A 228,670-nucleotide genomic window follows, 5' to 3' on the forward strand; every position below is an offset into this window, starting at 1 on the left:
AACTCAATCACGCACTGACCCAGCGTAATTTCTAACGCTGCCGTACTGCCTGCGTTGCCTACCAGCAGGTTGGCAATCTCCAGCGAAGGTCGATCAAGCGCGCCGCAATAGCTCACGCCCGACTGACGCAGCCCAAAACGCCCGGCATCCTGCACCGAGGTGTAAAGCCCTGCGCGAATAAGCGTTAACATATCCCCTCCTTCTGCGGGATAAAGCGCAGGGTATCCCCCGGACGCAGGAGTATTGGCGCATCCTGGCCTGGTTCAAATAACGGCGTGGACGTGTGGCCGATCAGCTGCCAGCCTCCCGGTGAGGCGAGCGGATAAATTCCCGTTTGCTCGCCACCAATCGCCACGCTGCCCGCCGGTACGCTCAGGCGCGGCTCAGCCCGACGCGGCGTATGCAGCTGGGGCGATAACCCGCCCAGATAGGGGAAACCCGGCTGAAATCCCAAAAACCAGACAACATAGTCGACAGAGCTATGCAGCTCCACAACCTGCTTCTCCGTTAATCCACAGTGTTCGGCCACCACGCCAAGGTCGGGGCCTCCCGTACCGCCATAGACAACCGGGATCTCAATCGCCCGCGATTCCGGCTCCAGCGCCTCGCTCTCCTCCCACCAGCGTTGCAGACGCTCAATGGCATCCAGCGCCCCGGTGTGCGGATCGCGCAGCACCACGGTGATATTATTCATACCCGGAATAGCTTCAACCACGCCGGGTAGCTCGGGCAGTCGCTGAGCCAGGCGCCAGATACGCTTTTGCGTGGCAAGCGTCACCGGTGGCTCAAGCTCCAGAACCACTGCGGTTTCGCCCAGAAGATAACAACGCGCTCGCTGCACTTAACTACCTCTCATCAGGCCGGATTAGGGATATCAATAAACGTCACATCCAGATCGGTATTTTCCGTCAGCCACTCGCTGAGGGCGCGGATGCCGCCACGCTCGGTGGCATGATGGCCTGCCGCGTAAAAATGCAGACCTTGTTCACGCGCGGAATGAATGGTCTGCTCGGAGACTTCGCCGGTAATGAACGCATCGACACCGAAGCGTGCCGCACTGTCAATAAAGCCCTGGCCGCCGCCGGTGCACCATGCCACGCGCTTCACGGTATCCGGCCCGGTGTCGCCGCACCAAAGCGGGCGACGCCCCAGCCGCGCTTCGATCCACGAAGCCAGCTCCAGGCCCGGAACCGGCATCGACAGCTCGCCCCACGGCACCAGAGGTTCAATTTCCCCCATCACGGTAATTCCCAACAGCTGCGCAAGCTGGACGTTGTTCCCCAGTTCAGGATGCGCGTCGAGCGGCAGGTGATACCCGTACAGGTTGATGTCATTCGCCAGCAGCGTTTTGAGCCGGTTGCGCTTCATGCCGCGAATAATCGGTGATTCGTTTTTCCAGAAATAACCGTGGTGGACAATCACCGCATCGGCTTCCTGACGCACCGCCTCATCCAGCAGTGCCTGGCTTGCCGTCACGCCGGTGATGATTTTTTGCACCGTGTCGCGTCCCTCCACCTGCAAGCCATTCGGGCCGTAGTCGCTAAACGAAGCCGTGTTGAGTTTTTCGTTAATCAGGCGTTCCAGTTCACTGTTTTTCATCATCATTCTCTCAAACTTTTCGGGCGGCTTCGTACGCCGCCAGCGTGGCGACGCGCGCCTGTTTATGGTCGACAATGGGACGGGGATAGTTCAGGGTAACACGCTGTTTATCCGCCCATACCCAGGGTTCATGAATGGCTTTGGCGGGGACATCCTTAAGCTCAGGCAGCCAGCGACGGATAAATTCGCCGTCGGCGTCAAATCGTTGTCCCTGCGTGGTCGGATTGAAGATCCGAAAATAGGGAGCCGCATCCGTTCCGGTTGAGGCCGCCCACTGCCAGCCGCCGTTATTCGCCGCCAGATCGCCATCGATCAGCTGAGACATAAAATAACGCTCTCCGGTTCGCCAGTCGATAAGCAGATCCTTCACCAGGAAGCTGGCGGTAATCATACGCAGACGGTTATGCATCCACCCGGTTTCATTGAGCTGCCGCATAGCCGCATCAACAATCGGGAAGCCGGTGAGCCCACGCTGCCATGCCTTAAACAGCGTCTCATTCGACTGCCACTGTACGTGTTCGGTCCAACGAATAAAGGGCCGATGTTTACACAAATCAGGATGATACGTCATCAGATGGCGATAGAACTCACGCCAGATCAGTTCGTTCAACCACACTGCGCCTGCCCCCCCGTCTAACGCCTGAGTCTGTTCCGCCAGCAGGCGATGTAAACACTGGCGCGGAGAGAGCGCGCCCAGCGCCAGACAGCCCGACAGGCGGCTGGTGCCTTCAATCGCCGGGAAATCCCGACGCGCCTCGTACTCCGTCGCCCCCTGCGCGCAGAACTGACGCAACCGGGCGATAGCCGCTTTCTCGCTGGCGGGGAATACGGTTTCATCGAACGACTGCTGGGGGTAATTCAGTGTAATTTCAGGCAGATCCGTTGTCGTTTCCCCTCTCACGGCCGGGGCGGTAACACACTCGGGTAGCCCCTCTTTCAGGCGCTTGATAAACGCATTTTTAAACGGCGTGAAAACTTTATACATTTCGTGACTGCCGGTCATCACGCTGCCCGGTGCGAGCATCACGCTGTCATCAAAGCCTTCACAGACCACGCCCGCAAGGGTTTTCTCCAGCTGACGATCACGCTGCTGCTCGTTGAATTCATACTGATAGTTGTAATAAAGATGCGTGACCGCGTGCTGCTGGCAGATTTCCTGCACCATCTCAAGCTGTGCCGCAAAATCCTTCACCTCTTTATAGATAAGCGGGATGCCTTTTTCGGCCAGTGAATGTTGCAGGTCATTCAGATACGCGCTGAGCAATGCCGCTTGCCGGGGCGCCATGTCGTGCTGCCGCCACTGTTCAGGCGTGGCGATAAACAGGGCCAGCACATTCGCGTCTTTAGCGCGGCAGGCCGCCGCGAGAGCGAAGTTGTCGTGAATGCGTAAATCCGCGCGAAACCAAACCAGATGGGTGGGCATAAAACTCCTGGCAATTGTCCATTATGTCCGTAAGGGCATGCCGTAAAAGGAAAAAGGCACGCATTGAACTACTTTGCCATGAAGTGTAGACGGGATGAAATAAAAAAGGCCGCCCGAGGCGGCCTTAACGCTACTTGTCCTGCGCTATCGGGGTAAAGGCAATAAACACAGCCGGTTTATCACTCTTTACAACCAGTACGCTGGCGATAATGAACGCAATGCATAAATAGCGTTTCACTATGCGGTCCCTGCTGCTAACCGCTCCATCTGTTACCACCGGTGATAAATCGGTGGACATAGGCCAGGGTAGGGGCTGCAAGATTACCCGACGGACTGCGAATCCCGAGGGACAAAAAAACCGCCACATTGCTGTAGGCGGTTTTTTTATGGCTACGATGTCATACCGTATCAGTAGAAATCGCAGGTCGCTTTCTCGGCCTGATCCATCCACACCGGCTTCTCGCTGGTTTTCGCCCAGACGCGGTGCAGGTAGCTGTAAAAACGCGCGCGATCTTTCCAGAACAGCATCACCGGCAGGGCCAGCACGCCAGCCACTACGGCGAAAGTGCGACGCATGAAAATGATATGAGCCGGAAACTCTTTATAAAGATCCATATTTTTCTCCCCTGTAGTTGGCCGGAAACCGTCTCCGGAAAATGTGAAATCTGTGACCTGGTTAAAATAATACCGCTTTGTTTGTAATTTTACTACTCATCCGACCACTTATTTACATCCATTTCGTGAATATTTACATTCACGCCTGTAATTAAGTTACAAAAAAGTTAACAGTTTACTTAACATTAGTTAAATTGTGGTCTTTCCCTTTTTTATACTTTTTTTACACCTGCCCTTCTGATTTTTGCGAAATCTTTGCGCGATAAATCCTACCGTTTGTACAACAACAAAAGTCACCCGGAGGTGAAGTGTGAGTGCAGGTCTGATTGCCGGCATTGTGCTGGTGTTCCTGTTATTGGGTTATCTGATTTATGCCCTGATTAATGCGGAGGCATTCTGATGGCTGCTCAGGCGTTTTTGCTCATTGCCAGCTTTTTACTGGTGCTGTTTGTGCTCGCCAGGCCGCTGGGAACAGCGCTGGCGCGGCTGATTAACAACGTGCCATTGCCGGGCACGAGAAACATTGAAAACGTGCTCTGGCGCATTTCAGGCATAAGCGACCGGGAAATGAACTGGCGCCAATACCTGATGGCGATACTGCTTCTGAATATCGTGGGGCTTATTGCCCTCTTTACGCTGCTCATTCTCCAGGGCAGTCTGCCGTTGAACCCGCAGCAGTTACCGGGGTTATCCTGGCATCTGGCGCTGAACACGGCGGTCAGCTTTGTCACCAACACCAACTGGCAGTCTTACGCCGGTGAAACCACGCTCAGCTACTTCAGCCAGATGGCCGGGTTAACTGTGCAAAACTTTCTTTCTGCGGCCAGCGGTATCGCGGTGATCTTCGCCCTGACGCGCGCGTTTGCCCGTCAGAATGTCAGCACCCTCGGCAACGCCTGGGTTGATGTCACGCGCATCACCCTTTGGATCCTGGTGCCTGTTGCGCTGATGATTGCCCTGTTCTTTATACAGCAAGGCACCCTGCAAAACCTGCTGCCTTATACTCCTTACACCTCGCTTGAAGGGGCCAGGGAACTGCTGCCAATGGGGCCGGTGGCGTCGCAGGAAGCGATTAAGATGCTGGGTACCAACGGCGGCGGCTTCTTCAACGCCAACTCATCGCATCCGTTTGAAAACCCTACGGCATTAACCAATTTTGTACAGATGCTGGCGATCTTCCTGATCCCCGCAGCGCTCTGCTTCGCCTTTGGCAATGTTGTTAACGATCGCCGCCAGGGACGTACGCTGCTGTGGGCAATGTCTCTGATCTTCGTGGTCTGCGTAGCACTGGTGATGTGGGCCGAATGGAGCGGCAACAGTCACTTCATGCAGCTGGGGGCTAACAGCAATATCAACCTGGAAGGCAAAGAGAGCCGCTTCGGCATTCTTGCCAGCAGCCTCTATGCGGTGGTCACCACGGCGGCCTCCTGCGGGGCGGTGAACGCCATGCACGACTCTTTCACCGCGCTCGGCGGCATGATCCCGATGTGGCTGATGCAGATTGGCGAGGTGGTCTTCGGTGGGGTCGGGTCGGGGCTGTACGGCATGCTGTTGTTCGTTCTGCTCGCCGTGTTTATCGCCGGGCTAATGATTGGCCGCACGCCGGAGTATCTCGGCAAAAAAATCGACGTCCGCGAAATGAAATTAACCGCGCTGGCAATTCTGGTCACTCCCACCCTTGTGCTGCTCGGTACCGCGCTGGCGCTGATGACCGATGCCGGGCGCAGCGGCCTCTTTAACCCGGGCATACACGGCTTTAGCGAAGTGCTTTACGCCGTTTCGTCTGCCGCCAACAACAACGGCAGCGCCTTTGCAGGATTAAGCGCTAATTCGCCGTTCTGGAACTGTCTGCTGGCGTTCTGCATGTTCATCGGGCGTTTCGGCGTGATTATTCCCGTCATGGCGATCGCTGGAACACTGGTGAATAAGAAGATCCAGCCGACCACCACCGGTACGCTACCGACTCACGGCGCGCTGTTCGTCGGCCTGCTGATTGGCACCGTTCTGCTGGTAGGTGCCCTGACCTTTATCCCCGCCCTCGCGTTAGGCCCGGTTGCGGAATATCTCTCTTTACGCTGATTTTGCGGAGAATTTGTCATGAGTCGTAAACAACGGGCCCTGCTCGAACCGGCCTTAGTTCGTCAGGCCCTCATGGATGCGGTAAAAAAACTGAGCCCGCGCGTGCAGTGGCACAACCCGGTGATGTTTATTGTCTGGACTGGAAGTTTACTCACCACCGCACTGGCGATTGCCATGGGAACGGGACACCTTGCGGGGAATGCAACCTTTACCGGCGCCATCAGCCTGTGGCTGTGGTTTACCGTGCTGTTCGCCAACTTTGCCGAAGCGCTGGCGGAAGGCCGGAGTAAGGCGCAGGCCAACAGCCTGAAAGGGGTCAAAAAGACCGCCTTTGCGCGCAAATTACGCGAACCTAAATACGGCGCGCAAATGGATCACGTTCCGGCGGATGAACTGCGTAAAGGCGACGTAGTGCTGGTGGAAGCTGGGGACATCATCCCCTGCGACGGGGAAGTCATTGAAGGCGGCGCATCGGTAGACGAAAGCGCCATTACCGGGGAGTCTGCCCCGGTTATCCGTGAGTCCGGCGGGGATTTCGCATCTGTTACCGGCGGGACGCGCATTCTTTCCGACTGGCTGGTGATCCAGTGCAGCGTCAACCCGGGCGAAACCTTCCTCGACCGGATGATTGCCATGGTGGAAGGCGCTCAGCGTCGTAAAACACCGAACGAGATCGCCCTGACCATTCTGCTGGTGGCACTCACCATTGTCTTTCTGCTGGCAACGGCGACCCTGTGGCCGTTCTCCGCCTACGGCGGTACAGCGGTCAGCATCACCGTATTGATCGCCCTGCTGGTCTGTCTGATCCCCACCACTATCGGCGGCCTGCTCTCCGCGATTGGCGTGGCGGGGATGAGCCGTATGCTGGGTGCGAACGTCATCGCCACCAGCGGACGCGCCGTTGAAGCGGCGGGTGACGTAGACGTGCTGCTGCTGGATAAAACCGGGACCATCACCCTGGGCAATCGTCAGGCCTCTGACTTTTTACCTGCTCCTGGCGTGGATGAAAAAACGCTGGCTGACGCGGCGCAGCTTTCCTCGCTGGCTGATGAAACGCCGGAAGGCCGCAGCATCGTGATCCTCGCCAAGCAGCGCTTTAACCTGCGCCAGCGCGACGTTCAGGGCCTGCACGCCACGTTCGTGCCCTTTACGGCGCAAACCCGCATGAGCGGAATTAACATTCAGGACCGGATGATCCGTAAAGGGTCCGTTGATGCCATTCGCCGTCATATTGAAGCCAATAATGGACACTTCCCCCCGGAAGTCGACCACCTGGTGGAAAGCGTGGCGCGTCAGGGGGCAACCCCGCTGGTGGTGGCGGAAGGTGCAAGCGTTCTGGGGGTGATCGCCCTGAAGGATATCGTTAAAGGCGGTATAAAAGAGCGTTTCGCCCAGATGCGTAAGATGGGCATTAAAACGGTGATGATCACCGGAGATAACCGCCTCACCGCGGCCGCCATCGCCGCCGAAGCGGGCGTGGATGATTTCCTTTCCGAAGCGACGCCGGAAGCGAAGCTGGCTTTGATCCGTCAGTATCAGTCGGAAGGCCGTCTGGTGGCGATGACCGGTGACGGCACCAACGACGCCCCGGCGCTGGCGCAGGCCGACGTGGCGGTGGCGATGAACTCCGGTACGCAGGCGGCAAAAGAGGCGGGGAACATGGTGGATCTCGACTCGAACCCGACCAAGCTAATTGAGGTTGTGCACATCGGGAAGCAGATGCTGATGACGCGCGGCTCGCTGACCACGTTCAGTATCGCCAACGACGTGGCGAAGTATTTCGCCATCATCCCGGCGGCTTTTGCCGCGACCTACCCGCAGCTGAATGCCCTGAACGTGATGCACCTGTACTCTCCGGCCTCGGCCATTCTGAGCGCGGTGATCTTCAACGCGCTGATTATTGTCTTTCTTATTCCGCTGGCGCTGAAAGGGGTGAGCTATAAGCCGCTGACGGCCGCCGCCATGCTGCGCCGCAACCTGTGGATTTACGGCCTGGGCGGGCTGGTGGTGCCCTTTATCGGGATCAAGGTTATCGACGTGCTGTTAACGCTGTTCGGGCTGGTTTAAAGGTGAATCGAATGATGATGTTACGTCCCGCTATACTGTTGTTTATTCTGCTGTCTCTGATTACCGGCGGGCTTTACCCGCTGATGACTACCGCGCTGGGCCAGTGGTGGTTTAAGGACCAGGCCAACGGCTCGCTGATTATCCGGAACGGTGAAAACCGCGGCTCGCGCCTGATTGGGCAGAACTTCACGGACGCAGGCTACTTCCAGGGACGCCCTTCCGCCACTGCGGAAAGCCCGTATAATCCAATGGCCTCCGGCGGCAGCAATCTGGCAGGCAGCAATCCCGCGCTGGATAAAGCCATCGCTGAACGCGTTACCGCCCTGCGCGCCGCGAATCCACAGGCCAGCCGTGAGGTGCCGGTTGAGCTGGTCACCGCTTCCGCGAGCGGGCTGGATTACAGCCTGACGCCGGATGCGGTGGCGTGGCAGATCCCACGCGTGGCCGCCGCCCGTCAGCTGACCGTCGATCAGGTGAACCAGCTGGTCGCAGAACATACGCAAAAGCCGCTGGCCAGCTTTATCGGCATGCCGATAGTGAACATTGTTGAGCTGAATCTGGCGCTGGACGCGCTAAGGAAGAACTAAATGACCGACGAGCCCATGCGCCCGGATCCGGACAGGCTGCTTGAACAGACGGCGGAAGCCCACCGTGGCAAGCTGAAAATTTTCTTCGGCGCCTGCGCGGGCGTCGGGAAAACCTTCGCCATGCTGACGGAAGCCCAGCGGCTGCGGGCGCAGGGGCTTGATATTCTCATCGGCGTGGTGGAAACCCACGGTCGCAAAGAGACGGCGGTGCTGCTGACGGGGCTGGCGACGCAGCCGCCCCAGCGTATCAGCCATCGCGGGCGGCTGGTCACGGAGTTTGATCTTGATGCCGCCCTTGCCCGCCGCCCTGCCCTGATCCTGATGGACGAACTGGCGCACAGCAATGCGCCAGGCTCCCGCCATCCGAAGCGCTGGCAGGATGTTGAGGAGCTGCTTGAGGCAGGCATTGACGTCTTCACCACGGTGAACGTTCAGCATCTGGAAAGCCTGAACGACGTGGTGAGCGGCGTAACCGGTATCCAGGTGCGGGAAACCGTCCCCGATCCGTTTTTTGATTCTGCCGATGAAGTGGTACTGGTTGACCTGCCGCCGGACGATCTGCGCCAGCGCCTGCACGAAGGCAAAGTGTATATTGCCGGCCAGGCCGAACGCGCCATCGAACATTTTTTCCGCAAAGGCAACCTGATTGCCCTGCGCGAGCTGGCCCTGCGCCGCACCGCCGATCGCGTTGATGACCAGATGCGAGCCTGGCGGGACCTTCAGGGGCAAGAGCGCGTCTGGCACACGCGGGACGCCATTCTGTTATGCATTGGCCACGGCAGCGGCAACGAAAAGCTGGTCCGCACCGCCGCCCGGCTTGCGGCGAAGTTTGGCAGCGTCTGGCACGCGGTCTACGTCGAAACGCCGCAGCTGCACGCCCTGCCGGAGAATCAGCGCCGCGCCATACTAAGCGCGCTGCGGCTGGCGCAGGAGCTGGGTGCCGAAACAGCAACCCTTTCCGATCCGCAGGAAGATAAAGCCATTCTGCGCTACGCGCGCGAGCACAACCTGGGCAAGATTGTGATTGGACGTCGCCAGCATCGCCGCTGGTTTAGCCGCGAATCTTTTGCCGACAGGCTGGCCCGCCGCGCGCCGGATCTTGATTTAGTCATCGTCGCGCTGGATGACAGGCCCGCCCCTCTGCCCAACCGTACGCCGGACGCTCGCACCTTTGGCGATAAATGGCGGATTCAGATCCGCGGCTGCCTGGTGGCCGTTGTCCTTTGCGCCCTGATTACGGTGATTGCCAGTCAGTGGCTAATCGCTTTCGACGCCGCCAATCTGGTCATGATTTATCTGCTGGGCGTCGTTGTGGTCGCGCTCTTTTACGGCCGCTGGCCGTCGGTGCTGGCAACGGTGATCAACGTCATCAGCTTCGACCTTTTTTTTATCGCTCCGCGCGGAACGCTTGCTGTCTCGGACGTACAGTACATTCTGACCTTTGCCGTGATGCTTACCGTCGGGCTGGTGATCGGGAATCTGACGGCAGGCGTGCGCTACCAGGCACGCATTGCCCGCTATCGCGAGCAGCGCACGCGCCATCTGTATGAAATGTCAAAATCGCTGGCGGTCGGCCGCACGCAGCGGGATATCGTGCAAACCAGCGAGCAGTTTATCCGCTCGACCTTTCAGGCCAGTAATCTGATTTTGCTCCCCGACGAGCAGGGGCGCCTTCGCCCGCTGACCTCCCCTTCGGGGATGACGCCCTGGGATGAAGCGATTGCCCGCTGGAGTTTCGATAAGGGTTTACCTGCCGGCGCCGGCACCGACACTCTGCCCGGCGTGCCTTACCAGATCCTGCCGCTGCGCAGCGCAGATAAAAATCACGGGCTGGTCATCGTCGAGCCGTCTAATCTGCGTCAGCTGATGATCCCAGAGCAGCAGCGCCTGCTGGAAACCTTCACCCTGCTGGTCGCCAGCGCCCTTGAACGGCTGGCGCTCACCGCCAGCGAAGAGCAGGCGCGGCTGGCAAGCGAGCGCGAAAGCATCCGAAACTCGCTGCTGGCAGCGCTGTCTCACGATCTGCGCACCCCGCTTACCGTGCTGTTTGGTCAGTCCGAAATTCTGACGCTGGATCTGGCGGCGGAAGGATCAAAACATGCGATGCAGGCCAGCGAAATTCGCCAGCACGTGCTGAATACCACGCGCCTGGTGAATAACCTGCTGGACATGGCGCGCATTCAGTCCGGCGGGTTTAACCTCAAAAAAGAGTGGCTCACCCTGGAGGAGGTTGTCGGTAGCGCGCTGAAGATGCTGGAGCCGGGTCTCGGCGGGCGCCATATTGAGCTGGACATGCCGGAACCCCTGACGCTCATTCACGTTGATGGCCCGCTGTTTGAGCGCGTGCTGATTAATCTGCTGGAAAATGCCGCTAAATACGCCGGGGCAAAGGCCCGGCTGGGAATTACTGCCAGGGTGGATAATCGTTCGCTGCGGCTCGACGTATGGGATACCGGGCCGGGTATTCCGGCGGGCCAGGAGCGCGCCATTTTCGAAAAATTTGCGCGCGGTAATAAGGAGTCCGCCATTCCGGGCGTTGGGCTGGGGCTGGCGATCTGCCAGGCGATTGTCGACGTGCATGGCGGCACCCTTTCCGCAGAGAACCGCCCGGAAGGTGGGGCACGCTTTTGTGTTACACTTCCTCTTGAAAGCCCACCAGAACTTGATGAATTACCAGAGGATTTGTGATTAACGTTCTGATTGTTGAAGATGAGATCGCTATCAGCCGATTTCTGCGTACCGCGCTGGAAGGCGACGGTTTGCGCGTTCATGAAGCCGGAACGCTTCAACGAGGGTTGATTGAAGCCGCGACCCGCAAGCCAGATCTGGTGATCCTGGATCTGGGACTTCCGGATGGCGACGGCATCGATTTTATTCGAGAGGTGCGTCAGTGGAGCCAGATGCCTGTTCTGGTGCTCTCTGCCCGCACCGAAGAGACGGATAAAATCGCCGCGCTGGATGCCGGAGCAGATGATTATCTGATCAAACCGTTTGGCATTGGCGAGCTACAGGCCCGGCTTCGCGTGGCGCTGCGTCGACACAGTGCCACCACCCCTTCTGATCCGGTGTACGCCTTTGGCGATATCCGCGTCGATCTTGCTGCCCGCCGCATCGTGCGAGGTGAAGAAGAGATCCACCTTACGCCTATTGAGTTTCGTCTGCTGGCCGTGCTGCTCAATAACCATGGCAAAGTGTTAACGCAGCGACAGCTGTTAAGCCAGGTCTGGGGGCCGAATGCTGTCGAGCATAGTCACTATTTACGCATTTATATGGGACACCTTCGCCAGAAACTTGAAGCCGATCCCGCGCGTCCTCGTCATTTATTAACAGAAACCGGTATCGGATATCGGTTTATGATTTGAATAAGTATTCACCTTCATTTTAAATAAAGAACACACCAGCCTCACTATAGCCATGAAATAACGATGAGATTATTTTCATGGCTATATTTACCCTCTCCCGAACACAATTAAAACATCAATTTAACACCAAGCCAACAAAACAGCATTATGATCTGCATTATTCACTCAAAACGACTAATTATTTCTGAAATGATCGGTTATTGGTGATCTGTTTCACAGTTAATCCCTTTTTCATGGATAAAATGACCGTGCTTTCAATTACTGAAAGGAAACTGAACATGGAAAACAACAATCGTTTAATGCCCCATATAAGGCGGACAACACATATCATGATGTTTGCCCACCGAAACTGTTTTGACTTTCATCTCTTTAACGCCCGGTAGTCCTTCGACTTCTGGCGCACCTGTTTACAGGTTATCCTGAAAAACGCTATTTTACAGGCTGTTGCCTGTGAACACCTGCGCTCATTCCTTATGATTCAGATTCTCCGCAACCGGGCGGACTGAATTCTACTCAGCAAAAAAGCAATTAACTGATTTCGCATCAGCGGACACGCTTTGCTTTTTTTTCCGGAAATAATCGATTTCTTTACCGCAAGAAGTCGAGGGCCCCATATTGCCTGAAATAAAGAGATAAAGATGAAAACGTTAAAAATTGCCGTCAGCCGTGCCTGTCCTGAATGTTTTACCACTTCGCGCGACATTGTGGATATCACCGCATCGGATTATATTGATGTGGCAGCCGTGGTTCTGGCCGTCAGCGATATTTTCAATGGCGCCATAGAAGAAATAGAAGCCACGGGATTCGGTATTCCGGTGTTTATTGCCACGCATAAAGAAGAAAGAGTTCCGGCTGAATTTCTGTCGCGTATTCACGGCATTTTTGAGTACTCCGACACCAGCAACGCGTACTACGGACGCCAGCTTGAAGCGGCTGCGCAGAAGTACGAAACCCGGCTCCGTCCGCCGTTCTTCCGCGCGCTGGTCGATTACGTCCAGCAGGGGAACAGCGCGTTTGACTGCCCCGGACATCAGGGAGGCCAGTTCTTCCGCCGCCATCCGGCCGGAAACCAGTTTGTCGATTTCTTTGGCGAAACGCTTTTCCGCGCCGATCTGTGCAATGCCGACGTGGCAATGGGCGATCTGCTGATCCACGAAGGCGCGCCATGCATCGCCCAACAGCATGCGGCAAAAGTCTTTAATGCGGATAAAACCTACTTCGTGCTGAACGGCACCTCCTCCTCCAACAAGGTGGTGCTCAATGCCCTGCTTACGCCAGGCGATCTGGTGCTGTTCGATCGCAATAACCATAAATCTAATCACCACGGGGCGCTGTTACAGGCGGGCGCGACGCCGGTATATCTGGAAACGGCGCGCAACCCGTACGGGTTTATCGGCGGTATTGATGCACACTGTTTCGACGAGAGCTATCTGCGGGAGCTGGTGTCAGAGGTCGCGCCTGGCCGCGCGCGGGATGAACGTCCGTTCCGTCTGGCGGTGATCCAGCTGGGCACCTACGACGGTACCATTTATAACGCCCGTCAGGTGGTGGATAAGATTGGTCACCTGTGCGATTACATTCTGTTTGATTCCGCATGGGTGGGTTACGAGCAGTTTATCCCGATGATGGCCGACTGCTCGCCGCTGCTGCTGGAGCTGAACGAAAACGACCCGGGCATTCTGGTTACCCAGTCGGTGCATAAGCAGCAGGCGGGCTTCTCGCAAACCTCGCAAATCCATAAGAAGGACAGCCATATAAAAGGCCAGCCGCGCTATGTCCCGCATAAGCGCCTCAACAACGCCTTTATGATGCACGCCTCCACCAGCCCGTTCTACCCGCTGTTTGCCGCCCTGGATATCAACGCCCGCATGCACGAGGGGCAAAGTGGGCGCAACATGTGGATGGACTGCGTGGTGACCGGTATCGAAGCGCGGAAACTGATCCTTCAGAACTGTCGGTTTATTCGCCCATTCGTGCCGGAGACGGTGGATGGTCGTCCGTGGGAAAGCTGGGATACGTCGGACATTGCCACCGATCTGCGCTTCTTCCATTTCGTGCCGGGCGAACGCTGGCACGCCTTTGAGGGATATGCCGAGCACCAGTATTTTATCGATCCCTGCAAACTGCTGCTGACCACGCCGGGCATCAATGCCGGTACAGGTGAGTATGAAGAGTTCGGCGTGCCCGCCACCATCCTCGCCAACTTCCTGCGTGAAAACGGCATCGTGCCGGAAAAATGTGACCTCAACTCCATTCTCTTCCTGCTCACCCCGGCGGAGGACATGGGCAAATTGCAGCAGCTCGTCGCCCAGCTGGTGCGCTTCGAAAAAATGCTCCAGAGCGATGTGCCGCTGAAAGAGGTTCTGCCCTCTCTTTATAAGCAACATCCGGAACGATATGCGGAGTATACCCTGCGTCAGATCTGCCAGGAGATGCACGATCTGTATGCCCGCCACAACGTGAAACAGCTGCAAAAAGAGATGTTCCGCAAATCTCACTTCCCGCGCGTCATGATGAACCCGCAGGAGGCGAACTATGCGTATCTGCGCGGTGAGGTCGAACTGGTGTCCCTGCGCGACGCGGAAGGCCGTATCGCCGCGGAAGGCGCGCTGCCTTACCCACCGGGGGTGTTGTGCGTGGTTCCGGGAGAAGTCTGGGGCGGTTCCGTGCTGCGCTATTTTGCCGCGCTGGAAGAGGGGATCAATCTGCTGCCGGGCTTTGCCCCTGAGTTGCAGGGGGTTTACGTCGAGGAGTGTGATGGTCGCAAAGAAGTGCGCTGCTATGTGATCAAACACCCTGCCGCTCAGCCATCGCTGATCAAAGGAGAAAACTTATGAGTAAGGCCAACAAGATGGGCGTGGTGCAACTCACTATTCTCACCATGGTGAATATGATGGGGTCCGGGATCATTATGCTGCCCACCAAACTCGCTGAAGTGGGTACGATTTCGATTATCTCCTGGCTTGTTACCGCGGTGGGTTCGATGGCGCTGGCGTGGGCGTTTGCCAAGTGCGGAATGTTCAGCCGCAAGTCAGGCGGGATGGGTGGCTATGCCGAATATGCGTTTGGTAAGTCCGGTAACTTTATGGCCAACTACACCTACGGCGTGTCACTGCTGATCGCCAACGTGGCGATTGCTATTTCCGCTGTCGGTTACGGCACAGAGCTGTTTGGCGCGACGCTGACCCCGGTGCAGATTGGGCTGGCGACCATCGGCGTGCTGTGGATCTGCACCGTCGCCAACTTTGGCGGCGCGCGCATCACCGGACAGCTCAGCAGCATCACCGTCTGGGGCGTCATCATCCCGGTGGTCGGCCTGTGCATTATCGGCTGGTTCTGGTTTAGCCCGACGCTGTACGCCAACTCCTGGAATCCTCACCACGTACCGTTCTTCACCGCCGTGGGATCGTCCATCGCCATGACGCTGTGGGCTTTCCTCGGTCTGGAGTCGGCCTGCGCGAATGCTGAAGTGGTGGAAAATCCGGAGAAGAACGTGCCGATCGCGGTACTCGGCGGGACGCTGGGAGCCGCGGTGATCTATATCGTCTCGACCAACGTGATTGCGGGGATTGTACCCAATATGGATCTGGCTAACTCCACGGCGCCGTTCGGGCTGGCGTTTGCGCAGATGTTTACGCCGGAGATGGGGAAAGTGATCATGGGACTGATGGTGATGTCCTGCTGCGGCTCGCTGCTGGGCTGGCAGTTCACCATCGCTCAGGTGTTTAAATCTTCCGCTGACGAAGGTTATTTCCCGAAAATCTTCTCCCGCGTCACCAAAGCGGATGCGCCGGTGCAGGGTATGCTGGCGATTGTAATTTTCCAGAGCGGTTTGTCGCTGATGACCATCAGCCCGTCACTGAACAGCCAGTTTAACGTGCTGGTCAACCTGGCGGTGGTGACGAACATCATTCCGTACATTCTGTCGATGGCGGCGCTGGTGATTATACAGAAGGTGGCGAAGGTGGATCCGCGCAAAGCCCGGGCGGCCAATATCGTGGCGCTGATTGGGGCGATTTACAGCTTCTATGCGCTCTACTCGTCCGGTCAGGAGGCGATGCTGTACGGGGCGATGGTGACATTCATGGGCTGGACGCTGTACGGTCTGGTCTCACCACGGTTTGAACTGAAGAATAAACACAGCTAAAAAAGACGCCCGGTGGCGCTGGCGTTTACCGGGCCTGCGAGGTCAATGCAAAACGGCAACCCTGAGGTTGCCGTTTTTTATGTTTTCTCCCTCTCCCACCGGGAGAGGGCCGGGGTGAGGGCATCAGCCCGCACCAGAACACGACTTACGCGTTTTTCAGCACTTCACTGACAATTTCTACCGCTTCTTTCTCAATCTGCTGACGATGCTCAGCGCCGAGGAAGCTTTCGCAATAGATTTTGTACGCATCTTCCGTACCGGATGGACGCGCGGCGAACCAGCCGTTTTCGGTCATCACTTTCAGGCCGCCGATCGATGCGCCGTTACCCGGTGCCGCCGTCAGACGCGCGGTGATCGGGTCACCTGCCAGGGTGCTGGCGCTGACCATCTCCGGAGAGAGTTTTGACAGCGCTGCTTTTTGCGCAGACGTGGCGCCAGCCTGGATACGGTTATAGCTTGGCGCACCAAAACGTTCCGCCAGCTCGTTGTAATGTTCCTGCGGGTTCTTACCGGTGACTGCGGTGATTTCCGCCGCCAGCAGGCACATGATGATGCCGTCTTTATCGGTTGACCATGGTGTGCCGTCGAAGCGCAGGAAGGATGCCCCCGCGCTCTCTTCACCGCCAAAGCCGAAGCTGCCGTCGTGCAGACCATCAACAAACCACTTGAAGCCCACCGGCACTTCCACCAGCTTGCGACCCAGCGCGTCGACCACACGGTCAATCATAGCGGAAGAGACCAGCGTTTTACCCACCGCGACCTCTTTGCCCCACTGCGGACGGTGCTGGAAAAGATAGTTGATTGCAACAGCCAGGTAGTGGTTCGGGTTCATCAGCCCTGCCGGGGTAACGATACCGTGGCGGTCGTAGTCCGGATCGTTGGCAAACGCCAGATCGAACTTGTCGCGCAGCGCCAGCAGGCCTGCCATTGCGCATTCGGAGGAGCAGTCCATACGGATCGCGCCGTCTTTGTCCAGGTGCATAAAGCGGAAGGTCTGATCGACGTGATCGTTCACGATGGTCAGATCCAGCCTGTAATGCTCGGCAATGCGTTTCCAGTATTCAATACCGGAGCCGCCCAGCGGATCCACGCCCAGTTTCAGACCTGCTTTCTGGATAGCGGCCATATCGACGATATCCGCCAGCCCTTCCACGAACGGCTGCACCAGATCCTGCTCTTTCACGTGGCCGGAGGCCATGGCTTCATCCAGCGAGATACGCTTCACGCCGTTCAGACCGTTAGCCAGTAATGCGTTGGCGCGATCTTCTACCACTTTCGTGACGTTGGTATCCGCCGGGCCACCGTTAGGCGGGTTGTATTTGATGCCGCCATCTTCCGGGGGGTTGTGGGACGGGGTGATCACAATACCGTCAGCCTGCGCGCCACCTTTTTTGTTGTGTACCAGAATAGCGTTAGAAACCGCAGGCGTTGGCGTGAAACCGTTGTTCTCCTGAACAATCACGTCTACGCCGTTCGCCGCCAGCACTTCCAGCACGGAGATAAAAGCAGGCTCAGACAGGGCATGGGTATCTTTCCCAACATAGCACGGACCGGTAACGCCATTTTTGGCGCGCTCTTCCGCGATCGCCTGAGCAATGGCCAGAATGTGCGGTTCGTTAAAGCTGTGGCGCGCCGCGCTGCCGCGGTGGCCAGATGTACCAAACTTCACTGCGTGTTCTGCGTTGCCTACCACCGGTTTCAGCACGTAGTACTGCGCGGTCAGTTGAGCGACGTTAATCAAATCGCGTTGTTGTGCAGGTTGGCCTGCACGGCTGTGATTTGCCATTGCCTGGTCCTTCTGATGCAAGGGTTAAATAGTACCGCAAACCTTTTCGATCAATTCCGCCGGGAACTGCATGGACTGCATGATATGTTCGATCATGCTGCACTTGCGGCCCGTATTGGTATTCGTGATCACCCAGTATGGTGTACCGGGAACGTGTTTGGGTTTGGTTTGGTTGCCATTTTGCAGCAAGGTCTGCTCGTCGCCCGCGAAGTAAACGCGCGTACGACCGTGCAGCGACTCTGTCGCTTCTGCAAATGCGTTGTTATCCAGTGAGTAAAGTGTAGACAGCACCAGCATAAAGCGGTTAACCGCCTTTTTCTGCTCTGCATATTCATCGGAAAGCAGCAGCTCGCGCATCGCGCGCACTTTGTCTTTTGCCGGCATGACGGCAGGTTTTGCTTGTGCAACAACGCTCGGCTGAGACACGACATCTTTGGTGACAGGAGTGGGCTGTGAAGCGGCGGAAATTTTAAGCATGCGCCGTAAAATGTCGGACGCGCTCTCCCCAATATGCCGCGTCTGGCTGGCAATATACTGATAGAGTTCGTCATCAACTTCGATTGTTTTCATCTTAATCCAGTGCGATATCTTATCTGAATACAAGTCGTTGAGATTATAAGGTCAAATCTCAACAGCGGATAGCGTCAAACCAGGTTGGCGGCAAAAGTCAGATTAAACTGGATCCTTGCCCCCGGGCGGCAGAATGGTCAACATGATACCCTAACCTGACAAACCTAAAAAAAGAACTTTGCCATGAAACTGAATACCCGAGCGCAAACTGCACAATCGCCGAACAATAATTCTCCCATCGTACTGGTTCACGGCCTGTTTGGTAGTCTTGATAATCTGGGCGTGCTGGCGCGCGATTTAGTGGCCGATCATGAAATCCTCCAGGTTGATATGCGAAATCATGGTCTATCAGGGCGATCCGAGGAGATGACCTACGCAGCCATGGCGCAGGATCTGCGGGACACCCTGGATGCGAATAATATCCAGAAAGCGACGTTGATTGGGCATTCAATGGGCGGCAAAGCGGTGATGGCGCTCACTGCGCTGGCGCCTGAGCGGATCTCCGGGCTGGTGGTCATTGACGTAGCGCCCGTCAACTACGACGTTCGCCGTCACGATGAGATTTTCGCTGCGATCGACGCCGTGACGGAGTCTGGCGTCTCCACACGTCAGCAGGCGGCTGCCGTTATGCGCGAGCATCTTGATGAGGAAGGCGTGGTGCAGTTCCTGCTGAAATCGTTTGTTGACGGGCAATGGCGCTTTAACGTTCCGGTGCTGTGGGATCAGTATTCGCATATTGTGGGTTGGGAAACCGTGCCTGCCTGGCCACACCCTACCCTCTTTATTCGCGGCGGCAACTCCCCTTACGTTACTGACGCGTACCGTGACACGCTGCTGGCGCAATTCCCGCAGGCTCGCGCTCACGTCATTGCTGGTGCCGGGCACTGGGTACATGCGGAAAAACCAGATGCCGTCCTGCGCGCCATTCGCCGCTATCTTACTGACACAGCGAATTGATTAAAAAGCCAGCGACCAGAAGCCGGCGGGCTTCCAGTCGTTGGCGTGTGGATTTGGGTAATGTATGATGGCGCGCTTATCGCCCGGGCATTAGCAGGGCGGCGTGTTTCCCCCGAAGTCTCATAATCATGGCCAAAGAACAAACGGACCGTACGACACTAGATCTGTTCGCGAATGAGCGTCGACCGGGACGACCGAAAACGAATCCGCTTTCACGCGATGAACAGCTGCGTATTAATAAACGCAACCAGCTTAAACGCGATAAAAATCGTGGACTTAAGCGTGTCGAACTGAAGCTGAATGCCGATGCCGTCGATGCGCTTAACGAGTTAGCTGACGCACGCAACATCAGCCGCAGCGAACTGATCGAAGAGATGTTGATCGCCCAGCTTGAGACGTTACGCGGCAAGGCGTGAGTCAGAAAATCCCCAATATTACCTTTTTCATGTAGCACAGAGTGCAGTCCTGCGTGATAGCTGTTTCCGCAGGGTTGCCTGTTCTGCTATTATTGCCCTTATCCGTGGACAATTTGCGCCACCATACCATTAAGTTTCAAGAGGTTATTTTACTCATGGCAATCATCGGCATTTTCTTTGGCAGTGATACCGGCAATACTGAAAATATCGCAAAAAACATTCAAAAACAGCTCGGTAAAGACGTTGCTGATGTGCACGACATCGCCAAGAGCAGTAAAGAAGATCTCGAGGGCTATGACATCCTGCTGCTGGGCATTCCGACCTGGTACTACGGTGAAGCACAGTGTGACTGGGACGATTTCTTCCCGACGCTGGAGGAAGTAGACTTCAACGGTAAGCTGGTTGCCCTGTTTGGCTGTGGCGATCAGGAAGACTACGCTGAGTATTTCTGTGATGCGCTGGGCACTATTCGCGACATCATTGAGCCACGCGGTGCGGCGATCGTCGGTCACTGGCCAACGGCGGGTTACCACTTCGAAGCTTCCAAAGGTTTGGCAGATGACGATCACTTCGTTGGCCTGGCCATTGATGAAGACCGTCAGCCAGAGCTGACCGCTGAGCGTGTTGAAAAATGGGTTAAGCAGATTCGTGAAGAGCTGAACCTGGACGATATCCTTAACGCCTGATATCCCTGCGGCGCAACTCCGGTTGCGCCCGTTTCCAGGTAAAACCGATTAAATTAATTGCTACAAACTTTTAACTTTTTCGTCCAGACCTGTACAATATCCCCCTGGTAAAAAGTGGATGCCATCGAACAAGTTTGTTGGTGATACCCCATTTTTATAAGCATACTTTGCTTGAGACTTGCAGTTTTCATTTAGCCATGGCAGTTCTATAATGAGACGCATTATCCCAAGTGCATTTTCTGTCACTTCTTCTTTTGAAGTGAATCGTTTAGCAACAGGACAGATTCCGCATGACTGACAACAATACCGCATTAAAGAAAGCTGGCCTGAAAGTAACGCTTCCTCGGTTAAAAATCCTTGAAGTGCTTCAGGGGCCAGACAATCACCATGTCAGTGCGGAAGACCTTTATAAGCGTCTTATCGATATGGGTGAAGAGATTGGGCTGGCAACCGTCTATCGTGTGCTGAACCAGTTTGATGACGCGGGCATTGTTACTCGTCATAATTTCGAAGGCGGTAAATCCGTATTCGAACTGACTCAGCAGCACCACCACGATCACCTGATTTGCCTCGACTGTGGCAAGGTCATTGAATTCAGCGATGATTCCATTGAATCACGCCAGCGTGAAATCGCCGCCCGTCATGGCATCCGCCTGACTAACCACAGCCTGTACCTGTACGGTCACTGTGCTGAAGGGGATTGTCGTGAAAATGAACATGCTCACGACGCAAAATAAGCGAGTGTTCATACTCTGAGCCAGCCGTAAGGTTGGCTTTTTTTTGCCTGAAAAAAGCCCGGTAAACGCAACGCTTACCGGGCGTAAAGCAACTTATTTATTGTTATTGCGAATCTCGTCCCAGATCTTATCGCAACGCTTCGTCACTTCCTGATCGTTACCGGTTTTCCGCGCCTGGATACAGGCCTGGTAATCCATCACGCGAACGCTTTCCTGCGTTGCAAACTGCTCATGGACTTTCTCTTTTTTCAGCACATTCAGTACGCTCTGGCAGGCTTCAATCTTCTCTGGCGATCCTTGTGCTGTATTGATGCAGACGCTATACGCCTCCTTCAGACGGGAATCTTCTTTCTGCGCTTGATCCTGCGCACACGCCACCAGCCCCGACGCCAGCAGCGCAACGATTACCATTTTTTTCATCATGTGAAGTCTCCATGCTGGCGGGACTTAGCCGCCAGCGTGTTCATCAGAAGATAGTGAATGGCGCAATGACCATGAACTTCACGTCACGCTCATCCTGGAAGATGTTGCCGTAACCGCCCGCGTAGCTCGGGATATCGGAATGGTTGTCATATTGGGTGAAGTGCAGTTTGAACATCGTGCCTTTCGCACGGCCTTCCTGAAGGGTGTAAATCGCATCCAGGCTGTATGAAGACTCTTTCAGACGGTAGTTCGGATCGTAGTAGGCATCTGGCGTAGCCATATCCGCGGGCTTCGCATCCCAGGCGTACGCGTAGGATGCCCCCACTGCCCAGCCCGGCAGGTTCCAGTTCTTCAGGTCATACATTGCGCCGAAGAAGACGGCCTTTTCGCCGTCGGCGTTGAAGTCAGAGCGGTTATCCCACCAGATATCCAGACGACCGTTAGATGACGCGTAGGTTGGCGTCATACGTTGCAGGAAGTAGCCCTGCTGCCCTTCTGCCTTGACCCATGTTCCCTCCAGACGCAAATCAACCTGACCGACTTTGTAGCCGAAGGTCAGCGCCTGTAACCACGCGGTGCCGTCATAGATATCATTTACGCTGCCATCGCTGACCTTATCGCGCGTACCGTAGAACTGATAGCTGGTGCTCAGCGGGCTACCCGCGATATCAAATTTGTAACTGGCTTTAGCAAAGTACTGATCGATATAACCTTCAGCCTGACCAAAAGCCGCTTCCAGCACCAGATCGTTTTTAAAATCGTACTTCGCCCCCAGCGAGTGGAGATAATCAACTTTGGTTTTTTTATCGTTTTGATAGAACTTGTCCATCTCAATGTGCCACGGCGCTTTGTACTCGTTGGTCCACATATAGGAGAAGCTCAACGCCCCCGCATCGCCGTAGTCAAAATTAGCACCGGCTTCCGCACCCTGATAAGTGCCTGGCATAAAGCTCCAGTGCGGCGCTAACAGCGTCTGGCCGGTTGGCTGGATATAACCACCTCGCGCCCAGACCGGACCATATTTGAATTTTGCAGCCGCTTTATACAGGCTGATACCGCTTTTATCACCGGACCAGTCTTCGTCGTAGGCTTTATTGCTGGAGGAGAACGCAATTTCGTTCGGGTGGCCGCTGTCGCCATTTTCGGCCATTTCAATTGCGGTGAACGCTGCAATATCGATCCCGAACATATCGGCAGCATATCCCGACTGGAAATCCAGGTTGGCGTTCCACGTGGAGTGAGAAAGGTTGGTTTTGTATTTATCTTCCGTAACGTCTTTACGGTCACGCTCACGCTGCCAGTAATAAATACCGCCCGTGAGGGTTGAATCTTCAATGAAACCTGCTGCTTTTGCCTCTGGCGCAACCACCAGGCCCGACATTGCTGTTACGCCGGCGATAGCCAGCGCCAGCGCACTACGTTTGCCACTGAACGTACGCATATGTTTATCCTCTTTGACGTATAAATTGCTGTTACCAAAGGTAAACAGCGAAAAAAAATAAAATGAAAAAGTAGCGTTGAGAAAACCTCGTTGACTACAATGATTAGACTATTTTTCGCGACGCGAATTATCAATCTCTTTCTGTAACGGGAATGTAAGAACATGAGCAACCGCACATATTTCATCGTTTTCTGTTACATTTCATTCATAGATCCAAAAATGCGGGCGTTTGACAAAAAAACCTTTAATTCCATAAATATGGAATCGATTTCATCCCTTAAATATTTGAGATGTTTATTTTTTAATTGAAATCATTTAGGAAAATAATAAATTTTGAATTGTTATTAATTCGCTGCGCAAAGCGGGTTCTCCCTTCCTTTGCAAGTTCCCTTTATGGATTGTGAGCTTGCTCGCTGTTTTAAAATTAACCGTCTGTTTTTACTGGCTCCCTTCTTGACGCTGACGAAAAGCCACATTAATTATGTGGTCAGGTTATACGTATAAGTTGGCGCACATATGTCAAAAAGAATTACGCAACGCGATGTCGCTACACTGGCGGGAGTCTCTCAGGCCGTGGTCTCGGTGGTGTTAGGTATGGGAAAACACGCCTATTCCCAGGACACAGTCGCCAGGGTAGAAAATGCGGCGAAACAACTGGGCTATGTACCAAACCGCTTCGCCCAGGCATTGAAAACCAATAAAACCCTGTCCGTGGCCTGTATTGTTCCGGACATTGCCAACCCGTTTTACGCTTCGATGATACGCGGGGTGCAATCGGTGATGGACGCCCATCGTTACGATGTCATCGTTGCCAGTACCGATGCCGTGCGGGAAAGGGAACTGCATTTTCTGCACTGGTCGGCTCAGGGGCGCGTCGATGCCGTAGTCGGCACTTTTTTTCATGCCGGTGTTAATGATTTTAAACCCTATCTGCTGGCCGGTTTTCCCATCGTCCGGATTGAAGCAGAGTACAAAACCGCCGGGCATTTGCCGTTACACAATATTTATATCGATAACACCGCTGCCGCCCGCCGCGCTGTCGAATATCTGCTGGCTCAGGGGCACAAACACATCTGCATGATCGCGGGCGCTGGTGGCCCGGCTGGTGCCCGCGTGAAAGGCTATCAGCAGGCGATGGTGCAGGCTGGCCTTACGCCACAAATTCTTATGCAACCAGATTTCTCAGAACCAACCAGCTATCAGTGCGCGCTATCGCTTTTCCGTCATGGTCCTCGCCCGGACGCTATCTTTGCCGCCAACGATGTCATGGCTATCGGCGTGATGCGGGCGGCAAGAGAGACGGGAATAACCATTCCCGGGCAGCTTGCCGTGGTCGGTTTTGATGATATCCCCTCGGCCGGACTGGTCACTCCTTCCCTGACCACTGTCGCCCACTTTCCGGAACGCATCGGACAAAAAGCCGGTGAAATCCTGATGAATCACCTGTCCGGGGAACAGGCTGCGCCGGGAAGCACAACCGAAATGCCTTACCGTCTGGCAAAAAGGGACTCCGCCTGAATGGCGATTAATCACAGAGAAAAGGATGAAAGAAATGGAATTACCTTCAGATTATTACCAGCGCGTTTACGCTGGGGTATTAGGAAAGTTGATCGGCGTGTATCTGGGTCGCCCTTTTGAAGGCTGGACCTGGCAAAAAATCATGCAGGAACTCGGGCCAATACGGTATTACGTTAATGAAAAATTCAATCGCCCTCTGGTGATCACCGATGACGACGTAGCCGGAACATTCACATTTATTCGCGCGCTTGAGGATTACGCGTTAACGCCAGACCTGACAGCCGAACAGATGGGGCACTGTTGGCTGAATTACATCATTGATAAGCGCACTATCCTTTGGTGGGGGGGTAATGGTAATTCAACAGAACATACGGCGTGGCTGAATCTTAAAAAGGGTATCCCTGCCCCGCTGAGTGGCGCCATCGCCACTAACGGAAAGACCATCGCAGAGCAAATCGGCGCGCAAATTTTCATTGATAGCTGGGCGCTCGTGGCTCCCGGCCAACCGCAACTGGCGGCGTCTCTGGCAAAAACAGCCGCCAGCGTGAGTCACGATGGGGAATCCGTTTATGCCGCCATGCTTTGGGCGGCAATGGAGTCACAGGCTTTTATCTGCCAGGACATCGAAAAACTGATTGCCACAGGCTTATCCGTTATCCCCCCAGATTCGCAAATTGCCATTCTGGTCGCCGATATCTGCCGCTGGCGCCAGGAGGATAATGACTGGCAGACGACGCGCCAGAAAATCGAAGACCACTACGGCTACCATAAATATCCCAGCAACTGCCATGTGATCCCCAACCACGCGTTGATGATTATGGCGATGCTCTACGCGCCGGACGATTTCCAGCAGTCCCAGTGCATCGTTAATACCTCCGGATGGGATACCGACTGCAATGCGGGCAACGTTGGCTGCCTGTCTGGAATTATGCTCGGTTTACAGGGTATTGACGCCGGCCCGGACTGGCGCGGCCCGCTGGCGGACAGAATGCTAATCTCTTCCGCGGACGGCGGTTTTTCCATCAACAACGCAGTACGCATTACGGATTATCTGGTGGATTTAGGCCATCAGATTGCCGGGCTACCGCGCCCTGAACCGAAGAAAGGTGGGGCTCAATACCATTTCTCCCTGCCGGGAAGCGTACAGGGTTTTCGCTGGCTGAAAGAAGAGAATACCGCTCCGGTTGAGGTGAAAAACGAAGCCTGGCAGGGGCAGCAGATGCTGAGCATTCATTATCATCACCTCGCGCAGGGTCTTCAGGCCAGTGTGACCACGCAAACTTTTACCCCGCCGGAAATCGTGGAAATGCGCAGTTACGATCTCATGGCTACGCCACTGATCTACCCTGGACAACGCTTGCACGCTACGCTTATTGCCCCACCGGACAATATCTCGTCGCTTAACGTGCGGCTGTGCTATCGGGTCTATGACGATAAAAATTGTCTAATCCCTTGCTACGGTGACATGCACCACGTTTCCCCAGGCGAAGAGATAACGCTCTCGCTGGATATCCCTGACTGTAAAGGCCAACCAATAGGTGAAATTGGCGTGACATTGAGTACCGACGCTCGGGTTGCCCATGGTCGACTCCTTGTCGATAGCATGCGCTGGGATGGCGTCCCGAAACTGACCCTGCGCAAACCCGAAGGAGAGAACGACTTCTGGTGGCGCTCATGGGTCAACGGGGTGGATCTCTTTTCCCGTCATTATCCAGCCAGCTTTCGGATCTCAAAAGAATACGATGAGGGTTTAATCATTCACGGAACTCGCCAGTGGAATAACTATCGGGTGCAAAGTGACATCACGCTGCATTTGGGTGACTACGGTGGTCTGGCCTTCCGGGTACAGGGGATGAGACGTTACTACGCGGCGCGCGTCACTCGCGACGGAAAGGTACAGATAATACGCGTACGCGACGCGGTGACCCGCATTCTGGCAGAAACCGTCCTGTCTGACGTTTATGAGCGGCCCCTCGTTTTCGATATCGCTGTTATGGGAAACACCCTTACCGCCACCGTCGATGGAAAAACCCTTTCCGTGGAAGATACCGAACGTGAAGCGTTTGCCGATGGTGGAATCGGATTACTGATATGCGCCGGTGCGCTGTCAACCGACGCTATCCATATCAGCGCCAATGAAACGGTATCACAACAAGGGATGAAAAAATGAAAACAGCAAACAGTCTACGGGTTCTGGCCCTGGTCGTTGCGGCATTACTCTCAGGATGTAAAGAGGATAAACCGCAGCAGGTCACCATTGAATTTATGCACTCCTCCGTAGAGCAAGAGCGCCAGGCCATTATTCGCGGCCTGATCGACCGCTTTCAGAAAGAAAACCCTACTGTTACCGTGAAGCAGGTGCCGGTGGAAGAGGACGCTTTTAATACCAAAATGATTACGCTTGCCCGTTCAGGCGCGTTGCCGGAAGTGATCGAAGTTAGCCATGACTACGCCCGGGTAATGGACAAAGAGCAGCTAATCGATCACAAGGCGGTAAAAGCCCTGATTGAGAAACAAGGGGAAGCATCTTTCTATGACGGCGTGTTGCGTATTGTCCGTACCGAAGACGGGAATGCATACACTGGCGTACCCATCAGCGCCTGGTTACAGGGGATCTGGTACCGAAAATCCGTACTGGCTAAGGCAGGGATTAGTGAGCCCAAAAACTGGGCCCAATTGCTGGATGCGGCGCGCAAGCTGACCAAAATCGGTGATAAAAAATACGGTATCGCTCTGCCGACGGCAGAGAGTGTGATGACCGAGCAAACTTTTTCCCAGTTTGCGCTTTCAAATAATGCAAACGTATTTAATGCTGACGGCAAGGTCACCGTCAACTCACCGGAAATGCTCGCGTCGCTGTATTATTACCGCGATCTTTCCCGATACACGATGCCCGGCTCTAATAATGTTATGGAGATCAAAGACGCCTTTATGAACGAGACTGCACCGATGGCGGTCTATTCGACCTACATCCTGCCAGCTATCGCTCAGGAAGGTTCTTTGGCCGACCTCGGCTTTGTCGTTCCGACTGAAAAAACCTCTGCGGTGTATGGCGTAATCACTTCATTAACCATCACTAATGGGCAGAAAAAAGAAGAGACGGAAGCCGCTGAAAAATTCGTATCTTTTATGACGCAAGCGCAAAATACCGCAGAATGGGTATTAATGTCGCCAGGGGCGATGCTGCCTGTGACAAAAGCCGTTGCTGCACACACCGTTTACAAAGATAACCCGGCTATTAAAGCCTTTGGCGATCTGACGACTCAACTGATTGCTCAGTATCCGCATATGCAGGTCTTTGGTTCCGTCGGTGAGAAGAATTTCACAGGGATGGGGGATGTCACCGGCTCCGCTATTCTCAGTGAGATGGTCAATCAGGTGACAGTAGGAAAACAGGAGACGTCACCCGCGCTTGAACGCAGCCAGCAGCGAATAACTGAACTCTTGCAACGCCATTAACGCTCAAAAAAACGCCGCATTACGCGGCGTTTGTTTCTCATTGACCAGAGCAGCGTTATTATTCGCCGATCTTAGCCCAGGTATCACGCAGACCGACGGTACGGTTAAATACCGGTTTTTCTGCCGTGCTGTAACGGCTGTCCAGGCAGAAGTAGCCTTCACGTTCGAACTGGAACGCTTTGCCGGCTTCAGCGGCTTTCAGGGACGGCTCGGCATAACCCTGCTTGATAATCAGCGACTCAGGGTTGATAACCGCCAGGAAGTCCTCCGCCGCGCCTGGATTAGGCACGCTGAAAAGGCGATCGTAGAGACGGATTTCAACGGGTAGCGCATGCTGCGCGCTCACCCAGTGGATTACGCCTTTCACTTTACGACCATCCGCCGGATCTTTGCTCAGCGTCTCTGCATCGTACGTACAGAAGATGGTCGTGATGTTACCTTCCGCATCTTTCTCTACGCGCTCCGCTTTGATCACATAGGCGTTACGCAGACGCACTTCTTTACCCAGCACCAGACGCTTGTACTGCTTGTTGGCTTCTTCACGGAAGTCAGCGCGATCGATCCAGATTTCACCGCTGAACGGCACGTCGCGCGTACCCATTTCCGGTTTGTTCGGATGATTAGGCATCGAAACCAGTTCACTTCCGCCCTGCGGATAGTTTTCGATAACCAGCTTCACCGGATCGATCACTGCCATCGCACGCGGCGCGTTTTCGTTCAGGTCTTCACGAATGCAGGATTCCAGAGACGCCATTTCGATGGTGTTGTCCTGCTTGGTGACACCAATACGTTTGCAGAATTCACGAATGGACGCAGAGGTATAACCACGACGACGCAGGCCAGAGATGGTCGGCATACGCGGGTCGTCCCAGCCTTCAACGTGCTTGTCGGTGACCAGCAGGTTCAGCTTACGCTTGGACATCACGGTGTATTCCAGGTTCAGACGAGAGAACTCGTACTGACGCGGATGCACAGGAATGGTGATGTTATCCAGCACCCAGTCGTACAGACGACGGTTGTCCTGGAATTCCAGCGTGCACAGAGAGTGCGTAATGCCTTCCAGCGCATCGCTGATGCAGTGGGTGAAGTCGTACATCGGGTAGATGCACCACTTGTTACCGGTCTGGTGATGTTCAGCGAACTTAATGCGGTACAGCACCGGATCGCGCATTACGATGAACGGAGACGCCATATCGATTTTGGCGCGCAGGCACGCTTTGCCTTCTTCGAAGCCACCGGCACGCATTTTTTCAAACAGCGCCAGGTTCTCTTCCACGCTACGATCGCGGAACGGACTGTTTTTGCCTGGCTGAGTCAGCGTACCGCGATACTCACGGATTTCGTCAGCAGACAGTTCGTCGACGTATGCCAGACCTTTGTTGATCAGCTCAACCGCGTAAGCGTACAGCTGGTCAAAATAGTCAGAGGAGTAGCAGATATCGCCAGACCAGTTGAAGCCCAGCCATTGCACGTCGTTTTTAATCGACTCAACGTATTCGATGTCTTCTTTTACTGGGTTGGTGTCATCGAAACGCAGGTTGCACTGCCCCTGGTAATCTTGCGCAATACCAAAGTTCAGGCAGATCGATTTGGCGTGACCAATGTGCAGGTAGCCATTTGGCTCCGGCGGGAAACGCGTGTGGACTGTGGTGTGCTTACCACTGGCCAGATCTTCATCGATGATCTGACGAATAAAGTTACTCGGGCGGGCTTCTGCCTCACTCATCGTGGATTCCTCAAAGCGTAAACAACGTATAACGGCATATGATCTTATAAGCCGGACGTAGTGACAACCCTTAAAACGTCCTGAAAGAAAATAATGGGGCTATTGCTGCAAAAAAAAGCGGCGGAGGATATCCCCCGCCGCTAAAGGCATAACTCTACTCAGGAGCGATTACTTGCCTTTAATCTCATAGAGTGGCGTTTGACCTGCAACTACCGGCCCCTGCGCCTGGATCATCAGACCGCTGAAGTCGTCGATGTTGCTGCACACTACCGGGCTTATCATGGAGCGCGCGTTGGCATTCAGATAATCCAGATCCATTTCCAGAATCGGCTGACCTGCCACCACTTCTGCGCCCTCTTCCACCAGGCGAGTAAAGCCCTGACCGTTCAGCGCAACGGTATCGATACCCATATGGACAACGATCTCCGCGCCTTTTTCCGTTTCCAGGCAGAACGCGTGGTTGGTGTTGAAGATTTTCACGATAGTACCGGCAGCAGGAGAGACCACGGTTTTGTCCGTTGGTTTCACCGCCACGCCGTCTCCGACCGCTTTGCTGGCGAACGCTTCGTCAGGCACCTGCTCAAGCGCAACAACGTCACCCGTCACCGGGGAGACCAGCGCAGCGATTGTCACCGCGTTTGGCACCGCCTGCGGTTTTGCAACCGGCGCGTCAGCCACTGGCGCGTTATCCGTTGAGGCGGCAGCGACCGGCCCACGGGCGACCACTTTTTTCATTTCATCGCCGATAGATTCTGCTTTCGCACCCACGATAACCTGGATGGTTTGTTTGTTAAGTTTCACCACACCAGACGCGCCCAGGCGTTTGCACATTGCATCGCTCACGCGCGCAGAGTCGCCAACGGTCAGGCGCAGACGGGTAATACACGCATCAATCGCTTTCAGGTTGTCGGTGCCACCCACAGCGGCAATGTAGCTGGTTGCCAGCTGGGTTAAACCTTCTTCGGTATTGCTGTTGGCTTCACTGGTCACAACATCATCTTTCGTATCTTCGCGGCCCGGCGTCTTCAGGTTAAACATACGAATAACGGCGCTGAACAGAACGAAGTAGATAACGAAGAAGATCAGGCCCATCACCATCAGCATCCAGACGTTGCTGCTTGCCGCCGGCAGGTTGTACATCAACACATAGTCGATGGCGCCTGCGGAGAAGGAGAAGCCAGCATGGATACCCAGAAGGGTGGCGACGAACAGGCTGATACCGGTCAGGATCGCGTGCATCAGATACAGCAGCGGAGCCAGGAACATGAACAGGAATTCCAGCGGCTCAGTCACGCCGGTCAGGAAGGCGGTAATCGCAACGGACAGCAACATCCCGCCAACCATTGGGCGACGCGCTTTCGGCGCAGCCAGATACATTGCCAGCGCCGCGCCAGGCAGACCAAACATCATGATTGGGAAGAAGCCAGACATAAACATGCCCGCGGTGCCGTCGCCCGCGTAGAAGCGGTTGATATCACCGTGGAATACCGCGCCGGCCGCGTTAGTGAACTCACCAATCTGGAACCAGGCGATGGTGTTCAGTACCTGATGCAGACCGGTTGGGATCAGCAGACGGTTAATGAAACCGAAGATGCCCGCGCCCATTGCGCCCGCAGACACGATCCACTCGCCACCCGCATGGATAGCATGCTGCACCGGTGGCCAAACGTAGCCAAAGATGGCGGCGAGGATCAGACAGAAAAAGCCCGTCGCGATCGGCACAAAACGTTTACCGCCGAAGAAGCTCAGGAAGTCAGGAAGTTTGATACCTGCCCAACGGTTGTAGACTGCACCACCGACCAGACCGGTAATGATACCTGCCAGCACCCCCATATTGATTTCAGGGTTGATGGTTACCATCGCTTTCGTGAGGATGAAGTAACCGACAGCCCCTGCCAGTGCCGCGGCGCCCGCGCTGTCTTTAGACCAGCTTGACGCCACACCGATGGCGAAAATCAGCGCCAGGTTGTCAAAAATTGCGCCGCCTGCCTGGGCAATAAACGGCACGTTAAGAAGATCGGGTTGCCCGAATCGCAGCAGCAATGCTGCAACCGGTAGCACGGCGATAGGGAGCTGCAAAGCCCTACCGAGGCGCTGGAAAAAACCTAAAATATTCATCCTATTCCCCCTACGAGACCCTTTGTTAAGACTCGCGCATAAACTATGTTTTTATTGTGTCACGAACGATAGATACAGTTGATGATTCACTGGCAGTGTGAGTGTGTGAAAAATTAATTCGTATCGCAAATTAAACACCTATTTTTTGTGATTATTGTCACCAAATATCGTATTAAACCCTCCCTTTCACTGGCTAACGACGAAAACTTATTTTATCATTCAAAAAATCAAGACGGATTGATCCGGCCTGAAAGGTTCCAGGTTACGCTTAGTTCAGGTTGCACTAATCATCCGCCCACTTTTACTTAAACTTTAGAGGTGAATAATGAGACTGATTCCCCTGGCAACAGCTGAACAAGTCGGAAAATGGGCTGCTCGTCATATCGTTAACCGCATTAACGCATTCAAACCCACTGCCGACCGTCCTTTTGTTCTCGGTCTTCCAACCGGCGGCACGCCCCTGACCGCGTATAAAGCGCTGGTTGAAATGCACAAAGCGGGCCAGGTTAGCTTTAAGCATGTTGTGACCTTTAACATGGACGAATATGTCGGCCTGCCAAAGGAACATCCGGAAAGTTACCACAGCTTTATGCACCGTAATTTCTTCGACCACGTTGATATTCCGGCTGAAAACATTAACCTGCTGAATGGAAACGCGCCTGATATTGACGCAGAATGCCGTCAGTATGAAGAAAAAATCCGTTCCTACGGTAAAATCCACCTGTTTATGGGCGGCGTAGGCAACGATGGTCACATCGCGTTTAACGAACCGGCATCCTCACTGGCTTCCCGTACCCGTATCAAAACGCTGACCCATGACACGCGCGTGGCTAACTCCCGTTTCTTTGACGGCGACGTCAATCAGGTGCCTAAATACGCCCTGACCGTAGGCGTGGGCACGCTGCTGGATGCCGAAGAAGTGATGATTCTGGTGCTGGGCGCGGTGAAAGCGCAAGCGCTTCAGGCTGCCGTTGAAGGCAATGTGAACCATATGTGGACGATCAGCTGCTTACAGTTGCATCCAAAAGCGGTTGTCGTGTGTGACGAACCGTCCACCATGGAGCTGAAAGTGAAAACGCTGAAATACTTCAACGAGCTGGAAGCTGAGAACATCAAAGGTCTGTAATTGAATAACCGCCTCTTTTATTCGGGGCGGTCGCTTTTTTTAACCGGGGGTCGATATGTACGCTTTAACCCACGGTCGGATTTATACCGGCCATGAAATTCTGGATGACCATGCGATTGTAATCGCCAATGGCCTGATTGAACGTGTTTGCCCGCTGGCGGAACTGCCGCCGGAGATTGAACAGCGTTCCCTCGATGGAGCAGTTATCTCCCCCGGTTTCATCGACGTACAGCTCAACGGCTGCGGCGGTGTACAGTTTAACGATACCGCAGAGGCGGTATCGGTTGAAACGCTGGAAATCATGCAAAAAGCCAATGAGAAATCAGGCTGCACCAGCTATCTGCCAACGCTGATTACCAGCAGTGATGACCTGATGAAACAGGGTATCCGCGTGATGCGCGAATACCTGGCAAAACATCCGAATCAGGCGCTGGGCCTGCACCTGGAAGGGCCATGGCTGAACATGGTCAAGAAAGGCACCCATAACCCGAACTACGTGCGCAAGCCGGATGCCGAGCTGGTGGAGTACATGTGCGCCAATGCCGATGTGATCGCCAAAGTGACGCTGGCGCCAGAAATGACCGGTACGGATGTGATCGGCAAGCTGGCAGCCGCCGGGATCGTGGTGTCCGCGGGTCATTCTAACGCGACGCTGAAAGAGGCGAAAGCCGGCTTCCGCGCTGGTATTACCTTTGCCACGCACCTCTATAACGCAATGCCGTATATTACCGGCCGCGAACCGGGGCTGGTCGGCGCAATCCTGGATGAACCAGACGTCTACTGCGGCATTATCGCCGACGGCTTGCATGTGGATTACACCAACATCCGCAACGCCAAGCGCCTTAAGGGCGACAAGCTCTGCCTGGTCACGGATGCCACCGCTCCAGCAGGGGCGAATATTGACCAGTTCATTTTTGCTGGTAAAACAATATACTACCGGAATGGACTGTGTGTGGATGAGAACGGCACGCTGAGCGGTTCTTCTCTGACAATGATCGAAGGGGTACGTAACCTCGTTGAGCATTGCGGCATTGCGCTTGAAGAAGTGCTGCGAATGGCCACGCTTTATCCGGCGCGCGCCATTGGCGTCGATAAACAGCTCGGCGGTATTGCTCCAGGTATGGTTGCAAACCTGACGGCGTTCACACACGATTATAAAATTATTAAGACCATCGTTAATGGTAACGAGGTCGTCACTGAGTAAGTAAAAGTATGACACCAGGCGGACAAGCTCAAATCGGTAATGTCGATCTCGTTAAACAACTTAACAGCGCGGCAGTTTATCGCCTGATTGACCAGCACGGGCCAATCTCACGCATTCAGATAGCCGAACAAAGCCAGCTTGCTCCCGCCAGCGTGACAAAAATTACACGTCAGCTTATTGAGCGCGGCCTGATCAAAGAAGTCGATCAGCAGGCCTCCACCGGAGGCCGCCGCGCGATTTCCATTGTCACGGAAACCCGCAATTTTCAGGCGATTGGCGTCCGCTTAGGCCGTCATGACACCACGCTTACGCTCTACGATCTGAGCAGCAAGGCCATTGCCGAAGAGCACTACCCCCTTCCTGAGCGCACACAGGAGACGCTTGAACACGCGTTACTGACTACCATTGCGCATTTTATCGAAAGCTGTCAGCGTAAGATCCGTGAACTCATCGCCATCTCGGTGATTTTGCCCGGTCTGGTTGACCCGGAAAGCGGCGTTATTCGCTACATGCCGCACATTAAGGTAGAGAACTGGGGGCTGGTTGAAGCGCTGGAAAAGCGCTTTAAGCTGACCTGCTTTGTTGGTCACGATATCCGCTCGCTGGCGCTGGCGGAGCACTACTTTGGTGCGAGCCAGGATTGTGAAGACTCTATTCTGGTGCGCGTTCACCGTGGTACTGGTGCGGGTATCATCTCAAATGGCCGCATTTTTATTGGTCGCAACGGCAACGTAGGCGAGATTGGCCATATCCAGGTGGAACCGCTTGGCGAACGTTGTCACTGCGGTAACTTTGGCTGTCTTGAAACCGTTGCCGCCAATGCCGCAATAGAACATCGCGTTCGCCATCTGCTGGAGCAGGGTTACCAGAGCCGCGTCACGCTGGACGATTGTAAGATTGGCGCTATCTGCAAAGCGGCAAACAAAGGTGATGCGCTGGCCTGCGAAGTGATCGAACAGGTAGGACGACATCTGGGTAAAACCATCGCCATTGCTATCAACCTGTTTAATCCGCAAAAAGTAGTGATTGCTGGCGAGATCGTTGAAGCCGAAAAAGTGTTACTGCCCGCCATTGAAGGCTGTATCAATACTCAGGCGCTGAAAGCATTTCGCCAGAACTTGCCGGTGGTGCGCTCTACGCTCGATCACCGCTCGGCGATCGGCGCATTCGCCCTTGTAAAACGTGCCATGCTCAACGGGATCCTGCTGCAACATTTGCTGGAATCCTGATCGGACCTTATAGTAACGCCTTCTTTTTTTGATGTCGGATTGTCCATGACCATTAAGAATGTAATTTGTGATATCGACGGCGTGCTGATGCACGACAACGTTGCCGTGCCGGGCGCTGCGGAGTTTCTTTACCGCATCATCGACAAAGGAATGCCACTGGTTCTTCTCACGAACTACCCTTCACAGACTGGTCAGGATCTGGCAAACCGCTTTGCTACCGCGGGGGTTAACGTCCCGGACAGCGTGTTTTATACCTCTGCAATGGCGACCGCGGATTTCCTGAAGCGTCAGGAAGGCAAAAAAGCCTATGTGGTTGGTGAAGGTGCGCTGATCCACGAGTTATATAAAGCGGGCTTCACCATCACCGACGTGAACCCGGACTTTGTCATCGTGGGCGAAACGCGCTCCTTTAACTGGGAGATGATGCATAAGGCAGCCTACTTTGTCGCCAACGGTGCGCGTTTTATCGCCACCAACCCGGACACGCACGGTCGTGGTTTTTATCCCGCCTGCGGTGCGCTGTGCGCCGGTATCGAAAAAATCTCGGGTCGTAAGCCGTTTGTTGTCGGCAAACCGAGCCCGTGGATCATCCGCGCCGCGCTGAATACGATGCAGGCACACTCAGAAGAAACCGTCATAGTTGGCGACAACCTGCGTACCGATATACTGGCCGGCTTCCAGGCGGGGCTGGAAACCATCCTGGTGCTGTCTGGCGTTTCACAGCTTGATGACATTGATACGATGCCGTTCCGGCCAAGCTGGATTTACCCCTCTGTCGACGAAATCGACGTTATTTGATTCTGAACCACGCCTCAGGGCGTGGTTTTTCATTTCTGCTGTCTCAAACATCACTTCATCTAACGAAATAAGCACTTTATTGAGAAATCATCAATAGAATCGCTTAAGACATACTCTTTTTTTAAGATTCAGCAATTGCTATTGCACTTTTTACGTTTTCATCGGTAAAACGCTTGCGCCCCTTCCCCCTTTTGCGGCATTTTCATATGCAAGCAACATCACAACGCAACAGGGTTAACGGAGAAGGTTATGTGTTCTATTTTTGGCGTACTGGATATTAAAACTGACGCGGGCGAACTGCGTAAAAAAGCACTCGAACTGTCCCGCCTGATGCGCCATCGCGGTCCGGACTGGTCAGGCGTTTACGCCAGCGATAAAGCGATTCTGGCTCACGAACGTCTCTCCATTGTTGATGTCAACGCTGGCGCACAGCCGCTGTATAACGAGAAAAAAACGCACGCGCTGGCTGTTAACGGTGAAATTTACAACCATCAGGCGCTGCGCGCTGAGTACGGCGATCGCTACGCGTTTCAGACCGGCTCAGACTGCGAAGTGATCCTGGCGCTGTATCAGGAGAAAGGCCCGGAGTTCCTCGACGATCTGCAAGGTATGTTCGCCTTCGCGCTGTATGACAGCGAAAAAGATGCTTACCTGATCGGCCGCGACCATATTGGTATTATCCCGCTGTATATGGGTCACGATGAACATGGCAACTTTTACGTGGCCTCTGAGATGAAAGCCCTGGTACCGGTATGCCGCACCATCAAAGAGTTCCCGGCAGGCAGCTATCTGTGGAGTAAAGACGGCGAGATCCGTCCGTACTACCAGCGCGACTGGTTTGATTATGAAGCAGTGAAAGACAACGTGACGGACAAAGCCGAACTGCGTCAGGCGCTGGAAGAGTCTGTCAAAAGCCACCTGATGTCAGACGTCCCCTATGGCGTACTGCTCTCCGGCGGTCTGGACTCCTCTGTGATCTCCGCGATCACCAAGAAATTCGCTGCCCGTCGCGTTGAAGATCAGGAGCGCTCTGAAGCCTGGTGGCCACAGCTGCACTCCTTTGCCGTAGGCCTGGAAGGGGCTCCTGATCTGAAAGCCGCCCAGGAAGTGGCGAACCATCTCGGCACGGTGCATCATGAAATACACTTCACCGTGCAGGAAGGTCTGGATGCGATCCGCGATGTGATCTATCACATTGAAACCTATGATGTGACCACGATTCGCGCCTCCACGCCGATGTATTTGATGTCGCGGAAGATCAAAGCGATGGGCATCAAGATGGTGCTCTCCGGCGAGGGTTCTGACGAAGTGTTTGGCGGTTATCTCTATTTCCATAAAGCGCCGAACGCCAAAGAGCTGCATGAAGAGACGGTGCGTAAGCTACAGGCGCTGCACATGTTTGACTGCGCGCGCGCCAACAAAGCAATGTCTGCCTGGGGTGTGGAAGCCCGCGTGCCGTTCCTCGATAAAAAATTCCTCGATGTGGCGATGCGCATCAACCCGCAGGACAAAATGTGCGGCAACGGCAAAATGGAGAAACATATCCTGCGCGAATGTTTTGAATCCTACCTGCCGGCGAGCGTGGCGTGGCGTCAGAAAGAGCAGTTCTCCGATGGCGTGGGTTACAGCTGGATCGATACCCTGAAAGAGGTGGCGGCGAAACAGGTTTCCGATCAACAACTGGAAACGGCAAGCTTCCGTTTCCCGTACAACACGCCAGCCTCGAAAGAAGCGTATTTGTACCGTGAGATCTTTGAGGAGCTGTTCCCGGTTCCAAGCGCAGCAGAGTGCGTACCGGGTGGCCCATCGGTCGCCTGCTCTTCTGCTAAAGCCATTGAATGGGATGAATCTTTCAAAGCGATGAACGATCCGTCAGGACGCGCGGTGGGCGTTCACCAGTCTGCTTATAAATAATGTCCAGACTATAATCAGGCCCTCCGGGGCCTGATTTTTTTGCCTCTCTTTTCCCGGCATAAAATCGATTAATAACCAATAATTGTCGAATATTCGGCCTCGCTGTTCGCAACCTAACCAAACAGTCACATTCCGGCTATTTTCATTGAAAAAGGTGTTGACGCTGCAAGGGTCTATACGCATAATGCGCCCCGCAACGCCGATAAGGTAACGCGAAAAAAAGATGGCTACGTAGCTCAGTTGGTTAGAGCACATCACTCATAATGATGGGGTCACAGGTTCGAATCCCGTCGTAGCCACCATCTTTTTTGCGGGAGTGGCGAAATTGGTAGACGCACCAGATTTAGGTTCTGGCGCCGCAAGGTGTGCGAGTTCAAGTCTCGCCTCCCGCACCATTCCCAGGTAAGCGTTGCACGGATGGGGTATCGCCAAGCGGTAAGGCACCGGTTTTTGATACCGGCATTCCCTGGTTCGAATCCAGGTACCCCAGCCATATTTCTTCGATCATGCGGTTCTCCGCGGTATTGGGGTATCGCCAAGCGGTAAGGCACCGGTTTTTGATACCGGCATTCCCTGGTTCGAATCCAGGTACCCCAGCCATCGAAGATTGCAGTACTGGCTACGTAGCTCAGTTGGTTAGAGCACATCACTCATAATGATGGGGTCACAGGTTCGAATCCCGTCGTAGCCACCATATTTACGTTATCGAATACGATTCGGTAAACTGAACATTGTTGGGGTATCGCCAAGCGGTAAGGCACCGGATTCTGATTCCGGCATTCCGAGGTTCGAATCCTCGTACCCCAGCCACTTTAAAGTCGTTAAGCAGTTTGTTTAACGCAATTGGGGTGTCGCCAAGCGGTAAGGCTCTGGTTTCTGATACCAGCATTCCGGGGTTCGAATCCCTGCACCCCAGCCACTTAAAACAAACAAGCCCGCTCTGCGGGCTTTTTTGTTGTTCAGAATAGTGCGGCCTGATGCCCTCACCCTAACCCTCTCCCACGGGGAGAGGGAATAAAGATCAGAGTCCGAGGGCGTATTTCAGCGCCTGACGCTTCAGACCTCCGGCACGTTCCGCCGCCATCAGTCCAAGATTGCGCAATACACGCACCGGACCAACATCATTGCTGAACCCGGCATAGAACAGGTCCATTCCCGACTGCATGATAAAGTTATCCGCCATACGACGCGTCTGGTAGCGCTTCAGTACCAGATGGCTGGCCCAGGCTTCCGCGTGGGCGCGAGCGCTGGCAAGCACATCCAGTAACGCATCGACGTCACGGTATCCCAGATTCACCCCCTGCCCCGCAAGCGGATGAATGGTGTGTGCCGCGTCCCCCACCAGCGCCAGCCCTTCACGGGCATACTGCAACGCATGACGGCGCATCAGCGGGAATGCGCCGGCGGCAACCGGGGTCACGTTACCCAGACGGCCTGGGAAGTGCTGCCGGATTTCGCGCTGCAACTGCTCCATCGACAGACCCTGCAACTGTCGAATGCGCGCCGGTTTGTCATACCACACCAGAGAAGCCCAGTTATCAAACAACGGTAAGAATGCATGCGGGCCGTTCGGCGTAAAATGCTGCCACGTGCTTTCGCCCGGCGCGTTTTCTGACTGAACGGTGATCAGCATGCAGGACTGCTGGTACTGCCAGGCATGGATCCCAATGCCTGCCATCTGCCTGACCTGCGAGTTCGCGCCATCTGCCCCTACCACCAGCTTCACGGCCAGCTCATCGTCGTTATCCAGCGTCAGGAGATACCCGCCCTCATGACGATGCAGGGCTTTCAGCGAGTCCGGAACGCGCAGCGTCACCTTCGGGTGCGCCTCCAGCGCCTGCCAGAGCGCCAGCTGGAGCACGTTGTTTTCCACCATATAGCCCAGGCGCGGCAGTTTCAGCTCGGCGGCGTCAAACGACACGTGAGCATTTTCCCACTCCCAGGTTTCAAGACGGCTGTAAGGGTGCGCGCGCATTGCCAGCACTGCCTCCCAGACGCCCAGCCCGCGAAGCAGATCAACAGACGCCGCGCTGATGGCGGAAATACGCACGTCCGGTTGGCTGGCAGGATCGAATGCCGGCGGAGCCGCCTGTTCAATAACGGTTACGTCAAATCCCTGCTGCGCCAGCCCCAGCGCCAGTGCGCCGCCGACCATACCGCCGCCAACAACGGCAACTTCGGTGTTCAGGAGTGTCATGGTCACTATTCCTTATTGGAGAATACCTTAAGTTTACCGGATTTTTGCAGCCCTGAGGTTGACAACCTTCATACTGGTCACAACCGCACCAAGGCATTACAATACGCGGCTTGCAATCCTGAGCTGAGCAAGTCGATGACAAAAAAACTCCATATAAAAACCTGGGGCTGTCAGATGAACGAATACGATTCATCCAAGATGGCCGATCTGCTGGATACCACCCACGGATACCAGCTGACTGAAAATGCGAAAGAAGCCGATGTGCTGCTGCTGAACACCTGTTCAATTCGTGAAAAAGCACAGGAAAAAGTCTTTCATGTGTTAGGCCGCTGGAAGCTTCTCAAACGTAAAAATCCGGATCTGATCATTGGCGTGGGCGGCTGCGTCGCATCGCAGGAAGGTAAGCTGATCCGCCAGAGAGCCCCCTATGTGGATATCGTTTTTGGCCCTCAGACCCTGCACCGCCTGCCAGAGATGATTAATCAGGTTCGCGGCAGCCGTAGCCCGGTGGTTGACGTGAGCTTCCCGGAGATCGAGAAATTTGACCGTCTGCCAGAGCCGCGCGCGGATGGCCCGACCGCCTTCGTCTCCATCATGGAAGGCTGCAACAAATACTGTACTTACTGCGTGGTGCCTTATACCCGCGGTGAAGAAGTGAGCCGCCCGGCAGACGATATCCTGTTTGAAATTGCGCAGCTTGCCGCCCAGGGCGTTCGTGAAGTCAACCTGCTGGGTCAGAACGTTAACGCCTGGCGCGGGGAAAACTACGACGGCACCACCGGCAGTTTTGCCGAGCTGCTGCGTCTGGTGGCGGCGATTGACGGTATTGACCGCATTCGCTTTACCACCAGCCATCCGATGGAGTTTACCGACGACATCATTGACGTCTATCGTGATACGCCGGAACTGGTAAGCTTCCTGCACCTGCCGATCCAGTGCGGCTCTGACCGCGTGCTCAACCTGATGGGCCGTCCACATACGGTGCTGGAATACAAATCCACCATCCGCAAGCTGCGTGAAGCGCGTCCGGATATCCAGATTAGCTCCGACTTTATCGTCGGCTTCCCTGGTGAAACCGCTGATGACTTCGAGCGCACCATGAAGCTCATCGGCGAGGTGAATTTCGACGTCAGCTACAGCTTTATCTTCTCTGCTCGCCCGGGCACTCCTGCTGCCGATATGGTTGACGATGTACCGGAAGAAGAAAAAAAACAGCGTCTGTATATTTTGCAGGAGCGCATCAACCAGCAGGCCAACGCGTGGAGTCGTCGTATGCTCGGCACTGTCCAGCGAATTCTGGTGGAAGGCACCTCCCGTAAAAGCATCATGGAACTGTCTGGCAGAACCGAAAATAACCGCGTGGTGAACTTTGAAGGCACCCCGGACATGATCGGTAAATTTGTGGACGTCGAAATTGTAGAAGTGCTCACCAACTCGCTGCGCGGAAAGGTGGTACGCACTGAAGACGAAATGGGCCTGCGTATTGCACAGACGCCTGAATCCGTCATCTCTCGCACCCGCAAAGTCAATGATTCGGGCGTAGGTATTTACCAGCCTTAATCCTTCTGGCCTGCCTGTCCGGCAGGCCTTGTATTTCCTCTCATCACCCCCAATATCTACCGCAACGCTTGCGCCTTTATTCTATGGCGTGAATAATTTCGGTAATGACCGTTTTATTACGCCGTGTGGCCACAGGTCAGTTAACCAATTAAAGAGGAACAGTTTGAACATAGATACGCGTGAAATTAGCCTTGAGCCCGCAGACAACGCTCGCCTGCTGAGCCTGTGCGGGCCGTTTGATGACAACATCAAACAACTGGAGCGACGTCTGGGTATCGAAATCAATCGTCGCGATAACCATTTCAAACTCACCGGACGCCCAATCTGCGTCAACGCCGCGGCAGATATCCTCCGCAGCCTGTATGTTGATACCGCCCCGATGCGCGGAGAGATCCAGGATATTGAACCTGAACAGATCCACCTTGCCATCAAAGAGGCGCGCGTGCTTGAGCAGAGCGCGGAAAGCGTGCCGGACTATGGCAAAGCCATCAACATCAAAACCAAGCGCGGCGTGATTAAGCCTCGTACCCCGAACCAGGCACAATACATCGCCAACATACTCGACCATGACATCACCTTTGGCGTGGGTCCGGCGGGTACGGGTAAAACCTATCTGGCCGTTGCCGCTGCGGTCGATGCCCTGGAGCGTCAGGAGATCCGCCGTATTCTGCTGACCCGACCTGCTGTAGAAGCCGGGGAGAAGCTCGGCTTCCTGCCGGGTGATTTAAGTCAGAAAGTGGACCCTTATCTGCGCCCGTTGTACGACGCGCTGTTCGAAATGCTCGGCTTCGAGAAAGTTGAAAAACTCATTGAGCGTAACGTGATTGAAGTGGCCCCGCTGGCCTATATGCGTGGGCGTACGCTTAACGACGCGTTCATCATTCTGGATGAGAGCCAGAACACCACTATCGAACAGATGAAGATGTTCCTGACGCGTATTGGCTTTAACTCGAAAGCGGTTATCACCGGTGACGTCACCCAGATTGACCTGCCGCGTAACACCAAATCGGGTCTGCGTCACGCCATCGAAGTCCTGGCCGAGGTAGAGGAAATCAGCTTCAACTTCTTCCACAGTGAAGACGTGGTACGCCATCCGGTCGTCGCGCGTATCGTTAACGCTTATGAGGCCTGGGAAGAGGCAGATCAGAAGCGCAGGGCCGAACTGGCCGCAGAACGTAAGCGCGAAGCGCAGGAGCATGAACAGAAATGAGTCAGGTGATCCTCGATTTACAGCTGGCCTGTGAAGATAATTCCGGCATGCCAGAAGAGGCACAGTTTCAGAAATGGCTGGATGCCGTAATTCCCCAGTTTCAGGAAGAATCAGAGGTCACGATTCGCCTGGTGGATGAAGCAGAAAGCCATGAGCTCAACCTGACCTACCGCGGGAAAGATAAGCCGACCAACGTGCTCTCTTTCCCGTTCGAAGCCCCTCCGGGCATTGAGATGCCGCTGCTGGGCGATCTGATCATCTGCCGTCAGGTGGTTGAGCAGGAAGCCAAAGAGCAGCAAAAGCCGCTGGAAGCGCACTGGGCACACATGGTGGTGCACGGTAGCCTGCATCTTCTGGGTTACGACCATATTGAAGATGACGAAGCGGAAGAGATGGAATCCCTCGAGACAGAGATAATGCTTGCTCTGGGCTATGAGGATCCGTACATTGCCGAGAAAGAATAGTCAGTCACTGACTACCATGCCGCCGCGCAGGGACATAGCGCGGCGGTTAACGTTGAACTAACAAGAGAACCCTTAACAAACGCCATGAGCGACGACAATTCACACAGTAGCGACACGACAACCACTAAAAAGGGATTTTTCTCCCTCATTCTGAACCAGCTTTTCCACGGCGAACCGAAAAACCGTGATGAACTGCTGGAGCTGATTCGTGATTCCGGGCAAAACGACCTTATCGACGAAGATACGCGCGAAATGCTCGAAGGGGTGATGGACATCGCCGACCAGCGCGTCCGCGACATCATGATCCCCCGCTCGCAGATGATTACTCTGAAACGCAACCAGACGCTGGACGAGTGCCTCGATGTCATTATCGAATCGGCCCACTCACGTTTCCCGGTCATCAGCGAAGATAAAGATCACATCGAAGGGATCCTGATGGCGAAAGATCTGCTGCCGTTTATGCGCAGCGATGCCGAAGCCTTCAGTATGGAAAAAGTGTTACGCCCGGCTGTCGTTGTGCCGGAAAGTAAACGTGTGGATCGGATGCTGAAGGAGTTTCGCTCCCAGCGTTACCACATGGCGATTGTTATTGATGAATTTGGTGGCGTTTCCGGTCTGGTCACGATCGAAGACATCCTTGAGCTGATCGTCGGCGAAATCGAAGATGAGTATGACGAAGAAGAGGATATCGACTTCCGTCAGCTGAGCCGCCACACCTGGACCGTGCGCGCGCTGGCCTCTATTGAGGACTTCAACGACACCTTTGGCACCAGCTTTAGCGATGAAGAGGTGGACACCATTGGTGGTCTGGTGATGCAGGCCTTCGGCCATCTTCCGGCCCGCGGAGAAACCGTTGACATCGATGGTTACCAGTTTAAGGTCGCCATGGCCGACAGCCGACGTATTATTCAGGTTCACGTCAGAATGCCGGACGACTCACCGGTGCCAAAACTGGAAGATTAATGTAAATGGCATTTGCCCCACTCTTTGAACGCCAGCGCGTCCGTTTGCTGCTGGCGCTGTTACTCGGAGCCAGCGGTACGCTGGCTTTTTCTCCTTACGATATCTGGCCGGCCGCTATTCTCTCCCTGATGGGGCTACAGGGGCTGACCCTCAACCGTCGTCCGGTACAGTCCGCGGCTATTGGCTACTTCTGGGGGCTGGGGCTGTTCGGCTCCGGAATTAACTGGGTCTACGTCAGTATTGCGCAGTTTGGTGGGATGCCGGGGCCGGTTAACGTCTTCCTGGTTGTGCTGCTCGCCGCCTATCTCTCGCTCTACACCGGCCTGTTCGCGGGCATCCTGTCTCGCCTGTGGCCAAAAACAACCTGGCTGCGCGTAGCGATAGCGGCACCCGTTGTCTGGCAAATCACCGAATTTCTGCGCGGTTGGGTACTGACCGGCTTCCCGTGGCTACAGTTCGGCTATAGCCAGGTTGACGGCCCGCTGAAAGGCCTGGCGCCAGTTATGGGCGTGGAAGCCATCAACTTTCTGTTGATGATAATCAGCGGTCTGCTGGTGCTGGCGCTGGTGACACGTAACTGGAAGCCGCTGGTTGCCGCGTTAATCCTGTTTGCCCTGCCCTTCCCGCTGCGTTATATCCAGTGGTTCACGCTGGAGCCCTCGCGCGCCACGCAGGTTTCTCTGGTGCAGGGCGATATCCCGCAGTCACTGAAATGGGATGAGAATCAGCTGCTGAACACGCTGAAAATCTACGCTAACGCCACCGAAGAGGTGATGGGTAAATCACAGCTCATCATCTGGCCTGAGTCTGCGATCCCGGACCTGGAGATCAATCAGCAACCCTTCCTGAAGATGATGGACAATTTGCTGCGCGCACGCGGCAGTACGCTGATCACCGGAATTGTGGACGCGCGTCTCAATCAGCAGAACCGTTATGACACTTACAATTCGATCATCACGCTCGGTAAGGACAGCGAATACAGCTACACCTCCACCAATCGCTACAACAAAAATCACCTTGTCCCGTTTGGCGAGTTTGTTCCGCTGGAGTCGATTCTGCGTCCGCTGGCACCGTTCTTCGATCTGCCGATGTCCTCGTTCAGCCGCGGCTCTTACGTTCAACCGCAGCTACATGCCCACGGTTTTGCCCTGACGGCCGCTATTTGCTACGAGATTATCCTCGGTGAGCAGGTGCGCGATAATTTCCGTCCGGATACCGACTATCTGCTGACCATCTCAAACGATGCATGGTTCGGTAAATCGATTGGCCCGTGGCAGCACTTCCAGATGGCGCGGATGCGTTCTCTTGAGCTGGCGCGTCCGTTGCTGCGCAGCACCAATAACGGCATTACCGCCGTGATTGGTCCGCAGGGTGAAATCCAGGCCATGATCCCGCAGTTTACCCGTGAGGTGCTGACCACTAACGTCACGCCAGCCACCGGGCTCACCCCTTACGCGCGCACCGGGAACTGGCCGCTGTGGATCCTGACTACGCTGTTCGGTTTTGCCGCCGTACTGATGAGTCTGCGTCAGCGCCGTAGATAACCTGGCCTTCTGTTGCCGGGTGGCGGCTACGCCTTACCCGGCCCACTCTCCAGCGCCGCCGCCACCCGACAATTTCCTCCCAAACTCCAATTCTGGCACGCCTGTTGCTTTATTTATTCACGCAAACGCTGTCTGGCTTAACGTGCAACCTTGTCGCACCAGCATGGATCGTTGGTAGCACCGAAACGGTGCAACGAGGGATTATTGCCTCTGAATGGTGCGGCGCGCTTCGCAAAAATAAACAATAACGCAGCAAAATCTTTACATTAAGCCAGACTAAATGTTAACAAGCTTGCATAACACTGCACTCGCATTGCGCGAGATATAACAACATCACAATGGGTATCTATGCGTCACTGGCGCTGATAAGAAAGGAGTTGGGTATGCAATTACGTAAACTGGCCACAGCAATGCTGGTTATGGGAATGTCTGCGGGGGTTGTCCACGCTGAAGACGCTCCGGCAGCAGGAAGCACTCTCGACAAGATTGCCAAAAACGGCGTGATCGTGGTCGGCCACCGTGAATCTTCTGTCCCGTTCTCTTACTACGACAACACGCAAAAAGTCGTGGGTTATTCACAGGATTACTCCAACGCCATCGTTGAAGCCGTGAAGAAAAAGCTGAACAAACCTGACCTGCAAGTGAAGCTGATCCCCATCACTTCACAGAACCGAATTCCTCTGCTGCAAAACGGCACATTTGATTTTGAATGTGGCTCAACCACTAACAACCTTGAACGTCAGAAACAGGCCGCGTTCTCAGACACCATCTTCGTTGTGGGCACCCGCCTGCTGACGAAGAAAGGCGGCGATATCAAAGACTTTGCTGACCTGAAAGGCAAAGCGGTTGTCGTGACCTCTGGTACCACGTCCGAAGTGCTGCTGCACAAGCTGAACGACGAGAAGAAAATGGACATGCGCATCATCAGCGCGAAAGATCATGGCGACTCCTTCCGTACGCTGGAAAGCGGCCGTGCCGTCGCGTTTATGATGGATGACGCCTTGCTGGCAGGCGAGCGCGCGAAAGCGAAGAAACCAGACAACTGGGAAATCGTCGGTACCGCCCAGTCGAAAGAAGCCTACGGCTGTATGCTCCGTAAGGGTGACGAGGACTTCAAGAAACTGATCGATGACACCATCGCTCAGGCGCAAACCTCCGGCGAAGCGGCAAAATGGTTCGACAAATGGTTCAAGAACCCAATTCCACCAAAAAACCTGAACATGAACTTTGAACTGTCTGACGACATGAAAGCGCTGTTCAAATCACCAAACGACAAAGCTCTTAACTAATTAGAACGACAGGGGCGGGATCTCCTGCCCTCTCGATTGTCGGGAAGCATGGACAGACTATACGTTGAGGGGTCGTTCCCCACTCAGCGCAAAAATTGAGCTTCTCACCAATCTTCGAGGGTAGCGCTGCTACCCTTTTTTTTCTGGAGTTTACTATGTCAATTGACTGGAACTGGGGCATCTTTCTGCAACAAGCCCCGTTCGGCAACACCACCTATCTTGGCTGGCTGTGGAGCGGCTTTCAGGTTACCGTTGCGTTATCGATAACGGCGTGGATTATCGCGTTTCTTGTCGGTTCGCTGTTCGGTATTCTGCGTACCGTCCCTAACCGTTTTCTCTCTTCGATTGGCACGCTCTATGTGGAACTGTTCCGTAACGTTCCGCTGATCGTGCAGTTCTTTACCTGGTATCTGGTGATCCCGGAACTGCTGCCGGAAGATCTCGGCATGTGGTTCAAGGCCGAGCTGGATCCTAACGTACAATTTTTTGTCTCCTCCATGCTGTGCCTGGGGCTGTTCACCGCTGCGCGCGTTTGCGAGCAGGTACGTGCCGCCATACAGTCACTGCCGCGCGGGCAAAAGAATGCAGCACTGGCGATGGGCCTGACGCTTCCTCAGGCCTACCGTTACGTACTGCTGCCTAACGCTTACCGCGTGATTGTGCCGCCGATGACCTCCGAGATGATGAACCTGGTGAAAAACTCGGCCATCGCCTCAACCATCGGTCTGGTGGATATGGCAGCGCAGGCGGGCAAACTGCTGGATTACTCCGCTCACGCGTGGGAATCCTTCACGGCGATCACGCTCGCCTATGTTCTGATTAACGCATTCATCATGCTGGTGATGAACCTGGTTGAACGCAAAGTACGCCTGCCGGGCAATCTGGGAGGCAAATAATGTACGAATTTGACTGGAGTTCCATTGTTCCCTCCATGCCCTATCTGCTGGATGGACTGGCGATCACCTTAAAGATCACCGTTATCGCCATTATCGTTGGTATCGTCTGGGGTACCCTGCTGGCAGTAATGCGCCTCTCGAGCTTTAAGCCGCTCGCCTGGTTTGCCACGGCTTACGTTAACGTATTCCGCTCCATACCCCTGGTCATGGTGCTGCTGTGGTTTTATCTGATTGTTCCCGGCTTTTTACAGAACGTACTGGGACTGTCGCCGAAAACCGATATCCGCCTGATCTCTGCCATGGTAGCGTTTTCCATGTTTGAAGCCGCCTATTACTCAGAGATCATCCGCGCAGGTATTCAGAGTATCTCTCGCGGGCAGTCCAGCGCTGCGCTGGCGCTCGGTATGACGCACTGGCAGTCCATGAAGCTCATTATTCTGCCGCAGGCGTTTCGCGCCATGGTTCCGCTGCTGCTGACGCAGGGCATCGTCCTGTTCCAGGATACCTCCCTGGTCTACGTGCTGAGTCTGGCAGACTTCTTCCGTACCGCCTCCACCATTGGCGAACGTGACGGAACGCAGGTTGAGATGATCCTCTTCGCGGGCGGGGTCTATTTCGTGATTAGTTTAAGCGCATCGCTGTTGGTCAGCTGGCTGAAGAAAAGGACGGTATAATGATTTCCCTGAAAAATGTTTCTAAATGGTATGGGCACTTTCAGGTGCTGACCGACTGCTCAACAGAAGTGAAAAAAGGCGATGTGGTGGTGGTATGCGGCCCGTCCGGTTCCGGTAAGTCCACGCTTATCAAAACCGTTAATGGTCTGGAACCTGTCCAGCAGGGCGAGATTGTTGTGAACGGCACTAAAGTGAATGACCGCAAAACCAACCTTGCCCAGCTTCGTTCCCACGTTGGGATGGTGTTCCAGCATTTTGAGCTATTCCCGCACCTGTCCATCATTGAGAACCTGACGCTGGCGCAGGTCAAAGTGCTGAAACGCGACAAAAAAGCGGCGCGCGAAAAGGGACTAAAGTTACTGGAACGCGTCGGGCTGTCTGCGCATGCGGATAAGTTCCCGGCACAGCTTTCCGGCGGCCAGCAGCAGCGCGTGGCAATCGCGCGCGCGCTGTGCATGGATCCGGTGGCGATGCTGTTCGATGAACCTACTTCTGCACTGGATCCTGAAATGATCAACGAGGTGCTGGACGTCATGGTGGAGCTGGCGCACGAAGGGATGACCATGATGGTGGTAACGCACGAAATGGGCTTTGCCCGTAAAGTGGCCAACCGCGTAATCTTCATGGACGAAGGTAAGATCGTTGAAGACTCACCGAAGGAAGAGTTCTTCGCCAATCCAAAATCCGAACGCGCAAAAGACTTCCTCGCCAAAATCCTGCATTAACTTTTTTGTGCGCAATCTGCGGATTGCGCACTGCTTCACGCTTTAGATCTCTTCTTCTGTTCGGCGTCACATCGCAGCGTTAACCTTGTCACAAAATGATGCTAAGAATGGAGAACGCTATGGCACAGCCTATTATTCTCGACTGCGATCCGGGTCATGATGACGCGATCGCGCTCGTCCTCGCACTTGCCTCCCCTGAACTGGACGTTAAAGCCGTCACCTCCTCCGCCGGAAACCAGACGCCGGATAAAACCTTACGCAACGTGTTGCGCATGTTGACGCTGCTGAAACGCACCGATATTCCCGTCGCAGGCGGCGCCCTTAAGCCATTGATGCGCGAGCTGATCGTTGCGGATAACGTTCACGGTGAAAGTGGGCTGGATGGCCCGGCGCTGCCGGAGCCGGATTTCGCACCGCAAAACTGCACTGCCGTCGAGCTCATGGCAAAGGTGCTGCGTGAGAGCGAAGAGCCCGTGACGCTGGTGGCGACCGGCCCGCAGACCAACGTTGCGCTGCTGCTGAACAGCCATCCTGAACTGCACGGTAAAATCGCCCGTATCGTCATCATGGGTGGGGCAATGGGGCTTGGGAACTGGACGCCTTCGGCCGAATTTAACATCTTTGTTGACCCGGAAGCGGCGGAGATCGTCTTCCAGTCGGGCCTGCCAATTGTGATGGCTGGGCTGGACGTGACCCACCGCGCACAAATTATGGCGCAGGACATCGAACGATTCCGTTCTGTCGGCAACCCGGTTGCAACGACCGTGGCCGAGCTGCTCGACTTCTTTATGGAGTATCACAAAGCCGAGAAGTGGGGCTTCCACGGCGCGCCGCTGCACGATCCGTGCACCATTGCCTGGCTGTTAAAACCTGAGATGTTTACCACCATTGACCGCTGGGTTGGTGTTGAAACGCAGGGGAAATATACCCAGGGAATGACGGTGGTGGATTTCTACTCGCTGACGGGGAACAAGCCAAATACCACGGTGATGGTGGATATCGATCGGGAAGCGTTTGTGGAATTGCTGGCGGAGAGGCTGGCTTACTATAGTGCGGCCTGATGCCCTCACCCTAACCCTCTCCCACGGGGAGAGGGAGCAAACACTAAAAACGGCAACGGGGTTGCCGTTTTGCTTTTACCTAGGGCTCAAACGGTCGGCGCTGGAACTGGTCGTGCCCGCATTTCGGACACAGCGACAGCACCTCCGGCGTATAAACGGCGATATGGTGGTGGCACTTCTCACACACCAGATTCCCCAGCCCCACCACTTCACCGCTGTGGTACACACCGTGATGGTTTAAATCCTGGAACACCTCGCGCCACTCGAGCTGCGTTTTATCGGTGATATCCGCCAGTTCCTGCCACAGGCTCTCTTTGATCACCCGCATAAACACGCTGTCTGTAACCTCTTCCTGACTCTCCTCATAGCTTCGCGCAAACTCCTCCAGGTCACGACGTACCGCGCGCGTCACCTCTTCCACCTCGGTTCGCGTTAACTCACCCGTTTGCGTCACGCGGGCACGCGCTTGTTCGACCAGCGCGTCAATATCGCGCTCGCCATTACGCAGCCGTTCCGACAGTGTCGCCACCAGTTCGCGGTAAAATTGAGCAACCTTGTTCATCATTTTGCCTCCCGGGTAAGTAACTAACTCTAATAATAGACCTTATTTCACCGCCGCTTTGTCAGGTGAAGCACAGACCCGGTAAATTCCTGCAAAGGGCTTTTGTGCGAAAGGCTGTTTTGACGCAGGCGTTTGGGCTATGCTATGCGGATCTGAATTACCACATCCATTGGCTACATTTGTAGCTGTATTGAACACAGGACCACTGGCTGCCATGCAAGAGCAATACCGCCCGGAAGAGATAGAATCAAAAGTCCAGCAACACTGGGACGAGAAGCGCACCTTTGAAGTAACCGAAGACGAGAGCAAAGAGAAGTATTACTGCCTGTCGATGCTTCCCTATCCTTCTGGTCGACTACACATGGGCCACGTGCGTAACTACACCATCGGTGATGTGATTGCACGCTACCAGCGTATGCTGGGCAAAAACGTTCTTCAGCCTATCGGCTGGGATGCGTTCGGACTGCCTGCTGAAGGCGCGGCGGTGAAAAACAACACGGCACCGGCTCCGTGGACGTATGACAACATCGCGTACATGAAAAACCAGCTGAAAATGCTGGGCTTTGGCTATGACTGGAGCCGCGAGCTGGCAACCTGTACCCCGGAATACTACCGCTGGGAGCAGAAATTCTTCACCGAGCTGTATAAAAAAGGCCTGGTGTACAAGAAGACCTCTGCCGTTAACTGGTGCCCGAATGACCAGACCGTTCTTGCGAACGAGCAGGTTATCGACGGCTGCTGCTGGCGCTGCGACACCAAAGTAGAGCGTAAAGAGATCCCGCAATGGTTTATCAAAATCACCGCCTACGCTGACGAACTGCTGAACGATCTGGATAATCTGGACCACTGGCCAGATACCGTTAAGACTATGCAGCGCAACTGGATCGGCCGTTCCGAAGGTGTGGAAATTACCTTCAACGTTGAGAATTACGATCAGACCCTGACCGTCTATACCACCCGTCCGGACACCTTTATGGGCGCGACCTACCTGGCCGTGGCCGCAGGTCACCCGCTGGCGCAGAAAGCGGCGGAAAACAATCCGGAACTGGCGACCTTCATCGACGAATGCCGCAATACTAAAGTGGCCGAAGCCGACATGGCGACGATGGAGAAAAAAGGCGTGGATACCGGCTTTAAAGCGATCCACCCGCTGACGGGCGAAGCCATCCCTGTTTGGGCCGCCAACTTCGTACTGATGGAATACGGCACGGGCGCCGTGATGGCCGTGCCGGGTCACGACCAGCGCGACTACGAATTTGCCACCAAATACGGCCTGACCATCAAGCCTGTTATTCTTGCTGCTGACGGCTCTGAGCCCGATCTCTCTGAGCAAGCGCTGACTGAAAAAGGCACCCTGTTTAACTCCGGTGAGTTCAGCGGCCTGAGCTTCGAAGAAGGCTTCAACGCCATCGCCGACAAGCTGGCCTCCCTGGGCGTGGGCGAGCGTAAGGTGAACTACCGTCTGCGCGACTGGGGCGTTTCCCGTCAGCGTTACTGGGGTGCGCCAATCCCAATGGTGACTCTGGAAGATGGCACCGTGATGCCAACGCCGGAAGATCAGCTGCCGGTGATCCTGCCTGAAGACGTGGTCATGGACGGCATCACCAGCCCGATCAAAGCCGATCCTGAGTGGGCGAAAACCACCGTCAACGGTCAGCCCGCGCTGCGTGAAACCGACACCTTCGACACCTTTATGGAATCCTCCTGGTACTATGCGCGCTACACCTGCCCGCAGTACAAAGAAGGCATGCTGGATTCCGATGCAGCAAACTACTGGCTGCCGGTAGACATCTACATCGGTGGCATTGAACACGCCATCATGCACCTGCTCTACTTCCGCTTCTTCCACAAACTGATGCGTGACGCAGGCCTGGTCAACTCCGACGAGCCGGCAAAACAGCTGCTGTGTCAGGGTATGGTGCTGGCAGATGCGTTCTACTACGTTGGCGCGAATGGCGAGCGTAACTGGGTTTCTCCGGTTGATGCGATTGTCGAGCGCGACGAGAAAGGCCGTATCGTGAAGGCGAAAGACGCTGAAGGTCATGAACTGGTCTATACCGGCATGAGCAAGATGTCCAAGTCGAAAAATAACGGTATCGACCCGCAGGTAATGGTTGAGCGTTACGGCGCTGACACCGTGCGTCTGTTCATGATGTTCGCCTCCCCGGCAGATATGACGCTGGAATGGCAGGAGTCCGGTGTGGAAGGGGCAAACCGCTTCCTGAAACGCGTCTGGAAATTGGTGTACGAGCACACCTCTCAGGGTGATGCGCCAGCGCTGAACGCGGCTGCACTGAGCGAAGATCAGCAGGCGCTGCGTCGTGATGTTCATAAAACCATTGCGAAAGTTACCGATGATATTGGTCGTCGTCAGACCTTCAATACCGCAATTGCGGCTATTATGGAACTGATGAACAAGCTGGCGAAAGCCCCGCAGGATGGCGAGCAGGATCGCGCGTTAATGCGTGAAGCGCTGCTGGCGGTTGTTCGCATGCTGAACCCGTTCACGCCGCACGTTAGCTTCACCCTGTGGCAGGAGCTGAAAGGCGAAGGTGATATCGACAACGCGCCGTGGCCAGTGGCGGATGAATCCGCTATGGTGGAAAACACCACGCTGGTTGTGGTGCAGGTTAACGGTAAAGTGCGCGGTAAAATTACCGTCGCGGTCGACGCAACCGAAGAACAGGTTCGCGAGCGCGCAGGCCAGGAGCATCTGGTCGCGAAATACCTTGAGGGCGTTACCGTACGTAAAGTGATCTACGTACCGGGTAAACTGCTGAATCTGGTCGTTGGCTAAGCGCGGGAGGAAACGTGCGACAACTGGCAACAATACTCTTATCTCTGGCGGTGCTGGTCACCGCTGGCTGCGGCTGGCACCTGCGCAACACCACGGCAGTGCCTGCTCAGATGAAAACGATGATCTTCGACTCATCCGATCCGAACGGACCGCTGAGCCGGGCCATTCGTAACCAGCTGCGTTTGAATGATGTTGAGCTGATCGAGAAGGGAACCCTGCGTCAGGATGTTCCTTCGCTTCGCGTCCTGAAATCAACGCTGTCGCAAGATACGGCCTCGATCTTCCAGGATGGGCGGACAGCGGAATATCAAATGGTGCTTACCGTTGATGCGGCCGTCTTGATGCCGGGTAAAGATATTTACCCTATCAATACCAAAGTCTACCGCTCGTTCTTCGATAACCCGCAGACGGCGCTGGCAAAAGATGCCGAACAGCAGATTATCATCAAGGAAATGTACGATAAGGCCGCGGAGCAGCTGATCCGCAGATTGCCTGCCATTGCCGCGTCGACGAAAAAAGGCGCTGACGTCATCGAAACACCGGATGCCAGCACGCCGGATATGCCAACGTCTCTGGGTAACTGATGATCAGGTTGTATCCTGAACAACTCCGCGCGCAGCTCAACGAAGGGCTGCGCGCGGCTTATCTGCTACTCGGCAACGACCCCCTGTTACTTCAGGAAAGCCTTGATGCGGTTCGCCATGCGGCAGCCGCGCAGGGTTTCGATGAGCATCATACATTCCAGATCGATAACAGTACCGACTGGAACGCTATCTTCTCGCTTTGTCAGGCCATGAGCCTGTTTGCCTCGCGCCAGACAATCCAGATCCTGCTGCCGGAGAATGGTCCTAACGCTGCCATCAATGAACAGCTGGACATGCTGGTGAGTTTGTTACACGGCGATCTGCTGCTTATCGTACGCGGCAACAAACTGACAAAAGCGCAGGAAAACGCGGCCTGGTTTACCCGGCTTGCCCCCAGTGCGGTGCTGATCACCTGCCAGACGCCCGAGCAGGCCCATCTGCCAAAATGGGTTGCCACGCGAGCAAAGCAACACAATTTGCAGCTGGATGAGGCCGCCAGTCAGCTCCTGTGCTACTGCTACGAAGGCAACCTTCTGGCACTGGCGCAGGCGCTGGACAGGCTCGCCCTGCTGTGGCCCGATGGCAAGCTGACGCTACCGCGCGTGGAACAGGCGGTAAATGATGCCGCGCACTTTACCCCCTTCCACTGGGTGGATGCGCTGCTGTCGGCAAAAAGTAAGCGTGCTCTGCACATCCTGCAACAGCTGCGCCTGGAAGGGAGTGAGCCGGTCATCCTGCTCCGTACGCTCCAGCGCGAATTACTGCTGCTGAACAACCTTAAACGCCAGTCGACACATACGCCCCTGCGCGCCTTATTCGACAAACATCGCGTCTGGCAAAACCGTCGGGCAATGACCACGGAGGCGATAAACCGCCTGAGCCAGGAGCAGTTGCGTCAGGCAGTGCAACTTCTGATGCGCGCCGAACTGACGTTAAAACAGGATTACGGCCAGTCTGTCTGGGCAGAGCTGGAGAGCCTCTCTTTGCTGCTCTGCCACAAGGCGCTGGCAGACGTTTTTATCGATGGGTGATATGCATTCTTTACAGGCAATGTATGGCGGGACCTTCGACCCGGTACACTACGGGCATCTTAAGCCGGTAGAAATCCTCGCGAATTTGATTGGATTGCAGCGGGTAATCATCATGCCCAATAATGTTCCGCCGCACCGTCCCCAGCCAGAAGCAACCAGCGAGCAGCGTAAAGCGATGCTCACGCTGGCTATCGCCGATAAACCTCTCTTCACGCTGGATGAGCGTGAACTGCGCAGGGATACCCCTTCCTGGACATCGCAAACGCTGCGAGAGTGGCGCGCTGAGGAGGGGCCCGTGAAACCGCTGGCGTTTATCATCGGCCAGGATTCCTTGCTCAACTTTCCCAGCTGGTACCAGTACGAAACCATTCTGGACAACAGTCATCTGCTGGTCTGCCGCCGTCCGGGCTACCCGCTGACCATGCGCGACGCGCAGCATCAGCAGTGGCTTGACGCGCATCTGACGGACAATATAGAAGAGCTGCACAGTCTCCCCGCCGGGAAAATTTACCTCGCTGAAACGCCGTGGTTTGATATTTCCGCCACACTCATCCGCGAGCGTCTCCAGCAGGGTTTAGACTGTCACGAACTCCTGCCCTCACCCGTGCTGGCGTATATCCGCGCACACGGTCTGTATCAGAAAAGTACAGATGCCTGATCATCCCCGGTGAAATTGTCCGTTAATGTTTATCCTGCCTTGACAGGCTAAGCCATACTGATATCCTCCGCTGCCAGACTTTCCCGCCGATCGTTGCTTTACAGAAATTGTTTTACAAAAATGGCGATGCAATCTCAGGCGGAGGGTGGGATGATACCCGCCTTCAAAAGCCGGGCGGTGACATTTGTCCCGCGACTGGCGTCAGTTCAGGTATACTGACTGGCCACGAATTCATAGTTGTACAATCTCATTCACCCAGGGGGAAAACTTGCAGGGTAAAGCACTCCAGGATTTTGTTATCGACAAAATTGATGACCTGAAAGGTCAGGACATCATCGCTATCGACGTTAAGGGTAAATCCAGCATCACCGACTGCATGATCATCTGCACCGGGACCTCAACTCGTCACGTTGTTTCGATTGCTGACCATGTTGTTCAGGAATCGCGCGCGGCAGGGCTGCTTCCGCTGGGCGTTGAAGGTGAAGCGACCGCTGACTGGGTGGTTGTCGATCTCGGCGATGTGATTGTCCACGTCATGCAGGAAGAGAGCCGTCGCCTGTATGAGCTGGAAAAACTCTGGGGTTAATGCGTGAAGTTGCAGCTGGTCGCCGTCGGCACCAAAATGCCGGACTGGGTACAAACCGGTTTTACTGAGTATCTGCGTCGTTTCCCAAAAGATATGCCGTTCGAACTGGTGGAGATCCCAGCAGGAAAGCGCGGCAAGAATGCAGATATCAAACGTATTCTCGATAAAGAGGGAGAGCTGATGCTGGCGGCCGCAGGCAAAAACCGCATCGTGACCCTCGATATCCCGGGCAAGCCCTGGGATACGCCGCAGCTGGCGCATGAACTGGAGCGCTGGAAGCAGGACGGTCGTGACGTCAGTCTGTTGATTGGCGGACCAGAGGGGTTATCTCCCGCCTGCAAAGCGGCAGCAGAACAAAGTTGGTCACTCTCTGCGCTGACGCTGCCCCACCCGCTTGTGCGGGTTCTCGTGGCAGAAAGTTTGTATCGCGCGTGGAGCATCACTACCAACCACCCTTATCACCGCGAGTAATGACTGACCAGGGTAATTTAAGCAGCGGATGAAACTACAGAATTCTTTTCGCGACTATACGGCTGAGTCCGCGCTGTTTGTGCGCCGGGCGCTGGTCGCCTTTACGGGGATTTTGCTGCTTACCGGCGTGCTGATCGCCAACCTTTATAATCTGCAAATTGTCCGCTACACCGATTACCAGACCCGCTCAAACGAAAACCGCATTAAGCTGGTGCCCATCGCGCCCAGCCGCGGCATTATCTACGATCGTAACGGCACCCCGCTGGCGCTAAACCGCACCATCTACCAGATAGAGATGATGCCGGAGAAAGTGGATAACGTGCAGGATACGCTGAATGCGCTGAGAAGCGTTGTCGACCTCAACGACGACGATATCGCCGCGTTCAAAAAAGAGCGCGCACGTTCTCACCGTTTCACCTCTATTCCGGTAAAAACCAACCTGACGGAAGTGCAGGTCGCCCGATTTGCCGTTAACCAGTACCGCTTCCCCGGTGTGGAAGTCAAAGGCTATAAGCGCCGCTACTATCCTTACGGCTCTGCGCTGACGCACGTGATTGGCTACGTCTCCAAGATCAACGATAAAGACGTCGAGCGCCTTGATAAAGATGGCAAGCTGGCTAACTACGCCGCCACCCATGATATTGGCAAGCTGGGGATCGAACGTTATTACGAAGATGTCCTGCACGGTCAGACCGGTTATGAAGAGGTTGAAGTTAACAACCGTGGCCGCGTGATCCGTCAGCTAAAAGAGGTTCCTCCGCAGGCGGGGCATGACGTCTATCTGACGCTCGACCTGAAACTACAGCAGTATATCGAAACGCTGCTGGCGGGTAGCCGTGCTGCGGTTATTGTGACCGACCCGCGTACCGGCGGCATTCTGGCGATGGTATCCATGCCAAGCTACGATCCGAACCTCTTTGTGGACGGTATTTCCAGCAAGGATTACTCCGGCCTGCTCAACGATCCAAACACGCCGCTCGTGAACCGCGCTACTCAGGGGGTTTATCCTCCTGCTTCAACGGTTAAACCGTATGTCGCCGTGTCTGCCCTGAGTGCTGGCGTGATTACCCGTAACACCAGTCTGTTTGACCCGGGCTGGTGGCAGTTGCCTGGTTCTGAAAAACGCTACCGCGACTGGAAAAAATGGGGCCATGGCCATCTGAACGTGACCAAATCACTGGAGGAGTCGGCGGATACATTCTTCTATCAGGTCGCCTACGACATGGGTATTGACCGTCTGTCTGAATGGATGAGCAAATTCGGCTACGGGCATTACACCGGCATAGATTTAGCAGAAGAACGTTCCGGCAACATGCCAACCCGTGAATGGAAGCTGAAACGCTTTAAAAAACCCTGGTATCAGGGTGACACCATTCCGGTGGGGATCGGCCAGGGCTACTGGACGGCAACACCGCTGCAAATGAATAAGGCGATGATGATCCTTATCAACGATGGCATCGTGAAAGTGCCGCATCTGCTGCAAAGCACCGTTGAAGACGGCAAAAAAGTGCCGTGGATACAGCCTCATGAGCCGCCGGTGGGAGACATTCATTCCGGGTACTGGGAAATCGCGAAGGACGGCATGTACGGTGTAGCCAACCGTCCTAACGGGACGGCGCACAAATATTTCGCTGGCGCACCTTATAAGGTTGCCGCTAAGTCAGGTACGGCTCAGGTCTTCGGTCTGAAAGCGAATGAAACCTATAATGCACACAAAATTGCCGAACGTCTGCGTGACCACAAGCTCATGACGGCGTTTGCCCCTTATGATAACCCGCAGGTTGCGGTGGCGATGATCCTTGAGAACGGCGGCGCAGGCCCGGCGGTGGGTACCATCATGCGTCAAATCCTCGACCACATCATGCTGGGTGATAACAACACCGAACTGCCTGCTGAGAACCCGGCAGCCGCTGCGGCGGAGGACCAATAATCATGACGGATAATCCGAATAAAAAATCGCTGTGGGACAAGATCCACATCGACCCTGCCATGCTGCTGATCCTGCTGGCTCTGCTGGTCTATAGCGCCCTCGTTATCTGGAGCGCCAGCGGCCAGGATATCGGCATGATGGAGCGTAAAATCGGCCAGATCGCCATGGGCCTGGTTATTATGGTGGTGATGGCGCAAATACCGCCGCGCGTGTACGAGGGCTGGGCGCCCTATCTCTATATTTTCTGTATCATTTTGTTGGTGGCAGTAGATGCTTTCGGCGCCATCTCGAAGGGGGCGCAACGCTGGCTGGATCTGGGGATTGTCCGCTTCCAGCCGTCGGAAATCGCCAAAATCGCCGTCCCGCTGATGGTGGCGCGCTTTATCAACCGCGACGTCTGCCCGCCATCGTTAAAAAATACCGCTATTGCGCTGGTGCTGATTTTCCTGCCGACGCTACTCGTGGCCGCACAGCCAGACCTCGGCACTTCAATTCTTATCGCTCTCTCCGGCCTGTTCGTCTTGTTCTTGTCGGGTCTTAGCTGGCGTCTGATTGGTATCGCCGTGGTCCTGGTTGCCGCCTTTATCCCTATCCTCTGGTTCTTCCTGATGCATGATTACCAGCGACAGCGCGTCATGATGCTCCTCGATCCGGAAACCGATCCGCTGGGCGCAGGCTATCATATTATTCAGTCGAAGATTGCGATTGGCTCAGGTGGCCTGCGCGGTAAAGGCTGGCTGCACGGGACGCAGTCGCAGCTCGAATTTTTACCGGAACGCCACACCGACTTTATCTTTGCCGTTCTGGCTGAGGAGTTAGGGCTGGTTGGCATCCTGGTTCTGCTGGCTCTCTACGTGCTGCTGATCATGCGTGGGCTCTACATTGCTGCGCGCGCTCAGACCACTTTTGGCCGGGTCATGGCGGGTGGATTAATGTTGATTTTATTCGTTTATGTCTTCGTAAATATTGGTATGGTGAGTGGTATTCTGCCGGTTGTCGGCGTACCGCTGCCGCTGGTGAGTTACGGGGGCTCGGCACTGATCGTGTTGATGGCCGGGTTTGGTATCGTGATGTCGATCCATACCCACAGGAAAATGTTGTCCAAAAGCGTATAAAAATAAGGGGATCGCAATGCGTAAGCAGTGGCTGGGGATCTGCATCGCAGCAAGTTTACTTGCCGCCTGTACAAGTGATGATGGTCAGCAACAGGCAACCGTCGCGCCGCCGCAGCCTGCGGTCTGTAATGGCCCGATAGTTGAAATTAGCGGTGCCGATCCCGTTTATGAACCGCTGAACGCCAGCGTGAATCAGGATTATCAGCGTGACGGTAAAAGCTATAAAATCGTTCAGGATCCCTCCCGTTTCAGCCAGGCTGGCTTTGCTGCCATCTATGACGCTGAGCCAGGCAGTAACCTGACCGCGTCAGGTGAAACCTTCGATCCGATGCAGATCACGGCGGCACACCCGACGCTGCCTGTTCCGAGCTATGCACGCATCACTAACCTGGCGAATGGCCGAATGATCGTGGTGCGTATCAACGATCGCGGTCCTTATAGCAGCGATCGCGTCATCTCCCTGTCTCGCGCGGCGGCCGACCGTCTGAACACCTCAAACAATACTAAAGTGCGTATCGACCCGATTATCGTGGCGCAGGATGGTTCGCTGTCTGGCCCGGGCACGGCCTGTACCACGGTCGCGAAACAGACCTATGCCCTGCCCGCACGCCCGGATCTGAGCGGTGGTATGGGGGGGGCTTCAACGCCGGCAGAGCCCGCGCAGCCGCAGGGTGAAGTGCGCGCCATTAGCAACGATACGCTGCAAAGTGAAGACACGACAGGTGCCCCGGTGAAAAGCAGTGGTTTCCTTGGCGCACCGACGACGTTAGCGTCTGGCGTGATTGAAACGAATGAACCTGCCCCAGCGCCTGCGCCTGTTGTTGCTGCACCCGCTACCCAACCCGCTCCGGTGACCGCGCCTGCCGCGACGCAGACTGCTGCGCCTGCAACAGCGAGCGGCAGCTACGTGGTTCAGGTTGGCGCCGTAAGCGACCGTACCCGTGCAGAGCAGTATCAGCAGCGCTTAAGCCAGCAGTTTGGTGTGCCAGGCCGGGTTGAGCAAAACGGTGCGGTATGGCGTATCCAGATGGGTCCGTTTGCCAGCAAATCACAGGCAGCGTCCCTGCAACAGCGTTTGCAGAGCGAAGCGCAACTCCAGTCGTTTATCGCTGTTGCGAAGTAATTAATCGGTGGTATCCGAAATGTCAGTTTGTGTAAACCACGTTAACACTCTCATGATGAAAGTCGGATGCCTGCCCGTATAGCATTTGCTATAGTAAGGCACTTTTTTAATTCCATCACGGATGTCGTAGTTCTGACCATGAAGACCACTTTTTCTGCTCGTTTTGTGCAGCGCATGGCGCTGACCACGGCCCTTTGCGCTGCTGCATTCTCCGCAGCCCACGCGGATGACCTGAACATCAAGACCATGATCCCTGGCGTTCCGCAGATCGACGCGGAATCCTACATCCTGATTGATTACAACTCCGGCAAAGTTCTGGCAGAACAGAACGCCGATGCCCGCCGCGATCCGGCCAGCCTGACCAAAATGATGACCAGCTATGTTATCGGCCAGGCCATGAAAGCAGGTAAATTCAAAGAAACCGACCTGGTCACTATCGGTAACGATGCGTGGGCAACCGGTAACCCGGTGTTTAAAGGTTCATCGCTGATGTTCCTGAAGCCCGGCATGCAGGTGCCGGTCTCTCAGCTTATCCGTGGCATCAACTTGCAGTCCGGTAACGACGCCTGCGTGGCCATGGCCGATTTTGCAGCGGGTAGCCAGGACGCGTTTGTGGGCCTGATGAACAGCTACGTCTCCGCGCTGGGCCTGAAAAACAGCCACTTCCAGACCGTTCACGGCCTGGACGCCGAGGGTCAGTACAGCTCCGCGCGTGACATGGCGCTGATTGGTCAGGCGCTGATCCGCGATGTGCCAAACGAGTACTCTATCTACAAAGAGAAAGAGTTCACCTTCAACGGCATTCGTCAGACCAACCGTAACGGCCTGCTGTGGGATAACAGCCTGAACGTCGACGGCATCAAAACTGGCCACACCGATAAAGCTGGCTATAACCTGGTAGCTTCCGCTACTGAAGGCCAGATGCGTCTGATCTCTGCCGTGATGGGGGGGCGTACGTTTAAAGGACGCGAAACGGAAAGCAAAAAACTGCTGACCTGGGGCTTCCGCTTCTTCGAAACCGTGAACCCGCTGAAAGCCGGTAAAGAATTTGCCTCTGAACCCGTCTGGTTTGGCGATAACGACCGTGCTTCCCTGGGCGTGGACAAGGATCTCTATCTGACCATCCCACGCGGTCGTATGAAAGATCTGAAAGCCAGCTACGTGCTGAATACCACCGAGCTGCACGCCCCGCTGCAAAAGAATCAGGTTGTGGGTACCATCAACTTCCAGCTGGATGGCAAAACTATCGATCAGCGCCCGCTGGTGGTGCTGGAGGAAATTCCTGAGGGCAATTTCTTCGGCAAAATCATTGATTACATTAAGCTGATGTTCCATCACTGGTTTGGTTAAAAATTGAACACTTGAAAGTGTGATTTTGATCCCCATATACTACGTATCAGTAAAACTCCCGCCCCGTGGCGGGAGTTATTATTTTTTATACACACGCCGGAGCTGACATGAAAACCAAACTTAACGAACTGCTTGAATTCCCTACCCCTTTTACTTACAAAGTAATGGGTCTGGCGAAACCTGAGCTGGTTGATCAGGTGGTTGAAGTGGTACAGCGCCATGCGCCGGGCGACTACTCTCCATCAGTCAAACCGAGCAGCAAAGGTAACTACCACTCGGTCTCAATCACCATTACTGCTACACACATTGAGCAGGTTGAGACGCTGTACGAAGAGCTCGGCAACATCGAAATTGTTCGTATGGTACTGTAGTCCCTCTGCGGTTGCCCGGTTTACCGGGTAACCCACTTCCCCGCTGTGATATACTCCGCGTTACCTATTCTCCCTTGTCTTCGGAGACGTCCTTTTGTACCAGGATAAAATTCTTGTCCGCCATCTTGGGCTACAGCCTTACGAGCCTGTCTCTCAGGCTATGCATGACTTTACCGATGTGCGCGATGACACCACACCTGATGAAATCTGGCTGGTTGAACACCTCCCGGTGTTCACTCAAGGTCAGGCAGGAAAAGCCGAACATTTATTGATGACGGGCGATATCCCGGTGATCCAGAGCGATCGCGGTGGACAGGTGACATACCACGGCCCGGGTCAGCAGGTGATGTATGTCCTGCTTAACCTCAAACGCAGAAAGCTGGGCGTGCGTGAGCTTGTGACCTTACTGGAACAGACCGTGGTGAACACGCTGGCTGAATACGGGATTGATGCTCACCCTCGTGCAGATGCGCCGGGCGTCTACGTGGGAGAGAGGAAGATCTGTTCGCTGGGTCTGCGTATCCGTAAAGGCTGCTCGTTCCATGGGCTGGCGCTGAATATTAATATGGATCTGACGCCATTCCAGCGCATCAACCCATGTGGGTATGCCGGTATGGAAATGACGCAAATGCGCCAGTGGGTCGATACCGCCACGCCTGACAATATCAGGCCCGTGCTTTTGAAGAACTTTTTAGTGCTACTTAACAATCCCCCTTACGAATATATCCCTGCTTAACTTACTTCCCGCAGTGGCTCGATTATTTGACGAGCCATTGCTTAATTGCCGCATTTGCGCTTTACAATAAACCGCATATTCTATATTTTCGAGTCGCCCATATATTAGCGTCCCATATTAATTAGAACCTTAATAGTACCATCGCGGGTATCATGTAACGTGCGTGACAATCACCCAACTGCTTGTTTTCGATAAATAATGGAAACTTACGAAACACTTTACGAATCTCTGCAAGCATAATAAATAAATTCAACTATCATTCATATTGTGAATGGATACGGAGTAAGAGCGTGGAGCCTACTAATTTACCAGCCAAACGCCTGAATGAAACCAGCGGCGAAGATAAGCCGCAAATTTTCCGGACTTTACGTAATATTGATCTCAATTTATTGACTATTTTTGAGGCGGTATATGTCCACAAAGGGATCGTTAATGCTGCGAAAATTCTTAATCTCACGCCCTCTGCAATTAGCCAGTCAATTCAAAAGTTGCGCGCTATATTTCCCGATCCGTTATTTATTCGCAAAGGCCAGGGCGTAACCCCAACCGCGTACGCCACCCATCTGCATGAGTACATCAGCCAGGGTCTGGAATCGATTCTGGGCGCTCTGGATCTCACCGGCAGTTACGATAAGCAACGAACCATCACTATAGGCACCTCTCCCTCTGTGGGCGTACTGGTCATGCCGGCTATCTACCAGGCTGTGAAGCAGCATGCGCCACAGCTGCTGATCCGCAACGTGCCCGTCAACGATCCGGAAACTCAGCTGGCGCAATTCCAGACAGACCTGATCATTGACAGCAGCAGCTTTACGGCCAGAGCATTGGGACATAACGTTCTCTATTCCGACTCTCTGGCGCTCGTGTGCCGTCAGAATCACCCTGCGTTGGGCGCACCTTTGACCCCAGAAAATTTGCGTCATTACGAACATGCAACCTTTATGTCCGAGGGGCAGGGTCCGGATCCGCTGCGACAGCGTATTGACGCGCTTTTCCCGGACCGTCCGATCAGCTTCAGTAGTTACAATATGTTTACCCTCGCGGCCCTGATTGGCAGCAGCGATTTGCTCTGTATCATGCCTGTACGTCTCTTCACTCTGCTTCAAAAGTGCTGGCCGTTGCAGAGCCTACCATTGAGTCAACTTTCTACGGAATCTGTTGAAATCTCACTGCATTACAACAAGCTGAGCCTGCGCGATCCGGTGCTGGATAATGTCATTAACGTGATCCGCCAGGCTTTCTGATCCCGCCTTTCAGCACAAGCCCCTGCCGCATGCGGGGCAAAAGGCACAAAACAACAACTATTTTACAAATTGGCGACCTGGCAGGCTGCTTTCTCGCCCCTTTAAATGATATACTGCCTGTCGTTCGTTCAAAAATAGTTGATAATTACAACATTCCCTTGAAATGAAACGCTTTCCTTCGATATTCGCAACTGGAACACGCACGCTATGAGTAAACCCATTGTGATGGAACGCGGTGTCAAATACCGCGATGCCGATAAAATGGCCCTTATCCCGGTTAAAAACGTGGCTACAGAGCGCGAGGCGCTGTTAAGAAAACCGGAATGGATGAAAATTAAACTTCCGGCCGACTCTTCGCGTATCCAGGGGATCAAAGCGGCGATGCGTAAAAATGGCCTTCACTCTGTCTGTGAAGAGGCCTCCTGCCCTAACCTTGCTGAATGTTTCAATCACGGTACCGCGACATTTATGATTCTGGGTGCCATCTGCACCCGCCGCTGTCCGTTCTGTGACGTTGCCCATGGCCGTCCTGTTGCGCCTGACGCTAACGAACCGCAAAAACTGGCGCAGACGATTGCCGATATGGCGCTGCGTTATGTTGTTATTACCTCCGTTGACCGTGACGATCTGCGCGATGGCGGTGCTCAGCATTTCGCTGACTGTATTACCGCCATCCGCGAAAAAAGCCCGAACATTAAGATTGAGACGCTGGTGCCGGACTTCCGTGGCCGTATGGATCGCGCGCTCGATATCCTGACCGCAACGCCACCAGACGTGTTCAACCACAACCTGGAGAACGTTCCGCGTATCTACCGTCAGGTACGTCCCGGTGCAGACTACAACTGGTCTCTGAAGCTGCTGGAGCGCTTTAAAGAAGCCCATCCGCATATCCCAACCAAGTCTGGCCTGATGGTGGGCCTGGGTGAAACTAACGCTGAGATCATTGAAGTGATGCGCGATCTGCGCCGCCATGGCGTCACCATGCTGACGCTGGGCCAGTACCTACAGCCAAGCCGTCACCACCTGCCTGTACAGCGTTACGTGAGCCCGGATGAATTCGATGAAATGAAAGCTGAAGCGATGGCGATGGGCTTTACCCATGCGGCGTGCGGTCCGTTTGTTCGCTCCTCTTATCACGCCGATATGCAGGCGAAGGGCGAAGAAGTGAAATAAACCTGTAAAATTTATTTACAGTAAAACAAAAAACCGGCCTCGTGAGCCGGTTTTTTTTGCAAGCCTTGCAGCATTGCCATTACTCTTTGTGTGAAAGCTTTTGTGCAGTGATGTCATCTTCGGCACTTTTCTTCACTGCCGCGTCGTCATCGTTCATTGCTTTCTTAAAGCCCTTAATGGCAGCACCCAGGTCTCCCCCCAGCGTGCGTAACTTCTTGGTACCGAACAGCAGGACGACCAGTGCGGCAACCACCAGCAGTTTGGTAATACTAATCTCACCCATAAATACCTTCTTTACATGAAACAGGCTGCATTCCGCCAAAAAACCTGAATGTATTAACGGTCATTTGGCGCGTGCACACAATAGCAATCTGTAACAAGGTGAATCAAGCATTGTTGAAAAAAACATCAGAATAATTGCGGTGGCGCAAACCTGCGGTTGCGCAGAACAGGTAATTGCTGGCGTGCAAGCGCTATTCGCGCTGTAATTATCTCTGTCAGCAGTAACGCAGGTGCCTCCGCCGCCGCCGCAACCGTAACCCCCAGCGGATCGACTACCCTGCTCTGCCCGATATTCCTGTTACCACATTCCCCCGCGGCCACTACATAGCAGGTGGTATCCAGCGCGCGTGCTGCCAGCAGGGTCGCCCAGTGGTGCTCCTTAAGCGGTCCTTTAACCCACGCGGCGGGCAAAACCAGCACCTCTGCCCCCTGCAATGCCAGGTTGAGCGCCAGCTCCGGAAAACGAATATCGTAGCAGGTCATCAGGCCGACTTTAAAACCCTCCACCTCAATCAGCGGCGGAATTACACTCCCCGGATCGACCCGTCGCGACTCCTGAATGCTGAACGCATCATACAGATGAAGTTTGGCGTAACTTGCAATAATCGCGCCTTCACGTATCGCCACTAGCGTGTTTACCGCGCGCCCCGGCGTGGAGGGAACATGAATAGTCAATATGGTGGTGAGCGTGCTACCGACGCTCTCAGCCAGGAGTCGTTTTAAGAACCCCCCTTCCAGCGTTTGCGCTGACTTTACCGACAGGTCTGGATCAGCGTCATCGCGCGCCAGTAACGCTTCAGGAAGCACTAACAGCGCCGCCCCCTTTTGCTTCGCCTGGTGCATCAGGGAGACACATTTTTCCGCGTTTTCACTCCAGTCCGGCGTCACCGCGAACTGCCCTACTGCAACATACATATTTGTCTCCGGGTTAAAAACAGCGTTACACTCGACGTACTTACACAGCAAATAGCAGGTACTGACAGTGTTACAACTACTTATAGCCGTTTTTATTGGTGGAGGCACGGGTAGCGTTGCGCGGTGGCTCTTAAGCATGCGGTTTAACCCGCTGCATCAGGCCATTCCGATGGGAACACTGGCGGCAAATCTGATAGGGGCGTTTATTATTGGGATGGGGCTTGCCTGGTTTAATCGTATGACCCATATCGACCCTATGTGGAAGGTTCTGATTACAACCGGTTTCTGTGGCGGCTTAACGACGTTTTCTACTTTCTCTGCGGAGGTGGTGTTTCTGTTTCAGGAAGGTCGGATGGGCTGGGCGCTGACGAACATTGCCGTTAACATGCTTGGCTCGTTTGCGATGACCGCGATCGCATTCTGGTTATTTTCCTCTGCCAGCGGACAGTAAGCGCGGTAGCCTTAATGTTGGCTTAATTTTTCTCTGTCACTCTTGGTTCAATCTTGAACGGGGGTGATAGCATGAAAGAAAATCTGTTAGGGGCGGGCATGGTATTGCTCAGCGTCGCGATCGTCGCCAGCTTTCTGAAGATCTATCTTATTGGTTGATTCAAAATGAAAAAAACCCGCTCATGGAGCGGGTTTTGAAATTCTTGCTGACGCGTCTGAATTACAGAGCGATTACGTTAGCAGCAGAAGGGCCTTTGGCACCGTTAGTGATTTCGAACTCTACGCGCTGACCTTCAGCCAGAGTTTTGAAACCATTAGACTGGATTGCAGAGAAGTGTACGAACACATCTTTGCTGCCATCTTCAGGAGTAATGAAACCGAATCCTTTGGACTCATTAAACCACTTAACGTTACCTTTAATCTTAGACATCAAAATTACCTTTATATTAAAAAACGACACAAATGCTGTGTCGGGTATCAGTACAACAATTGTGAGGCGTTTTGTCCAGCGGATCTTTGATAAAAAGTGACAAAAGTCGCGTTAATTTTCGCTGTCCGATTTTTATCCTTTACATTTCAATGTCTGTGCATTTTTTTGCCAATTAACCTGCAAAATTCAGTTAAAACTGAAACCGCAACCATGCAAAGTAAACGTTACCGTTGTTATAGGTACCCGGTATGTAGGTCATCTGAAACGTAGCCGGGCCATAACCAACAGAGGCAAGCGGCAACAGCACCGGAACAGGAATGTATTTCCAGTTATCACGCGCTGTAAACCCAGCCGTATACCCCAGCCCCAGACGGAAATTATCATCTGATAACGGACGCCAGGTTTTTTCCCAGCCGTAGCCGCCAATGGGCTCCCATTTGTTGTAGGAGTCCTTAAACGCCATCAGGTACAGGCCATGCCAGTTACCTTTTTCATCCCAGCGAGACTGACCGAAACCGGCCCCCCACGGACGCTCGTTATAACGGTCTGTTTTTTCTTTATCATAGGCAAAACGTGCATGCCACGTAATGGCCGGAATATAGATATCGTAATGCTCGGGTTCGTTCCAGGTTTGCGCGACGTTATCCGTGAAGGTGGTGAACCAGCCTTTATCCGCTGTATTGTCTTCTGCATTAACAACGGATGTGAACGATAACTGCCCAATAATAAACAATAAGATCAGGGAAAATTTAATTCTTTCAATCACAACGCTATTACCATATTAGTATTCGGTGCAGACCTTAACACAGAATACTTGAATGAACGCTTAACAGCATCGGTGTTATTCCTAATTAACAATCGGGTTCTGAGAATAGTCTGAGAAGCCGAAACCGGTATGCCGGAATAAGCACATGCAGAAGACATATTTAACGTTAATGTAACAATTTTTAGCGTGCGGGAATAATTAACATCGACAATAGCGGTGCGGTAACCCTGCCCCCCGCTCAAAGGCAACAGTTCTTCCCTGGCTAAATATATTCAACCCCTCCAATAACCCTACTTTTAACAGGACTTTCTTTAACCGTCTAAAGATAATCTCTTCAAACTGTGCTCATTCCAGGAGAACAGTAAGATGACCACATTTTGTGTCACACGTTTTGCCCATCAATGGCTCAAACACCGAAGCGCTGGTCTTCGGGTAGCCTGTGTCCGCGCGCCTGAACGGTATAAGATGCGGTAGAGCGGGACGCGACAACAGCTGACGCGGGTGAAATGGCAAGCCATGCTCAAAACCTTAACATTTCACCATCAATTTAATGACATTTAATATCTATTCATCAGGTCAATAACGACCTAATATAAATGACGCAGGGTTAGCAAAAATATTGTCACCATTGCCTTTAGTCGTCTCTTTCTTGATTTTAATCAGCAAGAGCAGGCCATTTATTCGGCACATTTCAGGCGTCTTTTTTATTGATTATTTGTGCTCTCGGGCAGCAAGGATACAGGGGAAATCATGCTTACTTTTCTCGAACTCCTCATTGGAGTCGTGGTCATTGTCGGTGTAGCACGCTACATCATTAAAGGTTACTCAGCCACTGGCGTGCTTTTTGTCGGGGGCCTGACGCTGCTGATCATTAGTGCGCTAATGGGTCATCAGGTTTTACCCGCCAGCGAAGCCAGCACCGGGTATACCGCTACCGATATTGTGGAATATATAAAAATTCTGCTGATGAGCCGCGGCGGTGACCTGGGCATGATGATCATGATGCTCTGCGGCTTTGCTGCTTATATGACGCATATCGGCGCGAATGATATGGTGGTGAAGCTGGCCTCTAAGCCGCTGCAATATATCAACTCCCCCTATCTGCTGATGGTCGCGGCCTATTTCCTGGCTTGTCTGATGTCATTAGCCGTTTCCTCAGCGACAGGTCTTGGCGTACTGTTAATGGCCACGCTGTTCCCGGTGATGGTTAACGTCGGGATCAGCCGTGGCGCTGCGGCGGCTATTTGCGCCTCTCCGGCGGCGATTATCCTTTCCCCTACTTCCGGTGACGTGGTACTGGCCGCAAAAGCAGCGGAAATGTCCCTGATTGACTTCGCCTTCAAAACCACACTGCCGATCTCCATCGCCGCTATTCTCGGTATGGGCGTGGCGCATTTCTTCTGGCAGCGCTATCTCGATAAGAAAGAGAACGTCAGCCACGAAATGATGGATATCAGTGAAATTACCACAACCGCCCCGGCGTTTTATTCCATCCTGCCCTTCACCCCAATTATTGGCGTACTTATTTTTGACGGCAAATGGGGTCCGCAGCTGCACATCATCACCATCCTTGTGATCTGTATGCTGCTGGCGGCCATCCTGGAGTTTGTTCGTGGCTTTAATACCCAGAAAGTGTTTACCGGCCTGGAAGTCGCCTTCCGCGGTATGGCGGATGCCTTCGCGGGCGTGGTCATGCTGTTAGTTGCCGCTGGCGTGTTTGCTCAGGGCTTAAGCACAATCGGCTTTATCCAGAGCCTGATCTCAATCGCCACTTCGTTCGGCTCGGCCAGCATTATCCTGATGCTGGTGCTGGTGGTGCTGACCATGCTGGCGGCGATGACCACCGGCTCAGGTAACGCACCGTTCTACGCCTTTGTTGAGATGATCCCGAAACTGGCACACTCCTCCGGCATCAACCCGGCTTACCTGTCCATACCGATGCTTCAGGCCTCCAACCTGGGTCGTACCATCTCGCCGGTATCGGGCGTCGTGGTTGCAGTTGCGGGGATGGCAAAAATCTCTCCGTTTGAAGTGGTTAAACGCACGTCAGTGCCGGTGCTGGTTGGCCTGATCATCATTATTATCGCCACCGAAGTGCTGGTTTCCGGCGCTGCCTAAGCCAAATTTCTGCTTTCCAAAAAGCGCCTGCGGGCGCTTTTTGTGTTTTAATAACCCCCAGAAATTAATCGCGCCCAATCAATCAGGAAAGCAAATGTTCAGAAAGGATATCGTTATCCCGTCTGGCGCAGCAGCGCTTGCACTCTGTGTCTTCTCAATACAGGCAGATCCTCTTAAGGCAACCCAGTATGGTGATTTCGATCGCTACGTTCTGGCTCTCTCATGGCAAACCGGATTTTGCCAGAGCATGGTCGAACGTAATCGCAACGAACCAGAAGAGTGTCGACTGCAAAAAGAGAGCAACAACAAAACCGATTTTCTGACCGTCCACGGTTTATGGCCAGGCCTGCCAAAATCCATTGCCGCACGCGGCGTGGATGAACGTCGCTGGATGCGTTTCGGCTGTGCCACCCGTCCGGTCCCGAACATGCCGGAAGCAAAAGCCAGCCGCAAATGCGACGCCGCCGAGACCGGGCTATCGCTCTCGGGCGCCGCAAAGTTGAACAGCGTGATGCCCGGCGCGGGCGGCAACACCTGCCTCGAACGATATGAATACGCTAAACACGGTGTCTGCTTTGGTTTTGATCCCGACGCTTACTTCGGCACCATGGTGCGCATGAACCAGGAGGTAAAGAGTAGCGAGGCCGGAGAATTCCTGGCGGAAAACTATGGCAAAACCGTCCGACGTAGCGACTTCGATGCAGCCGTGGCAAAAAGCTGGGGGAAACAGAGCGTAAAAGCGTTCAAACTGACCTGCCATGGCAATCCGGCTTATCTGACAGAGATGCAGATCTCGCTGAAATCCAGCGCCATTAACAATCCCCTCTCTGCCGCCTCCTTTGCGCCACAACCGCATCCGGGCAACTGTGGCAAACAGTTTTTCATTGATAAAGCCGGTTACTGACGGCCTTCCGGGCTGATGCCGCAAGGCTTCAGCGTCTTAGCCACTGCGAGCATCCGGGCGTACCAGATCGAACCGATGGCTGTCGCTAATGGCGTAGTAGGCCGTCGGTCCACCCGCACGCAGAATGGGCTGCGCTTTCGCAGTCTGGTAAATCCCCTCGTCCAGCAAACTCTCGGCGATATGGACGCCCACAACTTCGCCGAGCACCAGCCAGGTATCAATCGGCGTCCCCTCCGCGTCGGTAAGCTGGATGCACTGTGACAATCGACACTCGAAATTCACCGGGCTTTCCGCCACGCGCGGCGCGCTCACAAGCTGGCTGGCTACGGGCGTCAGGCCAGCAAAGGTAAATTCATCCTCGCCATGAGGGAGCGTGGCGGAGGTTTCATTCATCGCCTCTGCCAAATCGCGCGTTGCGAGGTTCCAGACAAACTCACCCGTTTCGGTAATATTCTGCACGCTATCCTTCCAGCCATTGCTGGAAAAACCGATGATCGGTGGGCGATAGTTAAAGCAGTTAAAGAAGCTGTACGGGGCCAGGTTCAGTTGACCGGCTTTGTCACAGGATGAGATCCAGCCAATCGGACGCGGACCGATAATGGCATTCAGCGGGTCGTGCGGCAGGCCGTGCCCCTGAGAAGGTTGGTAAAAGTACATATCGCTCTCTCTACGGTGGGGCTGCAACGCGCATTGCCCGAATTCAGTTTTCCCAGCGTAACGAAATTTCCGTTAAGCGTGAATCGGGATGCCGGATTTATTGCCAAAAATTCATATGGCGTATGATTGTGACCTTCATCACTTCAAACTTAGGGTTTCAGACAGTATCATCAGTTAAGTTAAACCCTCGCTGCCAGACGGCGAGGGTTTTCTTTTGGATTGGTTTCTGCGTTACGCGCAGCATTAACGACATGGAGTAAAAATGTCCAGACCTACGATTATCATCAATGAACTCGACGCAGAACGTATTGACCGCCTGTTGGAGAAACCCGAATTCGCCTCGCTGCCGGTAGCCGATGCGCTGAACGAAGAGCTAGACCGGGCGCAGATGTGTACGCCTGAGACCATGCCGCATGATGTGGTCACCATGAACAGCCAGGTGAAGTTCCGCAACCTGACCACCGGGGAGGAGCTCACCCGTACGCTGGTCTATCCGGCGCAGATGACCGACAGCAGCACGCAACTGTCAGTGCTGGCTCCTGTGGGTGCCGCACTGCTGGGGCTGCGCACGGGCGATACTATCCACTGGGAAATCCCGGGTGGCGCCTCAGCCCATCTTGAAGTGCTGGAGCTGCTCTACCAGCCCGAAGCCGCTGGCGATTACCTGCGTTAATCCCTTCTGAACAAGCGACCCCGCTTTGCACAGAGGATGCTCCTGCATCCTCTTTCCGCAAAATCACCCGATTGTGTTATACCAGACAAAAACCGCGTAACCCACGCTTACTCTGTTTTGCTGCCGTGGGGACGGTCATGGGTGAGATACTTGCTATCACACTGTTTTTTCTCATCACCCTGGCGATCCTCGTCGTGGCGGTACTGTACCTTGAGCGCCATCGGTGAGTGAGAGACCTCACACAACCCCGCCGGGGAAGGCATTGACCAATCCCTTCACTTTTTGTTGCGCTGCCTCCGGGGTGTCTGCGCCAGGCACCAGGATCACCTTGCGGCACTCCTCCTCCCGTTTTTCGAAAATCTTATAGGCGCGCTCCGCATCAGCCAGCGGAAGATAATGGGTCACAATATCTTCAGGAGTAAGCAGCCCCTTTTCGATAAGCGGCAGCAGCTCTCCCAGCCAGGCATGGACGTGCGTCTGGCCCATCTTAAAGCTCAGCCCCTTATCGAAGGCATCGCCAAACAGGAAGCCGTGAATAAAACCGGCATACACGCCCGGCACGCTGACCACGCCACCGCGTCGCACTGCCGCAATACACTGACGCAGCGCCTTTCCGCTGCTGCCCTCAATTTTCAGGTTACTGAGGATCGTTTCCGTCGTGCTGCCTTTGGCCTCAAACCCAACCGCATCAATAACCGCATCTACCCCGCGCTGCCCGGCCGTTTGCTCAATGATTTTCTCCGCCGCGTCGTTATCATCATCAAAGTTAATCGGGATCGCGCCGTAGCGCTCCTGGGCAAACCGCAGTCGATAGGGATGATGGTCAACCACAAAAATCTGCTCTGCGCCGAGAAGCCGCGCGCAGGCAATGGTCAGTAACCCCACCGGCCCGGCCCCGAATACGGCGACGCTGGAGCCTTTCTGAATCTGCGCATTTTTCGCCGCCTGCCAGGCGGTAGGCAGAATATCAGACAGGAAAAGCGCTTTGTCGTCAGACAGCAGCTGAGGCACTTTAAACGGTCCCACGTTGCCTTTCGGGACGCGCACATACTCCGCCTGTCCGCCCGGCACGCCGCCGTAAAGATGGCTGTAGCCAAACAGCGCGGCAGGGGCGGGAATTTGCTTTTTGTTCAGCGCCGCGCCCTGCCCGCGGTTCGTGTTTTCGCAGGCCGCGTACTGTTGCATCTGGCAAAAGAAGCAGTCACCGCAGGCAATCACAAACGGGATCACCACCCGGTCGCCCTTCTGCACGTTTTTCACCTCGCTCCCGCACTCCACCACTTCGCCCATAAATTCATGACCAAAGATATCGCCGTGCTGGACCTTAGGAATTTTTCCGCGATAAAGATGTAAATCAGAGCCACAAATCGCCGTGGCGGTTACGCGCAGGATGATATCGTCAGGCTGTTCGATGCCCGGGTCGGGCACATTATCGACCCGAACATGATGTGGACCGTGATAGGTGAGAGCTTTCATGCAACCTCCGAAAGGGTGTGGGTAAGCTTATAAAAGGGTAGCTACCTCTCGGGATCTGCCGCGGAATCCGGCTGTTTTGAGATTTATCCTGGCGAGATAAAAAAGTGCTGTCGGGATTACAGAAACCATTTATATTTTGTGGTTGAATGATTTCAGCGTTTATAAACAAGGAGAAACGGTTATGTATCAAACAATCATTATGCCGGTTGATGTTTTCGAAATGGAACTGAGTGATAAGGCTGTACGTCACGCGGAATTTCTCGCGCAGCAGGACGGAGTTATTCATCTTTTACACGTTTTGCCTGGCTCGGCCAGCCTGAGCCTGCACCGCTTTGCCGCCGACGTGCGTCGTTTTGAAGAGCATTTGCAGCACGAAGCCGAGACCCGCCTGCAAACCATGGTCGGCCATTTCAGCATCGATCCTTCCCGCATCAAAACCCACGTCCGGTTCGGTAGCGTGCGCGACGCCGTAAATGAGCTGGCGGGGGAGTTAAATGCAGACGTGGTCGTGATCGGTTCACGCAATCCTTCCATCACCACTCACCTGCTGGGGTCGAACGCATCCAGCGTGATCCGCCACACCCACATTCCGGTGATGGTCGTCAGATAAAAAAAGAGGCCACCGGTTGGTGGCCTCTTACATTGCAGATGTCGTCTTACTTTCTTTTATTATGCGGTTTTGGTGCGAATCAGATAATCAAATGAACTCAGCGACGCTTTCGCACCTTCGCCCGTGGCGATGATGATCTGCTTGTACGGTACGGTGGTACAGTCGCCCGCTGCAAATACGCCCTTCACGCTGGTTTCGCATTTCGCATCGATGATGATTTCACCCATGCGGTTGCGCTCAATCGCGCCTTCCAGCCAGGTGGTGTTTGGCAGCAGGCCAATCTGCACAAAGATCCCTGAAAGCTGAACGCTGTGGATATCGCCACTCACGCGGTCACGGTATTCAAGACCAGTCACTTTGCTGCCGTCGCCTTTCACTTCTGTCGTCTGGGCATTAAGCACAATGTCGACGTTATTCAGGCTACGCACTTTATCCTGCAACACCTGGTCCGCTTTCATCTCCGGGGCGAACTCCAGCAGGGTAACGTGTTCAACAATCCCCGCCAGATCGATAGCCGCTTCCACGCCGGAGTTACCGCCGCCGATCACCGCCACGCGTTTGCCTTTGAACAGCGGGCCGTCACAGTGCGGGCAATAGGTTACGCCTTTGGTGCGATACTGATCTTCACCCGGAACGTTCATGTTTCGCCATTTCGCACCGGTGGCAATGATCACACTGCGCGCCTTCAGCACCGCGCCGGACGCCGTTTCAATCTGGTGTAAGCCACCTTCCACCGCCGCAGGAACCAGTCTACTGGCGCTCTGGCTGTCAATAACATCCACGTCATAATCGCTGACGTGCGCTTTCAGCGCCCCGGCCAGCTTCTGGCCTTCGGTTTTCGGCACGGAAATGTAGTTTTCAATGTCAACGGTATCCAGAACCTGACCACCGAAACGCTCGCCCATCAGACCGGTACGGATCCCTTTACGTGCGGAGTAGACCGCCGCTGCCGCGCCCGCAGGGCCGGAGCCGACAATCAGCACATCGTACGCATCGCGTTGGTTCAACTCTTCCGCCGCACGTTTTTCTGCGCCGGTATCCACTTTGGCGACGATTTCGGTCAGCGTCATACGGCCCTGGCCAAACTCCTGGCCGTTCAGGTAAACCGCCGGAACGCCCATCACGTTGCGCTCGGTGATTTCGTTCTGGAACGTACCGCCGTCAATCGCCGTGTGCTTAATGCGTGGGTTGAGGACTGACATCAGGTTCAGCGCCTGCACCACGTCCGGGCAGTTGTGGCAGGAGAGTGAATAATAGGTTTCAAACTCAAAATCACCGTCGATATCGCGGATCTGCTCCAGCAGCGCCTGCGCTTCTTTTGACGGATGGCCACCGGTCCACAGCAGCGCCAGCACCAGGGAGGTAAATTCATGCCCCAGCGGAGAGCCCGCGAAGCGCGGCCCCTGGTCAGACCCCGGGTTAGCAATCAGGAAAGAAGGCTTACGGACTGCCAGCGTGTTGTCTTCTTTAAAGGTCACTTTCGGCGACAGCTCAGCAATCTCTGTCAACAGCGCTTTGATTTCTGCCGATTTCGCGCTGTCGTCCAGCGTGGCAATCAGCTCAACAGGTTTGGTCAGTTTCTCAAGGTAGGCCTTGAGCTGGGTTTTCATGTTAGCGTCGAGCATTATTCTTCCCTCTCTTAAAACGTCATCATGCAAGCCGCCTTATACGGGCTGCCTGAATGCAACTTGCATCATGGTGCTGGAATGAAATGGGCGCGGGCGCGCCCATGACTGAAACAATTTCCAAAGTATTTCGCGTCAGAGCAAGGCGGCTAGCCTGAGAATCCCCGGCAGCTTACTAAAGTAAGTGACCGGGGTGAGCAGGCGACGCCAACGCAGCTATGGCGTGAAAGACGACGGAAATTTAGATTTTGCCGACCAGGTCTAAAGATGGAGCCAGCGTCGCTTCGCCTTCTTTCCATTTCGCCGGGCACACTTCGCCTGGGTGAGAAGCAACGTACTGAGCCGCTTTCACTTTGCGCAGCAGGTCAGCTGCATCACGGCCGATACCTTCAGCGGTAACTTCGATAGCCTGGATAATGCCCTGCGGGTCAACAACGAAGGTCGCACGGTCAGCCAGGCCTTCATCTTCACGCATGTTGTCGAAGTTACGGGTCAGGGCGCCAGTCGGGTCGCCGATCATCGCGTATTTGATTTTCGCGATAGTTTCAGAGCTGCTGTGCCACGCTTTGTGGGTGAAGTGGGTATCGGTAGAAACAGAGTAAACATCTACGCCCAGCTTTTGCAGTTCTTCATAGTGGTCTGCCACGTCGCCCAGTTCGGTCGGGCAAACGAAGGTGAAATCAGCCGGATAGAAGAAGAACACGCTCCAGCGGCCTTCGGTATCTTTCTCGGTAACTTCAATGAACTCACCGTTTTTGAACGCCTGGTTTTTGAAAGGTTTAATTTTAGTGTTAATCAAAGACATCTGTACTTCCTCCGTGTTTTCGTTGAGAAGTAAGGTAACCAACTTTGTTCATCGGGGCTAATGCGTATGCTTTATCAAATCAATCAGCCAAACCTTACAACTTCAACAAGACAGCAAGGTGAACCTTTTACAGGGAAGTCTAAAAGTAAAAAGGCCGCCTCAACGGGCGGCCCTGATACCTGAATTCCCCGCGGGTACATTCAGTGCCAGCCGAAACTGGCGTTGCGTTGCGCTCTACTTACCTTGTATCAAGGCTGTAACAGCGCATTGATTACAACACCAGTGAAGATGAAGGGCAATGCGCCCTGACGGCATTCCTGCCTATGGTTGTGATAGGTTTTATCGAATAATGTAAGAATATTATTGCGAATAAATCAACCTGATTTATATATCTCTTATGAAATATAAATGTCAATTGTATATTTCCCTTTATGACGCACTGCTAAAGATAAAATTATCTTAACTTCCTTTGAAGAACTATTTCATTAATCCGACGCCGTGATATATTAAGATGACTTAAAAAACTAATTAAGTCAGTTAGTCACACGGATTGTAAATGACTGGCTTCAATCTATAGTTATCAGTGATACGATAACTTCAGCAAACACGGCATCATCAGGATGAATCATGGCAAATCTCTACGACCTTAAAAAATTTGACCTTAATCTTTTAGTCATATTTGAATGCATTTATCAGCATCTTAGCATCAGTAAAGCGGCTGAGACGCTATATATCACGCCATCCGCCGTAAGTCAGTCGCTGCAACGCCTGCGCGGGCAGCTTAACGATCCCTTGTTCATTCGTTCCGGTAAAGGCATTACACCTACCACCGTGAGCGTCAATCTTCATCATCATCTGGAACAGAATCTCAACCATCTGGAACAGACCATTAACATGATGCATTCAAGTGGGCTTAAGAAAAGTTTTGTGATCTACTGCCCACAATTTATGACGCCCAAAATAATGCTTGGCCCCATGAAACTGTTGATGGACAAGTACAATTATCATATTGAACTGCATGATGTTTTTCTCGCGCCGGATTCAGCTGAAGATCTGTTAGCCTACCGCAAGGCCGATCTTGTTTTCGCCTTCTCGCCGTTGAATAGTCGTTCTACCGCGTGCAGCCTGTTTTATGAGATGCAGCTTATGCTGGTTTGCCACACGGACCATCCGCGTATTGGGCTGAACGCGACGCCTGACGAACTCCTGCGCGAAAATTTCACCGCCTTTTTAAGCGATGAGACAAGCGTCAAAAATTATCAAGAAAATGCGGAGATACTGCTTCCCGAAAGAAATATTGTCTTTCGCAGTGACTCTTATATTTCATTGCTGTCGATGATAAGCTCCAGCGATATTATTGGCCTGGTGCCCGTTCCGGCATTTGAACAATACGGCGCTGCATTAAATTTGCGCAAAATTGAGACTAACCTTACATTCCCGGCCATCAAAATATACATGATCTATAACCGCTCGGCGCTGAGCAGCCCGTCATTTTCAAATTTTATTGATGAAATTGTCCCCCCCCGCAGCTAAAGATGACTGGCTGCTTGAAGAGTAGCCAGAAATTCTTCCGATAACATTCATTAAAATTATATTTAAAAAATCATACAATTTACCTCCCTGAATTTATCTCCGCTGTTGTATCCTTTCTGGTATTGACGCCACCGTCAGGCAATTATTACTCAGGAAGAGAATGATCATGTCGATCTATAAAATACCGTTGCCCCAAAATGTCCTCAACGCAACCGAGGAGCGAATAGCGTGGACGCTTGAGAATATACCCCGGGTTTGCGTTTCCTTTTCAGGCGGTAAAGATTCTACCGTCATGCTGCATCTTACGGCGCTGCGAGCGCGGCAGATGAAAAGAAAAATTGACGTGCTGTTTATAGACTGGGAAGCGCAATTCACCTATACCATCGCCCATATCGCGCATATGCGTTCACTCTACAGCGATGTGATAGACCGATTCTGGTGGGTGGCCCTCCCCCTTACCACTCAAAATTCGCTGTCACAGTTTCAACCAGAGTGGCAATGCTGGGAGCCCGACACGCCGTGGGTGCGACAGCCCCCCATGGATGCCATTACCGACCCTGCCTTTTTCCCGTTTTACCAGCCAGGAATGACCTTCGAAACCTTCGTTCGCAGCTTCTCCGACTGGTTTTCCCTCAATCGACCGGCGGCCATGATGATAGGCATTCGTGCCGATGAATCCTACAACCGCTTCCTGGCTATCGCGTCTGCACGTAAGCAGCGCTTCTCTGACGATAAGCCCTGGACGACCGTCGCACCGGGCGGACACACCTGGTATATCTACCCTCTCTACGACTGGAAAACTGCCGATATCTGGACATGGTTCGCGAAAACAAAATGCTGCTATAACCCGCTATACGATCTGATGTACAAGGCGGGGGTACCGCCGCGTTATATGCGCATCTGTGAACCCTTCGGGCCGGAGCAGCGCCAGGGACTGTGGCTCTATCATGTTATTGAGCCTGAACGCTGGGCGGCCATGTGTGAACGTGCCAGCGGCGTGCGCAGTGGGGGGATTTATGCCGGACACGATAACCATTTTTATGGCCACAGGAAGATCCTGAAACCCGAACACCTCAGCTGGCGCGAATACGCGATGCTATTGCTCGACAGCATGCCGCAAAATACAGCAGAACATTACCGAAATAAAATCGCGATTTATCTTCACTGGTATCACAAGCGAGGCATGGACGATATTCCCGATACGCAGGAGGGTGACATTGGCGCAAAAGATATCCCCTCCTGGCGACGTATTTGTAAGGTTTTACTCAACAATGACTATTGGTGTCGGGCACTCTCGTTTAGCCCAAATAAGCCTAAACACTATCAACGCTACAACGAAAGGGTGAAAGCGAAACGTAAGGAATGGGGAATTTTATGCAACAACGGATAATCAAAGAAATGGAAGCTTATCTTCAGGCACTTTCTGAAGACGAGCAAATTAACGCCATAAATGCTTTTCGTCTGGCATTACATTACATCAGCCCTTTCCGCGATCAGCCAGTAGACTGCGTATTATGGGTAAAGCAGGACGAGATCACGGCCAATGATTACAATCCTAATAACGTTGCGCCACCGGAAAAACGGTTGCTTACCACGTCACTGGAACTGGATGGATTCACGCAGCCTATCGTTGTGACGGAAAACGCGCCGCAGCACTACGAAATTGTGGATGGTTTTCACCGACACGATATTGGCAGCCATCGGGCTGTTCTGAAGCGCCAGCTTAAAGGTTATCTTCCCATCACCTGCCTGCGCACTGAGCGTCAGGCAAAGTTCGACCGCATGGCCGCGACCATTCGCCATAACCGCGCGCGTGGCCGCCACCAGATCAACGCCATGGCGGAGATTGTGCGTGAACTGGCGCTGATGGGCTGGAGCGAGGAGAAAATCGGCAAAGAGTTAGGTATGGACAGTGATGAAGTCCTGCGGCTGAAGCAGATCAACGGCCTGCTGGAGCTCTTCGCAGACCGTCGTTTCTCAGAAGCCTGGACGGTAAAATAGTCAGAGTTTATTTAAGCGCTCTGCCGCTGCCAGCAGCGTCGATTCCTGCTTCGCAAAACACAGTCGGATCAGCTTATGCGGGAAGGGATCGGCGCAGAATACTGACAGCGGAATCGCCGCAACGCCCACCTCTTTCGTCAGCCACTGGCAGAAACTCACATCGTCCAGATCGGTAATCGCGCTGTAGTCGGCCAGCAGGAAATAGGTTCCTTCAGACGGCAAAATTTCCAGCCGGCTTTTGCTCAGCGCCGCCACAAACAGATCCCGACGTTCACGATAGAAGTGCGGCAGCTCGCGGTAATGCCCGGGTTCCGCGCGCAGCATATCCGCCAGCGCCAGCTGAGCGGGTGTGTTCACCGCAAACGTCAGATACTGGTGCACTTTACGCAGTTCAGCACTGATGGCGGCGGGCGCCACGCAGTACCCTACCTTCCAGCCGGTCATATGGTAGGTTTTCCCAAATGATGATACCGCAATTGCGCGCTCGCGAAGCTGCGGATGCGCCAGCACGCTGGCATGCCCCTCTTTTGTGAAGCAGATGTGCTCATACACCTCATCGCTCAGAACATAGATTTCACGGTCGGCGATGGCCTGCCACAGAGCGGTAAAATCGCTCTTCTGCCACACCGTTGCCGATGGGTTGTGCGGCGTATTCAGGATCACCAGCCGGGTTTTATCGCTCAGCAACGCGGAAAACGCCTGCCAGTTCGGTCGAAAATGCGGCGGCTGGAGCGCCACGCGTTTCACCACGCCGCCGGCCAGCACAATCGCCGGGGCGTAGCTATCGTAGCTGGGTTCAAAACAAATAACTTCATCGCCCGTACGCACCAGGGCGGTGATCGCCGCATACAGCGCTTCGGTCGCCCCTGCCGTCACCGTAATGTCGCTGTTCGCATCGGGCTTATGGCCGTACAACTCCGCCGTTTTATCCGCAATGGCTTCACGCAACGCCTGCACGCCGGTCATCGGCGCATACTGGTTGGCTCCCTGTGCCACGTGGTATGCCAGACGCTCCTGCAAATAGCGCGGGCCGTCAAAATCCGGAAATCCTTGGGAGAGATTAATGGCGTTGTGCTGCTGCGCCAGAGCGCTCATCTGGGTAAAAATCGTCGTGCCAAGATTTGGAAGTTTACTCTGCGGGATCAACGGGTTATTGCTCATTGTAGTGTGCCTGCCTGGAATACTTATGTTGCTGACACTATAACACGATGTTAGTCTTTGGCAATCAAGACGCTTAGACGTCTAAACGATATGATTATTCCTGTTCGAGAGGGTAAAAGGTAATGACAGACAACCTGCAACTCGCGCACCTGGTCGAGGCCTGCCGCTGGATTGGCGCTAAAGGCTGGGCGCCCGCTACCGGCGGCAATATGTCCGTGCGTCAGGATGAACACCTGTGCTGGCTCAGCGAATCGGGAAAAGATAAAGGCAGCCTGACTGCCGCCGATTTTTTACAGGTTGAAATCGCCACCAGCCGCGCGCCATCCGGGCGTAAACCGTCGGCAGAGACCGGGCTGCATACCCTCATCTATCGCCTGTTTCCCGAGGCTAACGCCGTCCTGCATGTTCACACCGTCAATGCCACGGTGCTGTCGCGTCTGGTCAACGAAGCCGAGCTGAAGATCACCGGTTTCGAGATGCAAAAATCCCTTACCGGGCAGACCACGCACCGGGATACGGTGGCCATCCCGGTGTTTGATAACGACCAGGACATTGACGCCCTCGCCTCGCGCATCGCCCATTACGCGCAGGAACGCCCGCTTAATTATGGTTTTCTTCTGCGCGGTCATGGCTTAACCTGCTGGGGACGCGACGTGGCCGAAGCCCGCCGTCATCTGGAAGGTTTAGAATTCTTATTTGAATGCGAAATGCGTTTACGACAACTGGAGAGAGTATGATTCGCGCGATTGTGACGGATATTGAAGGGACCACCAGCGATATCCGTTTTGTCCATGACGTTTTGTTCCCCTACGCGCGTGAGCGGCTGGCGGCCTTCGTGACCGCGCAGCAGTACGCCGAGCCGGTCAAATCCATTCTGGACAACCTGCGTGATGAAATCGGTAACCCGCACGCCAGCGTCAGCGAGCTTATCGGCACCCTGTTTGCCTTTATGGATGAGGACCGCAAATCCACGGCGCTCAAAGCCCTTCAGGGAATTATCTGGCATGACGGCTACGTGAACGGTGACTTTACCGGACACCTTTATCCTGACGTACTGCCCGCGCTGGAAAAGTGGAAGGCGCAAGGGATTGATCTCTATGTTTATTCCTCTGGCTCCGTCGCCGCGCAGAAACTGTTATTTGGCTACAGCGACGAAGGTGATATTACTCATCTGTTCAGCGGCTATTTTGATACCCACATTGGCGCCAAGCGCGAGGTGCAGTCTTATCAAAATATTGCGGCGCAAACGGGCATCGCCCCATCGCAAATCCTGTTTCTGTCGGATATTCATCAGGAGCTGGACGCGGCTGAGCAGGCGGGTTTTCGCACCCTGCAACTGATTCGCGGTGAAGATGACGGCGCAAGCCATCATCATCAGATCCACCAGTTTGACGAGATTAATCCGGAGCAGATCCCTTCATGAGCGCATTGACACTTTATTCCGACAAAGACGCCAGTAAGCCTCTGTGGCACAGCACCGACGCCGCCGAGATTGCCCGGCAGCTCAACGCGAAAGGCGTGCGGTTTGAACGCTGGGCTGCGGATCGCGATTTAGGTCAGGATCCTGCCCCTGAGGCGGTGATCGAAGCTTATCAGCATGCGATAGACAAGCTGGTGGCAGAGAAAGGTTACCAGAGCTGGGATGTGATCAGCCTGCGCGCCGACAATCCGCAGAAAGAGGCGCTGCGCGCGAAGTTCCTGAACGAACATACTCACGGCGAAGACGAAGTGCGCTTTTTCGTGGAAGGCGCGGGATTGTTCTGCCTGCACATTGGCGATGAGGTCTATCAGGTACTGTGCGAGAAAAACGATCTGATCTCCGTACCCGCCGGTACACCGCACTGGTTTGATATGGGCTCAGAGCCGAACTTTACGGCGATCCGTATTTTCGATAACCCGGAAGGCTGGGTGGCGCAGTTTACGGGCGATGCGATTGCGGATGCGTATCCACGCCTGGCATGAGCTTTTCTCCCTCTCCCTGTGGGCTCAGGGATCCTCACAAAATAATGTCTGCACGGAACAGTCCCCTCGCCCCTTTGGGGAGAGGGTTAGGGTGAGGGGAACATACGGCTGCGGTGGTCATTCCGTTCACTTTATGTTCCCTGCTACTCTGTAACGACATGACCGGTGAACGTGCCAGGGTGGCTCAGTCGCCACCACCCTGGCGACCCGGGCTCCCGGCGGTAAATCGCCGCTTCGCGGTGCCCTCGGCTTATTCCTTCCGGCTTATCGGGGACGGGCGGAGGTAACATCCCTGTAAAGCCCGCCCTCTCGGCGCATCCCTGCGCCTCGCCCCGGCCGGAAGGCAAACGCCTCAGCGATTTACAGCCGGACCGAGGCATCGCTGAAAGCCCTCAGTTATTCTGAGGCAACGTTATCGCTTTTGCTTTCAAATTACTGGGGATCCCTCAGCCCTTCGGGAGAGGGCTGGGGTGAGGGCACCCGCGCGCACTACACGTTCAGCCCTTTCACATACCCCACCAGCTGATCCAGCACAATCCCCCACCCTTCGTGGAAGCCCATCTGCTCATGCTGCTCGCGGATTTCCTTCGTCGGGTGACGCGCAATCGCCGTGTAGCGGGTTTTGCCCTCCCCAACGTCTTCCAACAGCAGGATCGCCGTCATAAACGGCTTCTCGGCAGGCTTCCAGCCCTCGGTATAACCGTCGGTAAAGACCAGCTTGTTCCCCGGGTCTATTTCAAGAAATACGCCCCGGTTATCCATCCGCTGCCCGTCCACCTCAAACACGGTGTTGAACCTCCCGCCCACGCGCAGGTCGAGGTCGCATTCGGTCACCTTATGGGGAGCTGGAATGAAGAAGTTTTTGATGTGCTCAGGCGTGGTCCAGCAGAGCCACAGCAGGTCGCGCGGTGCATCCACCACGCGCTCCAGCTTTAAGTCAGTTTCGGGATCGAGCGTCACGATGATGTCCTCTAAAGGGAACCCCTTACAAGGATAGCCGGACTCAGGCAAATTTCCCTGCCGCCACCTCTTTCGGCGTGACCACGCCCGTATCCAGCACCCAGCCGCTAATCAGCGAGGCGGGGGTGACGTCAAACGCCGGGTTGTAGACTTGCGCGTTTTCCGGCGCCCACTGCACCGCGCCAAAGCTCCCCGCCACGCCCGTCACTTCACTGGCCGTGCGCTGCTCAATCGGGATTGCGTCACCGTTCGGGCAGTCCGGGTCGAGGGTCGTTTGCGGGGCGGCGACGTAGAACGGAATGCCGTGAAACTTCGCCAGCACCGCCAGGGAATAGGTGCCGATCTTGTTCGCCACGTCACCGTTGGCGGCGATACGATCTGCGCCCACCCACACGGCGTCCACCTGCCCTTTCGCCATCAGGCTGGCGGCCATGGAGTCGGTAATCAGCCGATACGGTACGCCCAGCTCGCCGAGTTCCCACGCGGTCAGCCTGCCGCCCTGCAACAGCGGACGGGTTTCATCCACCCAGACGTTGCTTACCTTGCCTTCCTGATGCGCGCGAGCAATCACCCCCAGCGCAGTACCGACGCCCGCCGTCGCCAGCCCGCCGGTGTTGCAGTGGGTCAGCAAACGGCTGCCGGGCTTCACCAGCGCGCTGCCCGCACTGGCAATGGCGTCACAGAGTCGTTTGTCTTCGTCAATCAGGCGCAGCGCCTCGGCCACCAGCGCAGAAACGAAATCTTCCTGCCAGAGCGCCAGCTTCATGCGGTCGAGGTTGTTCATCAGGTTCACCGCCGTCGGGCGGGATGCGCGCAGGGTTTCCAGCGCCACGGCCAGCTCATCGCGGCTTTTGCCGCTTTCCGCCAGCAGTGCAAGCAGCAGGCTTGCAGAGAGACCAATCAGCGGCGCGCCGCGCACCCGCAGGGAATGAATATGCCCGACCAGCGCCTCGACCGTCGAGGCCTCCAGCCAGCGTTTCTCCTGCGGAAGCGCCTGCTGGTCGAGAATAAAGAGCTGATTATCCGCCACCCGCAGGCTGGTCGTCTGTAATGTCTGCATGTCGTTAATTCCCTGTTGCGTTGTTGTAGCACATTGTGTCAGGATGAAATCCAGATGTATAGACGTCTACATGTCTTAATTAGCAAAACTGAGGAGCAGGCCATGTCGCAATACCGTACCTTTACCGCTCAGGACGCCGTGGAGTATGCCAGGCAGTTTGGCGGACTCGACGATCCTTCCTCGCTGGTAGAGGCGCAGGAAGTGGGCGACGGCAACCTCAACCTGGTCTTCAAAATTTTCGATGCCCAGGGCGCAAGCCGCGTCATCGTCAAGCAGGCGCTGCCCTACGTGCGCTGCGTCGGCGAGTCCTGGCCGCTGACGCTGGACCGCGCCCGTCTGGAGGCACAAACCCTGGTCGAACATTACCAGCACAGCCCGCAGCACACCGTGAAAATCCACCACTTTGACCCGGAACTGGCGGTGATGGTGATGGAAGATCTCTCCAGCCATCGCATCTGGCGCGGCGAGCTGATCAACAACCGTTACTACCCGCAGGCGGCGCGTCAGCTGGGTGAATACCTCGCGCACACCCTGTTCCACACCAGCGATTTCTACCTGCACCCGCACGCGAAAAAAGCGCAGGTGGCGAAATTTATCAACCCGGAGATGTGCGAGATCACCGAAGATCTGTTCTTCAACGATCCGTACCAGATCCACGAGCGCAACAGCTACCCGGCCGAGCTGGAAAATGACGTCGCCGCCCTGCGCGACGACGCTCAGCTAAAAATTGCCGTGGCCACCCTGAAGCACCGCTTCTTTTCACACGCTGAAGCCCTGCTGCACGGGGATATCCACAGCGGCTCCATTTTTGTGGCGGAAGGCAGCCTGAAGGCCATCGACGCCGAGTTTGGCTACTTCGGCCCGATTGGCTTTGACCTGGGCACCGCCATCGGCAACCTGCTGCTCAATTTCTGCGGCCTGCCGGGGCATCTGGGCATTCGCGATGCCGCCGCCGCGCGCGAACAGCGCCTGACCGATATTCAGGAACTGTGGAATACCTTCGCGGAGCGCTTCCAGGCGCTGGCGAACGAAAAAACGCGCGACGCTGCGCTCGGCGCACCGGGATACGCCTCCGCGTTCCTGAAAAAGGTCTGGCATGACGCCATTGGTTTCTGCGGCACCGAACTGATTCGCCGCAGCGTCGGGCTTTCCCACGTTGCGGATATCGACACCATTCGGGATGATGCCATGCGTCACGAGTGCCTGCGCCACGCGATTACGCTCGGTAAAGCGCTGATCGTCATTGCCGAGCGCATCGACAGCGCGGAAGAGCTGGTGGCGCGGGTGCGGCAGTACAGCTGATTTTCCCCTCTCCCCTTTGGGGAGAGGGTTAGGGTGAGGGGCGTCAAACCGCACTCACCCCAAATACTCAATCACCGACAGCCCACCGTTATAATCGGTGCTGTAGATCATCCCCTGCGCATCCACAAACACATCGCACGACTGGATCACCTGCGGGCGATTCGGCCGTGTATCCATCATCCTCTCCGGCGCGGCGGGCACCAGCGCACCGGTCTCCACCGGGCGATACGGGTTGGAAATGTCGTACGCGCGCACACCCGCGTTCTGGTAGGTGGCAAAAATCAGCGTTGAGCTGACAAAGCTCCCCGGCCGGTTCTCGTGCAGGTTGTGCGGCCCGAAGTGCGCCCCTTTCGCCACGTAGTCGGTTTCATCCGGCTGCGGGAAGGTAGAGATACTCACCGGGTTCGACGGCTCGCGGATATCAAACAGCCAGATCAGCTTCTCCCCATCCTCCTGGTTATCCAGTACCGCCTCGTCCAGCACCACCAGAAGCGAGCGGTCCGGCAGCGGCAGCGCGGTATGCGTCCCGCCGCCAAACGGCGGGCTCCAGTTGCGATGGCTAATCAGCGTCGGCTGAGTGCGGTCTTTCACGTCCAGCAGCGTCAGGCCACCGTCGCGCCAGCTCCCATAGGCGGTATCACCGGCGATAATCGCGTGGTGCAGCGCATAGCGTTTGCCCTGCGGCCACGTGGGCTTTTCCCCTGCGGCCTGGTTCATCCCCGGCAGCCACCATCGCCCTGCCACCTCAGGCTTGCGCGGATCCGTCAGGTCGATGGTCAGGAAGATGTAGTCGGTAAAGCCGTCGATCAGCGCCGACACGTACGCCCAGCGCCCGCCAACGTACCAGATGCGGTGAATGCCGATGCCGTTCAGCGACAGAAAGCCGATTTCCCGCGGCCTGTCCGGGGTAGAGATATCAAACACCCGTAGCCCGGCGCTCCAGCCTTTGTCCCGCACGTCGCTGACGGTCTCCCCCACCTGACGGGTGTAGTAGACCTTCTCGTCGGCAAAGCGGGCATCGGCAAACAGATCCCGGGCGTTGATCGCCAGCAGCAGATCGTCATGCACTTGTAGGTGCACGTTCCAGGTGCCGGGCGGCGCGGGAACATAACCTGCCGCCTTCGGATTTTTTGGGTCGCGCACGTCAACAATCGAAAAGCCCTGCGACACCATATGGCCGATATACGCAAAGCCACGATGCACCATCAGCTGCACGCCGTCCGGGCGACCGCCCTGGTCGCTATGGCCAATCAGCCGCATGTTGCGGCTGTATTCGGGAGGGGGTAAATGAGTCACCTTGAGCTCCTTTTGGTTTTCCCCCTCTCCCTTTGGGAGAGGGCCGGGGTGAGGGCATCAGGCCGCACCTGACGCCACCCAGCCTGGTTTTATTTATTTTTTGCTTCCAGCGTCGCAAACCACGGCGCGATAAAATCTTCCGTCTGGCCCCAGCCCGGAATGATTTTCCCCAGCGACGCCACGTTCACCGCACCCGGCTGGGCGGTCAGCAGCGCCTGCGGGATAGCAGCCGCTTTGAAGTCATACGTTGCTGGCGTGGCTTCCCCGGCAATCTTATTAGCGATCAGACGCACGTTGGTCGCACCAATCAGCTTCGGATCTACCGCCACGCTCACCGCCCACGGGCTCCCCGGCTCGCGCATCAGCTGTAAGTCCTGGTTGGAAATGTCGATGCTGTAGAGCTTGATCTCGGTGCGGCCGTTCTCTTTCAGCGCCTTATAGGCCCCCTGGCTGAAGGCGTCCCAGGTGCCCCAGATAGCGTCGATTTTGCCTTTCGGGTATTTCGCCAGGATCGCCCCCACCTTGTTGGCGGTGTCGCCCTGCACGTCAGAAGAGACCGCGCCGATGGACTCCAGCTCTTTGATCTCCGGATACTGTTTTTGCAGTTGCTTGTACGCCGCCTGACGCCGCTCCATCGGCGGGAAACCCGCCACCCACAGCTTGACGATATTGGCCTTGCCGTTGAAATCTTTCGCCAGTTGACCAAAAGAGAGGTTGGTCAGGGAGGCATCGTCCTGCTGCGTGACGGTCACGCCGGGGATCTCGCCATTAACGGCGGTATCAAAGACGGCGACTTTAATCCCGGCATCCACTGCTTTCTTCACCAGCGCGGTGGAGTACGGATCGCGCCCCTGAGACAGGATAATCCCGTCGTACTTCTGACTGATGGCCTGGTTCACGAAGTCCTGGAATCTGGCATCGTCCCCGTTGCTTAAAAAGGTGCTGACCTTAAAGCCAAGCTTCTTCCCTTCCTGAATCGCCCCCGCCACAAACTGCGTGGTGTTGTCGTCGGAGCCAAGATTACGAATCACGGCAATGCGGATCGGGCCCTCGTGGTTCGCAATGGCAGCCGGAACCGGTGCGGGGGTAACCGCGAAGCCTGGCAGCGCAGTGAACAAACTCAGCGCCACCAATGAGCGTGCTATCTTTTTCATTTTTTTATCCCGTTGTGTTGTCAGCGTTTTTGTATGTAGGTCATCGCCAGCGCCACCGCGAGCACCAGCCCTTTTATAATGTCCATGGCGTAATACGGCACGGAGAGCATCACCAGCCCGTTCGACAGCACGCCGAGGATCACCGCCCCAACCAGCGTCCCCAGCGCGTTCGGCTTGCCGGAGCCGGCCAGCGAAAAGCCAATCCACGCCGCCGCCACCGCGTCCATCAGATAACCGCCGCCCGCGTTCACCTGCGACGAACCGATGCGCGAAGCCAGCAAAATGCCGCCCAGCCCCGCCAGCAGCGAGGCAATCACGTAGGCCGCCACCTTGTAGCGCGTGGTGCGAATGCCCGAGAGGCGCGCCGCTTCCGGGTTGCCGCCAATGGCGTACATCCGGCGTCCGTGAGTAGTCAGCGACAGCCCCAGCTGCGCCAGAAGGGTCACCGCCAGCATGATGATGACGATGGTCGGCACCTGTCCCAGCAGGCTAAACGCCGCCGGAATGGTCCCTTCCGCCATGTCGCCGCTCGGCAGCACCATGTTTTCGGTGATCGACCCGCCGTAGCTATAGGTCATCGCCACGCCCTGGATGACAAACAGGCTGGCGAGCGTCGCAAGCATGTCCGGAATACGCAGGATGACGATCAAAAAGGCGTTGAACAGCCCCACTAGCGTGCAGAGTGCGAGGGTAATCAGAATTGACTCGGTGGTGCCAAAGCCATGCCAGACGAAAAGCGAAATCACCAGCGCGTTTGCCAGCGAAGCTGTCGAACCCACGGAGAGATCGAACCCGCCGACGGTCAGCGAAATCGACACGCCAACGGCAATCACCGTCACGATAGCGATCGAGCGCAAAATGTTGATGATGTTGTTCGGATCGAGAAAGCTGTCCGAGGCCAGGCCAAACACCGCCACCAGCGCGACAACGGTCAGCAACATACCCCACCTGTAGAGGAAATCGAAAATCTGCTGGCGGCCAGACGCCGCCGCGTTCACTGAAAGGGCCTTGCTCACGACGCCGTTCCTCCGGTTGAATAATAAAGTAGTGTCTCTTCCCGGGCCTCGGCCCCGGCGATTTCCGCCACGATACGTCCGTCCCACAGCACGCAGATGCGGTCGCACAGCCCGACCAGCTCGGCAAACTCACCTGAGGCATAAATCACCCCCTTGCCCTCGCGCGCCAGGCCGTCGATCAGCTGAAACAGGTCGGTTTTGGCCTTCACGTCCACGCCCTTAGTCGGCTCGTCGAAAATCAGCACGCTGGCGTCATTGCGCAGCCATTTACCGATGGCGACCTTCTGCTGGTTGCCGCCGGACAGACGTCGCAGTACCTGCCCCGGCCCCCTCGCGCGCACGCCGACGCGGGCAATCACCTCTTCTGCCCAGCGCCACGCCTGACGATGACCAAACAGGCTCCAGCGTGAAAAGCTGTTATCGGCGCACACGGCAAGGTTCATGCTCACCGGCTCGTCGATAAAAATGCCCTCTTTGCGCCGCTCCTCCGGCACCAGCGCCAGACCGCGCAGCACCGAGTCTGCCGGATCGCGCGGTTTCCAGGGCTGATGGTTCAGCTCGCCGTTCGCGACGCGGCTTTTGCTGGCGCCAAACAGCGCCTTGCAGAGTTCCGTTTTCCCCGCCCCCGCCAGCCCGGCAATGCCAAGAATTTCACCTTTGCGCAGGTGCAGGGAGATATCTTTCAGCAGCGCGTCGTCGTGCAGGCCTTCCACCCGCAGCAGCGTCTCTTCAAGGTGCGGCGGTCGCGGGGGCGGATAGATATCGCTCAGCTCGTGGCCGAGCATCTTCTCGACGATCTCCTCTCCGCTCAGATCCGCCATCGGGCCGGACTCAATCAGCCTGCCGTCGCGCAGCACCGTCAGGGTGTCGCAGATGGCCTTCAGCTCATGAATACGGTGAGAGATAAACACCACGCCAATGCCCTGCTCTTTTAGACGTCTCACCACCGCAAACAGACGCTCACTCTCGTGCGCGTCCAGCGGCGCGGTGGGTTCATCAAGAATGAGAAAACGGCAGTGGTGCGACAGCGCCCGCGCCAGCAAAATCTGCTGTTTTTCGGCCAGCGTGCAGCTGTCAATGGAACGGCGAACGTCCAGCGAAACATCCAGCTGCGCCAGCGCCTGCCGCGCCTGCTGACGAACCGTGCGCCAGCTGTAGCGGTGCCCCGGATGCGCTAGCTGGTCGAGCATGATGTTTTCGGCAATGCTTAACCCGGGGATGAGCGCCACATCCACCTCCTGCTGCACAAGGTGGATACCCAGCCGTTTGGCGTCCAGCGGCTCGCGGATACTTACCGGCTGGTTGTTAATGCAGATTTCGCCTTCATAACGATCGTGCGTCCCGCACAGCACCGCCATCAGCGTTGATTTCCCCGCGCCGTTGGCGCCGGTCAGCGCATGCACCGACCCGCCGTTCAGAGTGAAATCCACGCGCGACAGGGCCTGAAAGCCGGAAAAGGCCAGGCTGATACCGCGCATCTCAAGGCGACTGGAAACCATCCGCGTAAATCCTTCATTATTCTTCTGAATTAGCGAATTTTTCACAGCTCCGGTTGACTGACAACGACGGAAAAGGCATAAGATAAAGCGAAATATTATTAGCCATCCGGATGTCCAGACATAACATCGGGTTAGCGCTTGCTAAAAAAGGACAACGTCATGAGCAACACCGATATCCGCGTCGTGCCCGGCCCGGCGAACTATTTCTCTCATCCGGGAAGCCTTGCGCGCCTGGATGATTTCTTTACGCCGGTACAGCTTTCACACGCGGTGTGGATCTACGGCGAGCGGGCAATCGAGGGCGCACGCCCTTATCTGCCGGAGAGCTTTAACGCGCCGGGGGCAAAACATCTGCTGTTTACGGGTCATTGCAGCGAGCGTGACGTCACTCATCTGGTGAACGAGTCGGGCAGTGAAGCGAGCGTGGTGATTGGCGTCGGCGGCGGCGCGGTGATGGATACGGTCAAGGCCGTGGCGCGTCGTCTGGGTGTGCCGTTCGTGGGCATTCCTACCATCGCCGCGACCTGCGCTGCGTGGACTCCCCTCTCCGTGTGGTACAACGATGCCGGTCAGGCGCTACAGTTTGAGATTTTTGACGACGCCAATTTTCTGGTGCTGGTAGAGCCGCAGATCATTCTCAATGCCCCGGCAGACTATTTGCTGGCGGGCATCGGCGATACGCTGGCGAAGTGGTATGAAGCGGTGGTGCTCGCCCCTCAGCCTGAGGGCCTGCCGCTGACCGTGCGTCTCGGCCTGAACGGTGCGCTGGCGATCCGCGACGTGCTGCTGGAACGCAGCGAAGAGGCGCTTGCGGATCGGCAGCGCGGCGAACAAACGCAGGCGTTCCGGGACGTGGTGGATGCGATTATTGCCGGTGGCGGTATGGTTGGCGGTCTGGGTGAACGTTATACCCGCGTGGCGGCGGCGCATGCTGTACATAACGGGTTAACCGTGCTGCCGCAGACGGAAAAATACCTGCACGGCACCAAGGTGGCCTACGGCATTCTGGTGCAGAGCGCCCTGCTCGGTCAGGACGACGTGCTGGCGCAGCTGGTGGCGGCGTACCAGCGCTTTAACCTGCCGACCACGCTTCACAAGCTGGGCGTGGATATTAATAACCGCGACGCGCTGGATAAGATTATTGCCCACACCCTGCGCCCGGTGGAGTCGATTCACTATCTGCCGGTGACGTTAACGCCTGAGGTGCTGCGCGCCGCGTTCGAGAAGGTGGAATCCTTCAGCCGTTAATCGCGCCGACGGGCTATACCTAATGATGATTCTCTCCACTCATGCAATGAGGTCATCATGCAGATCGATTTAACAGGTAAAAAGGCGCTGGTTACCGGCGCCAGTCGTGGGCTGGGTCGGGCGATTGCGCTGTCGCTGGCGCGCGCCGGTGCCGATGTGGTTATCACCTATGAAAAATCCGTCGATAAAGCCCAGCAGGTCGTCGATGAGATCAGCGCGCTGGGGCGACACGGCGAGGCGATTCAGGCCGACAGCGCCAGCGCACAGGCGATTCAGGATGCGGTCACCCAGGCGGCGCGCTCCCTCGGCGGGCTGGATATTCTGGTCAATAACGCCGGGATTGCGCGCGGCGGCCCGCTGGAGTCCATGACCCTGGCGGACATCGACGCTCTGATCAACGTCAACATCCGCGGCGTGGTGATCGCCATTCAGGAAGCGCTGGTGCACATGTCTGACGGCGGACGCATCATCAACATCGGTAGCTGTCTGGCGAACCGCGTGGCACAGACGGGGATCGCCGTCTACTCGATGACCAAGTCTGCCCTTAACTCCCTCACCCGAGGTCTGGCCCGCGATTTAGGCCCGCGCGGCATTACCGTCAACCTGGTCCACCCCGGCCCGACCAACAGCGATATGAACCCGGAAGACGGCGAGCAGGCTGACTCTCAGCGTCAGCTTATTGCCCTGGGTCATTACGGCCAGCCGGAGGATATCGCAGCGGCGGTCACCTTCCTCGCCAGCCCGGCTGCGGGGCAAATTTCCGGCACCGGTCTGGACGTCGACGGCGGTCTGAACGCCTGATCGCAAATTTACTGTATGCCTCTGTCGCCCGGCAGAGGCCTGTTCGAGCCGCCTCGACGATTCACATTTTGCCGCTTTTTCCCGTTTTTTCTCCGCTCTACAGTACCCCATAAGAAATTCGGAATTTATCTAATAGTCTTATTATTTCCTTATATTTCGTGTGGGCGTACAGTGGAGGTACGGATGAAGATTGTCTGGTCCAATGGTGCAAAGAAGGCATTTTCCAGAATTGACGAGCGGTATCAGCGCCGCATTGAGGTCAAGCTCTCCGAGCTGGATGACCGCTCAGCTCCCCGGCCTGATATCAAAAAAATATCGACGACAGAAGATCATTTCCGGCTACGCGTTGGCGATTACCGCATCGTCTATACGCTTCGGGACGATCCCGATGACCATTGTTATATTTTGGCCGTCAAGCGTAGAACATCAACAACTTACCTGCACGAGGAGAAAGCCACCTATGGCTGTTCAGCTAATTAAGGACGATAACGGTAAAACGCAGTACGTGGTTATTCCATATCACGAATACTTTCGTATGTGCTTACAGATGGCAGAAATTGACGACGAAACCGACGACGACCTGGAGGATATTGAAGTCGAACACGATAGTCTGGATGACGTGGAATTGCCCGGCGAGGTTTGCAGCATCATGACCTGGCAGAACGTCAGCCTACAGGCCGCCTGGCGCATTTTACGCGGCATGTCACAGCAGGAGGTCGCGGAGAAACTCGGCATCAGCCAGTCCGCCGTGTCACAGCTGGAAGCGCTCGACTCCCGACCGCAAAAACGCACCCGCGAAAAGCTGGCGGCCATTTACGGCTGCAAGCAGGAGCAGATCAGCCTCTATTTACCGAAAGAGGGTTAACAGCACTTCGCGCCGCCCTTGCCGCCGTAGCGCGCCTCCTGGCGTTCGCGGAAAAATTCTTCGTAAGTCATCGGCGTCTGGTCCGGATGGTTGACGCGCATATGCTCGACGTAGTTGTCGTAATCCGGCACGCCAATCATCATTTTAGCGGCCTGGCCCAGGTATTTACCTGCTTTGGAAAGGGTGTCGAACATAATCATTTTCTCGTTTGTTTTCCCCCCACCCTGACCCTCTCCCCGTTGGGGTGAGGGCTGGGATGAGGGGGTTGGTAATGTTAATGCGCCCCTTTCGCCTGGGTGACAATCTCGTCCAGGTTCTCAGGCATTGGCTCATACGGCGTCTCTTTCGCTGTCGGTTTGTCGACTTTCAACGCCGCCAGCGCGGTTTTCAGAGAATACAACGCCAGCACCACGACCACCACCATAAAGAAGATGGTCAGCCCGGCATCCAGACGGTTGTTAAACACCAGCTGCGACAGCTGGGATTCGGTGTACTGCGCCGGGATCTTGCCGCTGTCGATCATCGCCTGGAACTTGTTGGCAATGGCCAGGAAGCCCACTTTATTATCCGGACTGAAGGCTTTCTGCCAGCCGGCCGTCAGGGTGCAAATCAGCAGCCACGCGGTCGGCACCAGCGCCACCCACGCATAGCGCTGACGCTTCATCTTGAACAGCACCACCGCACACAGCATTAACGCCATGCCCGCCAGCATCTGGTTGGCAATACCGAACAGCGGCCAGAGGGTGTTAATTCCGCCCAGCGGATCGACCACGCCCTGATGCAGGAAGTAGCCCCACGCCAGCACGCACAGCGCCGTCGCCAGCAGGTTAGCCGGGAGTGAATCGGTACGTTTCAGGTTCGGCGAGATCACGCCCAGCAGATCCTGCAACATAAAGCGCGCCGCACGCGTACCGGCATCCACCGCCGTCAGGATAAACAGCGCCTCGAACAGAATGGCGAAGTGATACCAGAACGAGACATCCATCAGCCCACCCAGCGCGCCGTGCAGGATGTAGGCCATGCCCACCGCCAGCGTCGGCGCCCCGCCCGCACGGGAGATAATCGACTGCTCCCCCACCTCGTTAGCGATATGCGTCAACGTTTCTGGGGTAATCGCAAAGCCCCAGCCGCTTACCACCTGCGCAGCAGAAGCGACCACGTCAACGGTGCCGGCTGGAGCCAGTACCGCCATCGGGCTGTTCATTGCGAAGTAGACGCCCGGGTCAATAATACAGGCCGAGACCAACGCCATAATCGCCACAAAGGATTCCATCAGCATGCCGCCGTAGCCAATCAGGCAGGCCTGATTTTCATTCGCCAGCATCTTCGGCGTGGTGCCAGAAGCTATCAGCGCGTGGAAGCCGGATACCGCACCGCAGGCGATGGTGATAAACAGGAACGGGAACAGGTTGCCAGTCCAGACCGGGCCGGTGCCGTCAATGAACTTAGTCAGCGCAGGCATGGTCAGGGTCGGGCGCATAATCAAAATGCCGATCGCCAGCCCGACGATAGTGCCGATTTTCAGGAAGGTAGAGAGGTAGTCACGCGGGGCCAGCAGCAGCCACACCGGCAGCACCGCCGCCACAAAGCCGTAGCCCACCAGCATCCAGGTCAGCTGTACGCCGGTAAAGTCGAAGAACGGCGCCCAGGTCGGGCTTTCCGCCACCCAGCCGCCGGAAATAATCGCAAATACCAGGAACACCAGGCCAATGACCGACACTTCACCAATGCGTCCCGGACGCAGATAGCGAATGTAGATCCCCATAAACAGCGCCAGCGGAATGGTAAAGGCGACGGTATACGTCCCCCACGGGCTGTGGGTCAGCGCTTTCACCACAATCATCGCCAGCACCGCGAGGATGATCACCATGATCATAAAGGTCGCCACCAGGGCAATCACCCCGGCGGTCGCCCCCATCTCCTCTTTCACCAGCTCACCCAGCGAACGCCCGTCGCGACGGGTGGAGACGAACAGCACCATAAAGTCCTGCACCGCGCCCGCCAGCACCACGCCCGCGAGGATCCAAATCATCCCCGGCAGGTAGCCCATCTGCGCGGCCAGCACCGGTCCCACCAGCGGGCCTGCCCCGGCAATCGCCGCAAAATGGTGACCGAACAGCACTTTTTTGTCGGTCGGCACGTAGTCAAGACCATCGTTATGACGCACGGCAGGCGTCATGCGCGTACTGTCTACACCCAGTACCGTCTTTGCGATATAGCGGCCATAAAAACGATACGCGATCAGATAAATGCAGACGGAGGCGACAACGATCCAGAGCGCATTGATCTGTTCCCCCCGGTTGAGGGCGATGTAGCCCAGGGCAAAGGCTCCCACCACGGAGAGCACCGCCCACGTAAGGTATTTCCCTGAGTTGTTCATAGCTGTTGTCCGTTGTTGTGAAACAGTGAGATGTTACATTTTGTTTCTAGAACAACGGCAAATATTTAACAACTCTGAAACGCAATAATGCGTGGTCAAACCAGAGATTTACACCACAGTGTTAAGCCGATCACTTTCAGCTGAATGACTTACCCCAGCACCATCGTACTCAACCGACAGGTACAGCACCGCCGCCCCTGCGCGTCGAACACCACGATCTCCCAGCTCTGGCTGGAACGGCCCAGATGCAGCGGCTGACACACGCCGCGTACCTTACCGTATGAGACCGCGCGGTGGTGCGTGGCATTCAGTTCCGTACCCACCACGTTCTGCCCGTCACGGGTCATCAGAAAACCGGCCATCGAGCCCAGCGTTTCCGCCAGCGCCGCCGAGGCGCCGCCGTGCAGCAGGCCAAACGGCTGATGGGTACGCGCATCCACCGGCATTTCGGCTTCCAGCGTATCGTCCCCGAGGCGGGTATAGACGATGCCAAGGTGCTCCACCATCGTGTTCTGGCTGGTGGCGTTCAGCTCGTCGAGCGTTAAATGACGTTTCCAGATCATTACGCCCCCAGCGTGGAGCCGCCGTCCACCACGATATCCTGCAAGGTGATATGGCTGGCGGCATCGGAGGCCAGGAACAGCACGGTCGCAGCAATCTCCTGCGGACGGGCAATTTTACCGAGCGGAATGCCGAGCTTGAACTGCTCGCCAAAGCCGCGAATGCGCCGCTGTTCCGCATCGTCGCTGGTCCACAGGGTGCGCTGCATATCGGTATCCGTTGAACCCGGCGACACCAGGTTACAGCGTACGCCGCTGCCCGCCAGCTCCAGCCCGACGGTCAGCGCCAGGCTTTTCAGCGCCGCTTTCGACGCGCCGTAGGCGCTCATGCCGATACGCGGCGTGTGCGCCGCGTCAGAGGCCACGGTGACGATCGCCCCGCCCTGCTGACGACGGAACTGGCCCATCGTCTGCTGGAACAGGTTGAACGCGCCGCCGACGTTGACCGCAAAGGTCTGCTGCCAGTCCTCCTGCGAGAGCTGGTCCGTCGCGCCCATACGCAGAATGCCCGCCGCGTTAACCAGCACGTCGAGCCGCTCAAGGCTGCTGAGCAAACGCCCGCAGACGTCACTCGCCTGCGCCGCATCCGCCACGTCCAGCGTTTCGGTGGCAAACGGATATTCGCCGTGAGGGAAGGCCAGATCGAACCCGGTCACCTGCGCCCCGGCCTCCACAAATGCCAGCGCGGTCGCATAGCCAATGCCCTTACCCGCGCCCGTCACCCAGACGGTTTTACCGGTAAAATCAAAAGCCATCACTTCACCTCGCGGGAGAGCAGCGCCCACCAGGCATCGAGGGTCGGATTTTTTGCCAGCATCACGAAATCAATATCACCGTGCACTTTGCGCCAGCGGGCGGCCAGCGCCATCATGCGCACCGAATCCAGACCGTAGTCGATCAGGTTTTCATCATCCATCGGCTCGTCGGACTCGTCCAGCAAAGGCAGAATCAGCGCGCGCAGCGCGGTTTTCGTTGCCGGAACGGACGGCAGCAGCTCGTCGGTCATCACCACGCGACCAGAGCGACCTGCCACGTAGTTCAGCGACATCAGGTGCTCGTCGCGGGTGAAATCTGCCAGCGCGTCGGCGATAAAGAACGGTTTGATGTCGCGCATAAAGGCGTCGGTGGCGGTGGTCATGCAGCCGATGTGGGCGTAAACGCCGGCGATCAAAAGCTGATTGCGGCCGGTCTCTTTCAGCATCTGCTCCAGCGGCGAGCGGTGGAACGCGCTGTAGCGCCACTTCACCAGCACCGTGTCCGCTTCGTCCGGGGTCAGCTCAGCCACAATACGCTGCTGCTCCGGCGAGCGGGTCAGGCCCGGCCCCCACATGTCGTTCAGCAGGGCGCGGTCTTCATCGCTCTGCTCTTTCGGCTGCGCGGTGTAGTACACGGGTATGTTGTGTTCTTTGCAGTACGCGCGCAGTCTGGCGATGTTCGCCACCACCTGCTGCATCATGGCGCTATTTTCGCCCCAGAAGTTCAGGAAATACTCCTGCATGTCGTGGATCAGCAGCGCGGCGCGCTCCGGCTCAAACGCCCAGTTCACCTTGTTAGTCGGCAGTTCGGCGGCGGTTGGCAGCGCGTAAGCGGTTAATTTTGGAATAGCCATTCTCTGTTCCTCAGCCCCGGGCGCGTTCAGCAAGCCACAGGCGCAACTGTTTCTTATCAACTTTGCCGACCGGCGTGAGCGGAAGTGCATCCACGCTCTCCACGCGGTCCGGCAGCTTAAATTCGGCAACGCCCTGCTCGCGCAGGAAGCGGCGCACTTCGACCGCGCGCAGCGGCTGTTTCACCACCAGGTACGCGCAGCTTTTTTCGCCCAACAGGCTGTCCTCCATGCTCACCAGCGCGGCGTGGATCACCGCTTCGTGGCGCAGCAGCAGGTTTTCGATCTCCTCGGCGGCAATCTTCTCGCCACCGCGGTTGATCTGATCTTTCTCGCGCCCCTGCACGGTGATGTACCCCTGCTCGTCGATGGTGATGAGATCCCCCGAGCAGTAGAAACCGTTGGCATCGAAGGCGCTGGCGTTATGTTCCGGGCTGTTGAAATAGCCGCGGAAAGTGTAAGGCCCGCGCGTCATCAGACGCCCGACTTCCCCGCGCGGCAGCGGATTACCGTGCTCATCCGCAACCCACACTTCATCGTCCGGGCACATTGGGCGGCCCTGTGTGTTGATAATGCGCTCCGGCGCATCGTCGAGCGCGGTGTAGTTCACCAGCCCTTCCGCCATGCCAAACACCTGTTGCAGCTGGCAGCCAATTTCCGCCGGAATACGCGCCGCAAGCGTGGCGGAAAGGCGCGCACCGCCTACCTGAAGCAGCTTCAGGGAGTTAAGCTGCGCGTTCCCCGCGCCGTCGGCAATCGCCTGTAGCCACAGGCTCACAGCAGGCGGCACCAGCGAGGTGACGTTGATCTGATGCTGCTCAATCAGCGGGAAGCAGAGCGTGGCGCTCGGATCGTTCGCCAGCACCACGCAGCCGCCCGCCGTGAAAACGCCTAACGATCCCGGTGAACTCATGGCGTAGTTGTGCGCCGCGGGCAGCGCGTTTAGATAACGGGTCTTCGCGTTAATACCGCAGATTTCGTTGCTGCGGCGGATACTGTAGTCGTAATCGTTGTGCGTGCGTGGGATAAGCTTCGGCGTGCCGGTGCTGCCGCCGGAGAGCTGGAAGAACGCCACCTCATCGGCGGGCGTCGGGTTCGGGATGAAATGGTCCGACTGGCGCGCAATCGCCGCGTCCAGGGCGTGTTCGCCCTTATCGCCGCGCAGCAGCACGACGCGTACCGAGCGATGCGCATCCACGAAGGTGTTGAGGAAATCATCGTCCGCGAACAGCGCATGGTCGCGATCGGCAATCAGCACGGCGGGTTTGATCTGCATAGCGTAGGCGTTCAGTTCGCTGCGCTGATGGCTAAAGAGCGCGTTGACCGGCGCGACGCCGATATGCAGCAGCGCGAAGAAGGTCATGTAGAACTCGGCCACGTTGCCAAGCTGCACCAGTGCGGTTTCACCGCGATGCAGCCCCTGCGCCTGAAGTGCGGACGCGAGGTTGTTCACCGCCTGATTAAAGCCACGATAGGTGATGCGCCGATCGCCGTCGATAATCGCCACGGCATCGCTGTCCGCATGGTCCGTCAGGATGTGGGTCAGCGGCAGATCCTGCCAGTAGCCTTTTTCTCGGTAGCGGCGGGCAAAATCCTCCGGCCAGCGGGTAAAGGGGATGGTCATGAGTCTTCCTTAGTGCAGGCCAAACACGTTGAGCATGGTGGAAAGCTTCACACCGGTTTCACGCCATTCGCCCACCGGAGAGGAGGCAGGCACAATGCCCGCGCCGGCAAACAGGCGAACGGTATTTTTATGCAGACGCGCGCAGCGGATGGTCACCACCCACTCGCCGTTGCCTTCGCTATCGCACCAGCCGACGATGCCGCCGAACAGTTCACGGTCGAAGGGTTCCAGCGCGGCAATCAGATCTTTTGCCGCCTGATGCGGGAAGCCGCTTAGCGCTGGCGTCGGGTGCAGCAGGCAGGCCAGCGTCAGGGCGTTCTCGTTTTCACGCGCCTCGCCCTCCACCGGCGTTGCCAGGTGCCACAGCGTCGGCGTGGTGATGAGCTGCGGAGAAGACGGCATGCTCAGGTGATGGCTGCGCGGTTCCAGAATGGTTTTCATCGCCTGGGTGACCAGATCGTGCTCATGACGGTCTTTTTCGGAGGCCAGCAGCTTAGTGCCCGCTTCGCGATCTAACACGTCGTCCGGCTGACGGCGCGCAGAGCCTGCCAGCGGCAGCGAGCTAAAGTGCGCGCCCTCTTTGCGCAGCAGCAGTTCCGGGCTGGCACCCAGCAGCACGCCGCCGTCTTCCAGCGGCACGTGAAAGTTGAAGCTCGCCGGGTTCTGGGCGATCAGACGCTCCATCAGCGCGCTGCTATCAATCCGTTTGTCGGTGGCGATATCTATCAGGCGCGACAGCACGACCTTATTCACCTGCGGCGTGGCGGTGAGCGACGCGGCGCGAGCGACCATCTCCTCGAAAATCGGCTGCGGCGGGATCTCGGTGCGCTGTTGCACGTTCAGCGTCTGCGTACCGGAGGCGTAGCGTGCGGACTGCTGACGCGCCGGGCGGGAGAAGGTTTGCCAGCGTTGTGGAATAAATAGCGACGACGGTTTGCGGGTATCGAAGGGGATCGCCCCTACCATCACCGGGTGGGCAATGCCGCTGTTTTTCGCATTCCGGAAAGCCTGGGCTAATTTCTGCTGAAAATGACCCGCCGGATCGTCACCGCCGACGGCAGGTTCAGAAAAACGGGCAAAACAGCCGGACGTGGTAAAGCTGCGGTAAGGCGACATAAAGAAAAAGCTGTCTGATGGCAGCGTAGTCGCGGTGTGCTGAACTTCCTCAGCCAGGGACGTGTCCATATCATCCTCCTTAAAATGATAAAAGAAGCAATAATGATTATCATTTATATTTTCGTCGGCTAACCTAATCCCACATCGCCCCGCTGTCAACCATCGGGCAATTAACTTGCACGACAAACGCTTGCATCCCTTCCCCGCAACCGTGAAAATGAGAAGCATTATCTTCAATAAAAACAGGATGCCGCTCTGTGAAACTCCCTGCCGTGTGCCGCAATGCTCTTCTTCTGACAGGACTTTTTGCTTTAGGACTAACCTCAGCGATCGCCGCCGACTGGCCGCGCCAGGTCACCGACAGCCGCGGCGTTCACACGCTTGAAGCCAGGCCGACGCGCATTGTCTCTACCAGCGTGACCTTAACCGGCTCCCTGCTGGCCATTGATGCGCCGGTCATTGCCAGCGGTGCGACCACGCCGAACAACCGCGTGGCGGATGGGCAGGGTTTCCTGCGCCAGTGGGGGGATATTGCGAAACAGCGTAAGGTTACGCGGCTGTACATCGGCGAGCCGAGCGCCGAAGCCGTCGCGGCCCAGATGCCGGACCTGATATTGATCAGCGCCACCGGCGGGGATTCCGCACTGGCGCTCTACGATCAGCTTTCCGCCATCGCCCCGACGCTTATCATCAACTACGACGACAAAAGCTGGCAGGAATTGCTGACCCAGCTGGGCACGATCGCCGGGCACGAAAAACAGGCCGCTGAACGCATCGCTGCCTTCGATAAACAGCTCGCCCAGGTGAAACAGCAGATGAAACTGCCGCCACAGCCGGTGAACGCCATCGTCTATACCGCCGCGGCGCACTCCGCGAACCTGTGGACCTCGGAATCGGCGCAGGGCAAGCTTCTGCACCAGCTGGGCTTTACGCTGGCGGACCTGCCTGCCGGGCTACATACCTCGAAAAGCCAGGGGCAACGCCACGACATTATTCAGCTGGGCGGTGAAAATCTGGCGACGGGACTGAACGGCGAAGGGCTGTTTGTGTTCGCTGGAGACCAGAAAGACGTGGATGCGATTTACGCCAACCCGCTGCTGGCGCATTTGCCATCGGTGAAAAACAAGCGGGTTTGGGCATTGGGCACGGAGACGTTCCGCCTGGATTATTACAGCGCGATGCTGGTGTTGCAGCGTTTGAACACAATTTTTAAATAAGAAGCACGTTTTGCGTAGGCCCGGTAAGCGCAGCGCCACCGGGCGTTTTGTCGGGTGGCGGCTACGCCTTACCCGACCTACAGGATCTGAACCGGCGCAATTCTGCTAATACCATTAACAAGATCCCACCAATAACGGCTAACACAAACCCGCTGCTGCTCGCCGAGGCCATCGGGGTCATTATCGCCCCCAGCCCGCCGAGGATCGCCGCACCGATCGCATCCCCCGTGACGTTCTGCGCGGTCCACAAACCGTTGATGCGTCCGAGCATTCCCTCCGGCGTCTGGGTCTGGATCAGGGTGTACTGCAAAAGCGAACTGACGGCGCTCAGCCAGCCGAAAATCACCAGACACAACACCCCCAGCGCCCACACCGGCATCAGGCTAAAAAAGCCAATGGCGATAAACGAGGCCAGCGTGGCAAGCAGCATAATCAGCCCCGGACGCGCGCTCTGCGCAAGGTTGCCGCTGGTGAGTGCTCCAAAGGCCGCACCGAGCGGAATAGCGGCGTACAGCACGCCAATTTCCGAGGCGCTCATTTGCCACTCGCCCGCCAGCGCCGGATAGAGCACGCGCACCGCGCTTGCCATCGTCAGCAGGCCGCCGAGCAACGCGATACCACCAATCAGCGGGTTGCTGAACAGAAAACGAATGGCCGCCATCAGGGACTTCAGCGGATGCTCACGCGGCTGCGGCGGAGGTGGCAATAACGGCAGACGCAGCAGCGTCAACGTGGTGATAAAGGTTCCCGCCGCCGCCAGCCCGTAGTTCCATGCCACGTTGCCGGTGGCCAGCAGCAGGCCCCCCACCATCGGCGAAATCACCGAGCCGAGGCGCACGGTGAGCATAGTGATCGCCCCCGCCTGCATCAGATTCTCACGCCCGACAAGCGCAGGCGTCGCCGCCAGCAGCGCCGTCACGCCTAGCGAGGCAAAAAAACCGTCCCACAGCCCCAGGGCGTAAATCGCCATCAGCGACGGCTCTGGCAGCAAAGCGTTAATACACAGCCCGATAAAGCCCACGCCGCAGGTGCCGCGCGCGATCAGGATCAGCTTTTTGCGCTCGTAGCGGTCCGCCAGCACGCCGCCGACCATCAGGCCGATAAACATCGCCCCGCCTGTTAAGGTGACGGATAACCCCACCAGCCAGCTGGAGTGCGTCATGGCCTGGATCTGAACCGGCACCGCCACGCCGAGCAGCCCGAGGGACAAAATAGAGATAAAGCGCGCAATAAAAACGGCGCGATACGCCGGGTGCGTTTTGAGCAGGCTGAGGTTAAGCAGCCAGGATTTTTGATTCATGACAAAGCCTTGAGTCTATTTCTACCCATTCCATGGGCGCACATGCTAACATAGCCAAATAAGATAGATAACGATAATCACTATCATTATCAAATCATGGATGTTGCTATGTCGTTTTCCTCTTCTGCGGTGCGCACCGTTGCCGTGCCCGCTTTACTGCTACTGCTAATCCTTGCGATTGCACTCAGCCTGCTGGTCGGCGCGAAGCCGCTGCCCGCGTCCGTTATTGTCGATGCGCTCTCCGGTAGCTGTCAGAGCGCCGACTGCGTCATCGTGCTCGACGCCCGCCTGCCCCGCACGCTTGCCGGACTGCTGGCCGGCGGCGCGCTCGGCCTTGCCGGTGCGCTGATGCAAACCCTCACCCGCAACCCGCTGGCGGACCCTGGCATTCTCGGCGTTAACTCCGGTGCCAGCTTTGCCATCGTGCTCGGCGCGGCGCTGTTCGGGTTGACGTCGCCCTCTGAACAGCTGGTGATGGCCTTTTGCGGCGCGCTGGCCGCCTCGCTGGTGGTCGCGTTTACCGGCAGCCAGGGCGGTGGACAGCTCAGCCCGGTACGCCTGACGCTGGCGGGCGTGGCGCTCGCGGCGGTGCTGGAAGGCTTATCCAACGGCATCGCCCTGCTCAACCCGGACGTGTATGACCAGCTCCGCTTCTGGCAGGCCGGTTCGCTGGATATCCGTACCCTTGAAACCTTAAACGTGGTGGCAATCCCGGTCATTATCGCCGCAGTCGTGGCGCTGTGTTTAAGCCGGTCGCTGAACAGCCTGAGCCTCGGCAGCGATACCGCAACCGCCCTCGGCAACCGCGTGGCGCGCACACAGCTGACGGGCCTGCTTGCCATCACCGTGCTGTGCGGCAGCGCAACCGCCGTGGTCGGTCCAATCGCCTTTATCGGCCTGATGATGCCGCACATGGCGCGCTGGCTGGTGGGGGCGGATCACCGCTGGTCGCTGCCGGTCACGCTGCTGGCGACCCCTGCCCTGCTGCTGTTTGCCGACGTACTGGGCCGCCTGCTGGTGCCGGGTGAACTGCGCGTCTCGGTGGTCAGCGCCTTTATCGGCGCGCCGGTGCTGATCTTCCTGGTACGACGCAGACGCGGGGGGGGCGCATGATGACCCCGTCCCGTCGTTTACTCACCAGCGTCGCCCTGCTGGTCATCGCCAGTCTGCTGCTGGCGGTGTGGAGCCTGCAAAGCGGTGCCGTAACGCTTAATTTCGCGCAGGTCTTTCACGCTCTCACCGGCAGCGCGCCGCGTAATATCACCATGGTGGTCACCGAATGGCGACTGCCGCGCGTGGCGATGGCGATCCTGGTCGGCGCGGCGCTCGGCGTCAGCGGCGCAATATTCCAGTCGCTGATGCGTAATCCCCTCGGCAGTCCGGACGTGATGGGCCTGAATACCGGCGCGTGGAGCGGCGTGCTGGTGGCGATGGTGCTGTTCGGGCAGCACCTTACGGCCATTACCTTTACGGCGATGGCGGGCGGTATTCTCACCTCCCTGCTTATCTGGGCTCTGGCCTGGCGCAACGGCATCGACACCTTCCGTCTGATCATCATCGGGATCGGCATCCGCGCGATGCTGATGGCGTTCAACACCTGGCTTCTGCTACAGGCGTCGCTGGAAACCGCGCTCTCCGCCGGGCTGTGGTACGCCGGCTCACTTAACGGCCTGACGTGGGGCAAAACCTGGCCCGCCGCGCCGCTGATTTTACTGATGTTTATTGGCGCGCTGCTGCTGGTACGGCGGATGCGGCTGCTGGAGATGGGCGACGACAGCGCCTGCGCGCTGGGCGTGAGCGTAGAGCGCTCGCGCCTGATGCTGATGCTGGTGGCGGTCTTGCTGACCGCAGCGTCTACCGCCATCGCCGGGCCGATTTCGTTTATTGCACTGGTGGCGCCGCACATCGCGCGGCGCCTTAGCGGGACGGCGCGCTGGGGCTTAACCCAGGCGGCGCTGTGCGGCGCTGTATTACTGCTGGCCGCCGACCTCTGCGCCCAGCGGCTGTTTATGCCTTATCAACTGCCGGTGGGCGTGGTGACCGTCAGCCTCGGCGGGATTTACCTCATCGTCTTGCTCGTTCAGGAGTCACGCAAGAAATGACAGACACAACCCCCCGCTTGCGCGGCGAAAACCTTACCCTTGGCTACGGCAAAAAAATCATTGCCCGTGATTTAAGCGTTGCCATTCCGGACGGCCACTTCACCGCAATTATCGGTCCGAACGGCTGCGGCAAATCAACATTGCTGCGCACGCTGAGCCGCCTGATGACCCCGGTTGAGGGCAGCGTGTTTCTCGACGGCGAGCAGATCCAGCGCTTCGCCAGCAAAGAGGTGGCCAGGCGCATCGGGCTGCTGGCGCAAAACGCGACTACGCCGGGCGACATCACGGTGCAGGAGCTGGTCTCGCGCGGGCGCTACCCGCACCAGCCGCTGTTTACCCGCTGGCGCAAAGAGGACGACGAGGCCGTGAAGCGCGCGATGCAGGCAACGGGCATTACCGATCTCGCGCAGCAAAGCGTGGATACCCTTTCCGGCGGACAGCGACAGCGCGCGTGGATCGCGATGGTGCTGGCGCAGGAAACGTCCATTATGCTGCTGGACGAGCCGACGACCTGGCTGGACATCAGCCATCAGATTGACCTGCTGGAGCTGCTGAGCGAGCTGAACCGCGCGCAGGGGTACACCCTGGCGGCGGTGCTGCATGATTTAAATCAGGCCTGCCGCTACGCGACGCATCTGATTGCCTTGCGAGACGGCGAGATTGTGGCGCAGGGCGCGCCGAAGGAGATTGTGACGCCGGATTTGATCGCGCAGATCTACGGCATGCGCTGCATGATTATTGACGATCCGGTGGCGGGAACGCCGCTGGTGGTGCCGCTTGGAAAACGTGCGGTTTGATGCCCTCACCCCAGCCCTCTCCCACAGGGAGAGGGAGCAAACCCAACAAACATCAACCACGGATCCGTAGGCCGGGTAAGGCGTAGCCGCCACCCGGCGCTTTTGACGTTACCCCAATATCCCCTTCAACACCGGCCCAATCTTCTCAAACGCCTGCGGTGAAATGATATCTACGTGGGCGCAATCCTGGCTGTAGACCTCCAGTTCCGCCACCCACGGCGCCCAGGCGACCTGTGGATCTATCGTGCGCGTGCGCTCGGCGACAAACAGCGTTGCTTTGCCGTCAAACCGCGCGCTGTGCGCCGTAGTGAGCAGCCGCACCGCGTCCGCATAGTTGCCTTCAATGGCGTTAAACAGCTCGCTGGAACCCTGTCCCTGCTGCGCGGCGATAAACGCCTGACGTTCCCGCTCAATCTCCGCCAGTACCTCCGGATCGAGGCCGTTGGCCTCTTTCTCCGCCCAGTTCTGGGTTTCCGGCGGCCAGGTATCCAGCAGGCCGAGGAACGCCACCGCTTCACCTTGTTCGCGCAAATGGGCGGCAATGCCCTGCGCCAGCGTACCGCCGAGGGAATAGCCGAACAGATAATACGGCCCCTGCGGCTGCTGCTTACGCAGCGTATTAAGGTGATGATCAATCACCCCATCCAGATCCGCACACTGCTGCATCGGCCCTTCCGGTCGGGGAGACTGAATACCGGTGATAGACCAGCGCGGGCTGAGGTAGCGCGCCAGCACGCTGAACTGCCAGGCAAAACCGGACGCCGGATGGAAGCAGAACAGCATCGGGCCGCTGCTTTCACGCAGCGGCAGAACGGTTTCATATCCCAGCCGCTGCGCCTGCTCGTCGTTCATTTTTAAGTCCAGCAGCGCGCTGAGCTTGCTCACCGTCGAGGCGACCATAACCTGCCCCGGCGTAACCTTGCGGTTGTACTTACGGCTGAGCTGTGCCGCGAGGCGCATCGCCAGCAGCGAGTGGCCGCCGAGGGCAAAGAAGTCGGCTTCGATATCGTTCACCTCGCAACCCAGCAGCGCGGCAAACGCCTGCGCCACGGCGACTTCGGTCTCCGTCTCCGGCGCGCGACCGGCGGTTTTGCTGGTCAGCTCCGGCGGCGGCAGCGCCTTGCGATCCAGCTTGCCGTTGGCGCTTAACGGCAGCGCGCTGATTTGCAGCATCACCACCGGCACCATATGCGGCGGAAGCTGCGCCTTCAGCGAGTCGAGCAGCGCGTCGCGATCCAGCGGCAAGCCGGATTCAGAAACCACATAGCCCACCAGCTGGCGGGCATCGCCGCCCGTGGCTGCGGCCTGGTTGATCACGCAGGCGTGCGCCACGGCCTGAGCCACGTCCGGCAGCGCGAGCATCGCCCGGTCGATTTCGCCCAGCTCAATGCGCTGACCGCGGATTTTGAGCTGGTCATCGCTGCGGCCCAGGTATTCCACCGCCCCGTTGTCCAGCCAGCGGGCGACGTCGCCCGTGCGGTACATCCGCTCGCCGGGGGCAAACGGATCGGCGATAAAGCGGCTGGCGGTGAGGTCGGGGCGTCCCAGATACCCCTGCGCCAGCTGGATGCCGGTGAGATACAGATCCCCCGCCACGCCAAACGGCACCGGGCGCATCATCGCGTCCAGAATGCGCAGCCCCGTATTCCACACCGGGAAGCCGATCGGCACGCTGTTGCCTTCCACCGCTGCCAGCTCGGGGCCGTACGCCGGATACCAGCTGACGTCAACCGCCGCTTCGGTTGGGCCATAGAGATTGTGCAGCGGGGCATGGGTCAACAGTTCCCACTCGCGGCACAGCGCGGTCGGCAACGCCTCGCCGCTACAGAACACCTGCTTCAGCGTCCTGCAACAGTCGACGTTTTCCGGCGTCAGCGAGGCGACAAACGCCGCCAGCATCGAGGGCACGAAGTGGGTGGTAGTTACGCCATATTCTGCGAAGAAGCTCTGCATCGCCTGCGGATCGCGGTGCGCGTCCGGCTCGGCCATCACCAGCTTTGCCCCGGCGATAAATGGCCACCAGAACTCCCACACCGACACGTCAAAGCTGCACGGCGTTTTCTGCGCCACCACGTCATTCACCGTCAGCGGGTAGTGGTTCTGCATCCACTTCAGGCGGTTAACGATGGCGGTATGGCCGACCATCACCCCTTTAGGGCGCCCCGTCGAACCGGAAGTAAAGATGATGTACGCGGTCTGCTCCGGCTTCGCCAGGCGCAGAGGTTCAGTACCCGCAGCAGGTAAAAGCATGTTGTAACTAAACGACGCTATGGGCAGATCGCTAAAGCGTGGAAGCTGCTCGTCGGTGGTAATCAGCAGGGACGGTTTTGCGTCCTCCAGCATCATCCGCAGACGGTCGTCCGGGTAACCGGTGTCCAGCGGAAGCCACGCGGCGCCGGCTTCCACAATGCCGTGCAGCGCCAGGGTCAGGAACACCGAGCGCGGGAGAGCCACCGCCACGCTGTCGCCCGGCTTCACGCCGCGCGCGCGCAGCAGGCTTGCCAGCGCGACCACCTGCTCGCGCATCTGGCGGTAGTTCAGCTCAATGTGCGCATCCGCCAGCGCGGGGGCGTCCGGCGTTTTGCCTGCCTGTTCCGCCACCAGATCCGCCAGCGTGGTGGACGGCAGCGCCAGCCCGGTATCGTTGATGCGCGCAAGCTGCGCGTACTCCTGCTCTGAAACGGTTTCCACGTCGCCACAGCGCAGGTCCGGACTGGCGGCAAACTGCGTCAGCATCGCGTCCAGCCGCGAAACGTGGCGCTTCAGCGTCGCCTCGTCGTAACGCTGCCTGTTGGCAAGGATCTCAATGCTCAGTCCGCCCTGCTCGTCCGGGAACAGCGCCAGCTCCAGATCGTTTACCGGGCCAGTCGCCAGCGTGTGGGTAATAGCCTCCACCCCGTCGAGTTCCAGCTGATAATCGAACACCTTGACGTTCAGCACCGGGCCGAACAGGGCTTCATCGCCTGCGGCCTTCCCGCTGTCACGCACGATCTGCTCGGCGTCGTAACGCTGATGGCGGCGCATCTTTTTCAGCTGGTTAGCCAGGCGCAGCGCCAGCTCCGGCAGGCTCTCCTGCGGGCGAATATCCACCGCCAGCGGCAGGACGTTGAGCACCGGTCCGGTTGCTGTCAGCGCGGCAGACCCCATGCGGCGCATAAAAATAAACCCGGCGGCATAGTCCAGCCGTCCGGTCAGGCGGCCCAGCCACAGCGCCACCAGCGCAAGCGCCAGATCGGTACGCTGCGCCTGGCCCGCCATCTGTGCAAGCTGGCTAAACGCACGGCCGTCCATCGCCATTTTCAGGCGCAGGATGTCGGTGGTGGCGGCGCGTCCCGGCAGCGGCGCGGAAGAGAGCGAGACCGGAGAAGGAAGCTGTTTGCGCTGTTCGGCCCAGAAGGCGCCGTCGCGCTGATACGCCTCGCTGTCGCGATAGCGCTGATACTCCTCCACCACCTCGGCGAACGGGGTAAACGGGGAGGCGGGCGCGGGTTCACCTTTCTGCCACGCAGCGTAAATGGCGGCGATATGGCGGGTAATGGCAGGGAAACTGAAGCCATCCACCACCAGATGATGATATCGCTGATACCAGTACCAGTGGCTTTCTCCCACCTGAATCAGCTGATGAAACGCCAGCGGCTGACCGCTGTCGACGCGCAGGTTCTGGTTGAGATCGGCCTCCATCAGCGCCACGGCGGCGTCGTGGGAGTCAACGTGCACGATGGACGGCTCCGGCAGGATCATGGCCTCATCGATCCACTGCCACACCTCACCCTTATCTTCAGCGAAACGCATCCGCAGGGTGTCGGCCTGCATCATGCCTTCAGCGATGGCTTTGGCCAGCAACGGCGCATCGATAGCGCCTTTCAGCTCGGTGTAGTGCGCCACGCTCCAGGCGTTTGGCAGGGAAGAAAGCTGCTCTGCCATCCAGATCCCCGGCTGGGCGGCGACAAGGGGGAGACGGTTCATGCGCGCTTCCCCGCAAAATAAGACGGCTCAAGCGTCTGCCAGTGTTCCGCCAGCCACTGCTGGCACGCCTCCTGAGATTGCGGTTCGCAGACCACGCGCCAGCCTGCGGGCAGTTCGCACTGCTGCGGCCACAGGCTGTATTGCCCTTGGTCATTTTGCAAAATGGCGAACTGTCCCTGCGGATTATCGAAAGGATTGCTGAATTCCATACAGACTCCGTTAGTGAATAAGCGGCTGCCAGAGGATCATCAGCCCCTGCGTCAGCCCACCGCGCCAGCACAGCGCATCGTGTCCGCCGTCAACCTGACGCCAGAAAACCGGCTGCTGCGTGTGTAGTTCGGCGAGGATCGCCTGGTTTGTGCGCAAGATAAGCGGTTCATTGCGCCCGGCCTCAAGGACGATGCGCAGCCCGCGAGCGGTTTTTTCACCCGCTTTAAGTTGTTCGATGAGCAACCCGTCCTGCTGTGCGCCGCGGTGCGGCCACCAGTAGGATCCGGACTGGCTGAGGATGCAGCCAAAACGCTGCGGCCAGTTAAGACCGGCATAAAGGGAAGAGAGCCCGCCGAAGCTCTGACCCGCCACCACGGTACGGTCGGGGCGATCGCTGAACGGGGCAATGTTTTTTACCTGTGGGAGAAGTTCTTCCTGCACCGCCAGCCAGAAATCGGGATTGCACGGCAGCTCGCGGCTGCGGTGTGCGGTATCGATGACGTCGATCAGCACGTAAACCGCAGGCGGCAGCTTACCGTCGCGCGTGAGCGATGCCAGTGCAGGCCAGACGGGCATACTTTCGGCCCAGAACTGGCCATCAAGCAGCACCGCCAGCGGGCGCTCGGGGCTTTCATCGCCGGTGGTAAAAATCCACACGCGGCGATGGTTCTTCAGACGCGCGCTGTGCCACTCAATGCAAACGGGCTTTTTGTACCGTGCATCGGGCCGGTTCCAGCCCGGTTGCACCGGAGCCTCCGGCATCTCCAGTGCCGAGACGGCGTGACCACGCCCGCCGCGCCAGCTCTGCGGATTCAGTGGATCAGAAATTGCGTGTGGCAACAGTTTGCGCCAGCCTTCACGCAGCGCCATGCGGTCCGGCTGCTCGCCTTCAAACACTGCGCTGGCAAAATCGTTTTCATTATCGGAGGGGATAAAGCAGTAGCTCCCGCGCCATTCGGGGCTGAATTCGCCCTGCCACTGCCAGACGTCGGTATCCGGAATGCGTTCAAGGGACTGCGGACGGGCATTCTGATGGTGATCGGTCACGCCGGTGACGTAGAGCCAGACGCGTTTCACCGTCGAGGTTTTCTGCGTTCCCGCCGGGTCCCGCCACCAGAAGGTGACGCGATAGTTTTCCTGATGACGTTCCCGTTCCGGCCCATTTTTCGCCTGCCACCACGCTTCACTTCCGGTTGTTAACGCCGTCACCCTTATAACCCCATGTTTCACAGTCTTTTTTGTTTCAGAGCAAATTTTATTGATAATATTATTGATAACTATTTGCATTTGCAATAGCGTAATGCCCGCGCTGTGGGAAGCGCGTTGTTCATAAATAACCATAAAAGCGGGACGTACAATGAATAAGAAGATTCACTCTCTGGCCTTGCTGGTCAATTTAGGGATTTATGGTGCCGCGCTGCCCGCCATGGCAGACGACAACACCGCCTCCGCGCAGCACGAAGACACCATGGTGATCACCGCCGCCGAGCAGAATTTACAGGCGCCGGGCGTGTCAACCATCACCGCCGACGAAATCCGCAAAAACCCGCCCGCGCGCGACGTAGCGGAAATTATCCGTACCATGCCGGGCGTTAACCTGACCGGCAACTCTACCAGCGGCCAGCGCGGGAATAACCGTCAGATTGACATTCGCGGTATGGGCCCGGAAAACACCCTGATCCTGATCGACGGTAAGCCAGTCACAAGCCGCAACTCCATCCGTCTGGGCTGGCGCGGCGAGCGTGATACGCGCGGCGACACCGGCTGGGTACCGCCGGAGATGATCGAACGCATCGAAGTGATCCGTGGCCCGGCCGCTGCCCGCTACGGCAACGGCGCGGCAGGCGGCGTGGTGAACATCATCACCAAAAAATTCGACGACCAGTGGCACGGCTCCTGGAGCACTTACCTGAATGCGCCGGAACATAAAGACGAAGGTTCCACGAAGCGCACCAACTTCAGCCTGAGCGGCCCGCTGGGCGGCGACTTCAGCTTCCGTATGTACGGTAATCTGGACAAAACCCAGGCCGACGCGTGGGACATCAACCAGGGTCACCAGTCCGAGCGCACGGGCGCTTACGCCAACACCCTCCCCGCAGGCCGTGAAGGTGTAGAGAACAAAGATATCAACGGCGTGGTGCGCTGGGACTTCGCGCCGATGCAGTCGCTGGAGTTTGAAGCGGGCTACAGCCGCCAGAACAACCTCTACGCGGGCGATACCCAGAACACCAACAATGACAACGCGCTGGTGAAGAAGAACTACGGTAAAGAAACTAACCGAATCTATCGTCAGAACTTCGCGGTAACCTGGAATGGCGGCTGGGATAACGGCATCACCACCAGCAACTGGGCGCAGTACGAGCACACCCGCAACTCCCGTCTGGGCGAAGGGCTTGCGGGCGGTACGGAAGGCCTTTTCAACAGCAATAAATTTACCGATACCGATCTGGCCGACGTAATGCTGCACAGCGAAATCAACCTGCCGATTGATTTCCTCGTCAACCAGAACCTGACGCTCGGCACCGAGTGGAACCAGCAGCGGATGAAAGACTCCATCTCCTTCACGCAAACCCAGCAGGGCGGCACCATCCCGGGCATGAGCGAAGACCGTAGCCCGTACACGTCAGCGGAGATCTTCTCCCTGTTCGCCGAAAACAACATGGAGCTGACCGACAGCACCATGCTGACGCCTGCCCTGCGCTTCGATCACCACACCATCGTCGGCAATAACTGGAGCCCGTCCCTGAACCTGTCGCAAGGTCTGGGGGATGACTTCACCCTGAAGATGGGCATTGCGCGCGCCTATAAAGCGCCGAGCCTGTACCAGACCAACCCGAACTACCTGCTGTACAGTAAAGGCCAGGGCTGCTACGCCAGTTCCGACGGCGTGGGCTGCTACATGATGGGTAACGACGATCTGAAAGCCGAAACCAGCATTAACAAAGAGATTGGCCTGGAGTGGAAACGCGACGGCTGGCTGGCGGGCGTGACCTGGTTCCGCAACGATTACCGCAACAAAATTGAAGCGGGTTACGCGCCGATTGGCCAGACGTCCACCAGCAAAGTCACCACCGATATCTACCAGTGGGAAAACGTGCCGAAGGCAGTGGTGGAAGGTCTGGAAGGCTCCCTGAACGTGCCGGTCAGCGACACGATTAACTGGACGAACAACATCACGTACATGCTGCAAAGCAAGAACAAAGAGACCGGCGATCGTCTGTCGATCATCCCGGAGTATACGCTGAATTCCACCCTGAGCTGGCAGGTACGCCAGGATGTCTCATTGCAGTCGACCTTCACCTGGTACGGCAAGCAGCAGCCGAAAAAGTACAACTACAAAGGTCAGCCGGTGACCGGGTCTGAGAAAGATGAAGTCAGCCCGTACAGCATCGTTGGCCTGAGCGCGACCTGGGACGTGACGAAAAACGTCAGCCTGACCGGCGGCGTGGACAACGTCTTCGACAAGCGTCAGTGGCGCGCCGGTAACGCCCAGACCACGGGTAATACTACGACGGGGGCGTATATGTACGGTGCGGGGGCGTATACGTATAATGAGCCGGGTCGCACCTGGTATATGAGCGTAAATACGAGGTTCTGATACAGGCAATGACTTCCCCCTCTCCCCGTGGGAGAGGGCCGGGGTGAGGGAGGGCATCAGGCCGCACTATTCGTTGAAAAAGGGAGAACCATGCACACAACCCACAGCACGTTCATTCTCGCCGCCCTTACCGTGCACCGCATCACCTTCGACCCAACCACCTTTACCGACGCCGATCTCCTCTGGCTGCCCCATCACGCTGAGCTTTCAAACGCCGGACGCAAACGCAAAGCCGAGCATCTTGCCGGGCGTATCGCCGCCGCATACGCATTAAACGATCGCACGATTCCCGGCATTGGCCCCAGCGGGGAACCGCTCTGGCCACAAGGTATTTCCGGCAGCATCACCCACAGCAACGCGCAGGCGATGGCCGTCGTCACGCAGTACCCTGCGCTTATCGGCATCGATTGTGAAACGATCCTCCCCGAAAACGAAGCCCGGGAAATCAAAGACGGCATTATTGATGCGCAGGAAGAGAGCGTCCTTTCCCACTCGGGTTACCCGTTCGCCCTCGCCCTGACGCTGGTGTTTAGCGCCAAAGAGAGCCTGTTCAAAGCCCTCTTTCCGCAGGTGCAGGCCTGGATGGGATTTGACAGCGCCCGCGTCACGCAACTTGTCGAAAAGACGCTTACGCTGGCATTGACCTGCCAGTGCGCGGGCTATCCCGAAGGCACCGCCTTCACCCTTCACTGGCAGCAGCACGGCGAACAGGCGATCACCCTGCTGTCGCACTCTCCTGCCGACGAGCCTTCACGCTGGTAACCACAAACGTCACGATAAACACCACTGCAAACAGCACCACAATGGTCGGCGCGGGCGCGCTGTCGAGATAAAACGACGCATACACGCCGCTTACCGACACGAGGGCTGAAACGGCTACCGCCACCAGCAGCGCCATGTGGAAGCGCCGGGTAATGAGCACCGCAACCGCGCCGGGGGCAATCAGCAGGGAAATCGAGAGAATGATCCCCACCGCTTTCAGCGTCGCGACGATAGTCAGCGAAACCATGCACAGTAAGCCGTAGTGCAGCCAGCGGGTGCGCAGACCGCTCGCCTGCGCCTGCTGATAATCGAAGCAGAACAGCAGAAAGTCCCGCCACTTCAGGCCAATTACCAGCGCAATCAGCCCCGCCACAACACCGCTTTGCAGAATGTCCATCCCGTTAATACCCAGCATATCGCCGAACAGAATATGGTCGAGGTGCACCTCGGGTTTAACGGCGATGTAAAGGATCAGCCCGGCACCGAACATGCCGGAAAAGACGATCCCCATCACCGTGTCCTGCTTGATGCGGCTGTTATCTTTCAGGTATCCGGTGGCGACCGCGCAGAACAATCCGGCGACGAACGCGCCCAGCGCCAGCGGCAGGCCCATCATCCAGGCCAGCACGACGCCGGGAAACACCGCGTGGCTCATGGCGTCGCCCATCAGCGCCCAGCCTTTCAGCACCAAAAAGACCGACAGCAGCGCGCAGGGCACGGCCACCAGAAGTGAAATCAGCAGCGCGTTGTTCATAAACGCAAACTGGAACGGTTCGAGGAGCAGCGCCATCATGAATGTGCCTCCTGCGCCCGACGGCGGCTGGCGAGCAGCCCGTGCTTCGGGGCAAAGACGAACGCCAGCAGGAACAGCAGCGTCTGGGCAACCACGATAATACCGCCGGTCGCGCCGTCGAGATAATAGCTCGCCCACGCGCCGAGGAAGCTGGTAATGCTGCCAATGGCGACGGCAATCATCAGCAGACGCGGGAAGCGATCGGTGAGCAGCCACGCGGTCGCGCCGGGCGTGACCACAAGGCAGATCACCAGAAACGCGCCGACGGTTTGCAGCGCCGCCACGGTAGAGACCGCCAGCAGCGTAAAGAAGAGAATTTTCAGGCGTTCAGGACGCAGACCGATGGCGCGGGCGTGGTTCTCATCAAAAAAGGTCACCATCAGATCTTTCCATTTGAACAGCAGGATAACCATCGACACCACGCCGATAATCGCCAGCTGGACGATGTCTTCCTGGGCAATGGCGAGAATATTGCCGAGGACGATGGTCTGAATGTTCACCGAGGTCGGGTTGAGCGAGACCATAAACAGCCCCAGACCGAAAAAGGAGGAGAAGATCAGCCCAATGATGGCATCCTCTTTCAGGCGGCTGCGCTGGTTGAGAAACAGCATGCTGCCCGCCGCCAGCCCGCCCGATAAAAATGCCCCCAGCGAAAACGGCAGCCCGAGCATGTAGGCTCCCGCCACCCCCGGCACGATGGAGTGCGAGAGCGCATCGCCAATCAGCGACCAGCCTTTGAGCATCAGATAGCACGAGAGAAACGCGCACAGCCCACCCACCATCGCCGAAACCCACATCGCGTTCAGCATGTACTCGTAGCCGAAGGGTTCGAGAAGCGCGTTCATTTGGCCTCCTGTCGGTGCGTCACGAAGGGGCGTTCGTCGTCGGTAATAATGCGATCTTCTGAACCGCTGAGCACCACGTGGCGCAGCACGCCGCTGAAGGCACGCTCCAGATTTTCGGCGGTAAAGGTGGTTTCCGTCGGGCCGCTTGCCAGCACGGTGCCTTTAACCATCACCGTGTAATCGCAAAACTCCGTGACCGAGCCTAAATTGTGAGTCGAAACCAGCATGGTTTTACCTTCGTCACGCAGCTCGCGTAGCAGGCTGATGATCCTGGCTTCGGTTTTAACGTCCACGCCGGTAAACGGCTCGTCGAGAAGGATCACCTCGCCCTGCTGGGCAATCGCGCGGGCGAGAAACACGCGTTTCTTTTGTCCGCCGGAGAGTTCGCCAATCTGCCGATGGCGCAGCTCAAGCATATCCACCCGTTTCAGGGCGTCGGTGACGATCTGCCGATCCTGCGCTTTTGGCCGACGCAGAAAACCCATGTGCCCGTAGCGGCCCATCATCACCACGTCTTCGACCAGCACCGGGAACGACCAGTCCACTTCTTCCGACTGCGGCACGTAGGCGACCAGGTTCTGACGCAGCGCCCGATGAGGCGGCAGCCCCTGAATGGTGATAGTCCCCCTCGCCGCCCGTACAAAGCCCATCACCGCCTTAAACAGCGTGGATTTACCGGAACCGTTCACACCTACCAGCGCGGCAATCGATCCGCCCGGCACGCTGAACGAGGCATCACGCAATGCGGTATGACCGTTGCGGTAGGTCACGGTCAAATCGGTTACGACAATCCCCTTCTGCATGGTTACTCCTTCATGCCGTCACGGATGCCCTGCACCAGCGTGCGGGTCGTGACGTTCAACAGATCGATGTAGGTCGGCACCGGGCCGTTTTCCGCGCTCAGTGAGTCGACGTACAGCACGCCGCCATAGTGGGCGCCGGTTTCACGCGCCACCTGGCGGGCCGGCTTATCCGAAACCGTGCTTTCGCTGAATACCGCCGGGATACGATGTTTTTTCACCAGATCGATCACCTTGCGCACCTGCTGCGGCGTGCCCTGCCGATCGGCGTTGATCGGCCACAGGTAAAGCTCCTTCAGGTCCAGATCCCGCGCCAGATAGGAGAACGCCCCTTCGCTGGTCACCATCCAGCGCTTATCTTCCGGGATCTCCGCAACCTGCTTGCGCAGCGGTTCGAGGGTGGCGGTGATCTTCCGCTTATAGGCGTCAGCGTTGCGCTGATAGGTCTGCGCATTCGCCGGATCGTACTTCACCAGCGCGTCGCGAATGTTATCGACGTAAATCAGGGCGTTGTCAGGGGACATCCACGCGTGCGGGTTGGGTTTGCCGTTATATGGCCCTTCGCTAATCCCCATCGGCGTAATGCCTTTGGTGACAATCACTTCCGGCACACCGTTCAGATGCTGATAAAAGCGCTGGAACCACAGCTCCAGGTTCATGCCGTTCGCCAGGATCAGCTGCGCCTTTTGCGCACGTTTAATATCGCCCGGCGTGGGCTGGTACTCATGGATTTCAGCACCCGGTTTGGTGATGGAAGTCACGTCTGCGGCGTCCCCCGCCACGTTTTTCGCCATATCGGCGATAACGGTAAATGTCGTGATAACCTGGAATTTTTCAGCCGCCTGCGCGCCCGTGGTGGCCGCGGTCAGTAACAGCGAGCTGAATAACAGACGCTTCAATCCTTGCAGTAGGTGCATCGCAGAAATCTCCCGAGGTGATTAAATTCAAAGCGAAATTAGCCTGTGCTATAAGGTATAGCACAGGCTATATTTAAATGAAAATAATTATCATTAAAGATATGTCAACGAAGAGTGTTAGTTTTTGTAGGACGGGTAAGCGCAGCGCCACCCGGTAAGAGGGCTACCTAATGCCCGGCAAGGGCCTTATAAAATGCAGGGTTCTCCCGAATCACATTCAGTACCTTCGCCGCCAGTCCGGTTGGGTTGCGACGTTTAGACTCCCAGCTTTTTATCGTGTCAACGCTCGTGCCAAGCGCCTTCGCCATTTCGCTTTGGGTGATATTGAGCTGTTCTCTGATTGCGCGAACATCTGCAACTTCATAGCGGGTTACTCTGGAAGCTGCCTTCCTTCCGCTGTGGATCTCAACGGCTTCTTCAAGCGAAGATTTTAATTCATCGAATATACTCATTGTCTGCCTCCTCCTGCCTGAATGGAGTACATAGTACACCTACCTTTTATGGCATAGGAAGCAGTATTTTTCAGAACAGAAGTCAGTTTTTTAAGTTCAGCTTTCTCTGCCTCAGTCAGGCTGTCCCTGGTGCTTTTTAGATAGGCCATGATGAAATAGATCACCTCTTCCGTTGCCAGAAAGTATATCACTCTGGCTCCCCCTCTCTTTCCTTTTGAGCCTGCGGCCATCCTTATTTTACGTAATCCCCCCGTATGCTGAATCAGGTCACCTTTATCAGGCCGGGCAATGAGTTCCTTTTGGAGATCCTTTAATTCATCATCCGTAGCAATGCTTTTGATCTGGCGGGTAAAAAGTGAAGTTTCGATAAATTCTATCGCGTGACTCATCCATGGTTCCTTCCTGAAACACAACAACAGCCTGGCTCATCAGCGCCAGGCTGTCGCTGCAATATTACTCTTCCATGAGCATATTGCGCCAATTAACTGTATTTATATACAGCGCAATGGAGTTTTAAGAATCTGTTTAAACATCCGGGAACATCACGCTATTCCCCGGTGCTTCCCTGTGCAGATGGATAAAGTTCAGGTGCCGCTCGTACTGGTCCAGAATGTCCGTGATCACCTGCTCCTTGCTGTAATCCATCAAATCATTCCCCTGGCTCCCTTCCAGCAGGAAGGTTTCCAGCCGGTAGTAGGTCGACTTCCCGCTGCGCGCGCGGTAGGTGAAACCGGGAACCGAATACTGCTGCGGCCAGATCTGGTAGACGAAGTTTTGCTCGTCGCCCATGTGCACCAGCAGATCCAGGTGCCCCAGGTTTTCGCCTTCATCCGGCGGCAGGTTTTTCAGCTCCACGTACGCGCCACGCAGGCGCAACTCCTGTGCGACTTCCTCCATCGCCGGGAAGCAGACCGTCTCCATCATCTGTTTGGTGTAGCGCGTGCCTGGATAGTTCATCAGACGCGACAGACGTTTCTTCCAGCTCAGCCTGTCCTGCGCCCCCAGCGGACGCGGGGCGGTGTCGCGGCTGGCGCTGACGCGGCGGTAGTCTTCCACTTTGAGCGATTTATACAGCCCGGCCATCACGAAGAAGATCACGAAGCTGAACGGCAGGCCCATGATCACCGTGGTGTTCTGCAACGCCGAAATGCCGTTGGTCATCAGCATGCCGAGCGTCAGCAGGCCAATGGCGACGGACCAGAAGATGCGCAGCCAGTTCGGCGCGTCGCTGTTAATGTCCTTCAGCTTCGAGGTGAAGTTCCCCAGCACCAGCGCGCCGGAATCCGCCGAGGTGACGTAAAACAGCAGCCCGGTAATGGTTGCCACCGAGGCGCTAAAGGTGAACGCCGGATACTGCGCCAGCAGGCTGTAGAAGCCGCGCTCCGGGTGCGCCATTGCTTCCTGCGCGAAGGTCGCATTTCCGTGGATAATCTCATGCAGCGCGCTGTTGCCGAAAATCGACAGCCACAGCAGGGTAAAGGTGAACGGGATAATTAATGTACCCATCACAAACTGACGGATAGTGCGCCCGCGTGAAATACGCGCCAGGAACAGGCCGACAAACGGCGACCACGCCACCCACCACGCCCAGAAGAAGAGCGTCCAGTTGTTCATCCACTCTGTCGGACGGTCAAAGGCGAAGCTGTTCAGCGTCATGCCCATAAAGCGGTTCACGTAGTCTCCCACGTTCAGCACTAACGCATTGAGCAGGAAGGAGGTATCGCCCATAAACAGCACGAACAGAATTAAGCCCAGCGCCAGCGCCACGTTCAGCTCGGAGAGCACGCGGATGCCTTTATCGACGCCAGACGTCACCGAGATGGTGGCGATTATCACCGACAGCGCAATCAGCGCCGCTTTGGCGGCCATCGAATCCGGGATATCAAACAGCACGCTCAGCCCGTAGTTGAGCTGTACTACGCCAATCCCGAGCGTGGTCGCGATACCGAAGATGGTGCCAATCACCGCCGCGATATCTACCGTGTGACCAATCGGCCCGTTAATTTTTTTACCAAAAATCGGATACAGCGCGGAGCGGATGGTGAGGGGCAAATTATAACGATAGCTAAAGTATCCGAGCGCCATGCCCATCAGCGCGTACATCGACCAGCCCGTCAGGCCGTAGTGGAAAAGCGTCCAGACCATCGCCTGGCGCGCGGCTTCCATCGTCTGCCCTGCCCCTTCCGGCGGCTGCATATACTGCGTGACCGGTTCCGCCACGGAGAAGAACATCAGGTCGATGCCGATGCCCGCGGCAAACAGCATCGCGGCCCAGCTCAGCAGGCTGAACTCGGGCTTAGACTGTTCTGGCCCGAGCTTCACTGAACCAAAGCGCGAACAGGCAATGCAGACGACGAAGACGATATACAGCGTCGCCGCCAGCAGGTAGTACCAGCCGAAGGTCTTCGATACCCAGTTCAGGGTGTGCCCAATCCACTCGGCAGAAAAATCACGAAAGAAGATCGTCGTCAGGGAAAACAACAAAATCAGCCCGGCGGAAGTATAAAATACGACCGGGTTGATTTTGTCTTTTTCTCTGTCTTGTGAAAGGTCTGTCATCCAGTATCCCCACTATTTTTGTAACTATTGAAATTCAAAACCGCAACAATTAAGACACATTTTATATTGAACGTCCAATCAAAAAACGCTTTAATAGATTACCAACGCTGATGAATGGAGTGGCAAAAATGCCCAAAGTGGGGATGCAGCCGATCCGGCGAAGGCAGCTTATCGACGCCACGCTGGAAGCAATAAATGAAGTGGGAATGCATGACGCAACCATCGCGCAAATCGCCCGTCGGGCGGGCGTTTCCACGGGGATCATCAGTCACTATTTCAAGGACAAAAACGGTCTGCTGGAAGCGACCATGCGCGACATCACCGGTCAGTTGCGCGATGCGGTATTAAGCCGTTTACGCGCCCTGCCAGACGGTAGCGCAGAGCAGCGTTTGCAGGCGATTGTCGGCGGCAATTTTGATGAAACTCAGATCAGCGGCGCGGCGATGAAGGCCTGGCTGGCCTTCTGGGCAAGCAGCATGCATCAGCCGATGCTCTATCGTTTGCAGCAGGTCAGCAGCCGCCGGTTGCTCTCAAACCTAGTATACGAGTTCCGCCGCGAGCTGCCGCGCGAACAGGCTGAGGAGGCGGGCTACGGTCTCGCCGCTCTGATTGACGGGCTGTGGCTGCGCGCTGCGCTGAGCGGCAATCCGCTGGATAAAACGTTGGCCCAGTCGCTCACCAGCCACTTTATCAGCCAGCATTTACCGACCGACTAACCGAGGAGAATTTATGTCCCGAATGGCAGAACAGCAGCTTTATATTAATGGTGGTTATACATCCGCCACCAGCGGTCACACCTTCGAGACCATCAACCCGGCGAACGGTAAAGTTCTGGCGAGCGTACAGGCCGCCGGACGCGAAGACGTGGACCGCGCGGTTGAAAGCGCAAAACGCGGGCAAAAAATCTGGGCGGCGATGACCGCCATGGAGCGCTCGCGCATTCTGCGTCGCGCCGTCGATATCCTGCGCGAGCGTAACGATGCGCTGGCAATGCTTGAAACCCTCGACACCGGTAAAGCGTTTTCCGAAACGTCAACCGTCGATATCGTCACCGGCGCGGACGTGCTGGAGTACTACGCGGGGCTGATCCCGGCGCTGGAAGGCAGCCAAATCCCGCTGCGCGAGACCTCGTTCGTCTATACCCGCCGCGAGCCGCTGGGCGTGGTGGCGGGTATCGGCGCGTGGAACTACCCGATCCAGATCGCGCTGTGGAAATCGGCCCCGGCGCTGGCGGCAGGCAACGCGATGATCTTCAAGCCGAGCGAAGTCACGCCGCTTACCGCCCTCAAGCTTGCGGAGATCTACACCGAAGCGGGCGTGCCGGACGGCGTGTTTAACGTCCTGCCGGGGGTAGGCGCGGAGACCGGCCAGTACCTGACCGAGCATCCGGACATCGCCAAAGTCTCCTTCACCGGCGGCGTGGCCAGCGGCAAAAAGGTGATGGCCAACTCGGCGGCCTCCTCCCTGAAAGAGGTGACGATGGAGCTGGGCGGCAAATCGCCGCTGATTATTTTCGACGACGCGGATCTCGATCTCGCGGCAGACATCGCCATGATGGCGAACTTCTTCAGTTCCGGCCAGGTCTGCACCAACGGCACCCGCGTGTTCGTGCCCGCGAAATTTAAGGCCGCGTTTGAGCAGAAAATCGTTGAGCGCGTGGGCCGCATCCGCGCGGGCGATCTGTTTGACGAAAGCACCAACTTTGGCCCGATGGTCAGCTTCCCGCACCGCGACAGCGTGCTGCGCTACATTGCCAAAGGCAAAGAAGAAGGCGCGCGCGTGCTGTGCGGCGGCGACGTGCTGAAGGGCGAAGGGTTTGACAACGGCGCGTGGGTGGCCCCGACGGTATTCACCGACTGCACCGATGAGATGACCATCGTGCGCGAAGAGATCTTCGGTCCGGTGATGTCCATTCTGACCTATGAAAGCGATGAAGAAGCGATTCGCCGCGCCAATGACACCGACTACGGTCTGGCAGCGGGCATCGTCACTGCCGACCTGAACCGCGCGCACAGCGCTATTCATCAGCTCGAAGCTGGCATCTGCTGGATCAATACCTGGGGTGAATCCGCCGCGGAGATGCCGGTGGGCGGCTACAAACACTCCGGCATTGGCCGCGAGAACGGCGTCATGACGCTACAGAGTTACACCCAGGTGAAGTCCATCCAGGTTGAGATGGGTAAATTCCAGTCCATATTTTAACCGGGAGGTTTATTTGCAATTTGACTACATCATTATCGGAGCCGGCTCTGCCGGCAACGTCCTGGCAACACGACTGACTGAAGATCCGAACACCACCGTCCTGCTGCTTGAGGCGGGCGGGCCGGACTATCGCTTTGACTTCCGCACCCAGATGCCTGCCGCGCTGGCCTTCCCGTTGCAGGGCAAGCGCTACAACTGGGCGTATGAAACCGAGCCAGAGCCTTTCATGAACAACCGCCGCATGGAGTGCGGACGGGGTAAAGGGCTGGGCGGCTCATCGCTGATCAACGGCATGTGCTACGTGCGCGGCAACGCAATGGATCTGGACAACTGGGCGAAAGAACCGGGTCTGGAGCACTGGAGCTATCTGAACTGCCTGCCGTATTACCGCAAGGCAGAGACCCGCGACGTAGGGCCGAACGACTATCACGGCGGCGACGGTCCGGTGAGCGTCACCACGTCCAAACCGGGCGTAAACCCGCTGTTTGAGGCGATGGTGGAAGCAGGCGTGCAGGCGGGCTATCCGCGCACTGACGATCTTAACGGCTATCAGCAGGAAGGCTTTGGCCCGATGGATCGCACGGTCACGCCGCAGGGCCGACGCGCCAGCACCGCGCGCGGCTATCTGGACCAGGCAAAGCAACGCCCGAACCTGACCATCCGCACCCACGCTATGACCGATCACATTATCTTTGACGGTAAGCGCGCGGTAGGCGTCGAGTGGCTGGAGGGTGAAAGCACGATTCCGTCCAAAGCGACAGCCAATAAAGAAGTCCTGCTATGCGCAGGGGCCATTGCCTCCCCGCAGATCCTCCAGCGCTCCGGCGTGGGCAACGCTGAACTGCTGAAGCAGTTTGATATCCCGCTGGTACATGATTTACCCGGCGTAGGGGAAAACTTGCAGGATCACCTGGAGATGTATCTTCAGTATGAATGTAAGGAGCCGGTATCCCTCTACCCTGCCCTGCAATGGTGGAACCAGCCTAAGATTGGCGCGGAGTGGCTGTTTGGCGGCACCGGCGTGGGCGCGAGCAACCACTTCGAAGCGGGCGGGTTTATCCGCAGCCGCGAGGAGTTCGCGTGGCCAAATATTCAGTATCACTTCCTGCCGGTGGCAATTAACTATAACGGCTCGAACGCCGTGAAAGAGCACGGCTTCCAGTGCCACGTCGGCTCCATGCGCTCGCCGAGCCGCGGGCACGTGCGCATTAAATCCCGCGACCCGCATCAGCATCCGGCGATCCTGTTCAACTATATGTCCCACGAGCAGGACTGGCAGGAGTTCCGCGACGCGATCCGTATCACCCGCGAGATCATGCACCAGCCGGCGCTGGACAAGTACCGCGGTCGCGAGATCAGCCCGGGCGTCGAGTGCCAGACCGACGAACAGCTGGACGAGTTCGTGCGTAACCACGCCGAAACCGCCTTCCACCCGTGCGGTACCTGTAAGATGGGCTATGACGAGATGGCGGTTGTCGACGGCGAAGGCCGCGTTCACGGACTGGAAGGGCTGCGCGTGGTGGATGCGTCGATCATGCCGCAGATCATCACCGGTAATCTGAACGCCACGACCATCATGATTGGCGAAAAAATGGCCGATGCCATTCGCGGGCGCGAACCGCTGGCGAAGAGCACGGCGGCGTATTATGTGGCGAACGGCGCGCCGGTTCGTCGCTGAGTGCGAACGTCTCCCCTCACCCCGGCCCTCTCCCAACGGGAGAGGGTGTAATCGTCCCCTCTCTCTCTCTGGGAGAGGGGTAGGGTGAGGGATAATTATTTCCGAAACGCCTCAAGCCGCTTAACCTGCCGCCCTTCCCCGTCAAAATTCTCCGCCGCCAGCCAGGCGCGCAGTTCCGCATCCCTTTGCGGCCATTCGCCATCAATAATGGAGAGCATATCACTGTCGCGGTTACGTCCTTTACGCACCATTTTCTGGCGCAGGCGACCTTCCCAGACAAACCCCAGCCGCTCTGCCGCACTACGCGAGGCCGTGTTCATTGAATCGCATTTCCATTCCAGTCGACGGTACTTATGCTCAAAGGCATTTTTCAGCAGCAGCCACACCGCTTCGGTGCCGATGCGGGTACCTTTCATCTTTCGGGACCAGGTGACATGGCCGATTTCCACCGAGCCGAGAAACCGTTCAATCGCCATATAGCTCACCAGCCCTACCGCCTGTTCAGTGCGTAAATCGATAACGGCAAAGGGCACCAGATCGGCATCCATCACCTTTCCAAGTACCCAGTGCGCAGTGGCTTCCACGCTTTCCGGCTGGGTGCTGACAAGCCAGGTCCAGTCGCTGTCATCACCCAGCGCGTAGGCCTCGTATAAATCAGCTGAATGGCGATCGGCATCCAGCGGCTCCAGACGGCAATACTGCCCGGTAAGCGGGGTGCGGGTTAAGACCCGGGCGCATTTCCAGTCGGGAACGATATCGTTAACGGTTTGACCATGTTGATTGATTTCGGGCACGGCGGTGACTCCCTGAAAGGTAAGGAGTTTGTTATAGCAGGTTAAAAAGAGAACGAAAAGATCAGAAAATGCAGGCCGGGTAAGGCATCGCCGCCCCCCGGCAAAAAGGTTACTTCAGCAACTTCACCGTGGCGTCAATATCAATTTCATCTTCGGTAAAGATCATTGTCGTGTTCTGGAAGGTGGTGATTGCCAGCTTCTTCACCGTGCGCATTTCACCCGGTTTTACCTCGGATTTTGGCTTGATGCTGTTCATCAGCAGCCCCACCGACAGCACCGCGTTCTCTTTGTCGATTTTGGTTTCAACCGGCTCTTCTTCGCTGAACACCACGAAGGATTTGATTGAGGTGAGCTTCACGCGCTCGCCCGCGATATAGAGATACTTGCTATCCGGGATCACCTTCACCGCATAGGCGGAAAGGCCTTTGTTATTCGTCGTCGGCTCGAACGTCACCGCCGCATCTTTCTTAATCAGATCAGGGTTGGCGACCTTAATCACATGAAAATAGCGGTTGTCGCCGTTTTCATCTTTGATAAATCCAAAGCCTTTATCTTTAAACCACGTTGTGATTGTTCCGTTCATCGCTGTTATCGCCTGTCAAATCGTCATGACTAAAGTTTTGCAGCGCGCAGTGTAATGCACAATGGCTAAGGAGACAAAAAAAAGCCCCTGCACGGGGGCAGGGGAAAACTCATGTCAGAGCTTTTACCCTAAATAATTCGAGTTGCATGAAGGCGGCGACGCAGCAAATCCCCGGGAGCGTACATTAGTACGTGACTGGGGTGAGCGAGGAAAGCCAACGCACAGGCAACTTGAAGTATGACGGGTATATTAGTATTTAGTTGAACACCATCCCACCATCAATCAATAAGGATTGCCCGGTCATGTAATCAGAATCCGGCCCGGCGAGGTATGAAACGCAGGCGGCCACGTCCTCCGGCTCGGACAAGCGGCCAAGCGTGATGCGTTTGGCAAACGTTTCCGTCCCGTAGCCAAGCGGTTTACCCGCCGCCTCGGAGACCTGACGGTCGATTTCCGCCCACATCGGCGTTTTAACGATCCCCGGACAGTAGGCGTTAACGGTGATGCCCAGCGGAGCAAGGTCTCGCGCTGCGGTCTGGGTTAAGCCGCGAACCGCGAACTTGCTGGAACTGTAGACCGCCAGTTCGGGGTTGCCGGTGTGCCCCGCCTGGGAGCAGGCGTTGATGATCTTGCCGCCGTGCCCCTCTTTACGGAACGCGTCGATGGCAGCCTGAATACCCCAGATCACCCCTTTCACGTTGATGTTGTAGACCTTATCGACAATCTCTGGCGTGATGGATTCGATAGGCGTGGACGGCGCAATCCCGGCGTTATTAACGATGACGTTAAATCCGCCCAGCGCGGTACGCGCTTTTTCCACCGCCGCAAACACCTGCTCGCGGTCAGAGACGTCCACCTTCACGGCGACAGCCTTGCCGCCGTTGCGGGCGATCTCATCCGCGACCGCTTTCGCCGTCTCTTCGTTGTAATCCGCAATAGCAACGGCAAAGCCGTCCTTCACCAGGCGAAGCGCGATCGCTTTGCCAATTCCCTGGCCGGAGCCGGTTACAAGAGCCACTTTTTGCATTTCTCTGTCCTTATATTGATTCACAAAATCTGGCTGAGATGGAGCTGGCCCATCAGCAGCGGGTTATCGCTGTAGTCGACGGGAATGGCCACTACGGCCGGGCCATCGACATCCATTGCCGCGCGCAGCGTCGGTTCGAGCGCATCGGCGCTCTCGACGGCAAAGCCTTTCGCGCCGAACGCGTCGGCATAGGCTTTGAAATCGACCGGGCCGAACTCGACGCCGGAAAGGCGCTGGTATTTTTTCTCTTCCTGAATCGCCACCATGTTGTAGGCGTTGTCCACCCAGATGATGTGCAGAATATTGGCGTTGAGGCGCACGGCGGTTTCCAGCTCCATGCTCGACTGCAAAAAGCCGCCGTCTCCGGAGACCGACACCACCTTGCGTCCCGGGTTGACCAGCCACGCGCCAATCGCCCACGGCAGCGCGACGCCCATGGTCTGCTGGCCGTTGGAGATCATCACCTGACGCGCGCGGAAGCTGTAGAGGTAGCGGGCGATCCAGATGTGGAAGCTGCCCATATCCACGGTGAGCGTTACGTCGTTATTCACGATGTCCTGCATGGCGCGCACGATGCGCAGCGGATGCAGGGCAAACTGGTTGAGGGAGGCGCCGCGACGATCGAGCAGATCCCGCTGATGCTGGCGATCGACCAGGATTTCAGAGGCGCGCTGGCTCAGCTCCAGCTTATGCCCGATGCGATCGGCAAGCAGGTTCAGCGTTCCGGCGATGTCCCCCACCAGTTCGAGATCCGGCACGTAGTTACGCTCTTCATAGGCAGGCAGCACGTCAATGTGCACCAGCGTCGCGTCGCCGCTGTTCCACATGGACGGCTCGTATTCCACCGGGCTGTAGCCGATGCAGATAATCAGATCCGCCAGATGAAGCAGTCGGTCGCCCGCCTGGTTATTGAACAGACCGACGCGCCCGGCGAAGCGGGTGAAGTGCTCCTGATTCACCGCCCCGGCGGCCTGATAGGTGCTGGTGACCGGAATACGGCTTTTCTCCAGCAGCTTGCGCAGGGCATCGCTGTTCGCGGGCTGGCTGGCCATCAGGCCGAGTAAAATGACCGGATTTTTGGCGTTTTCGATAAGCTTCGCCACGTCGTTAATCGCAGACTCGGGTGCCGGGCCCATCAGCGCCGCACCGCTGGCGGGTAAAATCGCCCCCGTCGCAGGCTGGTCGACAATATCCTGTGGCAGGCTGACGAATGCGCCCCCCGGCCTGCCGTGCTCGGCGGCGCGAAACGCGTTCGATACCACCTCGGCAATCGCGTCCGGCGAGCTGACCTCCACGGCGTATTTGGTCACCGGGCTGAACATGGCGACGGTGTCCATGCTCTGGTGCACCAGCTTCGCTTTATCCGCGCGTTTGACCGCCCCGCCCAGCGCCACCACCGGGTCGCCCTCGCTGTTGGCGGTGGCAATGCCGGTGATCAGATTGGAACAGCCGGGACCGGACGTCACCAGCGCCACCCCGGCTTTACCGGTCAACCGCCCTACCGCTGCCGCCATAAACGCCGCGTTAGCTTCGTGACGCACGGGGATGATCTCGATGGAGGAGTCCAGCAGGGAGTCAAACACTTTGTCGATTTTGGCCCCCGGGATGCCGAACACCTGCTTCACGCCCTGCGCTTCCAGCTGGCCGACAACCATATCGGCGCCGTGCGCCCACTGACGTGACTGTTTCTCACTGTTCACGGTAGTTCTCCTGTTAGTTTTCGACGGAACGGATCGCAGCATCCAGATTGCTGGGGTGAAGGTTGGCCTGTAAAAACGCGCTGTCGGCGGGCAGGTCAATCATCAGCTTGTGAATCTCCCCGAAGGTAAGCACGCCGTTCTCCAGCTGGTAGTCGAGCAGATGGCCCCCGCCCTGACGGTCGTCAGTAATGAAATGCTCGTGATAGCCGGCCACGTTAATCCCCTGCATATGCTGCGGGGTGCGGAACCCGACCAGCACACCCTCGCGCTGGTTAAAGCGGAACACCGGCTGGTCGTCCAGCACGTCGGTCATCGCCCGGTACGGCGGCGTCTGGCGCGGAACGGTGCGGGTGTGGGCGTGGCGGAAGTTGCCGTCGATACGCAACGCACAGAACAGGTTATCGGAAGGGATTTGCTGGTCGATCGCGTCGTGGATCTGCTGACGGCTGACCGGCGCATCAAAGGTTTTGCGGTACTGAGGCTGGAACCAGGTCATCACCGCAAACGGCGTTTTCTGCTCCGGCTTCGCGGCTCGGGCGCTGCCGTCGGCGCGCAGCTGGTACACCTGGCTGCTGAAGGCAATCATTTCACCGTCCAGCTCGTTGAACGTACCCAGCCCAAAATCGCCGTGCGCCAGCAGGTCGGCGATGGTGGTCTCCCCCTCGTACACGCCGCTTAGCAGGGCGCTCATTAGCGATGTTTGATAGATCACGCTGTCAGGATGCTGGGCGGAGAACCCCCGCAGGGTCTCGCACAGGCTGGCCTCACAGTCGCAGGCAGATGAATGCATCATCATGCTCGTCCTCTTCAACTTTATTTAGAAAGGTTAAATAAATGTTGACCCGATTCAGCAGAGAGTTCCAATATAGAAACCATGCTGGTTTGAGACGTTTTAGATATGGAACTTCGTTATCTGCGGTATTTTGTCGCGGTTGCACGCGAGCGACACTTCACCAAAGCAGCCAAAGCGCTGGGCATTTCACAGCCACCTCTGAGTCAGCAGATTAAACGGCTCGAAGAGGAAGTGGGCACCCCGCTGTTCAGGCGTCTGACGCGGAGCGTAGAGCTGACCGAGGCGGGAGAAGCCTTCTATGAGGACGCCTGTAAAATTCTGGCGCTGAGCGACGCCGCGCTGGAGAAAGCCCGGGGCATCGCGCGCGGGCTGAACGGCAGCCTGTCGATTGGGATCACCAGCTCCGATGCCTTTCATCCCCAAATTTTTGCGCTGATTCGCCAGTTTCAGGTGCAGAACATGGCGGTGCAGGTTCACCAGGTGGAAGCCAATATGTCGTCGCTGACGACGATGCTGGCAGAAGGTGAGCTGGATATCGCCTTTGTGCGCCTGCCGTGCGAGAGCAGCAAGGTGTTTGAAATCAAAATCCTTGACCGCGAGCCGATGGTAGTGGCGCTGCATCGCGATCATCCGCTGGCTGCTTGCGGTTCGCTGGCGCTAGAGCAGCTTCGGGATACGCCGGTGGTGCTTTTCCCCCAGGAGGTCGCGCCGGGGCTGTATGACCGCGTTTACGGCAGCTGCGAGCGGGCCGGAATCGATATGCAACATACGCTGCAATCTTCACAGCTTTCCTCTTCTCTGAGCATGGTCTCCGCTGGCGGCGGGTTCGCGCTGGTGCCGAAATCGATGGCCGCTATTTCTCCGCCGAATGTCACCTACCATGCGCTGCGCTCACCGGAGATTTATACCGATATCGCGCTCTGCTGGCGGCGCTTTGAGCGTTCGCGGACGGTAAAGCGGTTTCTGGCGATGATGAGCGAGGGGTAGCTACGGTGCGCTGCGCTTGCGCGGGCCTACGGTTCATGTCGCGGGTTGGTTGGCCGGCTTGTTGGCGGTTTTGTAGGCCGGGTAAGGCGCAGCCGCCACCCGGCAATTCCCTTCTGGAAGCCGCCTCGCAAACTTTTAAGCAACCTTATGTAATTCAGGGTTATCCCTTTTCATCCCTTCTCCGCGGTCGTAAAGTGCCTGCGTTGCGGCACATCCGTAACCGGGCGTAGGAACCCGTTAGCATAACATGACATTTTTTAGACAACGAGGATGCTAAATGGCGACTACCCCTGGATTATCATACGTACGCGCTGAAGAAAGCGCTGCTCAACATCTTCTTCACCTGCAACTTCCCGATTCTGCGGATCTCTTTGAACTGGCTGACACCTGTGCGGCGTACGTGAGCGTACTGGTGGAAACGGACGATGCGATGACGCTTGCCACGCTCTGTAAGCAACTGCTGGCAGCGCTAAAACGGCTGCGGGAATGCTGCGATGCCGAACTGCCTTCGTATCTGGTTGAACAGCTGATCGCAGGGGAAAAGATCGCCTCCTGTATGCCGGACTGCTGGCAGGATACGGTGTTGCAGGTGGACTATGCCGTGGCGTTAACGCTGGCGGTGATGGGCGGGACGTTGCCTGCGAACGTGGCGAAAGAACTCACCGGGCTACTGCATGATATGGTCTGGCTGCTGGCGGAGTTTGTGAAGGAGCCTTATATAGCGACGCACTGAGGCGGGTGAAGGGAGGCCGGGGTTCTGCTGGGTAAAATGCAGGACTTTGGCCTTACTAAAAAAATAGCGTTGTTTGTTGAGTGTCCGTTAAGAGCGAGGAGCGGACGCTCAGCATTTCGCACCTCCACATATCAGTTTCATCACCTCCGGGAGGGGTTACTTCTTGCATGCCTGCTTTTCGGCACGTAAAGATTGAACGACCGCATCGGCCGCCGTTACCCATGGCTGCAGACTATGCTGCTCATGCAGGATATCGAGTCCCTGCGCGGTAAATGTTCCTTCGGTGGCGATCGCCTGAAGCATAGCCTCAAGGGGCACGCTGGCGTTGTGTACTCCATAATCGGCACAATCGCGCATAGCACCGAGTACAAGGGCGCGCGCATGATGCTGAGGCATGCCTTTTTCCACCAACCAGCCCTGCAGGCCGTCAGCGAGGCCGTAAAGCCAGCCGTTCATGCACATGCTGACCGTCGCCAGCTCAAACCAGTCTTCGTTTTCCAGAACGGTTACGTTACCGAGAGCAGAAAAATACGTCCGGATGTTGTCTTCACAGGCTGTCAGCACAACCGTGGTCCGGTTAATTTCGGCAGCATAAGTTAGCATCATTCTCACCACACGTTGATGGCTGAACAGCGTCTGCAGTTGTGCCGAGCTGACACCGGCTACAAGCGAAACCAGCAACTGATGAGGACGCAGCCTTATTTCTGACGCCAGGTTTTTCAGCGCATCGGGCCGGACGCCCACAATCAGTATGTCAACTTCGTCAGCAACTGACTGATTGCTTACCGCCACGCGACAACCGAAGGTTTCCCGTAGCCTGCCGGCGCGCCCTGCATTCCTGGGTGACAGTACAATTTCAGCTTTAGCGCCTTTTCGGTAGAGACCCGCCACAACCTTCTCCGTCAGCTCGCCCACGCCAAGAATACCTGTTTTCATTTGCCGCTCCTCATGTTCCAGACAGGCGAAATGGCCTGTTTCATACTGTTCCTTTCCCCACCGGACATGCCCGCCCGGATTGGCAATGTCAGTAAGTTATCCGGTATACACCCTCAAACCAGGGTGTGCCGCATCGCAGATAGGTGCCGTTGTGTTTTTTAACTAACTCAGGCTGCGTCAATGGCAGACGGCATATTTCCCGCGCAGCCTGCGGTGTCAGCAGACGAATGTCATCAACGTATCTCGTCTGGGCCAGCGCAGCCGGATAGCTTTTTCCGGTGCGCCAGAGGACATTTTCCAGCCCGCTAAAGACGATAAAGAACACCGCCATCAGACAGGGCAAAAGCACTGCGCCCGTTACCTTCTGCCGCGCGACATTAAGCTCTGTCATTGCCGCTATCCCTTTTCAGTCACGGATGAAGCTGAACGCCAGCGCTCGGCGGCTGCCGCCGCGATCAAAACCACAAGAGAAGGCAGCACCCAGGCGAGCCCCTGGTTATGAAGGGGAAGGTATCGCACCATAACAAAGGGCCACGCGCTGATGCCGGCAGTGGAAAGCGCGTCAGCGATGCCGAATAAAAATGAAACCACAGCAGCGGGCGCGATAACATGTGCGGGTGAGTGAAAACGCGCCCGGATAAAATAAGTCAGGACGAGCACGATAAAGACCGGATACACCGCCGTCAGCGCCGGTACCGATACGGCGATAAGCTGCGTCAGGCCCATATTGGATACCAGCATGGAGAACACAGCGAAGAACCAGGCATAGGCACGATAGCTGATACGGGTCACGGAACTGAACCAGGCGGCGCAGGCGCAGGTCAGGCCAATGGCGGTGACCAGGCAGGCCAGCGTAATGAGCGCGCCCAGGAACACATCTCCGCCTGCGCCAAAGACATGGTGTACGTAGGCGCTGAGCACCTGCGCCCCGTTTGTCGCATTTACGATCAGCCCCGTGCTGCCAGTGCCAAGCCGGAAAAGACTCAGGTAAACCAGCGCCAGGCCGACGCCCGCAATCAGGCCAGACAGGACGGCGTAGCGCGTAATGAGGCGTGCTGACGTCACGCCCCGGGAGCGAATTGCGTTAACGATAACGAGGCCGAAAGCCAGGGATGCCATCGTATCCATGGTCAGATAGCCGCTGGTCAGTCCCTGTGAAAATGCGGCGGTCGCGTAAGCCCCTTCAGGGGCACGGGGCTGGCCTGCAGGATATGCCAGTGCCGCTGCGGCAAGGACAATCAGAGCCAGGATTTTAACCGGGGAGAGAAACCGGCCAACCGTATCCAGTAGCCTGCCAGGGTGCAGTGAAACCAGGATAACAATACCGAAATAAACCACGCTCCAGACCGGTAACCAGCGCGCGCTACCGGTAAAAGACTGAATGGCGATTTCATAGGAAACCGTAGCGGTGCGGGGCGTGGCAAAGAACGGCCCGATACACAGGTAACAGATTACGGCCAGCATTAAACCACATACCCTGCCCACCGGCCGGGTAACGGCTGATAAGGCACCGCCTGCCTTTGCCATCGCTATGGCTGTCAAAACCGGAAGGCCGACGCCCGTCAGCAGGAATCCGGCGGCTGCCGTCCAGACCGCCGTGCCCGCCTGCAGACCGATGAATGGCGGGAAAATGATATTGCCGGCGCCGACGAACAGGGCAAAATTCATGAAACCCAGGATAACAATGTCTCTGATACGAAATGTATTCATTTATATGCCGATGATGTGTTTAAGGGTGCCGGTTCCGCATCGCGGTCAGCCCGATTTTTTACTGTTACCGATGCCGGGGCTTAAAGGGGCAGAAGCCGGGCGCGGCATGGCCTGATGTCGTTACCTGAAGGATGTGTAGAGCTGCTCACCGATGAGCAGGAAGGCGATGGCCATCATGGCTACGCCCGAGAACTGGCTGACCCGCCGCGCCGCCGCCGGACGCGTGCGCAGAATCGCTTTCGAACCCAGCCCGACCGCACTGTAGACAATCGCGCAGTTGATGATCTGTACCAGCCCCATACAGAAAATTTGCACACCAACAGACCAGCCCGCGTCCCGACTGGTGAACTGCGGCAGAAGTGCCAGGAAAAGCAGCAGTGCTTTCGGGTTCATCCCGCTGATGCCAAACCCTTTCATCAGCGTACGGAACCCGTTTACCGTTTCATTAAAATTTCCGACAGAGGGAACCGGGGGATTGCGCAGGACGCCCACTCCCAGCCACAGCAGATAGGCTGCCCCGGCGTAGGTAAGCACCGTCAGTATTACCGGCACGCTGGCGACCAGCGCACCGACGCCGGCCGCGACGATAACCGTTATGACGACATACCCGAGCAGCATGCCGGAGACGGCAGGAAACAACATTCTGTTGCGCATGCCCGAGGAGATAGCATAGGCCCAGTCCGCCCCGGGTGTCATGACCAGGGAAAATGACACAATCCAGAACGCTGCGAGCAAACTGTAATCCACTTCATCACCTTTTTAATCAGTTAAAACCGCCTACGATTTTATCAACTGCGCAGGGGCAAAACTTTCCTGATTAGCCGGTAATGGCTTATATATTGGAAGATGTTTGCTTATGTTGTGGGTTTACTGGAAATAATTCCCTCTGATACATTTAAAAGGGATAACGGCTCTGGTGATTGACGAAAAAGGCGGAAGAGAGTGGACAGGACAGATAAAAAAATCATTGCTGAACTCCAGGCAGACGGGCGGCTGTCCCTGACTGAGCTGGCCGAGAAGGTAGGACTCAGCCTTTCGCCCTGCCACCGGCGCGTAAAAAGCCTGGAAGAGTCGGGCATCATCAGTGGATACCGTGCTCAGGTGGATACCGGGAAACTCGGACTGAGCTTTTCAGTGATCGTTTTTGTGTCGCTTGAAAAGGCAGATCGTAAGGCGGTGAGCAGCTTTGAGGAGGCGGTGGTTGAAGTCCCGGAAGTAATAACTGCGCAGCGGCTGTTTGGTAACCCGGATTATATGTTGCACGTTCTGACACGGGACATGGAAAGCTTTCAGCGTCTTTATGATCTTAACCTTTCCGCACTGCCCGGCGTTCAGCGTCTTACTTCAACTCTGGTGATGAAAACCGTCGTCCATAACAGGCCAGTGTCGCCCTGATTTGCAGAGAGCGGTGGCCGGGCTGTTACGGCCTTTTTCAGGGCAGGATTTTATGCAACGTCCGCTCCTGGCACAGAGCGGACATTCATATTCATATTCATCTCCCTTCCTCTCTATCGGCCCGCCGCTACTCTCAGGTATGAATGCGTTTATCACCTTGTTCAGAAAAGCGATGGGCAGCACGGCCGCCCATTACTTTGCCGAACGGAAAAACAGCGGCCGTTAACCCGGCCCCTCACTCCCCGCCGCCAGCAGCGGCACCACCACGTCGCTGATGGGCACCGCAATACCGTGCCTGCGGCCATAGCGCTGGATCACGCCGTTGCGGATGTCCCATTCCATCGGGCGATCCGCCTGACGGTCGGCGAGTATCGACGTGCCCAAATCCACTGGCGCACGCTGAAAGTTCGCCAGAACCTCCTCAGCCACCGCATCGTCAAGCTTCGCCCCCTCGGCGCGGGCGACGGTAAGCCCCTCACGCAGGTAGGCCAGCGCCAGCTCGCTGATATCCTCGCGCCTGAACATCCCGGCGCGGCGATTGGCCAGCACCATTAGCCCGGCGACCGCGTTTTGCAGCAGCTTGCGCCAGGCGACGGTGGCGAAATCTGCCGAGAGCTCAACGTCACAGCGCGTCCCGCGAAGCGCCTCCACCACCCGCTGCGCCTGCGGCACGTCCGGCAGCGTCAGACGCGGTTTTGCCCGCAGCCAGACGGAGGCGTCCGGCTCGCGCTGGGCCGGGAACCAGACCACCGACGGCAGCACCGCTGCACCATTGACCAAAGACGCAAGCTGGGCTTTCTGCTCCACGCCGTTTTGCAGGGCGCACACCACGGTGTTCTCATCGCACAGAGCCCGCAGCCACCCGGCGCTGTCGGCATTTTGCGTCGTTTTGACCGCCAAAAAAACGAGGTCAACGGGGCGCGTAATGACGCTGGGATCGGTGAGTACCGGACCGGGCACCACAATTTCACCCTCATCGTGACGCAGGCGCAGTTCCGGATGCGCGGTACGACCACACAGCAGCGGCGTGCGGCCCGCTTCATGCAGCACCGCGGCGATGGTGGTCCCAATCGCACCCGGTCCTGTCAGCGCAATGGTTGGATAGTCAGACATGGGTCACTCCCCTTTTGCTAAGCCTGTTATCCGTTATACCACCCTGAAAAGAGCGCGCCACGCCCATTGTCTATACTCAACACATAACAGACAACGGAGTGCGCCATGCCCTTACCCGATTTCAAGTCCTCTGAACCTTATACCCTCGGCATTGAGCTCGAACTCCAGGTGGTTAACCCGCCGGGTTACGATCTGAGCCAGGACTCCTCTGCCCTCATCGCCGCCGTCAAAGACGACATCAAAGGGGGCGAAGTCAAACACGACATCACCGAAAGCATGCTCGAAATCGCCACCGGCGTGTGCCAGACCATCGACCAGGCGGCGGCGCAGTTCTCGGTGATGCAGCAGAGCATCCTGCGCGCGGCGGCGGAGCAGCATATCCAGATCTGCGGCGGTGGGACGCATCCGTTCCAGAAATGGCAGCGCCAGGAGGTGTGCGACGACGAGCGCTATAACGTCACGCTGGAGCGCTTTGGCTATCTGATTTTGCAGGCGACTGTGTTCGGCCAGCACGTACACGTCGGCTGCCGGACCGGGGACGATGCGATTTACCTGCTGCACGGCCTGTCGCGCTTTGTGCCGCACTTTATCGCCCTCGCCGCCGCGTCGCCCTACATGCAGGGCACGGACACCAAGTTCGCCTCATCGCGTCTCAACATCTTCTCGGGCTTCCCGGATAACGGCCAGATGCCGTGGGTCAACAGCTGGCAGGAGTTCGAGGGGCTGTTCCGCCGCCTGAGCTCCACCAGCATGATCGACAGCATTAAAGATCTCCACTGGGACATCCGCCCCAGCCCGCACTTCGGCACCGTGGAGGTGCGGGTGATGGATACGCCGCTGACGCTCGGCCACGCCATTAATATCGCCGGGCTGATTCAGGCGACGTCACACTGGCTGCTGACCGCGCGGCCCTATAAGCATCAGGAGAAGGATTTCTTGCTGTACCGCTTTAACCGTTTTCAGGCCTGTCGCTACGGGCTGGAGGGCATTCTGACGGACGTGCATACCGGCGAGCACAAAACCGTGGCGGAAGATATCGCCTGGCTGCTCGAGCAGGTTGCGCCGTCCGCCGAGAAGCTCGGCGCAACGAGCGCAATCAAGGAAATTGCCCTGCTGTTAAAGCAGGGCAAGAGCGAGGCGCAGCGGATGCGGGACTTTATCGCCGACGGCGGCTCGCTTATCTCTCTGGTTCAGAAGCACTGCGAGCTGTGGGCGACGAGTCCGTAAGACCGTGGCCCCACTCACGCAGGCGCTGGAACAGCACGAACAGCGCAGGGATGAACACTATCCCCACCACGGTCGCCACCAGCATGCCGCTGAACACCGTGGTGCCGATGATGCGACGGCTCTGGGCACCCGCCCCGGTCGCCAGCATCATCGGCAGGACGCCGATGATGAACGACACGGCGGTCATCATCACCGCACGGAAGCGGCGCGATGCCCCCTCCCGCGCGGCATCGACAATCGCTATCCCGTCCATCCGCCGCGCGCGGGCGAACTCCACGATAAGAATCGCATTCTTGGCGGCAAGGGCTATCAGTAGCACCAGACCTATCTGCACGTACACGTCGTTGGCATAGCCCGCCAGCCACAGCCAGACCAGCGCCCCGCCGAGGGCGAACAGCACCGAGAGCATCACGCTCGCCGGGAGCGTCCAGCTCTCGTACTGGGCGACGAGAAACAGCCACGCCATCACCACCGCCGCCAGCACAATCCATATCGCCTGATTGCCGGTCTGCTGCTCCTGATACGACATGCCGCTCCAGGCGTAATCGTACCCGGCTGGCAGGTTTTCGGCCAGAATCTCGCCCATCGCCACCATTGCGGTGCTGCTGCTCACCCCTTCCGCGGCCGAGCCGCTCACCGATACCGACGGGAACTGGTTGTACTGCTGAATAAATGGCGCGCCGACGGTCGGCGTGATGGTGACGAGGTTGCTCAGACGCACCCGCTCGCCGCTGTTGCTGCGCACGAACAGCTCGCTGATTTGCTCCGCGCGCTCGCGCCACTGCATCTCGTTCTGCATCACCACGTGGTAAACGCGGTTGTTGACGCTGAAATCCCCGGCGCGCGTGCCGCCAAAGGCGGTTTGCAGGCTGCTGAAGATGCGCGACACCGGTACGTCGAGGCGGGCCGCGCGCTCGCGGTCAACGGTGAGCGTCATCTGCGGCACGTTGCTGCTCCAGGTGGTGAACACGCGGCTCAGCTGCGGGTGCCGGTTGGCTTTCGCCAGCACCTCACGCGTCACGCGCTCCAGCTCCGCCGGGCTTTGCCCCGCCTGCGCCTGAATGCGCAGGTCGAAGCCGGAGGCGTTGCCCAGCCCCGGCAGCGTCGGCGGCGCGAAGGTCATGATGGTGGCTTCCGGCAGGGCCAGCAGCTGGCGCTGAAGGGTGCCCATCACCTCATCCAGCGGCGGACGCTCGCTCCAGTCTTTAAGCATGATGAAGATAAACCCGCCGTTGGAGGCGCTGGTGCCGTTGAGGATGTTAAACCCGGAGACCTGAATCACGTCTTCTACCGCCGGGTTTTTAGCGATCAGCTCGCGCGCGGTGGTCATTACCGCTTCGGTGCGCTCCAGCGAGGCTGCCTCCGGCAGCTGGACGCTGGCGAAGAAGTAGCCCTGGTCTTCCTGCGGCAGGAAGCCTTTTGGCATCGACGTAAAGCTGAACGTCACCACGACCGCCGCGCCCGCGGTAGCCAGCAACGCCAGCCACGGGCGCAGGGTGAACACGCTCACGATCCGGGTATAGAGATTGCGCGTGGCATCCAGCCCACGGTTAAAGGCTCGATAAACTGCCGCAGGTTTCTCGGGACGCGGACGCAGCAGCATCGCGCACAGCGCGGGCGTCAGGGTCAGCGCCACCAGGCTTGAGAGCGTGACCGCCGTGGAAAGCGTGACCGCGAACTGGCGGTACAGCTCACCGACAATCCCCGGCAGCAGCGCCACCGGCACAAATACCGCCAGCAGCACCAGCGTCGTGGCTATCACCGGCCCGGCAATCTGGCGCAGCGCCAGCGCGGTCGCCGCCGTGCGGCTCTGCCCTTCCGCAATCAGCGTTTCGACGCTCTCCACCACCACGATGGCATCATCCACCACCATCGTCAGCGCCAGAATGATGGCGAACAGGCTCAGCGTGTTGGCGGAGTAGCCCAGCGTGTAGAGCACCGCAAAAGTGCCTACCAGCGACACCGGAATGGCGAGCGCAACAATCAGCGTCGCACGCCAGCTTTGCAGGAACAGGGATACCACAGCCACTACCGCCAGCATCGTCAGCGCCAGCGAGACACCGATCTCCTTGATGGTGGCCGCCACGAAGGTGGTGGTATCGAATTTCACCTCGTAGACCAGGTCGTCCGGGAAGCGCGACGCGAGGCGCTCCAGCTCGGCGCGCACCGCGTCGGCCACGCGCAGGGCGTTGGCGGATGGCGTCGGATAAATACCGAGGTAGGCGGAGTCGTGTCCGTTCAGCTGCGCGCCGGAGCTGTAGCTGCGCGAGCCGAGTTCAATCGTGGCGACGTCCTTCAGACGCACCAGCTGGCCCATTTCGCCCGCGCGGATAATGATGTCGGCGAAGTCTTCCGCCTGATTAAGGCGGCCGAGACCGTTGATGGTCAGCGTCTGCTGCTGGCCGTTAAACACCGGCGGCGTGCCGACCTGGCCTGCCGCCCCCTGCACGTTCTGCTCGCGCAGCGCCTGCGCCACGTCGTCCGTGGTGACGTTCAGGGCGTTCATCCGGTCCGGACGCAGCCAGATGCGCATGCTGTAGTCGCGCGCACCAAACATCTGCACCTGACCAACGCCCGGCAGACGCGACAGCGCCTCGCGCACCTGGGTGCTGGCGTAGTTACTGACGAACAGCGGCGTGTGGGTATTGTTCGGTGAGTGAAGACTTACCCCCATCATCAGATTGGTGGCACGTTTGCGCACCTGCACGCCGTTTTGCTGCGCCTCCGTGGGCAGCTGGGCCACGGCCTGCGCCACGCGGTTTTGCACGTCGATGGCGGCGAGATCCGGATCGGTGCCCGCCGCAAAGGTGATGTTCAGGCTGTAGGTGCCTTCGTCCGAACTCGTGGATTCCATATAGAGCATGTGATCCACGCCGTTCAGCTGCGTTTCAAGCGGCGTAGCGATGGCCTCCGCCACGTCTGCCGAACTGGCGCCCGGCCATGACGCTGACACATTCACGACCGGCGGAGTGATCTGCGGGTACTGCTCCACCGGAATAATCCTCAGCGCGATGGCCCCCAGCAGGGTGATGACCAGCGCAATCACCATCGCAAAGCGCGGGCGTTTGATGAAAAACGTCAGCATGATGGCTCCTTAATTCAGTATCTGCACGGCAACGCCTGGCTGTACGCGCTGCGCACCGTCAGTAATCGCGCGCTCACCGGGCTTTACGCCAGAGGCAACCCGGAACTGCTGGCCGATCTGCCCGGCAACCTTCAGCGAGCGCATTTCGACTTTGCCGTCAGCGTTAACCACCCAGGCAAAGTAGCCGTCGCCGTTCTGCTGTACGGCGGCTGCGGGCAGCGTCAACACCGGCTGCTCGCTTGCCGGGCGCAAAAACACGTTCACATTGCCGCCGGGCAGTAGCTGATGGCGCGGATTGGCAAACTCGGCGCGCAGCATCACGCTGGCGGTGCGCGGATCAATACGGTTATCCACCGACGTCAGCTCGCCGCTGACGCGCTGACCGTTGCTGTCGATCAGCGCCTGCCAGGCCTGCTTCATCGCGCTGATATCCGCATGCTCTCCGGCTTTAGTGGCAAACGCGCCCTCTTCCAGCGCAAAGGCGATACGGATCGGATCAAGCTGCACCACCTCCACCAGCACGCCGCTGGCAGGATTCACCAGGCTACCGACGTGAAAGTTGCTGTGCCCCACGCGCCCGTCAATCGGGGAGGCGATACGGGTATAATTGAGGGTGACGTTACGCGTTTCGAGCCGGGCTTTCGCCTGCTCCAGCACGGCGCTGGCGACATCGCGCTGCATGCGCGCGTTATCCACGTCATGCCGACTGATGGCCTTGCTGCTGCCCAGGCTTTCAAAGCGGGAAAGCTGCTGCTGCGCCTGGCGCAGCGTGGCTTCAGCACTTTTTACTTCGGCCTGCGCCAGACGTACGGCGGTACGCGGCTCGGCGTCGTCCAGTTCGAACAGCACGTCGCCTTTTTTCACATACTGGCCGTCGCGGAAGTGGATTTTGGTGATGACGCCCTCCGTACGCGCGCGCAGTTCCACGGTATGGATAGCCTCGATGCGACCCGGGATCTGGCGCTCGGCAGCGTGGGCGGTCTGCTCCACGGCGGCAACGCGAACGGGAATGGCCGCGGCGAATGCGGGCGGCAGGGTAGCGGCGAGGAGCGCGAACAGAAGTGGGAATTTCATGGGAATACCTCGGCGTTGTTTTCCCTCACCCCGGCCCTCTCCCACAGGGAGAGGGCGGTCAGAGTCCCCTCTCCCCGTGGGAGAGGGTTAGGGTGAGGGCAAAAGGTTATGCAGCCTTACGGAACCTGCGGGTCAGTCGCTTCTCGATTTCGACGACGAAGAACATCACCCCCGCCACCGCCAGCGTCACGAACCAGTAGCGCAGCGGCAGCGCTTCAGTGCCGAACAGCATCTGCATAAACGGCAGGTAGATAATCGCCGCCTGGAGCAGGAACAGTACGCCCGTGACCAGCCAGATCCCTTTGTTCGCCAGCAGGCCGCGGTTCAGGGAGAACCCGTCGGTGTTGCGGCAGTTAATCATGTATACCCACTGGGCGCAGACCAGCATCTGCAACAGCACGGTGCGGATGAACTCCGCGCTGTGGCCGCGCGGGGCCAGCCACGCTTCCAGCGCAAAGGCGGCGATGGCAATCATGGTGCCGACGAACGCCACGCGCCAGACGGCGTAGGCGTCCATCACGTGCTGCCCGGTCTGACGCGGCGGACGGCGCATAATGTTGCGCTCGGCGGCTTCAAAGGCCAGGCCGAAGGAGAGCGTGGCGGAGGTCGCCATGTTCATCCACAAGATAAGTACCGGCGTCAGCGGAATGATATTTCCCGCAAGCAGCGCAATCACAATCAAGAGCCCCTGCGCCAGGTTGGTCGGCATGATGAACAGGATGGTCTTCTTCAGATTGTCGTAAACGCGACGTCCCTCTTTCACCGCGCTGGCGATGGTAGCGAAGTTATCGTCCGTCAGGACCATGTCCGCCGCTTCTTTGGTCACTTCCGTGCCTTTAATGCCCATCGCGATGCCGACGTCCGCCTGGCGCAGCGCCGGGGCATCGTTCACCCCGTCACCGGTCATGCCGACGATTTCACCTTTGTCCTGCAACGCTTTCACCAGGCGCAGCTTATGCTCCGGGCTGGTACGGGCAAAAATGTCATACTTCACCGCCGCGTCCGCCAGCTCCGCGTCGTTCATTTTCTCGAGCTGGTAGCCGGTCACCGCCTGCTCGCTGTTGGCGATCCCCAGCATCTGGCCAATGCTCATCGCCGTCTGCGGGTGATCCCCGGTGATCATCTTCACGCGGATCCCTGCCTGCTGGCAGGCGTTAATCGCCTCAATCGCTTCCGGACGCGGCGGATCCATCATCCCGGCGATGCCGAGGAAGATCAGACCGTGACTCAGGTCATCGTGAGTTAATGCCTGCTCACCGTTCGCTGGCTTGAACGCCGCGGCAACCATGCGCAGCCCCTGACGCGCATAGCGTTCCATCTCCGTTTCCCAGTACGCGCGCTCAAAGGTTTCCGCACCGTTGCGGGTCTGCTGCTGCTCACACAGGGCGAAAATGACGTCCGGCGCACCGGTGATCAGGATCTGCTCCTCGCTACCAATCTGGTAGTGGGTGCTCATGTACTTGTACTGCGAGTCGAACGGGATCTTGTTAATCAGCGTGGTCATGACAGGCGCGAGGTGGGCTTTCGCCGCCAGCACCTTCAGCGCGCCCTCGGTCGGCCCGCCGGTGATGCCCCACAGGCCGCGCTCGTCCTGAATCAGCTGGCTGTCGTTGCACAGGTCGATGGTGCGCAGGTACTGCTCCAGCACGGTGCCCGGCTGGATCTGCACCGGCTCGTCGCTGCCTTCGAGATAGATGTTCCCCACCGGTTCGTAGCTGTTACCGTCCACGCGGTAGCAGGCGTCCGCGGTGATGATGGCTTTCACCGTCATCTCGTTCATGGTCAAGGTGCCGGTTTTATCCGAGCAGACCACGGTCATCGCGCCCAGGGTTTCAACCGTCGGCAGCTTGCGGATAATCGCCCGCTTGCGCGCCATCGCCTGTACGCCCAGAGAGAGGATGATGGAGATAATCGCCGGCAGACCTTCCGGTACGGAAGCTACCGCCAGGCTAATAAGGGAGAGCAGCAGCTCACCCATCGGGATCTCGCGGAATACCAGGCTGAAGACAAACAGCGCGGCCATCATCGCCAGAATGATGGCGAAGATCGCTTTACCCAGCTTGTCCATCTGCACCAGCAGCGGCGTGCGGTGCTTTTCAATACCTGCCATCATCTGGTTGATGTGGCCGAGTTCGGTCTCCTGCCCCGTGGCAATGACCACGCCCACGCCGCCACCCGCACTTATCGTCGTACCGGAAAAGACCAGGTTGGTGCGATCGCCCAGCGGCAGCTCACCGTTCAATGGATTCGTGTGTTTATCCACCACGGTGGATTCACCGGTCAGAATCGCCTCTTCCACGCGTAAGTTATGCGCCTCAATTAAACGCATATCCGCCGGAATACGATCCCCGGCGCGTAATACAATAATATCGCCCGGGACTATTTCAGTTGTGGGTAGCGTTTCATGGATGCCGTTACGAATAACGCGCGCTTCGCTGGAGAGCATATTGCGAATACTCTTCAGGGATTTTTCCGCATTGCTTTCCTGAATATGCCCAATTAAGGCATTGATAACCGCCACGCCTAAAATAACCAGCGTATCAACCCAATGCCCCATTACCGCCGTTAATACGGCTGCCGCCAGCAGGACGTAAATCAGGACATCGTTAAAATGCGCGAGAAAACGCAGCCAGCCCGGCTTGCCTTTTTTCTCCGGTAACGCATTCGGGCCATGTTTTTGCAGACGCGCCTGCGCCTCGGTGCGGTCCAGGCCACTCGCCCGGCTCTGCGTCTGAGCAAGCACCTGCTCTACGGTCTGCTGGTACGCCTGCCCGCCTGCGGGTGACACATTCTGCGAGAGTTTTTTTTGGGTCATGGTATTTTTCCTTCAATATCCGGTGGACGGAAGCCGGAATTCCTTTCTGGCTTTAAATAATTCATTTTTACATCTTGCGGGTTAAATTGATCTACCGCAATATATTGACTGGCTGGTTATTCAAAACTGATTAAAAATTATTTCGATGCGTTGATTCTTACAAAATATTTCTAAACCAACACTAAACGAGGAGGAAGCATGTTTGGTATTTATCGCGGACGGCGCCTGGCGTTATACATTGTCGCAGCCATTGTTATTGCGACGTTAATTGGATATAGCACCTATAGCTTTGTAAAATTATTTTCGTGAGAAAGACGTTTATTTACATAACGCGAAATTAATTTAATCGCTCTGGGAATATTATCTGTTTTCTGTGATTAATTCGCGGAATAAAGAAGACTTGCGACGCTATTTTGCCTGCGGGGAATATATTGCTTTACGTTTCAGGATGCCGGACAATGACATTTTTAACTGACGATTAACATTACGATGAAACACCCGCTAGAATCGCTGCTCACCGCAGGGGGTATTTTGCTGATGGCCCTGCTTTCCTGCCTGCTGTTACCTGCGCCGTCGCTGGGTCTGGTGCTGGCGCAGAAGCTGGTTCAGACCTTTCATATGGTCGATCTGAATCAGCTTTATACCATTCTGTTCTGCCTGTGGTTTTTAGCGCTCGGCGCCATCGAATTCTTTATTCTGCGTTTCGTCTGGCGCCGCTGGTTTTCACTGGCGTCGTAAGCCAGTGAGATCGCGCATCCCGTGGATCAGCGCTTCACATCAGGCCGCGTAGTCGTGGCCGCTGGACCATGGGTGGAAACTGGCACGATAGCCTTTTTCCCTGAGCACCTGTTCTAATGCCTGCGTGATGCGATAAATGCCGCCGCCCGGCCCCGTGGTTTCAAACCTCCCGGCCTGTAACCAGAAGCGCACCGGATACGGTGGAGACTGTTGGTACTGACGCGTCAGCGAGCCAGGGGCGTTACCTTCCGGCGCCCACCAGGATGAACCGAAGAGGCTCAGCACGTTGCCAAACAGGCGCGGATAGCGCAACGCCACCCATGAAGAGGCAATTCCCCCGTAGCCACGGCAGCAGCGCTACATCGGCACCCGCTACGGCGATGCGAAGAACACCTTCAAGGTGCCATCGGTGGATCTGTATGACGCGATGCTCCGCTACGATCTGGGCGAGATGAACCGCAGCCTGAAAGGGGCAAGCGTGCAGTTCAACGTCAATAACGTGGCAGACACGAAGTATGTGGCGTGGTGCGCAAGCGATACGGCGTGTTTCTACGGGATAGGCCGAACGGTGACGGCGACGGTGAATTACAGCTGGTAAGCATGGTGCGGTCTGGCCCCTCACCCTGGCCCTCTCCCCGAGGGTGTAATCGTCCCCTCTCTCCTTTGGGGAGAGGGTTAGGGTGAGGGGATGTTTTTCAGTGCGCCCTGATATGATTCTCTTTGCGGTACGCCCCGGGCGGCTGGTTGAAGGTGCGGGTGAAGATGCGGGTAAAGGTCTGCTGCGAATCAAACCCGTAGCGCAGGCAAATATCGTACACGCGCTCGTCTGATTCACGCAGATCGCGTGCCGCCAGCAGCAGCTTGCGTTCGCGGATGTAGCGCCCCAGACTTTCACCTTTGTACTGCATAAACAGCCGCTGTAAATGCCATTTTGAGTAACCCGCGTGACGGGCAATCTCTTCGATGCGTAACGGCTGGTGCAGGTTGTCATCGATCCATTCGACTATCGTATCAATGACCTGAGCGGAAATCGTCATACTGCTCTCCCCCTCTGCTTCTTGCTTAAACATTATTCCCACCACGCGCGAAATTGTTGCGTGGAATCACCTATCCGCACGGGCTCGCCCAGCTCCGGCGTCAGCAGCCGGTAGTGCTTATCCTTGCTGGCTTTCGCCAGCTGGATCAGCGGATCGTTCCAGGTATGTTTCGCCAGCACAAAACGCCCGTTATGGCCCGGCACGACCGCTTTGGCACTGAGATCTGCCGAGGCCTGTGCCGTTTCCGCCGGGTGCATATGGATGTACTTCCAGTCCTGGTCGTACTGCCCGTTTTCCATAATGGCCAGGTCCACTCCGCCAAACTGCTCACCAATCGCTTTGAAGTGCGGGCCGTAACCGGAATCTCCGCTGGAATAAACCTTCTGCTCTGGGGTGACAAACATAAAGCTGCCCCACAGGGTCTGGTTGCGCTTAATGCCGCGTCCGGAAAAGTGGCGCGCCGGCAGCACGTGAACCGTCAGCGCATCGCTAATATGCACCGACTGATTCCAGTCGCGCTCAGTGACGATCGCGGGATCCATCCCCCAGTAGCGCAGATGCGACCCTACGCCAAGCGGGGTGACCACGCGCTTAACCTTCGGCAGCAGCGCCTTGATGGTCGCATAATCCAGATGGTCATAATGATCGTGAGAGATAATCAGCAGGTCGATCTCCGGCATGCTCTCCGCACGCCATGGATACTCCCCCGCAAACGCTTTATTGAGGAAAGAGAACGGCGCGGCGTAGCTGCTCAGAACCGGGTCGATCAGAATACGTTTTCCCGCCAGCTGCATATACCAGGAGGAGTGGCCGAGCCACACCAACGTGTCTTGTTCAGGCGACAGGCTCGCCAGCTCGGTTTTCACCAGCGGCAGCGGCCGCGCAGGACGGGCGTTTTCGGTTTTACGGGTCAGGAACTGCCACCACGCCACCAGCATATTTTGTTGCCCGGTAAAGCCCGGCGTAGGGAGCGTGTTGTGGAATTGCCCGTCGCGATAGTGCGGGGAGGCTTCCACTTCAGAGAGCTGCGCCCCCTGCGGCGGCTGGCCAAATCCGGCATTCAGTACAAAGGGTAAACTGGCAGCTGAAGCAATAATCATGACTAACACCACGCAGATGAATAGAGGCTTTTTCATTTCCTGACCCGCCAACGCGCCCCTTCCGATGGTTTGCGCGGGTGACACTTGATTATGAGTGAGTAGGCACTCATTATAGATGGGATGCTTACGCCGTCAAGAAGGTTTTCGATCTTTGACATTCCGCGTTGCAGCGTAACAAAGCACGTGTTTCAATCAGGGCTTTTACAATTGACGGGAGGAAAAATTTAGTGGCACGTCCGAAGAGTGAAGATAAAAAACAGGCCTTACTGGAAGCAGCAACGGCTGCGTTTGCCCAGTCAGGTATTGCCGCCTCAACGGCGTTAATTGCCCGTAATGCGGGCGTCGCTGAAGGGACCCTGTTTCGCTACTTTGCTACCAAAGACGATCTGCTGAATGCCCTCTACCTGCATCTGAAGCAGGATCTCTGCCAGACCATGCTGGCGAATCTCGATCGCACCATCACCGAGCCAAAAGAGCATACCCGTAATATCTGGAACAGCTACGTGGACTGGGGGATCCGTAATCCCGTTGCGCATGCGGCTATCCGCCAGATTGGGGTCAGTGAAAAGCTGAGCGCCGAAACGGAAATGGCGGTGAAAGAGATGTTCCCGGAACTCCATGAGCTGTGCCGTCGTGCGGTGCGCCCGGTGTTTATGTCGGATGAATTCAAAACGTTTGGCGATGCGCTGTTTTTATCGCTGGCCGAAAGCACGATGGAGTTTGCCACCCGCGATCCCTCCCGCGCCGTCGATTTTAAAGCCCTGGGTTTTGAGGTCATGTGGCGCGGACTGGCTCAGGAGGAGAGCGATGGACAGTAAATCCTTGCAGGAACACGCGAAGCGCGTCGCGCTGGAGATGCCTTTTACCGAACATTGTTGGCCTTTCGGCCCGGAGTACGACGTCTTCAAAGTGGGCGGGAAAATTTTTATGCTGATGGCAACCGCACACGGAAGGCCGCACGTTAGCCTGAAATCCGATCCGGAAAAGTCGTTGTTAAATCAGCAGATCTACCGGGGCGTGGAGCCCGGTTACCATCTGAATAAAAAGCACTGGATCTCTCTTTATGGCACGGACGACGTGACGCCTGAACTGGTCACCGACCTGATTACGGATTCGTGGAATCTGGTCGTTGATAAACTGCCGAAAAAAGACCAGAAGTGGATACGCCCCGCCTGATTGTTCGTCTGAGACGAACAGATTAAGCGCTCGAAATGCACTTATCTTTTGCCGCTTCGCGCGGTAATCTGCTCTCCTTTCGCGCCCGCGTACGGGCGAATTTTATCACCAGGAGTTGTTATGGATATTATTTCTGTCGCCCTGAAACGCCACTCAACCAAGGCGTTCGACCCAGCCAAAAAACTGACCGCAGACGAAGCGGAAAAAATTAAAACGCTGCTGCAATACAGCCCGTCCAGCACTAACTCCCAGCCGTGGCACTTTATTGTTGCCAGCACGGAAGAGGGTAAAGCGCGCGTGGCAAAATCCGCGGCGGGCACCTATGTGTTTAACGAACGTAAAATGCTGGATGCCTCTCACGTGGTCGTGTTCTGCGCGAAAACCGCGATGGACGATGCCTGGCTTGAGCGCGTCGTCGATCAGGAAGAGGCTGACGGCCGTTTCGCCACGCCAGAAGCAAAAGCCGCGAACCACAAAGGCCGCTGCTATTTTGCCGACATGCACCGCGTGGATCTGAAAGATGACGACCAGTGGATGGCGAAGCAGGTTTACCTGAACGTCGGCAACTTCCTGCTGGGCGTCGCCGCGATGGGCCTGGACGCGGTGCCGATTGAAGGCTTTGACGCGGCTATTCTTGATGAAGAGTTTGGCGTGAAAGAGAAAGGCTTCACCAGCCTGGTGGTGGTCCCGGTCGGGCATCACAGCGTTGAAGATTTCAACGCCACGCTGCCGAAATCTCGCCTGCCGCTGAGCACGATTGTGACCGAGTGCTGATAAAAATGGGCCGCTGCATGCGGCCCATTACGTTTTACTGATGACAAGCCTGCGATGCGGATGAACCTCACGATCGTTTCCCCAGGCAAAAGCAATCCAGCGCTCTTCCAGCTCAGCGTAAGAATTTACGGGCGTTAACGTCCACTCTTCTCCCACCGTACCGTCCGCCACGCTAATGCGATAGTTCATGGTAAACGCCCAGTCGATCATGCGCAGCCAGAACCGTTGCCCGTCCCCCGTTTGTTCGCTGTCAGAGACAACGATGTCGTATTCGCTTAGCACCCACTGAAAAAAGAGTTGTGGCAACCCACTTATCACGCGTTGATGAACGGCACGTGGAGTACGCCACACCATCACCTGCGTGGCGGCACCGTGGGGAAAGGTAATTTCTTTATGAAATGTAAGCTTTACGGCATACGCCGTATAAGGTTTGCCGTCATCGGTGGTCACGAGACGATATTCATCACCATAACGCGATTTCAGGAGCCGGTATCCCACAGGTAGCAGAAACCCCGGCAGATGAAAATCCACCGTGCCTCGTGCCAGGAACGCTTCGGTGTGTTCGACGTTTCGGGAGATAAGGCCGAGTTTTTGGCTGAAGTCTGCGGAATCAATCATCAGTGGCGACATTAGTTGTTTCTCATGGCGTGAGTATAGTCGACTTAATCCCTCATCGAAATGATGTCGATTCAGTCGGTTGGTTTACGTTAAACGCCACCTTATACCTGTTTCATCCGCTTAGCAGAGCCAGCTCTTATTCCCTGAAAACGCCTCGCAAAAAATTTATTTACCCTGCTCCGCCAGCCAGTCCATCGCCCTCTCCCCAGCCTCATCCACGGGTAAATAGACCAGCAGCCGCGATCCGTTTCGCGGCGCGGAGTACCAGTACATCTGCTGGAGATGAAAATCCCCCAGCTCGGGATGGGTGAACAGCTTGAGCTGGTTCTCCACGCCGCGCACGTCGTTACGCTGGTGCCACAGGGTTTTGAACTCTTCGGACACCGCAAAAAAACGCGCCAGCTTCGCTTCCCAGAGCGGGTCGCCCCGGTGCTCAGCCATGGCCGCGCGGAAGTAGGAGACGAAAATCGGCAGCACGTCGTCACGTTTGCCGAGCCGCGCGCGCCACGCCGGATGGGTGAGGAACAGGTAAATACAGTTGCGATCTTCCGGCGGGATGGCGTTGAAATCGACGCCCATCAGGTGGCCGAAGCTGTCGTTCCACGCCACGATATCGAAATTCGGTTTCTGAATACTGGCAGGTTTCGGCATCAGGGTATCCAGCAGGCGACGCGTGCCTTCGCTGATCCCCTCGCAGCACACCGCCTGCGGGGCTTCGCCCGGCGGCAAACCGGCGAGCACAAAAAGATGCCGGGCTTCGGTCGGGGTGCATTGCAGCGCTTTTGCGATGGCGGCCATCACCGCGCTGGACGGATTGACGTCCCGCCCCTGTTCCAGCCAGGTGTACCAGGTCACGCCAACGTCCGCGAGCATCGCCACCTCCTCTCGCCGCAGGCCCGGCGTGCGGCGGCGGCCGCTGCGCGGTAAGCCGAGCCGCTGCGGATCGAGGCTTTCGCGCCGGGCACGCAAAAACGCGCCCAGCTGCTTGCGGGTGTCATCCTGGAGAGAGGTGACAGGTTCAGACATCAGCGCCATAACATCTCCTGCATGGTAGTGCCAGTACCAGTATAACCAGGAACTGGTACCCGTTTATCAGATGGTTGATGCTACGACTCTACGCTGTTTGACGCAATGGAGTCACCATGAATACGTCAGTTGTTTCACCGGGTCGAGCGGGCCTGATAGTGCTGTTAACCGGCCAGATGCTGCCGCTGATTGATACCTCAATCACCAACGTGGCGCTGGATTCCATCACCCAGTCGTTATACGCCACCGCCACCGAGCTGGAGCTGATCGTCGCCCTCTACGGCGTGGCCTTTGCCGTCTGCCTGGCCCCCGGCAGCAAGCTGGGCGATAACCTTGGCCGCCGTCGCCTGTTCATGTGGGGCGTGGCGATCTTTGGCCTGGCCTCGCTGCTGTGCGGCATGGCGGGCAATATCGAACAGCTGCTTGGCGCGCGCATTATTCAGGGCGCGGGCGCCGCGCTGATCATGCCGCAAATTCTCGCGACGCTGCATGTGACGTTAAAAGGAACGGCACACGCCAGAGCGATCAGCCTGTTCGGGGGGATCGGCGGAATTGCGTTTATCGTCGGCCAGATGGGCGGCGGCTGGCTGGTGTCGGCGGACATCGCCGGGCTGGGCTGGCGCAACGCCTTCTTTATTAACGTGCCGATTTGTCTGGTGGTGCTGGCGCTGAGCCGTCGCTACGTGCCGGAAACCCGCCGCGATACGCCGTCGCGCATTGACTGGAGCGGCACGATCCTGCTGACGGCGATACTGTGCTGCCTGCTGTTCCCGATGGCGCTCGGCCCGCAGTGGCACTGGTCGTGGCCGCTGAAGGCTGCACTGCTGGCGATTGTGCCGCTGGTCTTTGTAATGGTGCTGAACGCGCGCAAAAAAGAGCGTGAGAATGCCCATCCGCTTATCGCGCCGCGCCTGTTGCAGCTGCGCAGCATCCGGTTTGGCGTGCTGATCGGAATACTCTTTTTCAGCGTCTGGTCCGGGTTCATGTTCTGTATGGCGCTGACCATGCAAAGCGGTCTGGGAATGGCGCCGTGGCAGTCCGGGAACAGCTTTATCGCGCTCGGCGTCACCTATTTTATTTCTGCCTGGTTCGCCCCACGCCTGATTGCCCGCTATAGCACCAGCGCCATCCTGCTGACCGGTCTTGCGATTCAGCTTGTCGGGCTGGTGGCGCTGATCGCCACGTTCCGTCACTGGGGAATGCAGAATACCGCGCTGACGCTGGCCCCGGCCACCGGGTTGGTGGGTTACGGGCAGGCGCTGATTGTAAACAGCTTCTACCGTATCGGGATGCGCGATATTCAGCCTGACGACGCGGGGGCCGCGAGCGCGATTTTAAGCACGCTGCAACAGGCTGCGCTGGGGCTTGGTCCGGCCATTTTCGGCGCGATTTTGCTGCACGGGCTGCAAAACCATCACGGTGATTACCCCCAGGCGGTCAACGTCTTCCTGATGGTGGAAACGGCCATGATGGGGGTGCTGGCGCTGGCCACGCTGCGTATGCGTCATCGTCTGTGTTTACCGGTCGTCAAGGCCTGTCCGGCGACAAAATAAAACTGCCTCAGTTTGCATAATAGATCCGCAGCCGCCATTATGGGGCTGCATCAATACAGGAGACGTTATGCAGGAATTAATTGCTCAGGTTGAAGAGTTAGGGATTGAAATTAATCACACCACCTCTTTAGTGATTATCTTTGGTATTATTTTTCTTACGGCCCTCATCGTTCATTTTATTCTGCACAAAGTGGTGCTGCGCGCATTCGAGAAACGCGCCCGGGCCAGCAGCCATTTATGGTTGCAGATCATTACGCAGAACAAGTTATTTCACCGTCTGGCGTTTACCCTTCAGGGGATAATCGTTAACGTCCAGGCGGTTCTGTGGCTGCAAAAAGGCAGCGAAGCGGCGGAATTACTCACCACCTGCGCGAAATTGTGGGTGATGGTTTATGCCCTGCTCTCCTTCTTCTCGCTGCTGGACGTGATATTCAATCTGTCGCAGAAAATGGCCACCGCTTCACAGCTGCCGCTGAAAGGGATATTCCAGGGCATCAAGCTGGTGAGCGCGATTCTGGTGGGAATATTAATTATCTCCCTGCTGATCGGCCAGTCACCCGCCATTCTGATAAGCGGCCTGGGTGCGATGGCTGCCGTTCTGATGCTGGTCTTTAAAGACCCGATACTGGGCTTAGTGGCCGGTATTCAGCTCTCCGCCAACGACATGCTCAAGCTTGGCGACTGGCTGGAGATGCCGAAATACGGCGCCAACGGGACGGTAACGGATATCGGCCTGACCACCGTTAAGGTGCGCAACTTCGATAACACCATCACCACGATTCCGACGTGGGCGCTGGTGTCCGATGCGTTCATCAACTGGAGCGGCATGTCCGCCTCCGGTGGTCGCCGCATCAAGCGCAGCCTGAATATCGACACCACCAGCATTCATTTTCTTGACGAGCAGGAGCAGCAGAAGCTGATCCAGGCGAAGCTGCTTAAGCCGTATCTGGCCGCGCGTCATGAGGAAATTAACCTGTGGAATCAGCAGAACGGCGAAGGGGAATCGGTATTAAACCTGCGCAAGATGACCAATATTGGCACCTTCCGCGCCTACCTGAATGAATATCTGCGTAACCACCCGCGTATTCGTAAAGATATGACGCTAATGGTGCGCCAGCTCGCGCCGGATGCCAACGGGTTGCCGATTGAAATATATGCCTTTACCAACACGGTGATCTGGGCGGAATACGAAGATATTCAGGCCGATATATTCGACCATATTTTCGCAGTGGTGGATGAATTTGGCCTGCGCATTCACCAGTCGCCAACCGGAAACGATATTCGCTCGCTGGCAGGCGTTATCGCCAGATAATCAGGCGCTGGCGCGGGAAATAAAGCGCCAGTCCATCATCACCCTTTCCGTGGGCGCATCCGGGTTATCGATTTTATTCAAGAGCAGATCGACCGCCTTGCGCCCGATATCCCGCGACGGCTGTTCAATGGTGGTGAGTGAAATCATCTCCGCCAGCTCGGTGCCGTCAAAGCCAACAACCGCGATATCTTCTGGCACCCGCAGCCCGGCCTGCTGAATGGCGCGCAACGCCCCCGCCGCCAGCGTATCGGAAACGGCAAACACCGCGTCCGGCGGGTTTGCTTTTAACAGGTTTTGCATCGCCGCCATACCCGCGCCGGAGCTAAGCTCACTGGCGTACTCAACCGCCTGATAGTCCAGATCCCGCAGGTGTATGACGCTCTTATAGCCCCGCTCGCGCAGACGGGCATATTTGTAGCTGAGGTCGTGGTTAATCAGCGCGATGCGTTTGCGTCCCCCGTCTGCAAGCTGGCTAACAACGTGCTGTGAGGCATCAACGTCATTAATCCCCACGCAGGACACCGCACCCGCATCCGCGTATTCGGCGCACTGTACCCACGGCGCGTTACCAATTAGCGCGGCCAGCTCCGGCAGTTTCGAGAACGCATCCATGGTGATAATGCCGTCGACGATTTTGCCGGACAGCAGACTTAAGCCCGAGCGTGAGCGCTCGATGTCCGAGCCGGAGTTGCACAGCAGAATGCGATAGCCGTTCTTTTCCGCCTCGGCTTCGATGCCCTTCACCACTTCGGCACAGAACGGGTTGGCGATGTTCGAGACCATCACGAGGATCATATAGCTGCGGGCGGTGCGCAGCTGACGCGCCAGCAGATTGGGCTGGTAGTTACTCTCCTGGATCGCCTGCAAAACGCGCTCGCGGTTTTTCGCCTTCACGGTATCGCTGTTATTCAGCACGCGGGAGACCGTTGCCACGGATACCCCGGCGAGTTGAGCGATTTTCTGAATTGACATAGCGACGATACATCCTGCGGTTAGCGTTTTGTGCAGGCTACCATAAATTGGTTGCCCGGCGAACCGGGCAATGCGTCAGGGTTCCACGCGCACCCAGCGCTGCTGCTGATGGCTTTTCACAATTGCATCAATGATATACATCACGCTGGCACCATCGTGGAAGGTCGCAAACACAGGGCGATCCGGCATCGTGCCCGCCTGCACGGCACGGTAAAACTGCACCATCATATTTTTAAAAGCATCCGGCCAGCCTTCAATGTGCCCGCCGGGGAAGTGGGCGCTGTCGGCCACATCACGGTTCATCAGGCCCGGATCGTCGCTGAGCATCTGGTTTGCCCGGGAGCAATGGCCGATCCACAGCTGCTGGGGGATTTCCTGATCCCACGCCACCGACTGCTCGCTGCCGTTAATTTCAAACATCAGGCGGTTTTTTCGCCCCGCACTCACCTGCGAGACGCTAAAGCTGCCCTTGCTGCCGTCGTCGAAACGAAACAGCACCGAGCCAAAGTCTTCGGTAGTGACCGGTTTGTCTTCATACTCCGCCTGCTCGTCATGGGAGAAGGTCTGATGACCGCCCGCGCTGGCCTTGCGCGTCGGCCAGACGATGGATAAATCAGCCATCACTTCGGTAATGCGCCTGCCGGTCACATACTGTACCGTATCGCACCAGTGGGAGCCGATATCCGCCACCGCCCGCGACGCGCCGCCGAGCGCGGCATCCACCCGCCAGTTGTAGTCGGTTTCCAGCAGCATCCAGTCCTGTAAATAGCTGCCGTGCGAGGCAAACAGCCGCCCGAGGGTCCCCGTCTGCATCATGCTCGCCGCCTGGCGCACCATCGCAAACTGGCGATAGACAAAACTCACGCCATGCACCACGCCCGCCTGCTCCGCCAGCGCTACCAGCTCGCGCGCCTCGTCCGGCGTCATGCACAGCGGCTTTTCGGAAAACACGTGCTTGCCCGCGCGCAGGATCTTGCGGTTAATTTCGGCATGCAGATGATTCGGCGTGCAGTTGTGCACTACGTGCAGATCGGGGTGCGCGAGCAGTTCTTCCACGCTGGCGTACGCGTGCGGCACGTTTAGCTGGCGCGCCTTTTCCTGCGCCTTAACAAGCGAGCCGTCGCAGAGCGCAACCACCTTTACAAAGCCGAGACGCCGCAGCGCCTCGATATGCGCCGGGCCGATAAACCCGCTGCCGATAATCCCGACGTTAATCATGGCTACCCCCAGCGGCGAAATCATCAAACGCCCGTCCGGAAACGGGAATAATGTGGCGGCGGATAAATTCGCAGCCTTCACTCGCGCCGGTATCGCCATCCTTCAGGCAGCACTCCCACTCCAGCACCGCCCAGCCGTCGTAGTCGTACTGGGTCAGCTTGCTGAAGATGCCTTTAAAGTCGATCTGCCCGTCGCCCAGCGAGCGAAAACGTCCGGCGCGGTTGATCCATGGCTGGTAGCCGCCGTAGACGCCGCTGCGCCCGCTGGGGCGGAGCTCCGCGTCCTTCACGTGGAACGCTTTAATGCGCGAATGGTAGATATCGATAAAGGCCAGATAGTCCATTTGCTGGAGCAGCATATGGCTCGGATCGTAGAGAATGTTGCAGCGCGGATGGTAGTTCACCAGCGCCAGAAAACGCTCGAAGGTTACGCCGTCGTGCAGATCTTCACCCGGATGCAGCTCAAAGCAAACGTCCACCCCTTGCTCGTCGAAGGTATCCAGAATCGGTCGCCAGCGGTTTGCCAGCTCCTCGAATGCCGCCTGAAAACGCTGCTCGTTATGCGGCGGCCATGGATAGAAAAACGGCCACGCCAGCGAGCCGGAGAAGGTGGCGTGCGCTTTCAGGCCCAATCTGGCGGAGGCGACCGCCGCCTGCTTCAGCTTTTCCGTTGCCCATGCCCGACGAGCCGTATCATTACCGCGCACGGCGGCGGGCGCGAAGTGATCGAACGCCTCGCTGTAAACAGGGTTTACCGCCACAAGCTGCCCCTCCAGATGGGTCGACAGCTCGCTGATGACCAGCCCGTGCGCGCCCAGCTTGCCGGTAATGTCATCGCAGTAGGCCTGGCTCTCTGCCGCTTTTTCGACATCAAAAATGTGCGGATGATTGCAGGGGATCTGCACCGCTTTGTAACCCTTCCCCGCCGCCCACCCTGCCAGCCCGTCGAGCGTGTTGAAGGGTGCTTCCCCGCCAATAAACTGCGACAGAAAAATGCCCGGTCCTTTCATTGTCCTCATACCCCCTCCTGAACGTTACGCCTTGTCATCGTCATACTTAAACGTGAGAAGGAAAATCAGCGCGATCGCCGCGGCTGCCACCGCCGGGATCCACCAGAATGTGACCCACGCCTGCGGCACGGTCTGCCCGGCCACCAGACGGTTATAAAGCGCGCCGGAAATCTGAGAGCCCAGCAGCATGCCGATGCCGTAGGTGAACATGACGATCATGCTTTGCGCCTGGCCTTTCACCTTTTCACCCGCCACGCGGTCGGTATAGATAAAGCCGACAACAAAGAAGAAATCGTAGCAGACGCCGTGCAGCAGAATGCCGAGATACAGCAGAATGCGTCCTTCCTCGCTCACGCCCAGCGCGAACATGGCATAACGCACGAACCACGCCAGCATGCCGATCAGAAGCATATATTTCACGCCCAGGCGACGGAACAGGAGAGGAATGACCAGCATGAAGACGATCTCAGACATCTGCCCGAAGGACATGGCGGTGCTGACGTCGGCAATACCGGCATCCGCCAGATACGAGGCGGTGTAGGCGTAATAGGTGCCAAGCGGGACGGAGATCAGCATCGCGCAGACGGAGAAAACAAAGAAATGGCGGGTTTTGAGCAGCGCAAAGGCATCGGCACAAAAGAGATCGCGCACCTTCACCGGCAGACCTTTCGCCGGGGCAGGCGTGTGCGGCAGCGTCAGGCTGTAGAGAGCAAGCAGCACGGAGCTGACCGCCGCCACCTGGAAGATGGTGACGCTGGACGCCACGCCGGTGACGCCGATGAAAATTCCCGCCACGATCCAGCCGATGGTGCCGAACACCCGCACCACCGGGAAGGTTTTATCCACGTTCGCCAGGCTGTGAAACGCGATGTTGTTGGTCAGCGCCAGCGTCGGCATGTAGCAGAGCGTGTAGCCAAACAGCAGGCCAATCAGCAGCGCGCCGTTCTCGGCAATCAGCGCCCCCGGCACGAACCAGAGGATCGCCGCGCCCGCGAGGTGCATCACCGCCATCACCTTCTGCGAGGCGAAGAAGCGGTCCACCAGCATCCCGAGCACGAACGGCGAAAGAATGGAGGCGATAGGCCCGGCGGAGAACGCGTCGCCAATCAGCAGAGACATATTGTGTTGGGTAATCACCAGGCCAAGCGTGACCGACCAGCTACCCCAGATAAAAAATTGCAGAAACATCATCAGCGACAGACGCGGCACCAGCAGCCGATGCTGTGTTATCGCCTTTTCACTACTTTCAGTTGACACCATGATAAGCCTCACCCGGAAAAAGTAATCGATTACAAATTCGTTCAAATGAAAAGTAATCGATTACAAAATAAAGATCCTGTGGATCAAAACAGAATTGGGAGGGGTGTCACGATAAAGGTCGATGTATGACAAAACGAGGCGTTCTGATTGTCACTATAGCCAATAGGCTATAAAATTATGCAGCCAGGAAGCTAAAGGAGAAACGATGTGGAATGTCGAGACAACGGACAGATTTGATCAATGGTACTTTGAACAAACAACAGCATTAAAAGAAGATGTGCTGGCGATGATGCATATTCTTGCTGAGTTTGGCCCAACGCTTGGGCGGCCATACGTAGATACTGTGAAGGCTTCAGCCTATGCGAACATGAAGGAATTACGGATTCAACATGCGGGAAATCCCATCAGAGCCTTTTTTGCTTTTGATCCTGACCGTAAGGCAATTGTGCTCTGTGCTGGAGACAAAACCGGTTGCAATCAAAAACGGTTTTATAACGAAATGATTACGCTGGCTGACGTTGAGTACAGCAGACATCTGGCGGATAAGGAGGCCATATGGCAACGCTAAAAGAACTCATGGCACATCAGAGCGCGGAAAGTCAGGAGCGTATTGCGGCTAAAGTTGATGTAATACGCAGAGTTGTTGCCCTGAACCAACTGCGGGAAGAGCTCAATATTTCGCAGACAGAACTGGCCGCGGCAATGGGGGTAAAACAACCAACTGTGGCAAAAATCGAACAGCCGGGAAACGATCCCCGGCTTTCAACACTCAAACGCTATGTCAGTGCGCTCGGCGGTGAAATGAGCATTGATGTGACGTTACCGAATGGGAAACGAATAGCGTTTCAGATTTGATATTGCACATTCAAAGCCGGGTGGCGGCTTCGCCTGACCCGGCCTACAAAATAATAACGGCCACGAACAAATAGGCCCGGTAAGCGCAGCGCCACCGGGCGTGAAGGCAGGTGCGGTCTGGTGCCCTCACCCCGGCCCTCTCCCACGGGGAGAGGGAGAAAAGCAGATCATTTTTTACGGGATAATTTAAACGCAATAAACAGGAACACCACCCACACCGGCAGCAGCATCGCTGAGAGACGCATCTCATCCATCGTGCACATCAGCACCAGAATCAGCCCCAGGAACGCGATACAGATATAGTTCCCTGCCGGGTAAAGCAGCGCTTTAAACTGCGTCTCGCGCCCCTTGCGGCGCATCGCCGCGCGAAAGCGCAGGTGCGCCAGGCAGATCATGATCCAGTTCAGCAGCAGCGTGGCGACAACCAGCGCCATCAGCAGGCCAAACGCCGCTTTCGGCAGCAGGTAGTTGATTAGCACCACGAATGACGTAATCGCACCGGAAAGGAACAGCGAATTGATCGGCACGCCGCGACGGCTGACGCGGGTAAGGAACTTCGGCGCGTTGCCCTGTACGGAGAGGCCAAACAGCATGCGGCTGTTGGAATAAACCCCGCTGTTGTAGACCGACAGCGACGCCACCAGTATGACGAAGTTCAGCGCCGAGGCCACCACGTTACTGTTCATATCGTGGAAAATCATCACGAACGGACTGCTGTCCGATTTCACTTCTACCCATGGATAGAGCGCCAGCAGCACCACCAGCGAGCCGATATAGAACAGCAGGATACGGTACACCACCTGGTTGACCGCTTTCGGAATGCTTTTGTGCGGATCGCGCGCTTCAGCCGCGGTGATGCCAATCAGCTCCAGCCCGCCGAAGGAGAACATGATGACCGCTAGCGAGAGGATCAGCCCTTTCCAGCCGGTCGCCAGGAAGCCGCCGTGCTGCCACAGGTTGTCGATGCTCGCACGCTCGCCGCCGTGACCGGAGAACAGCAGCCACAGGCCAAAGCCGATCATCCCGATAATCGCCAGTACCTTGATCAGCGCAAACCAGAACTCGGTTTCGCCATACAGGCGTACGTTAACCAGGTTAACGGCGTTAATAATGATGAAGAAAGCAGCCGCCCAGATCCACGTCGGAATATCCGGGAGCCAGTACTGCATGTAGATGCCTGCGGCGGTTAGTTCGGCCATCCCCACCAGCACGAACATCACCCAGTAGTTCCAGCCGGAGAGGAAGCCTGCGAATGGGCCCCAGTATTTATAGGCAAAGTGTGCGAAGGAGCCTGACACCGGCTCTTCAACGACCATTTCGCCAAGCTGGCGCATGATCAGGAAGGCGATAACCCCGGCGATGCCATACCCCAGCAGAACCGCAGGGCCAGCCATTTGAATGGCGGGGCCGATGCCGAGAAACAGCCCGGTACCGATCGCGCCGCCGAGAGCAATTAACTGAATATGTCGATTTTGCAAACCACGTTGCAGCGTCGGATTCTGATCCGACGTGGCTTCAGCGCTACCATGGCCTGAAGCGGATGACGCGTCTTTCACGCCCTACCCCTGTCTCTTTTTTAGAAGGGGCACGTTTTAACACTTCATGCTGGTGGTAGCAAGCTTAACGCCGGGCCAGCGCATGCGCCCGGCGGATAAACGTTACGAGCCGATGATCCCGCCGTCCGCTTTGACGATCACCACCGTTGACGAACGCGGGCGTCCGTTCGGGCTGGCGTCTGGCCAGTTGGAGACGGCACGCGGATTGCCCGGGTCGGTAATATCATCCCCGCCCTCCCCCGGATGCTGAATATTGATAAACAGCGTCCGGTTGTCCGGCGTAAACGCAATGCCGGTAATTTCACACCCGCGCGGGCCGGTCAGGAAACGGCGATACTCGTTGGTGCCCGGAATGGTGGCCACCATCTGGTTATTGCCCATTCCCTCGTACGCTTTCTTGTTAATGGTGCTGGAAGAGACGTCGGTCTGGATCCACAGAACGCCCTGATGATCGAACGACAGGCCATCCGGGCTGCCGAATGCCGCGCCCTGCATAGAGCCTTTAGACTTCGGATCGTCGCTGTCTGTGCGCCCGGCCATGACCAGTATATCCCACTTGAAGCGTGCGGCAGCAGGATCGGCCCCCTCTTCGTGCCAGTGCATAATATGACCAAACACGTTACTGGCACGCGGGTTAGCGGCATCGACGGGCGCTTTGCCCTCTTTCCCGCGATCGCTGTTGTTGGTGAGCGTGCAGTAAACGCTGCCGCTGGCGTGCGGATCGACGGCTATCCACTCCGGGCGATCCATTTTTGTCGCGCCCACCACGTCTGCCGCCAGGCGGGTTTTAATCAGCAGATCGCCCTGGCTTTCGAAACCGTGGCTTTTATCCAGGCCGTTTTGCCCGAAGATCAGCGGCAGCCAGTCGCCGCTCCCGTCTTCGTTGAACCTGGCGACGTACAGCGTACCGGATGTCAGCAGCTGCATATTGGCTTCGCGGTTTGCGGGATCGTATTTTTTGTCCGAGACGAATTTATAGATGTATTCGAACTTCTGATCGTCCCCCATATAGACCACCACGCGATTATCGGCCGCGAGCGTAACGGCTGCCCCCTCATGCTTGAAGCGGCCGAGCGCAGTGTGCTTGCGCGGAGTGGAGGTCGGGTCGTAGGGATCAATCTCTACAACCCAGCCAAACCGGTTAGGCTCGTTAGGGGTTTTATCGACGCTGAACCGCTCATCCACCTCGTTCCAGCGGTACGATTCATCGCTGTCGCTGATGCCGTAGCGTTTTTCCAGCGGGTTAAGCTCGGCTTTTTTTACGAAAATGTCCGACCAGTTCTCCTCGCAGGTAAGATAAGTCCCCCACGGCGTATGGCCATTGGCGCAGTTTTGCATGGTGCCCAGCACGCGTTCCCCCTGCGGGTCGGCGGCGGTTTTCATTAAATTCTGGTGCCGCGCCGGGCCGGTAAGCTGCATCGGGGTATTGACGGTAATACGCCGGGCGAAGGAAGACGGACGCACCACCTCCCAGCCGCTGCCCGTTTTTTTCACTTCCACCACCGACACGCCCATCGCGTTCTGCCCCTTGCGGGCTTTGTCGAGGCTCCAGTTCGCCGTACCGTCGGTAAACAGCATCCCGTTGTCGATGTATTCATGGTTCAGCGCCAGCAGGCCATGCTCCGGGTTTTGCTCCCCCTGCGGCAGGCTAAACCACGCCATGCCGTCGTGGTGCATCCCCGCCTGCACGGCCTGCTCATCCGTGGTGTTGCTGGCGTCCAACTTAAACGCCGGCATATTATTTTTGATCCCCGTCGGATCACCCCAGCGATAGAAAGGACGGGCAATATAGCCTTCCGGCACCCTGACCGTATCTTCTGTGGAGACGTCGATGCTGGTAAACCCAAGCGACACCGCTTTTGCCAGCGCGGACGGCTTCGATACCGCGGCAACGGCGCTCTCAGGTTTGATCAAAAAGGGAAAGGAAACGGCAGCACCCGCGACGGCCCCCATCTGGAGAAAACGGCGTCGGGAGAGGAAAACCTCTGCAACTTCGGAGAATATAGGGTTAGCGCTGCGGTTAGTGATGTCGTCGCGATGTTCTTTTTTAAAAACGGATTTGAGGGGTCTGCCCATAGTGGCTTCCTGTCATTGGCCAAGAGGTAAGGTATTGGCGACCAGTGTAAGAAGCTTTTGTTACAATTTTATAACACGATAACAACGGGATTGGGGCGTCCCTGCCCCGGATAACGAGGTGGAACGCTTAGAACTCGTAGCCAACCGAGACCTTAAAGGTACGCGGTTCGCCCTGCGTAATGTAGGTGCCGGAATCGTCCACGCTGGCCCAGTAGTTTTCGTTGGTCACGTTGTCGATACCCGCGCGCACGGTCATCTGGTTTTCATTATGGTTTACCGCGAAGCGATAGCGCATGCCCAGATCCAGCGTGGTGTAGCTGTCCAGCTTTTTGCTGTTCGCGAGATCGGCATACTGCGTGCCGGAGTGGTTAACGCGTGCGGTGGCGGTCAGGCCCTCAATCGGCTTGATGTCGTACTCAGCCCCCAGCACGGCGTAGAAGTTCGGAATACCAATGGCATCATTACCCTGATTGACGCCATTTTTGGTTTTGGTCAGTTCGGCCTGTAGCCAGGTGGCGCTGGCGTTCAGACGCATCCCGAGCATGGGCTCGCCGAAGACGTTCACTTCCACGCCACGGTTACGCTGCTCAGCGTCCAGGCCGTAATGACCGCTGTCGTCGAGGATGGCCGACGGCATTTTGATCTCAAACAGCGCCAGAGAGCCGCCCACGCGACCAAAATCCGCCTTCACGCCCACTTCGTTCTGCTTAGAGTGAACGATACCGGTGCTCTGGCCGTAGTTGTTTGCTGAGCGAGGTGCGCTTTCACCGGGCTGCAACGCTTCGGTGTGGTTGGCGTAGAGAGAGATTTCCTCCCACGGCTTATAAACCACGCCGTAGGTTGGCATCCAGCGGCTGCCGTCAAAGCCGTCCGCATCGTTTTCCGCACCGGTAATTTTGTTATACCCGCGGATGACCACTTTCTGATGACGCGCGCCCGCGGTGAACAGAAGTTTGTCGTCCAGCACGCCCAGCGTATCGCTCAGCAGCCAGCCCTGGGTGCGGGTGCGCCCGCTGGTCAGCGGATCGCTGTATTTACCGCCTGAGCCGCTGAAGTTGGTGCTGTCCGGCATAGCAACGCCGGTGTTGTGGTAGATGTTGGTGGTCGGGTTATCCGCTGCGGCCGACATTTTCCACGCGATTTTTTCGTTTTTGGTCATTGCCGAATACCCGACGTTCACCTTGTGCGAGACGAAGCCGGTATTGAAATTACCGCGAATGCCCGCCATGCCGCTGACGGAATCGCTGATGCGGTTGGTATCGAGGCGGCTGACCGTGGCTTTGCCGCTTTTGTCGAGGAGCTTCGGCGCGCTGTAGATCCCTTCTTCGTGCGCGTGCTGCGCGCCGAGACCGGTATAGGCGGTCCAGCTATCGGTGATGTCGTACTCGCTACGCCACATCCCGAACTCGTTTTCAATGTTGCTGTAGGCCCACTTCTGCGAGAAGTTGCGATCGTTTTTCGGTGGTTCAGGCACGAAGTCCACCGCCGAGATGTTGACGCTGGTCGGGCTGCCGTGGAAGGTTTTCTTCTGATAGCCCAGATCCAGCGAGGTGCGGAAACGGTCGCCTTTGTAATCCAGACCGGTAGAAAGCAGCGTGGTGCGGCGGCGGTCGTTCGGTACGCCGGTTTCGCCTTCACGATGCACAAGGTTCACCCGCGCGCCAAACTGGTCGTTATCGCCAAAGCGACGGCCCGCATCCAGCGTGGTGCCAAACTGCGAATCCGAGGTGTAGTCGACGCCCACTTTCGCCTGCGGGGTGTCGCCCGCATGTTTTGGCTCAAGGTTGATCATCCCGCCCACACCCGAACTTGCCGCGCCGTTCATCAGGGAGTTAGCCCCTTTGAAGATCTCGATGCGGTCGACCATCTGGGCATCCACCACCTGACGCGGCAGCACGCCGGACAGGCCGCCAAACGTCATGTCGTCGCCGTCAAACTTCAGGCCGCGAATGCGGAAGGTCTCCGCGCTGTTGCCGTAACCCTGAACGAACTGCACCCCTGCATCGTTAGCAACCACGTCGGCAATGGTTTTTGCCTGCTGATCTTCCACCAGCTTTGAGGTGTAGCTGATGATGTTGAACGGCACGTCCATGGCGTTCTGCTGGCCGAGCATCCCCATGCGCCCGCCGTTCGCCACCTGTCCGTCGAGAAAGGCAGGTACCAGCTGGTCGCCGCCGGGTTTGAAATCACTCCCCGCCGTGGACTGGACGACGATGGTATCCTCTTTTTTCTCATCCGCCGCCAACGCGGAGTGGGTAACCGCGCCGATGGCAATCGCCAGCAGCGTTTTGTGCATTGTGGTGTTGTTCATAATGAGCTCTTAACGTGCGCGCAAAAAATGACCCGTTGTCGGGCATTATATTTATTAAAAGAAAATGCAAATGAGAACTATACGCATTATATATACGTAATCAAGTCGCAATGGACATCTCTGAGCAGAAGAGGAAAGAGACAATGATGACAGGAGAAATGGAGCGCAGCCCTCCCCCAAACAGGGGAGGGTGCTAAGCGATTATTTTTTCTTGTAAATATCGGCAGTGCCGTGGATCTTGTTGTTGGTATTACCGGAAGTCAGCACCAGCACATCAGCACCCTGCTTATCGGCTTTCTCGATCAGCTCTTTTTTCGCATCATCTACCGATACTTCATTGGAAGTGTTAACAGTACCTATTTTTTCATACTGTGATTCAACTTTCTCAAACTCGTTTTTCGTCAGCAGTTCAGCCGCAAAGGCATTGGTGGTAAACAGAAATGCAGCGCCCATCACAATAGCAGTCGTTTTTTTCATAAACTTTTTCCTTGAGATTAATCAGCAACTACAAAAGCCCCACCAGTGGGAGTGAGGTGTTATGAGCATGGTAGAGGAATAGCAAAATTGCCACAGCGAAAGAAAAATACTGTTATAACAGTAAATTGCGCTGAGAAAAATGTGCGTTAACGCCATTAACGTGGTGTGTGTTTCATGGGGGAAATCAGCAGGACGTCATGCAGGCAGAAATCTGTGAAATTTAATGGCACGCCCTGTAGGATTCGAACCTACGACCTACGGCTTAGAAGGCCGTTGCTCTATCCAACTGAGCTAAGGGCGCACGGAGAAGAGAGTACTTCGCGGTGGTGAAACGCCTGGAATTATACGGTCAATGCGTAGTGAGTCAATGCCTTTTCCTCCTTCTCTGGCGATAATGACTAGCTGTTTGTAAATACGGCTATTTTTTCAACATTTATCCCTCTTTTACGGGCTGCGAAAAGGCTTAGCCGCTTTTAAGTAACGCCTGCTGTTTTCCTGTTTGTTTCGCCTTCACACTGTCCTGCGGTATCCCGGCCGCCAGGAGGCTGGAAGTGAACAGGACGACGGAGTGACAGCGCCAGACCAGACGGATTTCCCTTCGCGCGTGCAGCACATCTCGCGCGACATTCAAGGCATCAAGCTTGAACCCATTGTCGCCCTCTCCTCTTCGCGCACGATAGGGGCCGAAGTGCTCAGCGTGCTGACGCCGCATCAGCAAAGTGAAGCCTTTTTCCGCGACGGGTCCCCCGCCCGGGCGCTTATGCTGCTGGAAGCACAGATCGCAGCGTTAAAAAACCCCATCCCCTGTGACAACCTTTTCATAAATTTGCCGATAACCGTTCTGACCATACCGGAAATGTTCCAGCGTTTGCTGCAACTGAATAGCCCACCGCTGAACATTGAACTCGTGGAGCCTGCCTCGTTCTTTTCACTCTCAGACCCGGCAGGTCTGAGGGTGAGTTGTGCGCTTCAGCAACTGACCACGCAGGGACACCGGATCTGGCTGGATGATATTGATGAAGCGTCAGGGAGTGCATTTTTATCCTGCCGCCTGCCGTTAAGCGGAATAAAAATCGATAAAATCGCATTCTGGCGTTTACGTGCAACGCCGGCGCTGACACAGCTGGTCACACTTTGTTCAAAAATCGCTGCAAATGTGCTTATTGAAGGCATTGAAACAGAATGGGATCGTGCATGTGCGCTTCAGGCTGGCGCCCGCTTCGGTCAGGGATATTATTGGCCATCCTGGAGATGGCAGGAGGACTGAACGGTCATCGCCAAGAGGGAAGCTATGCGAATGACAGTGCGCCGTTACCGGCGTCGTCGGACAGGAAGTGATTCACTGGGTTCTACGCACTCGCCTTTTGCTCTCCCATTTTTTGATCGTCTCGAATATTTGAGCCAGTCAATCAACCAGACCCGCAAAACCGATGCTCCCTTTATCATTCTGGTCACACAGGATAATTTTTTCCGTTCCGGTTTTCTGAGCGGGCAGTCGCCCTTGAGTAATTGCTGCGACTATTCCACGCTGGACGCCGCGCTCAGTGATTTAAATCATTGGCCTTCATCGCGTCTGGTGGTCGACATTGAGAGCCGCGCCTCGCCACTCATTGACCTGCTGGACCGATTACGCCGCCACAGCCTGTTCGCCCCCTATCTGACTCCCTACCTGCTCGTTCGCGCCGATAATTATGATGCTCGCCTGTTTTGTAAAGCAGCTGGCCCTTTTCATGTGCTTGAACGCCAGCTTACAGCGCTGGCTATCCAACAAGCTTTGCTGGAAGCCCCCTTCCCTGCCGTTCACCGGAAAGAGTGGTTTTCCCGGGATGAATGGCCGATCTTACAGGCGTTGTCGCAGGGTTGCTCTTTGCGCCAGATCGCGCAGTTACAGAACCGCCCTTACAGCCGCATTATTTACCGTCTCAGCTGTATCCTGGCGAAACTTGGTCTGAATCATCGTCAGGAGTTGCTCCATCTTCTCAACAACCTCTCAGATTTCACGTATTAACGTATTCAGTAACCCCTTAATTCCTAAAGATCTTTAAGAAATTACTTAGGATATATGTTAAATTTTTGTGCTTTTTAACAAAACTTTCGATTTTATAACTATTCCTAATTCTCAACCTTAAACCATGCGAAATGCTGCCTGCACGCTCAATGAGAGTGCTTTTATCCATGCGTTAAGGTTCTGGCGCTTCCGTTAACAGGATGATAATGGTGTAAAAACAAGCGATTCACCTGTAAAAGAATGCGATGAGAGGTGAAGAAAACAGCAGATAGTGCTGTTCTGTTGTAAGGATCGGCAATGTGTCATGAGACGTTTGAAACGGGCAGATGACGCACGAAACAGTGGATTTCAGGGAAGGTGGACTGGCGGGACGCAGGCTGACACAACCTGCGGATTGTTAACATTTGATCAACATACAGTAAGATCGTTTATTTTTTGTTATTACATAAAGATGAAAGTGTGTAGTAAATGCAATATCAGGACATTTTTGCTAATTTTAAAAAGCTAGCGATTCAGATCCAGAAGATAATAATCAGCAATATATAGATATTAATTTACAGGCTTTTCGGACAATACTTAAACGGTATAATAAGACGTGTTTGACACGCGAATAAGAAAAATCATTTTGCCATAACCAGCCTTATAAGATAACTGCGCTGAGGCATTGATATCACTACTACGTAAACAAGGATGCTTTCGCTCTTCCCAGGGACATTTACCGTACAAGGATCTGCGCAATTATCCTTCCGGCTTTTCGAGAGTTTTAACAAAACTCAGCATAACGCTTTTAACAATCTGAGGCATAAAAAATGAAACCGGCATCCGTTATCATTATGGACGAACACCCTATCGTCAGAATGTCGATAGAAGTCCTGCTACAGAAAAATAAAAACATTCAGGTCAAACTGAAGTCAGGCGACAGCCACGAAGTACTTGACTGTATACGCAACCATCCCATTGATCTGGTCATTCTTGATATTGAAATGACGGGGACGGATGGCTTTGTATTACTAAAAAGAATCAGAAACTTAAATAAAGAGATTAAGGTTCTTTTCCTCTCTTCAAAATCTGAAGCCTTCTATGCAGGGCGTGCCATCCGCGCGGGGGCGAATGGTTTTGTCAGTAAGCGAAAAGATCTGGGGGAAATTTATAACGCGGTGGAAATGATTCTGACGGGCTATTCTTTTTTCCCTTCAGAAACATTGAGTTTTATAAACCATCTGGGCTCCCGGACAGGGGCTGCTGTGGATATGCCATTATCAAATCGTGAGGTGACTGTTCTGCGATATCTGGCGAACGGATTATCTAATAAGGAGATTGCGGATCAATTATTACTTAGCAACAAAACAATTAGTGCCCATAAGTCTAATATCTTTTCCAAGCTGGGCGTGCAAAGCATCGTTGAATTAATTGATTACGCGAAAGCGCACGAATTACTGTAACCCTTCACTCTCCCTGCACGTATAACCGTTACAGGGAGAGTGTATCCGATTAATTATAATTAATCATAAACGTTGCATCAGCATCTGCCCGGCCCGGCTGTGGATTATCCGCCGTGGCAATATAATTGGCATAAAACGACAATTCGGCATTTCCCTGTGCATCTACCGACACCGTCTGGCTGGCCTGCTGCAAGGCAAGGCGCGTTTTATCCCGATCGAGGATCTCCACGGCCACGTTGCTGGCCGCGCTGGCATCATTCAGCGCCAGCAGGCTGTTATCATGCCCGTCCACCTTCCCCGTAAACGTGACCGAAGCCGCCCCAGGAGGGCATCCGGTCAGCTTCAGGGTGAACGGCACTGGCTGCGTCCGGCTTCCCGTTGTGCGGAGCTGTTTCGTGGGCCAGGTGCCGAGCGTGACGGTTTTATTGCTGTCGTCCCCTTCTGCCACACAGGTAAAATCGACAATATTGCCATAAAGCTGAATGTTAATTTCCCCAAGCGCCGTCTCTGCATGCGCATGGGGGCAAAGCGCTAATAGCGCGACGGCTAACCACCGCATCCCGTTTCGCATACCTGCTCCTTAGTCGTAGTCGACGCGTAAATAGCCGCGCGAGGTAAAACGCCCCTCGGCAGGTTTTTTACCGGTCACGCTGACGGGCCACGCGCGGATCCCCACCTGCGCCTGAGCGCTGTCGTCCAGACGGAACGGGATTTTGCTGGTCAGGTTGTTCGGCGTCAGCGGTACGCCATGACTGTTGGCAATCACAAAGCCCACATCCGCGTTATCGGAGACCAGCGTGCTACCTGAAACCTTCTCCGCTTCAACGCGCATCGTGAGCATGGCGTTCGCCTCAACGTTGGTGCATTTTATGCCGATGGTTTTGCTTTGCGCAGAGACACCTTCCGGTTTGTTCCCGATGCCCGCTTTACTGAACAGGGAGGCGCCGATGTCTCCGAAATCGAACTCCACCACACTCCCGGCATTAATCTCACAGCTCTGAGGCACCTGAATGGTCCCGCTGTAGCTGATAGTATAAACCGGCGTGGTGAGTGGATCCGAGGAGGTCGTGGTGACGTAAACCCGGAACATGGTCGCCCGGGGGATCACCACCATATTGATAAAGCGTCGGGTCACTTTAAGCCGGAAGACGAGGCTGGAATCCTGTACGCCAAACGGTTTGTTTTTAGACACGTTCGGGTGGCTCCCCATCTGAATGTATTTTTTGGGCGGATAAAACGTGCCAGCGTAGCTGTCGGTGATTTTCATCGCCCCGTCCAGATAGTCGTTTAGCTTCAGATACTGGTAGCCATCGCTGGTGCCCGTGACCGGGAAATCGGTAACATAGCTGCGCTTGGTGGTGTTCCCGGACGTTCCCCTGGGACAAACGGCATTGACGCCTACCCACTGGGACTTCTCAGTGAGCGTGACAACCTGCCCCACCTGGTTATTGGAACTGTTGAATTTATCCGTCAGGTCGTAATACACCTCCGTCGGCACGCCATTTTCATTGACGCAGACCGTGGCGAACGCCTCAGATAGCGGCAAAAACGCCAGCAGGGATAGCCCCAGATAATGGATTTTATTCACAGCGGATCCCCTTAAGTGTGATCGCCTGTTGCAGGCTTTGTTCTGGCAGGTTGTAGGGCGCACGACACTGGGACTGTTTCCCGTCTCCCCACTGAATCAGCAGTTCTCCGCTCAGCGGCAGCCCGCTCAGGTAAATCTGACCGTCATCTCCCACCATGCTGGTTACGCCGCTCTGCGTCTCACGCACCACCGCCCCAAACGGTACAGGCTGGTTATCACGCTTAACGGTGAGCAGCGCACGCACGCCGATGCGGGTGTCAAAACTGGCGCGCACCAGCGCACCATTCGTCGGTACGACGCTGGAAACGTTATTTTCAATGTCGGTGCTGTTGCTCATGGTGTTGGTATCGAGCGCCACGCGGTTGTAGCGGTACACCGTGGCGTACGGCATCACCGCATAGCCACGCCAGTCTGTTTTGACGCCGGTCTGGTTTTCGACGCTCACGCCCGACGCGCCCGGCGCTTTGATCAAGACGTTGGTATCGCCCAGCGGCTGACTGAACGTGACGCCGTCTGAATGCCCTACCACGCCGCCGGAAAGCTGCCAGTTGAGGTCGTGCTGATCCCGCGTGTAGTTGTAGCCCACGCCCAGCGTGCCGTACGTTGCCTGCCAGTTGGCGCTGGCGCTGCCGCTGGCACCGTTATTGCTGGTGTGGCCCTGCGTGACGCTGTAGTTCAGGTTACGATCCTTGAGCAGCGTTCCGCTGATCCCGGTCTGCCAGCTGGTATCACCGTCGCTGTTACGGCTGGCAGAGGCCGTGGCATAGGCCCGGTCGATCGCGCTGTCGCGACGGTAGCCGTGACGGGTGAACAGGCTGAACGGGACGGAGACGTTGAACGAGGCAATCCGGTCAGTTCCGTCAATGCCGACGGCCTTGTTCCACGACCAGGATAAGGAGTAACTGATCCCTTTCATCCCGCCCGCATAGCCGAGCTGGTACCAGACGTTGGACTCGCTGGTTCCCCAGTAGCTCTGTTGACTACCTGATACGTACAGCGAACCGTAATCACCAAGAGACTGGGAGATATTGAGCTGGAAACGCCCTTTTTTATTCAGCGTCAGGTTGTGATAACTCTGCACGTCCGGCACGCCGTCATCATCCTGATCGTCGCCGTACTGGTAGCCTTCCATTGTGCGCCAGGCCACATCGTCGAGGGTGTAGAAACCTTTGGTGGAGTAGCGATAGCCCAGCAGCTGGAAGTTAGTGCCAAATCCATTAAGGGATTTGGCGTACAGGAACCGCAGGGACTGTCCTTCATGGCGGCTGTCATCGGCAAGCTGGCTGCGGGCATGGGTGAGGTCAAGCGAGACCGCCCCCCAGTCGCCGAGGTTTTTACCCGCGCCAATGGCGATGGCGGTATACCGCGAGGCCAGCTGCGTTCCGCCGTACAGCGTATAGCCGTCGGCAAGGCCCGCAATCATCGTACCCTGAGTAAAGAACGGCGTGTCCTGCTCGCTGTTGCCGCTGCGATAGTCCCCTGCCACCAGATCGTATTTCCAGCGTCCTTCACGCTGGAGCAGCGGAACGGTGGAATACGGGACGGTATAGCGCTGCTGGCTGCCGTCCTTCTCTTCCACCGTTACCTCCAGGTCACCGCTTGAGGAGGTCGGGTTAAGGTCAGTTATTGCAAAAGCCCCCGGCTGCACATAGCTCTGGTAGATCACGTATCCATTCTGGCGGATCACCACTTTGGCGGGGGTGCGGGCGATTCCGCGCACGGTAGGCGCGTAGCCTTGCAGACTGTCCGGGTACATGCTGTCGGACGAATAGAGGCGGCCACCGCGAAAACCGACGCTGTCGAAGACATCGTTACCGGTGTTGCTGTCGCCAAGCACCAGCTCGCTTTTCAGCGGGATGATCGTACGCTGCGCCCAGGTACCAATATTTTGCCAGCTGCTGTGCCGCTGGCCGTTGCTTTCGGTATAACGCCACGCGCCGTTATTGCGTAATCGCCAGGCGCCATAGTTCAACCCGCTTTGCAGGTTCAGATAGTAGCTGTCGTCGTCGCTGCCCCGGTTGCCGGTAAAGCTGTAGTTTAGCAGCGCGGCGGGGATGCCTTCATCCCACTGTTCAGGCGGAATATATCCCCGGGCGCTGTTTTGCATCGCCACCTGAGGCAGGCTGACGTTGAGGCGCAACGAGGCGAAGTTGAACGCCGTTTCGCTGCCGGGAATAGCCGTGGTGAGCGGAACGCAGGTATCGCCCTGCACGTTGCTCAATTCCGGGAAGGCGGCGATATTGACGCCAAAGCGATCGAGCATCCCGCGCGTAATGCACGGCGATAAACCGCCCGCAACCGGCGGCGTGTTGTCGGCTTGTTCAAACCGCACATCCTGTGTGCCGATGAACTCATCGTTACGCCAGATATCGACGCGATAGACGCCCTGTGCCTGCTGGTGGCCTTTTTCAAAACGCGACAAATCCGCCACGTTCGCCGTGTCATCGGAGAGAAACGCCGGGTTAAAGTAGCTTTCGCCCCAGCCAGCGTGTGGCCAGAGCGTTGCCATCAGCGCCAGCGCAACCGGGCAGTAACGCCATTGAGTGTTCATCGCCCTGTCTCTGCTCACAGGCTGACGCTACGCGCCGGCGTAATGGCGCCATAGTCGTTCACACTCTGCCAGGAGAGCGTGCCGCTCGCTGCGGTGGGCAGTATCTGCTGCGCCGAGCTTTTAGGAGCAACCATCAGGTTATCCAGCGTCTGACCACCGAGCTTCAGATTGACCAGCGTGACGTAATACGGTGAGGCATTGCTCACCTTAAGATGGTTGCCGACGCGTTCAAAGTGCAGCTGTGAGAGCGCCTCTTCCGGCGGCATCGCCAGGTTAGCCGGGCGAACAAAGAGCTTGATGCGTGAGAGAATGGCCAGTTGGAGGACGTTGTTGCCGTCCTGATGCTTTTTGCTGACGGAGGGAATCGCCTTGACGTTCATGTAAAAGAGCGATTCGCGATCGGCAGGCAGCGCCGGGCCTGCGTAAATAATGCGCAGGGTGTTTTCACTGGCCGGCTCGCTGACAAACAGCGGCGGGGTGACCGCAAAGGTTTTTTCCTTTTGCCCGTTAGCATTTTCAATCCATGCGTTAATTAAATAGCGCTCTTGTTTATTGCTGTTAGTGATCGCCAGCGACGTTTGTTTTGCATCGGCCGGATAAATAACGCGCGTCGCGCCCAGCGCAATTCCGCCGGACGCATTCGCGCTGGCAGAAATCATCATCAAAATAAAAGTTAAAAACAGTCCAGGTTTAATCAGGGTGTTCATCACAACCGTACCTTTAATAATTAGTTCGCAGGCGTCAGGGATAAATCAACGTAAACCAGACATTCGACTGAAGAGCGCCTGGTACAAGGTGTTCGGATATTGCCCGGTAGCGGGCGCTGAAATGAAATGCCAGCTCGCGGGTGTTAATGGGCAACCAGCTCATCGCCGTCGCGTTCGGGACGATCTGACGTTGCTGTTCGTCAAAAAGCGCCAGCCCGACGCCACTGCTGACCGCGTTTTCTCCCGGCCGCGATGTCGCCAGGAAAACCTGCGGGTCTTCTGCCGGTGTCACTCCCTGGAACTGGATCCCCACGGTGCGGGAGACGTCCACGCTGCAATCCAGCAGACGTACGGTGAAAGGCACATTAACCGTGGAAAAGCTGCCGACGCCGGAAAAGGCGTTTGTGCGGTATTGCCCCATCTCCACGCGCATATTCTGGCTGTCCGGGGCCACGGCGCAGCCGCCGTTAACCAGCTCTCCCCTGAGGTGTACTTTGCCGCCGTCAATCACAACGGTATGTGCGTTTACCGCTGGGGCAATCGCAAGGGCGCACAGCAGTATCCCAGTCCTTGTCATCCTTCGCTCCCGGTATAAGCGATTAAAAGACCTCTTCCCTGAGGCCAGCCACATCCCTGTACTCAGGCATTACTCGTATTTCATAACGAATGTGGCGTCCGCGTTTGCCTGGCCTGGCTCGGTGGTCGCCGCCGTGGCTTTATAGCGCGCGGTGAAGTTCAGGGTGTTAGTCCCTTCAATCAAACTCTGCGCGGCAGAGAACGTGGCGCCATCCGGAGTCAGCGTGGTGGATTTGCTGTCGAGGATCTCAATGCCCACGCCCTTCGCGGAGTTGTCGTTGTTACCGGAACTTACCGCCAGCAGGGTTTTATCGGTTGCGTCGATCTGGCCGGTAAACGCGACAGCAGCGGTTTTCGCTACCGCAGGATCGCAGTCGTTCAGTTCGATGGTGAACGGAATATTGGAGGTCGTGTCGCCCACTTTCGTGAATTTCGCGGTACGATACTGGCCGAGATTAACCGTCTGCTCAGAAGAGTCAGTATTTACTGAACACGCGGCATTCACTAATTCACCTTTAAAATGCACCGTACCACCGTTTACAGATACAGGCGCTACCGGATCTTCTGCGTGAGCGGCACCCGCGACCAGGGCCAGAGTTGCAATAACAGTAGAAGCAATGTTGCTGAGTTTCATGTCTATTCCTTTAAAATGTAAATAACCCTTCCCGCGCATATTCGGGAATAAGAAATACGTTCAATTAAAAAATTGAAGGCTTATTTCGGAGAGGACAAAGTAGCTCAGGAAACAATTTTATAATATGTCAAAACGCTGCCATTTTGCCAGGTCACATCCTAATCCCCTCTAAGAAATTGACCATGCCATGAGAAGGGGTTTTGCGGGCCAGCGATGAAATCTCGTAAAGGGTGACTGACAGCGGCGCTCGCTTCTGACAAAATACAGGCAATCCCCCCTTTCTAACGTTACAGACGGAATCTTCTCTCTGATGGCAGCAAAGATTATTGACGGTAAAACGATTGCGCAGCAGGTGCGCTCTGAGGTTGCGGAAAAAGTGAAGGCGCGTAAAGCCGCAGGATTTCGCGCGCCAGGGCTGGCCGTTGTACTGGTTGGCAGCAACCCGGCTTCGCAAATTTATGTCGGCAGCAAGCGCAAAGCATGCGAAGAGGTGGGGTTCGTCTCCCGCTCTTACGATCTGCCGGAAACCACCAGCGAAGCAGAACTGCTGGAACTGATCGACACCCTGAATGCCGATAAAGAAATTGACGGCATCCTGGTTCAGCTGCCGCTGCCTGCGGGCATTGACAACGTGAAGGTGCTGGAGCGCATCGCACCGGACAAAGACGTTGACGGTTTCCATCCGTATAACGTAGGCCGCCTGTGCCAGCGCGCGCCGCGCCTGCGTCCGTGCACCCCGCGCGGCATCGTGACGCTGCTGGAGCGTTATAACATCGATACCTACGGCCTTAACGCCGTGGTGATTGGCGCCTCCAACATCGTGGGCCGCCCCATGAGCATGGAGCTGCTGCTGGCGGGCTGCACCACTACCGTCACCCACCGCTTCACCAAAAACCTGCGTCACCACGTCGAAAACGCCGATCTGCTGATCGTTGCGGTCGGCAAGCCGGGCTTTATTCCGGGCGAGTGGATCAAAGAGGGCGCAATCGTCGTGGACGTGGGGATTAACCGCCTGGAAAACGGCAAAGTGGTCGGCGACGTGGTGTATGAAGATGCTGCGGCGCGGGCTTCCTATATTACGCCGGTTCCGGGTGGCGTAGGCCCGATGACGGTAGCAACACTGATTCAGAATACCTTGCAGGCATGCGAGGAGTATCACGACGTAGAGGACGCGTAATCATGGCAACTTTTTCTTTAGGTAAACACCCGCACGTTGAGCTGTGCGATCTGCTGAAGCTGGAAGGCTGGAGCGAAAGCGGCGCGCAGGCGAAAATCGTTATCGCCGACGGGCAGGTGAAAGTAGACGGCGCGGTGGAAACCCGCAAGCGCTGCAAAATTGTTGCAGGCCAGACCGTGAGTTTTGCAGGTCAGAGCGTGACCGTGACGGCGTAAGCCGTTTGTTGCCCCCACCCTACCCTCTCCCACAGGGAGAGGGGATAAAAAATCCCCACATCTATAGCGGTTAATTATCGATCAACTTCAAATAATCACTATCCCCTCTGGCGAAATGTGAAATTTAAGTTGCGCGATTTTCAGACTTTCTTCACGATAAGTAGAACGTTCTACTAAAACGTTCTACTTACAATAACGGCGCTAAAAAAGCGCTACTCGGGGGAAATCAGCATGAGTCTGATATCAGGGTTTGTGAAATCGCTGTCTAAGTTATCGATGATTGGTCGCGCCTTAATGCTGCCAATTTCACTGCTTCCCGCTGCGGGCCTGCTGCTGGCCTTCGGCGATAAATTCCATCTGCCGCTGATGATGAACGCCGGCGGGGTTATCTTTGATAACCTGCCGATGCTGTTCGCTATCGGCTCTGCCGTCGGTCTGGCTTCGGAGTCCGGTATTGCTGCGCTCTCGGCGGCGGTGTCGGTGTTTGTCACCAACATTACAATTAGCACCGTATTGAGCATTACGCCGGAAATGGCCTCTCAGGGCGGGAAATACGCCATGGTCGTGGGTATTCCGACGCTGCAAATGGGCGTCTTTGGGGGCCTGATCTGCGGTATTCTTGCGGCCTGGTGCTACAACCGCTTCCACACCATGCAGCTGCCGGAGTTCCTCGGCTTCTTCTCCGGTAAGCGTTTTGTCGCGATTGCGACGGCGTTTCTGTCGTTCCTCCTCGGCCTTCTGCTGCCGTACGTCTGGCAGCATATTCAGTCCGGGATCGACGCCCTGTCCGTGGTAGTGAACGGCGACAATCAGGCGGCCTCGACCTTTATCTTCGGCCTGGTGGAGCGCGCGTTAATCCCGCTCGGCCTGCACCACATCTGGTATCCCTCCTTCTGGTATTCGTTCGGGGATTACACTACCCAGGCGGGTCAGGTGATCCACGGCGACCAGACCATCTGGTTCAAGATGCTGGAAGAGGGGGTGAAATCCTTCAGCAGCGACACCTACCAGAACGCCGGTAAGTTCATGCAGGGCGAGTTCCCGCTGATGCTGTTCGCGCTGCCCGCGGCGTGCCTGGCGATGTACCACGAAGCGCACACCAAAAATAAGAAAATCGCGGCCGGTATTCTCTTCTCTGCGGCGCTGACCTGTTTCCTGACGGGAATTACCGAACCGGTGGAGTTCACCTTTATCTTCGTGGCCCCGATTTTGTACGTCTTCAACGCCATCATGGCGGGTCTGGCCTATATGACCATGTACCTGCTGCACGCGCATATCGCCAAATCGTTCTCGGCGGGCTTTATCGACTACCTGTCGTTCGGGATCCTGCCGTCGTTTAACGGCTATCAAACCAACTTCCTGAGCGCCATTATCATCGGCATTCCGATGGCGTTGATCTACTACTTCACCTTCCGCTTCGTGATCCGTCGCTTCGACGTGAAGACGCCGGGCCGCACCGAAGTGACCGCCAGCGCGAATGACAAGTCTGATTCCGAACTTGCCACCGAAATCATCGGCCTGCTTGGCGGTGCGCAGAACATTGATTCCGTCGGCTCCTGCATCACCCGCCTGCGTCTGGAAGTGACGAAGAGCGAAGCGGTGGACCGGGACGGGCTGAACGGGCTTGGCGCGCGCGGCGTGGTGTTCGTTGGCGATAACGGAATACAGGTGATTTTCGGGGCCAGAGCACAGTTTATCGCCCAGACCATGTCCACGATGATTGGCAAATAATAAGATGCCTGAAGGAGGCGTCTCCTGTACGCTGGGGACGCCTCTTATCTGGATGATAATCGGGAAATTTCAGGGAGCGGTTTTGAAGAAAGTCAGCATTATTGATGTCGCAAAGCATGCGGGCGTGTCGGTCTCTACCGTGTCGCTGGTGCTGCGCCAGAAAGGGAAGATCTCAGAGGCGACAATCGGGAAGGTCAATGCCGCCATCACAACGCTGGGCTATGTTCATAACGTCGCCGCTGCCAATCTTCGCGCCAACACCTCCAACTTAATCGGCCTGATCCTGCGCGACTTCAGCGACAGCTTTTCCATCAAGGTGATGGCGAGCATCGTTCAGGAGCTGGAGAAGCAGGGTTATATGGTTTTTCTCGGTCAGCCGCTGAACGACGGCGAACATCTTGAACGGACTCTGCTCTCGTTTAAGCAGCAGGGCGTGGCGGGCGTCATCTACCTGGCGTCGGACACCCGCGCCGCTTTTCTCCCGGAACGCATTCGTCACTGTCCGCTGCCGCTTGTGGCGGTTTCGCAGTCATTGCTGGAAGAGAAATGCAACCTGGTAATGCGCGATAACCGCCAGGCGGCGAACCTGGCCGCGCGTTATCTTATCGAGCGCGGACACCGCAACATCGCTTACATTGGCGGGCGCGACGGGTGCCGTATCCGCGAACAGCGCCTGCTTGGTTTTCGCAGCGCGATGACGCAGAACGGCCTGGTCTGGCGTGAGGAATATTCTCCCGCCTGCACCGATGACACGCAGGCGGCGGCCATGGCGACTCGTCAGCTGCTGGAGAAGAACAATACGATTACCGCCCTGCTCTGCCATTCACCGGACGCTATGATCGGTTCGTTCTCGGGAATTCATCAGGTAGGGCGCACGGTAGGTAAAGACGTGTTTTTAACCCAGCAGGTGGCGCTGATTGGTTTTGAAGATATGCTCCACGTTAATCTCACGTCGCCGTCACTGACTTACGTTTCATCTGCCAGCGAAGAGACCGGGCGCCAGGCGGCAGGGCTGATGATCCGCAGGCTGAAAGATCCGGATCTGCAAACGCAGCGCATTACCCTCTCCGGGCAGCTTATCGCGCGGGAATCGGCGTAAAATCAGAATTTAGCACAGGTTTGCTGCGGCGGATCTGCTGCTATATTCCCATGATTTGCCATGGATAAATGCAATGCCTACCGTTATCACCCACGCTGCCGTACCTCTGTGTCTGGGCTTAGGGCTCGGAACCAAAGTCATTCCACCCCGTCTGCTGTTTGCCGGGATCGTCCTCGCCATGCTGCCCGATGCCGACGTGCTGGCGTTTAAATTCGGTGTCGCCTACGGGAATATTTTCGGCCACCGCGGTTTCACTCATTCGCTACTGTTTGCCCTGGTGGTGCCGATACTCTGCATGCTGGCTGGCCGACGATGGTTCAGGGCCAGCCTGACGCGCTGCTGGCTGTTTTTAACCGTGTCATTGCTGTCGCACAGCCTGCTGGATTCGATCACCACCGGCGGGAAAGGCGTCGGCTGGCTGTGGCCCTGGTCAGATGAGCGCTTCTTTGCGCCGTGGCAGGTGATTCAGGTCGCGCCGTTTGCACTGTCGCGCTATACCACCCCGTACGGGCATCAGGTCATTATCTCGGAACTGCTGTGGGTGTGGCTGCCGGGGGCTGTGCTGATGGGGACGTTGTGGTGGAAGCGTGCGCGCTGATGCCCTCACCCCAGCCCTCTCCCACGGGGAGAGGGAGAAAACCGAACGATCCCCTGAGAGGGTTAGGTATGCCACCCCGTACGGGCATCAGGTCATTATTCCGGAACTGCTGTGGGCGTGGCTGCCGGGGGCTGTGCTGATGGGGATGTTGTGGTGGAAGCGTGCGCGCTGATGCCCTCACCCCAGCCCTCTCCCACGGGGAGAGGGAGAAAACCGAACGATCCCCTCTCCCTTAGGGAGAGGGTTAGGGTGAGGGGGGAAATTACTTACGGCGCCAGGTGGTTCCCTGAGGGCCATCTTCCAGAATAATGCCCATCTCGGTCAGACGGTTACGCGCCGCATCCGCCGCCGCCCAGTCTTTCGCCTGACGCGCTTCCAGACGCGCTTTAATCAGTGCTTCAATTTCCGCCACTTCGCCGTCGTCCGCCTGCGCTCCGCTTTGCAGGAACACGTCCGGCTCCTGCTCCAGCAGGCCGAGCACGGAAGAGAGCTTACGCAGATGAGACGCCAGTGCATTCGCCGCCGCCATATCTTCTGACTTCAGGCGATTCACCTCACGCGCCATGTCGAACAGCACGGAGTAGGCTTCCGGCGTGTTGAAGTCGTCGTTCATGACCTCAACGAAGCGGGCTTCGAACGCCTCGCCGCCTGTGGCCGGAACAGACCTGTCGGTGCCGCGTAATGCGGTATACAGACGCTCCAGCGCAGCACGCGCCTGCTTCAGGTTCTCTTCGCTGTAGTTCAGCTGGCTGCGATAGTGACCAGACATCAGGAAGTAGCGCACGGTTTCCGCGTCGTAATACTTCAGCACGTCGCGCACGGTGAAGAAGTTACCCAGCGATTTCGACATCTTCTCGCGGTCAACCATCACCATCCCGGAGTGCATCCAGTAGTTCACGTACTCGCCGCCGTGTGCACAGGTGGACTGCGCGATTTCGTTTTCATGGTGTGGGAACATCAGGTCCGAACCGCCGCCGTGAATGTCGAAATGGTTGCCCAACTGCTTGCAGTTCATCGCTGAACATTCAATGTGCCAGCCCGGACGCCCTTCGCCCCACGGAGATGGCCAGCTCGGCTCGCCCGCTTTGGACATTTTCCACAGCACGAAGTCCATCGGATTACGCTTCACGTCAACCACGTCCACGCGCGCACCGGCCTGGAGCTGCTCCAGATCCTGGCGGGAAAGCGCACCGTAGGTTGGGTCCGTCGGCACCGAGAACATCACGTCGCCGTTGTCCGCCACATAGGCGTGGCCGCGTTCGATCAGCTTTCCGGTGAGCTCGATGATTTCATGGATGTGGTGGGTTGCGCGCGGCTCGCTGTCCGGACGCAAAATATTTAAGGCGTCAAAATCCTTGTGCATTTCAGCGATCATGCGATCCACCAGCGCGACGAAGCTTTCGCCGTTTTCATTAGCGCGCTTGATGATTTTATCGTCGATGTCGGTAATGTTGCGCACGTACTTCAGGTTATAGCCCAGGAAGCGCAGGTAGCGTGACACCACGTCGAACGCGACAAAGGTACGACCATGGCCGATATGACAGAGATCGTAAACCGTAATACCACACACGTACATGCCGACTTCCCCGGCATGGATAGGTTTAAATTCCTCTTTTTGGCGCGTCATTGTATTAAAGATTTTTAACATCGAAGATTCCATGTAAACACGTGTGTGGATTGTTTGTTCCTTATAATACCCATAATTGGGAGCACGGTCAGCACACAATGCAAGGTGATCGTGTCCTGTGGTTATGCTATAACAAGCCCCTATATGTGACCCGAGCATGGGTCGACGCACCACAATAACGGAACAGGATGCAAAAATGGTTACTTTCCACACTAATCATGGCGATATCGTAATCAAAACCTTTGATGATAAAGCGCCTGAAACAGTTAAAAACTTCCTGGACTACTGCCGCGAAGGTTTCTACAACAACACTATTTTCCACCGTGTGATCAACGGCTTTATGATCCAGGGCGGCGGTTTCGAGCCTGGCATGCGCCAGAAAGAAACCAAAGAAGCGATCAAAAACGAAGCGAACAACGGCCTGAAAAACACCCGTGGTACGCTGGCAATGGCCCGTACTCAGGCGCCACACTCTGCAACCGCACAGTTCTTCATCAACGTAGCGGACAACGACTTCCTGAACTTCTCTGGCGAAAGCCTGCAAGGCTGGGGCTACTGCGTATTCGCAGAGGTGGTTGAAGGTATGGACGTGGTCGACAAGATCAAAGCCGTTTCTACTGGCCGCAGCGGTATGCACCAGGACGTTCCTAAAGAAGACGTTGTAATTACAAGCGTGACCGTCAGCGAGTAATTCGTGGCGACACTCTTTATTGCGGATCTGCATCTGCAAACAGAAGAACCGGCGATAACCGCCGGTTTTCTGCGTTTTTTACGCGGTGAAGCGAAAAGCGCCGATGCGCTGTACATTCTGGGCGACCTGTTTGAGGCCTGGATTGGCGACGACGACCCGAACCCGCTGCACCGTGAAATGGCAGCCGCCATTCACGCGCTGGTGGATTCCGGCGTCCCCTGCTATTTCATTCACGGCAACCGTGATTTCCTGATCGGCCAGCGCTACGCCCGCGAGAGCGGCATGACGTTGCTGCCGGAAGAGCAGGTGCTCGATCTCTACGGTCGCAAGGTGCTGATCATGCACGGCGACACGCTCTGTACCGACGATACTGGCTATCTGGCGTTTCGCGCCAAAGTCCACACCCCGTGGATCCAGAAAGTGTTCCTCGCCCTGCCGCTGTTTTTCCGCAACCGCATCGCCGCCAGAATGCGTGCAGGCAGCAAGGCCGCCAACAGCAGCAAATCGATGACCATTATGGACGTCAACCCGCAGGCAGTGGTGAAGGTGATGGAGAAGCATCGCGTTCAGTGGCTGATCCACGGCCATACCCATCGCCCGGACGTGCACTCCCTTATCGCCAACGGCGGGCCCGCCCATCGCGTGGTTTTAGGCGCCTGGCACAGCGAAGGATCGATGGTCAAAGTCACGCCGGAAGGCGTTGAACTGATCGCCTTCCCGTTTTAACGCCTCCCCGCCTTTTCGCCCATTTCCCAACCACGCAACCGTTTTCCTTGCCGGTATTACATGCTATTCTCTGTGCCCTCGAAAGCAGTGTGTTCCGCACCACAGGAGTTTTAAGACGCATGTCTTCCCGCAATAATCCGGCGCGTGTCGCCATCGTGATGGGGTCCAAAAGCGACTGGGCTACCATGCAGTTCGCCGCCGAAATCTTTGACATCCTGAATGTTCCGCACCACGTTGAAGTGGTTTCCGCGCACCGCACGCCGGACAAACTGTTCAGCTTCGCCGAAAGCGCAGAAGAAAATGGTTACGAGGTGATCGTTGCCGGTGCGGGCGGCGCAGCACATCTGCCGGGCATGATTGCCGCCAAAACGCTGGTGCCAGTTTTGGGCGTCCCCGTGCAAAGCGCCGCGTTAAGCGGGGTGGATAGCCTTTACTCCATCGTCCAGATGCCGCGCGGTATTCCCGTCGGTACGCTGGCGATTGGTAAAGCGGGGGCTGCAAATGCCGCCCTGCTGGCCGCGCAGATCCTGGCGACGCACGATAAAGACTTACATCAGCGTCTGACGGAGTGGCGTAAAGCCCAGACCGACGAGGTGCTGGATAACCCGGATCCGCGAGGTGCAGCATGAAGCAGGTTTGCGTGCTTGGTAATGGTCAGCTTGGCCGCATGCTACGTCAGGCCGGTGAGCCGCTGGGTATTGCCGTCTGGCCCGTCGGACTCGATGCCGAGCCGGAAGCCGTGCCGTTCCACCAGAGCGTGATCACCGCCGAAATTGAACGTTGGCCGGAAACTGCCCTGACCCGCGAGCTGGCGCGCCATAACGCCTTTGTGAACCGCGACGTATTCCCGGTCATTGCCGACCGCCTCACGCAGAAGCAGCTGTTTGATAAGCTTGGGCTGGCGACCGCGCCGTGGCAATTGCTCTCTGATAAAAGCGAGTGGGATGACGTGTTCGCGATGCTGGGCGAACTGGCGATCGTAAAGCGTCGCGTCGGCGGCTATGACGGTCGCGGGCAGTGGCGTCTGCGGGCGAACGACACCGCCGAACTGCCGGAGGACTGTTACGGCGAGTGCATCGTTGAGCAGGGCATTAACTTCAGCGGTGAAGTGTCGCTGGTGGGCGCACGCGCGCACGATGGCCGCACGGTGTTTTACCCCCTGACGCATAACCTGCATCAGGACGGCATTCTGCGCACCAGCGTCGCCTTCCCGCAGGCCAATGCTGACCAGCAGGCGCAGGCGGAAGAGATGCTCTCTGCCATTATGCACGAACTGGGTTATGTGGGCGTGATGGCGATGGAGTGTTTCGTCACGCCGTCGGGTCTGCTGATCAACGAACTTGCGCCGCGCGTGCACAACAGCGGCCACTGGACGCAAAACGGCGCCTCCATCAGCCAGTTCGAGCTGCACCTGCGCGCCATCACCGATCTGCCGCTGCCGCAGCCGGTGGTGAACAGCCCGTCGGTGATGATCAACCTGATCGGCACCGATCTGAACTACAACTGGCTGAAGCTGCCGCTGGTGCACCTGCACTGGTACGACAAAGAGGTGCGTCCGGGGCGTAAGGTCGGCCACCTGAACCTGAACGATACCGACACGGACCGCCTGAGCGCTACGCTGGAAGCGATTGTTCCCCTGCTGCCGCCAGAATACGCGAGCGGCATTGTCTGGGCGCAGTCAAAACTGAAGTAAGTATCCCCCGCCGGGGAGTTGACCTTCCCCTTCCCCGGCGTACAATCCCCGCCCATTGCTGCTCAGTTTTCTTCTGGAATCACCATGAACGATGGAACGGACTATCGCGCGATCCTCGCGTCCGATACCCCTTTAATCGACGTTCGCGCGCCGATCGAATTTGCCCAGGGTGCGATGCCCGCCGCACTCAACCTGCCCTTAATGAACGACGACGAGCGTGCCGCCGTTGGCACCTGCTATAAACGCCAGGGTCCGGACGCCGCGCTGGCGCTCGGCCATAGCCTGGTTAACGGCGAGACGCGAGAGGCGCGCATCAAAGCCTGGCGGGAAGCCTGCCTTAACCATCCTGATGGCTACCTTTGCTGCGCGCGGGGCGGCCAGCGCTCACACATCTCCCAGGCCTGGCTGAAAGAGGCGGGCGTCGATTACCCGCTGATCCGCGGCGGCTATAAGGCCCTGCGCCAGACGGCGATTCAGGTGACCATTGAGCAGTCACAAAAACCGATGGTGCTTATCGGCGGCTGCACCGGAAACGGTAAAACGCTGCTGGTGAAGCAGCATGCGCAGGGCATTGATCTGGAAGGGCTGGCGCACCATCGCGGCTCGTCGTTTGGTCGAACGCTCACCCCGCAGCTTTCTCAGGCGAGCTTCGAGAATCACCTTGCGGTTGAGCTATTGAAAAAAGACGCCGCGCGCTGGGTGCTTGAAGACGAGGGCCGGATGATTGGCTCTAACCACCTGCCGGAGTGCCTGCGCGACCGCATGATTGACGCCCCTGTCGTTGTCGTCGAAGACCCCTTTGAAGTCCGCCTTGAGCGCCTGCGCGAAGAATATTTCGACCATATGTGGGCCGATTTTTCTGCTGCCTACGGCGAGGAAGTGGGCTGGAAAGCGTATAGCGAATATCTGCATCACGGCCTGTACGCCATTCGTCGCCGTCTGGGGCTACAACGCTTCGCGGAATTTACCGCCCTGCTGGATGACGCGCTTGTCGAGCAACAGCGTACTGGCAGCACTGACGCGCACTTCAGCTGGCTTGTGCCGCTGCTTAAGGACTATTACGACCCGATGTACGGCTATCAGCTGGAGAAGAAAGCGGAGAAGATTGTTTTTCGCGGGACGTTCACAGAAATTGCCGAGTGGCTTGATCGCTGAAAAAAGCCGGGTGGCGAGGTAAAAGCAAAACGGCAACCTGGGTTGCCGTTTTTAATGTTTTTTCCCTCTCCACGTGGGAGAGGGTCAGGGTGAGGGCATCAGGCCGCACCCTACATGACAACTTAGAAGTCGTAACGCAGACGCACCAGGTTCATGTCGCCCAGGTTGTCGGTGCTGGAGGTGAACACATGTTCGTAATCCACGCGGAAACCGTAATCCAGCTGGAAGCTGATACCCACACCGTTGTCGATGCGCTGGTAGTTACGGCCATTCACGTACTCAATACGGTCGCCCATGAAGTAAGGCTGGATGGATTTCACCGCATACTGACCAACCGGGAACGTGTAACCCGCAAAGTATTCAATACCCCATGCATCACCGGCGAAGTAGTCGTTAACGGACACTTTTTTGGTGGTCAGGAAGTTCTGATACCAGCCGCCGCCCGCGGAGAAGGTCCAGTTATCCGGGGTCCAGCTCAGGGCGGTACCAAGGATGTTCTGGTCGTAAGATTTGCTGTCGCCGTTGTCCGGGTTACGCATGTCGGCGCGGGTGTAGTTCCACGCTGCGCCCCAGGTCAGATCGGTGGTCAGGTGGTAATCGATACCCAGCGAGCCGCCGCCTTTACGCTTGTAGCGCAGGCCGTTGCCCGGCAGGTATTCGCTGTCTTCAAACAGGTAAGAGGCATAGATATCCGCATCGCCCACGGTTTTCTTGTACTTCAGCATCTGGCGTGAACGGTAAGAGCCGTCGTAGTCGCCGTTGATCCCGTTACCCGGTGCCTGGCCGATCATGTCGTAGTCCCAGATATCGGTTTTCGCGCCCACTACATCATAGTACACGCTGTTCTGCTGGCCGAAGGTCAGCGTACCCCAGGTGTCGCTCTTCAGGCCGGTGTAGAGCATACGACGTGAGGTGTCGTGCGCGCCGTCGGCGTAGTGGTTATCCCAGTTAAACTGCGCCGGAATATTCACACCCAGCTCGTAGTAAGTGATCCAGCTGATGTCATCGAACAGGTAGTAGTCTGCCGCGAAACGGAAGCGGGTACCGCCGTCAAAGCCGTTACGCTTGTAGCCGTTTTTGCCGTCATCGCCGGTCATGTTCTGGAACTGAGGACGGATGCTGCCGCCAACGGTGAAGTTCAGACGGCTCAGCGGGTTACCCGCCTGGGGATCCTGTTTCAGAAGGGTGATTTCCGCCTGAGATGCGAAAGAAGCCAATGCCACTGCTGCGCCGATCGTTGTCGCCAGCGCTGTTTTTCTTATAGTCATTCTTTTTCCTTGATAGACACGCTGCTAAATATTTAGCTGGTGAATATTAACCGGAAAAATTCTGGCTGTGTGGGCGGGTTTTTAATGTTTTGTGCTACTAAATGCAGGGGCATTAACGATTTGTGCCGTTAAGCGATGACACACCAGCAGAAATGCCGGTGCGTCATCATCACGTCAGTAAACTAGCTGACAAACTGGCGGAACAGCGCTTTACCTTTCAACAGCCGGGTGCCGAGCCAGCCGCCGCACAGGGATAGCAGCACGGCGCCGCAGACGGGCAACGTTAACCACAGCCGCCAGTCAGGCTCCCACGGGAAGTCGAAGACTTTAGACTGGAGTACCGCCAGCGCGGTTTCTGCCCCGATGGCCGCCACAAGGCCCGCCACCAGTCCGAGCAGGGCAAATTCGCTCCACAGCGTAGCGCGCAGCAGCCGTTTACTGGCACCCAGCGTGCGGTAGACCACCAGCTCCTGATGTCGCTGCCGCATACCGACCTGCACCTGCGCCAGCAGCAACAATATGCCGCAGATCGTCACCAGTACCACCATCACCTCCAGCGCGCGGCTCACCTGCTCCAGCACCTGTCCCACCTGTTTAAGGATCGCGCCAATATCCAGCAGGCTCACCGTCGGGAACTCCCGGTTAAGCTGCGTCAGCATGCCGTTGCCGTTTTCCCAGCGGAAGCTGGTCAGCCAGCTCTGGGGCTGTCCGTCCAGCGCGCCCGGCGGGAAGATGAAGAAGAAGTTTGGCCGCAGGCTTTCCCAGTCCACCTTGCGCAGGCTGGTCACCCTGGCGCTGAAATCCTGCGTGTCGCCGGTAAAGGTCACGCTGTCCCCCAGGTCCACGTTCAGGCGCTTCGCCAGCCCCTCCTCCATCGACACTTCCCCCGCTTTCGGCGGCCAGGTGCCGGCGACGATCGGATTATGGTCTGGACGCTTCTCCTGCCAGGTCAGGTTCAGCTCACGGTTGAGCGATTCATCCTTATTCCCCTCCGTCGACTGGCCGTTGATCTGTGTCAGGCGGGCACGCACGATCGGATAGAACGACTCGGGAATGATGTGATGCTCGGATAGGAAGCCCTTCAGCGGCGTCACCTGCTCCGGCGCGATGTTGATCAGGAAATAGTTCGGGCTTTCCGGCGGAAGCTGCTGCTGCCAGCGATCCAGCAGATCCCCGCGCAGCACCAGCAGGAGCGCCAGCAGCATAAACGACAGAGAAAACGCCGAAAGCTGGCTGAGCGTGGACCACGGCTGATGCAGCAGTCGGTTAACCGCTAACCGTATGGGGAGTGATTTAACGGTCAGCTTTTTCAGGACATTAAGCAGTATCCAGCCCACTACGCCGCACAGCAGCGCCAGCACCACCGCGCCCGCCAGCACCGCCCACAGCAGCGTACTGCCGCCCATTAGCCAGACCAGCAGTCCGACCGCCACTGCAATAATCACCGGCAGGTAGAACTTCATTGGCCAGACGTTGGCCACCACGTCGTGGCGCAGCACGCGCAGCGGCTGGGTGGCGAGCAGCAGCCGGTACGGGCGTAAACCCACCAGCAGGGAGATCGTGGTCATCGCGCCAATGGCCCACAGCCACGGCCAGAGGCTGGCAGGCGGCAGCGCGGCGGGCAGGACCGATTTAAGCAACACCATCAACAGCTTTTCAAACAGCACCCCTATCGCCCCGCCGGTGATGGCCGAGAGCGCCAGCACCATCAGCCACTGGCCGACAATCAGCTTGCGCAGCTGTGCCCGACCCGCACCGAGGGTTTTGAGGATCGCCACCAGATCGTAACGGCTGCGGCAGTAGTGCCCCATCGCCACGGCAACCGCTGCAATGGCAAGCAGCAGGGTTAACAGCGCCGACAGCAGCAGGAACTGCTGGGAGCGCTCGAGGGATTTGCCGAGCGCCCCGTCATCCTGCTCCAGCCCGTACCAGCGGTGTTCAGGCTTGAGCTGCGGCAGAAGCCATTTTTCATACGCCTCCAGCTGCGCTGGCGTACCGCCAAACTTATAGCGCCAGGTGACACGGCTTCCGGGCTGGACGGCGTTGGTTTTCGCCACATCAGCGGTGTTCACCAGCAGGCGCGGCGCAAGCTGGAACGGATTAAATCCGGCGTCGGGCTCCTGCACCACTTCCCCGGCAATTTTCAGTGTGGCGTCGCCGACATCGATGCTATCGCCGGGTTTCAGGTTCAGAAGCGCCATCAAACGCGATGCCAGCAGCACCGTGCCGGGCGTCGGTTTTAGCCCCGGCGGGCTGGTTTGTAAATCGCCGTACATCGGGTAGATGTCATCCACGGCTTTTACGCTGGCAAGCTGCGGCGTGTCGCCCGCAAAGGTCATGGTCTGAAAGGTAATCTGCTCCCCTACCTTCAGCCCCTCTTTGCGCGCTTCCTCAATCCAGCCCGGCGGCACGGGGCGAGAACTTTGCAGAGCCCGGTCCCCGGCCATAAATTCCCGACTCTGCTGGCTAAGCCCTTTCTCCATACGATCGCTGACGCTGCCGAGCGCCAGCACGCAGGCCACCGCCAGGCTCAACGCCAGCCAGACAATCAGCAGCGAGGGCGAGCGCCATTCGCGCCAGAACCAGCGGGTAATCATGCTTCCTCCTGAAGAATACCGTTCACCAGCCGCAGGCGACGGTCGCAGCGGGCGGCCAGCTGCGGGTCGTGGGTGACCAGAATCAGCGTGGTCCCGTGCTCGCGGTTGAGGGAAAACAGCAGATCGGCAATTTTATCTCCGGTTTTACGATCGAGGTTGCCCGTTGGCTCATCGGCAAACAGCACTTCCGGGCGTCCGTTAAACGCCCGGGCCAGCGCCACGCGCTGCTGCTCACCACCGGAAAGCTGCGCCGGCAGGTGATCGAGGCGTTTTCCCAGCCCCAGCTGTTCCAGTAAGGCCTTCGCGTGATCGCGGCTTTCACGGGTATTTTCACCGCGCAACAGGCCGGGCAACTCAACGTTTTCCAGCGCGTTCAGCGTCGGGATCAGCATGAAGGACTGAAAGACAAACCCGATATGCCGGGCACGCAGCGCGGCGCGGGCCTCTTCATCAAGCGCGTGGAGGGGCTGGCCGACCAGGTTCACTTCTCCACTACTGCCATCGTCCAGACCGGCGAGAATGGCCAGCAGCGTGGACTTACCGGAGCCGGATTCACCAATCAGGGCGATGGTTTCGGCACGTTTGACAACGAGTTCAACTCCGGTGAGGATGGAAAGCTCGTGTTCTCCCTGACCGACGGACTTCTTAAGACGATGAACTTCAACACTGTTTTCCGCTGGCATTTGCCCTTCCTGTTTTTGATGCTGATGACCTTCCGCGCGGCGGCTGCGGACACGTTATTGATTCTGGGCGATAGCCTGAGCGCGGGCTATCGTATGGCCGCCAGTGCGGCCTGGCCCGCCCTGCTCAATGATAAATGGCAGTCCCGGGCGTCTGTCGTGAACGGCAGCATCAGCGGCGATACGTCGCAGCAAGGCTTATCGCGCCTGCCTGCCCTGCTTAAGCAGCATCAACCGCGTTGGGTGCTGGTCGAACTCGGCGGCAATGATGGTTTGCGCGGCTTCCAGCCTCAGCAAACGGAGCAAACGCTGCGGACCATTTTGCAGACCATTAAGGCCGCCAACGCCCAGCCGCTGCTGATGCAAATTCGCCTGCCCGCTAACTACGGCCGTCGGTATAATGAGGCGTTTAGCGCGATCTATCCTAAGCTTGCCAAAGAGTTTGATATTCCGCTGCTGCCATTTTTCATGGAAGAGGTCTATCTGAAACCCCAGTGGATGCAGGATGATGGCATTCACCCCAATCGCGATGCCCAGCCGTTCATTGCCGACTGGATGGCAACCCGGCTGGCTCCTTTAGTAAAACATGACTCGTCAAACAGCTGAGAACCTGACAGGTAAAGTTATGCAAAAATCGGTCTTAATAACAGGATGTTCCAGCGGAATTGGCCTTGAAAGCGCCCTTGAACTGAAGCGTCAGGGGTTTTGGGTGCTGGCAGCCTGCCGCAAACCCGAGGATGTCGAACGCATGCGTGGGCTGGGATTTACCGGCATTCTGCTGGATCTCGATTCTCAAGAGAGCGTTGAGCAAGCAGCCGATGAAGTTATCGCCCTGACCAACAACCGTCTTTACGGTCTGTTCAACAATGCGGGATACGGCGTGTACGGCCCGCTACAGACCCTCTCACGTGAACAGCTGGAGCAGCAGTTCTCCGCTAACTTTTTCGGGGCGCATCAGCTTACCATGCGCCTTCTCCCCGCCATGCTGCCGCACGGCGAAGGTCGCATCGTGATGACCTCCTCGGTCATGGGCCTGATCTCCACGCCGGGCCGCGGGGCTTACGCTGCCAGTAAATATGCGCTTGAAGCCTGGTCCGATGCGTTGCGCATGGAGCTGCGCCACAGCGGTATTAAGGTCAGCCTGATTGAGCCCGGCCCCATCCGCACCCGGTTCACGGAAAACGTTAACCAGACGCAGGCGGACAAACCGGTCGAAAATCCCGGAATAGCGGCGCGTTTTACGCTTGGGCCAGAAGCCGTCGTTGCCAAAGTGCGCCACGCGTTTGAGAGCGATGCCCCTAAAATGCGCTATCCGGTCACGCTGGTGACCCATGCCGTTGGCTGGTTGAAACGCCTGCTGCCGGGGCGGATGATGGACAAAATTTTGCAGGGTTGAGTTGAAGCGACGGCGCTTACCCCCATGTAAAGAGTAAACCGATAAAAGAGAATGCCGCATGTCCGTACAGAATATCGTCAACATAACTGAAGCTAACCTGCAACAGACGCTCGAACAGTCAATGGCTAAACCGGTGCTGTTCTATTTCTGGTCTGAACGCAGCCAACACTGCCTGCAACTGACGCCGGTCCTGGAAAGCCTTGCCGCGCAGTACAACGGTCAGTTCATTCTGGCGAAGCTGGATTGTGACGCCGAACCGATGGTCGCTTCCCAGTTTGGCCTGCGCGCGATCCCAACCGTCTACCTGTTCCAGAACGGTCAGCCGGTGGATGGCTTCCAGGGGCCGCAGCCGGAAGAGGCGATCCGCGCCCTGCTGGATAAAGTCCTGCCGCGCGAAGAAGAGCTGAAAGCGCAGGAAGCCATGGCGCTGATGCAGGAAGGCAAGTACGACGAGGCGCTGCCGCTGTTAAAAGACGCGTGGCAGCTGTCGAACCAGAACAGCCAGATTGGTCTGCTGCTGGCAGAGACCCAGATTGCGCTGCACCGCCCTGAAGACGCGGAAGCCGTGCTGAAAACGGTGCCGATGCAGGATCAGGATACCCGTTATCAGGGTCTGGTGGCGCAGATTGACCTGCTGAAACAGGCGGCCGATACCCCTGAAATTCAGCAGCTTCAGCAGCAGGTTGCGGACAACCCGGAGGATGCCGCGCTGGCAAGCCAGCTGGCGCTTCAGCTTCATCAGGTAGGGCGTAACGAAGAGGCGCTGGAGCTGCTGTTTAGCCATCTTCAGAAGGACCTGGGCGCCGCAGACGGTCAGGCGCGGAAGATGTTCCAGGAGATCCTGGCCGCGCTGGGTACCGGTGACGCGCTGGCGTCGAAATATCGTCGTCAGCTGTACGCGTTGCTCTACTAGCAAAACAATGCCCGGTGGCGCTAACGCTTACCGGGCCTACGAAAGCCGATATTACCCCGTCTTTTTCAACTGCGTCACCACCAGCTGGTGGCGCGCGTTGTAAAACTTCCGATAGGTCAGGTAGCAGGCAATGATGGTGGACAGGCTCGCCGTAGAGAGCAGCATAAACGTCACCATAATCTGGTATTTAATGGCTTTTACCGGATCGATACCGGCAAAAATCAGCCCCGACATCATACCCGGCAGGCTCACCAGACCCACCGTTTTGGCGGAATCCACCGTGGGGATCAGCGAAGAGCGAATGCTGTCGCGGATCAATCGCGCAGAGGCCACCTTCGGCGTCGCGCCCAGGCTTAGCTTCTCCTGAAGCTGCTGCTGTTCACTGCTGAAGCGTTGCCCCAGATTGTTGTAGCACAACCCGACCGCCACCATCGCATTGCCCGCAATCATCCCGGAAATGGGGATCACCTGCATCGGCGTAAATTCTATCGAGCCGGAGAGCACCAGCACCGCCAGCGTTAACGCGGTCCCGGTAGTGATGGCAATAAACGACGAAATAAACGCTTTATCGATGTATTTACTGCGTTTCTGCGCATTCCATGCCGCGTTAAAGCAGATAAACAGCACCATCAACAGGGTCAGTACAGCATGATTGACGTTGAAGATGTATTTCAGCACATAGCCGACGATAATGAGCTGAATGACCGCGCGGGCAATACTCCACAGAATATCTTTTTCCAGCCCCAGCTTTTCCCGGTAGCTGACCACAATCGCTACCAGTACCAGTAACATCGACAGCGCCAGCGATTCGTTGGTTATGTTATGTTCACCCACGGTGAGCCTCCTGCATTTTCCCGCCCTGCGGCCTGAGCATGATGACATCATCCGCATGGGTAATTTCATTTGAATCATGCGTCACCCATAGCACGGCAATATTCTGCTCCCGGGCGTAGCGATGGATAATGTCATTTACGTTGCGCTTGTTAGCGTCATCCAGCGCGCTGGTGATCTCGTCCAGCAACAGCGCCTTCGGCAGGAATTGCAGGTTACGGATCAGCGAGACGCGCTGCTTTTCCCCACCTGAAAGTTCCGCGATCGATTTGGTCAGCGTTTCCGGAGAAAGCCCAAACCGGGCCAGATCGTCAGCAAACTTTTTCGGTTCAGGCGTTTGGTTGCGGATGTCCCAGGGAAACACCAGATTATCGTACACCGTGTCACCAAACAGGGACGGCGTTTGCACGCAGTATGACACCTGCTGGCGATAGCTTTCCGGTGAAAGCGTGGCGATATCTTTCCCTTCAAACAGGATTGTTCCTTCCGTTGGGCTCAGTAGCGAGGCCACAATTTTCAGGAGCGTGCTTTTGCCGCAGCCGGAGGGACCGGTTATCAGTTTAAATTCGCCCGGAGACAGACAAAAATCGACATGCTGAAGAAGGGGGGTGTCACCCACACGAAAGCCAACATCCCTGATATTCAGAAGTTTTTTTTTATTATTCATTCCAATTCCGTTAACCGCTGTGATAAGAACAGCCTTTAGCATAATCCTTTCCGGTAACCAGCGCGAATAGCCTTAATCTATGGCAAGTGTTAAACTTTTTGTTCGCTAATTGTCACCCCTCTCACTACAGGAAGTCAGCAACATGACACATATCTTTTATGAGTTCTCTTCCCTGAAGCCTGGTGTTCCTGATGTAGAAACATTAATGGAAGTCATCAATTCTTCGGAACTCACGCGTTTTGTCATGGGTGCTGAGGTAGTCGATTTTGTGAAGAAGGCGCTCATCGTTAACACCACGATCGGTAGCTTTAAAAATTGCTATTTTGCTTTCGAGGACGGGGCTTACTTTCTCGAATTTGACGGCAAGGGTAAATCCAGACGTTTTACTGAAGTGCCGGACTGGTTCGTTTCTCCCGCAGAATTTGCCCGCTCGCAATGGCTGATTAACCATGACCTGGCCGATGTAAAGGCGACGGCGTTCATTGACGTGCTGATGTCCTACCCGCTTAAAGAGCGCCGGGCGCACTGTAATCTGCTGTTTGGTCTGGATCTGCATAAGGTCAATGTGGTTCCGGCGCCTACAGCCCCTGTCGGAAAAATGGGCAATAAAAACGGAAAAACCACCAAGCCTCGCGTCACGGACCTCGGCTCTTTTGAGCTTTTTACCGCGTTCTTTGCGCGTATGAAAACCGCCGTCAATGCTAATGAATTCCCTACCCTACAGGTACTGACCGGCCAGGAGGATCTTACAAAAGCGCCGCATAGCTTAAAGCAAGGGATCAGAACGTGGTTTAAAGCGATTGCCGGCGATCTGCCGCCGAACAACAAACGTGTCGGGGCGGGCAATGCGGTGCTGTTCTGCGCTCCGGTTCGCGAGCAGATCCAGCAGATAGAGGCCATCGGCCTGGAAAAATACTACCAGGGCTTATCAAAAGCCATCGCTGACGCCGGGGATGGGTTTATCACTGACTTCAGCTATACCTGGTCTGAAAAGTAACGCTTTGCGCCCCGCATCCCGAACGGGGCGTTTTATTTCTGCCAGTCCGGTTCCCACCTCTTTACAGGGGCGAAATCCCGTTCGTTAGCCGATATACTTACGTTCAACAAATACGCAATTTTTCTCGTTACGGCATGCAAAACAGGAGGTTTTTATGCTCATCGTTGTTCCTGTCCTTATTTTCGTTGCGCTGGTTATCGTGGGCGCAGGCGTCAAAATTGTCCCGCAGGGTTACCAGTGGACCGTCGAACGCTTCGGTCGCTACACCAATACCCTTCAGCCTGGCTTAAGCCTGATCGTCCCGTTCATGGACAGGATTGGGCGTAAGATCAACATGATGGAGCAGGTACTTGATATCCCTTCCCAGGAAGTCATCTCCAAGGATAACGCCAACGTCACCATCGATGCGGTGTGTTTTATACAGGTGATTGATGCGCCGAAAGCGGCCTATGAGGTGAGCAACCTGGAGCTGGCGATCGTCAACCTGACCATGACCAACATCCGTACCGTGCTCGGCTCGATGGAGCTGGACGAAATGCTCTCCCAGCGCGACAGTATCAATACCCGCCTGCTGCATATTGTGGATGAAGCCACCAATCCGTGGGGGATCAAAGTGACCCGTATTGAGATCCGCGACGTGCGCCCGCCGGCAGAGCTGATCGCCTCCATGAACGCCCAGATGAAGGCCGAGCGTACCAAGCGTGCCTATATTCTTGAAGCCGAAGGGGTGCGTCAGGCCGAGATCCTGAAAGCGGAAGGGGAAAAACAGTCGCAGATCCTGAAAGCCGAGGGCGATCGGCAGTCTGCCTTCCTCCAGGCGGAAGCGCGTGAACGTTCAGCGGAAGCGGAAGCCCGCGCGACGCAGATGGTCTCCGAGGCGATTGCCGCCGGGGATATCCAGGCCGTGAACTACTTCGTCGCGCAAAAATATACCGATGCGCTGAAGGAGATCGGCTCTGCGAACAACAGCAAGGTGGTGATGATGCCGCTGGATGCCAGCAGCCTGATGGGATCTATCGCCGGAATTGCCGAACTGATCAAAGACGGCGGAAACGAGCGTAAAAAATGATTGAGCTCATCGTTGCACATCCTCATGCGTTCTGGCTAAGCCTCGGCGGCTTGCTGCTGGCCGCCGAGATGCTTGGCGGCAACGGTTATCTGCTGTGGAGCGGGGTTGCCGCGGTGATTACCGGGCTGGTCGTCTGGCTGCTGCCTGTCGGCTGGGAGTGGCAGGGCGCGCTGTTTGCCGTGCTGACGCTGCTGGCCGCCTGGCTGTGGTGGCGCTGGCTGAACAAACGGGTGAAGGCGCAGAAGCCGGTCGACGCGCATCTCAACCAGCGTGGGCAGCAGATCGTGGGTAAACGCTTTACGCTTGATAACGCGCTGATCAACGGACGCGGTCATATGCGCGTGGGGGACAGCTCGTGGCCGGTGGTGGCCGACGATGACCTCAGCGCCGGCACGCGGGTTGAGGTCATTGCGGTAGAAGGCATTACCCTGCGGGTGAAAGCCTGTTAGGCGTGGGTTTTACGGTGGCAGCAGCCGGAAAGATTGTCGATAATCGGGCACTCGGCGCTGTCATCTCCCGGGCAGGATTCCGCCAGCTGTAGCAACTGCTCACGCATCGCCTGTAATTCGATAATATGGCGTTCGATCTCCGCCACTTTTTCCAGCGTACGTTTTTTCACGTCGGCACTGTGGCGTTTCGGATCGTTAAACAGGTTTACCAGCTCGCCGCACTCTTCAAGATTAAATCCTACCTGTCTTGCCTGGCGCAGTAACGTCAGTTCATCAAGATGCAGCTGCGTATAGCTGCGGTAGCCGTTCTCGCTGCGCAACGGTGGCGTCACCAGCCCTTTTTCCTCATAAAAGCGAATCGCTTTGCTGGTTAAGCCGGTTTTTTTCGCAACATCGCTGATATTCACATTTCCCCCTTGACCTTCCCCTTGATGGAAGGTTTAACCTTCATAACAGTTAGCGAAAAGCAGAGTGAAGGTCAACAATTGACCAGAACATTATACGGGAGTTTTGTTATGTCTCACACTATTGACCTGACACTGGACGGCCTCTCCTGCGGCCACTGTGTCAAACGCGTTAAAGAAAGCCTGGAACAGCGTCCTGACGTGGAAAGCGCTGAGGTGACTATCGATCATGCCGCCGTGACCGGCTGCGCCAGCGCCGAGGCGCTGATTGATACCATTAAACAGGCCGGTTACGGGGCGGAGTTAAGCCACCCAAAGGCTAAACCGCTGGCAGAGTCATCATCCCCGTCGGAAGCACTGACAGCGGCCACTCCTGAGCTTCCGGTAGCTGATGACATTGATGACAGCCAACAGCTGCTGATCAACGGCATGAGCTGCGCCAGCTGCGTCTCACGGGTACAAAACGCCTTGCAGGCGGTACCGGGCGTCGCACAGGCACGGGTAAATCTGGCGGAGCGTACTGCGCTGGTAATGGGCAGTGCCTCCGCCGCAGAGTTAGTGCAGGCCGTAGAAAAAGCGGGCTACGGGGCGGAGGCCATCGAAGATGATGCCGAGCGCCGCGAGCGCCAGCAGGAAACGGCTATTGCCACCATGAAGCGCTTCCGCTGGCAGGCGATCGTCGCCCTGCTGGTCGGTATTCCGGTGATGGTGTGGGGCATGATGGGTGACAACATGATGGTCACCGCTGAAAACCGCACCCTGTGGCTGGTAATCGGTTTGATTACCCTGGCGGTCATGGTGTTTGCGGGCGGGCACTTCTACACCAGCGCCTGGAAAAGCCTGAAAAACCGCACGGCGACGATGGACACGCTGGTCGCGCTCGGGACGGGCGCCGCGTGGCTGTATTCGATGAGCGTTAACGTCTGGCCGCAGTGGTTCCCGATGGAAGCGCGTCACCTTTACTATGAAGCGAGTGCGATGATTATTGGCCTGATTAACTTAGGCCATATGCTCGAAGCTCGCGCTCGTCAGCGCTCGTCGAAAGCGCTGGAAAGATTACTCGATTTAACCCCGCCGACGGCCCGAGTAGTGACGGAAGACGGGGAGAAAAGCGTCCCGCTTTCGGAAGTGCAGCCGGGTATGACGCTGCGCCTGACTACCGGCGACCGCGTGCCCGTCGACGGCACGATAACCCAGGGCGAAGCCTGGCTGGATGAAGCGATGCTGACCGGGGAACCCATTCCTCAGCAAAAATCCGATGGCGATGCCGTCCATGCCGGTACGGTCGTTCAGGACGGCAGCGTGCTGTTCCGCGCCAGTGCGGTCGGGAGCCATACCACGCTGTCACGCATCATTCGCCTGGTCCGCCAGGCGCAGAGCAGTAAGCCGGAGATTGGTCAGCTTGCCGATAAAATCTCCGCCATTTTTGTGCCGGTGGTCGTCGTTATTGCCCTGCTGAGCGCGGCGATCTGGTATTTCTTCGGCCCGGCGCCGCAGATTGTCTACACCCTCGTAATCGCCACCACGGTGCTGATCATCGCCTGCCCTTGTGCCCTTGGTCTGGCCACGCCGATGTCGATTATCTCTGGTGTCGGACGCGCCGCCGAGTTTGGCGTACTGGTCCGTGATGCTGACGCCCTGCAACGGGCAAGCACGCTGGATACGCTCGTCTTTGATAAAACCGGCACGCTCACCGAGGGTAAACCGCAGGTGGTAGCCATCAATACCGTTGGCTGTACGGAAACGGATGCCCTGCGCCTTGCCGCCGCGCTGGAACAAGGCTCCAGCCACCCGCTGGCGCGCGCCATCCTTGAGAAAGCCGGTGATGTCCTCCTGCCGCAGGTAAGCAACTTCCGAACCCTGCGCGGCTTAGGGGTCAGCGGTGAAGCCGAAGGGCATACGCTGCTGCTCGGTAACCAGGCGCTGCTGACTGAACACGGCGTTGATACGTCCGCGCTGGACGCAGAGCTGAACGCGCAGGCTGCTCAGGGCGCGACGCCGATTCTGCTGGCGAGGGATGGTCAGGTGGCGGCGCTGCTGGCCGTGCGCGATCCGTTACGCCAGGACAGCGTGGATGCCTTACAGCGCCTGCACCGCGCGGGCTATCGTCTGGTGATGTTAACCGGTGATAACCCGATAACCGCTAACGCCATCGCCAGAGAAGCCGGGATTGATGACGTGATTGCCGGCGTTCTACCGGACGGCAAAGCGGACGCTATCAGGCAACTGCAACGTGACGGACGTCAGGTGGCAATGGTTGGTGACGGCATCAACGACGCCCCGGCGCTGGCGCAGGCCGACGTAGGCATTGCAATGGGTGGCGGGAGCGATGTCGCCATTGAAACCGCCGCGATCGCCCTGATGCGTCACAGCCTGATGGGCGTGGCGGATGCGCTGGCGATTTCGAAAGCCACGTTGCGCAACATGAAGCAGAACCTGCTGGGCGCATTCGTCTATAACTCACTCGGTATTCCTGTTGCTGCCGGGATTTTGTGGCCGCTGACCGGCACCCTGCTGAACCCGGTTGTCGCAGGTGCGGCGATGGCACTCTCGTCAATTACCGTGGTGAGCAACGCCAACCGCCTGTTGCGGTTTAAACCGAAGGATTGAACCTTGTACCCGTACGCGCTAGCATGAACCTTTCCGTTTATGGAGCGCGTATGAGTCTGTTTAGTCGTATAAAAGCATCGTTTCGCGCCCTCTTTCCCCGCCGTTATCCCTGGCCCGGTATGGATATTTCGCTTCCGGGTGGGCAGCATCTGCATCTGGTGGGAAGCATTCATATGGGCACGCAGGATATGTCCCCCCTGCCCTCCGGCCTGATCAAACTGCTGAAGCGCGCCGATGCGCTGATCGTCGAAGCCGACATCTCCGGTCAGGGATCGCCGTTTGCCGGGCTGGAAAGCGACCGCTCCCTGGCTGAACGTCTTAACGAGACGCAGCTGGCTGAGCTAACCCGTCTTGCGGATGAAACCGGCGTCTCGCTCTCTATGCTCGACACCCTGCCCCTGTGGCAAATTGCCATGGTGCTACAGGCAACCCAGGCGCAGCGCCTGGGGCTGCGCGGCGATTACGGTATCGATTATCAACTGCTGAATGCGGCAAGGGCGCGCAACCTGTCCGTCATTGAACTGGAAGGCACGGACAGCCAGATTGCGCTCCTCCGCCAGCTTCCCGATGATGGCCTGGTGCTGCTGGATGACACCCTGACCCACTGGCACACCAACGCGCGTCTGCTGCAAACGATGATTGGCTGGTGGCTGGATGCGCCGCCCGCAGACGGTAAGCTGGCGCTACCGTCCACGTTCAGTGAATCGTTGTACGATGTGCTGATGAACGCGCGTAACCAGGCGTGGCGGGAGACGCTGTATGCCCTGCCTGCCGGTCGTTATGTGGTCGCGGTAGGCGCGTTGCATTTGTACGGAGAAGGGAATCTGCCGGCACTACTGAAATAAAAAAATGGCCAATATCTCTATTGGCCCGTCAAAGAGGAATTTCATCGTTTTTATTATACCGAAGTGACCTTCGGCTACGCCGATTGTCGCTCAAAGTAACCATCACTGCCAATACTATTGCGCAAGATGGTGCTATTTTTTAGACAAACGTCAGGCGTATGCTGCTGGCATGAATCGCCTGTCGCAAGAAGGATAGCCATGACTCCCGCCGTTAAATTACTCGAAAAAAACAACATTTCTTTCCGGATCCATACCTACGATCACGATCCGAACGACACTAACTTTGGTGATGAAGTGGTGCGCAAGCTTGGGCTGAACGCTGACCAGGTCTACAAAACGCTGCTGGTCGCGGTGAATGGCGATATGAAGCATCTCGCCGTGGCGGTAACGCCCGTTGCCGGACAGCTTGATCTGAAGAAAGTCGCCAAAGCGCTGGGGGCGAAAAAGGTGGATATGGCAGACCCGATGGTTGCGCAACGCACCACGGGTTATCTGGTCGGTGGGATCAGCCCGCTCGGGCAGAAAAAGCGCCTGCCGACGCTGATCGATGCGCCTGCGCAGGCGTTTGAGACGATCTACATTTCTGGCGGCAAACGCGGGCTGGATATTGAACTGGCCGCAGGCGATCTGGCGAAAATGCTGGACGCGAAGTTTGCGGATATTGCGCGCCGGGATTGAGAAAATTGCCCGGAGGCGGCTGCGAGGTAAAAGCAAAACGGTAACAGGCGTTACCGTTTTTTGTATTCGCACCCTCTCCCCGTGGGAGAGGGGTTGGGGTGAGGGCATCAGGCCGCACACTACTGCCAGCTTACCTCTCCTTTCGGCTCATATGCGTTCACGTCAATCGGTGAATTTTGCTGGATAAACTGCTTCAACACTTCCGCATCAATAAACCCGGTATTTACGTAGCCCGGTTTGTTATCGATATGCGGATAGCCGTCGCCACCGGTGGCGTTAAAGCTTAACGTTGCCAGACGGTAGGTTTTCGCCGGATCAACCGGCTCCCCTTTGATTTTGAGATCGTTGAGCTTGCCGTCTTTCGCCACAAAGCTGACGTTAGCAAACTGCGGATACGCCCCGGAATCCGGCTTCATCTGCGCCACGGCGGTCAGGTAGTCAATAACCTCTTTCCCGCTCATGTCCGCATAGACCACCACGTTGCCAAACGGCTGCACTTTCAGCACGTCTTTATAGGTGATGTTTCCGCCTTCGATGGAATCACGAATTCCGCCGCCGCTCATCACGCCGAAATCCGCATTCGTGCGTGCCATTTGCGCAGCCAGCACCAGACGTCCCATGTTGGTCTGCACGAAGCGAACTTTGCTGCGGTCTCCTTCCAGTCGTCCGTTAAGCGTGCCAATCTTCACGTCCAGCTGCGCTTTGCCTTTGCTCTGGAACGGCGTCAGCAGAGAGAGCATCTGCTGGTTTTCAGCGATCTCTGGCGTGTAGAGTACGCGCTCGCTTTTGCCGTCCGGGTAGGTCACTTTCTTCTTCAGGTTGACCGGGATGAGCTGATAGTGCACCAGCTTCATTTCGCCGTTACGGAATTCGAAATCCGCGCGACCCACGTATTTACCCCACTCGTGCGCCTGTACAATCCAGATCCCGTTCTGACGGTCCGGTGCGCACGGCGTGCCCGGCACGTAATCCACCTGCTTTTTGTTCTCCGACGCCATGCAGACCGGATCCTGCGAATGACCACCCACAATCATCGCCAGCGAACCCGACGGGAGGCTGCGCGCCATCTCCACGTCGCCCGGCGCATTGGATCCGTGCTCGCCGTTATCGTAGTGCCCCATATGGGTGGTGGCGATAATCACGTCCGGCTTTTCGTTCTGCTGTAACTCCTGGATCACCAGCTTCGCTTCGTCTGCCGGTTTACGGAATTCGATGTCGGTGAAAAATTCAGGGTTGCCAATTTTGGCCGTATCGTCGGTGGTTAAGCCGATAACCGCAATTTTCAGATCCTGACGCTTAAACAGCGCCCACGGTTTAAACAGGCGCTCGCCGGTGCTTTTTTGATAAATATTGGCGGAAAGGAACGGGAATTTGGACCACTTCTCCTGCTGGCGCAACACGCTCAGCGGATTATCAAACTCGTGGTTTCCGACCGCCATCGCGTCGTAACCAATTAAATTCATGCCGCGGAAATCGGGCTCGGCATCCTGCAAATCAGATTCCGGTACGCCGGTATTAATATCTCCGCCCGACAGCAACAGGACGCTGCCACCCTGGGCCGCGACCTCTTTACGAATGCCGTCCACCAGCGTTTTTTGCGCCGCCAGGCCGTATTCACCGTATTCGCTGCGCCAGAAATGACCGTGATGATCGTTAGTATGCAGAATGGTAATTTTATAGGTTTTATCTTTTTCATACGCCTGCGCGGGCAGGCTTGTCAGCCCCCATGCGGCGATGAGCGCCAGCGCGACGCCACGCTTCATTAACTTCATCTTCTCTCTCCCTGACCCATAGACAAACGCAAAAATTACAGTGACTCACAAGAATAGACAAATAAGTTTTCAGAATTGCGACTTTCTTCAAATGTCACGGACGGGTATGTTAGTCGGATAATAATTACTCCCTGCATCTCTAATAACAAATCGACGTGGTATTTATGGCAATCAGTGAATCAACCCAGCCCGTCCAGGGCGCTCCGGCGTCGCCGCCGAAATCGCGCACTTCTTTTAAAGTATTAGGCGCAATCAGTCTCTCTCATCTGCTCAACGACATGATCCAGTCGCTGATTCTGGCGATCTACCCGCTGTTGCAGTCTGAGTTCTCACTAACCTTCGTGCAGATCGGGATGATCACCCTGACCTTCCAGCTGGCCTCTTCGCTGCTACAGCCAGTGGTGGGCTACTGGACGGACAAATACCCGATGCCATGGTCGCTGCCCATTGGGATGTGCTTCACCCTGAGCGGGTTAGTGCTGCTGGCCATGGCGGGCAGCTTTGAGGCGGTACTGGTTGCCGCGGCACTGGTAGGAACCGGTTCATCGGTGTTCCATCCAGAATCGTCCCGCGTGGCGCGTATGGCCTCCGGCGGACGCCACGGGCTGGCGCAGTCTCTGTTCCAGGTGGGCGGTAACTTTGGCAGCTCCCTCGGTCCTCTGCTGGCGGCGGTGATTATCGCGCCCTACGGTAAAGGCAACGTGGCGTGGTTTGTGCTGGCCGCGCTGCTGGCGATTGTCGTCCTGGCGCAAATCAGCCGCTGGTATGCCGCGCAGCATCGCGTAAATAAGGGAAAACCTGCCGCGAAGATAAGCAATCCCCTTCCGCGCAATAAGGTGATCCTTGCCGTCAGCGTGCTGCTGGTGCTGATTTTCTCGAAATATTTCTATATGGCGAGCATCAGCAGCTATTACACCTTCTATCTGATGCAAAAATTCGGATTATCGGTACAAAACGCCCAATTTCACCTTTTTGCCTTCCTGTTTGCGGTGGCGGCAGGCACGGTGATTGGCGGCCCTGTAGGGGATAAGATCGGCCGTAAATATGTGATTTGGGGCTCTATCCTCGGCGTTGCACCGTTTACGCTTGTTTTACCGTACGCCAGTCTGGAATGGACCGGGATTTTGACGGTGATCATTGGTTTTATTCTCGCATCGGCATTCTCAGCCATCCTGGTCTATGCGCAGGAGCTGCTACCGGGACGTATCGGCATGGTTTCCGGTCTCTTTTTCGGTTTTGCCTTTGGCATGGGCGGCCTTGGCGCAGCCGTGTTAGGTATGGTTGCAGACCATACCAGTATCTTCCTGGTTTATAAAATCTGCGCTTTCCTGCCACTTCTGGGGATGTTGACCATATTCCTGCCTGACAACCGTCATAAAGCGTAGTTTCATGGCTGCCAAAGTTAAACTTTGGCAGCCGGATAACCTGATTCCATAAGGCTTCCCCCTTCATCCCTCCCAAAAATTTTGCTAAACCTGCCCTTTTTCACGCTTATTGCCTTTTTGTTCTGATTTCAACAATTATTCATAAACATAAGGGTAAAAATTGTCATAAACTATTAATCGGCTTTTTGGTATTTGCACCAAAAATGGATCACCCACAGCGAAAGGAGAACGAATGCACCACGCCACACCGCTTATTACCACCATTGTTGGTGGACTTGTGCTCGCTTTTATCCTCGGCATGATTGCCAATAAACTGCGTATTTCGCCCCTGGTAGGCTATTTGTTAGCGGGCGTGCTGGCAGGGCCCTTTACGCCAGGTTTCGTCGCGGATACCAAACTGGCACCGGAACTGGCGGAACTGGGCGTTATCCTGCTGATGTTTGGCGTCGGTCTGCATTTTTCCCTGAAGGATCTGATGGCGGTAAAGTCGATCGCCATACCGGGAGCGATCGCCCAGATAGGGGTGGCGACGCTGCTGGGCATGGCGCTTTCGGCGGTGCTGGGCTGGTCAATCATGACCGGTATCGTATTTGGGCTTTGTCTTTCAACCGCCAGCACCGTGGTGCTGCTGCGCGCGCTTGAAGAGAGACAGCTGATAGACAGCCAGCGTGGGCAAATCGCGATAGGCTGGCTAATTGTAGAAGATCTGGTGATGGTGTTGACGCTGGTACTGCTGCCTGCCGTCGCCGGAATGATGGAAAAAGAGAATATTGGCTTCGCCTCGCTGGCGCTGGATATGAGCATTACCATCGGTAAGGTTGTGGCATTTATCGCCATCATGATGCTGGTGGGCCGCCGTCTGGTGCCGTGGATCATGTCCCGCAGCGCCGCCACCGGCTCGCGTGAACTGTTCACGCTTTCGGTCCTTGCGCTGGCGCTGGGCATTGCCTTTGGCGCCGTCGAGCTGTTTGACGTCTCCTTTGCGCTGGGCGCATTCTTCGCCGGGATGGTGCTGAACGAGTCCGAGCTGAGCCACCGTGCCGCGCACGATACCCTGCCGCTGCGTGATGCATTCGCGGTGCTGTTCTTTGTCTCCGTCGGGATGCTGTTCGACCCGCTGATCCTCATTCAGCAGCCGCTGGCCGTGCTGGGTACGCTGGCAATCATCATCTTTGGTAAGTCCGTTGCCGCCTTTTTCCTGGTACGGATGTTCGGCCATTCGCCGCGCACGGCGCTGACCATCGCCGCCAGCCTGGCGCAGATTGGCGAGTTCGCCTTTATTCTTGCCGGTCTGGGCATGACCCTGAACCTGCTGCCACAGGCGGGGCAAAATCTGGTGCTGGCGGGGGCGATCCTCTCCATCATGCTAAACCCGGTATTGTTTGCCCTGCTGGAGAAATATCTCGAGAAGACCGAAACCCTCGAAGAGCAGACGCTGGAAGAGGCTACGGAAGAGGAGAAGCAGATCCCGGTGGATATCTGCAACCATGCGCTGCTGGTCGGTTTTGGCCGCGTCGGCAGTTTGCTGGGTGAGAAGCTGATGGCGCAAGGGATCCCTCTGGTGGTGATCGAAACCTCCCGCACCCGCGTCGACGAGCTTCGCGAGCGCGGCATCCGTGCGGTGCTGGGCAATGCCGCTAACGAAGAGATTATGAATCTGGCGCATCTGGACTGCGCTCGCTGGCTGCTGCTCACTATCCCGAACGGTTATGAGGCCGGCGAGATTGTGGCCACAGCCCGCGAAAAATGTCCGCATATCGAAATCATTGCCCGCGCCCATTATGACGACGAGGTGGAGTACATCACCGAACGCGGTGCGAACCAGGTGGTGATGGGTGAGCGTGAGATTGCGAATACGATGCTGACAATGCTGACGAAGCCGCCGGTTGAAGAGGCGGTGACGGGGTAAGATTTTTGCGGTCTGATGCCCTCACCCTAACCCTCTCCCACAGGGAGAGGGAACAAACACTAAAACGGCAACGGACGTTGCCGTTTTGCTTTTACCTTGTGCGGCCTGATGCCCTCACCCTGTCCCTCTCCCACAGGGAGAGGGAACAAACACCAGAACGGCAACCAGAGGTTGCCGTTTTGCTTTTACCTGTCCCAATAAGCCTCTTCGAGGCTGTCTTCCCGTTCCGGCAGACCGCGCGTTAAGCGCGGAGAATGCTGATTCAGCACCTGGTAGCTTACGCGGTTCGCGTATTTACATACCTGCGCCAGCGAGGAATAGGTCAGCCAGTTAAAGGTATGTTTGCTGGAATTCGGCACATTGGTTTTGTGGTAGGCGTTGGCGGTGATGTCGTGCAGCAGCGCGGCCAGCGCGCCGTCGCCCGCACCGTTGGTGTTCATGATCTTCTCAGGCCCCCCCATATACGGTGCGATGTGGGAGAAGATACGCAGCGGATTGATGCAGTCTTTATGACGCATGGCGCGGCTGAACTCGTACTGGTTAAATTCGGCGATTGCGCCCGGCAGCAGCGGGTGCTGGGTTTTACGCTTGCTCTCTTCTTCCGTGAAGCCCGCCATGTACAGCCCGACCGGCCCGGCGGTGCAGAGCACCAGATCCACCCAGTCCAGCGCTTTATCAGACGCCAGCAGCGGATCGCTTTCGCCGGTCAGCGCTTCGGCTTCTTCTTCATTCATCGCCAGAATCGAGACGTGTTCTTTCAGGAAGGCCTGCCACCACTCCGGGTTATCGGCAATGACGAATTTGGTGCCCAGCGTCAGAACCACAGGCACGTTGTATTTCTTCGCGTACTCAATTGCCTTCATGGTTGCGTCCGGCATGGGTTCGCCCGGCTTGCAGCGCACCAGATAGGAGGTCAGTACCAGCGCAGACGCGCCTGCAATCACCTCTTCCGGGATACTTTCGGCGCGCAGCTTGTTCATATGGCCGGGGCTGATGGCAAAGGTACGTTCGCCGGAATCGCTTATCAGCGTAAAGCAGCGGCCAATCGGCCCGTCAACGCCTTGCAGATAGTTCAGATCGGTGCGGCTGGAGGTATTGCACAGGTAGCGGTAGGCGTAGCCACCGATTTCGATATTGCTGCACATCACGCCAAGCAGAACCGAGCGGTCGTCTGCCAGAACGGAGTAGTTGTGCATGGTGTTGCCGATGGTGCCGCCGGCAAACTGGTGGGTGATAAGATTTTCGCGCACCAGCTCCTGATACAGCGCTTCAGCAACGTCATCCTCAATCACCAGCGAGTGCCCGGCGCTCAGACCATAACGCGCGACAAACGCATCATCCACCTTAGCTTCAATGTCCACCAGCGTCTGATCGATACCGACCACCCAGGCAGCGCTGGTTTCGCTTTCCTGCTGAATTTGCTGTAACAGCGGATCGCGGGCATCGACGGGGAAATAATGTTTGGATTTACGTTTACCGGGAAATTTCATGGTCTGAACTGTGCAAAGAATACGGGCCGGGAATGGTAGCACAAACCCGGCCCGTAACGCGATCAGCGGCGGGTGGTGACCAGTGACACCATCATGTCGATGTGTTCAGGGGAGTCGTTAAGCGCAGGAATGTACTCGTACTTTTCACCGCCGGCCTCAAGGAAAAATTCCCGGTTTTGCACCGCAATCTCTTCCAGCGTTTCCAGACAGTCCGCCGAGAAGCCCGGCGACATCACCTGAATGTGCTTCACCCCCTTCTCGCCCAGCATTTTGAGCGTTTCATCGGTATACGGGGTCAGCCACGGCTCGCGGCCAAAGCGGGACTGGAAGGTCATCATCACCTTCTCCGGCGGCAGGCCGAGGGCGGAGACCAGCTCGCGGGTAGTATCGCGGCAGCGCTGGGGATAATCATCGCCTTCGTTCGCGAAACGCTGCGGAATGCCGTGATAGGAAAGCAGCAGCAGATCCGGCTCTCCATGTTTTTCAAACGACGCGCGCACGCTGCTGGCGAGCGCCTGAATGTACAGCTCGTTATCGGCATAGTCGCGGATAAAGGTGATACCCGGTATACGGCGGCGGGTCGCCAGTATGCGCGCCAGCTCGTCCCAGACGGCGGCCACCGTGGAGCAGGAGTACTGCGGATAAAGGGCGAGCACCACAATGTGCTCAACACCCTGCGCCAGAAGAGAGTCGACGGCGCTTTCCAGGGACGGCTTGCCGTAGCTCATGCCGAGCGCAACGGGCATGTCCGGCAGGCGGGCGGCCAGCGCTTTTTCCTGGCGACGGCTGTAGACCATCAGCGGCGAGCCCTCCTCCATCCAGACGGACTGATAGAGTTTGGCGACGCGCGGCGAACGAATCGGCAGAATGACGCCACGCAGCAGCGGCCACCACAGCAGTCTCGGGGTATCCACGACGCGCGTGTCGCTTAAAAATTGTCGCAGGTAGCGTTTTACCGCGTCTGATGTAGGTGCTTCTGGAGTGCCCAGATTGGCAAGCAGGATGCCGGTTTTCGCCTGACTCATTCACGCCTCTTAACCATTTGATAGGTTGTCAATTGTAGCGGAAATGCGTTTAAACGGAACCAATTGCAGTGAAAGGAAAAATGAGAAATATTCTCACCCGGAGAGCCCGGGTGAGAGAGTTGCACTTAGCCGAGGATTTTTTCCAGCTCTGCACGTACGTCAGCGACGGCTTTAGTACCGTCCACTTTCGCGTATTTAGTGTTACCCGCCTGCGCTTCTTTGGTGTAGTAGCCGATCAGCGGCGCAGTCATCTGATGGTATTCCACCAGGCGTTTACGCACGGTCTCTTCCTGATCGTCTTTACGGGTGGTCAGCTCTTCGCCGGTCACGTCATCTTTGCCTTCAACCTTAGGCGGGTTGAATTTGATGTGGTAGACGCGGCCAGAGGCAGCGTGTACGCGACGGCCAACGATACGGTCAACGATCAGCTCGTCCGGTACGTCGAACTCCAGCACGTAATCCACGTTGATGCCCGCTTCTTTCATGGCGTCAGCCTGAGGAATGGTGCGCGGGAAGCCGTCCAGCAGGAAACCATTGCGGCAGTCTTCCTGGGCAATGCGCTCTTTGACCAGCGCGATAACCAGTTCGTCGGTGACCAGCTTGCCTGCGTCCATGATGTCTTTCGCTTGTTTGCCCAGCTCGGAGCCAGATTTAACAGCGGCGCGCAGCATATCACCAGTGGAGATTTGCGGAATACCGTATTTCTCCATGATGAACTGAGCCTGAGTTCCTTTACCCGCGCCCGGAGCGCCAAGCAGAATAATACGCATTGCGAAAATCCCCTCAAATGTCGTTTCAATTTTTCAAAAGCGCTAAACAATACCACCAGAACGGGTATCGCTCAAGGAAGGCGGGGAGGCTGAAACGGTTAATGGGGGGAGATAATTTGGGTGAGTGCGGTCTGGTGCCCTCACCCTAACCCTCTCCCACAGGGAGAGGGAACTCTTTCACCCTCTCCCTGTGGGAGAGGGCCGGGGAGAGGGGAGATTACGCCAGCAGCAGCGCATTCACACGTTTAATGAACAGGTTAGGATCTTCCAGCGTGCCGCGCTCGGCCAGCAGGGACTGATCCAACAGCAGTTCAACCCACTCGGCAAAACGGGCGTCGTCCTGGGTATCCGCCGCGCGTTTCACCAGCGGATGATCCGGATTAAGCTCAAAGATATATTTCACTTCCGGCACCGCCTGGCCCGCCGCAGCGAACAGTTTCGCCATCTGGGTGCTCATTTCGTCCGCATCGGTGGTGACAATCGCTGGCGTATCGGTCAGGCGGTGCGTGAAGCGCACCTCTTTCACGCGGTCGCCCAGCAGCGTTTTAACACGCTCAACGAACGGCTCCAGCGCCTTCTCGGCTTCCTTCGCGCTGTCGTCCACTTCATCCGCCAGCTTATCGATAGACTCGTCGGCTTTGGCAACGGACTGGAAGGATTTACCGTCGAACTCGGTCAGGTAGTTCATCATCCACTCGTCGATGCGGTCAGACAGCAGCAGCACTTCGATGCCTTTCTTGCGCAGCAGTTCCAGATGCGGGCTGCTCTTCGCCGCCGCGTAGCTGTCGGCGGTGATGTAGTAGATCTTCTCCTGCCCTTCTTTCATGCGGGAGACGTACTCTTCCAGCGACACGGTCTGGGCGGAGGAGTCGTTGTGCGTAGAGGCGAAGCGCAGCAGTTTTGCGATCGTTTCAACGTTCGCGGTGTCTTCCGCCGGACCTTCCTTAAGCACCAGACCGAACTGTTTCCAGAAGGTCTGGTATTTTTCCGCATCGTCCTTCGCCAGTTTTTCCAGCATCTGCAACGCACGTTTGGTCAGGGCGTTACGCAGGTTACGGGTGACGGTGCTGTCCTGAAGAATTTCACGGGAGACGTTCAGCGGCAGATCGTTGGAATCTATCAGGCCACGCACAAAGCGCAGGTAGTTCGGCATGAACTGCTCGGCGTCGTCCATGATGAAGACGCGCTGCACGTACAGCTTCAGGCCGTGCTTGTGATCGCGGTTCCACATGTCCCACGGCGCCTGTGCCGGGATGTACAGCAGGCTGGTGTACTCCTGCTTCCCTTCCACACGGTTGTGGCTCCAGGTCAGCGGATCGGTAAAGTCGTGGGCGATGTGCTTGTAAAACTCGTTGTACTCGTCGTCTTTGATTTCAGCCTTGTTGCGCGTCCACAGCGCCTGCGCCTTGTTGATTTTTTCCCAGGAAACCACGGTTTCGCCGTCTTTCTCTTCCTGTTTTTCAATCTCAACCGGCAGCGCGATATGGTCAGAATATTTGCTGATGATAGAGCGTACGCGCCAGTCGTTAAGGAAATCGTCTTCGCCTTCACGCAGGTGCAGGGTTATTTCGGTGCCGCGATCCGCTTTGGTGATGTCGTCAACGGTGTATTCGCCTTCCCCTTTAGATTCCCACAGTACGCCGTTCTCGGCGCTATCGCCCGCCGCGCGGGTGCGCACGGTGACTTTATCCGCCACGATGAACGCCGAGTAGAAGCCCACGCCGAACTGGCCGATCAGCTGGCTGTCTTTCGCCTGGTCAGAGCCCATGGACTCGAGGAATGCTTTGGTGCCGGATTTGGCGATGGTTCCAAGATGGTCGATCACCTCGTCGCGGTTCATACCAATGCCGTTATCGGCGATGGTCAGGGTGCGGTTCTCTTTATTGAACGAGACGCGCACGCGCAGCTCGCCGTCGCCTTCGTACAGATCCGGGTTAGACAGCGCGCGGAAGCGCAGCTTGTCCGCCGCATCGGAGGCGTTGGAAATCAGCTCACGCAGGAAGATTTCTTTGTTGGAATACAGGGAATGGATCATCAGGTGCAGAAGCTGTTTTACTTCTGACTGGAAACCACGGGTTTCTTGTCCTTTCATCTAAGTCGACCTCAACAATGCCATTTAATGGGGTTGTAAAACGTTGAGTGAGAGATGGGGATAAGGGGGGAAATTTTCAAGCGGAGGCCGCGCGCGCAGCCTCCGTTTGGTCAGAAAATAATCTTGTGACGTCCGGCCAGCGAGTGCGACAGCGTGGTGCCGTCGACCATCTCCAGCTCACCGCCTACCGGCACGCCGTGGGCGATACGGCTGGCGTCAACGCCGTACTGCGCGCACAGCTCGGCGATGTAGTTGGCGGTTGCCTCCCCTTCCACCGTCGGGTTGGTGGCGAGGATCACCTCTTTGATGGTTTCCGACTCCAGGCGCTCCTCCAGGCGATCGAGACCAATATCGTCCGGGCCGATGCCGTCCAGCGGGGAGAGATGCCCCATCAGCACGAAATAGCGGCCGGAAAACTGCCCGGTTTGTTCGATGGCGTAGATGTCCGCCGGACTCTCCACCACGCAAATCTGACCGTTTTCCTGACGACGCGGGTTCGTGCAGATGTTACAGACGTCCTGCTCGGTAAAGGTGCGACAATCCGCACAGTGACCAATTTCTGACATGGCACGGGTCAGAGCCTGCGCCAGGCGCATCCCGCCGCTGCGGTCGCGCTGCAATAGCGTAAACGCCATGCGCTGCGCCGACTTCGGGCCAACGCCCGGCAGGCAGCGCAGTGCTTCCATTAACTGCGTGAGCAGCGGACTGGTTTGCATCAGAATGGCATCTTAAAGCCCGGCGGCAGCTGCATACCGCTGGAAACAGAGGCCATTTTCTCTTTCTGGGTTTCGTCGATACGGCGCGCAGCGTCGTTAAACGCGGCTGCAACCAAATCTTCCAGCATCTCTTTGTCGTCTTCGAGCAGGCTTGGGTCGATTTCAACGCGACGGCAGTTGTGCGCGCCGTTGATGGTCACCTTGACCAGACCGGCACCGGATTCGCCCGTGACTTCCAGCTGAGCGATCTCTTCCTGCATCTTCTGCATTTTTTCCTGCATCTGCTGAGCCTGCTTCATCAGGCCACCCAGACCGCCTTTTCCACCAAACATAGGCTTCTCTCTTCTTTCACGTTTAAGGATTACAACCGTAAGTCAGACTCACGATCAAATGGGGCGAATACTCTCTTCATCCAGATCGGCGTCAAAGAACCGACGCAGGGTCTGGATGTTGTTATCCGCAATAATCGCCTCGCGCGCCTGCGCGAGCTTCTCTTCATAAATAGCCTGTCGCCACTCAAGCGGCGTTTTCACCGCCGGATTATCATCTTCAATGATAGTCAATTCAACCGGCACACCCTGTAATGCGGTAAGCGCCTCGGCCAGCGCCTTTTGCGCGCCAGGGGAATTGAGGTGCCGCTGACCAGGGCGCAGGTGCAGACGCACCTGATTACCGTCCTGCTCTTTCCAGGCGTTCAGCGCAACCTGCTCGACCAGCTTCGGCAGCTGGAGTTTGCTGACCTCGGCGGCCCAGGCGTCGCGCTCGATGGACTCTTCGGCGAGCTTCGCGGACAGCTCCGGCGTTTTTTCGTGCTCCAGCGCCTTTTTCAGTGCTTTTGGCGTGGCGACCACTTCCTTGACCGTCTCAACAACGGTGGTCGCCTTCCAGCGGTACGCCTCTTGTTTCGCCGGGGCTTTTTGCTCGAGCGCGGACGGTGCCGGACGCGACTGTACGCGCTCCGTTACCGAGGCCAGTCGTTCAAGCGCGGCGTTGTTCACCGGCCGCGCTCTTGCAGGCGCTGCCGGTTCACTCTTTTTTGGTTTGGTTGCTCCCTGCGCACGTTGCAACTGGCTTCGTGCGGCAAGCACCGAACTGGTGGCATCCGACAGCGGCACGTTTTGCTGCTGCGGCGGCGTCGGTTGCGGTGGCACTTGCGGCGGTGACATTACCGCGGTTGGAGCAACCGGCGCAAAGGACTGCCGGGGCGCTTCCGGCTCCGGCAATGGCATGCGCGGATGAAAGGCCAGCGCGCGGAGCAGCGTCATTTCGACACCCATCCGCCGATCCGGTGCAAACGGCAGCTCTTTGCGGCCAATCAGCAGCGTTTGATAATAAAGCTGAACATCAGCCGGCGGCACGGTGCGCGCAAGTTCACGCATCCGCTGCTCAATGGTCGCCATGTCCGCGCCAATGGCCGACGGGGACAGTTGCAGCATCGCCACGCGGTGCAGCAGGCTGAGCATCTCGACCAGCAGCGCTTCCCACTCAATGCCACGGGCGGCGGCGTCATTGACGAGCGTCATCACCCGCTCGCCGTTGGCGGCAATCATCGCTTCGATAAGCGACAGCGCCTGATCGTCATCCAGCGTGCCGAGCATGGTGCTGACCGCGTCGGTAGAGAGTTTACCCTCACCGCTGGCAATTGCCTGATCGGTCAGGCTTAGCGCATCGCGCAGGCTGCCGTCCGCCGCACGGGCCAGCAGTTGCAGCGCGCGTGGTTCGTGAGCGATCTTCTCTTCATCGAGGATATGCTCAAGCTGGGCGCGGATCTGCTCAACGTCCAACGCCTTCAGATGGAATTGCAGGCAGCGGGAGAGGATCGTGACCGGCAGCTTTTGCGGATCGGTGGTCGCCAGCAGGAATTTTACATGCGCGGGCGGCTCTTCCAGCGTTTTTAGCAGGGCGTTGAAGCTGTGACGCGACAGCATGTGCACTTCATCGATCAGATAGACCTTGAAGCGGCCGCGCGCGGGGGCGTACTGCACGTTGTCGAGCAGATCGCGGGTGTCTTCCACTTTGGTACGCGAGGCGGCGTCGATCTCAATCAGATCGACAAAACGCCCCTGCTCGATCTCCCGGCAGTTATCACACACGCCGCACGGCGTGGCGGTGATCCCGGTTTCGCAGTTCAGACCTTTCGCCAGCAAACGGGCAATAGAGGTCTTACCGACGCCGCGGGTGCCGGAGAAAAGATAGGCGTGATGGATGCGACCTAGCGACAAGCCGTTCGCCAGGGCCGTCAGCACATGTTCCTGACCGACAACGTCAGCAAAGGTTTGTGGTCGCCATTTACGGGCTAACACCTGATAACTCATGGGCAGGCTCTGCAACGCTGGAAGGTGAATTTATGGAGGGGAATGCTATCACAACCTCACCCATTGAGCGAGGTTGTGAAAATCGGGATTAATGACCCGGGAATGGCACCAGGCAGTAGCTGGTAATGCCCTGTTTTTCGAGGCGCTGTTCGCCGCCAAGATCGAACAGGTTAATGATGAAGGCCGCGTCAGTCACTTCCCCGCCCAGACGACGGATCAGCTTCACGGTCGCTTCGATGGTGCCGCCGGTTGCCAGCAGATCGTCCACCACCAGCACTTTGTCGCCCGGTTTGATCGCATCAACGTGAATTTCCAGCTGATCGGTGCCGTATTCCAGCTCATAGCTCTCAGCAATGGTTTCACGCGGCAGTTTGCGCGGCTTACGCACCGGCACAAAACCCACGCCCATCGCCAGCGCAACCGGTGCGCCAAACAGGAAGCCACGGGCTTCGGTACCTACTACTTTGGTGATCCCGGCGTTTTTATAACGCTCGACCAGCAGTTCAATGCTGAGCGCGTACGCTTTCGGGTCTTCCAGCAAGCTGGTGACATCGCGGAAAAGAATGCCAGGTTTTGGATAGTCCTGGATACTTTTGATGCTATTTTTCAGATATTCAAGCTGCTGTGCAGTTGCGGTCATCGGTTTGTGCCTAAATAAAACAGTGTTACTCACGGCGCGCGACGAGTCGGTCAAAGTAACAGTTGTTTAACCTTTGACCAGGCGCACCTGTGCTCGAAAACGGTCGAATTTACTGGCTGTGAGCCATAATTGCAACCGCCATGATGAGGCATCAGTGCTTTTGTTGCTTTTCATCAACCACGGGGATCCGCCACATAAAGATCAGCAGGCAAACCAGGATCGCCAGCAGCAGAATACGCACCCACATCATTTTCACCAGCCATAACGAAACAGCGAAGGTGATCAGGATGAAGGCAATAGCGCGCGGCTTGGCGCCGGGCGGCATGGCACGGTGTTTTTGCCAGTGTCGCAGGTAACCGCCAAACCACGAGCGATACAAGAGCCAGTGGTGAAAACGCGGCGATGAGCGGGCGAAACACCAGGCCGCCAGCAGGATGAACGGGGTGGTCGGCAGCAAGGGTAAAACCACACCCAGCGTGCCCAGCACTACCGCGAGCCAGCCAATGATGATTAAAATAGTACGCTGCATAATGCGAATCGTTATCAAACTGAACGGCTACTTTACCACTGGAGAGCGCATTGAAAACAGCACTGCTTCTTGAGAGGCTGCAAAATCAGCTGATGACTCTGCGGGCGCAGGCCATACCGCTGATGGAGCATGCCACGCTGAAACCGCGCTTTGACCGGCAGCTTTTCCGCACCCGTAGCACCGTCATTCAGGATTACCTGGCTGAGACGCAGACCAACCTCGACGAGCTTCGCCACGCGGTTGAGAGTGAACAGCAGGAACAGGTGGCGTGGCTTGCGGAGCATCTTACCGAGCAGATCACCGCCCTGCACCGGGAAATCGCCGCCTGGCCGTTGCGGGCATGGGACAGCGCCTCGCCTGGACTCGGAAAATGGCAGCGCAAGCGGCTGGAAACCCAGGAGTTTGAGCGCCGTCTGTTTGAGATGAAGCATGAGCGCGAAGCTCGCCTGAACAACAGCGAAACGCTGGAAGAGCAGCAGTTATTAATGCGTGAAATCAGCGCGCTGGAAGGCCGCATCGTTCGCTGCCGACAGGCGCTGGATGAGATTGAACGCGTCCTTGAACGCCTGACCCGTTAACAGGAGTTACACTGATGTCACTGGATAATGCCCCCGACGAGGTCAAGCTGGCCGTCGATTTAATTATGCTGCTGGAGAATCATGAGATCCAGGCGGAGACGGTGCTGAAGGCACTGGAGATTGTGCGGCGAGATTTTGAGGGAAAGGTGAAGGCCGGTTGCCCTCACCCTAGCCCTCTCCCTTGAGGGAGAGGGGACCGTCAGGTGCGGTTTGAAAGGTCTGCTTTTTACCCTCTCTCCTCTGGGGAGAGGGCAGGATAAGGGGCGGGATTTTCGTCAGCCTTAATCTCGCGCTTCACTTCCGTATGCTCGTCACCTTTCACGTTACGCAGGTGCACTTCAAGCTGGTTGAAGGCGATATTAATGTTGTTTTCACGGCACAGTCGGTCAATGGTGCGGTTCAGCTCATCAACGGTGTAGCTGCGATCGCGCAATTCGCGTACGTACAGGCGCAGCTCATGATCCAGCGTGCTTGGCCCGAAGGTGGTGAAGAATACGTCAGGCGCAGGATCGTGCATCACTTTAGGGTGTGATTTCGCGGCTGACAGCAGGACCTCTTTCACTTTATCCAGATCTGAACCGTAGGCCACCCCAAGGCGAATCACCACACGGGTAGTCGTGTCTGAAAGCGACCAGTTGATCAGGCGTTCGGTCACAAAGGCTTTGTTCGGAATGATCACCTCTTTGCGGTCGAAGTCGGTGATGGTGGTCGCACGAATACGGATCTTGCTGACGGTCCCGGAGAAGGTGCCGATGGTGACGGTATCGCCGATACGCACCGGACGCTCGAACAGGATAATCAGGCCAGAGACAAAGTTACCGAAGATCTCCTGCAACCCAAAGCCCAGACCCACCGACAACGCCGCCGCCAGCCACTGAAGTTTATCCCACGAGACGCCCAGCGAGCCGAATACCGTCATCGCCCCGACAATAATAATGACGTAGTTCAGGATAGTGGTAATGGCATACGACGCCCCCTGACGCAGGTTAAGCCTTGAGAGCACCAGCACTTCCAGCAGACCCGGCAGGTTGCGGATCAACGCCCAGGCAACCATTGACGACACCAGCGCAAAAAGCAGGCTGCCCATGGTGACGCTTTTCATTACCGCAGCGCCCGCTTCTGTACCGTTGTATTGCCAGAGGGTGATACTGTCGAGGTAGGCGAAGACGGTAATTAAATCAGACCAGATGGCCCAGAACATCACCGCAAACAGCGCGATCATCACCAGCATGGTAATACGCATCGTTTGCTGGTTAACCTGCTCCAGGGCAATGGTCGGCTCTTCCTGCGGCTCCGCCCCTTCAGCCCCCTCTTTCACCTGATGCTGCCGACGGGCAACAGCACGACGATATGCAATGCGGCGCGCCGCCACACTTAAACCACGCAGCACGGTCTGGAACAGCAGGTTCCACACAATCACCAGGTAAACCGTTTCGATCCAGCGACCTGACAGACGAAGCGTGGTATAGAAGTAACCCGTCGCCGTCAGCACCATCAGCGCCAGCGGAATGATCGCCAACACCGTTACGGTAACCAGACGAAGATTATGGGATTCTTTATCACGCCAGCTGTCGCGGCACATTGGCCACATCAGGACGGCAATCAACAGCAGGTTAAGCATAATAACCAACTGCCCCAGCACGTCATCCATCAGATGCAGTGGCGAAAGCTCGGCCACAACTGACCAGAAGTGCAGCGGCAGCAGCGCGAGGCTGATGCGCACAATCTGGCGACGCCAGTGGCTGGTAAGTTTCTCCGGCATGTTGAAGTGGCGGACGGCAACGCCATCTTTTTCCAGCACTTTCCAGCACAGGCCAAACACCAGCCAGAACAGCGCCAGCTTCTTGCTGAACGCCCACAGCAGATCGCTGATATTCAACTGCATGGTCAACAGGATTAGGCCCAGGGCGAGTATCAACAGGCAGACCGGCAGAGCACGGATCAGGTCGATCAGGATCGCTTTTGGGGTGTGCAGCTGGCTGTCGTTACGCAGTTGCCCCACTTCCGAGGCCAGCTTCGCCTGGTACTGTTTCAGCCATTTCAAACGCCAGCGAATCAACCCGGCAATCAATAACAGCGGTAATCCAGCCAGGAAGGCAATCATTACCGCAGGCCAGGCTTTCTCCCAGTTCACGGTAATTTTCATGCTTTTGATCTGGGATTTCAGCGTTTCCGGGAAAGCTTTAAACCAGTCCCAGTCCATGGGTTTGTTGCTGTTCACCCAGAAAATCTGCTGGGTCAGGATCTCCTGTAGGCTTTTAGACACGCTCACCAGCTGCTGCTGGTTGACTTGCAGATTAATCGCCATCATCAGCTGATTGCCCAGCTGCTTGTTAAGCTGATCGAGCAGTTCGCGGCGCATGTCCACCACCTGCAACAGCGCGTCGTGAACTTCAGCGTTCACTTCACCTGAATGGCCCTCTTCCACTTTGGCAACGAAGATATCGCTCTGGAATAGCGCATCACGTTGCTGGTTGACGTCAAACTGTTCAAGACGCAGATCCGCAATGCGGTTGGTCATGTCTTCCAGCTCGTCGGCGGACGGCAGCGTCTGCTGTTGCTGGTAAAGAATGCGCGACAGCAGCAGGCTGCCCTTCAGGACGGCAATCTGCTCTTTGACGTTACGCTCGGCCTGCAATGCGCGATCCAGCCAGTTTTTAACCTTGATATTTTGCTGCACCAGCGCGCTGCCGTTTTCAGTCGCCTGAATCAGACGCTCGCTCAGCTGGTGGTTAATCTCCAGCTCCTGCTTCACCAGCGGGTTGGCCTGAATACGCGCCGTTTCGTCTGGGGAGACCGCTTCCTGCGCCGTTTTTTCAGTCAGCGTCAGGCGCTTGCTGTTCACCGCTTCCTGCAACAGCTGAAGCTGATGCTCAAGCCGGTTGATATTCGCGGTCACGTAGTCACGCTGTTTTTGCAGCGCATCCTGTAGCACCGTGTTGCCTTCCAGACTCTTACGCTGCTGTTCAATCTCCGCATTCAGCAGCGTCTGCTGGATATTCAGCAGCGTTTGCTGGGTGGGGCGAAGCGCCCCTTCCCCCACGGTAATGCCATTCAGACGGTTACGTATCTGCTGAAGCTGTTGCGACGCAGAATACATGGCGTTCTGCACGCGCTCAGGCTGGGTTTGCAGCGAAACCAGCTGGCTGTTGTAGGTTGAGAGATCGGACTGCGCCGTTTGCAGATCGTCCAGCAGCTGCGCCACGCGCGACTCAAGCTGGCGCAACGACAGCGTGGCAAGCGTTTTTCGGGTTTCATCGTCATTATCGACGTCGCTGAGCGCATTCAGCGCCTCCGTAGCCTTACGCATGTTTTCCGGCGCCTGAGCGACCTTCTGCCGTAGCTGAGCCGTTTCGGCTTTGATGCGATCGATCTTGTCCAGCGTTTCCAGGGTTTCCGTCAGATCCTGCTGAACGAGTTTTTCCTGGGCGGAGAGATCTTTCTGCTTATTCAGGGTGTCAAGTTGCGACTGAACATCAGCACGCGTGGGAATGTCACTGCCGTTATCTGCACGGGCCCAGGAGAGCGGCGCGGCTGCAAAATAAAACAGCAGGATCAAAAACAGAGCCAGAACAGATTGTTGCGAGCGATTGGTGTGCAGCATAGTCGTGAATATGATGTGAGAAATGACCGGAAATAGTCGGGCGTGAAGGATATCATGCCCGGCTGAAGCAGAATAGTACGACGGAAAGCGTCGACGATTTTTCCCGTGCCCGATCAGGCAGAGCGCGGGCTATGCTTACCTTGAAGGGTCGGACAGAGCTGGCACATCTCGAGAAAAATTTCGACGTAGCTGCGCGCCTCTGACCGGAGATCGAACGACTCCGGGGCGAAAAGCCAGTTTTCCATCAGGCCGGAAATATAGCTGCGCATCAGGATCGCCGCCCGGCGGGTGAGTAATGTAGCGGGAAGCATTTTGGCCTGCATGCATTCCGTGAGGACCTGTTCGATGCGATCGTAGCTTTCCAGACACAGGTCGCGCTGCGCCTGTTGAACCACCGCCATTTCGCCAACGAACTCACATTTATGGAAGATGATTTCCATCATCAGACGGCGGCGCTCTTCAACAACTGTCGCTTCAAGGATATATACTAGAATTTCTCTTAACACTGAGAGTGGATCGTGAGGGAATTTTGCCCGATACTCACTCTCAAGGTCGCTAATGCTGGACTCTGAAAGCTCCCAGATTTCACCAAACAGATCGGACTTGTCTTTGAAATGCCAGTAAATTGCTCCCCGCGTGACGCCCGCGGCCTGAGCTATCTGTGCCAGCGAGGTTGCCGAAACACCCTGCTGTGAGAACAAACGCATCGCCACATCCAGAATGTGTTGTCGGGTTTCCAGCGCTTGTTGTTTGGTTTTTCGTGCCATACGTTGATGAATTTACAGGAGTCAGATTTACATACATTTATGAATGTATGTACCATAGCATGACGATAATATAAACGCAGCAATGGGTTTTTAGACTCAGGACCCTTGATCAATTTGAAATCGGACACTCGAGGTTTACATATGAACAAAAACAGAGGGTTAACGCCTCTGGCGGTCGTTCTGATGCTCTCAGGCAGCTTAGCGCTTACAGGATGTGACGACAAACAGGCTCAACAAGGAGCTCAGCAGGTGCCAGAAGTTGGCGTCGTGACGCTCAAATCCGAACCTCTCCAGATGACAACAGAACTACCGGGCCGCACCAGCGCCTACCGCATTGCGGAAGTGCGTCCTCAGGTGAGCGGTATCATCCTGAAACGTAACTTCACCGAAGGGGGTGATGTCAAAGCAGGTGAGTCTCTGTATCAGATTGATCCAGCAACCTATCAGGCGTCTTATGAGAGCGCAAAGGGCGATCTGGCGAAAGCCGAAGCGGCGGCCAAAATTGCGCAGCTGACGTTGAATCGTTACAAGAAGCTGCTCGGCACGCAGTACATCAGTCAACAGGATTACGATTCTGCCCTGGCCGATGCACAGCAAGCCAACGCTGCCGTCGTGGCGGCGAAAGCGGCGGTAGAAACCGCGCGTATTAACCTGGCCTACACCAAAGTGACCTCCCCTATCAGCGGTCGCATTGGTAAATCAGCCGTTACCGAAGGTGCGCTGGTGCAGAACGGCCAAACCACCGCGCTGGCCACCGTGCAGCAGCTTGACCCGATCTACGTTGACGTCACCCAGTCCAGCAACGACTTCCTGCGTCTCAAACAGGAGCTTGCCAGCGGTCAACTGAAACAGGAAAACGGTAAAGCCAAAGTGGAACTGGTTACCAACGACGGTATCAAGTTCTCACAGACCGGCACACTGGAATTTTCTGATGTGACCGTCGATCAGACCACCGGCTCTATCACCATCCGGGCCATTTTCCCGAATCCGGATAAAACCCTGCTGCCGGGGATGTTCGTACGCGCCCGTCTTGAGGAAGGGACTAACCCAAGCGCCATTCTGGTTCCGCAGCAAGGTGTGACCCGTACGCCACGTGGCGATGCGAGCGCGCTGGTTGTGGGTGCCGATAACAAAGTCGAAACACGCAATATCACTGCAACGCAGGCGATTGGCGACAAGTGGCTGGTAACGGAAGGTCTGAAAGATGGCGATCGCGTAATTATTACTGGTTTGCAAAAAGTTCGTCCTGGCGCGCAGGTCAAAGCGCAGGAAGTGAAATCTGACGATAAACAACAAGCATCGGCCGCTGGCCAGTCAGAACAAACCAAGTCTTAACTTAAACAGGAGCCGTTAAGACATGCCTAATTTCTTTATCGATCGCCCCATATTTGCGTGGGTGATCGCCATAATCATCATGCTGGCCGGGGGACTTGCGATCCTGAAGCTGCCTGTCGCGCAATACCCAACGATTGCGCCGCCGGCAGTGACGATCTCCGCAACCTACCCGGGCGCTGATGCCAAAACGGTGCAGGATACCGTTACGCAGGTTATCGAACAGAACATGAACGGTATCGATAACCTGATGTACATGTCCTCAAACAGTGACTCAACCGGTACGGTTCAGATCACCCTGACCTTTGAATCCGGTACGGATGCGGACATTGCGCAGGTTCAGGTGCAGAACAAATTGCAGCTGGCGATGCCCCTGCTGCCGCAGGAAGTACAACAGCAGGGCGTGAGCGTCGAGAAATCGTCCAGTAGCTTCCTGATGGTTGTCGGCGTGATCAACACCAACGGCACCATGACGCAGGAGGATATTTCCGACTACGTGGGCGCCAACATGAAGGACGCCATCAGCCGTACGTCTGGTGTGGGTGACGTTCAGCTGTTCGGTTCCCAGTACGCGATGCGTATCTGGATGGATCCGAATAAACTGAACAACTTCCAGCTGACGCCGGTTGACGTAATTAACGCGATTAAAGCGCAGAACGCCCAGGTTGCCGCCGGTCAGTTGGGGGGTACACCGCCGGTGAAAGGCCAGCAGCTTAACGCCTCTATCATCGCACAAACGCGTCTGACCTCTGCGGATGAGTTCAGCAAAATTCTGCTGAAGGTGAATCAGGACGGTTCGCAGGTTCGCCTGCGTGACGTGGCGAAAGTGGAGCTGGGCGGCGAGAACTACGACGTTATCGCGAAGTTCAACGGCAAACCGGCTTCCGGTCTGGGTATCAAACTGGCGACAGGCGCTAACGCCCTGGACACCGCGACGGCTATCCGTGCAGAGCTGAAGAAGATGGAACCGTTCTTCCCGTCAGGTCTGAAAATCGTTTATCCGTATGACACCACGCCATTCGTTAAAATTTCGATTCACGAAGTGGTAAAAACCCTGGTTGAGGCGATCATCCTCGTCTTCCTGGTAATGTACCTGTTCCTGCAAAACTTCCGCGCAACGCTGATCCCAACCATCGCCGTGCCGGTTGTACTGCTCGGGACCTTCGCAGTTCTGGCGATATTTGGCTACTCAATAAACACCCTGACAATGTTCGGGATGGTGCTCGCCATCGGTCTGCTGGTAGATGACGCCATCGTGGTGGTGGAAAACGTCGAGCGTGTGATGGCGGAAGAAGGCCTGCCGCCGAAGGAAGCAACCCGTAAATCGATGGGCCAGATCCAGGGCGCGCTGGTCGGTATCGCGATGGTATTGTCTGCGGTATTTATCCCGATGGCCTTCTTCGGCGGCTCTACCGGTGCGATTTATCGTCAGTTCTCCATCACCATCGTTTCAGCGATGGCGCTTTCGGTACTGGTTGCACTGATCCTGACGCCAGCCTTGTGCGCAACGATGCTGAAGCCGATTAAGAAAGGCGGCCATGGCGAGCACAAAGGATTCTTCGGCTGGTTCAACCGCATGTTTGATAAGAGCACGCACCACTACACCGACAGCGTAGGTAACATCCTGCGCAGCACCGGTCGTTACCTGCTGCTCTATATCATCATCGTGGTAGGGATGGCTTTCCTGTTCGTACGTCTGCCAAGCTCGTTCCTGCCGGATGAAGACCAGGGCGTGTTCCTGAGTATGGCTCAGCTTCCGGCAGGTGCGACGCAAGAGCGTACGCAGAAAGTGCTGGATGAGATGACCGACTACTTCCTGACCAAAGAGAAGGACAACGTTGAATCCGTGTTTGCGGTTAACGGCTTTGGCTTCGCGGGGCGTGGTCAGAACACCGGTATCGCCTTCGTTTCTCTCAAAGACTGGTCTGAACGTCCAGGGGCAGAGAACAAGGTAGAGGCGATTACTGGCCGTGCGATGGGCACCTTCTCGCAGATTAAAGACGCGATGGTCTTCGCCTTTAACCTGCCAGCGATTGTTGAACTGGGTACAGCAACCGGCTTCGACTTCCAGCTGATTGATCAGGGCGGTCTGGGCCATGAAAAACTGACTCAGGCGCGTAACCAGCTGTTTGGCGAGGTGGCAAAACACCCTGACCTGCTGGTGGGCGTACGTCCTAACGGTCTGGAAGATACGCCGCAGTATAAAATCGATATCGATCAGGAAAAAGCACAGGCGCTGGGCGTGTCCATCAGCGACATTAATACCACCCTGGGTGCGGCCTGGGGCGGTAGCTACGTTAACGACTTCATCGATCGTGGTCGCGTGAAGAAAGTGTACGTCATGTCCGAAGCGCAATACCGCATGCTGCCGAACGATATCAATAACTGGTACGTTCGCGGCAGCAATGGCCAGATGGTGCCGTTCTCCGCCTTCTCAACCTCGCGCTGGGAATACGGTTCGCCGCGTCTGGAGCGTTATAACGGCTTGCCATCCATGGAAATTCTCGGCCAGGCGGCGCCGGGTCGAAGCACCGGTGAAGCCATGAACCTGATGGAAGAGTTGGCCAGCAAACTGCCTGCGGGTATCGGCTACGACTGGACCGGCATGTCCTATCAGGAACGTTTGTCCGGTAACCAGGCCCCTGCCCTGTACGCCATTTCACTGATTGTGGTGTTCCTGTGCCTGGCGGCATTGTATGAGAGCTGGTCGATTCCGTTCTCCGTTATGCTGGTGGTTCCGCTGGGGGTTATCGGTGCGCTGCTTGCCGCAACCTTCCGTGGGCTGACCAACGACGTTTACTTCCAGGTGGGCCTGCTGACAACCATTGGCTTGTCGGCGAAGAACGCGATACTCATCGTCGAATTCGCCAAAGATCTGATGGAGAAAGAAGGAAAAGGCCTGATTGAAGCCACGCTGGAAGCGGTTCGTATGCGCCTGCGTCCAATCCTGATGACGTCCCTGGCGTTTATCCTCGGCGTTATGCCGCTGGTTATCAGTTCAGGCGCAGGCTCTGGCGCACAGAACGCGGTGGGTACCGGTGTAATGGGTGGTATGGTCACGGCGACCGTTCTCGCCATCTTCTTTGTGCCGGTGTTCTTCGTGGTGGTTCGTCGCCGCTTCAGCCGTAAAAATGAAGATGTTGAGCACAATCATTCGGTAGAACATCACTGATACCGGTTTCACATGATAAAAAGGCCGCATTTGCGGCCTTTTTCATTTTCTGAAAATTCATAAAATAGACCTATTGTCATTCTATTTATTTTCTTCTTTTTTAATAAGGCCTATCATATTTGACCGCTAACATACACCAGGAACATTGCATTCTTTTATTCTCATTTCGCGGTGTAACTTATTCGGACTATTCCTAACCATTGGAAAATATCTGAAGATGTCTGATTTCGTACTTCACATGAAACTTTGCGCTAACTCAATGAATTTTAAGGAACCAAATAAAAAACGGCTTTTTTATTGATTATCTTATTCACTGCGAAAGGTACATTTGCGTAAAGGCTCGCACAGTAGCGATTTATTTGTAATTTTTCGTAATAGCGCGATGAAATCTTGATCAGAGTGGCTTATAGTTAGAGTTATCAGGAACACAGCTCCCGTGTGGCTAAGCACGTTGAATCCATCCCGACATGATGTTCGGTGAGTAAAAAATCACTCAGAAGGGGATGCGCTATGGACGAGTACTCGCCAAAAAGGCATGATATCGCGCAGTTGAAATTT

General features: G+C 56.6%; 208 protein-coding genes, 8 tRNA genes, 4 pseudogenes and 1 other annotated feature (2 of these 221 cut by a window edge). Of the genes and pseudogenes, 122 read left to right on the plus strand and 98 right to left on the minus strand.

What is annotated here, in order from left to right:
* The 5 genes from pxpC to G6Q29_RS05310 form a co-directional block, all read right to left on the minus strand.
* On the minus strand, positions 1–191 hold the 5' end (the start) of the coding sequence (gene pxpC / locus G6Q29_RS05290) for a 5-oxoprolinase subunit PxpC (RefSeq protein WP_165464812.1). The gene continues 742 nt to the left of window position 1, outside the view; the window shows 191 of its 933 coding nt (coding positions 1–191); its start codon is at positions 189–191; its stop codon lies off the left edge, out of view.
* Positions 185–841: a 5-oxoprolinase subunit PxpB gene (pxpB, locus tag G6Q29_RS05295; RefSeq protein WP_165464813.1), complete on the minus strand. Its 657-nt coding sequence runs from the start codon at positions 839–841 to the stop codon at positions 185–187. The genes pxpC and pxpB overlap by 7 nt, the downstream gene beginning before the upstream one ends.
* 14 nt (positions 842–855) lie before the next feature.
* Positions 856–1,599, minus strand: coding sequence for a type 2 GTP cyclohydrolase I (locus G6Q29_RS05300; protein ID WP_064910841.1), 744 nt, complete (start codon positions 1,597–1,599; stop codon positions 856–858).
* A gap of 10 nt (positions 1,600–1,609) precedes the next feature.
* Positions 1,610–3,022 (minus strand): deoxyribodipyrimidine photo-lyase, encoded by a 1,413-nt coding sequence (gene phrB / locus G6Q29_RS05305; protein WP_165464814.1) that lies wholly within the window; start codon positions 3,020–3,022, stop codon positions 1,610–1,612.
* A gap of 408 nt (positions 3,023–3,430) precedes the next feature.
* Positions 3,431–3,637 (minus strand): YbfA family protein, encoded by a 207-nt coding sequence (locus tag G6Q29_RS05310; protein ID WP_003858637.1) that lies wholly within the window; start codon positions 3,635–3,637, stop codon positions 3,431–3,433.
* A gap of 310 nt (positions 3,638–3,947) precedes the next feature.
* Between G6Q29_RS05310 and kdpF the strand changes: the two genes are divergently transcribed.
* From kdpF to potE, 9 genes are all read left to right on the plus strand, one after another.
* Complete coding sequence (gene kdpF, locus G6Q29_RS05315; protein WP_003858638.1) at positions 3,948–4,037, plus strand: K(+)-transporting ATPase subunit F; 90 nt, start codon at positions 3,948–3,950, stop codon at positions 4,035–4,037.
* Positions 4,037–5,716, plus strand: coding sequence for a potassium-transporting ATPase subunit KdpA (gene kdpA / locus G6Q29_RS05320; RefSeq protein ID WP_165464815.1), 1,680 nt, complete (start codon positions 4,037–4,039; stop codon positions 5,714–5,716). The genes kdpF and kdpA overlap by 1 nt, the downstream gene beginning before the upstream one ends.
* Positions 5,717–5,734: 18 nt before the next feature.
* Positions 5,735–7,783 (plus strand): potassium-transporting ATPase subunit KdpB, encoded by a 2,049-nt coding sequence (gene kdpB, locus G6Q29_RS05325; protein WP_165464816.1) that lies wholly within the window; start codon positions 5,735–5,737, stop codon positions 7,781–7,783.
* A gap of 11 nt (positions 7,784–7,794) precedes the next feature.
* Entirely contained in the window at positions 7,795–8,370 is a 576-nt protein-coding gene (gene kdpC, locus G6Q29_RS05330) for a potassium-transporting ATPase subunit KdpC (protein WP_165464817.1), read from the plus strand.
* Positions 8,371–11,058, plus strand: a complete 2,688-nt coding sequence (kdpD, locus tag G6Q29_RS05335; RefSeq protein ID WP_165464818.1) for a two-component system sensor histidine kinase KdpD — start codon at positions 8,371–8,373, stop codon at positions 11,056–11,058. It begins immediately after the preceding gene.
* Positions 11,055–11,732, plus strand: a complete 678-nt coding sequence (kdpE, locus tag G6Q29_RS05340) for a two-component system response regulator KdpE (protein ID WP_165464819.1) — start codon at positions 11,055–11,057, stop codon at positions 11,730–11,732. Before kdpD ends, kdpE begins: the two co-directional genes overlap by 4 nt.
* A gap of 278 nt (positions 11,733–12,010) precedes the next feature.
* Entirely contained in the window at positions 12,011–12,115 is a 105-nt protein-coding gene (gene speFL / locus G6Q29_RS05345; protein WP_003858645.1) for a leader peptide SpeFL, read from the plus strand.
* 255 nt (positions 12,116–12,370) lie between these two features.
* Entirely contained in the window at positions 12,371–14,569 is a 2,199-nt protein-coding gene (speF, locus tag G6Q29_RS05350) for an ornithine decarboxylase SpeF (RefSeq protein WP_165464820.1), read from the plus strand.
* Positions 14,566–15,879 (plus strand): putrescine-ornithine antiporter, encoded by a 1,314-nt coding sequence (gene potE, locus G6Q29_RS05355; protein WP_165464821.1) that lies wholly within the window; start codon positions 14,566–14,568, stop codon positions 15,877–15,879. The genes speF and potE overlap by 4 nt, the downstream gene beginning before the upstream one ends.
* A gap of 145 nt (positions 15,880–16,024) precedes the next feature.
* On the opposite strand, the gene pgm is transcribed toward potE, so the two are convergent.
* Both pgm and seqA read right to left on the minus strand, forming a co-directional pair.
* The gene (gene pgm, locus G6Q29_RS05360) at positions 16,025–17,665 is read right to left on the minus strand and encodes a phosphoglucomutase (alpha-D-glucose-1,6-bisphosphate-dependent) (RefSeq protein WP_165464822.1); all 1,641 of its coding nucleotides are present in this window, start codon (positions 17,663–17,665) and stop codon (positions 16,025–16,027) included.
* Positions 17,666–17,689: 24 nt separating this feature from the next.
* Positions 17,690–18,235: a replication initiation negative regulator SeqA gene (seqA, locus tag G6Q29_RS05365; protein ID WP_063940051.1), complete on the minus strand. Its 546-nt coding sequence runs from the start codon at positions 18,233–18,235 to the stop codon at positions 17,690–17,692.
* A 183-nt stretch (positions 18,236–18,418) separates the two neighbouring features.
* On the opposite strand from seqA, the gene ybfF reads away from it, so the two are divergent.
* The 4 genes from ybfF to fur all read left to right on the plus strand — a co-directional run bounded on the left by ybfF (position 18,419) and on the right by fur (position 21,031).
* Positions 18,419–19,192, plus strand: a complete 774-nt coding sequence (ybfF, locus tag G6Q29_RS05370; RefSeq protein ID WP_165464823.1) for an esterase — start codon at positions 18,419–18,421, stop codon at positions 19,190–19,192.
* Positions 19,193–19,320: 128 nt separating this feature from the next.
* Positions 19,321–19,608 (plus strand): LexA regulated protein, encoded by a 288-nt coding sequence (gene ybfE / locus G6Q29_RS05375; protein ID WP_003858652.1) that lies wholly within the window; start codon positions 19,321–19,323, stop codon positions 19,606–19,608.
* A 155-nt stretch (positions 19,609–19,763) separates the two neighbouring features.
* Complete coding sequence (gene fldA, locus G6Q29_RS05380) at positions 19,764–20,294, plus strand: flavodoxin FldA (protein WP_014069353.1); 531 nt, start codon at positions 19,764–19,766, stop codon at positions 20,292–20,294.
* A 290-nt stretch (positions 20,295–20,584) separates the two neighbouring features.
* Complete coding sequence (gene fur, locus G6Q29_RS05390; RefSeq protein WP_003858655.1) at positions 20,585–21,031, plus strand: ferric iron uptake transcriptional regulator; 447 nt, start codon at positions 20,585–20,587, stop codon at positions 21,029–21,031.
* Between the two features lie 93 nt (positions 21,032–21,124).
* On the opposite strand, the gene chiQ is transcribed toward fur, so the two are convergent.
* Complete coding sequence (gene chiQ, locus G6Q29_RS05395) at positions 21,125–21,451, minus strand: ChiQ/YbfN family lipoprotein (protein WP_165465078.1); 327 nt, start codon at positions 21,449–21,451, stop codon at positions 21,125–21,127.
* A gap of 46 nt (positions 21,452–21,497) precedes the next feature.
* Positions 21,498–22,895 (minus strand): chitoporin ChiP, encoded by a 1,398-nt coding sequence (chiP, locus tag G6Q29_RS05400; RefSeq protein ID WP_017694280.1) that lies wholly within the window; start codon positions 22,893–22,895, stop codon positions 21,498–21,500.
* Between the two features lie 516 nt (positions 22,896–23,411).
* Between chiP and G6Q29_RS05405 the strand changes: the two genes are divergently transcribed.
* The 3 genes from G6Q29_RS05405 to G6Q29_RS05415 are packed head-to-tail and all read left to right on the plus strand — an operon-like array spanning position 23,412 to position 27,872.
* Positions 23,412–24,413, plus strand: a complete 1,002-nt coding sequence (locus G6Q29_RS05405) for a LacI family DNA-binding transcriptional regulator (protein ID WP_165464824.1) — start codon at positions 23,412–23,414, stop codon at positions 24,411–24,413.
* 34 nt (positions 24,414–24,447) lie between these two features.
* Positions 24,448–26,583 carry an ADP-ribosylglycohydrolase family protein gene (locus G6Q29_RS05410; protein WP_165464825.1) on the plus strand — a complete coding sequence of 712 codons (2,136 nt, stop codon included), beginning with the start codon at positions 24,448–24,450 and terminating at the stop codon, positions 26,581–26,583.
* Positions 26,580–27,872: an ABC transporter substrate-binding protein gene (locus tag G6Q29_RS05415; RefSeq protein WP_165464826.1), complete on the plus strand. Its 1,293-nt coding sequence runs from the start codon at positions 26,580–26,582 to the stop codon at positions 27,870–27,872. The genes G6Q29_RS05410 and G6Q29_RS05415 overlap by 4 nt, the downstream gene beginning before the upstream one ends.
* Positions 27,873–27,930: 58 nt before the next feature.
* On the opposite strand, the gene glnS is transcribed toward G6Q29_RS05415, so the two are convergent.
* Both glnS and nagE read right to left on the minus strand, forming a co-directional pair.
* A complete protein-coding gene (glnS, locus tag G6Q29_RS05420; RefSeq protein ID WP_165464827.1) occupies positions 27,931–29,598 on the minus strand; it encodes a glutamine--tRNA ligase in 1,668 nt (555 codons plus the stop codon).
* A 168-nt stretch (positions 29,599–29,766) separates the two neighbouring features.
* Entirely contained in the window at positions 29,767–31,716 is a 1,950-nt protein-coding gene (nagE, locus tag G6Q29_RS05425) for a PTS N-acetyl glucosamine transporter subunit IIABC (RefSeq protein WP_165464828.1), read from the minus strand.
* 325 nt (positions 31,717–32,041) lie between these two features.
* On the opposite strand from nagE, the gene nagB reads away from it, so the two are divergent.
* From nagB to G6Q29_RS05485, 12 genes are all read left to right on the plus strand, one after another.
* A complete protein-coding gene (gene nagB, locus G6Q29_RS05430) occupies positions 32,042–32,842 on the plus strand; it encodes a glucosamine-6-phosphate deaminase (protein WP_003858663.1) in 801 nt (266 codons plus the stop codon).
* A gap of 55 nt (positions 32,843–32,897) precedes the next feature.
* A complete protein-coding gene (gene nagA, locus G6Q29_RS05435; RefSeq protein WP_165464829.1) occupies positions 32,898–34,046 on the plus strand; it encodes an N-acetylglucosamine-6-phosphate deacetylase in 1,149 nt (382 codons plus the stop codon).
* A gap of 8 nt (positions 34,047–34,054) precedes the next feature.
* On the plus strand, positions 34,055–35,275 hold the full coding sequence (gene nagC, locus G6Q29_RS05440; protein WP_165464830.1) for a DNA-binding transcriptional regulator NagC: 1,221 nt from the start codon (positions 34,055–34,057) through the stop codon (positions 35,273–35,275).
* Between the two features lie 45 nt (positions 35,276–35,320).
* Complete coding sequence (gene nagD, locus G6Q29_RS05445) at positions 35,321–36,073, plus strand: ribonucleotide monophosphatase NagD (RefSeq protein ID WP_165464831.1); 753 nt, start codon at positions 35,321–35,323, stop codon at positions 36,071–36,073.
* Between the two features lie 249 nt (positions 36,074–36,322).
* Positions 36,323–37,987, plus strand: coding sequence for an asparagine synthase B (gene asnB / locus G6Q29_RS05450; RefSeq protein ID WP_015571128.1), 1,665 nt, complete (start codon positions 36,323–36,325; stop codon positions 37,985–37,987).
* A 225-nt stretch (positions 37,988–38,212) separates the two neighbouring features.
* Positions 38,213–38,289: transfer RNA gene (locus G6Q29_RS05455), tRNA-Met, on the plus strand.
* 8 nt (positions 38,290–38,297) lie between these two features.
* A tRNA-Leu gene (locus G6Q29_RS05460) sits at positions 38,298–38,382 on the plus strand.
* 23 nt (positions 38,383–38,405) lie between these two features.
* Positions 38,406–38,480, plus strand: a tRNA-Gln gene (locus G6Q29_RS05465).
* 32 nt (positions 38,481–38,512) lie between these two features.
* Positions 38,513–38,587, plus strand: a tRNA-Gln gene (locus tag G6Q29_RS05470).
* 17 nt (positions 38,588–38,604) lie between these two features.
* A tRNA-Met gene (locus tag G6Q29_RS05475) sits at positions 38,605–38,681 on the plus strand.
* A 41-nt stretch (positions 38,682–38,722) separates the two neighbouring features.
* A tRNA-Gln gene (locus G6Q29_RS05480) sits at positions 38,723–38,797 on the plus strand.
* A 34-nt stretch (positions 38,798–38,831) separates the two neighbouring features.
* Positions 38,832–38,906, plus strand: a tRNA-Gln gene (locus tag G6Q29_RS05485).
* A gap of 102 nt (positions 38,907–39,008) precedes the next feature.
* On the opposite strand, the gene ubiF is transcribed toward G6Q29_RS05485, so the two are convergent.
* The gene (ubiF, locus tag G6Q29_RS05490) at positions 39,009–40,184 is read right to left on the minus strand and encodes a 3-demethoxyubiquinol 3-hydroxylase (RefSeq protein WP_165464832.1); all 1,176 of its coding nucleotides are present in this window, start codon (positions 40,182–40,184) and stop codon (positions 39,009–39,011) included.
* 135 nt (positions 40,185–40,319) lie between these two features.
* Here ubiF and miaB point away from each other — a divergent pair, with 135 nt between their 5' ends.
* From miaB to rihA, 10 genes are all read left to right on the plus strand, one after another.
* Positions 40,320–41,744 carry a tRNA (N6-isopentenyl adenosine(37)-C2)-methylthiotransferase MiaB gene (gene miaB, locus G6Q29_RS05495; RefSeq protein WP_003858672.1) on the plus strand — a complete coding sequence of 475 codons (1,425 nt, stop codon included), beginning with the start codon at positions 40,320–40,322 and terminating at the stop codon, positions 41,742–41,744.
* Between the two features lie 163 nt (positions 41,745–41,907).
* Entirely contained in the window at positions 41,908–42,954 is a 1,047-nt protein-coding gene (locus G6Q29_RS05500) for a PhoH family protein (protein ID WP_003858674.1), read from the plus strand.
* On the plus strand, positions 42,951–43,418 hold the full coding sequence (gene ybeY / locus G6Q29_RS05505; protein WP_003858677.1) for an rRNA maturation RNase YbeY: 468 nt from the start codon (positions 42,951–42,953) through the stop codon (positions 43,416–43,418). The genes G6Q29_RS05500 and ybeY overlap by 4 nt, the downstream gene beginning before the upstream one ends.
* An 84-nt stretch (positions 43,419–43,502) precedes the next feature.
* Entirely contained in the window at positions 43,503–44,381 is an 879-nt protein-coding gene (corC, locus tag G6Q29_RS05510) for a CNNM family magnesium/cobalt transport protein CorC (RefSeq protein ID WP_003858679.1), read from the plus strand.
* Positions 44,382–44,386: 5 nt separating this feature from the next.
* Positions 44,387–45,925: an apolipoprotein N-acyltransferase gene (lnt, locus tag G6Q29_RS05515; RefSeq protein WP_165464833.1), complete on the plus strand. Its 1,539-nt coding sequence runs from the start codon at positions 44,387–44,389 to the stop codon at positions 45,923–45,925.
* Positions 45,926–46,308: 383 nt separating this feature from the next.
* Entirely contained in the window at positions 46,309–47,214 is a 906-nt protein-coding gene (locus tag G6Q29_RS05520; protein ID WP_003858681.1) for an amino acid ABC transporter substrate-binding protein, read from the plus strand.
* A gap of 155 nt (positions 47,215–47,369) precedes the next feature.
* Positions 47,370–48,110, plus strand: a complete 741-nt coding sequence (gltJ, locus tag G6Q29_RS05525) for a glutamate/aspartate ABC transporter permease GltJ (protein ID WP_015571133.1) — start codon at positions 47,370–47,372, stop codon at positions 48,108–48,110.
* Positions 48,110–48,784 carry a glutamate/aspartate ABC transporter permease GltK gene (gltK, locus tag G6Q29_RS05530; protein ID WP_022647437.1) on the plus strand — a complete coding sequence of 225 codons (675 nt, stop codon included), beginning with the start codon at positions 48,110–48,112 and terminating at the stop codon, positions 48,782–48,784. The genes gltJ and gltK overlap by 1 nt, the downstream gene beginning before the upstream one ends.
* Positions 48,784–49,509: an amino acid ABC transporter ATP-binding protein gene (locus G6Q29_RS05535; protein ID WP_006809622.1), complete on the plus strand. Its 726-nt coding sequence runs from the start codon at positions 48,784–48,786 to the stop codon at positions 49,507–49,509. Before gltK ends, G6Q29_RS05535 begins: the two co-directional genes overlap by 1 nt.
* A 119-nt stretch (positions 49,510–49,628) precedes the next feature.
* Positions 49,629–50,570: a pyrimidine-specific ribonucleoside hydrolase RihA gene (rihA, locus tag G6Q29_RS05540; protein WP_165464834.1), complete on the plus strand. Its 942-nt coding sequence runs from the start codon at positions 49,629–49,631 to the stop codon at positions 50,568–50,570.
* A gap of 79 nt (positions 50,571–50,649) precedes the next feature.
* Here rihA and G6Q29_RS05545 read toward each other — a convergent pair whose 3' ends face one another.
* Entirely contained in the window at positions 50,650–51,132 is a 483-nt protein-coding gene (locus tag G6Q29_RS05545) for a zinc ribbon-containing protein (protein ID WP_165465079.1), read from the minus strand.
* A gap of 214 nt (positions 51,133–51,346) precedes the next feature.
* Between G6Q29_RS05545 and leuS the strand changes: the two genes are divergently transcribed.
* The 14 genes from leuS to lipA all read left to right on the plus strand — a co-directional run bounded on the left by leuS (position 51,347) and on the right by lipA (position 66,301).
* Positions 51,347–53,929, plus strand: coding sequence for a leucine--tRNA ligase (gene leuS / locus G6Q29_RS05550; protein WP_165464835.1), 2,583 nt, complete (start codon positions 51,347–51,349; stop codon positions 53,927–53,929).
* 14 nt (positions 53,930–53,943) lie between these two features.
* Positions 53,944–54,513, plus strand: coding sequence for an LPS assembly lipoprotein LptE (gene lptE / locus G6Q29_RS05555; RefSeq protein ID WP_006809628.1), 570 nt, complete (start codon positions 53,944–53,946; stop codon positions 54,511–54,513).
* Positions 54,513–55,544: a DNA polymerase III subunit delta gene (gene holA, locus G6Q29_RS05560; RefSeq protein ID WP_165464836.1), complete on the plus strand. Its 1,032-nt coding sequence runs from the start codon at positions 54,513–54,515 to the stop codon at positions 55,542–55,544. The genes lptE and holA overlap by 1 nt, the downstream gene beginning before the upstream one ends.
* A complete protein-coding gene (gene nadD / locus G6Q29_RS05565; protein ID WP_165464837.1) occupies positions 55,537–56,202 on the plus strand; it encodes a nicotinate-nucleotide adenylyltransferase in 666 nt (221 codons plus the stop codon). The genes holA and nadD overlap by 8 nt, the downstream gene beginning before the upstream one ends.
* 268 nt (positions 56,203–56,470) lie before the next feature.
* Positions 56,471–56,788: a ribosome silencing factor gene (gene rsfS, locus G6Q29_RS05570; protein ID WP_003858696.1), complete on the plus strand. Its 318-nt coding sequence runs from the start codon at positions 56,471–56,473 to the stop codon at positions 56,786–56,788.
* 3 nt (positions 56,789–56,791) lie between these two features.
* A complete protein-coding gene (gene rlmH, locus G6Q29_RS05575; RefSeq protein WP_003858701.1) occupies positions 56,792–57,259 on the plus strand; it encodes a 23S rRNA (pseudouridine(1915)-N(3))-methyltransferase RlmH in 468 nt (155 codons plus the stop codon).
* Between the two features lie 28 nt (positions 57,260–57,287).
* Positions 57,288–59,189 (plus strand): peptidoglycan DD-transpeptidase MrdA, encoded by a 1,902-nt coding sequence (gene mrdA / locus G6Q29_RS05580; RefSeq protein WP_165464838.1) that lies wholly within the window; start codon positions 57,288–57,290, stop codon positions 59,187–59,189.
* 2 nt (positions 59,190–59,191) lie between these two features.
* Positions 59,192–60,304, plus strand: coding sequence for a peptidoglycan glycosyltransferase MrdB (gene mrdB, locus G6Q29_RS05585; protein WP_006809632.1), 1,113 nt, complete (start codon positions 59,192–59,194; stop codon positions 60,302–60,304).
* A 16-nt stretch (positions 60,305–60,320) separates the two neighbouring features.
* Positions 60,321–61,427: an endolytic peptidoglycan transglycosylase RlpA gene (gene rlpA / locus G6Q29_RS05590; RefSeq protein ID WP_165464839.1), complete on the plus strand. Its 1,107-nt coding sequence runs from the start codon at positions 60,321–60,323 to the stop codon at positions 61,425–61,427.
* Positions 61,428–61,565: 138 nt separating this feature from the next.
* Positions 61,566–62,777 carry a D-alanyl-D-alanine carboxypeptidase DacA gene (dacA, locus tag G6Q29_RS05595; RefSeq protein WP_003858714.1) on the plus strand — a complete coding sequence of 404 codons (1,212 nt, stop codon included), beginning with the start codon at positions 61,566–61,568 and terminating at the stop codon, positions 62,775–62,777.
* A 107-nt stretch (positions 62,778–62,884) separates the two neighbouring features.
* Positions 62,885–63,148: a DUF493 family protein YbeD gene (gene ybeD, locus G6Q29_RS05600; protein WP_003858718.1), complete on the plus strand. Its 264-nt coding sequence runs from the start codon at positions 62,885–62,887 to the stop codon at positions 63,146–63,148.
* 94 nt (positions 63,149–63,242) lie between these two features.
* Positions 63,243–63,884 (plus strand): lipoyl(octanoyl) transferase LipB, encoded by a 642-nt coding sequence (gene lipB / locus G6Q29_RS05605; RefSeq protein ID WP_165464840.1) that lies wholly within the window; start codon positions 63,243–63,245, stop codon positions 63,882–63,884.
* Positions 63,885–64,174: 290 nt separating this feature from the next.
* Positions 64,175–65,128, plus strand: coding sequence for a YbeF family transcriptional regulator (locus tag G6Q29_RS05610; protein ID WP_165464841.1), 954 nt, complete (start codon positions 64,175–64,177; stop codon positions 65,126–65,128).
* Positions 65,129–65,335: 207 nt separating this feature from the next.
* A complete protein-coding gene (lipA, locus tag G6Q29_RS05615; RefSeq protein ID WP_006809637.1) occupies positions 65,336–66,301 on the plus strand; it encodes a lipoyl synthase in 966 nt (321 codons plus the stop codon).
* Positions 66,302–66,380: 79 nt separating this feature from the next.
* On the opposite strand, the gene tatE is transcribed toward lipA, so the two are convergent.
* Both tatE and G6Q29_RS05625 read right to left on the minus strand, forming a co-directional pair.
* Positions 66,381–66,584: a twin-arginine translocase subunit TatE gene (gene tatE / locus G6Q29_RS05620; RefSeq protein ID WP_165464842.1), complete on the minus strand. Its 204-nt coding sequence runs from the start codon at positions 66,582–66,584 to the stop codon at positions 66,381–66,383.
* A 125-nt stretch (positions 66,585–66,709) separates the two neighbouring features.
* Positions 66,710–67,498 carry a deaminated glutathione amidase gene (locus tag G6Q29_RS05625; protein ID WP_165464843.1) on the minus strand — a complete coding sequence of 263 codons (789 nt, stop codon included), beginning with the start codon at positions 67,496–67,498 and terminating at the stop codon, positions 66,710–66,712.
* Between the two features lie 67 nt (positions 67,499–67,565).
* On the opposite strand from G6Q29_RS05625, the gene crcB reads away from it, so the two are divergent.
* Positions 67,566–67,949, plus strand: coding sequence for a fluoride efflux transporter CrcB (gene crcB, locus G6Q29_RS05630; RefSeq protein ID WP_165464844.1), 384 nt, complete (start codon positions 67,566–67,568; stop codon positions 67,947–67,949).
* A 219-nt stretch (positions 67,950–68,168) separates the two neighbouring features.
* Here crcB and cspE read toward each other — a convergent pair whose 3' ends face one another.
* Both cspE and pagP read right to left on the minus strand, forming a co-directional pair.
* Positions 68,169–68,378 carry a transcription antiterminator/RNA stability regulator CspE gene (gene cspE, locus G6Q29_RS05635; protein ID WP_002439184.1) on the minus strand — a complete coding sequence of 70 codons (210 nt, stop codon included), beginning with the start codon at positions 68,376–68,378 and terminating at the stop codon, positions 68,169–68,171.
* Positions 68,379–68,568: 190 nt separating this feature from the next.
* Positions 68,569–69,144, minus strand: a complete 576-nt coding sequence (gene pagP, locus G6Q29_RS05640) for a lipid IV(A) palmitoyltransferase PagP (RefSeq protein ID WP_165464845.1) — start codon at positions 69,142–69,144, stop codon at positions 68,569–68,571.
* Between the two features lie 750 nt (positions 69,145–69,894).
* Here pagP and dcuC point away from each other — a divergent pair.
* Together dcuC and rna are read left to right on the plus strand one after the other, a co-directional pair.
* Positions 69,895–71,262 (plus strand): anaerobic C4-dicarboxylate transporter DcuC, encoded by a 1,368-nt coding sequence (gene dcuC, locus G6Q29_RS05645; RefSeq protein ID WP_165464846.1) that lies wholly within the window; start codon positions 69,895–69,897, stop codon positions 71,260–71,262.
* A gap of 94 nt (positions 71,263–71,356) precedes the next feature.
* The gene (gene rna / locus G6Q29_RS05650; RefSeq protein WP_165464847.1) at positions 71,357–72,166 is read left to right on the plus strand and encodes a ribonuclease I; all 810 of its coding nucleotides are present in this window, start codon (positions 71,357–71,359) and stop codon (positions 72,164–72,166) included.
* A gap of 36 nt (positions 72,167–72,202) precedes the next feature.
* Here the strand turns inward: rna and G6Q29_RS05655 are convergent, their stop codons facing one another.
* Complete coding sequence (locus G6Q29_RS05655; protein ID WP_165464848.1) at positions 72,203–72,823, minus strand: flavin reductase family protein; 621 nt, start codon at positions 72,821–72,823, stop codon at positions 72,203–72,205.
* A gap of 262 nt (positions 72,824–73,085) precedes the next feature.
* Between G6Q29_RS05655 and rnk the strand changes: the two genes are divergently transcribed.
* Entirely contained in the window at positions 73,086–73,496 is a 411-nt protein-coding gene (rnk, locus tag G6Q29_RS05660) for a nucleoside diphosphate kinase regulator (protein ID WP_165464849.1), read from the plus strand.
* Positions 73,497–73,633: 137 nt separating this feature from the next.
* Positions 73,634–73,723 carry a small membrane protein YldA gene (yldA, locus tag G6Q29_RS21815; protein WP_278186962.1) on the plus strand — a complete coding sequence of 30 codons (90 nt, stop codon included), beginning with the start codon at positions 73,634–73,636 and terminating at the stop codon, positions 73,721–73,723.
* Between the two features lie 10 nt (positions 73,724–73,733).
* On the opposite strand, the gene G6Q29_RS05665 is transcribed toward yldA, so the two are convergent.
* A complete protein-coding gene (locus G6Q29_RS05665) occupies positions 73,734–74,972 on the minus strand; it encodes a zinc-dependent alcohol dehydrogenase (RefSeq protein WP_015571156.1) in 1,239 nt (412 codons plus the stop codon).
* A 181-nt stretch (positions 74,973–75,153) separates the two neighbouring features.
* On the opposite strand from G6Q29_RS05665, the gene uspG reads away from it, so the two are divergent.
* Positions 75,154–75,582: a universal stress protein UspG gene (gene uspG / locus G6Q29_RS05670; RefSeq protein ID WP_006809652.1), complete on the plus strand. Its 429-nt coding sequence runs from the start codon at positions 75,154–75,156 to the stop codon at positions 75,580–75,582.
* A 59-nt stretch (positions 75,583–75,641) separates the two neighbouring features.
* Here uspG and ahpF read toward each other — a convergent pair whose 3' ends face one another.
* Positions 75,642–77,207 (minus strand): alkyl hydroperoxide reductase subunit F, encoded by a 1,566-nt coding sequence (gene ahpF / locus G6Q29_RS05675; RefSeq protein ID WP_165464850.1) that lies wholly within the window; start codon positions 77,205–77,207, stop codon positions 75,642–75,644.
* Positions 77,208–77,448: 241 nt separating this feature from the next.
* Entirely contained in the window at positions 77,449–78,012 is a 564-nt protein-coding gene (gene ahpC / locus G6Q29_RS05680) for an alkyl hydroperoxide reductase subunit C (RefSeq protein WP_165464851.1), read from the minus strand.
* 627 nt (positions 78,013–78,639) lie between these two features.
* On the opposite strand from ahpC, the gene citR reads away from it, so the two are divergent.
* The 3 genes from citR (at position 78,640) to G6Q29_RS05695 (ending at position 81,546) form a co-directional block, all read left to right on the plus strand.
* Complete coding sequence (citR, locus tag G6Q29_RS05685) at positions 78,640–79,545, plus strand: DNA-binding transcriptional repressor CitR (RefSeq protein ID WP_165464852.1); 906 nt, start codon at positions 78,640–78,642, stop codon at positions 79,543–79,545.
* A gap of 166 nt (positions 79,546–79,711) precedes the next feature.
* Positions 79,712–80,935: a phosphoadenosine phosphosulfate reductase gene (locus G6Q29_RS05690; protein ID WP_165464853.1), complete on the plus strand. Its 1,224-nt coding sequence runs from the start codon at positions 79,712–79,714 to the stop codon at positions 80,933–80,935.
* Positions 80,920–81,546, plus strand: coding sequence for a ParB N-terminal domain-containing protein (locus tag G6Q29_RS05695; protein ID WP_165464854.1), 627 nt, complete (start codon positions 80,920–80,922; stop codon positions 81,544–81,546). The genes G6Q29_RS05690 and G6Q29_RS05695 overlap by 16 nt, the downstream gene beginning before the upstream one ends.
* On the opposite strand, the gene G6Q29_RS05700 is transcribed toward G6Q29_RS05695, so the two are convergent.
* Positions 81,547–82,707, minus strand: coding sequence for a pyridoxal phosphate-dependent aminotransferase (locus tag G6Q29_RS05700; RefSeq protein ID WP_165464855.1), 1,161 nt, complete (start codon positions 82,705–82,707; stop codon positions 81,547–81,549).
* A 122-nt stretch (positions 82,708–82,829) separates the two neighbouring features.
* On the opposite strand from G6Q29_RS05700, the gene G6Q29_RS05705 reads away from it, so the two are divergent.
* From G6Q29_RS05705 to G6Q29_RS05715, 3 genes are read left to right on the plus strand one after another with little or no spacing between them, the layout of a single operon-like run.
* Positions 82,830–83,444, plus strand: coding sequence for a methylthioribulose 1-phosphate dehydratase (locus G6Q29_RS05705; RefSeq protein ID WP_165464856.1), 615 nt, complete (start codon positions 82,830–82,832; stop codon positions 83,442–83,444).
* Positions 83,441–84,130, plus strand: a complete 690-nt coding sequence (gene mtnC / locus G6Q29_RS05710; protein WP_165464857.1) for an acireductone synthase — start codon at positions 83,441–83,443, stop codon at positions 84,128–84,130. Before G6Q29_RS05705 ends, mtnC begins: the two co-directional genes overlap by 4 nt.
* Entirely contained in the window at positions 84,127–84,669 is a 543-nt protein-coding gene (locus G6Q29_RS05715) for a 1,2-dihydroxy-3-keto-5-methylthiopentene dioxygenase (RefSeq protein WP_165464858.1), read from the plus strand. Before mtnC ends, G6Q29_RS05715 begins: the two co-directional genes overlap by 4 nt.
* Positions 84,670–85,158: 489 nt before the next feature.
* On the opposite strand, the gene G6Q29_RS05720 is transcribed toward G6Q29_RS05715, so the two are convergent.
* Together G6Q29_RS05720 and mtnA are read right to left on the minus strand one after the other, a co-directional pair.
* Complete coding sequence (locus G6Q29_RS05720; RefSeq protein ID WP_165464859.1) at positions 85,159–85,629, minus strand: SRPBCC family protein; 471 nt, start codon at positions 85,627–85,629, stop codon at positions 85,159–85,161.
* Between the two features lie 43 nt (positions 85,630–85,672).
* Entirely contained in the window at positions 85,673–86,689 is a 1,017-nt protein-coding gene (gene mtnA / locus G6Q29_RS05725; RefSeq protein WP_165464860.1) for an S-methyl-5-thioribose-1-phosphate isomerase, read from the minus strand.
* A gap of 102 nt (positions 86,690–86,791) precedes the next feature.
* Here mtnA and mtnK point away from each other — a divergent pair, with 102 nt between their 5' ends.
* Positions 86,792–87,991 (plus strand): S-methyl-5-thioribose kinase, encoded by a 1,200-nt coding sequence (mtnK, locus tag G6Q29_RS05730; RefSeq protein WP_165464861.1) that lies wholly within the window; start codon positions 86,792–86,794, stop codon positions 87,989–87,991.
* 54 nt (positions 87,992–88,045) lie between these two features.
* On the opposite strand, the gene G6Q29_RS05735 is transcribed toward mtnK, so the two are convergent.
* The 4 genes from G6Q29_RS05735 to G6Q29_RS05750 form a co-directional block, all read right to left on the minus strand.
* Positions 88,046–89,287: an LVIVD repeat-containing protein gene (locus G6Q29_RS05735; protein ID WP_207309776.1), complete on the minus strand. Its 1,242-nt coding sequence runs from the start codon at positions 89,285–89,287 to the stop codon at positions 88,046–88,048.
* Between the two features lie 89 nt (positions 89,288–89,376).
* Positions 89,377–90,441 carry a sugar ABC transporter substrate-binding protein gene (locus G6Q29_RS05740; RefSeq protein WP_165464862.1) on the minus strand — a complete coding sequence of 355 codons (1,065 nt, stop codon included), beginning with the start codon at positions 90,439–90,441 and terminating at the stop codon, positions 89,377–89,379.
* Positions 90,442–90,461: 20 nt separating this feature from the next.
* The gene (locus G6Q29_RS05745) at positions 90,462–91,457 is read right to left on the minus strand and encodes an ABC transporter permease (protein WP_165464863.1); all 996 of its coding nucleotides are present in this window, start codon (positions 91,455–91,457) and stop codon (positions 90,462–90,464) included.
* Entirely contained in the window at positions 91,454–92,956 is a 1,503-nt protein-coding gene (locus tag G6Q29_RS05750) for a sugar ABC transporter ATP-binding protein (RefSeq protein ID WP_165464864.1), read from the minus strand. The genes G6Q29_RS05745 and G6Q29_RS05750 overlap by 4 nt, the downstream gene beginning before the upstream one ends.
* A 159-nt stretch (positions 92,957–93,115) precedes the next feature.
* Here G6Q29_RS05750 and G6Q29_RS05755 point away from each other — a divergent pair, with 159 nt between their 5' ends.
* The 4 genes from G6Q29_RS05755 to G6Q29_RS05770 all read left to right on the plus strand — a co-directional run bounded on the left by G6Q29_RS05755 (position 93,116) and on the right by G6Q29_RS05770 (position 95,870).
* A complete protein-coding gene (locus G6Q29_RS05755; RefSeq protein WP_165464865.1) occupies positions 93,116–94,204 on the plus strand; it encodes an oxidoreductase in 1,089 nt (362 codons plus the stop codon).
* Between the two features lie 57 nt (positions 94,205–94,261).
* Entirely contained in the window at positions 94,262–95,005 is a 744-nt protein-coding gene (locus tag G6Q29_RS05760; RefSeq protein WP_165464866.1) for an SDR family NAD(P)-dependent oxidoreductase, read from the plus strand.
* A 183-nt stretch (positions 95,006–95,188) separates the two neighbouring features.
* Positions 95,189–95,485, plus strand: a complete 297-nt coding sequence (locus G6Q29_RS05765; protein ID WP_165464867.1) for a type II toxin-antitoxin system RelE family toxin — start codon at positions 95,189–95,191, stop codon at positions 95,483–95,485.
* Positions 95,466–95,870, plus strand: coding sequence for a helix-turn-helix domain-containing protein (locus G6Q29_RS05770; protein ID WP_165464868.1), 405 nt, complete (start codon positions 95,466–95,468; stop codon positions 95,868–95,870). The genes G6Q29_RS05765 and G6Q29_RS05770 overlap by 20 nt, the downstream gene beginning before the upstream one ends.
* Here the strand turns inward: G6Q29_RS05770 and G6Q29_RS05775 are convergent.
* From G6Q29_RS05775 to entC, 7 genes are all read right to left on the minus strand, one after another.
* The gene (locus G6Q29_RS05775) at positions 95,867–96,064 is read right to left on the minus strand and encodes a YbdD/YjiX family protein (RefSeq protein ID WP_165464869.1); all 198 of its coding nucleotides are present in this window, start codon (positions 96,062–96,064) and stop codon (positions 95,867–95,869) included. The genes G6Q29_RS05770 and G6Q29_RS05775 overlap by 4 nt on opposite strands.
* 80 nt (positions 96,065–96,144) lie before the next feature.
* Positions 96,145–98,250: a pyruvate/proton symporter CstA gene (cstA, locus tag G6Q29_RS05780; protein ID WP_165464870.1), complete on the minus strand. Its 2,106-nt coding sequence runs from the start codon at positions 98,248–98,250 to the stop codon at positions 96,145–96,147.
* Positions 98,251–98,399: 149 nt separating this feature from the next.
* Positions 98,400–98,813, minus strand: a complete 414-nt coding sequence (gene entH, locus G6Q29_RS05785) for a proofreading thioesterase EntH (protein WP_165464871.1) — start codon at positions 98,811–98,813, stop codon at positions 98,400–98,402.
* Positions 98,813–99,565, minus strand: a complete 753-nt coding sequence (gene entA, locus G6Q29_RS05790; RefSeq protein ID WP_023305663.1) for a 2,3-dihydro-2,3-dihydroxybenzoate dehydrogenase EntA — start codon at positions 99,563–99,565, stop codon at positions 98,813–98,815. Before entA ends, entH begins: the two co-directional genes overlap by 1 nt.
* On the minus strand, positions 99,565–100,419 hold the full coding sequence (locus G6Q29_RS05795; protein WP_165464872.1) for an isochorismatase family protein: 855 nt from the start codon (positions 100,417–100,419) through the stop codon (positions 99,565–99,567). The genes entA and G6Q29_RS05795 overlap by 1 nt, the downstream gene beginning before the upstream one ends.
* 10 nt (positions 100,420–100,429) lie before the next feature.
* A complete protein-coding gene (entE, locus tag G6Q29_RS05800; protein WP_165464873.1) occupies positions 100,430–102,040 on the minus strand; it encodes a (2,3-dihydroxybenzoyl)adenylate synthase EntE in 1,611 nt (536 codons plus the stop codon).
* A gap of 9 nt (positions 102,041–102,049) precedes the next feature.
* Complete coding sequence (gene entC / locus G6Q29_RS05805; RefSeq protein WP_165464874.1) at positions 102,050–103,225, minus strand: isochorismate synthase EntC; 1,176 nt, start codon at positions 103,223–103,225, stop codon at positions 102,050–102,052.
* A 188-nt stretch (positions 103,226–103,413) separates the two neighbouring features.
* Here entC and fepB point away from each other — a divergent pair, with 188 nt between their 5' ends.
* On the plus strand, positions 103,414–104,373 hold the full coding sequence (fepB, locus tag G6Q29_RS05810) for a Fe2+-enterobactin ABC transporter substrate-binding protein (protein ID WP_165464875.1): 960 nt from the start codon (positions 103,414–103,416) through the stop codon (positions 104,371–104,373).
* A gap of 61 nt (positions 104,374–104,434) precedes the next feature.
* On the opposite strand, the gene entS is transcribed toward fepB, so the two are convergent.
* Positions 104,435–105,673 (minus strand): enterobactin transporter EntS, encoded by a 1,239-nt coding sequence (gene entS, locus G6Q29_RS05815; RefSeq protein ID WP_165464876.1) that lies wholly within the window; start codon positions 105,671–105,673, stop codon positions 104,435–104,437.
* A gap of 108 nt (positions 105,674–105,781) precedes the next feature.
* Here entS and fepD point away from each other — a divergent pair, with 108 nt between their 5' ends.
* Genes fepD through fepC form a run of 3 tightly spaced genes read left to right on the plus strand, consistent with a single transcriptional unit; the run spans position 105,782 to position 108,572 of the window.
* The gene (gene fepD, locus G6Q29_RS05820) at positions 105,782–106,786 is read left to right on the plus strand and encodes a Fe(3+)-siderophore ABC transporter permease (protein WP_165464877.1); all 1,005 of its coding nucleotides are present in this window, start codon (positions 105,782–105,784) and stop codon (positions 106,784–106,786) included.
* Entirely contained in the window at positions 106,786–107,775 is a 990-nt protein-coding gene (fepG, locus tag G6Q29_RS05825; protein WP_165465081.1) for an iron-enterobactin ABC transporter permease, read from the plus strand. The genes fepD and fepG overlap by 1 nt, the downstream gene beginning before the upstream one ends.
* Complete coding sequence (gene fepC, locus G6Q29_RS05830) at positions 107,772–108,572, plus strand: iron-enterobactin ABC transporter ATP-binding protein (protein WP_165464878.1); 801 nt, start codon at positions 107,772–107,774, stop codon at positions 108,570–108,572. Before fepG ends, fepC begins: the two co-directional genes overlap by 4 nt.
* 108 nt (positions 108,573–108,680) lie before the next feature.
* On the opposite strand, the gene entF is transcribed toward fepC, so the two are convergent.
* The 3 genes from entF to fes are packed head-to-tail and all read right to left on the minus strand — an operon-like array spanning position 108,681 to position 113,957.
* On the minus strand, positions 108,681–112,538 hold the full coding sequence (gene entF, locus G6Q29_RS05835; RefSeq protein ID WP_165464879.1) for an enterobactin non-ribosomal peptide synthetase EntF: 3,858 nt from the start codon (positions 112,536–112,538) through the stop codon (positions 108,681–108,683).
* A complete protein-coding gene (locus tag G6Q29_RS05840; protein ID WP_165464880.1) occupies positions 112,535–112,747 on the minus strand; it encodes an MbtH family protein in 213 nt (70 codons plus the stop codon). Before G6Q29_RS05840 ends, entF begins: the two co-directional genes overlap by 4 nt.
* 10 nt (positions 112,748–112,757) lie before the next feature.
* Positions 112,758–113,957: an enterochelin esterase gene (gene fes / locus G6Q29_RS05845; RefSeq protein WP_165464881.1), complete on the minus strand. Its 1,200-nt coding sequence runs from the start codon at positions 113,955–113,957 to the stop codon at positions 112,758–112,760.
* A gap of 148 nt (positions 113,958–114,105) precedes the next feature.
* Between fes and G6Q29_RS05850 the strand changes: the two genes are divergently transcribed.
* Both G6Q29_RS05850 and entD read left to right on the plus strand, forming a co-directional pair.
* Positions 114,106–116,346, plus strand: a complete 2,241-nt coding sequence (locus tag G6Q29_RS05850) for a TonB-dependent siderophore receptor (protein WP_165464882.1) — start codon at positions 114,106–114,108, stop codon at positions 116,344–116,346.
* A gap of 90 nt (positions 116,347–116,436) precedes the next feature.
* Positions 116,437–117,108 (plus strand): enterobactin synthase subunit EntD, encoded by a 672-nt coding sequence (entD, locus tag G6Q29_RS05855; RefSeq protein ID WP_165464883.1) that lies wholly within the window; start codon positions 116,437–116,439, stop codon positions 117,106–117,108.
* Here entD and G6Q29_RS05860 read toward each other — a convergent pair.
* The 7 genes from G6Q29_RS05860 to betT all read right to left on the minus strand — a co-directional run bounded on the left by G6Q29_RS05860 (position 117,062) and on the right by betT (position 123,474).
* The gene (locus G6Q29_RS05860) at positions 117,062–117,901 is read right to left on the minus strand and encodes a metal ABC transporter permease (protein WP_165464884.1); all 840 of its coding nucleotides are present in this window, start codon (positions 117,899–117,901) and stop codon (positions 117,062–117,064) included. The two genes, entD and G6Q29_RS05860, sit on opposite strands and share 47 nt — an antisense overlap.
* Positions 117,898–118,746 (minus strand): iron/manganese ABC transporter permease subunit SitC, encoded by an 849-nt coding sequence (sitC, locus tag G6Q29_RS05865; RefSeq protein ID WP_165464885.1) that lies wholly within the window; start codon positions 118,744–118,746, stop codon positions 117,898–117,900. The genes G6Q29_RS05860 and sitC overlap by 4 nt, the downstream gene beginning before the upstream one ends.
* Complete coding sequence (locus tag G6Q29_RS05870) at positions 118,743–119,549, minus strand: manganese/iron ABC transporter ATP-binding protein (protein WP_165464886.1); 807 nt, start codon at positions 119,547–119,549, stop codon at positions 118,743–118,745. The genes sitC and G6Q29_RS05870 overlap by 4 nt, the downstream gene beginning before the upstream one ends.
* A 2-nt stretch (positions 119,550–119,551) precedes the next feature.
* Positions 119,552–120,463 (minus strand): metal ABC transporter substrate-binding protein, encoded by a 912-nt coding sequence (locus G6Q29_RS05875; protein ID WP_278186963.1) that lies wholly within the window; start codon positions 120,461–120,463, stop codon positions 119,552–119,554.
* A 167-nt stretch (positions 120,464–120,630) separates the two neighbouring features.
* Positions 120,631–120,915 carry a NadS family protein gene (nadS, locus tag G6Q29_RS05880; protein WP_014882936.1) on the minus strand — a complete coding sequence of 95 codons (285 nt, stop codon included), beginning with the start codon at positions 120,913–120,915 and terminating at the stop codon, positions 120,631–120,633.
* The gene (locus G6Q29_RS05885; RefSeq protein ID WP_165464887.1) at positions 120,912–121,304 is read right to left on the minus strand and encodes a type II toxin-antitoxin system RelE/ParE family toxin; all 393 of its coding nucleotides are present in this window, start codon (positions 121,302–121,304) and stop codon (positions 120,912–120,914) included. Before G6Q29_RS05885 ends, nadS begins: the two co-directional genes overlap by 4 nt.
* Before the next feature lie 136 nt (positions 121,305–121,440).
* Positions 121,441–123,474, minus strand: coding sequence for a choline BCCT transporter BetT (gene betT / locus G6Q29_RS05890; RefSeq protein ID WP_165464888.1), 2,034 nt, complete (start codon positions 123,472–123,474; stop codon positions 121,441–121,443).
* A gap of 128 nt (positions 123,475–123,602) precedes the next feature.
* On the opposite strand from betT, the gene betI reads away from it, so the two are divergent.
* The 3 genes from betI to betA are packed head-to-tail and all read left to right on the plus strand — an operon-like array spanning position 123,603 to position 127,354.
* Positions 123,603–124,190, plus strand: coding sequence for a transcriptional regulator BetI (betI, locus tag G6Q29_RS05895; protein WP_165464889.1), 588 nt, complete (start codon positions 123,603–123,605; stop codon positions 124,188–124,190).
* A gap of 13 nt (positions 124,191–124,203) precedes the next feature.
* The gene (betB, locus tag G6Q29_RS05900; RefSeq protein ID WP_165464890.1) at positions 124,204–125,676 is read left to right on the plus strand and encodes a betaine-aldehyde dehydrogenase; all 1,473 of its coding nucleotides are present in this window, start codon (positions 124,204–124,206) and stop codon (positions 125,674–125,676) included.
* A 13-nt stretch (positions 125,677–125,689) separates the two neighbouring features.
* Positions 125,690–127,354, plus strand: a complete 1,665-nt coding sequence (gene betA / locus G6Q29_RS05905) for a choline dehydrogenase (protein ID WP_165464891.1) — start codon at positions 125,690–125,692, stop codon at positions 127,352–127,354.
* A 95-nt stretch (positions 127,355–127,449) separates the two neighbouring features.
* Here betA and G6Q29_RS05910 read toward each other — a convergent pair whose 3' ends face one another.
* The 5 genes from G6Q29_RS05910 to budA form a co-directional block, all read right to left on the minus strand.
* Positions 127,450–128,148, minus strand: a complete 699-nt coding sequence (locus G6Q29_RS05910) for a GNAT family N-acetyltransferase (protein WP_165464892.1) — start codon at positions 128,146–128,148, stop codon at positions 127,450–127,452.
* Positions 128,149–128,257: 109 nt separating this feature from the next.
* Positions 128,258–128,731 carry a cold-shock protein gene (locus tag G6Q29_RS05915; protein WP_165464893.1) on the minus strand — a complete coding sequence of 158 codons (474 nt, stop codon included), beginning with the start codon at positions 128,729–128,731 and terminating at the stop codon, positions 128,258–128,260.
* Positions 128,732–128,987: 256 nt separating this feature from the next.
* Positions 128,988–129,758: a (S)-acetoin forming diacetyl reductase gene (locus G6Q29_RS05920; RefSeq protein ID WP_165464894.1), complete on the minus strand. Its 771-nt coding sequence runs from the start codon at positions 129,756–129,758 to the stop codon at positions 128,988–128,990.
* A 20-nt stretch (positions 129,759–129,778) separates the two neighbouring features.
* Positions 129,779–131,458: an acetolactate synthase AlsS gene (gene alsS, locus G6Q29_RS05925; protein ID WP_165464895.1), complete on the minus strand. Its 1,680-nt coding sequence runs from the start codon at positions 131,456–131,458 to the stop codon at positions 129,779–129,781.
* Positions 131,459–131,471: 13 nt separating this feature from the next.
* Positions 131,472–132,251 (minus strand): acetolactate decarboxylase, encoded by a 780-nt coding sequence (gene budA, locus G6Q29_RS05930; protein ID WP_165465083.1) that lies wholly within the window; start codon positions 132,249–132,251, stop codon positions 131,472–131,474.
* 105 nt (positions 132,252–132,356) lie between these two features.
* Here budA and G6Q29_RS05935 point away from each other — a divergent pair, with 105 nt between their 5' ends.
* Both G6Q29_RS05935 and G6Q29_RS05940 read left to right on the plus strand, forming a co-directional pair.
* Positions 132,357–133,238, plus strand: a complete 882-nt coding sequence (locus G6Q29_RS05935) for a LysR substrate-binding domain-containing protein (RefSeq protein ID WP_165464896.1) — start codon at positions 132,357–132,359, stop codon at positions 133,236–133,238.
* A gap of 277 nt (positions 133,239–133,515) precedes the next feature.
* A complete protein-coding gene (locus G6Q29_RS05940) occupies positions 133,516–133,971 on the plus strand; it encodes a hypothetical protein (RefSeq protein ID WP_165464897.1) in 456 nt (151 codons plus the stop codon).
* A gap of 156 nt (positions 133,972–134,127) precedes the next feature.
* Here the strand turns inward: G6Q29_RS05940 and G6Q29_RS05945 are convergent, their stop codons facing one another.
* From G6Q29_RS05945 to G6Q29_RS05960, 4 genes are all read right to left on the minus strand, one after another.
* Positions 134,128–134,907 carry an NAD(P)-binding domain-containing protein gene (locus G6Q29_RS05945; protein ID WP_165464898.1) on the minus strand — a complete coding sequence of 260 codons (780 nt, stop codon included), beginning with the start codon at positions 134,905–134,907 and terminating at the stop codon, positions 134,128–134,130.
* Between the two features lie 88 nt (positions 134,908–134,995).
* Complete coding sequence (locus tag G6Q29_RS05950; RefSeq protein ID WP_165464899.1) at positions 134,996–135,298, minus strand: hypothetical protein; 303 nt, start codon at positions 135,296–135,298, stop codon at positions 134,996–134,998.
* Positions 135,299–135,303: 5 nt separating this feature from the next.
* Positions 135,304–136,617: a branched-chain amino acid transport system II carrier protein gene (gene brnQ, locus G6Q29_RS05955; RefSeq protein ID WP_165464900.1), complete on the minus strand. Its 1,314-nt coding sequence runs from the start codon at positions 136,615–136,617 to the stop codon at positions 135,304–135,306.
* 120 nt (positions 136,618–136,737) lie between these two features.
* The gene (locus G6Q29_RS05960; protein WP_165464901.1) at positions 136,738–137,364 is read right to left on the minus strand and encodes a LysE family translocator; all 627 of its coding nucleotides are present in this window, start codon (positions 137,362–137,364) and stop codon (positions 136,738–136,740) included.
* A 195-nt stretch (positions 137,365–137,559) separates the two neighbouring features.
* On the opposite strand from G6Q29_RS05960, the gene G6Q29_RS05965 reads away from it, so the two are divergent.
* Together G6Q29_RS05965 and G6Q29_RS21680 are read left to right on the plus strand one after the other, a co-directional pair.
* Positions 137,560–138,012, plus strand: coding sequence for an Lrp/AsnC family transcriptional regulator (locus G6Q29_RS05965; protein ID WP_165464902.1), 453 nt, complete (start codon positions 137,560–137,562; stop codon positions 138,010–138,012).
* Between the two features lie 139 nt (positions 138,013–138,151).
* Positions 138,152–138,238 (plus strand): annotated as a pseudogene (locus G6Q29_RS21680) (AraC family transcriptional regulator); the annotation flags it as partial.
* On the opposite strand, the gene G6Q29_RS05970 reads toward G6Q29_RS21680, so the two are convergent.
* Positions 138,235–139,125, minus strand: a complete 891-nt coding sequence (locus tag G6Q29_RS05970; protein WP_165464903.1) for an oxidoreductase — start codon at positions 139,123–139,125, stop codon at positions 138,235–138,237. The pseudogene G6Q29_RS21680 and the gene G6Q29_RS05970 overlap by 4 nt on opposite strands.
* A 105-nt stretch (positions 139,126–139,230) precedes the next feature.
* Between G6Q29_RS05970 and G6Q29_RS05975 the strand changes: the two genes are divergently transcribed.
* Positions 139,231–140,352 carry a YbdK family carboxylate-amine ligase gene (locus G6Q29_RS05975; protein WP_165464904.1) on the plus strand — a complete coding sequence of 374 codons (1,122 nt, stop codon included), beginning with the start codon at positions 139,231–139,233 and terminating at the stop codon, positions 140,350–140,352.
* Here the strand turns inward: G6Q29_RS05975 and G6Q29_RS05980 are convergent.
* The 3 genes from G6Q29_RS05980 to G6Q29_RS05990 form a co-directional block, all read right to left on the minus strand.
* Positions 140,303–143,437 carry an efflux RND transporter permease subunit gene (locus G6Q29_RS05980; RefSeq protein ID WP_165464905.1) on the minus strand — a complete coding sequence of 1,045 codons (3,135 nt, stop codon included), beginning with the start codon at positions 143,435–143,437 and terminating at the stop codon, positions 140,303–140,305. The genes G6Q29_RS05975 and G6Q29_RS05980 overlap by 50 nt on opposite strands.
* Positions 143,438–143,446: 9 nt before the next feature.
* Positions 143,447–144,511: an efflux RND transporter periplasmic adaptor subunit gene (locus G6Q29_RS05985; RefSeq protein WP_165464906.1), complete on the minus strand. Its 1,065-nt coding sequence runs from the start codon at positions 144,509–144,511 to the stop codon at positions 143,447–143,449.
* Positions 144,512–144,617: 106 nt separating this feature from the next.
* Positions 144,618–147,326: a cation-transporting P-type ATPase gene (locus tag G6Q29_RS05990; protein WP_165464907.1), complete on the minus strand. Its 2,709-nt coding sequence runs from the start codon at positions 147,324–147,326 to the stop codon at positions 144,618–144,620.
* Positions 147,327–147,815: 489 nt separating this feature from the next.
* On the opposite strand from G6Q29_RS05990, the gene G6Q29_RS05995 reads away from it, so the two are divergent.
* A complete protein-coding gene (locus G6Q29_RS05995; RefSeq protein WP_165464908.1) occupies positions 147,816–148,064 on the plus strand; it encodes a DUF1158 domain-containing protein in 249 nt (82 codons plus the stop codon).
* On the opposite strand, the pseudogene G6Q29_RS06000 reads toward G6Q29_RS05995, so the two are convergent.
* Positions 148,050–148,406 (minus strand): annotated as a pseudogene (locus G6Q29_RS06000) (alpha/beta hydrolase); the annotation flags it as partial. The gene G6Q29_RS05995 and the pseudogene G6Q29_RS06000 sit on opposite strands and share 15 nt — an antisense overlap.
* Positions 148,407–148,419: 13 nt before the next feature.
* Between G6Q29_RS06000 and G6Q29_RS06005 the strand changes: the two are divergent.
* Positions 148,420–148,662, plus strand: a pseudogene (locus G6Q29_RS06005) (TonB-dependent siderophore receptor); the annotation flags it as partial.
* Positions 148,663–148,759: 97 nt separating this feature from the next.
* On the opposite strand, the gene G6Q29_RS06010 reads toward G6Q29_RS06005, so the two are convergent.
* Together G6Q29_RS06010 and G6Q29_RS06015 are read right to left on the minus strand one after the other, a co-directional pair.
* Positions 148,760–149,101 (minus strand): RamA family antibiotic efflux transcriptional regulator, encoded by a 342-nt coding sequence (locus G6Q29_RS06010; protein ID WP_165464909.1) that lies wholly within the window; start codon positions 149,099–149,101, stop codon positions 148,760–148,762.
* Between the two features lie 32 nt (positions 149,102–149,133).
* A complete protein-coding gene (locus G6Q29_RS06015; RefSeq protein WP_165464910.1) occupies positions 149,134–150,237 on the minus strand; it encodes an MBL fold metallo-hydrolase in 1,104 nt (367 codons plus the stop codon).
* Positions 150,238–150,428: 191 nt separating this feature from the next.
* Here G6Q29_RS06015 and G6Q29_RS06020 point away from each other — a divergent pair, with 191 nt between their 5' ends.
* The 3 genes from G6Q29_RS06020 to nfsB all read left to right on the plus strand — a co-directional run bounded on the left by G6Q29_RS06020 (position 150,429) and on the right by nfsB (position 152,151).
* Positions 150,429–151,019 (plus strand): TetR/AcrR family transcriptional regulator, encoded by a 591-nt coding sequence (locus tag G6Q29_RS06020; RefSeq protein WP_165464911.1) that lies wholly within the window; start codon positions 150,429–150,431, stop codon positions 151,017–151,019.
* Positions 151,009–151,377 carry an MmcQ/YjbR family DNA-binding protein gene (locus G6Q29_RS06025; RefSeq protein ID WP_165464912.1) on the plus strand — a complete coding sequence of 123 codons (369 nt, stop codon included), beginning with the start codon at positions 151,009–151,011 and terminating at the stop codon, positions 151,375–151,377. The genes G6Q29_RS06020 and G6Q29_RS06025 overlap by 11 nt, the downstream gene beginning before the upstream one ends.
* Before the next feature lie 120 nt (positions 151,378–151,497).
* Complete coding sequence (nfsB, locus tag G6Q29_RS06030) at positions 151,498–152,151, plus strand: oxygen-insensitive NAD(P)H nitroreductase (protein WP_165464913.1); 654 nt, start codon at positions 151,498–151,500, stop codon at positions 152,149–152,151.
* A 27-nt stretch (positions 152,152–152,178) separates the two neighbouring features.
* Here the strand turns inward: nfsB and G6Q29_RS06035 are convergent, their stop codons facing one another.
* Both G6Q29_RS06035 and G6Q29_RS06040 read right to left on the minus strand, forming a co-directional pair.
* The gene (locus G6Q29_RS06035; protein WP_165464914.1) at positions 152,179–152,781 is read right to left on the minus strand and encodes a hypothetical protein; all 603 of its coding nucleotides are present in this window, start codon (positions 152,779–152,781) and stop codon (positions 152,179–152,181) included.
* Between the two features lie 153 nt (positions 152,782–152,934).
* The gene (locus tag G6Q29_RS06040) at positions 152,935–153,804 is read right to left on the minus strand and encodes a helix-turn-helix transcriptional regulator (RefSeq protein ID WP_148384863.1); all 870 of its coding nucleotides are present in this window, start codon (positions 153,802–153,804) and stop codon (positions 152,935–152,937) included.
* Between the two features lie 107 nt (positions 153,805–153,911).
* Here G6Q29_RS06040 and G6Q29_RS06045 point away from each other — a divergent pair, with 107 nt between their 5' ends.
* Together G6Q29_RS06045 and G6Q29_RS06050 are read left to right on the plus strand one after the other, a co-directional pair.
* Positions 153,912–155,348 carry an MFS transporter gene (locus G6Q29_RS06045; RefSeq protein ID WP_165464915.1) on the plus strand — a complete coding sequence of 479 codons (1,437 nt, stop codon included), beginning with the start codon at positions 153,912–153,914 and terminating at the stop codon, positions 155,346–155,348.
* Between the two features lie 67 nt (positions 155,349–155,415).
* Entirely contained in the window at positions 155,416–156,660 is a 1,245-nt protein-coding gene (locus G6Q29_RS06050) for a mechanosensitive ion channel family protein (protein WP_165464916.1), read from the plus strand.
* On the opposite strand, the gene G6Q29_RS06055 is transcribed toward G6Q29_RS06050, so the two are convergent.
* The 4 genes from G6Q29_RS06055 to G6Q29_RS06070 all read right to left on the minus strand — a co-directional run bounded on the left by G6Q29_RS06055 (position 156,661) and on the right by G6Q29_RS06070 (position 161,119).
* Positions 156,661–157,632: a LacI family DNA-binding transcriptional regulator gene (locus G6Q29_RS06055; RefSeq protein ID WP_045344575.1), complete on the minus strand. Its 972-nt coding sequence runs from the start codon at positions 157,630–157,632 to the stop codon at positions 156,661–156,663.
* A 75-nt stretch (positions 157,633–157,707) separates the two neighbouring features.
* Positions 157,708–158,850: a Gfo/Idh/MocA family protein gene (locus tag G6Q29_RS06060; RefSeq protein WP_165465084.1), complete on the minus strand. Its 1,143-nt coding sequence runs from the start codon at positions 158,848–158,850 to the stop codon at positions 157,708–157,710.
* On the minus strand, positions 158,843–159,868 hold the full coding sequence (locus G6Q29_RS06065) for a sugar phosphate isomerase/epimerase family protein (protein WP_165464917.1): 1,026 nt from the start codon (positions 159,866–159,868) through the stop codon (positions 158,843–158,845). Before G6Q29_RS06065 ends, G6Q29_RS06060 begins: the two co-directional genes overlap by 8 nt.
* Before the next feature lie 15 nt (positions 159,869–159,883).
* Entirely contained in the window at positions 159,884–161,119 is a 1,236-nt protein-coding gene (locus G6Q29_RS06070) for an MFS transporter (RefSeq protein WP_165464918.1), read from the minus strand.
* A 205-nt stretch (positions 161,120–161,324) separates the two neighbouring features.
* Here G6Q29_RS06070 and G6Q29_RS06075 point away from each other — a divergent pair, with 205 nt between their 5' ends.
* A complete protein-coding gene (locus G6Q29_RS06075) occupies positions 161,325–161,687 on the plus strand; it encodes a type II toxin-antitoxin system RelE/ParE family toxin (RefSeq protein WP_023332294.1) in 363 nt (120 codons plus the stop codon).
* On the plus strand, positions 161,675–161,974 hold the full coding sequence (locus G6Q29_RS06080; protein ID WP_165464919.1) for a helix-turn-helix domain-containing protein: 300 nt from the start codon (positions 161,675–161,677) through the stop codon (positions 161,972–161,974). Before G6Q29_RS06075 ends, G6Q29_RS06080 begins: the two co-directional genes overlap by 13 nt.
* Before the next feature lie 167 nt (positions 161,975–162,141).
* Here G6Q29_RS06080 and pheP read toward each other — a convergent pair whose 3' ends face one another.
* From pheP to G6Q29_RS06105, 5 genes are all read right to left on the minus strand, one after another.
* Positions 162,142–163,530 (minus strand): phenylalanine transporter, encoded by a 1,389-nt coding sequence (gene pheP / locus G6Q29_RS06085; RefSeq protein WP_165464920.1) that lies wholly within the window; start codon positions 163,528–163,530, stop codon positions 162,142–162,144.
* Between the two features lie 102 nt (positions 163,531–163,632).
* A complete protein-coding gene (locus tag G6Q29_RS06090; protein ID WP_165464921.1) occupies positions 163,633–165,606 on the minus strand; it encodes a PhoX family protein in 1,974 nt (657 codons plus the stop codon).
* Between the two features lie 127 nt (positions 165,607–165,733).
* Positions 165,734–167,917: a TonB-dependent receptor gene (locus G6Q29_RS06095; RefSeq protein WP_165464922.1), complete on the minus strand. Its 2,184-nt coding sequence runs from the start codon at positions 167,915–167,917 to the stop codon at positions 165,734–165,736.
* A 201-nt stretch (positions 167,918–168,118) separates the two neighbouring features.
* A complete protein-coding gene (gene yahO / locus G6Q29_RS06100; protein ID WP_165464923.1) occupies positions 168,119–168,394 on the minus strand; it encodes a DUF1471 family periplasmic protein YahO in 276 nt (91 codons plus the stop codon).
* Between the two features lie 224 nt (positions 168,395–168,618).
* Positions 168,619–168,695: transfer RNA gene (locus G6Q29_RS06105), tRNA-Arg, on the minus strand.
* Positions 168,696–168,998: 303 nt separating this feature from the next.
* Between G6Q29_RS06105 and G6Q29_RS06110 the strand changes: the two genes are divergently transcribed.
* The 3 genes from G6Q29_RS06110 to fimZ all read left to right on the plus strand — a co-directional run bounded on the left by G6Q29_RS06110 (position 168,999) and on the right by fimZ (position 171,844).
* A complete protein-coding gene (locus G6Q29_RS06110) occupies positions 168,999–169,661 on the plus strand; it encodes an EAL domain-containing protein (protein WP_165465085.1) in 663 nt (220 codons plus the stop codon).
* Between the two features lie 24 nt (positions 169,662–169,685).
* The gene (locus G6Q29_RS06115) at positions 169,686–170,402 is read left to right on the plus strand and encodes a helix-turn-helix transcriptional regulator (protein ID WP_165464924.1); all 717 of its coding nucleotides are present in this window, start codon (positions 169,686–169,688) and stop codon (positions 170,400–170,402) included.
* An 809-nt stretch (positions 170,403–171,211) separates the two neighbouring features.
* Positions 171,212–171,844, plus strand: coding sequence for a fimbria biosynthesis transcriptional regulator FimZ (fimZ, locus tag G6Q29_RS06120; protein WP_048210506.1), 633 nt, complete (start codon positions 171,212–171,214; stop codon positions 171,842–171,844).
* Positions 171,845–171,893: 49 nt separating this feature from the next.
* Here fimZ and sfmF read toward each other — a convergent pair whose 3' ends face one another.
* From sfmF to fimA, 6 genes are all read right to left on the minus strand, one after another.
* Positions 171,894–172,415, minus strand: coding sequence for a fimbria assembly protein (gene sfmF / locus G6Q29_RS06125; protein ID WP_165464925.1), 522 nt, complete (start codon positions 172,413–172,415; stop codon positions 171,894–171,896).
* Positions 172,416–172,424: 9 nt separating this feature from the next.
* Entirely contained in the window at positions 172,425–173,432 is a 1,008-nt protein-coding gene (fimH, locus tag G6Q29_RS06130) for a type 1 fimbria D-mannose specific adhesin FimH (RefSeq protein ID WP_165464926.1), read from the minus strand.
* On the minus strand, positions 173,425–175,983 hold the full coding sequence (locus G6Q29_RS06135) for a fimbrial biogenesis usher protein (RefSeq protein WP_165464927.1): 2,559 nt from the start codon (positions 175,981–175,983) through the stop codon (positions 173,425–173,427). The genes fimH and G6Q29_RS06135 overlap by 8 nt, the downstream gene beginning before the upstream one ends.
* A gap of 14 nt (positions 175,984–175,997) precedes the next feature.
* Positions 175,998–176,690, minus strand: coding sequence for a type 1 fimbria chaperone FimC (gene fimC / locus G6Q29_RS06140; protein WP_165464928.1), 693 nt, complete (start codon positions 176,688–176,690; stop codon positions 175,998–176,000).
* A 34-nt stretch (positions 176,691–176,724) separates the two neighbouring features.
* A complete protein-coding gene (gene fimI / locus G6Q29_RS06145; RefSeq protein ID WP_165464929.1) occupies positions 176,725–177,267 on the minus strand; it encodes a type 1 fimbrial protein subunit FimI in 543 nt (180 codons plus the stop codon).
* Between the two features lie 69 nt (positions 177,268–177,336).
* Complete coding sequence (gene fimA / locus G6Q29_RS06150) at positions 177,337–177,900, minus strand: type 1 fimbrial major subunit FimA (RefSeq protein WP_165464930.1); 564 nt, start codon at positions 177,898–177,900, stop codon at positions 177,337–177,339.
* Between the two features lie 310 nt (positions 177,901–178,210).
* Between fimA and folD the strand changes: the two genes are divergently transcribed.
* The 6 genes and pseudogenes from folD to G6Q29_RS21685 all read left to right on the plus strand — a co-directional run.
* Positions 178,211–179,077, plus strand: coding sequence for a bifunctional methylenetetrahydrofolate dehydrogenase/methenyltetrahydrofolate cyclohydrolase FolD (gene folD, locus G6Q29_RS06155; protein ID WP_006809817.1), 867 nt, complete (start codon positions 178,211–178,213; stop codon positions 179,075–179,077).
* A gap of 2 nt (positions 179,078–179,079) precedes the next feature.
* Positions 179,080–179,292: a ribosome-associated protein YbcJ gene (gene ybcJ / locus G6Q29_RS06160; RefSeq protein WP_017694378.1), complete on the plus strand. Its 213-nt coding sequence runs from the start codon at positions 179,080–179,082 to the stop codon at positions 179,290–179,292.
* 231 nt (positions 179,293–179,523) lie between these two features.
* A complete protein-coding gene (locus G6Q29_RS06165) occupies positions 179,524–181,023 on the plus strand; it encodes a PTS transporter subunit EIIC (RefSeq protein ID WP_165464931.1) in 1,500 nt (499 codons plus the stop codon).
* A gap of 82 nt (positions 181,024–181,105) precedes the next feature.
* Positions 181,106–182,122, plus strand: coding sequence for a Mal regulon transcriptional regulator MalI (gene malI / locus G6Q29_RS06170; protein ID WP_165464932.1), 1,017 nt, complete (start codon positions 181,106–181,108; stop codon positions 182,120–182,122).
* Between the two features lie 73 nt (positions 182,123–182,195).
* On the plus strand, positions 182,196–182,720 hold the full coding sequence (locus G6Q29_RS06175; protein ID WP_165464933.1) for a metal-dependent hydrolase: 525 nt from the start codon (positions 182,196–182,198) through the stop codon (positions 182,718–182,720).
* 64 nt (positions 182,721–182,784) lie between these two features.
* Positions 182,785–182,892: pseudogene (locus G6Q29_RS21685) on the plus strand (metal-dependent hydrolase); the annotation flags it as partial.
* Positions 182,893–182,982: 90 nt separating this feature from the next.
* On the opposite strand, the gene cysS reads toward G6Q29_RS21685, so the two are convergent.
* A complete protein-coding gene (gene cysS / locus G6Q29_RS06180; RefSeq protein ID WP_165464934.1) occupies positions 182,983–184,368 on the minus strand; it encodes a cysteine--tRNA ligase in 1,386 nt (461 codons plus the stop codon).
* 175 nt (positions 184,369–184,543) lie between these two features.
* On the opposite strand from cysS, the gene ppiB reads away from it, so the two are divergent.
* From ppiB to mnmH, 5 genes are all read left to right on the plus strand, one after another.
* Complete coding sequence (gene ppiB, locus G6Q29_RS06185) at positions 184,544–185,038, plus strand: peptidylprolyl isomerase B (RefSeq protein WP_000256009.1); 495 nt, start codon at positions 184,544–184,546, stop codon at positions 185,036–185,038.
* 3 nt (positions 185,039–185,041) lie between these two features.
* Positions 185,042–185,764, plus strand: a complete 723-nt coding sequence (lpxH, locus tag G6Q29_RS06190; protein ID WP_165464935.1) for a UDP-2,3-diacylglucosamine diphosphatase — start codon at positions 185,042–185,044, stop codon at positions 185,762–185,764.
* Positions 185,765–185,883: 119 nt separating this feature from the next.
* The gene (purE, locus tag G6Q29_RS06195; protein WP_165464936.1) at positions 185,884–186,393 is read left to right on the plus strand and encodes a 5-(carboxyamino)imidazole ribonucleotide mutase; all 510 of its coding nucleotides are present in this window, start codon (positions 185,884–185,886) and stop codon (positions 186,391–186,393) included.
* Positions 186,390–187,457 (plus strand): 5-(carboxyamino)imidazole ribonucleotide synthase, encoded by a 1,068-nt coding sequence (gene purK, locus G6Q29_RS06200; RefSeq protein WP_165464937.1) that lies wholly within the window; start codon positions 186,390–186,392, stop codon positions 187,455–187,457. The genes purE and purK overlap by 4 nt, the downstream gene beginning before the upstream one ends.
* A gap of 84 nt (positions 187,458–187,541) precedes the next feature.
* The gene (mnmH, locus tag G6Q29_RS06205; RefSeq protein ID WP_165464938.1) at positions 187,542–188,612 is read left to right on the plus strand and encodes a tRNA 2-selenouridine(34) synthase MnmH; all 1,071 of its coding nucleotides are present in this window, start codon (positions 187,542–187,544) and stop codon (positions 188,610–188,612) included.
* A 122-nt stretch (positions 188,613–188,734) separates the two neighbouring features.
* Here the strand turns inward: mnmH and G6Q29_RS06210 are convergent, their stop codons facing one another.
* The 3 genes from G6Q29_RS06210 to ybbA all read right to left on the minus strand — a co-directional run bounded on the left by G6Q29_RS06210 (position 188,735) and on the right by ybbA (position 193,160).
* A complete protein-coding gene (locus G6Q29_RS06210; protein ID WP_165464939.1) occupies positions 188,735–189,880 on the minus strand; it encodes a porin in 1,146 nt (381 codons plus the stop codon).
* A gap of 182 nt (positions 189,881–190,062) precedes the next feature.
* Positions 190,063–192,477 carry a putative ABC transporter permease subunit YbbP gene (ybbP, locus tag G6Q29_RS06215; RefSeq protein ID WP_165464940.1) on the minus strand — a complete coding sequence of 805 codons (2,415 nt, stop codon included), beginning with the start codon at positions 192,475–192,477 and terminating at the stop codon, positions 190,063–190,065.
* A complete protein-coding gene (gene ybbA / locus G6Q29_RS06220) occupies positions 192,474–193,160 on the minus strand; it encodes a putative ABC transporter ATP-binding protein YbbA (protein WP_165464941.1) in 687 nt (228 codons plus the stop codon). The genes ybbP and ybbA overlap by 4 nt, the downstream gene beginning before the upstream one ends.
* Between ybbA and tesA the strand changes: the two genes are divergently transcribed.
* The 3 genes from tesA to G6Q29_RS06235 are packed head-to-tail and all read left to right on the plus strand — an operon-like array spanning position 193,131 to position 195,466.
* A complete protein-coding gene (gene tesA / locus G6Q29_RS06225; RefSeq protein WP_165464942.1) occupies positions 193,131–193,763 on the plus strand; it encodes a multifunctional acyl-CoA thioesterase I/protease I/lysophospholipase L1 in 633 nt (210 codons plus the stop codon). The two genes, ybbA and tesA, sit on opposite strands and share 30 nt — an antisense overlap.
* Positions 193,744–194,553 carry an SDR family oxidoreductase gene (locus tag G6Q29_RS06230; protein WP_165464943.1) on the plus strand — a complete coding sequence of 270 codons (810 nt, stop codon included), beginning with the start codon at positions 193,744–193,746 and terminating at the stop codon, positions 194,551–194,553. The genes tesA and G6Q29_RS06230 overlap by 20 nt, the downstream gene beginning before the upstream one ends.
* A 58-nt stretch (positions 194,554–194,611) precedes the next feature.
* Positions 194,612–195,466: a co-chaperone YbbN gene (locus G6Q29_RS06235; RefSeq protein WP_165464944.1), complete on the plus strand. Its 855-nt coding sequence runs from the start codon at positions 194,612–194,614 to the stop codon at positions 195,464–195,466.
* A gap of 51 nt (positions 195,467–195,517) precedes the next feature.
* Here the strand turns inward: G6Q29_RS06235 and fetB are convergent, their stop codons facing one another.
* A complete protein-coding gene (fetB, locus tag G6Q29_RS06240) occupies positions 195,518–196,300 on the minus strand; it encodes an iron efflux ABC transporter permease subunit FetB (protein ID WP_165464945.1) in 783 nt (260 codons plus the stop codon).
* The gene (gene fetA / locus G6Q29_RS06245) at positions 196,293–196,964 is read right to left on the minus strand and encodes an iron efflux ABC transporter ATP-binding subunit FetA (RefSeq protein ID WP_165464946.1); all 672 of its coding nucleotides are present in this window, start codon (positions 196,962–196,964) and stop codon (positions 196,293–196,295) included. The genes fetB and fetA overlap by 8 nt, the downstream gene beginning before the upstream one ends.
* A 142-nt stretch (positions 196,965–197,106) precedes the next feature.
* On the opposite strand from fetA, the gene G6Q29_RS06250 reads away from it, so the two are divergent.
* The 3 genes from G6Q29_RS06250 (at position 197,107) to G6Q29_RS06260 (ending at position 199,479) form a co-directional block, all read left to right on the plus strand.
* Positions 197,107–197,961 carry a hypothetical protein gene (locus tag G6Q29_RS06250; RefSeq protein WP_165464947.1) on the plus strand — a complete coding sequence of 285 codons (855 nt, stop codon included), beginning with the start codon at positions 197,107–197,109 and terminating at the stop codon, positions 197,959–197,961.
* A 154-nt stretch (positions 197,962–198,115) separates the two neighbouring features.
* Positions 198,116–199,030 (plus strand): SPFH domain-containing protein, encoded by a 915-nt coding sequence (locus G6Q29_RS06255; protein WP_003858941.1) that lies wholly within the window; start codon positions 198,116–198,118, stop codon positions 199,028–199,030.
* On the plus strand, positions 199,027–199,479 hold the full coding sequence (locus tag G6Q29_RS06260) for an NfeD family protein (protein ID WP_023305604.1): 453 nt from the start codon (positions 199,027–199,029) through the stop codon (positions 199,477–199,479). Before G6Q29_RS06255 ends, G6Q29_RS06260 begins: the two co-directional genes overlap by 4 nt.
* On the opposite strand, the gene cueR is transcribed toward G6Q29_RS06260, so the two are convergent.
* On the minus strand, positions 199,476–199,886 hold the full coding sequence (cueR, locus tag G6Q29_RS06265; RefSeq protein WP_017383222.1) for a Cu(I)-responsive transcriptional regulator: 411 nt from the start codon (positions 199,884–199,886) through the stop codon (positions 199,476–199,478). The genes G6Q29_RS06260 and cueR overlap by 4 nt on opposite strands.
* Positions 199,887–199,994: 108 nt before the next feature.
* Here cueR and copA point away from each other — a divergent pair, with 108 nt between their 5' ends.
* The 3 genes from copA to ybaK all read left to right on the plus strand — a co-directional run bounded on the left by copA (position 199,995) and on the right by ybaK (position 204,016).
* A complete protein-coding gene (copA, locus tag G6Q29_RS06270) occupies positions 199,995–202,493 on the plus strand; it encodes a copper-exporting P-type ATPase CopA (RefSeq protein ID WP_165464948.1) in 2,499 nt (832 codons plus the stop codon).
* A gap of 50 nt (positions 202,494–202,543) precedes the next feature.
* Complete coding sequence (locus G6Q29_RS06275) at positions 202,544–203,338, plus strand: TraB/GumN family protein (protein WP_165464949.1); 795 nt, start codon at positions 202,544–202,546, stop codon at positions 203,336–203,338.
* A 198-nt stretch (positions 203,339–203,536) separates the two neighbouring features.
* Entirely contained in the window at positions 203,537–204,016 is a 480-nt protein-coding gene (ybaK, locus tag G6Q29_RS06280) for a Cys-tRNA(Pro)/Cys-tRNA(Cys) deacylase YbaK (protein WP_165464950.1), read from the plus strand.
* Between the two features lie 119 nt (positions 204,017–204,135).
* On the opposite strand, the gene ushA is transcribed toward ybaK, so the two are convergent.
* Entirely contained in the window at positions 204,136–205,788 is a 1,653-nt protein-coding gene (gene ushA, locus G6Q29_RS06285; protein ID WP_165464951.1) for a bifunctional UDP-sugar hydrolase/5'-nucleotidase UshA, read from the minus strand.
* 164 nt (positions 205,789–205,952) lie between these two features.
* On the opposite strand from ushA, the gene G6Q29_RS06290 reads away from it, so the two are divergent.
* The gene (locus G6Q29_RS06290; RefSeq protein WP_165464952.1) at positions 205,953–207,173 is read left to right on the plus strand and encodes an MFS transporter; all 1,221 of its coding nucleotides are present in this window, start codon (positions 205,953–205,955) and stop codon (positions 207,171–207,173) included.
* A gap of 232 nt (positions 207,174–207,405) precedes the next feature.
* Positions 207,406–209,082 carry a YbaL family putative K(+) efflux transporter gene (gene ybaL / locus G6Q29_RS06295; RefSeq protein WP_165464953.1) on the plus strand — a complete coding sequence of 559 codons (1,677 nt, stop codon included), beginning with the start codon at positions 207,406–207,408 and terminating at the stop codon, positions 209,080–209,082.
* A gap of 185 nt (positions 209,083–209,267) precedes the next feature.
* Here ybaL and G6Q29_RS06300 read toward each other — a convergent pair whose 3' ends face one another.
* From G6Q29_RS06300 to G6Q29_RS06340, 9 genes are all read right to left on the minus strand, one after another.
* Positions 209,268–210,572, minus strand: coding sequence for an inosine/guanosine kinase (locus G6Q29_RS06300; protein WP_032104066.1), 1,305 nt, complete (start codon positions 210,570–210,572; stop codon positions 209,268–209,270).
* Positions 210,573–210,634: 62 nt separating this feature from the next.
* The gene (gene hemH, locus G6Q29_RS06305) at positions 210,635–211,597 is read right to left on the minus strand and encodes a ferrochelatase (protein WP_165464954.1); all 963 of its coding nucleotides are present in this window, start codon (positions 211,595–211,597) and stop codon (positions 210,635–210,637) included.
* A gap of 125 nt (positions 211,598–211,722) precedes the next feature.
* Positions 211,723–212,367, minus strand: coding sequence for an adenylate kinase (gene adk / locus G6Q29_RS06310; protein WP_006809841.1), 645 nt, complete (start codon positions 212,365–212,367; stop codon positions 211,723–211,725).
* 217 nt (positions 212,368–212,584) lie between these two features.
* Entirely contained in the window at positions 212,585–214,459 is a 1,875-nt protein-coding gene (gene htpG / locus G6Q29_RS06315) for a molecular chaperone HtpG (protein WP_006809842.1), read from the minus strand.
* Positions 214,460–214,569: 110 nt separating this feature from the next.
* Entirely contained in the window at positions 214,570–215,175 is a 606-nt protein-coding gene (gene recR / locus G6Q29_RS06320) for a recombination mediator RecR (RefSeq protein ID WP_165464955.1), read from the minus strand.
* Positions 215,175–215,507 (minus strand): YbaB/EbfC family nucleoid-associated protein, encoded by a 333-nt coding sequence (locus G6Q29_RS06325; RefSeq protein ID WP_003858972.1) that lies wholly within the window; start codon positions 215,505–215,507, stop codon positions 215,175–215,177. The genes recR and G6Q29_RS06325 overlap by 1 nt, the downstream gene beginning before the upstream one ends.
* Before the next feature lie 54 nt (positions 215,508–215,561).
* Positions 215,562–217,490 (minus strand): DNA polymerase III subunit gamma/tau, encoded by a 1,929-nt coding sequence (gene dnaX / locus G6Q29_RS06330; protein ID WP_165464956.1) that lies wholly within the window; start codon positions 217,488–217,490, stop codon positions 215,562–215,564.
* Positions 216,168–216,232: a sequence feature (DnaX frameshifting element), on the minus strand. (Overlaps the previous gene by 65 nt.)
* 88 nt (positions 217,491–217,578) lie before the next feature.
* Positions 217,579–218,130 carry an adenine phosphoribosyltransferase gene (apt, locus tag G6Q29_RS06335; protein WP_006176947.1) on the minus strand — a complete coding sequence of 184 codons (552 nt, stop codon included), beginning with the start codon at positions 218,128–218,130 and terminating at the stop codon, positions 217,579–217,581.
* Positions 218,131–218,281: 151 nt separating this feature from the next.
* Complete coding sequence (locus G6Q29_RS06340) at positions 218,282–218,659, minus strand: DUF454 family protein (RefSeq protein WP_015571246.1); 378 nt, start codon at positions 218,657–218,659, stop codon at positions 218,282–218,284.
* 50 nt (positions 218,660–218,709) lie between these two features.
* Between G6Q29_RS06340 and priC the strand changes: the two genes are divergently transcribed.
* Together priC and rsmS are read left to right on the plus strand one after the other, a co-directional pair.
* A complete protein-coding gene (gene priC, locus G6Q29_RS06345) occupies positions 218,710–219,237 on the plus strand; it encodes a primosomal replication protein N'' (protein WP_165464957.1) in 528 nt (175 codons plus the stop codon).
* Positions 219,238–219,251: 14 nt separating this feature from the next.
* A complete protein-coding gene (gene rsmS, locus G6Q29_RS06350) occupies positions 219,252–219,422 on the plus strand; it encodes a pleiotropic regulatory protein RsmS (RefSeq protein ID WP_165464958.1) in 171 nt (56 codons plus the stop codon).
* A 41-nt stretch (positions 219,423–219,463) separates the two neighbouring features.
* On the opposite strand, the gene mscK is transcribed toward rsmS, so the two are convergent.
* Both mscK and acrR read right to left on the minus strand, forming a co-directional pair.
* Positions 219,464–222,841, minus strand: coding sequence for a mechanosensitive channel MscK (gene mscK / locus G6Q29_RS06355; RefSeq protein WP_165464959.1), 3,378 nt, complete (start codon positions 222,839–222,841; stop codon positions 219,464–219,466).
* A 113-nt stretch (positions 222,842–222,954) separates the two neighbouring features.
* Positions 222,955–223,608: a multidrug efflux transporter transcriptional repressor AcrR gene (gene acrR / locus G6Q29_RS06360; RefSeq protein ID WP_165464960.1), complete on the minus strand. Its 654-nt coding sequence runs from the start codon at positions 223,606–223,608 to the stop codon at positions 222,955–222,957.
* Positions 223,609–223,749: 141 nt separating this feature from the next.
* Between acrR and acrA the strand changes: the two genes are divergently transcribed.
* From acrA to tomB, 3 genes are all read left to right on the plus strand, one after another.
* Positions 223,750–224,943, plus strand: coding sequence for a multidrug efflux RND transporter periplasmic adaptor subunit AcrA (gene acrA / locus G6Q29_RS06365; RefSeq protein ID WP_047051115.1), 1,194 nt, complete (start codon positions 223,750–223,752; stop codon positions 224,941–224,943).
* A 22-nt stretch (positions 224,944–224,965) separates the two neighbouring features.
* Complete coding sequence (gene acrB, locus G6Q29_RS06370) at positions 224,966–228,112, plus strand: multidrug efflux RND transporter permease subunit AcrB (protein WP_165464961.1); 3,147 nt, start codon at positions 224,966–224,968, stop codon at positions 228,110–228,112.
* Between the two features lie 510 nt (positions 228,113–228,622).
* Positions 228,623–228,670: the start of an Hha toxicity modulator TomB gene (tomB, locus tag G6Q29_RS06375; protein WP_006809850.1), read on the plus strand. Its footprint extends 327 nt past the window's final position; the window shows 48 of its 375 coding nt (coding positions 1–48); its start codon is at positions 228,623–228,625; the stop codon falls past the right edge of the window.

It is taken from the genome of Enterobacter cloacae, from assembly GCF_011078175.1.
Lineage (GTDB): Bacteria > Pseudomonadota > Gammaproteobacteria > Enterobacterales > Enterobacteriaceae > Enterobacter > Enterobacter cloacae_Q.

What these genes read in the sequence shown, in the direction of transcription:
- ybaL (WP_165464953.1), top strand. Translation starts at nt 207,406, where the DNA reads ATGCACCACGCCACACCGCTTATTACCACCATTGTTGGTGGACTTGTG.
- holA (WP_165464836.1), top strand. Translation starts at nt 54,513, where the DNA reads ATGATCAGGTTGTATCCTGAACAACTCCGCGCGCAGCTCAACGAAGGG.
- acrR (WP_165464960.1), bottom strand. Translation starts at nt 223,608, where the DNA reads ATGGCACGAAAAACCAAACAACAAGCGCTGGAAACCCGACAACACATT.
- G6Q29_RS05935 (WP_165464896.1), top strand. Translation starts at nt 132,357, where the DNA reads ATGGAACTTCGTTATCTGCGGTATTTTGTCGCGGTTGCACGCGAGCGA.
- G6Q29_RS06325 (WP_003858972.1), bottom strand. Translation starts at nt 215,507, where the DNA reads ATGTTTGGTGGAAAAGGCGGTCTGGGTGGCCTGATGAAGCAGGCTCAG.
- nagE (WP_165464828.1), bottom strand. Translation starts at nt 31,716, where the DNA reads ATGAATATTTTAGGTTTTTTCCAGCGCCTCGGTAGGGCTTTGCAGCTC.
- G6Q29_RS06070 (WP_165464918.1), bottom strand. Translation starts at nt 161,119, where the DNA reads ATGGTGTCAACTGAAAGTAGTGAAAAGGCGATAACACAGCATCGGCTG.
- lipA (WP_006809637.1), top strand. Translation starts at nt 65,336, where the DNA reads ATGAGTAAACCCATTGTGATGGAACGCGGTGTCAAATACCGCGATGCC.
- purK (WP_165464937.1), top strand. Translation starts at nt 186,390, where the DNA reads ATGAAGCAGGTTTGCGTGCTTGGTAATGGTCAGCTTGGCCGCATGCTA.
- G6Q29_RS05665 (WP_015571156.1), bottom strand. Translation starts at nt 74,972, where the DNA reads ATGAAAGCTCTCACCTATCACGGTCCACATCATGTTCGGGTCGATAAT.
- fimC (WP_165464928.1), bottom strand. Translation starts at nt 176,690, where the DNA reads ATGAACACCCTGATTAAACCTGGACTGTTTTTAACTTTTATTTTGATG.
- G6Q29_RS05950 (WP_165464899.1), bottom strand. Translation starts at nt 135,298, where the DNA reads ATGACAGAGCTTAATGTCGCGCGGCAGAAGGTAACGGGCGCAGTGCTT.
- tatE (WP_165464842.1), bottom strand. Translation starts at nt 66,584, where the DNA reads ATGGGTGAGATTAGTATTACCAAACTGCTGGTGGTTGCCGCACTGGTC.
- sitC (WP_165464885.1), bottom strand. Translation starts at nt 118,746, where the DNA reads ATGAACGCGCTTCTCGAACCCTTCGGCTACGAGTACATGCTGAACGCG.
- lnt (WP_165464833.1), top strand. Translation starts at nt 44,387, where the DNA reads ATGGCATTTGCCCCACTCTTTGAACGCCAGCGCGTCCGTTTGCTGCTG.
- rlpA (WP_165464839.1), top strand. Translation starts at nt 60,321, where the DNA reads ATGCGTAAGCAGTGGCTGGGGATCTGCATCGCAGCAAGTTTACTTGCC.
- G6Q29_RS06095 (WP_165464922.1), bottom strand. Translation starts at nt 167,917, where the DNA reads ATGAACAACACCACAATGCACAAAACGCTGCTGGCGATTGCCATCGGC.
- entA (WP_023305663.1), bottom strand. Translation starts at nt 99,565, where the DNA reads ATGGCTTTTGATTTTACCGGTAAAACCGTCTGGGTGACGGGCGCGGGT.
- G6Q29_RS05995 (WP_165464908.1), top strand. Translation starts at nt 147,816, where the DNA reads ATGAAACACCCGCTAGAATCGCTGCTCACCGCAGGGGGTATTTTGCTG.
- fepC (WP_165464878.1), top strand. Translation starts at nt 107,772, where the DNA reads ATGACAGACACAACCCCCCGCTTGCGCGGCGAAAACCTTACCCTTGGC.
- G6Q29_RS06300 (WP_032104066.1), bottom strand. Translation starts at nt 210,572, where the DNA reads ATGAAATTTCCCGGTAAACGTAAATCCAAACATTATTTCCCCGTCGAT.
- G6Q29_RS05300 (WP_064910841.1), bottom strand. Translation starts at nt 1,599, where the DNA reads ATGAAAAACAGTGAACTGGAACGCCTGATTAACGAAAAACTCAACACG.
- yahO (WP_165464923.1), bottom strand. Translation starts at nt 168,394, where the DNA reads ATGAAAAAAACGACTGCTATTGTGATGGGCGCTGCATTTCTGTTTACC.
- G6Q29_RS06235 (WP_165464944.1), top strand. Translation starts at nt 194,612, where the DNA reads ATGTCCGTACAGAATATCGTCAACATAACTGAAGCTAACCTGCAACAG.
- G6Q29_RS06255 (WP_003858941.1), top strand. Translation starts at nt 198,116, where the DNA reads ATGCTCATCGTTGTTCCTGTCCTTATTTTCGTTGCGCTGGTTATCGTG.
- G6Q29_RS06060 (WP_165465084.1), bottom strand. Translation starts at nt 158,850, where the DNA reads ATGATTAACGTCGGGATTATCGGCAGCGGGTTTATCGGCCCGGCGCAT.
- kdpB (WP_165464816.1), top strand. Translation starts at nt 5,735, where the DNA reads ATGAGTCGTAAACAACGGGCCCTGCTCGAACCGGCCTTAGTTCGTCAG.
- speFL (WP_003858645.1), top strand. Translation starts at nt 12,011, where the DNA reads ATGGAAAACAACAATCGTTTAATGCCCCATATAAGGCGGACAACACAT.
- G6Q29_RS06135 (WP_165464927.1), bottom strand. Translation starts at nt 175,983, where the DNA reads ATGAACACTCAATGGCGTTACTGCCCGGTTGCGCTGGCGCTGATGGCA.
- G6Q29_RS05875 (WP_278186963.1), bottom strand. Translation starts at nt 120,463, where the DNA reads ATGCACCTACTGCAAGGATTGAAGCGTCTGTTATTCAGCTCGCTGTTA.
- ushA (WP_165464951.1), bottom strand. Translation starts at nt 205,788, where the DNA reads ATGAAGTTAATGAAGCGTGGCGTCGCGCTGGCGCTCATCGCCGCATGG.
- budA (WP_165465083.1), bottom strand. Translation starts at nt 132,251, where the DNA reads ATGATGCATTCATCTGCCTGCGACTGTGAGGCCAGCCTGTGCGAGACC.
- G6Q29_RS05655 (WP_165464848.1), bottom strand. Translation starts at nt 72,823, where the DNA reads ATGTACTTTTACCAACCTTCTCAGGGGCACGGCCTGCCGCACGACCCG.
- G6Q29_RS05310 (WP_003858637.1), bottom strand. Translation starts at nt 3,637, where the DNA reads ATGGATCTTTATAAAGAGTTTCCGGCTCATATCATTTTCATGCGTCGC.
- G6Q29_RS05945 (WP_165464898.1), bottom strand. Translation starts at nt 134,907, where the DNA reads ATGAAAACAGGTATTCTTGGCGTGGGCGAGCTGACGGAGAAGGTTGTG.
- phrB (WP_165464814.1), bottom strand. Translation starts at nt 3,022, where the DNA reads ATGCCCACCCATCTGGTTTGGTTTCGCGCGGATTTACGCATTCACGAC.
- dcuC (WP_165464846.1), top strand. Translation starts at nt 69,895, where the DNA reads ATGCTTACTTTTCTCGAACTCCTCATTGGAGTCGTGGTCATTGTCGGT.
- G6Q29_RS05405 (WP_165464824.1), top strand. Translation starts at nt 23,412, where the DNA reads ATGTCAAAAAGAATTACGCAACGCGATGTCGCTACACTGGCGGGAGTC.
- fepD (WP_165464877.1), top strand. Translation starts at nt 105,782, where the DNA reads ATGTCGTTTTCCTCTTCTGCGGTGCGCACCGTTGCCGTGCCCGCTTTA.
- G6Q29_RS06015 (WP_165464910.1), bottom strand. Translation starts at nt 150,237, where the DNA reads ATGAAAAAGCCTCTATTCATCTGCGTGGTGTTAGTCATGATTATTGCT.
- G6Q29_RS05535 (WP_006809622.1), top strand. Translation starts at nt 48,784, where the DNA reads ATGATTTCCCTGAAAAATGTTTCTAAATGGTATGGGCACTTTCAGGTG.
- brnQ (WP_165464900.1), bottom strand. Translation starts at nt 136,617, where the DNA reads ATGAATACATTTCGTATCAGAGACATTGTTATCCTGGGTTTCATGAAT.
- G6Q29_RS05915 (WP_165464893.1), bottom strand. Translation starts at nt 128,731, where the DNA reads ATGAACGGAACAATCACAACGTGGTTTAAAGATAAAGGCTTTGGATTT.
- G6Q29_RS05975 (WP_165464904.1), top strand. Translation starts at nt 139,231, where the DNA reads ATGCCCTTACCCGATTTCAAGTCCTCTGAACCTTATACCCTCGGCATT.
- G6Q29_RS06115 (WP_165464924.1), top strand. Translation starts at nt 169,686, where the DNA reads ATGCGAATGACAGTGCGCCGTTACCGGCGTCGTCGGACAGGAAGTGAT.
- fepG (WP_165465081.1), top strand. Translation starts at nt 106,786, where the DNA reads ATGACCCCGTCCCGTCGTTTACTCACCAGCGTCGCCCTGCTGGTCATC.
- cstA (WP_165464870.1), bottom strand. Translation starts at nt 98,250, where the DNA reads ATGAACAACTCAGGGAAATACCTTACGTGGGCGGTGCTCTCCGTGGTG.
- G6Q29_RS05850 (WP_165464882.1), top strand. Translation starts at nt 114,106, where the DNA reads ATGAATAAGAAGATTCACTCTCTGGCCTTGCTGGTCAATTTAGGGATT.
- betT (WP_165464888.1), bottom strand. Translation starts at nt 123,474, where the DNA reads ATGACAGACCTTTCACAAGACAGAGAAAAAGACAAAATCAACCCGGTC.
- mnmH (WP_165464938.1), top strand. Translation starts at nt 187,542, where the DNA reads ATGAACGATGGAACGGACTATCGCGCGATCCTCGCGTCCGATACCCCT.
- ybbP (WP_165464940.1), bottom strand. Translation starts at nt 192,477, where the DNA reads ATGATTACCCGCTGGTTCTGGCGCGAATGGCGCTCGCCCTCGCTGCTG.
- entC (WP_165464874.1), bottom strand. Translation starts at nt 103,225, where the DNA reads ATGGACACGTCCCTGGCTGAGGAAGTTCAGCACACCGCGACTACGCTG.
- G6Q29_RS06210 (WP_165464939.1), bottom strand. Translation starts at nt 189,880, where the DNA reads ATGACTATAAGAAAAACAGCGCTGGCGACAACGATCGGCGCAGCAGTG.
- apt (WP_006176947.1), bottom strand. Translation starts at nt 218,130, where the DNA reads ATGACCGCAACTGCACAGCAGCTTGAATATCTGAAAAATAGCATCAAA.
- mscK (WP_165464959.1), bottom strand. Translation starts at nt 222,841, where the DNA reads ATGCTGCACACCAATCGCTCGCAACAATCTGTTCTGGCTCTGTTTTTG.
- ybbA (WP_165464941.1), bottom strand. Translation starts at nt 193,160, where the DNA reads ATGCCAGCGGAAAACAGTGTTGAAGTTCATCGTCTTAAGAAGTCCGTC.
- miaB (WP_003858672.1), top strand. Translation starts at nt 40,320, where the DNA reads ATGACAAAAAAACTCCATATAAAAACCTGGGGCTGTCAGATGAACGAA.
- fimA (WP_165464930.1), bottom strand. Translation starts at nt 177,900, where the DNA reads ATGAAACTCAGCAACATTGCTTCTACTGTTATTGCAACTCTGGCCCTG.
- ybcJ (WP_017694378.1), top strand. Translation starts at nt 179,080, where the DNA reads ATGGCAACTTTTTCTTTAGGTAAACACCCGCACGTTGAGCTGTGCGAT.
- G6Q29_RS05840 (WP_165464880.1), bottom strand. Translation starts at nt 112,747, where the DNA reads ATGGAATTCAGCAATCCTTTCGATAATCCGCAGGGACAGTTCGCCATT.
- citR (WP_165464852.1), top strand. Translation starts at nt 78,640, where the DNA reads ATGGCAAATCTCTACGACCTTAAAAAATTTGACCTTAATCTTTTAGTC.
- G6Q29_RS05625 (WP_165464843.1), bottom strand. Translation starts at nt 67,498, where the DNA reads ATGTATGTTGCAGTAGGGCAGTTCGCGGTGACGCCGGACTGGAGTGAA.
- ybfF (WP_165464823.1), top strand. Translation starts at nt 18,419, where the DNA reads ATGAAACTGAATACCCGAGCGCAAACTGCACAATCGCCGAACAATAAT.
- rihA (WP_165464834.1), top strand. Translation starts at nt 49,629, where the DNA reads ATGGCACAGCCTATTATTCTCGACTGCGATCCGGGTCATGATGACGCG.
- sfmF (WP_165464925.1), bottom strand. Translation starts at nt 172,415, where the DNA reads ATGCGAAACGGGATGCGGTGGTTAGCCGTCGCGCTATTAGCGCTTTGC.
- G6Q29_RS05695 (WP_165464854.1), top strand. Translation starts at nt 80,920, where the DNA reads ATGCAACAACGGATAATCAAAGAAATGGAAGCTTATCTTCAGGCACTT.
- glnS (WP_165464827.1), bottom strand. Translation starts at nt 29,598, where the DNA reads ATGAGTGAGGCAGAAGCCCGCCCGAGTAACTTTATTCGTCAGATCATC.
- gltK (WP_022647437.1), top strand. Translation starts at nt 48,110, where the DNA reads ATGTACGAATTTGACTGGAGTTCCATTGTTCCCTCCATGCCCTATCTG.
- G6Q29_RS05700 (WP_165464855.1), bottom strand. Translation starts at nt 82,707, where the DNA reads ATGAGCAATAACCCGTTGATCCCGCAGAGTAAACTTCCAAATCTTGGC.
- hemH (WP_165464954.1), bottom strand. Translation starts at nt 211,597, where the DNA reads ATGAGTCAGGCGAAAACCGGCATCCTGCTTGCCAATCTGGGCACTCCA.
- rsmS (WP_165464958.1), top strand. Translation starts at nt 219,252, where the DNA reads ATGTCACTGGATAATGCCCCCGACGAGGTCAAGCTGGCCGTCGATTTA.
- betB (WP_165464890.1), top strand. Translation starts at nt 124,204, where the DNA reads ATGTCCCGAATGGCAGAACAGCAGCTTTATATTAATGGTGGTTATACA.
- G6Q29_RS05985 (WP_165464906.1), bottom strand. Translation starts at nt 144,511, where the DNA reads ATGAAATTCCCACTTCTGTTCGCGCTCCTCGCCGCTACCCTGCCGCCC.
- G6Q29_RS05860 (WP_165464884.1), bottom strand. Translation starts at nt 117,901, where the DNA reads ATGATGGCGCTGCTCCTCGAACCGTTCCAGTTTGCGTTTATGAACAAC.
- corC (WP_003858679.1), top strand. Translation starts at nt 43,503, where the DNA reads ATGAGCGACGACAATTCACACAGTAGCGACACGACAACCACTAAAAAG.
- ybfE (WP_003858652.1), top strand. Translation starts at nt 19,321, where the DNA reads ATGGCCAAAGAACAAACGGACCGTACGACACTAGATCTGTTCGCGAAT.
- nfsB (WP_165464913.1), top strand. Translation starts at nt 151,498, where the DNA reads ATGGATATTATTTCTGTCGCCCTGAAACGCCACTCAACCAAGGCGTTC.
- ybaK (WP_165464950.1), top strand. Translation starts at nt 203,537, where the DNA reads ATGACTCCCGCCGTTAAATTACTCGAAAAAAACAACATTTCTTTCCGG.
- G6Q29_RS06165 (WP_165464931.1), top strand. Translation starts at nt 179,524, where the DNA reads ATGAGTCTGATATCAGGGTTTGTGAAATCGCTGTCTAAGTTATCGATG.
- G6Q29_RS05775 (WP_165464869.1), bottom strand. Translation starts at nt 96,064, where the DNA reads ATGTTCGACACCCTTTCCAAAGCAGGTAAATACCTGGGCCAGGCCGCT.
- chiQ (WP_165465078.1), bottom strand. Translation starts at nt 21,451, where the DNA reads ATGAAAAAAATGGTAATCGTTGCGCTGCTGGCGTCGGGGCTGGTGGCG.
- G6Q29_RS05770 (WP_165464868.1), top strand. Translation starts at nt 95,466, where the DNA reads ATGGCTGTTCAGCTAATTAAGGACGATAACGGTAAAACGCAGTACGTG.
- ubiF (WP_165464832.1), bottom strand. Translation starts at nt 40,184, where the DNA reads ATGACACTCCTGAACACCGAAGTTGCCGTTGTTGGCGGCGGTATGGTC.
- entD (WP_165464883.1), top strand. Translation starts at nt 116,437, where the DNA reads ATGCACACAACCCACAGCACGTTCATTCTCGCCGCCCTTACCGTGCAC.
- folD (WP_006809817.1), top strand. Translation starts at nt 178,211, where the DNA reads ATGGCAGCAAAGATTATTGACGGTAAAACGATTGCGCAGCAGGTGCGC.
- G6Q29_RS06065 (WP_165464917.1), bottom strand. Translation starts at nt 159,868, where the DNA reads ATGAGGACAATGAAAGGACCGGGCATTTTTCTGTCGCAGTTTATTGGC.
- G6Q29_RS06260 (WP_023305604.1), top strand. Translation starts at nt 199,027, where the DNA reads ATGATTGAGCTCATCGTTGCACATCCTCATGCGTTCTGGCTAAGCCTC.
- entE (WP_165464873.1), bottom strand. Translation starts at nt 102,040, where the DNA reads ATGACCATCCCCTTTACCCGCTGGCCGGAGGATTTTGCCCGCCGCTAC.
- G6Q29_RS06035 (WP_165464914.1), bottom strand. Translation starts at nt 152,781, where the DNA reads ATGTCGCCACTGATGATTGATTCCGCAGACTTCAGCCAAAAACTCGGC.
- tesA (WP_165464942.1), top strand. Translation starts at nt 193,131, where the DNA reads ATGAACTTCAACACTGTTTTCCGCTGGCATTTGCCCTTCCTGTTTTTG.
- mtnA (WP_165464860.1), bottom strand. Translation starts at nt 86,689, where the DNA reads ATGCAGACATTACAGACGACCAGCCTGCGGGTGGCGGATAATCAGCTC.
- G6Q29_RS05885 (WP_165464887.1), bottom strand. Translation starts at nt 121,304, where the DNA reads ATGAGTCACGCGATAGAATTTATCGAAACTTCACTTTTTACCCGCCAG.
- recR (WP_165464955.1), bottom strand. Translation starts at nt 215,175, where the DNA reads ATGCAAACCAGTCCGCTGCTCACGCAGTTAATGGAAGCACTGCGCTGC.
- rna (WP_165464847.1), top strand. Translation starts at nt 71,357, where the DNA reads ATGTTCAGAAAGGATATCGTTATCCCGTCTGGCGCAGCAGCGCTTGCA.
- seqA (WP_063940051.1), bottom strand. Translation starts at nt 18,235, where the DNA reads ATGAAAACAATCGAAGTTGATGACGAACTCTATCAGTATATTGCCAGC.
- adk (WP_006809841.1), bottom strand. Translation starts at nt 212,367, where the DNA reads ATGCGTATTATTCTGCTTGGCGCTCCGGGCGCGGGTAAAGGAACTCAG.
- nagC (WP_165464830.1), top strand. Translation starts at nt 34,055, where the DNA reads ATGACACCAGGCGGACAAGCTCAAATCGGTAATGTCGATCTCGTTAAA.
- potE (WP_165464821.1), top strand. Translation starts at nt 14,566, where the DNA reads ATGAGTAAGGCCAACAAGATGGGCGTGGTGCAACTCACTATTCTCACC.
- G6Q29_RS05750 (WP_165464864.1), bottom strand. Translation starts at nt 92,956, where the DNA reads ATGGTTTCCAGTCGCCTTGAGATGCGCGGTATCAGCCTGGCCTTTTCC.
- G6Q29_RS06050 (WP_165464916.1), top strand. Translation starts at nt 155,416, where the DNA reads ATGCAGGAATTAATTGCTCAGGTTGAAGAGTTAGGGATTGAAATTAAT.
- fetA (WP_165464946.1), bottom strand. Translation starts at nt 196,964, where the DNA reads ATGAATAATAAAAAAAAACTTCTGAATATCAGGGATGTTGGCTTTCGT.
- G6Q29_RS06045 (WP_165464915.1), top strand. Translation starts at nt 153,912, where the DNA reads ATGAATACGTCAGTTGTTTCACCGGGTCGAGCGGGCCTGATAGTGCTG.
- cysS (WP_165464934.1), bottom strand. Translation starts at nt 184,368, where the DNA reads ATGTTAAAAATCTTTAATACAATGACGCGCCAAAAAGAGGAATTTAAA.
- G6Q29_RS05940 (WP_165464897.1), top strand. Translation starts at nt 133,516, where the DNA reads ATGGCGACTACCCCTGGATTATCATACGTACGCGCTGAAGAAAGCGCT.
- speF (WP_165464820.1), top strand. Translation starts at nt 12,371, where the DNA reads ATGAAAACGTTAAAAATTGCCGTCAGCCGTGCCTGTCCTGAATGTTTT.
- mtnK (WP_165464861.1), top strand. Translation starts at nt 86,792, where the DNA reads ATGTCGCAATACCGTACCTTTACCGCTCAGGACGCCGTGGAGTATGCC.
- purE (WP_165464936.1), top strand. Translation starts at nt 185,884, where the DNA reads ATGTCTTCCCGCAATAATCCGGCGCGTGTCGCCATCGTGATGGGGTCC.
- fimZ (WP_048210506.1), top strand. Translation starts at nt 171,212, where the DNA reads ATGAAACCGGCATCCGTTATCATTATGGACGAACACCCTATCGTCAGA.
- G6Q29_RS06055 (WP_045344575.1), bottom strand. Translation starts at nt 157,632, where the DNA reads ATGTCAATTCAGAAAATCGCTCAACTCGCCGGGGTATCCGTGGCAACG.
- G6Q29_RS06075 (WP_023332294.1), top strand. Translation starts at nt 161,325, where the DNA reads ATGTGGAATGTCGAGACAACGGACAGATTTGATCAATGGTACTTTGAA.
- ybeY (WP_003858677.1), top strand. Translation starts at nt 42,951, where the DNA reads ATGAGTCAGGTGATCCTCGATTTACAGCTGGCCTGTGAAGATAATTCC.
- kdpC (WP_165464817.1), top strand. Translation starts at nt 7,795, where the DNA reads ATGATGATGTTACGTCCCGCTATACTGTTGTTTATTCTGCTGTCTCTG.
- G6Q29_RS05415 (WP_165464826.1), top strand. Translation starts at nt 26,580, where the DNA reads ATGAAAACAGCAAACAGTCTACGGGTTCTGGCCCTGGTCGTTGCGGCA.
- nagA (WP_165464829.1), top strand. Translation starts at nt 32,898, where the DNA reads ATGTACGCTTTAACCCACGGTCGGATTTATACCGGCCATGAAATTCTG.
- acrA (WP_047051115.1), top strand. Translation starts at nt 223,750, where the DNA reads ATGAACAAAAACAGAGGGTTAACGCCTCTGGCGGTCGTTCTGATGCTC.
- G6Q29_RS06090 (WP_165464921.1), bottom strand. Translation starts at nt 165,606, where the DNA reads ATGGGCAGACCCCTCAAATCCGTTTTTAAAAAAGAACATCGCGACGAC.
- gltJ (WP_015571133.1), top strand. Translation starts at nt 47,370, where the DNA reads ATGTCAATTGACTGGAACTGGGGCATCTTTCTGCAACAAGCCCCGTTC.
- G6Q29_RS05920 (WP_165464894.1), bottom strand. Translation starts at nt 129,758, where the DNA reads ATGCAAAAAGTGGCTCTTGTAACCGGCTCCGGCCAGGGAATTGGCAAA.
- chiP (WP_017694280.1), bottom strand. Translation starts at nt 22,895, where the DNA reads ATGCGTACGTTCAGTGGCAAACGTAGTGCGCTGGCGCTGGCTATCGCC.
- rnk (WP_165464849.1), top strand. Translation starts at nt 73,086, where the DNA reads ATGTCCAGACCTACGATTATCATCAATGAACTCGACGCAGAACGTATT.
- acrB (WP_165464961.1), top strand. Translation starts at nt 224,966, where the DNA reads ATGCCTAATTTCTTTATCGATCGCCCCATATTTGCGTGGGTGATCGCC.
- cspE (WP_002439184.1), bottom strand. Translation starts at nt 68,378, where the DNA reads ATGTCTAAGATTAAAGGTAACGTTAAGTGGTTTAATGAGTCCAAAGGA.
- mrdB (WP_006809632.1), top strand. Translation starts at nt 59,192, where the DNA reads ATGACGGATAATCCGAATAAAAAATCGCTGTGGGACAAGATCCACATC.
- G6Q29_RS06250 (WP_165464947.1), top strand. Translation starts at nt 197,107, where the DNA reads ATGACACATATCTTTTATGAGTTCTCTTCCCTGAAGCCTGGTGTTCCT.
- G6Q29_RS05795 (WP_165464872.1), bottom strand. Translation starts at nt 100,419, where the DNA reads ATGGCTATTCCAAAATTAACCGCTTACGCGCTGCCAACCGCCGCCGAA.
- ybeD (WP_003858718.1), top strand. Translation starts at nt 62,885, where the DNA reads ATGAAAACCAAACTTAACGAACTGCTTGAATTCCCTACCCCTTTTACT.
- pgm (WP_165464822.1), bottom strand. Translation starts at nt 17,665, where the DNA reads ATGGCAAATCACAGCCGTGCAGGCCAACCTGCACAACAACGCGATTTG.
- G6Q29_RS06025 (WP_165464912.1), top strand. Translation starts at nt 151,009, where the DNA reads ATGGACAGTAAATCCTTGCAGGAACACGCGAAGCGCGTCGCGCTGGAG.
- G6Q29_RS05705 (WP_165464856.1), top strand. Translation starts at nt 82,830, where the DNA reads ATGACAGACAACCTGCAACTCGCGCACCTGGTCGAGGCCTGCCGCTGG.
- G6Q29_RS05755 (WP_165464865.1), top strand. Translation starts at nt 93,116, where the DNA reads ATGAGCAACACCGATATCCGCGTCGTGCCCGGCCCGGCGAACTATTTC.
- G6Q29_RS06080 (WP_165464919.1), top strand. Translation starts at nt 161,675, where the DNA reads ATGGCAACGCTAAAAGAACTCATGGCACATCAGAGCGCGGAAAGTCAG.
- kdpA (WP_165464815.1), top strand. Translation starts at nt 4,037, where the DNA reads ATGGCTGCTCAGGCGTTTTTGCTCATTGCCAGCTTTTTACTGGTGCTG.
- G6Q29_RS05970 (WP_165464903.1), bottom strand. Translation starts at nt 139,125, where the DNA reads ATGTCTGACTATCCAACCATTGCGCTGACAGGACCGGGTGCGATTGGG.
- nadS (WP_014882936.1), bottom strand. Translation starts at nt 120,915, where the DNA reads ATGAGTATATTCGATGAATTAAAATCTTCGCTTGAAGAAGCCGTTGAG.
- yldA (WP_278186962.1), top strand. Translation starts at nt 73,634, where the DNA reads ATGGGTGAGATACTTGCTATCACACTGTTTTTTCTCATCACCCTGGCG.
- nagD (WP_165464831.1), top strand. Translation starts at nt 35,321, where the DNA reads ATGACCATTAAGAATGTAATTTGTGATATCGACGGCGTGCTGATGCAC.
- asnB (WP_015571128.1), top strand. Translation starts at nt 36,323, where the DNA reads ATGTGTTCTATTTTTGGCGTACTGGATATTAAAACTGACGCGGGCGAA.
- G6Q29_RS06340 (WP_015571246.1), bottom strand. Translation starts at nt 218,659, where the DNA reads ATGCAGCGTACTATTTTAATCATCATTGGCTGGCTCGCGGTAGTGCTG.
- G6Q29_RS05520 (WP_003858681.1), top strand. Translation starts at nt 46,309, where the DNA reads ATGCAATTACGTAAACTGGCCACAGCAATGCTGGTTATGGGAATGTCT.
- G6Q29_RS05690 (WP_165464853.1), top strand. Translation starts at nt 79,712, where the DNA reads ATGTCGATCTATAAAATACCGTTGCCCCAAAATGTCCTCAACGCAACC.
- G6Q29_RS05870 (WP_165464886.1), bottom strand. Translation starts at nt 119,549, where the DNA reads ATGCAGAAGGGGATTGTCGTAACCGATTTGACCGTGACCTACCGCAAC.
- G6Q29_RS05760 (WP_165464866.1), top strand. Translation starts at nt 94,262, where the DNA reads ATGCAGATCGATTTAACAGGTAAAAAGGCGCTGGTTACCGGCGCCAGT.
- G6Q29_RS05740 (WP_165464862.1), bottom strand. Translation starts at nt 90,441, where the DNA reads ATGAAAAAGATAGCACGCTCATTGGTGGCGCTGAGTTTGTTCACTGCG.
- nagB (WP_003858663.1), top strand. Translation starts at nt 32,042, where the DNA reads ATGAGACTGATTCCCCTGGCAACAGCTGAACAAGTCGGAAAATGGGCT.
- copA (WP_165464948.1), top strand. Translation starts at nt 199,995, where the DNA reads ATGTCTCACACTATTGACCTGACACTGGACGGCCTCTCCTGCGGCCAC.
- G6Q29_RS05715 (WP_165464858.1), top strand. Translation starts at nt 84,127, where the DNA reads ATGAGCGCATTGACACTTTATTCCGACAAAGACGCCAGTAAGCCTCTG.
- G6Q29_RS06230 (WP_165464943.1), top strand. Translation starts at nt 193,744, where the DNA reads ATGACTCGTCAAACAGCTGAGAACCTGACAGGTAAAGTTATGCAAAAA.
- betI (WP_165464889.1), top strand. Translation starts at nt 123,603, where the DNA reads ATGCCCAAAGTGGGGATGCAGCCGATCCGGCGAAGGCAGCTTATCGAC.
- G6Q29_RS06175 (WP_165464933.1), top strand. Translation starts at nt 182,196, where the DNA reads ATGCCTACCGTTATCACCCACGCTGCCGTACCTCTGTGTCTGGGCTTA.
- G6Q29_RS05410 (WP_165464825.1), top strand. Translation starts at nt 24,448, where the DNA reads ATGGAATTACCTTCAGATTATTACCAGCGCGTTTACGCTGGGGTATTA.
- ppiB (WP_000256009.1), top strand. Translation starts at nt 184,544, where the DNA reads ATGGTTACTTTCCACACTAATCATGGCGATATCGTAATCAAAACCTTT.
- entS (WP_165464876.1), bottom strand. Translation starts at nt 105,673, where the DNA reads ATGAATCAAAAATCCTGGCTGCTTAACCTCAGCCTGCTCAAAACGCAC.
- G6Q29_RS05990 (WP_165464907.1), bottom strand. Translation starts at nt 147,326, where the DNA reads ATGACCCAAAAAAAACTCTCGCAGAATGTGTCACCCGCAGGCGGGCAG.
- dnaX (WP_165464956.1), bottom strand. Translation starts at nt 217,490, where the DNA reads ATGAGTTATCAGGTGTTAGCCCGTAAATGGCGACCACAAACCTTTGCT.
- dacA (WP_003858714.1), top strand. Translation starts at nt 61,566, where the DNA reads ATGAAGACCACTTTTTCTGCTCGTTTTGTGCAGCGCATGGCGCTGACC.
- mrdA (WP_165464838.1), top strand. Translation starts at nt 57,288, where the DNA reads ATGAAACTACAGAATTCTTTTCGCGACTATACGGCTGAGTCCGCGCTG.
- nadD (WP_165464837.1), top strand. Translation starts at nt 55,537, where the DNA reads ATGGGTGATATGCATTCTTTACAGGCAATGTATGGCGGGACCTTCGAC.
- G6Q29_RS05765 (WP_165464867.1), top strand. Translation starts at nt 95,189, where the DNA reads ATGAAGATTGTCTGGTCCAATGGTGCAAAGAAGGCATTTTCCAGAATT.
- htpG (WP_006809842.1), bottom strand. Translation starts at nt 214,459, where the DNA reads ATGAAAGGACAAGAAACCCGTGGTTTCCAGTCAGAAGTAAAACAGCTT.
- G6Q29_RS06040 (WP_148384863.1), bottom strand. Translation starts at nt 153,804, where the DNA reads ATGGCGCTGATGTCTGAACCTGTCACCTCTCTCCAGGATGACACCCGC.
- uspG (WP_006809652.1), top strand. Translation starts at nt 75,154, where the DNA reads ATGTATCAAACAATCATTATGCCGGTTGATGTTTTCGAAATGGAACTG.
- leuS (WP_165464835.1), top strand. Translation starts at nt 51,347, where the DNA reads ATGCAAGAGCAATACCGCCCGGAAGAGATAGAATCAAAAGTCCAGCAA.
- G6Q29_RS05545 (WP_165465079.1), bottom strand. Translation starts at nt 51,132, where the DNA reads ATGAACAAGGTTGCTCAATTTTACCGCGAACTGGTGGCGACACTGTCG.
- entF (WP_165464879.1), bottom strand. Translation starts at nt 112,538, where the DNA reads ATGAACCGTCTCCCCCTTGTCGCCGCCCAGCCGGGGATCTGGATGGCA.
- G6Q29_RS06275 (WP_165464949.1), top strand. Translation starts at nt 202,544, where the DNA reads ATGAGTCTGTTTAGTCGTATAAAAGCATCGTTTCGCGCCCTCTTTCCC.
- G6Q29_RS06290 (WP_165464952.1), top strand. Translation starts at nt 205,953, where the DNA reads ATGGCAATCAGTGAATCAACCCAGCCCGTCCAGGGCGCTCCGGCGTCG.
- mtnC (WP_165464857.1), top strand. Translation starts at nt 83,441, where the DNA reads ATGATTCGCGCGATTGTGACGGATATTGAAGGGACCACCAGCGATATC.
- G6Q29_RS05980 (WP_165464905.1), bottom strand. Translation starts at nt 143,437, where the DNA reads ATGCTGACGTTTTTCATCAAACGCCCGCGCTTTGCGATGGTGATTGCG.
- fimI (WP_165464929.1), bottom strand. Translation starts at nt 177,267, where the DNA reads ATGACAAGGACTGGGATACTGCTGTGCGCCCTTGCGATTGCCCCAGCG.
- kdpD (WP_165464818.1), top strand. Translation starts at nt 8,371, where the DNA reads ATGACCGACGAGCCCATGCGCCCGGATCCGGACAGGCTGCTTGAACAG.
- ahpF (WP_165464850.1), bottom strand. Translation starts at nt 77,207, where the DNA reads ATGCTCGACGCTAACATGAAAACCCAGCTCAAGGCCTACCTTGAGAAA.
- G6Q29_RS06010 (WP_165464909.1), bottom strand. Translation starts at nt 149,101, where the DNA reads ATGACGATTTCCGCTCAGGTCATTGATACGATAGTCGAATGGATCGAT.
- entH (WP_165464871.1), bottom strand. Translation starts at nt 98,813, where the DNA reads ATGATCTGGAAACGTCATTTAACGCTCGACGAGCTGAACGCCACCAGC.
- fur (WP_003858655.1), top strand. Translation starts at nt 20,585, where the DNA reads ATGACTGACAACAATACCGCATTAAAGAAAGCTGGCCTGAAAGTAACG.
- fldA (WP_014069353.1), top strand. Translation starts at nt 19,764, where the DNA reads ATGGCAATCATCGGCATTTTCTTTGGCAGTGATACCGGCAATACTGAA.
- ahpC (WP_165464851.1), bottom strand. Translation starts at nt 78,012, where the DNA reads ATGTCTTTGATTAACACTAAAATTAAACCTTTCAAAAACCAGGCGTTC.